The following is a 230,686-nucleotide window of genomic DNA, read 5'->3' on the forward strand; positions in this document are numbered from 1 at the left end:
ACTAAAAGAGACTATTTCTATAGAAAGGAGTCGTTTCGATGGATCCTTTACAGGAACTTTGGCAAGTGGTGAGCGAGTACTTTCGTGAGCACTTGACCAAGGGAAGTTTCGATACCTGGATCTTGGGCCTCAAGCCCCTGCGGATGGATCATGATGTCTTATACATCGAAGCTGTTTCCCAACTGCACAAAAAACACATTGAATCCAATTATATGATGCAGCTGCAACAGGTGATTTATGACTACCTAGGCCGGGAAATTCGGATCGAAATTACACTCGACAACCAACAAGCGGGGAGCAATCATTTAGACTTCGGACCAGCAGCCAATCCTGGCCAAGCCCCCGCTGACAATCGCACCGCTAACCGACATAGCGACTTAAACCCTAAGTATACCTTCGAAAACTTTGTAGTAGGCGAAGGAAATAAAATGGCCCATGCCGCTGCCTTAGCCGTGGCTGAAGGTCCAGGCCGAGACTATAATCCCCTCTTCTTCTATGGGGGCGTAGGACTAGGAAAAACCCATCTCATGCAAGCGATTGGCCACGAAGTTTTACGGACTCATCCTGATGCCATTGTCAAATATGTCACCAGTGAGACCTTTACCAATGACTTTATTGAAGCGATTCGGACCAATACCATGCCGGACTTCCATCAAGCCTACCGCCATGTTGACATGCTCTTGGTCGATGATATTCAATTTATCGGTAACAAGCAGTCGACCCAAGAAGAGTTCTTCCATACCTTTAACGCCCTCTACAATAATAATAAGCATATCGTCCTTACCAGTGACCGCGATGCCAGTCAAATTCCTGAGTTAGAAGATCGGCTGGTTTCCCGCTTTAAGCAAGGCTTATCGACGGATATTACCCCACCAGATTTAGAAACCCGGATTGCCATTTTGCGCAACAAAGCCAAGGTGAACGGCATTGATATCCCAGACGAGACCCTCTCCTATATCGCTGGTCAAATTGATACCAATATTCGCGAGCTAGAGGGAGCCCTCACCAGTGTTCAAGCCTATGCGGTCATGAACCAAGAAGAGCTCAGTCCTGATGTCGCCGCCAGGGCCTTATCCAATTATCGCGACGCCAATACCAAAAAGGTACCAAGTATTGCTGAAATTCAAGAAACCGTAGCCGATTACTTTGACCTGACTGTTGCCGATTTAAAAGGGAAGAAACGGAAACGGGACATTGTCGTTCCCCGGCAAATTGCCATGTTCCTCTCTCGGGAAATTACGGATGCCTCCCTACCTAAAATTGGCCAAGAATTCGGCGGCAAAGACCATACCACTGTCCTCCATGCCCATGAAAAAATCTCAGAAGCCATGAAATCAGCCACTGAGATTAAAGAAAATGTTGAAAGTATTCAAAATTTACTCAAACGTTAGGGTTTTAGCCGACTCTCCTAGCCTCAAGGCAGGCAAAGTGAGCTTTTTATGCTAAACTAATAGAAGAAAAAGGCCTGTGGATAACTAGCTAACTTAGCCACAAGCCTTCCCACAACTTATCCACAAGTGGAAAAGTTTTAAGGTCACTTCTTTGAGGAAGTTTTCAACAGCTTCCACATGACCTACTACTATTACTATACTATTAATATATATATAAATAAGCACGCATCCAGCAAAGGAGCTTTTTATGAAATTTACAATTAAACGTTCCATCTTTGTTGACCATTTAAACAATGTCCAACGAGCGATTTCCTCACGGACAACTATTCCTATACTCACTGGAATTAAAATCGCTGTTCTGGATTCAGGAATCATCCTTACTGGTAGTGATTCAACCATTTCGATTGAAATTTATATTTCTAAAGAAGATGAAAGCAACCAGTTATCGATTGCTGAGACAGGGTCTATTGTTCTCCCTTCCCGTTTCCTCGGTGACATTGTCAAAAAACTTCCTGAAGACCAACTGACCTTGGAAGTCCAAGATAACTTACAAACTGTTATCCGTTCGGGAGAATCCGTCTTTAACCTCAATGGGACTGCCGGCAGCGAATACCCCACTCTCCCTGAAATTGATGCCGATTCGACCTATGTCTTACCGGGTCATCTCTTTAAACGGGTGGTTAACCACACCATTATTTCGGTATCTAACCAACAAATCCGCCCACTCTTTACCGGGGTTCACTTTATCCTGGCCGATGAACAACTGAAAGCGGTATCAACCGACTCCCACCGGCTCAGTCAACGAATTGTGCCTTTGACCATGCCAGAAGAAAGCCAAGGTAAAGCTTTAGAGATCAATATTCCAGGGCAAACTCTGACCGAGCTTACCCGCTTAGTGGATGATAATGAAGATATTGAGATGATGGTCACCGATAACCAAGTCCTCTTTAAGATTGATAATGTCTACCTTTATTCCAGACTGTTAGAAGGAAATTATCCCGATACCGACCGCTTGTTGAGCTTGGATTACAACACGAAAATTAAAGTCGATGCCCAAGAACTGGTTCACGCAGTAGAACGGGCTTTAATCTTAAGCCACCAAGGCAAGAACAATGTGGTTAAGCTTTCCCTTTCCCAAGAAGAAGCCATTCTTTCCGGTCATTCTTCTGAGATTGGTTACGTTAAGGAAAAACTCAGCCTCTTAAGCTTTGAAGGCGATGACTTGGAAATTTCCTTTAACCCCGACTACTTACGGGAGGCTTTGCGGAGTTTTGGCGGCCAAGATGTGGTCATTCGTTTCGTTAACCCGACCCACTCCTTTATCTTGACCCCAAGTGAAGATGAAGATGAATTTAACATGGTTCAACTCATCACCCCAATCCGGACACCTGGTAATTAAGTGAATCATTAATAAAAAGAGCCTGGGACAAAAGTCCCAGGCTCTTTTTAAAACACGAACTTTCTATTCAAAACGTGCTCCAAAAGTCAGCCCTGACGTCCACTTCATACAGGGTGTAAGATTTGGCGTATAGGCTTGGATGGTTGGAGCAAGTCAGAATAAAAGCGAAGCATTCGCTTGTTTCTGACTTGTGAAATCACTCCAAGCCTGCCAAATTGAACCCAACTACGAACTATGTGCGATAGTTTTGCAACTATCTACCATAGTTCGCTCCAGTTGCTATAGCTGTTCGAAGCGCAAGCGAGTTACAGATATAGTATGCGTAGCTCTTCAGGGCTCTATTGGCTTTTGTCACACTCTCGTCTCCTACGATTAGTCAAGTAAAAATCAGTATAAAGTTACTAAATATATATAGTGTTATTTAGAAATTTAATCTTTTGAATATTCTACGGAAAATTTGGCATGCTAAATAAGCCTCTGTATTGAGACTTTTAAAAATTTTAGTTACTATAAAAATGAATTAGTTGCGGTGAGAGGCATTTAATTCATAATCATACTTCGTATGATGATTGAATAGCGCGTATAGGCATTTAAGCAGCTTATTCATACACGCTATAACAGCTACCTTATGGCATTTATTAAAGGGTGGCTGTTTTTTTGTATAGTAATAATCAACGATATGATTTGGCGCATGTCTCTGGGCGCGAATCATATTGGTAATAATGATATAAAGTATTTTTCTAGCTTTTTTATTTCCACGTTTGTTGATATGGTCTCGGCCTATAAATTTACCTGATTGATAGCGTCTAATATCAATTCCGACATAGGCATTTAATTGTTTGTGGTTCTCGAATCGGGATAAATCACCTAATTCTGCAATTAACTGACAAGCCGACAGTTGCCCAATCCCTGGTACACTGGCATAAATTATAAATTCAGAAAACTGACGTCCCAAAGCAATCATCTTATCTTGAATAAGTTCTTTTTGATTAATTAAATTTTTTAGATGTGCGGCATAAAAACTGAGCACCTGACAATAAAAACTGTCCTTATGGACAGAAGGATAGGAAGAAGCTGCACACTCAATGATTTGATCAGCTTTTTGAAAAGCTCTTTGCTTAGAGATATTTTTTAATGTTGACTTTTTCAATATATTTTTGATGACTGTTCGAGAGGTTTCTAGCACATAGTCGGGATGTGGGTATTTTTCAATAATAGTTAAAGCAAATTCATTTTTTAATTTAGAGAAAACTTTTTCGATACCAGGAAAGCAAAGATAGATACCTTCTAAAAACTTAACATAGAGTCTGTCGATACCTTCTTGTAGTTCTAAATAATAAGCATTCATGCGCTTCATTTCTTCATAGCGAAGCTCTTTCCTTACCGAAGGTTGAAAGTTAAAATTTGACATGATTTGTGCCAATTTATGAGCATCTGCTTGGTCTGTTTTATTTCTTCTTAATGTCAAACCATTAGTTCGATTGTACACTTCTAAAGGATTCAAACTGTGGTAAGTTAAATGATTTTTGTGACAAAATCGTTCAAGTGGCTTTGAATAGATACCTGTCGTTTCAAAAGCAAGAGTCACTTCCCCAGGGATCTGTTGGATATTCTGTAACAGTTCTTCAAATCCCTTACGAGTGAATTCCAAAAGGCTTTCCTCAATACATCTATTATTTTTATACAGAACTTGTGTCGCTTTTCCTTTGGAAACATCAAATGCATATAAATACTTAGTCATTTCTAGCTTCCTTTCGTAATGGTTTGAAAGATTTTCACTTCATTGTTCTTATCCTAATTTCCTAAACACGAGCTCACAGCTCAACATACTTAAACCAAAATTAAAAACAAGAGTGAAAGAATCCGTTTTTTAATTCGGGCTCCTAGCCCTTGAGAGTTTGTCCGGATTATCCTTTCACTTACACTATATCTGAAAATAGAAATAGCTCGAAGATAAATCCGTCGATTTACCTTCGAGCTAATCTTAGTATGTTTTTTTACTGGAATTTTTTCTCTTTCAAAAGCTTATCTTGCTCAGTTTTAGACAAGCGTTTTTATTGCATGCTGAAACCGGTTACTTTACTATAAAATTAACAAAAGGAGGCATGACAATGACAATTGAAAGACAAGTTGACGACAAATATCTCACTACCTTTATCCATGAATCAGAAGCCGGCCATGCGGAAGGGATTATCTATCCTGAAAATGAAGAAGAAATCGTTGAAGCCGTAAAGAAAGCCCAAGCTGAAGGGAAGAAACTCGTGACAATTGGTGGGCATACGGCTCTGGCTGGTGGCACTTATCCTCAAGGTGAAATCCTCTTAAACCTAGAAAAAATGAATCAAATCCTCGACCTCGATAAGGAAACCTTGACCTTGACCGTGGAAGCGGGCGTGACCCTCAACCAAGTCCGTGACTATTTAGCGGGGAGTGGGCTCTTCTATGCTCCTGACCCTGGTGAAAAACGGGCCACCGTAGCAGGGAACGCTGCGACCAATGCCGGTGGGATGCGGGCCATTAAATATGGGGTGACCCGGGACAATATCCGTTCCATGCGGGTGGTTTTAGCCAATAGTGAAGTGATTAATGTGGGCAGCTTGAATAATAAGGATTCCTCAGGCTACGACTTGAAGGACCTCTTCATCGGTTCAGAAGGGACCTTGGGCATTATCAGTCAATTACAATTGAAATTGCGGGTGGAACCCCAATATGAGAACTCCCTCTTAATCGGTTTTGACCGCTTAGAGGAATTAGGACCGGTCATTTATGAAATCTTGCATTCCTCTGTGGCGCCAACCGCCCTGGAAATGTTTGAACATGATGCCATCACCTACGCTAAGGAACTGCTCGGTAAGGAAATGCCAAGTAAAACGGGTCAAGCCTTCCTCTTAGTTACCCTCAGTGGTAACCAGGAAGCGGCCATCCAAAAAGATCTGGAAAACTTGGAAAAAATCGCTCAAAATGCGGGGGCTTTAGCGACTGAACTCTTAAGTGGACAAGTGGAAAAAGGAGTTTGGGACATCCGTGACCATATCCTCTCAGGAATTTATAAGGCAGGCCCCATGCGCTTAGATGACCCTGTCGTTCCGGTCAATAAGATCACTCAAGCCATCAATAAATCCAAAGAGATTGCCGATGACTTAGGGATTGCCTCTACTTTCTTTGGTCATGCCGGGGATGGTAATATTCATATCTGCCTCATGAAGAAGGAACTCAGTGACCAAGAATGGGAAGACCGACTCCACCAATATGACCTCCGCCTTTATGACTTCTTAGCTGAAAACGGCGGCCTCCCTTCTGGAGAACATGGAATTGGTCTCGAACGGGTGAAATTCATGCCCATCTTCTTCTCTGAAACAGAATTAAATACCATGAAAGCCATTAAAAAAGCCCTCGACCCCAATAACCTCCTCAACCCAGGCCGGGTCATTGAAGTAGACGAGTAAAAACGACAATTGAAAGCAAATGAAGCTGGGACGACATCCCAGCTTTTTTATGGCTAAGTTCACAAGTAGAGAGACTGTTCGTCCTAGTTTCAACTTAATTTTTTACTTATCCGCACTTAAAGTCCATTTCATATGCCAAACTTTCATTTTTAGGCTTTAATGGACTTCTAAAAAGCATTAGTAGGAAGTGGCTAAAAGAGGCTCTAGTGGAAAATAGGGCCTTTTTTTGCTTATATAGAGGATTTGGGGTATAATATTACTTGAATAAGGGAGACAAATCGTACTCTAAGAGACCGAATTGGAGTACGCTTTTTTAGTTTAAAGTAAAGGGAGGCGGTGTGTGATGTCAGACGTAGATATTGTCGCCATCGATACCGAGTATATTACGCTCGGGCAGTTATTGAAGGCACTGGGTTATATCCAAACTGGAGGCCAGGCGAAAATTTACCTGGCCAATTACCCAGTGATCTTAGACGGTCAGGAGGAACAAAGACGGGGCAAGAAACTTTATCCCGGCTCTGTGGTTGAATTTCCGCATGAAGGAGCCATTTACGCCATTCGAGGGGCTAGCGCAAGCGATCCACTAGCAGATCACCATGCACCTTAAGTCACTTTACTTAAAGGACTTCCGTAATTACGACCAGGTCACCATGGACTTTGATCCTGGAATCAATGTCTTTATCGGCGACAACGCCCAAGGCAAGACCAACCTGATCGAAGCCATTTATATGCTGTCTTTGGCCCGGAGTCATCGGACGGCTAAGGAGCGGGAAGTGATCCGCTTCGGAGCTGACTTTGCCCGGATTGAAGGCCGGGTTGCCAAGAAGAATGGAGAGATTCCTTTATCCCTCACCATGACCAAAAAAGGCAAGATCGCCAAGCTCAACCGCCTGCAACAAGAGCGGCTGAGTGACTATATTGGGGCCTTCAATGTGGTGCTCTTTGCCCCGGAAGACCTGGAACTTGTCAAGGGTGCTCCGCAATTGCGCCGTACCTTTATTGACCGGGAGCTGAGTCAAATGAACCCGACCTACCTCTATGACTCCAGTAATTACCAGCACCTGCTCAAGCAGCGCAATACCTATTTGAAGCAGCTGCAACGGCGGGAAGCCCATGATAAGTTGTATTTGAATGTCTTAACCGAACAGTTGGTGGACTTTGCTAGTCGGATGATGGTCCAGCGTTTCCAATTCATTCAGAAATTGGAAGCCTATGCCAAGCCTATCCATGCCCAATTATCCATGGATAAGGAGACTCTCACCCTGGCCTACCAAGCCAGCCTGACTGTTGATGAGACCTCCACGGTGGACCAATTAAAAACTGAGCTCATGGACAAATTTCAGTCCATCCAAGAACGTGAAATTGAAGTGGGCTCTACCCAAATTGGTCCCCAGCGTGATGATTTAAAATTAATGATTAATGATAAAGTCGTTCAACAATACGGGTCCCAAGGCCAACAGCGGACTACGGTTTTGAGTTTGAAGTTGGCAGAAATTGAATGCATGCACGAAACCCTGGGGGAATACCCCATACTATTATTAGATGATGTCTTAAGTGAATTGGACGACCAGCGTCAAACCCATCTGCTGAAAACGATTGAAAAGAAAGTTCAAACCTTCCTGACTACAACCAGTATGGAAGGCATCCAGGCAGATAAGATTGATGATCCTGACCTCTTTACCATTAAGGCGGGTCAGGTGGAATTGAAGGAGTGAATCAAGCAAGATGGCAGAAAATCAAGCAAATAATTCCGAACACGAACAACCTCAAAACCATAATCCCAAAGATAAAAATCAGCCCAACCAGGCCGGAGAATATAATGCCAGCCAAATCCAAGTCCTTGAGGGCTTAGAAGCGGTGCGTAAGCGGCCCGGGATGTATATCGGCTCGACCGGGGCTCCTGGTCTCCACCACTTAGTTTGGGAAATCGTCGATAATTCCATTGACGAAGCCCTGGCTGGTTATGCGGACAAGATTGATATCAAGATTGAAAGTGATGGTTCCATTACCGTGATCGATAATGGGCGGGGGATTCCGGTCGATATCCAGGAAAAAACCGGCCGCCCCGCGGTGGAAACCGTCTTTACCGTCCTCCATGCCGGGGGAAAATTCGGCGGTGGCGGTTATAAGGTCTCCGGGGGCTTACACGGTGTGGGGGCTTCCGTCGTTAACGCGCTTTCAACCAAACTCCGGGTCGAAGTCTACCGGGATGGTAAGATTTACCAGCAAGAATACAGCCGCGGACACATTGTTTCCGACTTGAAAGTGGTCGGTGAAAGCGATAAGACCGGTACCGTGGTAAATTTTGTGGCCGATCCTGAGATCTTTACCGATACCACTGACTATGACTTCCAAACCCTCAATAAACGGGTCCGGGAACTGGCCTTTTTGAATAAGGGCTTGCATATTACCCTGGAAGACCGCCGCGAGGAAGATTCACAGGAAGTCGCCTACCAATATGAAGGTGGGATTAAAGAATACGTCCAATACCTGAATGAAAATAAGGAAATCCTCTTTGAAGAACCGGTTTACTTGGAAGGACAAATGGATGATATTGAAGTGGAAGTCGCCTTCCAATATACGGCTGGCTACCATAGCAATTTCATGTCCTTTGCCAACAATATCCATACCTTTGAAGGTGGGACCCATGAGTCGGGGATTAAGACGGCCCTCACCCGGACCATCAACGACTATGCCCGCAGTCAGAACCTGCTCAAGGAAAAAGATGATAACTTGTCCGGGGAAGATGTCCGTGAAGGCTTAACCCTGATTGTTTCTATCCGCCACCCTAATCCGCAATTTGAAGGGCAAACCAAGATGAAACTGGGGAACTCAGAAGTTCGGACCATTACTGACCGTCTCTTTGGTCAACATTTGGAACAATTCCTATATGAGACCCCAAACATTGCCCGGCAAATTGTCGATAAAGGGATTCTGGCTTCTAAGGCTCGGCAAGCCGCTAAACGGGCCCGGGAAATGACCCGGAAGAAGTCGGGCTTAGAGATCTCTAACCTGCCGGGTAAATTAGCTGACTGTTCTAGCCGGGTACCTGAAGAATGCGAACTCTTCATCGTCGAAGGGAATTCTGCGGGCGGCTCAGCCAAATTAGGTCGGGACCGCCACTTCCAAGCCATCTTACCCATTCGTGGGAAGATCTTGAATGTGGAGAAGGCCTCCATGGATCGGATCCTGGCCAATGAGGAAATTCGCTCCCTCTTTACTGCCATGGGAACCGGTTGGGGCAATGATTTTGATGTGACCAAGGCCCGTTACCATAAACTGGTGATCATGACCGATGCCGACGTCGACGGGGCCCATATTCGGACCCTCTTATTAACCCTGATTTATCGCTACATGCGTCCCCTACTTGATGCGGGCTATATCTACATTGCGGTACCACCGCTTTATCAAGTCCGCCAAGGTAAGAACGTCCATTATGTCAACAGTGACCAAGAACTCAATGATTATATGAAGACCCTAGCGGAACGTCCTCGTCCGGCTGTCCAACGTTATAAGGGGCTGGGGGAAATGGACGCTGAACAATTATGGGAAACCACGATGGACCCCACCCAGCGGCAAATGCTGCAAGTGACGGTTGATGATGCTCAGGAAGCGGACCGGAATATCTCCATGCTGATGGGGGACTTAGTCGCACCACGGCGTGATTTTATCGAGAATAATGCGACCTATGCCACCATCGACTTATAGAAAGGAAGGTTGATAATCAATGGTTGAAGAACATAAACAACCCGCGCCACGTGAAATATCACATGAAATGCGTAACTCCTTCCTGGATTATGCCATGTCTGTTATCGTCGCCCGGGCCCTCCCCGATGTGCGTGACGGCCTCAAACCCGTTCATCGCCGGATTCTCTATGGGATGAATGAACTCGGTGTCACCCCGGACAAACCCTATAAGAAGTCAGCCCGGATTGTCGGGGACGTTATGGGTAAGTACCACCCCCATGGGGACTCAGCGATTTATGAATCCATGGTGCGGATGGCCCAAGACTTCTCCTACCGCTACATGTTAGTTGATGGGCACGGGAACTTTGGATCGGTCGACGGTGACCAAGCTGCTGCTATGCGTTATACCGAGGCCCGTCTCAGTAAGATCGCCCTGGAAATGGTCCGCGATATTAATAAAAATACGGTAGACTTTATCCCTAACTATGATGGCGAAGAACGGGAACCCGAAGTTCTCCCTTCCCGCTTCCCTAACCTCTTAGTTAACGGTGCGACTGGGATTGCTGTAGGGATGACCACCAATATTCCGCCCCACAATTTAAGTGAAGTTATCCAGGCTCTCCATATTTTGATGAAGAACCCTCAGGCCACTACCCAAGACCTGATGGAAGCCCTTCCTGGTCCCGACTTTCCGACCGCGGGAATCGTGATTGGTAAGGCTGGGATTAAGAAAGCTTATGAAACCGGGAAGGGCCGGATTATCGTCCGCGCCCGGGCCGAAATTGATACCATGGCCAGCGGTAAGGAACGTATTATCGTCAGCGAAATTCCTTACATGGTCAACAAGGCCAAGTTAGTGGAACGGATTGCCGACTTGGCTCGTGATAAACGGATTGACGGGATTACCGCGGTCCGTGATGAAACCGGCCGTCAAGGCATGCGGATTGTGATTGAATGCCGCAAAGACGCCAGTGCTAGCGTGATCTTGAACAACCTTTTCAAGCAAACGCAAATGCAAACCAACTTTAACTTTAATATGGTGGCCATTGACCAAGGCGTGCCCAAGACCCTTAGTCTCAAGCAAATTCTTAGACGTTACCTGGACCACCAAGAAGAAATTATTCGGCGCCGGTCCATCTTTGAAAAGGAAAAAGCGGAAGCCAGAGCCCATATCTTAGAAGGCTTACAGATCGCTTTAGACCACATAGATGAGATCGTTAACATCCTAAGGTCATCCAAGACCGGTGACCAAGCCAAGACGATCTTTATGGACCAATACGGTCTATCTGATAAGCAAGCCCAAGCCATCCTAGACATGCGCTTAGTCCGATTGACCGGTTTGGAACGGGAAAAGATCGATAATGAGCACAAGGATCTGATGGCAGAAATTGCCTACTTGAATGAAGTCTTAGCTAGCGAAGAAAAACGTTATGAAATTATCTACCAAGAACTCTTAGAAATTGAAAAACGCTTCGGTGACGAACGTCGGACCGAAATTCGTGTGGGTGAAATTACTAATTTAGAGGATGAAGACTTAATTGAAGAAAGCAATGTCCTCATTACCCTCTCACGTAAGGGTTATATCAAGCGGGTAGAAGACTCGGAATACCGGACCCAAAACCGGGGCGGACGTGGCGTGAAAGGCATGGCCTTACAGGATGGCGACCATATTGATGCCATGCTGTCGACCTCGACCCACGATGTCATCCTCTGCTTTACTGACCGCGGCCGGGTCTTCCAAATTAAGGGCTATGAAATCCCTGAATACGGCCGGGCAGCCAAGGGTCTCCCCATTGTCAATCTTCTCAATCTCCAAGAAGATGAACAAGTCCGCGGGGTCATCAATGTGACTCCAAGTGACAAGGAAACGGATAGTGAAGACTATTTCTTCTTCGTCACCAAGCAAGGAACCGTCAAACGGACTCCAGTGGAGGAATACTTCAATATTAGAAATAACGGTTTGATTGCTATTAATCTCCGTGATGATGATGAATTAGTGGCTGTCTTACAAACTAGTGGAGAGGATAATATTATTCTCGGTTCCCACCAAGGTTACGCGGTGTCCTTTGCTGAAGACGATGTCCGCTCTATGGGTCGGACGGCGACTGGTGTTCGTGGTATCCGCCTCGATCAGGACGACTATGTGGTTGGTGCCTCGATTTTAGGCCCTGACCAAGATGTCTTGATCGTTACCGAAAAAGGCTACGGCAAACGGACGCCTGCCGATGAGTACAGCATCAAACACCGCGGGGGTAAGGGCGTGAAAACCGTCAACATTACCGAAAAGAACGGTCCTTTGGTTGGTTTAGCTACCGTTGATTTGGATGAAGATATCATGCTGATGACTGATGAAGGCGTGGTGATTCGCTTCCATTCCGTTGATATCTCTCAAACCGGTCGGGCAACCCAGGGGGTTCGTCTCATGCGTTTAGATGAAGCTGCCCATGTGTCGACCATGGCTGTGGTTGATCCAGAGGAAGTAGATGAGGAAGAAGTCGTGGCCAGCGATCCGGAACAAAGAGGTCAATATGCGACTGAAACCGGCCTCAGTGACCCTGACATTGATTCTGGGGATGATAATGCCCCAGACCGACTCAGCCAAGAGCAAATTCGCGATAAAATGCAAGATTTCTCCAGCCAAGTCTTAGAAGAAGACGATAGTCAGGCTTCTGATGGAGACTAGTTGAATAAGGCTTGATATCAGTGCCTATAAAATGAGCCTGCGCCAAAAGTTGGTAAAAATGACAACTTTTGGCGCAGGCTTTTTTTTGTGGGTCCTTGCTTAAAAGCTAAAGCCTTAGCTAAAATAGATCAAAAGGACATTGTTGCTATTCACAAATAATAGCCGATTACTTTTTGACTTTATCCGACCTCTCCTTTACACTTTAATTAGTCATATATATATGATAAAATTTAACTCATAGAGTATTTAACAGGTATATTCCTTATTATTTATCAAATACTAAGCTAAAAATTGTGTTTTCTTTTATAGAATAATACAATAGTCATGGATAAGTAAGCGGTTTTATTAGGTGATTAAAGGAGGGAAACACCCCATGTTACAAGCACGTCATTTACGCAAGACTTTTGGCGATGTAGTGGCTGTTGACGATGTTTCTTTCGATCTTGAACCAGGAAAAATCTTGGGGATGATTGGTCGAAACGGGTCAGGAAAAACCACTATTTTCCGTTTGATTTTGAATTTTTTAACCCCAGAGAATGGTGGAGAGGTCTTATGGAACGATAAACCCATGAGTGACCAAGTCTATGATACGATTGGTTATCTCCCGGAAGAACGCGGGCTCTATGAAAAGATGACCATTGAGCAACAAATCCTCTATTTTGCCCAGTTACGAGGCATGGAGAAAAAAGCTGTCCTCGACCGGATTGATGAGTGGATGGAGCGTTTCGAGGTTAAGGGAAAACGGACCGATAAGATTAATAGTCTCTCTAAAGGGAACCAACAAAAGGTCCAACTGATTGCGACTCTGATCCATGAACCTGATTTTATTATCTTGGACGAGCCCTTTTCCGGCTTAGACCCAGTTAACGCGGACCTTTTGAAACAAGGTATCTTGTACCTACGTGATAAGGGCTCATCGATCATCTTCTCCAGTCATAATATGAATAATGTGGAGGCCATCTGTGATGATATGCTGATGATCCATGATGGTGAGCAAGTTCTCTACGGGAAGATTCGGGAAATCCGGGAGAGCTTTGGACGAACCCGGATTGAAGTTGAAGCGCCTGATTGGACCAAGGACCAGTTACAAGCCCTGGAAGGTGTGGACCATGTAGTAGTCAAGGAAGATAACTACTACCGGCTCTACTTGACGGATGAGTCTTACGGGCCAGTAATTTTCCAAAGCCTGACCCAAGGCAACTACATTCGCCACTTTAGCCAACAACCACCAACCCTGGAAGAAATCTTCAAAATGAAAGCAGGTGGACATAATGAATAAACTATGGGTCGTTATTCGTGAAGTTTATCGAAAAAATGTCAAATCGGGATCCTTTATCTTTATGGTCCTCTCGCCCTTAATCTTTATCGGGATTATTGCTGCGGTGGCTTACTTTGTTTCTCAAAGTGAAAGCAGTTCGCCTGATCAAATTGCCGTAGTCGATGCGGATCCGGGACTGGTAGAAGTCCTGAAAACCGTGGATAATGGTGACCTGGACTTTCATTTTGATCGTAATCAAGACCAAGCCCGCCAAGCCTTAGCTGACGGGGAAGTCGATGGCATGCTAAAAATGGACCAGGCAGATGGCCAGCTCAAAGCGACCTATTACGGTAAGAATGGCCTGGCACAAAATCCTAAACTGACCCTGCAACAGACCCTAAGTCAATATCAGATGATGGTCAATGCCCAGGCTTCTGGGATTTCTCAGGATCAATTAGGGGCAGTCATGAATGCTCAGGTGCCGATTGAAGAAGTTGCGATCAATGTCAATGATGACGGTAGCGTCACTGAAGAAAACAAGGACGCCATGAATGAGATGGGACGAACAGGAGTCGCTTCCATTGCCTCCTTTATTATCTTTTACTTCCTGATGTTCTTTATCAATATCATTATCCAAGAAGTGGCAGCTGAAAAAGGTTCACGGATTATGGAAATTATCCTCTCCAGCATTCCGGCTAAAACCCACTTCTATGGGAAACTCTTGGGCGTGGTTCTAATGATCCTGACCCAAGTCGGGATCTATGTCCTCCTCTTTATTCTTTGGCGGATTCTTTCCACTCAATTCGGCATTCTCAGCCTACCGGAGGAATTGACCCAATTGATTGATATTAAAGCCTTTATTGCTAACAACAAGACCATGTTAGGGGTCAGTGGCCTCCTAGCCCTGATGGGAATTGTGACTTATGTGGCTTTAGCCGCTTTCTTAGGCTCCTTAGTCACCAAGACCGAAGACGCTCAAAAGGTGTCTCAACCCGTGATCTGGTTAGGGTTGATCGGTTTCTATATCGGTTTCTTTGGCCAACAAGCCGGCACCGATACCGCCTTCTACCGGATCTGCTCACAGATTCCTTTCTTTACCCCCTTCATTATGCCCTTCCGTTTAGCGGATTATTCAGTGGAATGGGCTGAGGTCATTGTCGCCATTGGGATTTCTTTGGTGACTATGGTACTGATCTTTATCTTTGCCACCAGCCTCTACAAGAGCAATGTCTTGGCCTACAGTGATAAGGGGCCATGGGATACCTTCAAACAATCCATTTCGCTATGGAAGAGTGAACGCCAAGTCAAAAGTAAATAATCAAGGTCTTTAACTAATTAATATGTCAGAGCATTCATTCTGCTTTTGAAATTTCGTCGTTGAAGAGCCATGGCACCAGCTCGGGCCAAGGTCCCTCGCCTAGCGAGAGTCAAACGGCTCGTATGGCTAACGCCTACGATCCGGTAATTCTCTTCGAGTCGGGTTCGGCCTGGCAGCTTTCGTGTCACTTCACAAGTCCCCGTTGCAGTCTTATGGACTGCTCTGGTGACTTGTTCCAGTGAACGAAAGCTAGTTGCCAGTCCTCACACCCTGATGCTTGCTTGTTCATGGCTAACGACCTATTTCAAAGCGCCACTACTGCTCATAGTTAATTAATACAAGTGATATTATTTATTATTTAGGATTAAGAAAAAATACATTCTATAAAATGCACTAAGCTCTTAAAGATACAAAAGTCTAAAAATTCTCATAGTTTAAACAAAAAACCATGTAGGTAAAAAACTTACATGGTTTTTCTATTTTAGGAGGTATTTTTACTGATAAAAGGTTACACTATAGGAGATTAGAAACAAAGAGGGAGGACTATGATGCAAATCAGACCGGTGAGAAGAGAAGATAGTCAGGCACTAGCGGCTATTTACCGTTATTATGTGGAAAATACCAGCTTTACCTTTGAAGAAGTGCCGCCCACGAGTGAGGAAATGTCTGAACGGATTCATTCCATCGCCCAAGCTTTTCCCTACTATGTGGCTTGTAATGACCAAGGGCAGGTCTTGGCCTACGCCTATGCCCATGCCTTCCATGAGCGTTCTGCCTATCGTTATAGCGCTGAGATTTCTATCTACAGCCAAGTCAATAAGAGCGAGAAAGGACTGGGGACTGCCCTCTATCAGGCGGTGGAACGGGATTTAAAGGACCAAGGGATTAAAACTATCCTGGCACTGGTGACTGCCGATAACCAGGTCAGCATCAACTTCCACCAAAAAATGGTTATCAATTAGTCGGTCACTTGCACCAGGTCGGTTATAAATTCGGTCAGTGGTTAGATACGGTTTACTTTGAAAAGCATATTTAAGGTACAAAAAAGGAGACGCTTTAAAGCCTCTCCTTTTCAAGTCTATTATGAATGAAGCCTTAGATAATTTTTTAAAACGTTATATAGAGAAAATAAAAAGCACCTAGTAACTAAGGTGCTTATTTCTTTCATAAAGCTTGAGAACATATAGATGTATTTTTTAATTTGCGTGATATTTGCGTGATTTCTTAGAAATAACTAAAAGCTTCGTCTTTTTTACACTCTATTCAAACGTGTTCAAAAAGTCAGCCCTGGCGTCCACTTCAGGAACTATGTGCGATAGTTTTGCAACTATCTTCCATAGTCCGCTCCAGTTGCTATAGCTGTTCGAAGCGCAAGCGAGTTACAGATATAGTATGCGAAGCGGTCCAGAGCCTTTTTGACTTTTTTCACACTCTATCTAAACGTGCTCGGTGACAAAAGTGAACTCCACTTCAGAAATATTTGTCAATCCTTTTCAAGGATTTCCGCATATTTCTTCCAGTGTTTCACTTTTTTCTGTCACCTCGCACTCTATTATGCAGGCGATGGGATTTGAACCCACACTTCAAAGAAACTGCCGCCTGAAGACAGCGCGTCTGCCGTTCCGCCACGCCTGCGCGATGCTACTATTGTATGCCTAAACTTGGGTAAATGTAAAGGAAAAAATCAAGTGTTATTACAAAAGCTAAACTTTAACGCTAGGTTTCCTATAAAAAACCGCTTGAGAAGCTTTTTAAAGGCCTTCTCAAGCGGTTGAAGTTAATATTAGTACTTGTTCCACTTGTCAGCGATATTGTCCTTTAGAGGGCTGTTGAGCATGGCAATGAGTTTTAAGCGGGCGTGTTGGCCGTTAAGATAGCCTTGGTCTAGAATGACACCTACTTCTTCTAATTGGATAGCAGCCCCCTTGCTGGCGTAAACCTTATGGACCCCGCCGCGGTTAGCTTTAGCCACCAAAACCACTGGAATTCCTTTTTGAATCACTTGGGCGAGGATATCTTGGAGGGCTGGTGGTAAGGATCCTACTCCAAAGCCCTCTAAGACAAAGCCCTCAGCGCCAGCCTCCACTAAGGCGGTAATCATCTTGGGATTGAAATCCAGGCTGGCCTTAACCAGGTAGACGTTAGGGGTAAAGTTTTGGTCTAAGTGGACAGGGAATTTCTTGACAGGATGGTAGTCACGGAAATAATGAACTCGACCACCGTAGGTAACCCCTAAAGGGCCGGCATTGAGGGACTCAAAGGCATGGAGGCCGATACTGTTATTTTTCACTACATCATTGACAGTAAAGATACACTGGTTAAAGACTAAAAGCGTCCCCTTACCGTAGCTATCATCGCTGGCAGCGGTCAGAACAGCATCGCGGATATTGGAAAAACCGTCATATCCCAAGTCCTGGCTGGATAATTGGCTGCCGGTAAAGACGACCGGCACAGGCGTATCCAGGAGCAAGTCGACAAAGTAAGAAGTCTCTTCCATGGTATCCGTCCCATGGGTGAGGACAATACCCTGGGCGCCCTTTTCAATTTCAGCTTCAATGGCTTGGGCAATATCGGCCATATCGGCTAAGCTCATTTCATTAGAAGGGATACTTTTGACCTCTTTAATCTTTAGATCGACGGCTAAACTGCTGAGGTCCATATCTTTGAGGAGTTCGCTCCCAGTTAAGGTCCCCGACTGCAGGCCCCCGCCTTGGGTATGGACGCTAGTAATGGTTCCCCCTAAATTAATTAAAACAATCGATTTTTTGTCATTTTTGACCTCCTTTGCATGATTGATGACTACTAGAAAGGTCCATAGCCAATCATTTGGGCAATAATAATTAAAGCCATGCTGGCAAGATAGAGGATGCCTAAGAGTGGTAGGAAAAACTTGGCCCAGTCGCCCCATTCAATCTTGGCATTAGCAATAGTTGCCATAAAGTACCCTGACGTCGGATAGAAAACATTAGTTAAGCCATCTCCTAGGGTATAGGCTAAGACCGCCACTTGCTGGTTGAGCCCTACCATCCGTGCTAACGGTGAGATGATGGGCATCGCCACAATGGCCTTACCTGATCCAGAGGTAACAAAGAAGTTAAAGATAGTAATAAAGAGAAAGATGGCCAAGGCGGAGAGATAAACTGGAAGTCCTTGGAGCAGGTTACCAAATTGGTGGACCACCGTATCCAAAATTTTAGCCTCATTCATCAAGACTGAGACCCCATTGGCTACTGCAATTAAGATGGCTCCGGATAGGACACTGGAACACCCTTCCATAAAGGCTTGGATCAAGTCATTGGTAGGCATGCGGTCAATCAGGGCGGTAGCAACAGCAATCATAACAAAAAGTCCAGCCATTTCAATCATGCCCCAGCCATTAACTAAGACATTGTAAATCATATAGGCAAAGAGCAGAATTAAAACGATACCAATGATTTTTTGCCGGGCAGTCAAACGGACCGCTTGGCTAGTTTGCCCAATCTTTTGTTCTTCCGACTCGATTAAGCCCTCTTGGTAGGCTTCTTTGAGGACAAGTTCAGGATCGCGGTGGATTTTCTTGGCATATTTCATCAGATAGAGACTACAAATCAGATAGAAAACAATAAAGACTATCACCCGGTAGCCCATCCCGGAAAACATGGGGAGACCAGCAATTTGGTGGGAAATTCCGACGGTAAAAGGATTAGTAAAGCCAGCAGAAAAACCCACACAGGTGGTAGAAATAAGAACAATACCAGCCGCCGTTAATTTATCGAAGCCTAGACTTAGAATTAGAGGCATGATGATAGGTAAGTAAACCAAACTTAACTCCGCTGTTCCGATAAAGGCTGCAATTAATGCAAAGAAAAACATTAAAATGGGAATAACAAGGACCCCATTATCAGAAAATCGGGCTGAGAGATTGGTAACAATGCCATCAATAAGGCCAGTCTTCTTTAAAACTTCCACGGTCCCGGCAATGATTAGGGTAAAGGCAATGACGCTAGCACTCTTGGTAAAGCCCTTAGGAATGGCATTCCAAAAATCAGTGAAGCTAGTGGGGTTTTTAGGCACATAGTTGAACTGCTCGGGATTGGCCACTTCTTGCCCCGATGGCAAGGTCATGGAGGCAAATTCTCCGGCGGGTATAATATAGGTTAGGCCGGCAATAACGATTAATAAGATAAATAAGACCACTAAGGAATTAGGCATTCTAAAGCGGCGTAGCTTTGCTTTACTCATCGGATTCCTCCTTTTTCTTCTGTCCGTAATGCATCAATAAATGGGTAAAGGTTTCTACCATTGTCACTAAGACTGCTTCTTCAAAGTCAAATTGGGAATTATGGTGGCCATTTGCCTTGGCTAACTCGCTCCCAAAGAGCATGAAGCAGGCCCTGCCCTTGAGTTCGGCTACTCGATTCATGAAGAAGACCACATCCTCTGAGGCTCCAAAATGAAAACCGACTGAACTAGGAATGCCGGCCTGGTTGAGAAGACCATGGATTTCTTGATAGAAGGGTTGGTCTTTTTGATTTAAGGCAGGAGCTTCACCGACTTGCTGGATTTGGTACTTGCACTGGTATTGCATGGCTGCCCCGGCAACGACTTCTTTGACTCGTTTGTTTAAGTGGTCATTGATCTTTGACGATGAGCCGCGGGTTTCCATTTCTAAGCGGCAAGAATTGGCAATGATATTTCGTCCTGCCCCACCTTGGATCTTCCCAACATTCACACGGGCTGCTCCTGTGGAATATTGGGGTAAGGTTTCTAGATTTAATAAGGCTGAAGCGGCGGCCAGGATGGCATTATGGCCCTTTTCTGGACTGGCTCCAGCATGGGCGGATAAACCCGAAAATTGGATGTCCGTTTTGGTTGTGGCTAGAAAACCATCAGTAGCCAGGGTGACCTGGTTGGCTGGGGCCCCCATGCCAATATGACCGGAAAGAAAGTAGTCATAGCCATCGACCAGTCCGGTATTGACCATAGACTTGCCCCCTTTAACCCCTTCTTCAGCGGGTTGAAAGATCAGTAAGTACTTCCCTGTCAATTGGTCTTGGTGGTCCTTTAACCATTTAGCCAGGTAAAGCCCCACAGTAATATGGCCATCGTGGCCGCAAGCATGCATGTAGCCCTTGTGCTTGGAAGCAAAACCGTACAGATTAGGCAGGTGTTTTTTGCTCTTACTCTCCTTAATGGCTAAACCGTCAATATCAAAGCGCATGGCAATACTTGGTCCAGGTCGCTTTGTATCTAATTCGCAGACAGCCCCGGTATAACCGGCTAGGATCTCTTGAATGTCAAAATCAACGTCTTCCTTAATCGTGGCAGCATAGGACTGGGCAAAGTCTTTTTTGGGTAGGCCCATCATACAATCCGGATTGTGTATGGTTTTGCCGTATTTAACCTCATATCCCAGGGCTTTTAGGCGGTTGATGATACTGATAGTGGTTCGGTATTCCATCCAAGCCGGTTCAGGAAAACGGTGATAGTAGCGGCGCATGGCTGATAGCTCTTGGGCCAATGTCCGATCAGACATAGTGATTCCTCCCTCGTCTTTCTTTTTTTATCTATTTATTATAGCATAGGCTATTTGCTAATTTCCTCTAAATAGCGGTGATATTTTGACTAGTCAGACCACTATCGGCTTTGTGACTTAAGCAGAGGATCTTTTTGGAAAAAATGCTAACATAGGCCTAGGTCAGCCCGGCAGTCAATATCGCTTGCCAAGCAAAAATTTACTGATTTTCAAGATTTTATCCTTGTTATTCCGGATAATTTTTGCTATGATTACAAACTGTGAGTATGAAAATTACTCTCCTTGTTCTTAAATGAATTAAGAACCTTATAGACCAAAAGGAGGTGCGAACTGATGAGTGAAAATGTAACAAAATATGAAGTGTTATACATTATCCGTCCAAACATTGACAGTGAAGCTAAAGAGGCTTTAGTGAAACGTTTTGACGATATCCTAACTTCAAACGGCACAACAATCACTAAATCAGAAGATTGGCAAAAATTGCGTTTCGCATATGAAATCAATGATTTCCGTGAAGGTGTTTACCACTTGATCGAATGTGAAGCAGAAGACGCAGCTGGAATCGATGAATTCAACCGTCTTGCCAAGATTAATGACGACATTTTACGTCATATGATTACAAAAGTTGAAGCTTAGTGATAAGAAGTAATTCTTAAGAGAGGGGTCATTGTATGATTAATAATGTCGTCTTAGTCGGCCGATTAACTCGCGAAGTTGATCTACGTTATACCCAAAGTGGAACTGCAGTAGCCAACTTTACTGTAGCTTGTGACCGTAACTACCGCAATGCCCAAGGTGAAACCCAAACGGATTTCATTAATTGTGTAATGTGGCGTAAAGCAGCTGAAAACTTTGCTAAATTCACACGGAAAGGGTCTTTGGTAGGGATTGAAGGGAATATTCAAACCCGTAACTATGAAAACCAACAAGGCCAACGTGTCTATGTGACTGAAGTTCTAGCGAATAACTTTAGCTTATTGGAACCTAAGAGTGTCACTGAACAACGCCCACAAGGCAGTGACAATGGCAATAACTTTGGCAACTCAGGCAATAGTTTTGCTAATGACTCTTTTGGCTCAAATCAAAGTTTTGGCGGCTATAATAATCAACAAGAATCCCCTTCAATGAATGACAACAGCTTTGGTGGATCCAATGATCCATTTGTGGGAGGAAATAATAATCCTTTCCCATCAAATGATAATGACGGATCGATCAATATCGCTGATGATGATCTTCCATTCTAGTGGAATGGACAAAGGAGGATAATGAACATGGCACAAAATCGTCGTCGTGGAGGACGCAGACGTAGAAAAGTATGTTTCTTCTGCGCTAACCACATGGACTTTATTGATTATAAAGATACCGATTTGCTAAGTCGTTACGTTTCTGACAAGGGTAAAATCTTACCACGCCGCGTAACAGGTACCTGTGCTAAACACCAACGTACCCTAACTTCAGCAATCAAACGCGCACGGATTATGGCTCTCTTACCATTTACCGTTGCTGAATAATAAAAGTTATAAAGGAGGCTGTGATAACTATCGCAGTCTTTTTTATTTGGCCCTTTTCTGCTGAGCGCACGAAAGTTGCCAAGTATAACCCTAATGCAGAAATAACTTATCAACAGGTGGATAATGAAAAACTAAAGATAATTTGTCCATTATAATTGACAAAATAAAAATATTCGATTATACTGTCGTATATTGCTGACATCGCAGTGAAATGGGTGAGGTGAAGGATGAATCGCTTAAAATATTACCGCACACGGTCGGGATTATCGCAAAAAGCTCTAGCTGAAGAGATTGGCGTTGCTCGTCAAACCGTGAATATGATTGAAAATGACCGTTATAATCCAAGTCTAGAGCTCTGCATTGCCTTAGCCAAAGCCTTAGATACTGATTTAAATGCTTTATTTTGGGAGGAAGATGATGATGAGAAAGAAGAATAGTCTCTATATTCGTTTCTTAAAATTCTTTTATGGCGTTGAAGAAATGGATGAATATCGGCTTGTTCAATGTGAGCGTATGGGGAACAAGTGTTTCATTTTTATATGGCTCTGGGAAGCTATTTTATTCCTACTCGCCCTTTTTTTCCCAGCTGAAAAGTCATTAATCGCTTTTAATTTTATTCTATGGGGTTCTTTATTTGGTATTGTTATGACTATGGTCTATATCTTGATCTTTTCAATGAAATTAGGCATTATGGTTAAAGAAATTGATGCCTCTGACTACCCTGCTAATAAAAAACGAATTCGAAAGAAAGTCACCAAAAGTTCTCTCATCTATGGAATTATTCTGTTTCTCTTTCAGAGTTTAGGGCAAAAGGTTAAAGAAGGTGCTTTTCATTTCGGTACTAGGGAAGTTGTTTTTCTCTTAGTCGCAGTGATCATTTTTTATCTCTTTATGTATTATATGAATATGCGATTACTAAAGAAATACGAGGATTCTTAATTTGAAAAGGACCTGTGGATAAATAATTGAATAAGAATTAGAAGAAGTCTAGCCTGAGCGCTAGGCTTTTTTTGTGGATAAGTGTTTCACGTGAAACAAGATATCTGCTAAGATATACACCTGTGGATAAATCTGTTAATAAAACGAATGTTCTAGCTTGAAACCTTGCTACTAAGCCTTTTGTTATTGTGGATAAGTGTTCGGCTTATAAGTGTTCTCTAGGAATAAAACTCTTTTCGATGGTCTTATCCACAAGTGGATATCATTTACTCACAGTGGATAGAGTGCAGAGTATTTTAATTATTAAGCTTGTGGATAAGCTATAAGATTGACTCAAAGGAAATCCGCCTAAGTTTGAAACCTATTCTTATTCATGGTCTAGTTCTATGGCTAGGTGTGCTAGGTGTATATAATGGTTATTTCTGGATAGGGACTTCTTTATAACTTGACTATAATCTTTTTAGCTATTGTTTTGCTTATTTGTAGAGTAATTTCTTTATTACTTAGTAAATAAGAGATGATTAATTAAGTACAAGGTGTGCTGTTTGTTTTATTAATAATATTATCTGGGCTTATGGTTATTAGCTTTATATACTACTTACTCTTTTTTTCATTTAAGCTAAACCTGTAAACTACTAATTTAAATAAATATAGCTACTGCTATGGAATACCTTCTTCTTTTTTGAGTTAATGCCTTTATTATTATTTTGATTAAGCTAGTAGTACATTATAAGGAAAGCATTTAAATGGAAAATTTTTCCAGAATAAGACGTAGTTTAGTTTAATAAGGGTATCTCTGCCTAACTGTTAACTGACTTATGTTTCACGTGAAACATCTCTACTTTGAAATGTTTCTTTGTAATTTAGAATATAGTCCTTCCTTGTCTTGCTCTTTCTTGTTTAATTATATAAATTCTTTCTTATTTATGGTTATTATCATTATATTCTTAAAATTTTATTTACTTCATAAAATGATTAAACTGGATTTGACTTGTTTGTTGTTTTTTCCTTTTGGGGGTGGTTAATTTGTTTTTACTTTATTTTTGCCTTACGATTTTAACCATTTGGATGCATTTTGTAAGAACTCTTATGGCTCCCAACAACCTCTATTCTTACTAGAAAGGTATATCAGACTGCTATAAGGATTGAATAGGCCTATAAATATACTCCAATATAATTCAATATCTATTTGTTTTACAGAATTGTTCCACGTGAAACATGCAATTTCTCTGTTTAACAGTTTTATAATTTTCATATATAAATGTTTCACGTGGAACATCAGTTATTTGAGAGCTTGTTTACTTTATATAGTGACTTGATTTTAAACGAGCTAATAACTATAAAATAAGGAGGCATATTTTTAGTGTTAAGATTAAGCATTTAAGCATTTGGTGCTTTTTGCTTTATAGCTTTTGTTATACAGGCTTGTTATGTTTTAGTGTTGAGGAAATAAGCTATGGAACAGATAAAAAAGTGTGAAACAAGGCATATAAATAGATTGTAAATTAAATAAACCCTTTTAAAGTGCTATTGTTTCACGTGAAACAATGAATATATTTTCAATAAATTATAATATAAGTGAAGTTTTACAAGATTTTTTAGTAAAAGTAGTTTATAAAGCTCATATACTTATATACGTACGCTCGATCGATCCATTTGTTAGTTAAAGATAAGTAAATCGTATATTTTCAGAATGTTTCACGTGAAACATTCCATTATGTAGCAATTTTCCCCTACATGCGAATATTAATAGCTAACTAATCTAATCTATTCTAAAGGAGAGGCACTATAACTGATAAATTACTATCTACTAAGTAACCTATATAAAGAATAGAAAGAAAAAAGATTTCTGCATATTTACATTGCTCCTAGCACTAGGTTATTCGTATAATGCTTTATAAATTAATTATATGAATAGCAGCTTGGGCTTTTTTAATTTATAACTTAGTCTGTACTTCTGATAAGGATAATTGTTTAGTCTCGTTTCTTGATTAAGGTAAATAACTTATAGTATCTACTAATTTGCTTATGGATAAGATCTATGTAAGGAGATTAGATTACTGATAGGCCTTTAATACTTAAGGTTAAAGTCTTCCTAGCTTCTTTATACAACTGTGGTGATAAGTTTCAGCTATAGTCTTATATAGGAAATAAGTGTCTGAATTTCCTATTTAGATTTCGCTTTTAAATTTATTTGCAAATTCAGAAATAAGAAAGTATGTTTCACGTGAAACATTTCTGTGAAAACATCAAGACAACCCCTTTTATAGGGCAGGGCTTTCTTTTATCTCTTCTTATATAAAATAGAGGATATTTCTACCGTTCAAGATTAATAACTTGTATTGATTATAAATCAAGGCTTGCACTCTTAAAACTTACCTTATTCCGATGACAGCTTTTTAAATGAAACTAATGCTTCCTCCGCCGATTCCCTACAGGCTCATATAGGCCAAGAATAGGAAATCTTTAGAATTTATTAAAAATATGGTAAAATAGAGGATGTATGTATACCTTTATCGTTAACTACAAAGGAGAAAAATATGAAAGATAATAAACATAGTGGACGTCTGTCCAATATCTTAAATCAATCCAATATTTTTGTGCCTTTGGTTATTGCTGCCATCTTAGTTTTCCTAGCGGTAGGGATGCTAATGCATAATAATCCCTTAATTGCCCTGATTTCATTTCTTTTGGTTATTTTTGCTATTATTCTAGTCTATGTAGCCTTCAGGTTGATTGAACAGGAACTGAATAAGCAGGTTTATGATCTCACTGATGATATTCAAACCATTGAAAATGAAATTCTTTTACAGATCCCCCTAGGAATTATTTTGTTTGAAGAGGATGACACCATACGTTGGATGAATCCCTATATGCAAAATTACTTTAATAGTAGTGATACTTTAGGCAATAAGATTGATGATGTGGATAGCGTTTTATCCGATATCTACCACCAATTAAAAGAAAGGGATGAAGATGATGTCACGGGTCATCCGATTTCCTGGGACGACCACTATCTCTCGGTGGGACTTTTGGAAGACCAAAATGCCATGTATATGCTAGATATCACTGAATATGGTCGTATAGCCGATGTGGCTGACAAGAACCGTCTAGTCATTGCCAATATCTTAATTGATAACTATGACGAAACCATCGCTTCCTATTCCGACCGGCGGAAATCCACAGTGGATAACTTTATGACTAAGCAATTATTCGCTTGGGCTAAGAAGTTTGGTTCTTTTATCAAGCGTTTGGATGATGACCGTTTCCTCTTAGTCACTACTTATGGGGAATTGATGGAAATGGAAGAAGATCGCTTTTCAGTCATCGATACCATTCGCGAGACGACCTCTAAGGGCAACTTCCCCTTGACGATTTCCATGGGGATTTCTTATCAAGAGGAGGATGACGAAGCGCCAGATATTGGTAAAATTAACGAAATTGCCCAATCTAACTTGGATTTAGCCCTCAGTCGTGGGGGAGACCAGGTGGTGATTAAGATTGAAAGCGAAAAAGCTCGTTACTATGGTGGGAAAACTAACCCAATGGTGAAGAGAACACATGTTCGCTCTCGTCAAATTGCTACCACTATCGCTCAAATGATGCAACAAAACGAATCGATCTTTGTAATGGGCCACGATTATCCGGATATGGATGCCATTGGGGCCTGCATTGGGATTCGACGCATTGCCGAGATGAATGATCGCAAGTGTCATATTATTATTGATGAATCACGGATCAATTCTGATATTGAGAAGTTACTGGTGGAATTGCGTAAGGACGAGGTCATTAATGAAGCGATCATTAGTCCCCAAGAGGCAGAAGAACTGATCGAACACAATTCCTTACTCTTTATCGTCGATGTTCACCGGCCTTCGATTACTACCGCACCGAAATTGATTGATATGGTCAATGGGGTAGTGGTTATCGACCACCACCGTAAAGGGGAAGAATATCCTGAGAATGTCCTCCTAGAGTATATTGAACCCTATGCCTCATCCACCTGTGAGCTGATCACCGAGTTCTTTGAATATCAAAATGCATCCTCTAAATCCATTAACCGGATTGAAGCAACAACCATGTTAGCTGGGATTATTATTGACTCCAGAAACTTTACCCTAAGAACGGGATCACGGACCTTTGACGCCGCTTCTTACTTAAAATCCTGTGGAGCCGATTCAATCTTGATTCAAGAGTTCCTTAAGGAGGACTTATCCGAATACATTAAACGGAACCAATTGATTGAAAGTGTCGACATCATGCCGCCTTACTATGGAATCGCTGCGGGGGACGATGACACGGTCTATTCCACAGTGACTGCAGCTCAGGCAGCTGACTCCTTACTATCTATGAACGGCATTGTCGCTTCCTTCGTGGTCTTCTTAAGGGAAGACAAGCGGGTAGGAATCTCTGCTCGTAGTATGGGGAATGTCAATGTTCAAACCGTTATGGAAGAACTTGGTGGTGGTGGTCACTTGTCTAATGCCGCTACCCAAATTTCTGATGTTAGTGTCAGCCAAGCCCGTGAGCTTTTAGTTGATGTGATTAAGAAACAAAGTGAGGAAGACTAGGCAGGTAGACTGTCAAAAAAGAAGAGTTTTAACTTTTATTATATAGGAAGGAAGATAATCAACATGGGACAGTCAGGTTCTTGTTGATTATTTTCTTTATCAGGAAAGTAGGTAATTATGAAAGAGAATATTATCCAAGTTGACCATTTAAATATCGCTAGTGACCAAGGGGCTATTATCAAGGACTTATCCTTTACCATTGAAGCGGGTGAATTTGTCGGTATCAAAGGGCCTTCCGGATCAGGGAAGAGTACCTTATTGAAATACTTGGCCCAATTATATGACCCAGCTTTACAGGTTTCTGGCACCTACCAATTAAATGGTCAAGCGATCGAGGATTACCCACCAACCACTATTCGTAAGCAAGTCTCCTATTGTTTTCAATCCCCGCAATTATTTGGACATACCGTCAGGGAAAACCTGGCCTTCCCCTTTGAAATTCGTGGGGAGGATTTTGATGAAGACTTGGCTAAGCGTGGCTTAGAAGCCATGGCCTTGGATACGCAATTTATCGATAAGGAAATTGACACCTTATCTGGCGGGGAGAAGCAGCGGGTCGCTTTAATTCGGAACCTCTTTTTTGAACCCAAGGTGCTCTTATTAGATGAGATTACCAGTGCCCTGGATGCCAAGTCCCGTGATTTGGTCTGGTCTTGGTTAAAAGATTATCGAAACAAGCACCAGGTTACTTACTTGATGGTTTCACACATCGATTCAGAACATGGGATGACTGACCGAACGCTGACCTTATCAGCTACGGAAAAAGCGCCATCTGATGAAGATGAATCATCTAGCCAAGCAAAGCTAGGGGGTAAAGTGGTTGAATAGTATGCTCCAAGCCAACCCCCTTTCCCTGATTCTCAGTGCGGGCCTGGTGGTGATTAGTCTCTACATTTCCTACCGCCAACGCTTAGGTTTAGAGGGCGAATTAATCACTTCCGCTTTTCGAGTGGTCGTCCAACTCTACCTCGTGGGGCTGGTTCTTTCCTTTATTTTTGATATCAACCACCCCCTCTTGACCGCCACTTTAATTGGTCTGATTATTATTAATGCGGCCTTTCACGCGGCCAAACGGGGCCAGGGGATTGACCATGTTTTTTGGATTTCGCTCTTAGCCATTAGCTTTACGGTAGTCGGGACGCTTTCCTTACTAGTCCTAGCTGGGGCCCTGGCTTTTACCCCTTCACAGGTAATTGCCTTAGGTGGAACCATCGCCGGAAATTCCATGACGGCTCTGGGCCTAGCTTATGGGCATTTACTGACTACTTTCGACCAAGATAGGCAAAAGATCCAAGAACGCTTAGCCTTAGGAGCCAATCCCAAGCAGGCGTCCATGGGAATAATCCGCCAAGCCATGCAAAAGGGGATGCGGCCAACTTTGGACAAGGCCTATGCGGTGGGGATTGTGACCTTTCCGGGGACTATGAATGGTTTGCTCTTTGCTGGGGTAGCGCCAAAGACCGCCATTATGTATCAGATGATGATTATGTTCACCCATATCTCAACGGCAACCATCGCTTCTTTCGTGGCCACCCATTTTGCCTATCAGAGTTTCTTTGATGACCGGCAACGCTTAAAATTAAGCGCCCATAGTCGCGATTAGGAGGAGGAATAGCATGGAAAATGTAAGTATGACCCCAATAGCTCTAGCCTTTTCTTTTTCTTTAGTTTTGATTAGTTTAGCGATTTCTTATTTTAACCAATTGAAGTTAGAGAAGGCGATCTTGACGGCGGGGATCAGAATTGTTATCCAATTGTCGATTGCCGCATTGATTTTTCAATTTATTTTTACTAAGGATAATTTTTATTTATCTGCCCTCTTATTACTGGTGATGTTAGTAATCGCGGCTTGGAACGCCTCTAAGCGCGGTGGGCAGATCAAGGGGCGCTTTTGGATTGCTCTGGTGACCCTGATGGTGACAGAAGGGGTGACGCTCTTTGTCTTCGTGGGTTCAGGCGCAGTACAGTGGACCCCGTCCCAAGTGATTCCCATTTCCGGGATGATTATTGGTAACGCCATGAATGCGGTAGGCTTAGTCTTCTCGGACCTGTTGACCTATTTTAGTGACCAGTCGCAAGTCATCTTAGAACGCTTGGCATTGGGCGCAAGTCCTCGGCAAGCGTCACAGGGATTGATTCGGCAAACCATTGCTGATGGAATGATTCCGACCATTGACGGCGCTAAGACTACTGGGATTGTGACTTTGCCTGGCATGATGATGGGACTGCTCTTTGCGGGCGTTGACCCCATGACAGCGGTCCTCTATCAAAGTATTGTCATGTTCATGACCCTATCGACAGCGGCGATTACCACTTTTGTGTCTTCTCTACTCACTTATCGGAAATTCTTTACCGAGCGCGAGCTCTTGATTCGCCGGCATTCCTCCGATAAGTAAGTGGAAGACAAGGCCAAAGCTTGAGCTCTGGTTAATTCTTTATTAGAATAAGATTATGTTTATTCGTGAACAGGCCCAATACTCAAAGCCTGTTAGCTATGAGACAAAGAAAATTACACAAGGAGGCTTAACAATGAAAGTCATTTTTCTACAAGATGTGAAAGGCCAAGGTAAAAAAGGCGAGATCAAAGAGGTGAATACCGGCTATGCACAAAACTTTCTCTTCAAAAAGGGTTTAGCTAAGGAAGCGACCAAGTCAGCCGTTTCTGCCTTAGAAGGGAAGAAGAAGGCCCAAGCCAAGGAAGCTGCTGAAGAATTGGCCGAAGCCAAAGAACTGAAGAAAAAATTAGAAGATGAAGAGACTGTCGTAGAAGTCAAAGCCAAGGGTGGCGAAGACGGTCGTCTCTTCGGCTCGGTAACCTCTAAGCAAATCGCCCAAGCTTTGAAGAAACAATATGACATCAAGGTCGACAAACGTAAAATTGACCTGCCTGAACCAATCCGGGCTTTCGGTTACCGGAATGTGCCGGTTAAATTACATAGTGATGTGGAAGCGACTATCCGCGTTCATATTGTTGAAGAATAATTAGTCGCAAGCTTTGAGAGCCAGGACCGGGGGATTTCACCCACTGGCTCTTTTTCTTGTCTTTTTGACAGAGAAGGATTAGTATATGGTATTCGCAAAAGTTCATGTATAATAGTAGGGATCGGATGAGAAAGGATGGTCTGAAGCGATGGCAGATGAACATTTAATCGAGCGCATTCCGCCTCAAAGTATTGAAGCGGAACAGGCAGTCTTAGGGTCGGTGTTTTTAGATCCTGAGGTTTTTCCTGCTGTCAATGAATACGTTGAACCCCAAGACTTCTATAAACGGGCCCACCAACTCATCTTTGAAAGCATGCGGCAATTGAACGAAGACCAAGAGGGGATTGACGTGATTACCGTTCAGGACAGCCTCTTAAGTCAAGGCATGTTGGATAATGTGGGCGGGGCAGACTACCTCTTCGAACTGGCGACCAATACCCCAACAGCAGCCCACGCCGAATACTATGCCCAGATCGTGGAACAGAAATCGATCTTACGAAAATTAATCCATGCTTCCAATGAGATTTCTAGGGAGAGTTACGAAGAACAGTCCGATGTCATGGATATCTTGGACCATGCGGAACGGGCAATTCTAGATGTGTCCCAGAGCCGTAACCGGAGTGGCTTTGTCCATATTGGTAAAGTTTTGAACCATTCACTGGATACCATTGAAGAATTATCCAAGAATAAAAAATCGATTACCGGTCTAGCGACAGGCTATCCGGATTTAGACCGGATGACAGCGGGCTTACATGAAGACGAACTGATTATTATCGCCGCCCGTCCCGGGGTAGGGAAGACCGCCTTTGCCTTAAATATCGCCCAAAATGTGGCTACCAAGCAGGATGCAGTTGTGGCGCTATTCTCCCTTGAAATGGGGGCAGAATCCTTGGTTAACCGGATGCTGTGCGCTGAAGGGAGTATTGATGCTGGTCGCTTGCGGACGGGGCAACTGCTGGAACAAGAGTGGTCAGACTTAATTGTGGCTATGGGAGCCCTGGGGTCTTCGGAAATTTATATTGATGATACCCCCGGTAACCGGATGGCAGAAATCCGGGCCAAGTCCCGTCGCCTTTATCAAGATAAGGGCAGGTTGGACCTGATTGTGATTGACTACTTGCAGTTGATTGAAGGAAGCCGGCGGAGCGAGAACCGCCAACAAGAGGTTTCTGAAATTTCCCGGCAATTAAAGAAATTAGCCAAAGAACTGTCTTGTCCCGTGGTTGCCTTATCCCAATTATCGCGGTCCGTAGAACAAAGACAGGATAAACGCCCAGTCCTCAGTGATATCCGGGAATCGGGATCCATTGAACAAGACGCCGATATCGTGGCCTTCCTCTACCGCGAAGACTATTATGAACGCGAAGACGGGGAAGAGGCCGAAGACCATGAAGAGAATAATATTATTGAAGTCATCATTGAAAAGAACCGGGCCGGCGCTCGGGGAACCGTCAAGTTGATCTTTACCAAAGAGTTCAATAAATTCTCTTCCGTCAGCTTTAGGGATGAAGAAATGGTCTAATCACTGAGCTTTGATTGGAAGTAATTTTATTGAAATTCCGCTATCCTATAAGGAAATTGCGAATTATGGCTACTTTTTCCCCCTAAAATGAAAAAAAGTCTTGCATTTTAGGTCAAACAGGAGTAACATTATAAAGGTAGTCAACGGATCCTTAGCTCAGTTGGTAGAGCAACGGACTCTTAATCCGTGGGTCGAGGGTTCGAGCCCCTCAGGATCCATACTGAATAAACAGCGCAATAGCAAGTCTTTGAAAAGCTTGTCATTGCGCTGTTTTTGTATCTTGAGATAAGTATCGCTCAGCCCTTACTTGGACGCTTATGGGGCAAAATCTTTCTACCTCCATGGTTGACTTAGTCAAATATATTCCTTTAAAATTTGCCCCCAAGAGGCTTACCTAAGCGAATGAATGAAGAGTTATTAAAAGTGGTTTTATTGACTTAAGCAAAATTTTTCTTTACTTTTTCATGTGAAAGTTGTAACATATAGAGGTGACAGTTCGCTGTCACTATACCATATTCATTGTGGTCATTCGAATAAGGGTAGCTTGTGGGTATCTGATGAAAATTTTCCTTGGGTATTTCAATAGGCTACCTCTTTTCGTATTTATAGGTTTTTAGCGCGACTATTAAGTCACATACAATGGTCTTAACTCCCATAATTTGGTTCTTTAAGCCCTTTAAAACATTGCTTTACTTTTCCATGTGAAACATATAACATAATAAATGAAAGCGGATACACAAAAGAAAATTTGAAAGGAGTTTTATCATGCCTTATCGTATGATTCTTAATGAACGTTCTTACTTTGGGCCGGGAGCGATTCAACATATTCCTGAAGAGTTCCACGGCAAGAATTTGACCAAAGCTGCTATCATTACTGACCGGGGTCTGGTGGATGCTGGTGTGGTTAAGCGCGTAACCGATTTATTAGATGAAAATGATATTGCTTATGATGTTTTTGACCAAGTGGAAGCCAACCCAAGTGTCAATACGGTGAAGGCTGGCGTCGACTTTGTGAAGGAAAGCGGTGCGGACTGCATTATTGCTATTGGTGGGGGATCCTCCATGGATACTTCTAAGGCAGTCGGAATCATTATCGAAAACCCAGAATTTGCTGATGTGGTTTCTCTGGAAAGGACCGCCCCTACTAAAAATAAGGCCATGATGACCTTTGCGGTACCAACTACAGCAGGAACTGGGGCTGAAGTCACCATTAACTACGTGATTACTGACACCGATAATAAGCGTAAATTTGTCTGTGTTGACCCTAATGATATTCCTGATGTGGCTTTCGTAGATAGTGAAATGATGATGTCCATGCCTAAGAAGTTAACGGCAGCAACGGGGATGGACGCTTTGACTCATGCTATTGAGGGTTACATTACCCCAGGAGCCTGGGAAATGAGTGACATGGTCCACATCAAGGCTATTGAAATGATCGGTCGCTCGATCCGCAAGGCAGTGGACGGTGACCCTAAGGCTAAAGAAGATATGGCAAGCGCTCAATATATTGCAGCTATGGGTTATTCTAATGTCGGTTTAGGCCTGGTTCATGGGATGTCCCACCCCCTAAGTGCTTGGTATGGCATTCCTCATGGTCAAGCCAATGCGATCCTTCTGCCGGTCGTGATGCGCTATAACAAAGACTATACGGGTGAAAAATTCCGGGATATTGCCAAGGCATTAGGGGTCAAAGACACCGATAAAATGACCATTGAAGAAGCTCGTGAAGCTGCTTGTCAAGCCACCCTATCCATTGCTGAAGATATTGGTATGATTGCTAAATTAAGTGACTTAGGGATGAAGGAAGAGGATATTCCGCTAGTGGCTAAGGATGCTATGGCTGATGTCTGCACCCCAGGTAACCCACGTCCCGCCCAATTAGATGAAGTGATCGAACTCTATGAAAGCTTAATGTAAAACTTATCTTAATCTCCCTTATATTTATTGTGGTCATTCGAATACAGCTAGCCCATTAGAGTAAGGCTTGGATAGTAATTCGCTATCATTACTCTTTTTGGCTAGCTCTTTCTATCTAAAAAAGACCCTGCCTGTAGCGGGTCTAGAAAATTTGACTTGCTAATGGACCTTTTCTAATAAAAAATGTATTTTTGTCTATTTATTTACATAAACAACATCTAATATTTACTATAAATTTACAATCGAATGCTAAAGTAAGAGTGTAAGATTATTCGACCTCTATTTTCTCAAGTGTCCTTCTTTAAATGATTGGCAAATTATTTAATGTTTGAGAAAAGGTTATCTTATACCGCTTCTGTTGCAACCCTCCCCATGCGACAGGGGCTTTTTTAATGGGATTGATAATCATCGTCCTCATAGTATTCATGGTTGTAGGCGTCTCCCAAATAGTCGCCTGCTTGTTCGGGACTGGCTTGGCTATGGTGGATTTGGAAGACTTTTTCGGGGTTCATTCGCGCTTCATCACGTTGGCGTTTAACTTTATCTTGCTTATAGATATGAATATTATGGATGAGTTTAATAATCGGTCGCATGACAAAAGAGAAGCCCCCAATTAAAAAGAGGGTATTGCCATAAATAGCGGGTGCCCCAAAGAAGTTACAAATGGAACCGATAAAATAAAGGCTCCCGGTAAAAATATCATTAAAAATATCATTAATTAATGAAATAATGGTATAGACATTCTGAAAATATAAACGCAGGGGACCGAGCTTTACCACGATGTCCTCTGCTTCAGAATTGGGTTCATAGGTTTTCTTTCTAATTTCGCCATTAAAAATCCTCCTTATGCATAGTTAGAGCAGGGGCCCTTCATAAGCTCCTGCTCTTTAAGTAATTACATTTTATTTTGACTAATTATTTAGTGGGGTAGGAAAAGATGCATGATGATAGCGAGCAGGGTAAAGGCAATATTGACTAGGACAGTGTAAATAATTCCCCACTTATAAATGACACCGGCTTGGTCTTCTGCCTTGGCTGTTGACGCGCCTAAGACCACATTAGAGGGACCAATACAGTTTCCTACAGATGAGGCTGCTGATTGGTTGGCTATCATCTGATTGAGACTGAGTTGGGGCATCGATTGTACCACACTACTGTGGATAGGAACAAATAAAATATTACCTGAAGTCGTTGACGATGTCATAAAGGATGAAAAGGTTCCAATCCATGGCGACAGGCCAGCATAGATGATTGGAGAAGAGACACTGGCGATACCCATAGCAATCACGGTATTTTGCCCAGAATTGACTAGGACTTGACTTAACATGAGGAAAAGCAAGGTAGTCAAGCTTGGTGTAATGGCATCACCAACAACTCCTTGGGTGATATCTTTACCTAAGGCTTGCTTGTCCTGGTAGCTACCATGGTAACGGTACCAGAGCCAGGCAGCAATGGAACTGAGTAATAAATAAAAGCCAGGACTGGTTAAAGGGGCAATGGGTGAATAAGCTTGAGTACCTTCGGTTACAAAGTGATAGCCCGTGGAAAAACTATCATAGGATAGTAAAGAAATTTGAAATTGTTCAATGAAGTTGGCGATGCTTGGTATGCCTAACATGATTAAGGATATAGCAATTAATAAATAAAAGGGCACAAAGGCTTGGTTAATTGTCAGTTTTCCAGTATTTTCCTCTCCACCATCATCATCGTCAAAGTCATCTTGCATGATTGGAGAATTGCTGACAGTAATTTCTTCGGAAGGTTCTTGATAAAAATCAATCCGGGCGAAGAGAATCATTGCTCCCATAGCTAGAATAGCTGGTAGGACGGCAGCCATTTCGGTATTAAATTGGGCGACCAGGATCTGCCCCAGGCCATGAATGACTGAGATGGTCAGGATAATCGGTAGCCCTTCTTTAATAGCTTGCCAGCGTCCGTAAATCCAAGCGACAAAGAAACCACCGATAATATCTGAAACAAATAATAAAATCGTCGTATATAATAAGGTCAAGGGTTCATTTTCAATATTGACTAGCCCCAGAGTCGTGGACCAGGCAATGCCTAAGGACCCAAAGAGGTTGGACCAAGCGGTGGAGGTCAGGGCAATAATGACCGCAAAAGCGGGTTTGACTCCAATTCCTACTAATAATGGCGCCACTATGGCGATAGGTGCCCCAAAACCAGAAACGCCTTGTAATAGTGAGGCAAAGACCCAACCGAACATTAATATCAGGTAAAGATGATTGGTCGATTTATTCGTGATGCCTTCTTTAATAGCTTCAAAAGCGCCTGCGTGTTTACAGACTTGGTAAAATAATAGGGCGGTCCAAATGACCATAATGATTTCAATTGTATCCCAGGCCCCTTGACCGAGGGAAACCAATAAACCATATAAGGGTAACTTAAAGAAAAAATGCCGGTAATTAAACCGATAATTAAAGAAATTAATGCTGATTTGACAGCAGACCACTGCAAGACGACCAACATTAACATCATGAGTAGCATGGGAAGAATGGCAATTAGCCAGGCCCCTATCGACAGGGGTAGATCTGTTCCCATTTCATCACTTCCTTTCTTGTTATGCTTTAAAATTGTGACTATTCAGAATTCAACTTAACATAGAAATTATCAGATAAAAAATAAAACGGGCTGATTGGCTTTTTCAATGGTAATTGGTTTATCTTTGAAAATCTTTATGATAGATTGAATTTATCGTCGGTAAAAAGATTGAATAGGAGGAATTGAATGTCAATTGATAAGAAAGTGGAATTACTACAGGAAATTATCCAAACAGAAACCGTTAATGGCAAAGAAAAACCATTAGCAGAAACTTTTGCTGAAGTCTTTGACCAAGCTGGCATTGAAACGAAGTTGGTTGACCATGATGATGAAAGGGCCAGCTTAGTAGCCGAGTGGCAAGGCGGTGATGAAGGCAAGATTTTGGCTTTAACTGGACACTTTGACGTGGTTGCTGCTGATGATGCCCAAGAGTGGAGTCATGACCCTTTCAGTGGCGAAATTGTGGATGATTACATGTATGGTCGAGGAACTTCTGACATGAAGGCTGGTCTTCTTGGCTTGGCCTTAGCCCTGATTGAACTGAAAGAAGAAGGCTATGAACTCCCAGGTAGTATTCGCTTCTTAGGAACAGCTGGCGAAGAGATTGGGATGCTAGGTTCCAAGGCCCTGACGGATGCTGGGTATACTGAAGATATTGATGCTATCCTCATTGCTGAACCGGTTAATCCTGGGGAAATCAATACTTCCCATAAAGGGTCCTTGAATTATCAACTGACAGCGAGTGGTCAAGCAGCCCACTCTTCAACTCCACAAGAAGGGATTAATGCCATTGACTTGCTGCGTCAAGCCATGGACCATATCCAAGAAAAAATGAATCAAGTCACTAATGACTATGAAAGTGATGTTCTGGGACGTACCCTCCATTCCTTTACCGTGATTGAGGGCGGGAGTCAAGAGAACTCTATTCCAGAAACAGCTATTGTGAAGGCCAATGCCCGGACCATTCCTGAATACTCTAATGACAAGATTATTGACTTATTGGAAAATGTTGTTGAAGAAGTTAACGGTCAAGTCGACGGTGAACTGAGTTTGGAAGTGACCCAAGATAGTTCGCCTGTCTATACACCGGATGATAGTCAATTAGTCCAAGCCTGCCTAAAAGAATTGGGTGAAGAGACAGAAGTGACCAGCTTTAATGCTGTGACTGATGCTTCTAACTTTACTCAAGTGGATAAGGACTTTGATATGGTCATTTATGGACCTGGTGACTTGGCTTTAGCCCATAGTCAAGATGAACACATTAAAGTAGAAGACTATCTTCAATTTATTGACCACGTTAAAGCAATCATCAAAAATTATTTTGATGAATAAAAATAAAAACGAAGCCTTACTTGCCTGGCTCCCACTCTCCTATGGGGGCTAGGCATTTTCCATGGCTTCGTTTTTTAATGAGGAAGAAAATGTCTTATTGATTTAAGAATAATTAGTTATAAACTGTTTCGTCTTTTCTTGTGAGTGTCGCACTTTCTCTAAACCTGCTCCAAGCGCAGAGCAAGCGTCCTCTTCAGAAAATTCCAACGCACAGTTTCCTGTGCTTATGGTATTTTCTTCCAGAGATCTTGCTCTTTTTTTGCGCTTGTCGCACTCTGTTCAAACCTGCTCCAAGCGCAGAGCAAGCGTCCTCTTCAGAAAATTCCAACGCACAGTTTCCTGTGCTTATGGTATTTTCTTCCAGAGGTCTTGCTCTTTTTTGCGCTTGTCGCACTCTATCCAAACCTGCTCCAAGCGCAAGGCAAGCGTCCTCTTCACGAAAAGTCGACGAATTCTCTACGTGAATGCGTCGACTTTTCGCTCCAGCGATCTTGCCTTCTGACGCGCTTGTCGAACTCTCAAGTTTAGCTTTCGAGTATTCTAAGAACTTGGTCGACGTCCTTATCGCCGCGTCCAGATAGGGTGACGAGAAGGATTTGATCGGAGCTGTATTCAGGGGCTAATTTTGCAGCCAGGGCCAGGGCATGGGAGGACTCCAGGGCCGGGATGATCCCTTCTGTGCGGGAAAGCAGTTGGAAGGCAGCCAGGGCTTCATCGTCAGTGATGGCGATATATTCAGCCCGGTGACTGTCCTTGAGATAGGCGTGTTCCGGTCCTACAGCCACATAGTCGAGTCCGGCTGAGATGGAATAACTTGGCTTGGTATTGCCTTCTTCATCAACTAGGCAGTAGGTATTCATGCCGTGCTCGATCTTAATCGATCCTAGATTCAAGGTGGCTGCCGTTTGATCGCTGTCTAGGCCTTTTCCACCACCTTCAGCGCCGTAAAGCTTGACAGTCGGCTCATCGAGATAATGGGCAAAGGAACCAATAGCATTGGACCCGCCCCCGATGCAGGCGATTACTGCGTCGGGTAAGCGACCCTCACGTTCCAGGATTTGGGCCTTACTTTCCTGGCTAATCACACTTTGGAAGTGCTTGACCATGCTGGGGTAAGGGTGGGGACCAACGGCTGAGCCCACTAGGTAGTAGGTGTCTTGGTAATTGTCAATCAGGTCTTCAAAGGCAGCATCGACGGCTTCTTTAAGGGATTGGGCCCCACGTTTGACGCCAACAACCTTGGTTCCCATCAGTTCCATTCGGAAGACATTTAATTTTTGCCGCTCCACATCCTTTTGCCCCATGTAAACTGTGCAGTCTAGGCCAAATTTGGCGGCGACGGCTGCTGTTGCCACCCCGTGTTGGCCGGCTCCGGTTTCAGCGATGAGCCGTTTCTTGCCCATGCGTTTAGCGATGAGAACTTGGCCGATGGTGTTATTGACCTTGTGGGCGCCTAAGTGGTTGAGGTCTTCACGTTTGAGGTAAATTTTGGGTCCGCCTAAATGCTTACTGAAGTTCTCAGCGTAGTAGAGCGGGTTCTCCCGACCGACATAGTCGCGTAGGTAAAGGGCCAGTTCTTGTTTGAAGTCGGGATCGTCCTTGATGTCTTCATAGAAGTCGGCAATCCGGTCCAATTCTTCCTTCACCACTTCAGGGACATAGCAGCCACCAAATTCACCATAAAAACCATTATTAATTTCTGTCATCTCGATTTCCTCCAAATCTTATTTTTAAACTGTGCTTACTTGGAGTCTAAGACGCATGGAGACGACAAAAAACCGCATAGACTTTCTATGCGGTCGTGTTTTTTGGTCACACTCGGCATAGACTCCTTTTATTTCAAGGTAAATAAAGTGAGTCTAAACCGATAAAAGTTCGCTCACTTCCTATGCCATTTTTGCCAGCTTTGGAATGTGTTCTTCATGATGTGACCTCCTTGTTAAATCTTGCTAATATCATAGCCAGTTTTCCAAGTGAGGTCAAGCGTAAATTTAAAATTTATGAATTATATTTTTAATTTATTAAAGTTATTTCCCAAAACCCAGTTTTACTTCTTGACCCGGGCGCTTTGAGGCAGACCGAAGAGCTTGATAAAGCCTTCTGCGTCATTTTGGTTGTAAATGGAATCTTCATTGAAAGTGGCTAGTTCTTCCCGGTAGAGACTATCCGGACTGCTTACCCCAGCATCAATGATATTGCCCTTGTAGAGTTCCAGTTTGACTTGGCCGTTGACGTGACTTTGAGTATGGTCAACAAAGGCTTGCATGGCTTGGCGGAGTGGGGAGAACCAGAGCCCATTATAGATAAGTTCGCTGTATTTGAGGGCCAAGATTTGCTTAAAGTGTAAGGTATCTCGGTCCAGAGTCAGTTCTTCGAGCTTCTCATGGGCATGGAAGAGGATGGCGCCCCCTGGAGTTTCATAGACCCCTCTGGATTTCATGCCTACCAAACGGTTTTCCACCAAGTCGAGGATACCAATCCCATTAGCCCCGCCTAATTGGTTGAGGGTTTGGATTAAGGCAATAGGATCTAACTTCTTCCCGTTAACGGCCACTGGGTTACCCGCTTCAAAGTCGATGGTGATCGGAGTGGCTTGGTCGGGAGCTTGTTTGGGACTCACACCTAGCTCTAAAATGGCTTCATAGTCAGGTTTTTGGCTAGGGTCTTCCAAGTCCAGGCCTTCATGGGAGAGGTGCCAGAGGTTTTCATCCTTGGAATAGTTGGTTTCCCGGGTGATGGGGAGGGGAATATTGTGGGCCTCAGCGTAGTCAAAGGCTTCTTCCCGAGAAGAAATTTCCCATTCTCGCCACGGAGCGATGATTGTCATATCTGGGTCGAATTCCCGGATCCCTAGTTCAAAGCGGACCTGGTCATTTCCCTTACCGGTGCAACCGTGGGCGATAGCATCGCAACCCTCTTGGTGGGCGATTTCTACCATCCGTTTAGCAATCAATGGACGGGCTAGGGCCGTGCCTAAGAGGTATTTATTTTCATACTTGCCCCCCGCACGGACTGCCGGGTAGATGTAGTCGGTAATGAGTTCTTGGCGGAGGTCTTCAATATAAATCTTGGAAGCCCCACATTGAAGGGCCTTGTCATGGATGAAATCAAAGTCATCTTCTTGGCCGACATTGGCAGTCATGGCGATGACTTCACAGTTATCATAATTTTCTTTTAACCAAGTGATGGTGACTGAGGTATCTAAGCCTCCGGAATAGGCGAGTAACACTTTTTTACGTTTGCTTTCATGGAAAATCCTCCTTAAATTTATAAAATTTCTCTTGTTATGGAGCCCTTTAGCCGGCTAGGACCAAAACTCTCATCGAATCTTTATTGAGGGATAAAATGAAAAAAGCCCGCCTCTAATAAGAGGCGGACTTATCCACGGTACCACTCTAATATCGCAAAATACTTGCAATGCTTGACATGGTAACGCCTGGGTGGCGGACTTAGCTAAGGATTCACTAAGTCATCTCAGCAATGCGTTTCCCACTAGGTCTTTGGGAACTTTCCACTAACGTTCCTCACTTTACAAATCCTCTAGCGGTACTCTTTGCTTCATCGATTCTATGATTAATTTGAGATTATTATAGGGACAATTAAAATAATTGTCAAATATATTTATAAATTGTTTATATTCTTAATTGCCACAATCTATTTGTCAGTCTATTTAAAATAATTCGAATTGTTCGCTTTATTTACGATAGAATAGCACTATTCATTTGCTGTTTTACGAGCAAAAAATAAAAGTGAAGGAGAGATAATGATGACACAAACTGTCTATCAACATGCCAATGTTTTTAACGGGAAAGATGAAAATTTACTAGAAGATGCCTGGTTTGTCGTAGATGAGGCTAGTGGGCGGATCACGGAAATGGGGAGTGGGCAAGCGCCAGCTGCTGACCAAAGTGTCGACCTCAACGGGGCTTATGTCATGCCGGGCTTGATCAATGCCCATACTCATATGACCATGGATGCCCATGCCTTGGATTCTGGTTTAGGGGCCAATATGATTCAAACCACCGTTTTAGCCTTGGATAATCTCCAAACTTGCTTAAAATCTGGGGTAACTTATATTCGTGAATGTGGGGCTGCTTATGATATTGATATCACCATGGCACGCTTAGAACGTCAGGGAAAAATTAGTCAAGTTCCAGAAATCATGCCCTCTGGCCGGGCTTATTCCATGACGGGTGGTCATGGGGACATGCCGAATTTTTCTTGGTTAGTTGATGATCCTCATGCTATGCGCCACGCGATTCGCCAAGGAATGAAAAATGGCGCGGAAACAATCAAGTTAATGGCGACTGGTGGGGTAATGACTGAAGACGACCACATGTTCCAACCGCAACTTTCTGTAGAAGAAATGCAGGTAGCGGTTGAGGAGGCCCATCATAAAGGCCGGACTGTTTCTGCCCATGCCGAAGGGCCGCAAGGGATTAAGAACGCAATTGCTGCTGGGGTTGACGGGATCGAACACTGCTTCTACTGTGATGATGAAGATATTGAAAAGATGGTCGCTCAAGGCATCCATATTAATCCGACAATTATAGCTGACTGGATCATTGCCACCAAGGGCGGAGAAGTTCTCCCAGACTTCCAAGTGGTCAAAGCCGCTAATGCCTTAGATGACTTACTTGCAAACTTGAAGAAGGCCTGGGATGCCGGGGTGAAGATGGGTTTAGGAACCGATGCAGGTACTCCTTTCAACGGCTTTGACATGGTCCCTAAGGAATTGGAGTTAATGGTTGATTTACTCGACCGCACCCCTTACCAAGCCTTAATGACCTCCTATCACTCCGCTGAATTTATGAATATTGACCAAGACTATGGGTCACTAGAACCTGATAAGTACGCTGACTTCTTAGTCCTCAAAAACAACCCCCTAACTGACATAAAAGCAGTTCAAGAAGAAGATAAGGCCGTTTATAAAAAAGGACAACGCCAATTTTAAAGGGATTGATGATTGATTTAGGGGGAGTGATATGATGAATGCTATCTATGCCTTTACCTTGATTATGCTTGCCATCGCTATTGGTAATATTATCGCTGTGAAAACGAAGAGTATTGTGTCGATGTTGTTCTCGGTTTCAGTTATCTTCGTCCTGGCCTTTGCTTTAGGACTGCCGCGGACGATTTTTGCTGATTCTAACCTACAAGCACTGGGAACCATGTTGATTCCACCGATTTTAGTTCACTTAGGAACGTCGATGAATATTCGTCAATTGTTGGAACAGTGGCGGGTAGTTATTGTAGCGATAGCAGCAATATTAGGTATTGTAGCTTTTGTAGTTGGGATTGGCCAGTTCATGGTTGGTCGTCCGGCTGCTTTTACTGCGGCTCCGCCAATTGCCGGTGGAATTATTGCAGGGATTCAAATGGGACAAACTGCTGCAGATATCGGTTTGAGCGAATTGCAGATCTTAGCCTCACTCTTAGTGGTTGTCCAAGGTTTTGTGGGTTATCCGGTAGCTTCCTTTGTTTTAAAACGAGAAGGGCAAAGGATTTTAAGCGATTATCGCCAAGGGAAAATAACCTCCTTACAGACTGAAGCAAAGCAGGAGGCAAGCGAACATATTATTGGCGACATTCACGAGGATTTAAAATCGGATGAATGGTACTTAGCTAAATTAGCCTTAGTGGCTTCTCTGGCTGTCTTTATTTCCCAAGCCGTAAAAAGCTTAGTTGGTTATAACTTAATGGACCAAAATATTCTTGCCTTAATTTTTGGGGTGTTAGCCCATCAACTGGGCTTCTTAGAAAGCAATCCCTTAAACAAGGCAAATTCTAATGGTTTAGCCATGGCTTCTTTAACTGTGGTCGTTATTAGTGGCTTAGCGAATGCGACTGCTGATGTCTTGATCAGTTTACTGCCCGTGATCTTAATCACCCTAGGGTTAGGGACTATCGGTATTGTGATTTTTGCTAGCCTAGCAGGTAAATGGTTGAAGATGTCTACTTGGCTAGCTATGGGAATTGGGATTTCAGCCCTTTTCGGCTTTCCAGGAACTTATATCGTCCCGGTGGAAGTGGCGAATGCGCTATCCGAAAAACATGAGGAACGTCAAATCATTTTAGAGCGCATTCAACCACAAATGTTGGTTGCTGGCTTTGTGACCGTATCGATCGCTTCAGTGGTCTTGGCTGGTATACTTTCGCCAATGTTAGCTGCTATGGGATAAGTGGCTGACCAACAATTTAATACAAGCAAAAAAACTGAGCGCTTTCCTGGAAAATAAGGAAAGGAGCTCAGTTTTAATTTTCTACTAAGGCCTTTTAAACTTTTGTCGCAGGTCGATTTGGATGTCCTTTGGGTAAGGGTCTTTATCCTGAACCACAACCATGGTTTTTCAGCAGGCCTATCCCAAAAACACCAGGCAGGTTCATTCAAGGAAGCATTTAAATCACTTCAGCATTCAAGCAAGTTTTGAAATGGTTGAGGGCCCATTCATGTCCTTGAGGGTTGAAGCTGGCCACGCAGTCCTTATGGATAACGATCTTGAAGCCTAAATTATAAGCATCAATGGCGGTATGGAGGACACAGATATCGGTGCAGACTCCCACAATATGCAACTCTTCAATATGGCGTTCCCGTAATTTGATCAATAAATCGGTTCCCGCAAAGGCTGAATAGCGGGTTTTTGGCATGTAGTAAACCTGGCTATTTTCCTTGTTGTCGTCATAGACCTGAGCTAATTGCCCATAGAGGTCTTGACCGTGGCTACCCACGATATTATGGGGTGGGAAGAGCTTGGTTTCTGGATGATAGGGGTCGCCCTTATGGTGGGCATCAATGGCAAAGACGAGGAAGTCTCCGGCTTGGATAAATTCTTCACTGAGGCGACTAATGGCCCCTTCAATGGCTTGGGTAGGTTCTCCGCAAGTGAGACTACCATCACTCGCCACAAAATCATTGGTATAGTCGACGTTAATTAAGGCTCTCTTCATTGTAATCCTCCATAAAAGGTACTTTTTGTAAATGCTTTTCCTTATTATAAAGCATGCCTTTGTATTGTGAGGCTAGCAAGTCATTTTTGTAACCAGAAAGTAATAGATTGGGACAGTTTTCGCCCGAAAAGAAGAATAATTGCCTTTTAAGTAATCATCGCTTATGCTTTTTTAAGGGAGAGTGATAAGATGTCCTGGTTGCTAGCCATTATGGTGGTGGTCTTACTATTATTAACCGCCTTTGTCCTACCGAAAAACCGGTCCAAGAAAAAACGATCAAAAAAAGAACAAAAAATTATTTCTGGTCTTTTCCTTATTGCTGTAGTAGCTTTGGCCCTTTATGTGGAGCCTCAAGTCACTAATGATCCAGGAGAGGATCCCAGCCAATCCCAGTCTTCTTCAAGTCAGAAAGAAGAAAATGCGTCTCAAAAAGAGACCCCCTTTCCTAAAGAAAATCAAGCCAGTCCGCCAGTCAGACCTAGTGATGAAGAGGTCCAAAGCCTACGCAAAGAAATCCATCAAAGCATTCCCCAGGTGCCAGAGGGACAGACTTTTCTGGTGGTCAATAATAATGTCCCCCTCTTTACCAGCAGTGAATTGGAGTTGACAACTGCCTATGCTAACTACGGGGACTTAGATTTCTTGCAGCGGGTGACTGGGGCTGAAGGTCTCTTGGGGATGGAACTCATGCCCGATGATGCCCGCGAGCCCCTGACCAGTGTGACGCCTACCGGTTGGCGGCAAAAGTCCTACGTCAATGTTCCTGGTGGCTGGCTCTATAACCGCTGCCATTTGATCGGCTACCAGTTAACCGGTGAGAACGCCAATGCTAAGAATTTGATGACAGGAACGCGTTGGTTTAATACTGAAGGCATGCTACCGATTGAAAACTATGTGGCGGCCTATATTGAAGAGACCAACCACCATGTCAGATACCGGGTGACGCCAGTCTTTAACCAGTTTAACCAATTAGCTTCTGGGGTTTATATGGAAGGCTACTCCATTGAAGACCAGGGGCAAGTCCACTTCCATATCTTTGTCCCTAACCGCCAACCCGGAATTACTATTGATTACCTGACCGGTGAGAGCCAAGGCCCCGCTGGACCGCAAACAAGTGGAGACTTAAGCTACTAAGTGAATCGCTTTACTTCTATAAGCACCTAGGCCTGGCTATGGTTAGTGTAGGCTTGAAGGAAGAGGATGCCGATGCCTAGAGCTGTGAGTGTCATGGGAATGAAAATGGTCCAGATGCCTAGCCAATTTTGTCCCAGACTGATGGCTAAGACGCCAGTAAAGTAGGAGAGAATAATAGCGATAAAATAAAAAATATTATTTTTGGCGCTAGCTTTGACGGTGGCGTTGGGATAGAGAAAGTAGTCAAAGAGGTTTTCGGTGAGCCGTTTAAAGTTACCCGACATCATGGTCGGGGTGTAGTTAGTCCCTTCCAGCGAGCGGAATTCCTCAAATTGGGCTGCAGTTGAAATAGTCAAGAAAGCCGTGGCGAGCAGGTGGTGGCCAGTTTGACTAATCCAAGCCACGACAGCCATGGCTAAAAAGGAAATCATCAAGACCAGGGCATTGCGTCTGATCTCGTGAGAGGGATCATAATAATGAAAATGAAGGATGCGGGTCAGGACCGTGCCGATCATGAAGAAAATAATCGAGACGAAATAGGGCGGTAAGTCAGCAAAATGCCCCTGTCCCAAGTTGACCGCCATGCGGATGAGGTTACCGCTTTGAAAACCAGCAAAAACCCCCTTATGGTTTAGATAAGAATAAGCTGTTTGTCCCCCGCTAGACATGGTCAGTAAACAGGAAAAGAACAGCTTTTCAGCCAGTTTTTGTGTTTTTTTCATGGGATCGCATCCTTTCGTTTCGTTGTTTTCCACTTAGCATTATAAGCTTTAGGACTAAAATAATGCAATAAATGCTGAATTTTCCTTAAGATCCGCTTTGAAAATTCACTTTTAGGGGGAACTGTGCCATAATAGAAGCTAAGAATTTTGCCATAAGGAGTCTAATGTATGCAAGAATTTGCGGTGATTATTCCAGCCTATAAACCCAATCAAGACCTGGTTACTTATGTTGACCAATTGCTCCAAGCCGGGGTTCCTCAAGTGGTAGTCGTCAATGATGGGAGCCCAGAAGACTGCCAACCTGTCTTCGACCAACTTGCTGAGCGTGACCGGGTCGACCTTTTGGTCCATCTCGTTAATCGTGGCAAGGGGACTGCCTTAAAGACCGCCTTCGACTATGAATTGAAACATGGTCAAGACTACAAGGGCTTTGTTACGGCCGATGCAGACGGACAACACACTGTAAAAGATGTCTTAAATATTGGGAAAATTTTGGTCGACCATCCTGATGTCTCCTTTGTTTTAGGTAAGCGGGATTTTGACCAAGACCAGGTCCCCTTTTTGAGTCGTTTGGGCAATAAAACCACTACCCGCCTTTTCGACTGGCTCTTTGGCTATTGGATTACCGATACCCAAACCGGCTTGCGGGGGATCAATGCCAAGGAACTGCTTTGGTTGATGGACTTACCAGGGTCTAAGTTTGAATATGAAATGAATATGTTGATCGTGATGGCTAAGCGGGAACTTCCTTATTTAGAAGAGACCATTGAGACGGTTTATGAAGACGACCGGACCACCCACTACCATCCTTTTCGGGATAGCTGGCGGATTGCCAAGGTCCTGATTGATGGCAAGCGGTCGGGTGAGGATGAATTGATTTAGTTAGCTTATCCTTTTACAAATCTGGGGAGTCTGGCTATAATGAAATTACAGTAACTCTCCACAGTAGAAGCCGATGAAGAGGTGACGGTCATGGTGACTTTTAAGCATAAGACGTTCACATGTGTGCTTGGATTTCGAGGAGAGCTATTGCCTTTTTTAACACCAGTGAATAAAGAGATTTTAACGAGCTTCTTGTAATTGAGCTCGTTTTTTCTTTGTTCGAGGAAGGGAGTGAAGGATTTGGAATTAAGCCCAATCATTTCTCAACAGAAAGGTTAAGGTGATCCAAATGCCAATTAAGGCCGTATCTCGCTACTAGGCGTTACATAGTATTATGAAAATTATTAAAAATACCTTGTTACAGTTAGAAAATTCTTCCCTAAGATTAGAAAAAGTGTTTTAATAAAGAAGCTTAATATCAGTATGATTACAGGGGTTGTGGCTACGGTCATGACCTCTTTTTTCTTTTGACTTGTTTAATTTGAGGCAGATGTGCAAGGGGAGGAGATTTCGGGGGCTAATTTCTCCTATCTTTTCCTAGATATGTTACAATCGATGGGAAAAGTTAGAAAAGGGGTGCTCAATTGCAAGAAAGAACCACTAAGCAAACACCAACCATGCAAAAGAAGATTCTAGAAACTGCTCTCTTAGCCGGACAGATCATGTGCGAGAGTAATGCAGAGTCTTACCGGGTGGAGGATACCATGAACCGGATTTTGACCTATTCCAAGGCTTCCTATGCCGTTGCGGTCTCATTCTCTACCAGTATTTATGCCATTCTAGATGACCCTAATTATGCCAGCGGGGGCTTTGCTGGGATCAAGCGGATTACTTCCCGGTCCAATAATCTCAATAAGATCTCCAAGGTGAATACCGTTTCCCGGGCCTTGCTTGGTGGCAAGATCAGCATGGATGAAGCCTACCAAGAGCTCACCATCATCCGCCAAGCCTCCAATCAATATTCAACCTGGGTATCTTCCTTGGGAATTATTGGCTTAGCTTTAAGCTTTTCGATTTTATTTGAAGGTGGGCTGGTAGAATTTATTGCTTCCGGAATAAATGGATTGATCCTCTCCTTGATGACCATCCTAACTGATAAGTATTACATCAACCACGCCCTCTCCAATGTGATCCAGTCCTTGGTAGTCACTTTGGCGGCTTATTTAATGCTCTTCTATCTCTTTCCAGAAATGAATGTGGCCACCGTTATTGTGGCTACCCTTATGCCCATGGTGCCGGGGACGGCGATTACGAACTCCTTGCGGGATATTTTCCGGGAAGACTATATTGCGGGGTCGGCTCGGGCCATGGAGGCCTTCTTTGAAGCCTTGATGATTGCTATTGGCTCCGTGGTCGGCTTAGCGATTTTAGGGGGGTTATCACATGTCTAATTATCTTATCCAACTGATTGCTGCTTACTTTGTCGGTATTTCTTGCTCCATTTCTGTCGAAGAACCCCGTAAGATGATTTTAAAAACCTCAATTATTGATACCGCTGGCTGGGCCTTGTATTTATTGTGCCTGGACTTCTTCAATGTAGGAACGGTTTTAGCTACCTATATTGCCGGTCTTTTGATTGCTGGGATGTCTCACTGGTTTGCCCGGCTCTTCCATGAACCGGTGACGGTCTTCTTTATCCCGGGTTTCTTTACCTTGGTGCCTGGGGGTGGCATGTACCGGACCGCCTTCTTCCTCTTCCAAGGGGATATGTCTCGGGGGCTGTCGGAATTATCGACCACTCTCTTTATTGCCCTAGCCATTGCCTTAGCGGTTTTTACTACTGATACCTTGGTATCTATCATCTTTAACCAACACCTACCTAAATTTATTCGCCGTAACCGCCGGATGAAATTTAAGTAGCGATTCACATAAAAAAGGCCGGCTCGAGACCTCTTCAGGGTCTTGTAGTGACCCCCAAAAGTTGGACTAAGAATTCAACTTTTGGGGGTTATTTTTATGTCTAAATATTCATTAGAATTTAAACTGAATTTAGTAGGAGACTATATTGCGAAAAAAGGAAGTTATCGAACCTTAGCTAATAAAGCAGGAATAGATCCTTCTATTTTACGAAGGTGGGTTAATAACTATTATGAATTTGGTGTAGATGGTTTAAAGAAAAGGCGGACTCAACAGGTTTATACTGTTGAATTCAAATTAAATGCGATAGAATTGTATGAAAGTACGGAAATGAGTTATCGCGAATTGGCCAATTCATTAAACATGAATAATCCAAGTCTAATCGCTAATTGGCGAAGAGCTTATCATGAAAGAGGACTTGATGGCCTTTCCGCGAGGAAAGGAAGGCCACCTAAAGTGTCTAAAAAGAAATCACAAATCAATCAAATAAAGGATAGCAGCGAAACCAATCAGTTAAGTGAAGCAAAAATAAAGGAACTTGAACAACGGATTACGGATTTAGAAATTGAGAACAAATTTTTAAAAGGATTGAGGAGACGTGTGGCTCAAAGAGTCAAGCGAGAAAAGAAGAAATAGTGACCGAAATCACACGTCTCCATGATGAAAAATATGCTTTAAAAGATATTCTTAGCGTTTTAAAGTTTCCTAAATCGACCTACTTTTATTGGAAAAATAAAGATGAGGAAATTGATAAGGATGCCGATTTAAAAGAGGAAATGAAAGACATCAGAGAAACCCATAAGGATTATGGTTATCGAAGAATGCGAGCTGAACTGCTTTCCCGTGGTTATAAGGTCAGTAAAAACAAAGTTCAACGCCTAATGAAAATTATGGGGATACAGGTCACTAGCTATACTAGAAAGACAAGAAAATATAATTCCTACAAAGGAACGATTGGAGAGATAGCGCCAAATCGTATCAACCGGCGGTTTGATTCGACCATTCCTTATCAAAAAATAACAACAGACACAACAGAATTTAAATACTACTATGCCGATGATTCTGGGAATTATCAAACTGGAAAACTCTATTTAGATCCTTACATGGATCTATTTAATCGAGAAATTATTTCTTTTAAGATAACACATCAGCCTAATGGACAAAGCATGTTGGAGGGGCTACAAGCTGCCATTGAAGCAAGTAAATTATGTCCATACAGAAGAACCTTTCATTCTGATCAGGGCTGGGCCTATCAAATGAAAAGTTACACCCGGCTCTTGAAGGATCACCGAATTTTTCAAAGTATGTCTCGTAAAGGAAATTGCTTAGATAATTCGCCAATGGAGAATTTCTTTAGTCTACTAAAACAAGAAGTCTACTATGGTCGGACTTATCATTCCTTTGAAGAATTAGCACAAGCGATTGAAGATTTTATAATCTATTACAATGGTGAAAGAATCAAAGAAAAATTAGATTTTAGGAGTCCTATAGAATTTCGTCTTCATCACGCTTCTTTCGCCGCTTAATGATTACACATAAACTTTAAACTTATCAAGAGCCGCTACGCTCTTCCTCTTGACAAGTTTAAATTTCTGAGTAAATGTGTCGGCAAGAAATAAGCAAGAACTGTAAGCAACAAAAAAGAGCTGGCCAAAGGCCAACTCACTATATATAAAGTCCAACTTATTGGGGTCACCATATCTTAGCTGACCTTTTTATTATGGATTGATTTTGGTTAGGCTTTTATGCCGTCGTTTTCAATATAGCTGGAAACAATGGTGGCCATCCCTTTGGCAGCAACGATAAGCGCGCCTTCATCCATAAAGAATTTTGGATGGTGGTGAGGGTAAGCGGGGTGAGCGTCTTGGTCATCACTGGCACAGCCAACCCATAAGAAGGCACTTGGGACCTCTTTCGCATAGAAGGCAAAGTCTTCGGAAGGTGGTTGGGGTTGGGTAGCTTCCACTTTCTTGAGTTCAGGATACTTGTTATCTTCTAGCGCTTTGACAGCAAATTCAGTCACTTTTGGATCATTGTAGAGGACAGGGTAACCTTTAAGGTATTCCATTTCGACAGTGACCCCAAAGCTGGCTTCTAAGCCTTTAACCTTAGCCTTGATTTCTTTTTCAATGGTTTCGCCGACTTCCGGTGACATGGAACGGACGTCGCCAGAGATTTTGACTTGGCCGTTGATGGCATTAGCGGCACCGGCAGCGTCGAAGTTTCCGATGGTAATGGACCCCACATCGAAAGGATTGAGGCGGCGGGAGACGATGCTTTGTACTTGGGTAACGAAATAAGCACCGGCAACGATAGCATCGTTAGAAGTGTGTGGTGAGGAAGCGTGTCCACCTTCCCCTTTAATGGTAAGGAAGAAGTTATCGCGACCAGTTTGGGCATTACCTTCTTTATAGTAGATCCCACCAACAGGCATGTTACTCATCACGTGCATACCGAAGACATTATCTACCCCATCTAAACAGCCAGCTTCCACCATGGATTTCGCACCACCAGGGCCTTCTTCTTCAGCGTTTTGGTGTAGGATGACAATCTTTCCTTGCCAGAGGTCTTTTAATTCGATAAAGGTCTCAGCGAGGATCAATAAGTAAGCCGTATGACCGTCATGTCCACAGGCATGCATGGCGTCGGTTTTTGAAGCGAAGTCAAGGCCAGTATCTTCTTTAATAGGTAGGGCGTCGAAGTCGGCGCGTAGGGCTACGGTCTTGCCTTCCTTGCCTGAATCAATTGTTACCACGATTCCATAACCATTACCGACATTACGTTCAACCTGACAATCTAGATCTTTATAGAAGTCAGCAATATAATCTGAAGTCCATTCCTCTTCAAAAGATTTTTCCGCATGTTCGTGAAGTTCACGACGAATTTCAATCATACGGTCATTCTTTTCCTCTAATTTTTCATAGAGTGTATCTAACAATTGACTCATATTTTTTCCTCCTTGGTAATTTGTTATCTTATGTTAAGATAAACTTATTATAGGAGCTTTGTTAAATAAAGACAAATAAGTTTGGTTATAAGGGTCCCAGATAGCCAAGCCTCTTAGACCTTGATAAAATAATCATGTAGTAAAAAACAATCAAAAAACGGCCCGTGGCCAAGTAAAGGATGGTTATGATGAATGAGACTTGGTATCAAGACCCCTATCCAGGAAAGTCCCGTAAATGGTTGGTTATTTTTAGTATTATCGCTTATTTTGTTGGTGAAACCATCATCCAGGGCCTAACCTTATTCTTTCTAGGCTCCAAGCAAAATATTGACTCGGCTATGGATGTCCTGCTCTTGTTAAATTCCTATCCCACAATCTATATTATCTTAGATATCATCTGGATTGCTCTCTTTATATGGGGATTGAGTGCTGGTGGGCTCAAGTTCTTTAGCCGGCAGAAAGTGACCAGCAAGTTTTTCTTTGACGTCTTAATTGGAGTGGTCTTAATCTTTGCCTTTCAATGGTTGATTGGAGGCTTGACCCAATGTCTCTATCCCGAACAGGTTGATTCAGTGAACCAGACCATTTTGCTGAACTCGGCTAACCAGATGCCCAATTGGAAGATCTTCCTTTGCTTCTGTATCCTACCGGCGATTAGTGAAGAGATTCTGACCCGGGGCCTAATCATGCGCTACTTTGTTCCTAAGCACCCTTTCTTGGGGATGGTTTTAGCGGCCGCTTTCTTTGCTACCCTCCACGCGTCAAATCTTTGGATTCATTGGCTGGGTTACTATGCCATGGGGATGGCGCTGGCTTGGACTTATTACCGGACCGGGCGGATCGAAGCCGCAATGACGGTTCACTTTATCAATAACTTTATTGCGACGATCCCCATGTACCTGTCTTAGTTATTTGCGAATGAATTGAGGGAGAACCGGCTTTTGGGCCGGTTCTTACTATATAAAGGGAGACTTGGTTGCGGACTGCCTATTGACGGGCTAGGAAAAATGTTTTTTAATGGATGCAGGAATGAGCTTAGGCATAAAGAGTACAAGGAGCGAATGTGATATGAATGAATGGTTACCAGAAGGGAAGCTATCGCTGGTGTCCACCAATTTCTTTCAAAGAAAGGCCCCGCTGTTGTGGGCCTGGCGAGAAGCCCCCGCATTAACAAATGATAGCGGCTGGCGTTTTTTAAGCCAGGCAGATACCACCACTTCTCTGAAGCATTCCCAGGCCAAACTAGTTAGCTATGAACAAGTCCTAGCCCTTGAGCCTGCCATTGCTTTTATTTACCGTTATCCTCTGGGAGCCGACATGCAGTTCTCTACCAAGACCACCCCACCTCACTTTGTCTACAATGATAGCTATGAGAGGGTACGTCCTATTCCAGCTAACGCAGATTATCCGATCGAGGACCCGGTCTTCAAACGTCACTTTCCTTCCTTTGTTCAGTCCTATCAGGGAGATAAGACTGGGTTAAGCTGGTCCTATCAGTTATCTCAGGAAGAACTGGCCCAGCTCAACCACTTAAATAGCGAACTTGTTACTTTCTTTAATCTTTGTTTGGGCCAAACAGATACTTTAGATAATGACTTGGACTACTATTTACTTGTTGGCCTGTCCTTAGGTTTCCTACATATTAGTGATGAAGCGAGACCTGTTGACCATTGGCAGGATAATGTCAATAATGTGATCGCCAATGCCCTCTTTACTCGCTTTTCATATCCTTTAGAAAAGGGCAAGCAGGTCGTCTTACAATTTCTAAGCGACCGCAAAAGTTCTCCAGTTGCCCAACAAATTCACCTTTATGGGGAGCAGATGCGCCTGTGGTACCAAGCCAATCAAAAGCAGCGGATCCAAGGAGAATACCAGGGTTTGCGAAATCATTATATAAAAGATTAAAAAAGCTCTTGTCAAACCTCATAAGCTGTGATAATATTTTACTCGTGCCTTTCTTCCAGGAAATACAACTTCCAGGGCGAAGGCAAAAGATTTAAAAAACTTGTTGACATCCTGATGAAAACAAGATATACTAATTTAGTTGTTTCTTTTAAAAGACAACCAAATATAATTTGTAAGCTGAGTGCTTCAAAAAATATTTAAAAAACATGTTGACATAAACATCATCATGTGATACTATATAATAGTTGTCAAAAGGACAGCGGTTATAAATTATAGACCTTTGAAAACTGAACAAAGAAGACGAACCAAATGTGTAGGGCATCAACATTTTGTTGATGAACCAACAATTCAAACAATAAGTCTAGACGAGACTATAACTAGTCAGCAAACAAATGAGCTATTCAACGCTCATGATTCTTTCATGAGAGTTTGATCCTGGCTCAGGACGAACGCTGGCGGCGTGCCTAATACATGCAAGTCGAGCGAACCGAAGAAGTGCTTGCACTTCTGACGTTAGCGGCGGACGGGTGAGTAACACGTAAGGAACCTACCGATAAGCGGGGGACAACATCCGGAAACGGGTGCTAATACCGCATAGGAAACACCACCTCATGGTGGTGTTTGGAAAGACGGCTTTGCTGTCACTTATCGATGGCCTTGCGGTGCATTAGCTCGTTGGTGGGGTAACGGCCTACCAAGGCAATGATGCATAGCCGACCTGAGAGGGTAATCGGCCACATTGGGACTGAGACACGGCCCAAACTCCTACGGGAGGCAGCAGTAGGGAATCTTCCGCAATGGGCGCAAGCCTGACGGAGCAACGCCGCGTGAGTGAAGAAGGTTTTCGGATCGTAAAGCTCTGTTGTAAGAGAAGAACAAATTGGAGAGTAACTGCTCCAGTCTTGACGGTATCTTACCAGAAAGCCACGGCTAACTACGTGCCAGCAGCCGCGGTAATACGTAGGTGGCAAGCGTTGTCCGGATTTATTGGGCGTAAAGGGGGCGCAGGCGGTTTCTTAAGTCTGATGTGAAAGCCCACGGCTTAACCGTGGAAGTGCATTGGAAACTGGGGAACTTGAGTACAGAAGAGGAAAGTGGAACTCCATGTGTAGCGGTGGAATGCGTAGATATATGGAAGAACACCAGTGGCGAAGGCGACTTTCTGGTCTGTCACTGACGCTGAGGCCCGAAAGCGTGGGTAGCAAACAGGATTAGATACCCTGGTAGTCCACGCCGTAAACGATGAGTGCTAGGTGTTGGAGGGTTTCCACCCTTCAGTGCCGGAGTTAACGCATTAAGCACTCCGCCTGGGGAGTACGGCCGCAAGGCTGAAACTCAAAGGAATTGACGGGGACCCGCACAAGCGGTGGAGCATGTGGTTTAATTCGAAGCAACGCGAAGAACCTTACCAAGTCTTGACATCCTTTGACCACTCTAGAGATAGAGCTTTCCCTTCGGGGACAAAGTGACAGGTGGTGCATGGTTGTCGTCAGCTCGTGTCGTGAGATGTTGGGTTAAGTCCCGCAACGAGCGCAACCCTTATTGTTAGTTGCCAGCATTGAGTTGGGCACTCTAGCGAGACTGCCGGTGACAAACCGGAGGAAGGCGGGGATGACGTCAAATCATCATGCCCCTTATGACTTGGGCTACACACGTGCTACAATGGATGGTACAACGAGCAGCGACCTTGTGAAAGCAAGCGAATCTCTTAAAGCCATTCTCAGTTCGGATTGTAGTCTGCAACTCGACTACATGAAGCCGGAATCGCTAGTAATCGCGGATCAGCACGCCGCGGTGAATACGTTCCCGGGTCTTGTACACACCGCCCGTCACACCACGAGAGTTTGTAACACCTGAAGTCGGTGAGGTAACCTTTGGAGCCAGCCGCCGAAGGTGGGACAGATGATTGGGGTGAAGTCGTAACAAGGTAGCCGTAGGTGAACCTGCGGCTGGATCACCTCCTTTCTAAGGATATATTCGGAATACATATTTGAGTCTTCTTTGTTTAGTTTTGAGAGGTCTATCCACATGGTTGATGGATTTAACCGGGCCTGTAGCTCAGCTGGTTAGAGCGCACCCCTGATAAGGGTGAGGTCGATGGTTCGAGTCCATTCAGGCCCATTACATGTTTATTATAGGACCATAACTCATACCCGGGGGATTAGCTCAGCTGGGAGAGCGCCTGCTTTGCAAGCAGGAGGTCAGCGGTTCGATCCCGCTATCCTCCATTGCAACGGAAACGTTGCAGATTGTTCTTTGAAAACTGAATACTATCATAACATTCCGCATTTCTATTTTTTGCGAGATAGAAATGTCAATAAACCAATTTTACCAAGCGTAAAAACCGAAAAAGAAAGAGTTTTAAAACTTTTCGCATCATACAACTTAACCGGTGGTTAAGTGAATAAGGGCGTACGGTGAATGCCTTGGCACTAGGAGCCGATGAAGGACGGGACGAACACCGATATGCTTCGGGGAGCTGTAAGTAAGCTTTGATCCGGAGATTTCCGAATGGGGAAACCTCATTGTTTTTATCGACAATGGTCCACGCAGTGAACACATAGCTGAGTGGAAGGTAGACGTGGTGAACTGAAACATCTCAGTAGCCACAGGAAGAGAAAGAAAAATCGATTTCCCGAGTAGCGGCGAGCGAAACGGAAAGAGGCCAAACCAGCGTGCTTGCATGCTGGGGTTGTAGGACTGATGGACGGGAGTGAATGAGCTAGTCGAACGCCATGGAAAGGGCGATCAGAGAGGGTGACAATCCCGTAGGCGAAAGCTCAGCCACCTCATTCAGTATCCTGAGTACGGCGGTACACGTGAAATTCCGTCGGAATCCGCCAGGACCATCTGGCAAGCCTAAATACTCCCTAGTGACCGATAGTGAACCAGTACCGTGAGGGAAAGGTGAAAAGCACCCCGGAAGGGGAGTGAAAGAGTACCTGAAACCGTATGCCTACAAGCAGTCAGAGCCCGTTAAGGGGTGATGGCGTACTTTTTGTAGAACGGACCGGCGAGTGACGATAGCAAGCAAGGTTAAGCTGAAGAAGCGGAGCCACAGCGAAAGCGAGTCTGAAGAGGGCGTTGAGTTTGTTGTCGTCGACCCGAAACCAAGTGATCTACTCATGTCCAGGCTGAAGGTGTGGTAAAACACACTGGAGGGCCGAACCCACGTCTGTTGAAAAAGGCGGGGATGAGGTGTGGGTAGCGGTGAAATTCCAATCGAACTTGGAGATAGCTGGTTCTCTCCGAAATAGCTTTAGGGCTAGCCTCGGATGATGACTATTGGAGGTAGAGCACTGTTTGATCGAGGGGTCCATCCTGGATTACCGACATCTGATAAACTCCGAATGCCAAATAGTTTAGTCCGGGAGTCAGACTGCGAGTGATAAGATCCGTAGTCGAAAGGGAAAGAGCCCAGACCACCAGCTAAGGTCCCAAAGTTTCAGTTAAGTGGAAAAGGATGTGGGGTTGCTTAGACAACTAGGATGTTGGCTTAGAAGCAGCCATCATTGAAAGAGTGCGTAATAGCTCACTAGTCGAGTGACCCTGCGCCGAAAATGTACCGGGGCTAAACTGAACACCGAAGCTGTGGATCCGTAGGATGGTAGGAGAGCGTTCTATAGGCAGAGAAGCATGATCGTGAGGACATGTGGAGCGTATAGAAGTGAGAATGCCGGTATGAGTAGCGAAAGACGGGTGAGAATCCCGTCCACCGAATGACTAAGGTTTCCTGGGGAAGGCTCGTCCTCCCAGGGTTAGTCGGGACCTAAGCCGAGACCGAAAGGGATAGGCGATGGACAACAGGTTGAGATTCCTGTACTTGTTTGATTTGTTTGAGCGATGGAAGGACACAGAAGGCTAAGCGGAGCGCGGAGATGGAAAAACGCGTCCAAGCAATGAGTGAGAAGGTGAGTGAAAGGCTTGCCTCAGATTTCATGAGTTGTGACGGGGAGGGAAGTTTAGTACCGAAGCCGCCGACGTCACGCTGTCAAGAAAAGTTTCTAGTGAGAATCAAACAACCCGTACCGCAAACCGACACAGGTAGTCGAGTGGAGAACACTAAGGTGAGCGAGCGAACTCTCGTTAAGGAACTCGGCAAAATGACCCCGTAACTTCGGGAGAAGGGGTGCTGACCGCAAGGTCAGCCGCAGTGAATAGGCCCAAGCGACTGTTTATCAAAAACATAGGTCTCTGCCAAATCGAAAGATGATGTATAGAGGCTGACGCCTGCCCGGTGCTGGAAGGTTAAGAGGAAGGGTTAGCCCTCGGGCGAAGCTCTGAATTGAAGCCCCAGTAAACGGCGGCCGTAACTATAACGGTCCTAAGGTAGCGAAATTCCTTGTCAGGTAAGTTCTGACCCGCACGAAAGGCGTAACGATTTGGGCACTGTCTCAACGAGAGGCTCGGTGAAATTGTAGTACCAGTGAAGATGCTGGTTACCCGCGACAGGACGGAAAGACCCCATGGAGCTTTACTGTAGGTTGATATTGAATGTTTGTGCCACATGTACAGGATAGGTAGGAGCCATCGAAGTCGGGACGCTAGTCTCGATGGAGGCACTGGTGGGATACTACCCTTGTGGGATGACCATTCTAACCCGCGACCATTAGCTGGTCGGGAGACAGTGTCAGTCAGGCAGTTTGACTGGGGCGGTCGCCTCCTAAAGTGTAACGGAGGCGCCCAAAGGTTCCCTCAGAATGGTTGGAAATCATTCGCAGAGTGTAAAGGCAGAAGGGAGCTTGACTGCGAGACCTACAAGTCGAGCAGGGACGAAAGTCGGGCTTAGTGATCCGGTGGTTCCGCATGGAAGGGCCATCGCTCAACGGATAAAAGCTACCCTGGGGATAACAGGCTTATCTCCCCCAAGAGTTCACATCGACGGGGAGGTTTGGCACCTCGATGTCGGCTCATCGCATCCTGGGGCTGAAGTCGGTCCCAAGGGTTGGGCTGTTCGCCCATTAAAGCGGTACGCGAGCTGGGTTCAGAACGTCGTGAGACAGTTCGGTCCCTATCCGTCGCGGGCGTTGGAAATTTGAGAGGAGCTGTCCTTAGTACGAGAGGACCGGGATGGACACACCGCTGGTGTACCAGTTGTTCCACCAGGAGCATGGCTGGGTAGCTATGTGTGGACGGGATAAGCGCTGAAAGCATCTAAGCGTGAAGCCCCCCTCAAGATGAGATTTCCCATACTTTTAAAGTAGTAAGACCCCTGAAAGACGATCAGGTTGATAGGTTTGGAGTGGAAGCTTAGCAATAAGTGGAGCGGACAAATACTAATCGGTCGAGGACTTATCCAAAGGATAAGGTTGTATGAGGTTTAAGGAAGGCATGATAGATTCAGTTTTGAGCGAACAAGCTCAAAAAAATAAATTGTACGGTGACGATGGCAAGAAGGACCCACCTGTATCCATCCCGAACACAGCAGTTAAGCTTCTTAGCGCCGAATGTAGTTGGGGGTTGCCCCCTGTGAGACTAGGACGTTGCCGTGCAATCTTATTTTATTCCGCAATAGCTCAGTTGGTAGTAGCGCTTGACTGTTAATCAAGATGTCGTAGGTTCGAGTCCTACTTGCGGAGTTATTTTTTAGGAATATTTTTGCTGCTGTAGCTCAGTTGGTAGAGCGTCGCCTTGGTAAGGCGGAGGTCACGGGTTCGAATCCCGTCAGTAGCTTTTTTTATTGCTTATATAATCGTTTTAAATGACTTAGTAAGGGAGAATGTTTTCGTTGACATTCTCTTTTTTTATTGATTAAAAAGGAAATGATCGCTTATGGCGAACAGCTGTGTTCTGTTATTCTTAGGCAAAAACCGTCTCTAGCATGGTATGATGATAGGAAAGATGTGAAGGAGTCTGTATATATGGAACATATTGAAACCTACCTTGCTCAGCTTGGTAACCGCAGCGATCAACGCACTGGAGCCGTTAATACACCAATTTATTTAAGTACTGCCTACGCTCACCCGGGTTTGGGTGAGTCAACCGGATTCGATTATTCACGGACAGCCAATCCCACTCGAAATATCCTACAAGAGGGGATTAAAAATTTAGAAGCGGGCGACTATGGTTTTGCCACGAGTTCAGGGATGGCAGCCATCCAACTCGTCATTGAAGGACTTTTAGAAGCGGGCGACCATGTTGTCACCTTGCAAGACTTATATGGAGGCACCTACCGCTACTTCCATGCCTTAGAAGAACGGGGCCAATATCGCTTTACTTACTGTTTAAGCGCAGAAGAAATTGACCAGGCCTTAAATGATGATATTAAATTAGTCTTCATTGAAACGCCAACCAATCCAATGATGACGGAATTCGATATCCAAGCCATCGCTGATAAGGCGCATGCTGTGGGGGCCTTGGTTGTTGTTGATAATACCTTCTATACCCCTGTCTTACAGCAACCTCTCCGCCAAGGGGCAGATATTGTAGTTCATTCTGCCACCAAGTATCTTGCTGGACATAATGATGTTTTAGCTGGCTTGGTAGCCTGTAGGGGCGAAGCCATTGGTGAAGCTCTAGCCTTCCAGTTAAATACCACAGGGGCAACTTTAGGTCCAATCGATTGTTGGTTAACCATTCGTGGGCTCAAAACTTTAGCCTTACGGATGAACCAACACCAGTCTAATGCCCAAGCCATTGTTGACTACTTAAAAACCGAGTCCTTAGTTTCCCAAGTCTTCTATACCGGTAAAGGCGGCATGGTAACCTTTGAAATGGCCGACCAAAGTAAAATCAATGACTGGTTACATGCCGTAAAAATATTTACCTTTGCAGAAAGTTTGGGTGGGGTAGAGAGTTTAGTCACTTATCCAAAGACCCAGACCCATGCCGATATCCCAGAAGAATTACGGCTTAAATATGGCCTCAATGATGGGATTGTCCGCTTGTCAGTGGGCATTGAAAATGGCCAAGACTTAGTCAAGGACCTAAGGAATGCATTTGATCAGATACGTTAGTTAATTATTGATAAAAGAGGAATCCATATGAATTTTCAAAAATTAAAATATGCCGTGGTAGTTGCCAACAGTGGTTCCTTTCGTGAAGCTAGCCGTCGCTTGTATATGGCACAATCTAGTTTGTCTACCGCGATTAAGGAATTAGAGGAAGAGTACCAAATTCAAATTTTTGAGCGTACTAAGCGGGGAGTATTCATTACCAATGAGGGCAGCGAGTTCCTCTCTTACGCCGAGGATATTCTCTCACAGGTTGAAACTTTAGAGAACCGCTATTTGGAAGATAATGAGCGGCGCTTGTTTTCTGTCTCAGGTCAGCATTATGACTTTGCTTGTGAGGCATTTAGCCAATTAATTGCTGAAGAGAGCGGGAATGGTTGGGATTTTCGTTTTTTGGAAACGTCAACCAGTCAAGTCTTAGAAGATGTCAAACGGTCTTATTCTGAGCTAGGGCTCTTATACATGAATGATAAAAACCAGCGGGTCATCGAACAATACCTCAACCGCTATGAGTTGGTCTTTCATCAATTGGGGAACTTCTACCCCCATGCCTTTGTAGGGACTAAGCACCCTTTGGCTGACCGTGACCAGGTGTCTTTAGAAGAATTGAGCCAGTACCCCGTGATTAAATTTGAACAAAGCCGGGGCTCTTCCATGCAATTTACCGAAGAATCTTTGGAGCCTGATTTTGAAGGACAAGAGGTTGTTTATGCTTCTGACCGGGCTACTGTTATTAATGTTTTAGCCAATACTCAGGCTTATTTGATTGGGTCCGGCCTAGTGACTTCCCCCTTTGCTGATTTAGAACGCATCATTCCTATCGAGGGGCAGGATAATAAGCCCAATAAAATTGGTTACATCGAAGCCCGCTATCGGAAAACTTCCCCCTTTGCTAAGCGTTACATCACCTTATTAGAAAATATGGTGAATTCATGATATTCTGATCTTAGTGAGTGACAGTGTAAGCATTATAAAGAGAGTGGGGCTTTGTCTCAGTCTCTAAGTAAACCACTAGGAAATGAGGAATGATTATGTCTTACGAAATTAAACAAGACGGTAATGCTTTTGTTATTGAAGGTGAAGATGGCCAAAGAATTGGCGAAATTACGTGGAGTCCGGCAGACCAATTTGTGATTGCTGACCACACTTGGACCCATCCTTCTCTTAGAGGAAAGGGAGTGGCTGGTCAGTTACTCGATCACTTAGTGGACTACATGAAGCAGGAAGATAAATACATCTTAGCCAGCTGCCCTTATGTGGTAGAAAAATTTAAACGCCAACCCCAAAAATACGACTTTATTAACTACCATAAACAAGTTCAAGATAAAGACTAATTCAGTTAGGATTAATCACTACTTTCTTTACACTTTATGAGAATGAGCCTACAATAGGGATAGTAACCTTTGACAAACCAACAAATGGAGGGGTATAGCGGATGAAAGCAATGATCTTATTAAGTAAGAATTATGAAGAAACCGAAGCAGTCGCAGTGATTGACATTTTACGTCGGGCTGAAATCGACATTGACGTGGTGGCTACTGAAGGTGACCTTGATACGGTGGGAGATCACAATATCACTATCCGAGCGGACTATCTCTTAGAAGATATTAAGGGAGCGGACTATGATATCTTGATCACCCCTGGTGGAGTTGGAGGGACCAATGCCCTTAGAGAAAACGATAAAGTTATCGACCTCCTCAAGGAACAATACCAATCAGATTCTAGTTATATTGCCAGCATCTGTGCGTCACCAAGAGTCTTAGATAAGGCTGGCATTTCCCAAGAAATTCGTGGGACTATTTTCCCAGCCCTTAGTGACCAAGTGACCTTTAAGGAATATGTGGCTGACGAGATTGTCGTTAATGACCAAGACCACCAAGTGATTACCTCACAAGGCCCAGCGACGGCTTATTACTTTGCCCTAGAAATTGTCCGGCAATTGAAGGGCCAAGAAGTCCATGACCAAGTGGCTAAGGCGCTCTTAATTCCTAATGTTGAAGCTGCGGTTAAGGCTTAATGTTTATTTATTTACTAAAAGCGCTGGTAAGATTTTACCAGCGTTTTATTTCGCCTGCCTTACCGCCGTCTTGCCGTTACTATCCCACTTGCTCGACTTATATGCTTAGAGCTCTAGAAAAGCATGGCTTTTTCAAGGGGACGCTGATGGGGCTGGCCCGAATTCTACGCTGTCAGCCCTATGCCCGCGGTGGCGTCGACCCAGTTCCTGATCATTTCAGCCTCAAACGCAATGACCAAGAAGTCAGCCCTAAAGAACGCCAAGCCTTAGCCAGATTAAGTAAGAAATGATAAAAAAGCTATTTAACAAATAGAATCTAAGAGCATTCGTTCCGCTTTTGAATTAGCTCGTTGAAGAGCCATGGCATCGGCTCGGGCCGAGGTCCCTCACCTAGCGAGCTTCAAACGGATCGTACGGCTGGAACCTACGATCCGTAATTCACATCGCTTGCTTTTTCATGGCTAACGACTAAATTCAAAGCTCCCCTACTGCTCAGATTGGTTTAATAGCTAGCTGTCAGAGATAAATAAGTTAGTAAACAAATTTCAAATTTTAACTTATACTTGTACTAATTTAACGAATTTATATTTAATTACTTGTGAAAGGTTAAAGACCCTAAAAAAGGAGTCCCCTCATTGAGGACTCCTTTTATGATGAAATCTATTATTCTTCTACCCCGTAAATGTCGGCGACTTTGTCAGCGATGCGTTGGGCATAGGTCAAGGCTAGGTCATCACTTTGGGCTTCGACCATGACCCGAAGTAAGTTTTCGGTACCGCTAGGACGGACTAAGACCCGACCTTCTTCCCCTAATTCACTTTCAACTGCATCAATTTCTGCTTTGACGTCCGCATTGTTCATGGCTTCTTCCTTGCCGGCGCGGGTCACTTTGACATTGATGAGCTCTTGAGGATAGGTAGGCATTTCATCAGCTAATTCGCTGAGTTTCTTCCCGGATTGTTTGAGGACGAAGAGCAACTGAATGGCGGTTAAGAGGCCGTCACCGGTCGTGTTGTGGTTCATAAAGATAACGTGTCCGGATTGTTCGCCACCTAGGGTATAATCGCCCTTACGCATTTCTTCAACTACATAACGGTCACCTACCTTGGTGACCTTATCATTCATCCCTGCAGCTTCAACGGCCTTATGGAAGCCTAAATTGGACATGACGGTAGCGACAATGGTGTCGTCTTTTAATTTACCATGGTCTTTTAGGTATTTCCCACAGATGTACATGATGTGGTCGCCGTCCACTAAACGGCCCTTGTCATCAACAGCAATGCAGCGGTCAGCGTCCCCATCAAAGGCAACCCCAGCGTCAGCCCCTTGTTCGAGAACCAGTTTTTGGAGTTCACCAGGATGGGTAGACCCGCAGTCATCGTTAATGTTTAGGCCATCAGGACGGGTAGCTCGTGCATAGAAGTCTGCATTTAAATCAGCAAAGAGACGGTTGACTAAAGGTGCAGCGGAACCATTAGCGGCGTCAATACATAGTTTTAAGCCGGATAAATCATTGCTAATGGTGGTTTGGAGAAATTCGAGGTACTTGGCTACCCCTTCTGGATACTCACTGACCGTACCTAAGCCTTGGGCGCTAGGACGAGGTAAGCTGTCCTCTTCTTGGTCTAAGTAGTATTCAATTTCAGCTTCTTGGTCATCCGATAATTTAAAGCCGTCACTACCAAAGAATTTGATGCCGTTATCCTTGGCCGGATTGTGGCTGGCTGAGATCATTACCCCAGCAGTTACCCCAGTAGTCCGGGTGAGATAAGCGACAGCTGGTGTGGTGATGACGCCTAGTTGTAACACTTCAATGCCGACAGATAACAGCCCTGAAATTAAGGCGTGTTCTAATAACTGACCAGAAATCCGTGTATCGCGTGCAACGAGGACACGGGGATGTTCTTGTTCTTCCTTGGCGTGTTGGAGCAAGACATAGCCACCAAAGCGACCTAATTTAAAGGCCAGTTCAGGGGTAAGTTCCTTATTGGCTTCTCCGCGAACACCGTCAGTTCCAAAATATTTTAACATGATATACTCCTTTGATTTACCAATCTTATTAACAATTCAATATACTACCACGATTTCAAGTCTTTGCCAAATTAGGGTGAACTAGATTTAGCCTCTGCTTGACTGCTAGATTCCCTTTGCCGGTTAGTGGCTGGTTGGCTTTCATCCTTGCTGGTCTCCTGCCTTGCTTGGCTAGAAGAATCACTAGAGGCTTCACTTCTTTGGCCGCTGTTTTTGGGCCGGGCGGTAACGGTTAGGGTAATGGATTCAGGCTCCATAGCTTCAACATTATCGGGGCGTTCTAGAGCCACTTGGACCCGTTGACTCTGGGTGATTCCGCTAACGTCAATATGACCGACTACCGCTTGGATAGCGGCAAGGGCTTTCTCATCGCCAAAGAGGGTTACTTGCCGGGTGGACCAGTTACTTAAGTCATAAGTGTAGTCATCATTGGGATTATCGAGGTCGATTTGGATAGGTACTGAGCTCCCCTGCTTACCGATGGCAATATCGACGCCAACTTGACTTGGGTTGGCGGTAATGTTTAAGATATTACCTTCGCGATCCTTAACAATGACCCGTCCACTGCCGTGGTAGTCGGAATTGGTATTGTTAGGGAGGCTGACGTCGACACTCACTGAGGAAATCTTGCTGAGGCTTTCAGCTGAACCTGTCAAGGTGACTTCTGCCGGAGTGGCCTTGGTTGCATGAATTTCATAACCCGGGGCCAAGTTGGTCGGATTAACATGGATTTCTACCGGGTATTTTTGACTTTGCAGTTGAGCAATATTGATTTCCACACTGGAAGGTGAGATTCGATAATTGAGGTCTTTAGAAATATTAGTCATGGTGAGTTGCACATAGTGTGACCCTTCGCCGAGTTCTTCCAGGTTTTCAGTCACGACCTTAAATTCTCGGGCTTGAAGGGTTTGGTCGATGATATTACTTGGACCTGAAATTTCCACAGAGACGGTTTCAGGGAGGCCAGTAATATAGTAGTCATCCACGTCGCCACTCACATAAACGGGGACGTCGGAGATGGTTTCTGACTTGGTTTCACTGATATTAGTGAAGAAACTGACCGGGTTATTATTATAGCGTTCCGCTTTGACAAAGATAAAGAGGAAAAGCGCTAATAAGAGTGAGAAAAAAATCATAGCGGCTTTATTTTCATAGAGCTTATTCATCTTTGTCACCTCCATTTTTCTTTTGGAAGATATTCTTCAAGAAGTGGTTGCCTTCGATGATGGAATCGCCGTCTTCACTCTCAGCAAAATGTTGGCGGAGTGTTTCGCGGATTTCTTCTTCAGAAAGGTCGCGCATAATTTTTCCTTTATAGGTGAGGGAAATGTCACCGGTCTCTTCAGAAACCACCACCACTACCGCATCGGTGACTTCACTGAGGCCAACCGCAGCCCGGTGGCGGGTGCCTAGTTCCTTAGGAATTTCGGGGTTTTCCGATAGGGGGAGGAAGCTGGCTGCTGAGCTAATCTTCATATCTTGGATCACCACTGACCCGTCATGGAGCGGTGTATTGGGAATGAAGATATTAATGAGGAGTTGTTCAGTAATATCCGCATCCAATTTGATTCCCGTGTTGGCATATTCGGTAAGCGATTGGGTATCTTCAATGGAAATTAAAGCGCCGATTCGTCGCTTAGCCATGTACTGGCAAGCCCGGATAATTTCTTCAATCATTTGCTCAACGGGGTCATTTTGGGTATTTCGTAAGTTTCTCATTCGTAAGCTTTGGCCGAGGTGGTCGAGGCCGTTTCTAATTTCCGGTTGGAAAATAATAATAATCCCGATGACTGACCACTGGATAATACTATTCATGATCCAGTCGATGGTTTCTAATTGAAAAACGGTCGAAACCATTTTAAAAAGTAAAAAGATAATGATGCCATTAAAGATATTGACTGCCCGCGTGCCCCGGATTAACTTGAGCAACTGATAGATGATGAGCCAAACAATCAAGATATCGATCAGGTCAAAGGCATGTGACCAGCTGAAAATTGAATCCCAATCCATCGTTTTCCCTCCTATTAGTGATGTTTTAAATTCATTAATAAGTATACCATAGACACTGTCTGACCAGGCTTTAGGTCTTTCTTAAATTATGGATAGTGGTGAGAGAATAGATGGAGGGGTGCTGGCTTAAAAATAGCCGAAAAACGAAAATTTTATGATAAATGAAAAAAATCGCCAATAACCCTTGCATTTTATAGGGAAATGGTGGTATATTAATTGAGTACTGATTTGGAGGGATAGCGAAGCGGCCAAACGCAGCGGACTGTAAATCCGTTCCTTCGGGTTCAGAGGTTCGAATCCTCTTCCCTCCATTTCTAATCATATTGGGGTATCGCCAAGCGGTAAGGCAACAGACTTTGACTCTGTCATGCGTTGGTTCGAATCCAGCTACCCCAGTTAAGTGAGACTGTACGAGTACGTGCAGTCTCTTTTTTTTGACTTTCAGTTGACGGAGAGAAGGCATGCTCAGCGATAGTAATTCCTGAATAAGCACAAAAAACTCCCTTAGTCCTTTCCAAATAGAGAAAGAACTGAGGGAGTTTTTGTGTTATTTGATTGGAAAACGGGGGAATTTATAAGGTAGGTGCTTGTTGAGGTACTTGAGGAAGAGGTAACCCAATTCAAAGTCCATCATCCCATGGAAGAGTGACGATACACCGAAGAGAATGAAGAGGGAGGCCCAGTAACCGTATTGGCCATCCAAACTGGTTAAGCCGGCGGTTACAAAGCAATGGATAACGATCATTTCCCCCAGACCGTGTAAGCTATTAATTCCGGCGTTAAAGAGGGTTCTCTTCCAAGGGTTCAAGACAAATTGGTTGGACCGTTGCAGAGTATAGGCACCCACTAGGGTAAATAAGAGGTGGGAAACTGCCCGGAAGACCACTGGTAAGGGAAAACCTGCCATCAAGAAACCAAATGAGGTTGCTAGGGCCACAAATGCGGCTGAGGCTGGTGAAATAAAGAGTGCCATATCAATGGCGATATGAGAGCCCAGGGTCCAGGAAAAGGGACCAAAAGCGATTTTAATGGGACTAATCATAGGGATAATGATACCGATGGCTGTTAGTAAGGCTACGGTAGTCATTTTGCCCGTATTTTTTTTGCTAACTGAAATACTTTCTTTCATTGTAATCCTCCTTGAACAATGAGTCCTAATATAATCGATATAAAAGCAAATAATGGTAAAAATTAAAAATTATCATAAGCTTAGCCCTTATTTTTGTCAAGTCTGTCTAAATTGATCACTTTTCGCATAAGGCTAGGGGTTTTGCTGCCTTGGCTTATGGTATGATAGTAAAAACAGTATCAGCTTTCTTGAGATTTTTAAGATCAGGAAAGTCAGTCCCTTTGGCTGGCTGAAAGTGGCTAGTCAGACTGAGTAAGGCGAGAAAGAAATAGGAGGCGGTTTAGTGATGGCTAATCCAAAACAAGTGTCTAATTTTATAAATCTGAACCAAGATATTATTGATGAATTAATTACCCTGGCTTTTAAGGAAGATATTCCTTATGAAGACCTGTCGACCAATGCGATTTACCAGGGGCAAGCAGCCCAGGTCGAGCTCTTAGCTAAGCAAGCGGGAGTGGTTTGTGGTTTGGATCTCTTCAAGCAGGTTTTCTTACATTTAGACCCTGAGGTTCAATTCGAGAGCTTGGTCCGAGATGGAGACCGGGTGGCTAAGCAAGAGACCTTAATGGTGGTCAAGGCGTCGGTCAATACCCTCTTAAGTGGGGAACGGATTGCCCTTAACTTCCTTCAAAGAATGAGTGGGATTGCTACGGCTACCCGTCGTTTTGTAGACGCCTTAGAAGGTAGTGGAATAAAGTTACTGGATACCCGTAAAACTACTCCGGCCTACCGTCCCTTAGAAAAATATGCAGTCCGGGTAGGGGGCGGCTATAACCACCGTTACTCACTCTCTGACCAAATTATGCTCAAGGATAACCATGTTGCTGCTGCCGGTGGGGTCAAAGAAGCCATCCAAGCGGCTAAGGCCTATGCCCCTTTTGTGAAGAAGATTGAAATTGAAGTCGAGGACTTGGACATGGTCAGAGCGGTAGTGGAGGCTGGAGCTGATGTTATTATGCTCGACAATATGGACCATGACACCATGGAGGAAGCCATTGCAATCATTAACGGTCAAGCGATTATAGAAGCTTCAGGAAACTTTACCTGGGACAATGTCGCGGATTATAAGGACCTAGCCATTGACTATATTTCTAGTGGGGCTATTACCCATTCGGCCGGAATCTTAGATTTGTCCCTCAAACATTTGAAAGTGAGGAAGTAGGTCTGTACCTCTTGAGGCAGAAATCCTTGATTTCTAATACCCATAGCTCAAGTTTTGCCCTGACTTTTGTTACAGCAAGGTTACAAGGCGACAGAAATGTTTCAGAAAATCCTTTTAAAATGTCAAAGTAATTAAAGGGCCTTAACAAGTCAGAAATCCCTTTTCTTCGTCTGGAAGCCATGATAGTATATTTCATGTCGACGAGGGAAAGACCTCGTTGAGAGATAAAAATGAATCTGAATGATTAAGAGGCTTAATCATATTAAATAGAAAAAAGAATGAACTTTGCACAGAAGAAAGGATTTTTATTACACATGAATATGAAGAAAGTTTTAGTAGGTACCTCAATCGCTTTATCAGCCTTAGTAAGTTTTGCTGCTGGGGAAACGACTGAAGCACACGCAGCTGAATGGCAAGCACGTTCAGTTGAAGAAATCAAAGCTGACTTCCAAAAATTAGATGACAACGAAAAAGTTTATGTCATTAAATCTGGTGACACCTTAAACGCTATTGCTCAAGCAGCAGACGTGAACACCAAAGAATTAGCTGAAATCAACAACATCGAAAATGCTAACTTAATCTTCCCAGGAACTAAATTAACCTTCAAATCTGACCAATCAGGTAAGGTTAATGAAGTTGAAGTAGAAAAACAAGGTCAAGCAGCTCAAGTTTACACCGTTGATGAAACTGCTGGTCAAACTTATCAAGCACCTGCAACTGTTCAAGCTGCACCAGCTGCTGCACCAGCACCTGCACCAGCTCCAGCTCCAGCACAAAGCGCTTACACTGGTTCTTCTTCATCCGCTAAAGAAATCATTGCTCAACGTGAATCTGGTGGTTCATACTCAGCAACTAACGGCCAATACATCGGACGTTACCAATTAAGCGCTTCTTACTTAAATGGTGACTACTCCCCAGCTAACCAAGAACGTGTGGCTGACCAATACGTAGCAAGTCGTTACGGTTCATGGGACAACGCTTTAGCATTCTGGAACGCTAACGGTTGGTACTAAGATAAAAAATAAAGTGCGACCCAAGTCGTATTAACTGAAAACTCCGGCTCCTTTGTAGTGACCCCCAAAAGTTGGACTAAGAATTCAACTTTTGGGGGTTATTTTTATGTCTAAATATTCATTAGAATTTAAACTGAATTTAGTAGGAGACTATATTGCGAAAAAAGGAAGTTATCGAACCTTAGCTAATAAAGCAGGAATAGATCCTTCTATTTTACGAAGGTGGGTTAATAACTATTATGAATTTGGTGTAGATGGTTTAAAGAAAAGGCGGACTCAACAGGTTTATACTGTTGAATTCAAATTAAATGCGATAGAATTGTATGAAAGTACGGAAATGAGTTATCGCGAATTGGCCAATTCATTAAACATGAATAATCCAAGTCTAATCGCTAATTGGCGAAGAGCTTATCATGAAAGAGGACTTGATGGCCTTTCCGCGAGGAAAGGAAGGCCACCTAAAGTGTCTAAAAAGAAATCACAAATCAATCAAATAAAGGATAGCAGCGAAACCAATCAGTTAAGTGAAGCAAAAAATAAAGGAACTTGAACAACGGATTACGGATTTAGAAATTGAGAACAAATTTTTAAAAGGATTGAGGAGACGTGTGGCTCAAAGAGTCAAGCGAGAAAAGAAGAAATAGTGACCGAAATCACACGTCTCCATGATGAAAAATATGCTTTAAAAGATATTCTTAGCGTTTTAAAGTTTCCTAAATCGACCTACTTTTATTGGAAAAATAAAGATGAGGAAATTGATAAGGATGCCGATTTAAAAGAGGAAATGAAAGACATCAGAGAAACCCATAAGGATTATGGTTATCGAAGAATGCGAGCTGAACTGCTTTCCCGTGGTTATAAGGTCAGTAAAAACAAAGTTCAACGCCTAATGAAAATTATGGGGATACAGGTCACTAGCTATACTAGAAAGACAAGAAAATATAATTCCTACAAAGGAACGATTGGAGAGATAGCGCCAAATCGTATCAACCGGCGGTTTGATTCGACCATTCCTTATCAAAAAATAACAACAGACACAACAGAATTTAAATACTACTATGCCGATGATTCTGGGAATTATCAAACTGGAAAACTCTATTTAGATCCTTACATGGATCTATTTAATCGAGAAATTATTTCTTTTAAGATAACACATCAGCCTAATGGACAAAGCATGTTGGAGGGGCTACAAGCTGCCATTGAAGCAAGTAAATTATGTCCATACAGAAGAACCTTTCATTCTGATCAGGGCTGGGCCTATCAAATGAAAAGTTACACCCGGCTCTTGAAGGATCACCGAATTTTTCAAAGTATGTCTCGTAAAGGAAATTGCTTAGATAATTCGCCAATGGAGAATTTCTTTAGTCTACTAAAACAAGAAGTCTACTATGGTCGGACTTATCATTCCTTTGAAGAATTAGCACAAGCGATTGAAGATTTTATAATCTATTACAATGGTGAAAGAATCAAAGAAAAATTAGATTTTAGGAGTCCTATAGAATTTCGTCTTCATCACGCTTCTTTCGCCGCTTAATGATTACACATAAACTTTAAACTTATCAAGAGCCGCTACGCTCTTCCTCTTGACAAGTTTAAATTTCTGAGTAAATGTGTCGGCAAGAAATAAGCAAGAACTGTAAGCAACAAAAAAGAGCTGGCCAAAGGCCAACTCACTATATATAAAGTCCAACTTATTGGGGTCACCATACTTAGGCTGGAGTTTTTTTATTTAAGCGGTTTTCGGGACCCAGCCGTAACTCTGCCTTGAATAAGTAAGCGGTTTCTGCTATAGTTAGAAAGTACTCACAAGAGGTGCTTTTGCTGAGATAGGTGGAAACCTGGACTCTTTGAACCTGAGAAAGTTAAGACTTGCGTAGGGATGTGAGAATTCAAGTATCGTAATATAGTCTAACCAGGATCTTTGGTTAAGATGAAACGATAAGAAGTCCTGCAAAGTACACTTAGTGGAGTATACTTTGCAGGGCTTTTTCTGTTTATGAACGAGATTCCTGCAAGTGATCTTTTAGCGATTAAGAAGAATAAGAGAGATGAGAATATGTCTAAAAAAACAGCCATTCCCTTTGCTAAATATTGTCAGCAGGTCAAAGAGAAGTCTCCGCTGATCCAAGTTTTAAATAATTATGTCACTATTCATGATGTGGCCAATGTGATTTTGGCCAGTGGCGGGCGTCCTGTGATGACCGATAACTTACCTAATAGTAAGGATGTGGTCAAGACGGCTGACCTTTTGCTATTGAATGCCGCTAGTCCCAGACCTAATCAGGAATTGTTGGACCTTGCCGCCATAGCGAAAAATGACCACCATCCCGTGGTCTTAGACCCAGTGGGGGTTTCAGCTATGCCGTTTAAATTAAAGCTCTGTCAAGAGCTGATTGACCGGGGTCTAGTAAGGGCGGTAAAGGGGAATGCTTCGGAAATTCGAAGCCTCCTCTTTGAAAAAAGCCAAGGATCTGGGGTCGACCTGGGTCCTGGAGACGAGGTAAGCTTAGCCAACCTGGCTGATTTTGCTCCGGACTTTAAAGCTTACGCCCAAGAAAAGGAATTATCCTAGCCATGTCAGGCCCGATTGACTTAGTGACTGACGGCGAGCGGCTGGCAGTCATTGAAAATGGCCACTCTTGGATGGCTTCCTATACGGGGTCAGGTTGCCAGTTAAGCGGCGTCCTAGCTAGCTTTTTAGCCGGTAATCCGGATGAAGATCCTTTTTACCTAGCTACAGCTGCCATGATTAGCTATGGGGTGGCGGGAGAAATTGCTGCTCAAGTGCTCCAGCCTTATGAGGGCAATGCCACTTATTCCAACCGAGTGATTGACCAGGTCTTCTTATTAGAGGCCAAAGAATTAGAAAGGAGAGCCAAGTATGACATTCAATAAAAATGATTTATTGGTCTATGCCATTACGCCCGACCGCTTTGACCATGACGAATTAATCCAGCAAGTCAAAGAGGTCTTAGCAGGAGGGGCGACGATTTTACAGTTACGTTTAAAGGACCATCCTTTTAAAGACCAAGAGGATAAGCTGGCTCTAACTAAAAAAATCAAAGCCCTCTGCCAAGAAGCAGGTGTCCCCTTTATTATCGATGATGACTATGAACTGGCCCTGGCGGTAGATGCTGACGGCCTCCATGTTGGAGAAGATGACCTGCCAGTTGACCAGGCTAGACAACTACTCGGCCCGGAAAAAATTATCGGGGCTTCGGCTAAGACTTTGGATACCGCTCTAAAAGCCCAAGCGGCTGGTGCAGACTATTTGGGAGTTGGCGCCCTCTATCCGACCCAGTCTAAGGCCAATGCCCAAGGAACTAGTCTGACTACCCTGAGAACGATTGCCCAAGGGGTCAATATTCCCATTGTAGGCATTGGTGGGATTAGCTTAGATAATATGGCCAATTTACGGGACCAGGGTTTGGCTGGGGTGGCACTAATTTCCGCCCTATTTAAAGCGGAGGACCCCTACCGAACCACGCAAGCCGTTCGCCAAGCTGCTGAAAGGCTTTTTAAACTCCAAGCCGTCCTTACCATCGCCGGCTCAGACTCAAGCGGTGGAGCCGGAATTCAAGCAGACCTCAAGACCATGCAAGCTAATGGAGTCTTTGGTATGAGTGCCATTACTTCAGTGACCGCCCAAAATACTAGGGGTGTGACCGGGGTCTATGATCTCAGTCCAGAGGCCTTGGCTAGCCAACTCCAAGCGGTCTTCGAGGATATTCCTCCGGCTAGTGTCAAGATTGGTATGGTTTCCCAAGTGGAATTAGTAGAGGAAATCGCCAAAGCCCTTAAAACCTACCAGGCTAAAAATGTCGTAGTGGACCCGGTCATGGTCGCAACGAGCGGGTCCAACTTGATCCAGGACCAAGCGGTGCAGGTCTTAGCTGACCAGGTCTTCCCGCTCGCTTGCTTAATTACTCCCAATATTCCTGAAAGCCAGGTCTTAGCGGGACAAGACATCCATTCGGCAGCCGATATGGAAGCCGTCGCTAAGACGATTAGTCAGACCTACCAAGTCGCTGTCCTCTGTAAGGGTGGCCATCGGGTCAATGACGCTAACGATGTCCTGGTTACCCCTGAGGGCGAGGTCCACTGGTTTAGGGGTGAGCGGGTTGATAATCCCAATACCCATGGGACTGGCTGTACGCTATCCAGTGCCATTGCCAGCAACCTAGCCAAGGGTGATGACTTAGTCACTGCCATTGCTCGGGCTAAGACCTATCTCAGCCTGACCCTTAAAGATCAATTAGATCTTGGCCAGGGGAGTGGCCCCTTGAACCATGGCTTTGGCCTCTTGACTTATTACCCCACTGACCATTAATTTGCTTTAGCTTCCCTTAGCCAATAGTTTTTAGTCTTTCAACCCTTCTACGAGGCTAGACCTGCTAGGGGAAGCGTATCTGTACACCGATAAGGGTCATGATAGCTTGTCATGGCCTTTTTTCTATATTTTGGAAAAGTGTGGGGACTGTTTTTAGCATAGAGCATATTTCTTCTTATATTGTGAAAACAAACACATATTTTCTCTTTTTAATTAAAATATAAAAATATTCTTTTAAAAGTTGTAAGCGATTACAAGGTTAAATTACTAATATTTAAGTAATTGTAAGCGGTTATAGATAAAAAGAAAACAAAAATAACTTGCTTTTTATTTGTGAATAATTTAACATAATAGCCATAAAGATGAAAGTCATTAAAAATCAAAGAAAGGTTAGGAATAACAATGGCTAAAGGAAAAGAACAAAAAGTAGATATTCCACAATTTATCGATGAGACAGTGGCTAAGGCTAAACAGGCCTTAGAAGATTTTATGGCCTTAGACCAAGAGCAAATCGACCATATTGTTACTAAGGCGTCGATTGCTGCCTTAGACCAACATGGGGTCTTAGCTAAACATGCCGTTGAAGATACTGGACGGGGTGTCTTTGAAGATAAGGCCACCAAGAACTTATTTGCCTGTGAACATGTGACCAACCACATGCGCCACTTGAAAACAGTAGGTATTATTGATCGTGATGAGGCCAAGGGATTGACCTATATTGCTGAACCGGTCGGGGTAATTTGTGGGATTGTTCCTACTACCAACCCAACATCGACAGCAATCTTTAAGTCCTTGATTTCTTTGAAGACCCGTAATCCCATTGTCTTCTCCTTCCACCCTCAAGCGCTGGAATCTTCCATCCATGCGGCCAAAGTGGTGCGGGACGCAGCGATTGCGGCAGGGGCACCTGAAAACTGTATCCAATGGATCGATCCAAAACATGCCTCGATGGAAGCCACCAATTTACTGATGAACCATCCTGATGTGGCTACTATCCTTGCAACCGGTGGATCGGCCATGGTTAAGGCCGCCTATTCTTGTGGCAAACCTGCCTTAGGTGTGGGACCTGGGAATGTACCTGCCTATGTTGAAAAAACGGCTAACCTCAAGCAAGCCGTGAATGATATTGTCATGAGTAAGGCCTTCGATAATGGGATGGTTTGTGCTTCAGAACAAGCTGCCATTGTTGACAAAGAAATCTACCCTGCCTTCATTAAAGAAATGAAGTCCTACCATGTTTACTTTGTCAACCAAAAGGAAAAAGCTCTCTTAGAAGAATTCTGCTTTGGAGCTAAAGCCAATAGTGAGGCGGTTGACCAAGCCAAACTCAATGCCGATATTGTTGGAAAATCAGCGGTTTGGATTGCTAAAGAAGCTGGCTTTGAAGTCCCTGAGGAAACCGTGATCCTAGCAGCGGAAGTTCCTGAAGTGGGCCCAGCCCAACCCCTTACCCGAGAAAAATTATCTCCAGTGCTTGCCATCTTAAAGGCTGAGACGACCGAAGATGGGATGGCCAAAGCTGAAGCCATGGTCGAGTTTAATGGTCTAGGTCACTCCGCCGCCATCCATACCAATAACCACGACTTAGAAATCGAATACGCCAAACGGGTAAAAGTGGCCCGGGTCATTGTCAATGCACCGTCAACCTTTGGGGGGATTGGGGATGTATATAACTACTTTATTCCCTCCTTAACCCTAGGCTGTGGGTCTTATGGACATAACTCTGTAGCTGGTAACGTGGGACCTTTAGATTTGATTAATATTAAACGAGTAGGGGAGCGGCAAAATAACATGCAATGGTTTAAAGTCCCTCGGGTTTACTTTGAAAAGAATTCCATTAAATACTTACAAGAATTAGACCATGTGGAAAGGGTATCGATTATTTCAGATAAAGGCATCGCCAAACTCGGCTTTGTCCAAAAAGTCATTGACCAACTCCAACAACGGCAAAATAAGGTGGTCTATGATGTCTTTGATAACATTGAACCGGATCCAGATATTTCCACGGTTCAAGCGGGTGCTGACGCCATTCGTGCCTTCCAACCGGATACCATTATTGCTATTGGTGGGGGATCGGTTATGGACTCCGCTAAGATCATGTGGCTCTTCTATGAACGTCCTGACGTTGACTTCCGCGACCTGGTTCAAAAATTCATGGATATTAGAAAACGGGCCTTCCGTTTCCCAGCCCTCGGTGACAAAGCCCAATTAGTGGCTATCCCAACCACCTCAGGGACAGGTTCCGAAGTAACGCCTTTTGCGGTCATTTCCGATAAGAAGAACAATAAGAAGTACCCGCTTGCTGACTACGCCCTCTTACCTAAGGTAGCTATCGTGGATTCCAGCTTTGTTGAAAAGGTACCAAGTCGGGTAACTGCCGCTACCGGGATGGACGTCTTAACCCACGCTATTGAGGCTTATGTATCTATCTTTGCCTCAGACTATACCGATGGACTCTCTCTTCAAGTTATTAAGCTTGTCTTTGACTACTTGGAAAAATCGGTCAAAGACTTTGACCCGCTAGCTAGAGAGAAGATGCATAATGCGGCAACCATGGCGGGGATGGCCTTCGGTAACGCCTTCCTGGGAATTGTTCACTCCATGTCCCATAAGATCGGTGGGGTCTTCCATACCGTTCACGGGGAAAACAATGCCATCCTTCTGCCTTATGTGATCCGCTACAACGGCGAAAAACCAGGTAAACTTTCTACCTGGCCAAAATACAACTACTACAAGGCTGGTGAACGTTACCAAAACATTGCCCGTATGCTAGGATTAAAGGCCAATACTGTCGATGAAGCCGTTGCTTCCTTGGCCCAAGCCTGCTATGAACTCGGTGAAAAAGTTGGTCTCCCAATGAGCTACCAAGCCCAAGGTCTTGACAAGAAAGAATGGGAAAAGGCCTTAGAACAACTGGCTTATGATGCTTATGAAGACCAATGTACCCCATTAAACCCTCGTCTGCCATTAGTTCCTGATATGATGGCCATGATGCGGGCGGCTTACCAAGGTTATGGTAAGGCACCAGAGCCAATTAAGAATAAGTAAGAAATTCCTCTTATTTACATAGAAAAAGTGAGCCCCAAGCAGCTCACTTTTTTCTTTTATTATCAGATTTTTATTAATTCAAACGATCCTTTTGCCAGATGAAGCCCATGTGGCGGCCCTTAGTTTGGTTTTGGCGGTAGGAGAAGCCTTGGGGGCTGGCATAGGTATCCATAGGGTCCACTTGGATGTTTTCGGGACGGATACCTAAATGGAGGCATTGATTTCTGACCACGGCTTGGTTATCAATGTGCCACTTACCGCTGTCTGCTTGGTAGGAGATATTTCCCTCTGAACCCTCCAAGTCCTTGAATTGAAGATAAACATCCTCATCGACTTCAAAGTGTTTTTGGGATAAGGCTGGACCAATTTGAACGTGGATATTTTCTGCTTTGACCTCAGGATGATCGGCAAAGATTTGCTCAAAGGTTACTTGGGTAATGTTTTGGACCGTACCCCGCCAGCCGGAATGAATGACACCAATCAGGGGAGTCTTTTGGTCGTAGAAGAGAATAGGAACGCAGTCAGCAGTGAAAATCCCTAACATGAGCTCCTCATCAAAGCTGTAGAGGGCATCGGTTTGGGGAATAGCCGTGTCATTGGATAAGGCACCCTTGCCGCCGTCAGCCAAACTAACTTCTACTGCTCGTTTGGAATGACTTTGATGGGCTTGGACAAAGTGGTCGGGACTGATATGGGTCGCTTGGAAAAAAGCCCGGCGGTTAGCTAAGACCGCATCTAAGTCCTGATAGGAGTGGATTCCCATATTGCCGGCTTCGGGCAGGTCTGGATCTCTTAGGGTGATCCCCATTTGTAAGTGGGGGTTATTGTAATAGTAGTGAATAGACATCAGGAACACTTCCTTCTATAAAATAATGGCAAAGTATCTTGCTTATTATAAGCGGATTTTTTCCCACCCGCAATCCTTAGGCCTTGTTCATCCCACAATTGATCTGATTTTCTGGATAGTGACCCTAGAGAAAATTTGTTATACTAGGGAAAGATTCTTTAAGAGGAGTGCTTGTTGTGAATAAGGAAAAACATGGTTTTGTTGAAAGTGAAAAAATCGTTTCAAAAGAGCAAGGAGCGGTCATCCACCAATTTCGCCATCCGGCTTCAGGAGGCCAGGTGATTTGGATTGCAAATGATGACCCCCACCGAGCCTTTGGGATCGGTTTTTTAACCCCAGCTAAGGATTCTACCGGAGTAGCGCACATTGTTGAACATACGGTCCTATCTGGCTCGCGGAAGTATCCCGTCAAAGACCCCTTCATGTATATGCTCAAAAGCTCCATGAATACTTTTTTAAATGCCATGACTTATAAGGACATGACCCTCTTTCCGATTTCGTCCATGAATGAGACCGACTTTGAAAACTTAATGTCGATTTATTTGGATGCGGTCTTTTTCCCGCGGATGTATGAAGAAGAAAATATCTTCCGCCAAGAAGGCTACCATAAGGAGCTCCATCATCTGGAAGATCCCATCACCATTACCGGGGTGGTCTACAATGAAATGCGGGGTGTTTATTCCGATTCGGATGCGGAGGTCTGCCAGCAAATTGATGCCAACTTCCATCCTAAGACGAGTGTGGCTTATGAATCGGGCGGTTATCCCTATGATATTCCTAAGCTCTCCTACCAAGATTTCCTTGCCTTCCATAAGAAACATTACCGGCCTGATAATGCTTTAGTTGTCCTCTATGGCGATATCCAGATTGACCGGGTCTTAGGCCAGCTAGACCAGGAGTATTTCTCCCATTTCCAAGCCGGCGATGATCCGATCCAATTAGACTTAGCTGACCTTCCCGAAGGCGACCAGCGGATGACCCTTTATTTTGATGCTGATGAGAAGCAGGAGGAAGAAGGGCTGGCTTACCTGTCCTATAATATTCCTTTTTCAAAAAATCAGACGGTTGAAGATGGCTTTTTATATGGGATTATCATGAACGCCCTAGCCAACGGCGAGTCCAGCCCCCTTCATAAGGCCCTAGTTGAGGGCGGCTACTGCCAAGATGTATCGGTCTATAGTTCAGGGACCTATTACAATGACTTTTCCCTAGTTTTAGAAAAGGTTGACCCTAACCAGGTTGACACCATTATTGAAGTGATTGAAAGAACCTTAAAGAAAATTGCCGACCAGGGTCTAGACCGCGATTTGGTCAAGGCCTGCCTCAACCAAACCGAGCTTCAACTCCGGGAAAAGGGCGGATCTTCACGGGGAGTCAAGACCTTTATCCAATTAATGTCGGCTTGGCGCTATCTAGACCGCCCGCTTGAAGTCTTGTCCTATGAAAAGATCCTCAGTCACTTGGACCAAGTTCTCTCATCCACTCAGTTGGAAGACTTAATCCGAGACCGTCTCGTTGACTTCAACTCGCGCTTGGTCATTGTCCACCTGCCTAAGCAGGGTTACCACCAGGCCAAAGACCAAGACTTGGCCCAAAGTCTGGCCCAAGAAAAGGCCCAGGCTAGTGATAATGAGCTTGAGGCTTTGATTCAAGAAAATGCTGATTTGAAGGCTTACCAAGAAGCTCCCGATAGTCCAGCAGCCCAAGCTAGTCTACCAAAACTGACCTTAGCTGATATTGAAGCGGAAATTACCGATGCCAGTGAAGAAGAGATCAATCACCCGACCTTAGGCAAGATCCTCTACCATCCCCAAGCCGCTAGCCAAGGGATTGTCTACTTTAATTTTTCTTTTTCAGCCAATCATTTAACCAGTGGCCAGCTCTTTTTATTAAAGACCTGGACCATTCTCCTAGGGGCCTTGGGAACGGCTTCCTATACTTATGAAGAGATCGAAGTCCAATTAATCCAGTTAACGGCTGGCTTAACCACTCGACCAAAAATTTATCTGGATAGCCAAGAGCCGGGCCACTTTAACTTGCAGGTCCAAACCAGCTTTGCGGCCATGGCGGATAAGAGTCAAGCTGCCCTGGACTTAGTCAAAGAGATCTTAACCAGCACCCGCTTTGATGACCACAAGCGGATTAAGAATATCCTTGACCGGGTCAAATACCAAATGGAGCAACAATTTGACCAAGCCGGCCATCAATTAGCTATGGGACTGCTCAAAGCCCAATATTCACCGGCCCAAGCCACTAGTCAAGCCCTGGGGGGCCTAGATTACTATGACCAATTAGCTGATTTCTTGGCTGACTTTGACCAGGCTCTCCCTGGTCTCCTTGAAGACTTAGCCCACTTCCATGAGCAAGTGCTCTGCTCCAATACGGCAACCGTCGCGGTGACAGCAGGGCCAAATGACAAAGATCGCTTGATCGACCAAGTTCACGACTTTTTAGCTGACTTGCCGCAAAGCGACCAAGCCGGATTAGACCATATGAAAAATCCCGCTCCCTTACATGAAGCAGGTAATATTGGCTTGATGTCCAATAGTAATGTTCAATATGTGGTCCAAGGCGGTCCCCTAAAAGACTTAAAGGCAAATCAAAGAGGTCAACTCCCAGTCTTTACTAATATAATGAGTAATGAAATCCTCCATGAAAAAATCCGCGCCCATGTAGTGACCCCCAAAAGTTGGACTAAGAATTCAACTTTTGGGGGTTATTTTTATGTCTAAATATTCATTAGAATTTAAACTGAATTTAGTAGGAGACTATATTGCGAAAAAGGAAGTTATCGAACCTTAGCTAATAAAGCAGGAATAGATCCTTCTATTTTACGAAGGTGGGTTAATAACTATTATGAATTTGGTGTAGATGGTTTAAAGAAAAGGCGGACTCAACAGGTTTATACTGTTGAATTCAAATTAAATGCGATAGAATTGTATGAAAGTACGGAAATGAGTTATCGCGAATTGGCCAATTCATTAAACATGAATAATCCAAGTCTAATCGCTAATTGGCGAAGAGCTTATCATGAAAGAGGACTTGATGGCCTTTCCGCGAGGAAAGGAAGGCCACCTAAAGTGTCTAAAAAGAAATCACAAATCAATCAAATAAAGGATAGCAGCGAAACCAATCAGTTAAGTGAAGCAAAAATAAAGGAACTTGAACAACGGATTACGGATTTAGAAATTGAGAACAAATTTTTAAAAGGATTGAGGAGACGTGTGGCTCAAAGAGTCAAGCGAGAAAAGAAGAAATAGTGACCGAAATCACACGTCTCCATGATGAAAAATATGCTTTAAAAGATATTCTTAGCGTTTTAAAGTTTCCTAAATCGACCTACTTTTATTGGAAAAATAAAGATGAGGAAATTGATAAGGATGCCGATTTAAAAGAGGAAATGAAAGACATCAGAGAAACCCATAAGGATTATGGTTATCGAAGAATGCGAGCTGAACTGCTTTCCCGTGGTTATAAGGTCAGTAAAAACAAAGTTCAACGCCTAATGAAAATTATGGGGATACAGGTCACTAGCTATACTAGAAAGACAAGAAAATATAATTCCTACAAAGGAACGATTGGAGAGATAGCGCCAAATCGTATCAACCGGCGGTTTGATTCGACCATTCCTTATCAAAAAATAACAACAGACACAACAGAATTTAAATACTACTATGCCGATGATTCTGGGAATTATCAAACTGGAAAACTCTATTTAGATCCTTACATGGATCTATTTAATCGAGAAATTATTTCTTTTAAGATAACACATCAGCCTAATGGACAAAGCATGTTGGAGGGGCTACAAGCTGCCATTGAAGCAAGTAAATTATGTCCATACAGAAGAACCTTTCATTCTGATCAGGGCTGGGCCTATCAAATGAAAAGTTACACCCGGCTCTTGAAGGATCACCGAATTTTTCAAAGTATGTCTCGTAAAGGAAATTGCTTAGATAATTCGCCAATGGAGAATTTCTTTAGTCTACTAAAACAAGAAGTCTACTATGGTCGGACTTATCATTCCTTTGAAGAATTAGCACAAGCGATTGAAGATTTTATAATCTATTACAATGGTGAAAGAATCAAAGAAAAATTAGATTTTAGGAGTCCTATAGAATTTCGTCTTCATCACGCTTCTTTCGCCGCTTAATGATTACACATAAACTTTAAACTTATCAAGAGCCGCTACGCTCTTCCTCTTGACAAGTTTAAATTTCTGAGTAAATGTGTCGGCAAGAAATAAGCAAGAACTGTAAGCAACAAAAAAGAGCTGGCCAAAGGCCAACTCACTATATATAAAGTCCAACTTATTGGGGTCACCATATACTTGAGGGCTTTTACTATGGATAAAATAAATTTTAAGACTTATTCATCGCCTCCCTTGTTACGGAAGCCTTTCATGAAGTGGCGGACTCTCGGGATGGCATAGGTCATCATTTGGTAGAGGCCAGGGATGAGGACATAGTCAAATTCACCGATTTTATCGGAAACCTTGGTCCCCCACATGCGCTTGAAGACCCAAAGTCCCCGGTAAGGCGAGTCTTCATCCGGATCCACGCTGACCCCACCAAAGTCATAGGTAGTGGCGCCTTTATCACGAGCAAAACGCATGAGGTCGTATTGGAGTTGGTAGTTGGGGCTGAGCTTGCGGTAGTGGTTGGAAGAGGCCGCATAGAGATAGTAGGCCTTCTTACCGCAGAAGCAGAGAATGGCTGCTGATAGGGGTAGACCGTTGGGGTGGTCTTTGCGCAAGTCGTCCGCGTCCGCAATTAATTTTTCTTGCTTGGCTTGCCGGGTGGCTAGTTCCTTTAATTGGTTGTCTTTCTTCTTACTATCACGGCGGGCTTCCACCTTTTCCCGGTCTTTTGCGATTAGGGCCAGTTCCTGGCGGGCTTCTGCTTCCATCTTGTCAGGCATTAACTTAATCATAAAGTAATATAAATGGCCTTGGGGATGGAGGTTGTCGTAGAGGGCTTCAAAGTAGGAAATATCCCGGGTAGCAAAACCGTCCCGTTCCCCGGTTTCCTCCATCAAACGGTGGAAGACATCCAATTCTTCCCGGCTACCTTCAAAGACTTCTAGCCCCGACTTCATGGCCTTACGAACCAGGTTTCTGGTCTTGGCTTCGTAGGAATTCAAGAGGTCCTCGTCCGATTGGTCGATGGGCGTGTACATGGTTTGGCGGGGTTGGATATACTGTTCGCTCATCCCATCTTTAAATCCGGTATGGCGAAAGCCCAGGGTTTCTAAGAGTTTTAAGGTCTCTTCATTGCCTTGGCGTTCTAAGTCTGGGTCGATCTTAAGGTAGACGGCGTGTTCTTCTTTAGCGGCCTTGACTGCGGCTTGGGTGATGGCTGCTACGGCATCGTGGTTGTCATAGTCGACCACAAAGCCCCGGGAGGCATAGGCAAAGGTCAGGGGCGTGCCTTTAATTTTCTTAAATTGAATGTTAGCGACAGCTTGGACTTGGCCGGCTTCATCCGCCACGGCAACATTTTTGGAGTACCAACCGGTAAATTCCTTGGCCTTGGCCCAGTCGGTCAGCTGCAATAAGTCCCCATTTTGATTGTTTTCAACGAAGTGGTTGTGGTCCGCATCACTTAATTGGACGCTATGGTATTGAGTCATTTATTTTCAAATCCTCTCGCAAGTTTTACTACTCCCTTAATCTTACCACGGCTTTGATTTTTTTGAAAAGTTGACCCCGATTTTAAGGAAAGTTTTAGGCCAAATCGTCTTATTTTCCCTGCTGGGCTAAATGATGGCTGTTGTTCGCCTGACTTTTAGCCAGGTCGCGGTAGAAGTTGAGCCAGATTTGCGCCACCCGGTCCTCACTGTAGTAGTGGGAGGCCGCTTGAGCCTTGTCCTGGTAGGTTTTGAGACTTTGGGGGTCTTGAGCCAGTTGAACAATCTTTTCGCCCATGGCGGCTCGGTCAGCACAAGGAATATAGTAGCCCCCTAAAATATCCTGGTAGAGGTCCAAGTCGCGCAGCATAACCGGAGTTTGGCAGGCAAAGGCCTCGAGAATACTCATGGGAAAGAGCTCGCTGTAACTGGGCAGGAGGAAGAGGTCGGCCAGGTTATAATACTTGACCATGTCAGATCGGTCCACCACCCCAGTAAAGTGGACATTGGCTGGCAGGTGTTTGAGGGCTTCCTGGTAGCGATCATGGTCATCACTCAACTTCCCAAAAGTAAAACCACCCACCCAGTAAAAGCAAATCTCTGGATGGTCGACGCCTAACTGGATAAAGTCATCGATCCCCTTACGACCCTGGATTTGTCCCACGCCTAAAACGACAAAGTCATTGGGACTGAGACCTAGTCCTTGGCGGAAACTAGCTTTTTCTTTCTTACTTTGTGGGTAGAAAGTATCGGTTGAGACAAAGTTGGGGATATAGGAGAGTTTCTTGGGGTCAAAGTGGTAGTCTTGGACCAACTTATCAATAAAAACGGGGTTTACCACCACCAAATGGTCCATTCGCCGGTAAAAAGTGATCAGATAATGGTCGAAGAGGATCTGGATAGGGCCGGGTAAGTGGATAGACCCCTGTAAGGTCTCAGGGAGAAAATGGACATAGCCCAAGCGGACCCCGCGGCGCCTTTTAAAGAAGGTGGACAAAAAGAAAGGAAAGTTAACCGTGTGGTAGTGGGAGATGTCAGTGACTTTGAGGCTATTATAAGTCAGTTTCAAGTCTTTAGGATAGTGTTTGACTAGGGTATTGACCAGCTCCCGGTAGGCCGACCCTACCCCTTGACCGGCTTTACTTTCGGCTTTTGAGAACATATTAATAGTTAAAGGCTGCATAGAAAATCCTTTCTAAGGCTGGTGGGGCTAGGGACTTAGAGACCCAATAGCTGGCCGATCCAGCTGGACAAGTAGAGGAGGCCGTAAGTATAGATAAATAAGGTAAAGGGTTTTCCTAGAGATAAGAAGAGGAAGAACCGTTTAAAGGACATGTTGGAGAGGCCGGCTAAGAGGCAGAGGGCATCGGCCGGGGAGACCGGAAAGAACATGCCAAAGATAAAGACCCGGTCAAAGGCCTTGGTGTTGAGATAGTGGATATACTTATTGTAGGACTTGGGGCCAATGAGGGCCATGACTAGGTGGCGGCCGTAACGCCGGGCCAGCCAGAAATCAATTACACTGCCGATCATAATCCCGATAAAGTTTAAAAGAAAGCCGTACCAGACCCCAAAAATGGCGGCCCCAGCCGGACAGGTCAAGCCTCCGGGAATAACGGGGATAACAGTTTGGATAATCTGAATCAGGATAAAGAGCCAGGGGGCCCAGCCTCCAAAGCCACGCAAAAAGGCCTCCAGATTTTCCTGGGAAGAGAAGAGTCCCCTTTGATAAGCGGCGTAAATCAGCCAGATAGTTAGGATAACCCCTAAGATCCCAACCAGGTTAAAGACCTGGTTAGCCAGCCGGGCCCTTTGGATGGATTGGTTTTCCCGGGCTAGGTCCTGGTGCTGACCTAGCTTTGGACTAGTAGTCGCCTGGTCTGCCTCTTGATGACTTTCCTGTTTGTCAGCTTTTCTTTCCTGGAAGTGGGCTTTTTTAGGACAAGTCGCTTGGGGTGAAACCGAATTCGGGTGAAAATCCTTGGAAGTGGACATGGCGATGACCTCGCTTTCAGAGTGTCTAGAGGAAAATTCAGGTCGTGAAGGCTGTTTTAACAGCCCCATTAAATCCATTATACGGTAAGGAGAATTGAATTAATATATAAAAAACTAAGGATTTATTAAAGAAATAAGGGCAAAAGTGTCCAAATTGCTTTGAATTTAAGCTTTTCTTAAGCAGATTTTAAGACGAATGAGATTATTGCTGGGCGGATCTTTGGTAGAATAGGTACAAAACCAGAAAACTTTCACCGAGCAGGTTTAGAAGCGTGTAAGTGGACCAGCTCTGATTAAGAAAGTTTGTATGTATAAAGAGAGGCTAGGATGTTTGTCTCAGTCTCACAAAAAAACAGAGGAGGGATCCTTGTGAAATTATTGATCGTTGATGACGACAAGGAAATTGTTGAATTATTAACTATTTATTCCAGCAATGAAGGCTATGATGTGATCCAAGCCTATGATGGGGATGAAGCCCTAAAACGGATCAGTGAAAACCCGGATATTGCCTTAATTATCTTAGATATTATGATGCCCGGTAAGGACGGCTTGACCGTGGTTAAAGAATTACGGAGCCGGGAAGTGGACGTGCCCATTCTCCTATTGAGTGCTAAATCAGCCGACATGGATAAGATTTCTGGCTTAACTACTGGGGCGGATGACTATGTGACCAAGCCCTTCAACCCTTTAGAAGTGATGGCCCGGGTCAAATCACTCTTACGCCGGTCAGGAGCCAGTGACCAAGGCAGCGGGGACACCATTGAGATTGGACCTTTGATCATCCATAAGAACTCCCATGAAGTCAAAACCATTGACGGGGAAGATATTCAGTTGACCGCCCTAGAATTTGGCATCTTATACCTCCTGGCTTCCCATCCCAATGAGGTTTTCTCAGCTGACGAGATTTTCGAACGGGTCTGGCAACAAGAATCGGTCGTTTCCGCTAAGACGGTTATGGTCCACGTTAGCCACCTCCGCGACAAAATCGAAACCGCAACCGGCGGCGACAAAGTCATCTCCACAGTCTGGGGCGTCGGCTACAAAATCAGTGAGTGACAAAGAGTGCGACAAGCACTACAAGGAGTAAGACCATTGGAAGAAGTACGCAGAAAATCCTCAAAGAGGATTTGCAAGGACTTCTGAAATGGACGCTTGCTCCGTGCTTGGAGCAGGTTTGAAAAGGATGAGAGGAAGGAACAGTGAGGGAGATTCCTTGGAAGAAAAGCTGATAAGACCAGCAGACTGGTCGTTCAACTTTTCTGAAAGGACATCCCCTCACCCTTCCGAACTCAACTAAAGTGCGACAGTCACACAAAAACATTAATACGAGTTTAGAGTAGCGTCCTTACGCTACTTTTTGCCCTGCCTATTCACCGAGGAAAGAAGGAAAAAGAGCCCATGCCCGCTAAAAGACGCTTACGTATTTTTACGGAATTACTGTTTGAAACCATCGCCGTGACAGCCCTACTGGTGATCGGTTATTTTGGGATGGTCTTTGTTTTTATTACCCTGACCGACTACTTTATGCCGCTTGTTGCTCAGGAAAATCCCTATTGGTTACTCTTCTTTCCCCGCTTTCAACGCTATTTTGTCCTTGGTTTTACCGCCTTTTACTTGATGGCAGGCTTGATGATTTTGATTTGGCGGGTCTACCGGCGTAACCGGACCATTCAATTGGGGTTTATCTTAGATGAGCTCCACTATATCTCCAAGGGAAATTACAACCATAAAATCTCCACTAAGCATATGAACAGTATGGAACCCGTAGTTTCTTCCATTAACCGCCTGGTCGATTCAACGGTTAAGGCCATGGAGGAAGAGCGGCGGATTGAAGAATCAAAAGACGAACTGATCGCCAATATGAGCCACGACATCCGCACCCCCCTGACCTCGGTGATTGGTTACTTGGGATTGATTGAAAACAAGCAAATTGATGACCCCGACAAGATCCAAGAATATGTCCACATCGCCTATGACAAGGCTCTGCAGATGCAAAAGATGGTGGAGGACCTCTTCGAGTACACCAAGATTCAAAATATCAATACTAAGATCAATACCCAAAAGACCAATGTGGTCCGCCTCTTAGAACAATTAAGTGCCGAGTTTGAGCTCCAAGCCGATGAAGTGGGCCGGCGGATTGAAGTGGATAGCTCGGGTCAAGAGGATATTTGGGTAGAAATTGACCCCGAAACCATTGTCCGCCTCTTCTCCAACTTGATCACTAACGCCATTAAATACGGAGGCGAAGGGGACTATATTCTCCTCAGAGTCATTCCACAAAAAGACACTACCCGCTTTGAAGTGATTGATGATGGCAATGAAATCTCTAAGGCCGCTTTGGAGAATTTATTCCAACGCTTTTACCGGGTTGACCCTTCGCGGACGACTAAGGGTAGCGGGTTAGGCCTTGCCATTGCTCAAACCATTGTCAACTTGCACCACGGCAAGATTTGGGCCGAATCTGACCATGGGCAAACCCGCTTTATTTTCGTCCTACCCAACCAACAACCCCTTGATCAAAAGAAGGAGGCTGATAAGCATGAAGTCAGTGACTAAGAAGCTAGCCAGCAGTGTGGCTGGGGCAATCCTGGCTTTGGTCTTTTTCGCCAGTCCAGTCCTGGCTAGTGGCGAGACGGTGACTGATTTTTCCCAACAATTAAGCCAAAGCCAGCAATATGGCTTCAAGCATGCGATCGCGATTGACCAAGAATCAGGGCAAATTCTTTACCAGAAGGACGCCGATGACCTGCATGGGATTGCTTCCTTGACCAAATTACTGAGTCTCTATGTGATCTATGACCAGCTGGCCCAGGGCAAACTTAGTCTAGACGAAGCCGTCCCGGTCTCACCAGCCTTGGCCCAGCAGTCCCAAGTAGAGGGCCTATCCAATGTGCCGCTAGTAGCGGGTCCGGCGAATTATAGCGTGGACCAGTTGATTGATGCTGTCATCATTGCTTCGGCGAACTCAGCCACTGTGGCCCTAGCGGAAAAGGTGGCTGGCAGTGAAGATCACTTTATCGATCTCATGGCCCAAAAGTTAGACCAACTGGGCGTTGATGATTATAACTTGGTCTCCGCTTCCGGTTTACGTGGGGAATTGCGGGCGGATGCTAGACCAGGCCAATTCGCTGAAAGTGAGGAAAACCGAGTCTCAGCTAAAAGTCTGGCCCTAGTCGTCCAAAGATTGCTCAAAGACTATCCCGATATTCAAAGTCGGGCCCAAGTGAAAGAAAAAGTCTTCCAAGTGGCCCCTGACTGGCAGGTGACTATGACCAATAGTAACCAACTCCTGCCGGGAATGACCTATGGACGGCAGGATATTACTGGATTAAAGACCGGGACCGAACTGGGCGCGGGCTATTGTTTGGTAGCTACTAGTTTTATTAATCAACGACCAGTTATCCTAGTGACATTGGGAGCGGAAAGTAATGAAGACCGCTTTCTGGAAACTTCTCGTTTGTTGTCCGATCTCCAAAACAATTTGGATTGGGTAGTCTTGATTCCCCAAGGCGCCCTCTATAATAATGGTGAAGAAGTGGAGATTTACGGCGGTAATAAGGCAACAACGCAATTGCAATACGGCAATACCGTGGCTTGCTTTGTCCCCCATAATTACACCATTAGTGACAGCCCTGAAGCCGACTTTACCGAACCGGCTTCCTATTCTATGAATGGGAACTTGGAAGTCAATGCCCCTCTGGAGGAAGGGGAGGCAGTCAATACGGAAATCCTCCATATCCCCTTTGTGGACAGCGTGGACGGCCAATTAGCCTTGGCTACGGATTTGATGCCAACGGAAAATGTTAAGCGGGTCAGTCCTTTCGTTCAAATTACCCGCAAGGTCCATGAAAGCATGCAGTTCATCAGCGACTGGTTGAATGCCAAGATTGCGGAATATAGTTATTAAAAATAAATGATATGAAGAAAGCCCCTCAGGTGGAACTTATTTATGTAGTGACCCCCAAAAGTTGAATTATTAGTCCAACTTTTGGGAGTCACTACATCCACTGAGGGGCTTTTTGACTTGGTGACCCTAGTCCTTTTTCTTTTTCAGTTGTTGGTTAATTTGATTGATTTTATGACGGTTATAGAAGTAGTAGCAGACCCAAATAGCAAAGAAGATCAGGGCAAATTGAAGAATTGCTCCTACTAGAATAGGTACTTCTAAGGGCATCCAGTGGTTGATGATATTCATCAGGAGAAAGGCTAAGAGAGAAACGGTGAAATGTATGGAGACCTTGGCTAAGAGGGGCCAAGAGCTGTATTCATAGATGGCTGAGCTGCCCCCGATCACTGCGCCGAAGAACATAACTGAGGCCAGCATGGCGGTATAGGTCCAATCTTGGGTGTAAATAGCGCCCATAATGGCCCAGATAATGATAGCTAGGGAGACACTTTGGGAGATCGCGTTGACAATGTTTTTCATGGTGAATACTCCTTTCAAATACCTAAGCGGTTCTTGAGCTGACTGACGAAACGGCGGGAGACATTGACCTGTTGACCGGTAGAGAGGTAGGCATACATATTCCCAGAAAAGGCCAGCTCCAAGCGCTCGATGGCTTGGATACGGACCAAGGCGTACTTAGAAATACGAATGAAGTCCTGGCTGTTTAACTTGTCAGCTAAAGATGAGAGACTTTGCCGGGTCTGATAGTTGCCCTTACTAGTAGTGATGGTCACAACTCCCTGGTTAACTTCCAGGTAAATAATTTCCTTGGTGCGGACGATAAAATACTGGTCGTCGACTTTAAGGGCGATATCTTCCTGACTCTGGTTCAAGCAGGGACTAATTTGCTGGGCGAGGATTTGAGCTTGGGGCTCGCTTTGGGCGTGGATAGCGATATAGTTTTCTTTCAGTTGGGGATCAATGACTTCTTGAATTTTGATCTTACTGTCATCCATAAACTCACTACCTTTCTAGGAATAATGAAGGGCTTAGCCGGCCTTTTCTTCACTGTTAGTATAGCAAATTGCTGAAATAACAGGGAGTTTTCTCGCTAAGCGGTGGGAAAATAGGTCTATGCGGTAAGGAGTGTGGATTTAAATAAAAAACGACTGTGATTTGGGGTCACAGTCGTAAAATTGATTATTTGGCTAATTCTTCATAGCTCTTTTTATTGTCTTCAAGTAAGTCCTCAGATAGGCTCATGATCTCGTCATCGCTAGGGGTGGAGGTATCAGAATGCTTAGGAAAGTTTGAATGGATATTTATCATACTACCTCCCTTTAAAGATTATAAAATACAAAGAATCTGAATTTTTATTCATCTAAGTCTATTAAGAAAAATTCGTTATACCAAATCTTATCTTTAGCGACATGACTATTTTTATTGGATAGTTGTGTGGATTGGTTATTAGAATGGTGAGTCCAATAGCTTATTAAAGCAATAAATCTTCCTGCTTTCAAGGGAAGGACACAAAGTATGTATAAGAAAAAATAAAAGTAAAAGTCTTGAGCAACAGGGTTGTTATTTTCAAGAATAAAGCTTCCCTTCTCTAAGGAGGCAAGCAAATAAGGAATCACTAATAATGAAAATAGGCTTAATTCTAACTTACTAAATTTATAAGAAGCATGGTCGATTATTTTAATCGAGGTAGAGTCTTTGAAAAATATTTCTTTAATAATAAAAATTAAACAAATAGAGATAAGACATGTTAAAGTGAAACCTAATAGAATAATTATATCTTTCGGAAAAGAAGAGGTAAGTACGTATAAAAGAGAGGCAAGTAATGAAAATAATATTACAGCCTTATATAAAAATGATCTATTGCAGATTACTTTAAAGTTTATATTATGAGGTATAAAGCGATCACTCTGTAATCTAATTAGATAAAAATAAATGGTATAAGTCATTGAAATAGAGAAAAATGTAAAAAGCACAGTAGTAGAAAAATTAATATCTGTTTCATATTTGCTGGCAATAATCGCATACGGTAAAAGTATAAACATTAAGGCAGTACTTTCTATAATAGTTATTATTAATCGAACAGTAACTCCAAATTCTTTTCTATCTTTGTCGTTCATTAGGAAGTACACTCCTTTAAATATATTTTGTTTTAGCTAAATGCTAATAATTATAGCTAAAAGTTTACCAATTTAAAGATAAGAATTGAAGGACTATAAAAAAAGGCTCCGCTTAGATACGGAACCTTTTTCATATTCTAATAGTCAAATAGTTAAGATTAGATGGGGATAATTTTGACTATTTACTAAATCGTTACCTTATCCACCACTAAGGCGCCTTGGACCCAGACCTTACGGATGTTTTCTGGGGTGACTAGGTAAATGATGCGCTCAAAGATTTCCCGAGGGTCATTGAAGACGCCAAAGTCAGGGAGAATGTTATTGGCGACTTTAGTGTCGATTAGTTGCAGGTCACAGGCTTGGCCACTTTCGATACTGCCTAGTGGGAGGTCGAGCGACTCGCCGCCACCCTTGGTAGCCAGATAGAAGGCTTCCACTAAGGAGATCCGGCTGTCCTTGACCCCACGTGCTTCAGGGCCAACTTGGGTATCGACGCCGTCTTCTAGGATTCGTGAAGAGACCACGGCTTGGCGGATATTTTCATAGAGGCTAGACGAGAAGCCGCCGGAAATGTCTGTCCCTAAGCCGATGTTGACGCCTTGAGCTTTCAAGCGTTTAACCGGGAGGACTGCATTAGCGAAATAGGCATTGGAATAAGGACAGTGGCCGATCCCCGTCCCAGTTTCTTGGAAGATCTTCCCATCAGCTTCATTAAGGAAGTTGCAGTGAGCCATCACTGACTTAGGACCTAAGAGACCGAAGTCGCGTAAGACCTCAGTGTCGCGTTTGCCATGGAAGCGTTCCATAACAAAGTCGTGCTCCCATTGGCCTTCCGAGCAGTGGGATTGGACATGAGCATTGTATTTTTGAGCTAAGGCGCCTAGACCGGCTAGAGCCTCATCGGTACAGCTCGGGACAAAGCGCGGGGTAACCACCGGATAGACCCCTTGCTTATAGTCTTTTCCTAAGTCGCGAACTTTTTGGATAAAGGTCTCGGTGTCTTTGAGAGCTTGGTCAGTGGAAGCGTCCCGGTAGAAGTCCGGGTTGGCTTCGGGATCATCCATAACCACCTTACCCACTAAACCGCGTTGGCCGGCTTGGGCACAGATTTTGGCCAATTCATAGGAGGATTCTAGGTGAGCGGAGGCAAAATAGAGCCCAGTTGTGGTACCGCGAGCCAGTAACTGTTGGACCAGGTCAGTATAGACCGAACGGGCGAAATCCAGATCGGCGTACTTGGCCTCTAAGGGGAAGGTGCACTCATCCAACCAGACATTGAGGGGTTCATCTAAGGCAATCCCGGCTTGAGGCCATTGGGGTGCGTGAATATGTAGGTCCACCAGGCCAGGCAGGAAGTATTGGCCGGCTTCTAAGCGGACAAAGTCAGTAGACTCTTGGGCTTGCTTGACGGCTTCAACGTAGCTAGGGTCCTCTTGGCGGTAAACTTGGTCGATCTTACCGTTATCATCCACCGCGATCAGGGCTTGGGGGACATAGTCTAATTGGCCGTAAACAGGGGTGTGGAAGAGGTCACCTTGGAAATACTGGGTCATCGATTGAATATCCTTTCTATTCTGCCACTTATCACTTGAGGCAATAAGCGAATATTGATAGTGTTCAGAGTGATGATTATTCATAAAATTAATGATTTTTAGTGGTTAAATTGTCAACCAACAGTTTCATTCTAACAAAAAGCGAATATAAATCAAGCTAAATTTAAAATCGTCCGGAAAATACCAGCGTTAGGGACTTTTCCTAAGACACCTGTAAAAAATCACCCAATTTTAGCCTCCAGCCAGGTTTGGACTTTTATGGGTTGTTTTTTATCGAATCGTGCTATTCAGTTGATTTTACAAAGTGATCACTTTTTGCTAATATTATTAGAATGCCATGATAAGAAAATGAAATGGAGGTGGGAAAAGATGGCAAGAGTACTTGAAAAAAGGAAAATTGGCCTCGTTCCCCGAATATTATTAGCAATTATTTTAGGAATTATTGTTGGACAGTTAAGTTTGGCACCGGAGTGGTTCTTTAGGCTCTGTGTCACCTTTACCGGTATTTTTTCTAGCTTCTTAAGCTTTGTGATTCCCTTTATGATTATTGGTTTCGTGGTCCAAGGGATTGCTGACCTGGGGCAAGGAGCGGGTAAGTTACTCGGGATTACGGTCTTGACCTCGTATTTATCGACTATCGTCGGCGGCTTTTTGGCCTATTTGATAGCTAGTCAGCTCTTTCCCTTTTTTATCAGTGAAAGCCTGGTCGAGCGCTTAACCCAAACGGCACCTAGTCTGGAACCGCTTTTTGTTATTCCTATTGAACCTTTCTTTGATGTGACGGGGGCGATTATATTTGCCTTTATGATGGGACTGGGAATCTACTGGCTCCGCCAACACGGTCGTGGCCAAGTGCTTTATGAAGGTTTTAGCGACTTTGGTGGGATTATCAGCCAGGTCCTGGCAAAAATTGTGGTGCCTCTCTTACCCATCCATATCTTCTGTAATATCAGTAACCTCTCCTATAGTGGCTCGGTCTTTGCCATTATTTCAGTCTTTTGGAAGGTCTTTATCTGTGTCATTCTCTTACAGCTTCTCTATGTGGGCTTCCTATTTATTCTTTTTGGGACCTACGCGGGCAAGAATCCCTGGCAGCTGATGAAGAACCAAATCCCGGCTTATATGACCGCTATTGGGACCCAATCCTCCGCCGCAACTATTCCTGTCAACTTGAAGTCAGCGGCTAAAAATGAAGTTTCCCAAGACATTGCGAACTTTGTCGTGCCTCTCTGTGCCACCATTCATTTGACTGGGTCTATGATTACCATTACGGCCAATGCCACGGCCCTCCTATTAATTTACGGTATGCCCCACAATCTTACTACTATTTTAGCCTTTATCTTGACGCTGGGGGTCTGCATGGTGGCTGCACCTGGGACTCCGGGAGGGGCCATAATGTCAGCCCTACCTTTCTTACCGATGATAGGGATAATTGACCCAGGCATGCAACAAATCATGATCTCCCTCCACTTGACCCAGGATTCCTTTGGGACGGCCGCCAATATTTCGGGAGACAACGCCATTGCTGTCTTTATTGACAAGATTTACCATAATTACATTAATAAAAGCGAGAAGGAAAGCTCAGACTTGGCTTAGGCAAAAGCCATTTGACAAGGCGGGCTTTTCTTCTTAAAATAGACTTAGCTTTGGAGTTTTACTCCAGTAAAGTCTTGGATGACTTTATATATAGAACAAGTGATGCTTGTGACTAGTAGCTTAGGAAACTTTTTAGCGAGTCCATGGTGGGTGAGAATGGATAGGGGGACCTGGGTGAATCCACACAAGGACTGCCTACGACTTAGTATTAAGGAAGTAGGGCCGGCACAAACCGTTATTTGTAAGTGTAAGGCAAGACTTGCCTTGAAGCAGGGTGGTACCGCGCAGAGTGATGACCGTTTCGTCCCTTTGATTGAGAGGGCGGAATGGTTTTTCTTTTGCCCTAATAGTGTTGAAGAGCATTCGCCAATATTAATAAAGTAATAATGAAAAAGTTTAAAAGAAATGAGGATTTGTAATGATTGATGTACGTTTATTACGGGATAATTTTGATCAAGTGGCTGAGGCTTTGAAGGGCCGGGGGGTTGAGAAAGAAACCCTAGAACACTTACGCGACCTGGACCAAAAACGCCGCCAAGTGATTGTCGAAGCGGAAAACTTGAAAAAGGAACGGAATATCGCTTCTGACGCTATTGGTCAACTCAAGCGCAATAAGGAAAATGCCGACGACAAGATCCAAGAAATGAAGGCCTTAGGGACCAAGATCAAGGCCTTGGACAGCGACTTAGACCAACTTGACCAAGAAGAGCATGATATCCTGGCGCGGATTCCTAACCTACCAGCTGAAGGCGTACCGGTCGGTGCAGATGAAGATGAAAATGTGGAAATCCACCGTCACGGGGAAACCCCTGAATTCAACTTTGAACTCAAAGCCCACTGGGACTTAGCCGAAGATTTAGATATCCTTGATTGGGATGCAGGGGCTAAGGTGTCAGGTTCTCGTTTTGTCTACTATAAGGGTCTGGGGGCACGTTTGGAACGGGCTTTGTATAACTTCATGTTGGACCAACACCAAAAAGAAGGCTACATGGAAATGATTACGCCTTTCTTAGTCAACGACCAAGCCATGTATGGGACTGGACAATTCCCTAAATTCACCGAAGACGTTTACCAAATCACCAATGAAGGGCAAGACCTGACCTTGATTCCTACTGCAGAAGTGCCGTTAACGAACTACTTTGCTAAGGAAATCTTGAAGGAAGAAGACCTGCCTATCCGGGTAACGGCTCTCTCACCTTGTTTCCGTTCTGAAGCCGGTTCAGCGGGACGGGACACCCGGGGTTTGATCCGGATGCACCAATTCCAAAAGGTAGAAATGGTTAAAGTAGCGACTCCAGACCAATCCTTCGATGAACTGGAAGCCATGACTAAAAACGCAGAAAATATTCTCGACTTACTCGGTTTACCTTACCGTCGCATTATCCTCTGTACCGGGGATATGGGCTTCTCAGCAGCCAAGACCTATGATATCGAAGTTTGGATGCCCGCCCAAAATACCTACCGGGAAATTTCTTCCTGCTCTAACTGTGTGGACTTCCAAGCACGCCGGGCCCAAGTCCGCTACCGGGACATTGATGGCAAGACCCAACTGGCCCATACTTTAAACGGGTCTGGTTTAGCAGTGGGTCGGACAGTCGCTGCCGTCTTAGAAAACGGACAAAACGCGGACGGTTCCATTACCATCCCTGAAGTGCTGGTGCCTTACATGGGTGGGGTAGATAAAATTACCAAGGAAAACGCCCGGGGCTTAAATTAAGAAGTTTAGAATGATGGAAAAGTATTTTTGTTAATTTAGCTGATGAGCAGTAGTGGCGCTTTGAATTTGGGCCTTAGCCATGAACAAGCAAGCGATCTGAATTAGGGGGCGTAGGCTTAAGCCGTACGAACCCTTTGAAGCTCGCTAGGTGAGAGACCTAGCGCTCGAACCGGTGCCATGGCTCTTTAACGCCCAGAATTCAAAAGCAGAACGAATGCTCATCAGCTGGTTACATTAACTTAGCTAAATACTAAACAGCTCTCTCAAGCTTAATGGCTGAAAGAGCTGTTTTTTAGTCAAGTCAGGCGTCCTGCCAAGCAAAAGTCTTGTTTTTGCCTGGGCCAGTCTTTACAATGAATCATAATCGAAAGACTACCGTATAGAAAGAAGGATTAAGGATGAGTCAAGCATTAGCAACTTTTGCCGGGGGCTGTTTTTGGTGTATGGTGCAACCCTTTGAGACCATGCCCGGGATTTTAAAGGTCGTGTCCGGATACACAGGTGGGTACACCGAAAACCCCACTTATCGCGAAGTTTGCCTGGGGGGAACGGGCCACACGGAAGCGGTGCAAATCACCTATAATCCCGAATTAATTTCCTACCAAGACTTAGTGGAAATCTATTGGCAACAAACCGACCCGACTGACGCTATGGGCCAATTTGCGGACCGGGGGGGCTCTTACCGGCCCGTGATTTTCTACCATAATGACCAACAAAAAGCCATCGCCGAAAAATCCAAGCGCGACTTGGAAGCCAGCAGTCGTTTTGACAAACCCATCGTGACCCAAATTGAACCGGCCCAAAGCTTCTACCCTGCCGAAGAATACCACCAAGACTTTCATGCCAAGAACCCTGACCACTACCAGGCCTACCGCCAAGGCTCAGGTCGGCAAGCCTTCATTGATAAATATTGGCAAAATTAGGTGGAGAGTGCGACAAACGCCTCAAAAGGCAAGACCTTAACTTCTTTTTTGAAGGAATTCGGCTTACTCATGGATGACAAGTAAATATTGAAAAGTAAGCTGGGCTTAAGTCCCGGCTTATTTTTATGGCTTCTTTATTAAGTGAACTTCAAAGTGGAAAGCATGTGCCTGACTTCCTTTGTCAAAATATTTTATAGGTTAAATTTTTCCTTGCCTAGCTACGGAAAAGATCTTAAAATATGCTAAATAAAAATTGTCTTTTATTTAAATTGTCGAGCAATTCAAACAAATTATCCCTAAAGTATTTACAAATGTTTTCGAAAAAGGTATTATAAGTCTACTTAACTAATGGGCGCCGCTCTTAGAACACAGTTCGGGCGAGTGCCTAAAATTGTAATTTTGAAAGGGGAATGACAATGTCTGTAAATATCGATTGGAATAATTTAGGTTTTGCTTATATGGACCTTCCTTATCGTTGGCGTGCTTATTGGAAAGATGGCGAATGGTATAAAGAAGGCTTAGAAGAGGGAAAGACTTTTCCAATTGCTGAAGGTGCTCCAGCCTTACACTATGGCCAAGAAGCATTTGAAGGCTTAAAAGCTTACCGTCGTAAAGATGGTCAGATCCAACTCTTCCGTCCAGACCAAAACGCTAAACGGATGGCTAACTCCGCCGAACGAATGTTGATGCCAGCTTATCCTGAAGAAAAATTTGTTGAAGCGGTTGTCAAAACAGTTCAAGCGAACGCTGACTACGTCCCACCTTATGGGTCAGGCGCTTCCATGTATATCCGTCCATTATTAATTGGGGTAGGCGACAACATTGGTGTTTCCCCTGCTAAGGAATATATCTTTACTATCTTCACCATGCCAGTAGGACCTTACTACCGTGATGGTTTAGCACCAATGCCATTTGTCACCAGCAAGTACGACCGTGCCGCTCCTTACGGGACTGGTGCTTCTAAAGTTGGTGGGAACTACGGTGGTTCGCTCTTACCAGGTGAAAAAGCGAAGAAAGCCGGCTATGGTGACGTGGTTTACCTAGACCCAGCTACCCACACCAAGATTGAAGAAGTTGGTTCCGCAAACTTCTACGGGATCGAAAAAGATACCAACAAATTTGTGACACCAAAATCACCTTCAATCCTCCCATCCATCACCAAATACTCGATCATTCACTTAGCTAAAGAACGTTTAGGCTTAGAGGTTGAAGAAGGCGACGTTTACGTGGATGAATTAGACCGCTTCGCTGAAGCAGGTGCTATGGGTACCGCTGCCGTTATTTCTCCAGTTTCACGGATTGACCACGGCGACCGTTCCTTCAAATTCTACTCCGACACAGAAGTTGGGCCAATCACCCAAAAACTTTATGACGAGTTAGTGGGTATCCAATACGGAGACATTGAAGCACCAGAAGGCTGGATCGTCGAAGTCCCTGAAAAATAACAGAGTGCAACAGTCACAAAAAACTTTTGATTTCTTATAGAAAAACTAAGTCCATTTTTTCAAATCATCCTTTTAAAACCTGTCAATCAATTGTCACCCAATAAACAATTGATGATAATAAAAAGAACCGTCTACTGAAAAAGTAGACGGTTTTTTGTCGTCTGCTTTCAAGAAGAAAGACTTGCAATTTTAAGCAGGGGCTTTTATACTAGCAATGTAAGTTGATTACAAATGTAGTCAGATAATTAATTAAGTATAAAATGATTGAATCAACCAATAAAGAAAGGATGAATGAAATGGCAACAGCTTGTTTAAATGCTTGTCCGCATGCTTGCCGGCAAGGGGGCGCTTGCACCTGTCAACAAGCCTCCTGTGGTAGCCATGAAAAAGTAGCGGCTAGTCAAAGTCAAGAGGTTGGCTGCCATAGTCAAAGGGCTGATCATGAAAGCCATGAGACTAGTCACGCAGACCACCACGACCATAGTGACCACGCAGGCCATGGCGGCCACCACATGGGCATGATGGACGATATGAAGCAACGGTTCTGGGTGGTCCTGGTACTCACTATCCCCATTGCGGTCTTATCGCCTATGTTGATGATGATCTTTAACTATTCCATTACTTTTCCCGGCCAAGGCTGGATTGAATTTATCTTAGGGACCATCGTCTTCTTCTATGGGGGGAAACCTTTCCTAGAGCACGGCTGGATGGAAATCCAAAATAGACAGCCGGGCATGATGCTCTTAATTACCTTAGGGATTGTGTCTTCCTATTTATACAGTGTGATGACCACCTTTTTCCTTGATGCCAGCATGAATTATTACTTTGAACTGGCGACCCTGATTCTCATCATGCTCTTAGGCCATGTGATTGAAATGAAGTCACAAATGCGGGCCAATGATGACTTGGAATCCCTAGCCAACCTCCTCCCTAATGAAGCCAGTCGGATTACGGCGGATGGGGACATTGAAGTGGTTCCAATCGACCAATTACAAGTCGATGACTTAGTCCTAGTCCGTCCGGGAGAAAAGGTTGCCGTTGATGGGATCATTACAAGTGGTCGGTCTAGTTTAGATGAAGCGGTCATTACCGGGGAATCCGTTCCCGTAGCTAAGTCAGATGGGGATGAAGTGATTGCCGGAACCATTAATGGCGATGGGGCTCTTCAAGTCCGGGTAGCAAAAGCCGGTGAGAATTCCTATGTCCAACAAGTCCTTGACCTGGTTAAAGGGGCCCAAGCCCAAAAATCCAAGGCCCAAAGCTTGGCCGACCGGGTAGCGGCCTGGCTCTTCTACATTGCCTTTGGGGTCGGGATCTTAGCCTTAATCATTTGGTGGAATATCACCACGGCAGCAACCGCTATTCAATTTATGGTTTCCACCTTCGTGATTGCCTGTCCCCATGCCCTGGGACTAGCTATTCCCTTGGTGAATGCCAAGTCCACCTCCCTAGCTGCTCGTTCAGGCCTCCTGGTCCAAAATCGGATTCCCTTTGAACAGGCCTACCAAGTGGATACGGTGGTTTTCGATAAGACCGGGACCTTGACCAAGGGGGAATTTGCTGTCGACGGGGTTTACCCAATCGCCGATGCTAGTGAAGACCAAATCCTCGCCCTGGCGGCTAGTCTGGAACAACAATCTGAACACCCCATTGCCAAGGGAATTGTCAAAGCCGCCCAAGAAAAATCACTAGCCCTAGAAGAAGTGACCGACTACCAAAACCACAGTGGCGCCGGTCTAGAAGGTAAAATTGACGGTAACTTAGTTCAAATCTTAAGTCCTAAAGCCACCCGTGAAGCGGGTTATGACTATGACCAAAGTCAATTGGAAACCATTACCAGTCAAGCCAAGACGGTGGTCTTTGTCATCCAGACTGACCAAGTCATTGGTGCCATCGCTGTCTCTGACCAAGTTCGTCCGGAAGCCAAGCAAGTGATCCAAGTCCTCCATGACCAAGGCATTGAAGCCGTGATGTTGACCGGGGACAACGACCAAGTGGCCCAAGCGGTAGCTAAGGAAATCGGCTTAGACCAAGTCTTTAGCCAAGTCCTCCCCGATCAAAAATCAGCCGCTATCCAAAGCCTGCAAAATCAAGGCAAAGCGGTCATGATGGTAGGAGACGGGGTCAATGATGCCCCTGCCTTAGCCCAAGCCCAAGTCGGCGTTGCTATCGGTGCCGGAACCGATGTGGCCATGGACTCGGCTGATATTATCCTGGTGGAAAGTCAGTTGAAGGATGTCTTGAACAGTTTAAGTCTGTCTCAAGCTACCAATTCTAAGATCAAGCAAAACCTGGCCTGGGGAGCGGGTTACAATATCTTCGCTATCCCCCTAGCTGCTGGGTTACTGGCACCAATTGGTATTACCTTAGGGCCTGCCCTATCAGGAATCCTCATGTCACTTTCGACAGTGATCTGTGCCGTCAACGCCCAAAGCTTGAACTTTGAAAAATACGAATAAGTTAGCCAAGCCAGGTGTCTCTTCTTAGAGAGCTTGGCTTTTTTCTTAGTCTTATAATTAAGAAAAAGGGGGTTAGTTTATGGATAGGCTGGTAAAGGAAACTAAAACTTTTGAAGGGTGTGCCGATAAGGAGAGAGGCTTTTCGAAACGACTTGTGGGCTGAAATTAGTCAGAGCTTTGCTGATTTAGACAGCGGACGGACCTATAGTATGAGTGCAGTAAAAAATTATTTCCTTTCTCACAGTAATTGGCTATAATGGCTTATCTAAATAATTGACGAGTAGGTGATGAGATGTTTAAGCAGTTACTTGATAAGGGTCATAAGTATTGTTTTTGGTTGGGCATTATCGTTTTGGGACTTTCTATCTTACTGCCCGACTTATTCGGACCCACTATGCGCCCCTTGGCCTATGCCACCATTTTTGTCTGCCCCGCCCTGGGCCTAGTTGGCGGCCTCCTTGCCCTCTACCGTAAACGCTTTTGGTACTTTCTCGGCAATCTTAGCCTAATCTTTTCCTTTCCCATTATCTGGTTTGTTGGGGCTTTGATTTTTGGCCCTTAGACAATCATCATCAGCTAAGACAAAAGGCTTCCACGTTTTTATAGTGGAAGCTTTTTTGGAAGAAGATTGATGAGGACTAAATTTCAAAAGTAGAAGGAATGGTCATCATGTTGATTGATAAAATATTCCCATCAGTTATCGCTTTTAGGGATAGCTGGTGATCTGCTTTTGGTATAGGGGGCGAGGGGTCTCGGGACAGTTAAGGCGCGAATCTATGCTACACTTATAGAAAAGACTGGGAAAGGGAGGAATTTGATGAATAAAGCAGATTTAATTGTAGATAGAAGAGGGACTCAAACCACCAAGTGGGGTCAGTTAGAGAACGCCTTTGGAGATAGCGACCTGATTCCTTTGTGGATTGCCGACATGGACTTTGCGACCGCACCAGAAATTAAGCAAGTCCTCCACGACTATGTCGAACAAAACCAATACGGCTATGCCCCTGTGCGGCCGGAATACTACCAAGCCATTATTGACTGGACTAAGAAGCACTTCGACTATGACACCGAAAAAGACTGGTATTTCTATACTCCTGGGGTCTGTACCGGGATTGCCTATGTCTTAGTGGCCCTCTTAGATGAAGGCGACAAGGTCCTAATTCAAAATCCGGTCTATAATCCCTTCCGTACCGTGGTTGAAGAAGCCAACCGCAAACTGGTCATGCAAGACCTCCTCGGTGACGACGACAGTGGCTATCGGATTGATTTTGAAGCCCTGGAAAAAGCCTTCAAGGAAGACGATATCAAGGCCCTACTCTTCTGTTCCCCGCAAAATCCAACTGGCCGGGTCTGGACGGAGGAAGAACTCAAGCAAGTGGTCGCCCTCTGTAAGCAATATGATGTCTTATTGATTTCTGATGAAATCCACCGCGACTTTGTCTGGCAAGGTCACCATCACATCGCCATTGATAAATTAGCCCAAGACCAAGACTTTGACCGAGTGATTACCTTGACGGCGGGTTCTAAGACCTTTAACTTGGCTCAATTCAGCCATTCCTTAATGATTGTCCGGGACCCTGACTTACGGGCACAAATCCAAGCCTTCTACGATAAGTTACACTTAAACAATCCAGGGTCACCTGCCGGCTATCTGGCACTAGAAGCAGCCTACCGTCACGGAGAAGACTGGCTTAAAGCCATCAAGGAGATCATTTACCAAAACTACCAAAACCTGCGTAACACCCTGACTGAGGCCCTGCCTGAGATCAAGGTGGCAGACTTAGAAGCCACTTACCTGATGTGGATTGACCTGGGGGCCTATGTGCCAAGTCAAGACTTACACCATGTGGTTCAAGATAAGGCCAAACTAGCAGTTAACTATGGGCAAACTTATTGGCCCACCAAAGCTGATGATACTCACATCCGGATTAATCTGGGGACCGATCCGGCCCTCATTGAAGCAGCTGGCAAGAACTTAGTTCAAGCCATTAAAGACTATCAAAAGGAAAATTAAGCAGCAGCTTGATGAACAAGTGAATCAAAGATAAAAGGGCAAGGCACTTGCCTTTTTATGTGAGATAAAGTAACATATTCATGACAGAAACTACTAAGAGGTAAAAAAAGAAAGTGGGGTTTTAGACATGGCAGAGAAACAATTACGGCGGTCACGGGCGGTCTTTCCGATCGGGACAGTGATGAAGTTAACCGATCTCACCGCGCGTCAAATTCGTTATTATGAGGAGCAAAAATTAATTGCCCCCCACCGCACCGACACCAATCGGCGGATGTATTCCTTGAATGATGTGGACCGTTTACTGGATATTAAGGATTATCTCGATGATGGTTATAGTATCCAGATGATTTATAAAATTTATAATGAACCTAAGGACGTGACCCATGAAAGTAAGCAATTAACTGAGGACGATGTCCGTCGTATTCTTTATAATGAGTTTCTCGCCGCCGGGGGCTTTGATAACGCCCCAGGAGAGAAACCCCGTTTTTAAGAGGAAGTTAAGGGAGGAGAGCAGCCTGTCCATTTGGGCGGGTTGTTTTTTGTTTTTGGAAATTAAGAGATCCTAAGCCAGCTTTACCAACAGATGAAAGGACAAGACGAATGGTAGATATAAAAGATGCATACGATGTGATTATTATCGGTTCCGGGGGCGCAGGGATGACCGCTGCTATTACCGCCCATGACCTGGGACTAGAGACCGTCATTTTTGAAAAAACGGAAAAAATTGGTGGTAATACCAACAAGGCCTCCAGTGGCATGAATGCTAGTGAAAGCAGTTATCAGGAGGAGGCTGGTATTGAAGATAAGCGGGAAGATTTCTTTGAGGAAACCCTTAAAGGGGGACACGGGACCAATCAGCAAGACCTGCTTCATTATTTTGTCGATCATTCGGCCCAAGCCATTGATTGGTTGGCTGATTTAGGGATTGTGTTGGATAATTTAACCATTACTGGCGGCATGTCCAAGCCTCGGACCCACCGCCCCCACGATGGGTCGGCTGTGGGTGGCTACCTGGTTAAAGGTTTGAAAGCCAATGTGGACAAGCGGCAAATTCCTGTCATTACCCAGGCTGACGTCCAAGAGATTTTAGTCGATCAAGGCCAAGTGAAAGGGGTTAAGGTTGAAATCGACGATCAAGTCCGTGAGATCAAGAGTCAGGCGGTCATTATTGCTTCCGGCGGTTTTGGCGCTAATGCCAAATTAGTGGAGGAGGCCCGTCCGGAACTCGCCGGTTATGTGACCACTTCTGGACCAGGAATTACGGGCGACGGTATTCTGATGGCCCAAGCTGCTGGTGCGGGGACCGTCGACATGGACCAAATCCAAGTCCACCCTACTGTCCACCAAGATCAAGGGATTCTGATCGGAGAAGCGGTCCGCGGCGAAGGGGCCATTCTGGTTGACAGTCAAGGTCAACGTTTTACCAATGAATTGGGGACTCGAGATGTGGTTTCCCAGGCTATTACCGATCTCCCTGACCACAAGGCCCGCTTGATCTTTGACCAAGGGGTGCGTGACCGGGCCAAGGCCATTGAATTCTACGCTGCCAAGGGTTATGTAACTGATGGAGACGGTTTAACTGAATTAGCTGAAAAGATCGGCTTGCCAGCAGACAAACTCGTTCAAACTGTGGCAGACTATAACCAAGGTATCGCTGAAGAAAAAGACGAGTTCGGACGCACAACCGGTTTACATGCCCTTGACCAAGCCCCTTACTACGCCATTGAAATTGCCCCTGGCGTTCACTATACCATGGGTGGTTTAAGCATTGACCAAGAGGGCCACGTTCTCAAAGCAGATGGCAGTGGGTCGATTCCTGGGCTCTATGCCTGCGGTGAAGTCGTGGGTGGCTTGCACGGTTCTAACCGGATCGGCGGTAACTCTATCGGTGAAATTATTGTCTTTGGTCGCTTAGCTGGACAGAAGGCGGCTGAAGCGGTTAAAAATTAATTATTTTTGAAAGCAAGCGCCTGGTAATCAGCCTAGGAGCTTGCTTTTCTTATTGAAAACCAATGAAAACGCTACATTAAAGGATTTCATCTGGTACTTTATCGACTTTATGTTAAAATCGTTTTTAGGAAGAAAACAAGCTAAGATGGAGTGGTGGGAGCAAGGAGTCGCCCGAGAGGCGGCTTTTCTTTTGAAGATTAACGGGATCTCCATTCCGCTTCACTTGCTAACTATAAAAGGGAAGGATGAGTTCCTTGATTCAAGCAGTTGGCTGGGATTTGGATGATACTTTATATGACCGTAATTTACCCTATTTAGCCGTTTACCAGTATATGGAAGAAAACGTGGTGGAGACTGGGATTGATTTTGACACCTTTAACTATTTCTATCAAATGAATAGTGACATTGAATTTCGTCGTTATACGGACGGCCGGGCTTCGGTGGACCAATATCGTAATAACCGGGTCTTGATGACTTATGCTCAGTTTGGTTACACCATTAAGAAGAAGGATGCCATCCTCTTTAATCAAAAATACGAAGAAGCCAAGGAAGGTATCGTCTTACGTCCAGGGGCCAAAGCGTGCTTAGACCTTTTACGAGACGCGGGCGTGCAAAAGTTTCTTTTGACCAACGGACCGGCCCAACAAGCCCATAAGATTGACTTATTAGGTCTAGAAGACTATTTTGGTGAGGAGAATACCTTCATCTCCAGTCAGTTAGGAACCGCTAAACCGGCATTGGAAATTTTCCAAAAGGTAGAAGAGCGTTTAGATTTAAATCCAGCCACTAGCCTTTATATTGGCGATAATTATGAAGCCGATATGTTAGGGGCTTCCAATGCCGGCTGGCAGGGACTGTTTTTAAATGTTCACCACAAGGAAGCAGCCGATATTGATGAGCAGTTTGTGACTTGTCAGGACATGGAAGAGGTCTATGACTTTTTCAGTCAAGCAGAATTCAATTAAGAATAAATACAAATTAGGGAAATATTGTTAGGGTATTTCCCTTTTTGTCTGTGACAAAGCTTGCACGAGACCTATAGCAAATTCCGGCATAGAAATTTGGGCGAAATCGTTGTCATTCTTATACATTCAAGGAAAAATAGGTATAATGGAAGCAAAAAGGAGGACATAGAAAAATGGATAATAAAGAATTAGTTGGTCGTCAAGCCGCTTACTTAGTGGAAGATCATACCGTTGTGGGACTTGGTACCGGGTCAACGGCCTGGTACTTTATCGATGAATTAGGTAAACGGGTTCAAGAGGAAGGCCTAAGCTTGAAGGCGGTCTCTTCTTCCATCAAATCGATCGACCAAGCCAAGGCCTTGGGGATTGAGGTCTTGCCGATTGACCAGGTCCAAGCGGTCGACTTAACCATTGATGGGGTGGATGAATTTACCGATGATTTTGATGGCATTAAAGGTGGCGGCGGCGCCCTCTTAGAAGAAAAGATCGTGGCTACTTACAGTAAACGGATTATCTGGGTGGCAGAAGAACGCAAACATGTCAAAAAATTAGGCGCCTTTCCCCTAGCGGTCGAAGTGATTAAAAACGGTCACCAACACCTCTTCAAGCACTTTGAAGACAAGGGTTACCAACCTACTATGCGGAAAACGGAAAATGGTGACCTCTTCCATACCGATAATGATAACTATATTATTGACCTCCATCTAGAAGTGATCGAGGATCCTAAAGCCCTAGCAGATGAATTGATTCATTTAGTCGGTGTGGTGGAACACGGGCTCTTCTTAGGCATGACGGAAGATGTTTTACTGGCCCAAGACGGTGAAGTTTACTTTGCATCGGGACGCGACTTCCCCAAACAACACTAGTGAGGTGACTTATGCAGGCAGTACTATTTGATATGGATGGGGTCCTGGTTGACTCCGAATATACCTACCTAGAAACCAAGACGCAAATGCTCCGCGACAGGGGGATTGATAAAGATGAAAGTTACCAATATCAATTTATGGGAACCACTCATGAACACATGTGGCAAGTGATGAAAGACGAATGCCAATTACCCGAGAGTGTGACTTTTTACATCCAAGAAATGAATCAAAGACGTCATGAAATGATTGCTCGTGATGGGGTCAAAGCGATAAAGGGTGTAGTCGACTTTGTCAAAGCCTTGCATGGAGCGGGTATTCCCCTAGCTGTGGCCTCTTCTTCGCCGCGGGCCGAAATCGAACAATTTATGGAAGAATTGGGCCTGGATGGTTGTTTTCAGGTCTATGTGAGCGGGGAAGAAGTCGACCATTCTAAGCCGGCTCCCGATATTTTTATCGAAGCAGCTCGCCAACTTGGGGTTTCACCCAAAGCCTGCATCGTTTTTGAAGATACTAAAAATGGTAGCCTGTCCGCCCACCGTGCCGGCGCCTATACCATTGGCTTTGAAAATCCTGACTATCCTAGCCAAGATTTATCCGCTGCAGACGAAATTATTTCTGATTTTTCTAAAATAAATTTAGCTGACTTTCTCAAAGACTTTGAACAAAAGTAAGTATTAAAGTCGGGGGAAAAGTCTTTTGAAGAATGGCCTCGACCAAAGCGACTGAAAAAATGACGAATTCTCTGTACAAATGTACAAGAAATGACCGCTGTAAGGGCCATAACCTCGCTGATTATCCGCTTGAAATCGATTCCAAAGTCCGATATAGTTGTTTTTAGAAGATGCATAAATCAATAGCAGTAAAGGAGAAAATGATGTTTAATCAAACAGATGAACTCGCTGTGAATGCAGTGCGTATGTTAAGTATTGATATGATTAACAAGGCTAATTCCGGTCACCCAGGCCTACCTATGGGTGTAGCACCTATGGCCTATGCATTATGGGCAGAACACATGGTGCAAAACCCAAGTGATCCCCACTGGACCAACCGGGACCGCTTTGTCTTATCAGCGGGGCATGGGTCTGCCTTACTCTATAGCTTATTACACCTATCTGGTTACCAAGTGACCATGGATGATATTAAACAATTCCGTCAATTAAATTCCAAGACTCCTGGTCACCCCGAAGTCCACTTTACCGAAGGGGTCGAAGCGACCACTGGTCCATTAGGCCAAGGTTTTGCTAATGCAGTAGGGATGGCTATGGCAGAAGCCCATGACGCTGCTATCTATAACCAAGGTGACTATAAGATCGTTGACCATTACACCTATGCCCTCTGTGGGGACGGGGACTTGATGGAAGGTATTTCCCATGAAGCGGCTTCCCTAGCTGGCCACCTCCAATTAGGCAAATTGATTGTCTTCTATGACTCCAACGACATTTCTCTAGACGGCCCAACTGACAAGGCCTTCACCGAAGACAATAAGGGCCGGTTCGAAGCTTACGGCTGGCAACATATTCTAGTGGAAGATGGCCGTGACTTAGAAGCCATTTCCAAAGCCGTGGAAGCAGCCAAAGCTGAAACCAATAAACCAACCCTCATCCAAGTCAAAACCGTGATCGGTTACGGTTCTGAAAATGAAGGCACTTCCGCAACACACGGGAACCCAATTGGTGAAGAAGACCGGGCTCACGCTGCCCAAGTTTACGGTTGGAACCATGAAGCCTTTGATATTCCTCAAGAAGTTTACAATCGCTTCCAAGAACGGGTCGCTGACCGTGGAGCTCAGGCGCAAGCAGACTGGCAAGAAGAATTCAAGGCCTATGAAGCCGACTATGCGGACTTAGCTGCCCAATATCAACGCGCCTATGCCGGTGAATTACCCGCTGACTGGGCGGACTGCCTGCCTAGCTATGACGTTAACGATGAGGCTATGGCTTCGCGGAAAACCAGCCAAAAAGCCATCCAAGCCATTGCTCAAACTCTCCCTGAATTCTGGGGCGGGTCTGCGGACTTGAAGTCCTCCAACAATACTTACATTGACGCCGATAGTGACTTTGAAGCTGGAAATTATGCGGGTCGTAACATTTGGTATGGTGTCCGTGAGTTTGGCATGGGTGCTGCCATGAACGGGATTCGTTTACACGGCGGGTCGATTCCTTATGCCGGAACCTTCTTTGTCTTCTCGGACTATCTCCGGGCAGCTATGCGGGTAGCGGCATTATCCCACTTACCTTCAACCTTTGTCTTTACCCATGACTCCATTGCCGTTGGAGAAGATGGACCAACCCATGAACCGATTGAACAGTTAGCGGCTTTCAGAGCCATGCCAAATATCAACACCATCCGCCCAGCTGACGGTAACGAAGTCTCTGCGGCTTGGAAGCTCGCTATCGAGGCTAAAGATACGCCAACAGTTCTGGCCCTGTCCCGGCAAAACCTCCCTGTGCTCAAAGGCACCGCTGATAAAGCTATGGAAGGGGTCGCTCGAGGCGCCTATGTCTTATCCGATGCCCAAGGGGATACCCCAGACGGTATCTTGATTGCCACCGGTTCAGAAGTGAACTTAGCCCTGGAAGCTCAGGCCGAACTGGCTAAGGACGGTATCGACGTCCGTGTGGTTTCCATGCCTTGTCAAGAGCTCTTCGACCAAGAAGACCAAGCTTATAAGGAAAGTGTTCTCCCAAGTGAAGTCAAAAACCGGATGGCCATCGAAATGGCTGCTACATTTGGTTGGGAACGCTATGTCGGCGACCAAGGCGTCGTGCTTGGCTTAGACCGCTATGGCCAATCAGGTAAGGGCGGCCAAGTCATGGAAGCTTTAGGCTTTAACCTGGACAATGTCGTAAAAACCTACAAAAACGCCTTTTAATCATTAGTCAATATTGGAAAAGAAGAAAATGAATGGATTAGCGTTGTTACTTAGGATTTAAATAGATAAAATCACTGCGATTAGTTTTCAAGGAGGCTATCATGAAATTTTTCTTAGACACTGCAAATATTGATGAAATTAAGCGTATTAATGACCTCGGTTTATGTGACGGGGTAACCACTAACCCTTCCTTAATTAATAAAGAAGGCCGTGACTTTGAAGAAGTGATTAAAGATATCGCTTCAACCGTCGACGGACCAGTTTCAGCGGAAGTGACCAGCTATGACTACGAAGGCATGGTCAAAGAAGCCCGCGAATTAGCTGCATGGGCAGACAATGTCGTCGTTAAAATTCCAATGACTGAAGAGGGCTTAAAAGCAACTCATACCCTGTCTCAAGAAGGCATTAAGACTAACGTGACCCTCATCTTCTCGGTTTCTCAAGGTCTCTTAGCTGCCAAAGCCGGAGCCACCTACATTTCTCCATTCATTGGCCGGATCGATGACATGGGCGAAGACGGCCTCCGCTTAATCGCTGAATTACGTGAAGTCTTAGACATCTATGGCCTAGACTCACAAATCATCGCTGCATCCATCCGCCACATCGGCCACTTCGAAGGCGCAGCCCTAGCCGGCGCCCACGTAGCCACCATCCCAGGCACCATCTTCCCTAAACTCTGGAGCCACCCACTCACCGATAAGGGAATCGAAGGCTTTAAAAAAGACTGGGACGCCTTCACGAAAAGATAAGGATGTGAGGGCGCCAATAGAGGCTTGAATCGGTGGAGGAAAATACCGTAAGCACAGGAAACTGTGCGTTGGGATTTTCTGAAGCGACCTCAAGACTGGCGGCCGAACTCGACAATAGATGTGAGCTGACGACCAAAAAGTGAAACGCTACGCATACTATATCTGTAACTTGCTGACGCTTCGAACAGCTATAGCAACTGGAGTTAAAGGACGAAAGAATTCTCAAAGAGAATTCGTCGACCTTTAGCGAACTCGACTATAGAGTGCGTCAAGCGCATCAAGATACCATAACATGAAAACACCTTTGTCGACTAATAGAAAGTGAGTCGCAAAGGTGTTTTTTGTTGTCTAGATTAATAGATCCTTTGGCGCCAAAGATTTGGCTTTAAAAATAATATTGGCCACTTCTTCAGGACTCTCCTGGCCGCCGCGTTGGATCCAGAGGTTGATGACGCTGGTAACGGAGGAAATAAGAACTTCTATGGCGTATTCCATAGGCAGGTCTTGGGTAGATAGGTGGAAGTCGTTTTCTTTTTGTATACGACTGGTGATCAGTTCTTTAATAATGGACTTAACGTCCACCATAAAGTTGGGATCACCATTGGAACTGGCCAAGGTAGCAATTAAGAGGAAATTTTCCTGGAGGTAAGTAATGGCCTTCAGAATGGTTTGATAGGGGATTAAATCTGCATGTGCTTCTTCCTGATACATGTCGTTAAGGAAGATTTTCTGGAGTTCTTTATAAATATCCGCCTTCAGTTGTTCTAGTAAATCATATTTATCCACATAGTGACGATAAAAAGTTCCCCGGTTAATGCAGGCTTGGCGGGCTATGTCGGTAACGGTTAAACTGTCAAAGCCCTTTTCCCGAGTCAGCTGGATAAAAGCGGCTTTAATTTTCTTTTGGGAATTAGTTTGTCTCTCCATGGCGATATTCTCCTTAATTGAACAGAGTGTTGCATATTGTTTATTGTCACTGGCTTGCTTTCATTTTATACTCCCTTTATAAATAGATCAACATGTTGTTCAAATAAGAAAAAGGAGTTAAAGCATGTCATACATTGAAGTTAATAACAATACAAAAGTCTATTCCTCTGGCCAAAACCAAATTTACGCCAACAAGGATGTTTCATTTGAAGTGAAAAAGGGAGACTTAGTCATTATTGTTGGTGCCTCAGGGGCAGGAAAATCGACCCTATTAAATATTTTGGGCGGGATGGACCATAATGATTCTGGTCAAGTTATTATTGATGGTAAGGATATCAGTCAGTTTTCTCGGCAAGAACTCGCTACTTACCGACGAGAAGATGTGGGTTTTGTGTTTCAATTCTATAACCTAGTCCCTAACTTAACCGCCAAGGAAAATGTCGAATTGGCGGCAGAAATTACCACCAACCCTTTAAGTGCCGAATCCCTGCTTAAGGATGTCGGTTTAGCTGATCGGATGGGTAACTTCCCCTCTCAATTATCGGGTGGGGAACAGCAAAGGGTATCCATTGCCCGGGCCCTAGCCACTAATCCTAAGCTCTTACTTTGTGACGAACCTACAGGAGCCTTGGACTATAAGACTGGTAAGCAAGTCTTAAAGATCCTCCAGGACATGTCACGAGACAAGGGTGTGACTATTATTATTGTTACCCATAATGGTGCCCTAGCGCCAATTGCCGACTGCGTGATTTATATGCGGGATGCGACTATCGCTAATATTGAGCGTCATGACCAGCCTGAAGATATTGAAAATATTGAATGGTAGGTGAAGGAAGATGAAAAAAACACTAGGAAAGGATATTTGGCGGTCGATTCGTCACTCCAAAGGACGATTTGTTTCCATTGTCTTATTGATGCTACTTGGATCCTTAGCCTTGGTCGGGTTGAAAGTCACCGGACCCAATATGCGAGCGACGGGGATCGATTATTTTGACGACCTAAACTTAGCTGACCTATCCGTCATCGGTACTTATGGCTTGGACCAAGGCGACCAAGAGCTTATTAATGAAATACCAGGCTTAGACCAGGTAGAATATGGTTATTTTAAAGATGTCGTGCCCCAAGAAAGTCAAGCTAGCCTTCGTCTCTTTTCAAAGACAGAAACGATTTCTACTTATCAATTAAAGGAAGGCCGCTTGCCAGATGCGATAGATGAGATCGCCTTGGATTATTCCTACCAGGGAGACTATCACCTAGGGGATACCATCAAGTTTGAAGAAAAAGCAGATGCCTCAGGAGATAAAATGTTGGCCCAGGACACTTTCACTATTACCGGATTTCTCTATACCGGAGAAATTCTCTCGGACATCAATCTGGGCCCTTCGACCGCGGGAACTAGTGAGTTGAAGGGCTACGGCGTAGTCATTCCCCAAGTTTTTCAGACCGATAATTACATGGTCGCGCGCTTGACCTTTGCGGATTTAGATGGGGTTGATCCCTACAGTCAAAGCTATCAAGATCGTCTTAAAGACCACCAAGCAGACTTAGAAGCAGCCTTTGACGAGGGAAAAAGCCAGCGTTTAGACCGCTTAAAGAGCGAAAAGCAGAATGAAATTGACCAAGCACAAGAGGACTTAAAGGCCGGACAAAAGGCCATATACAAGAAAAAGCAGGCAGTTAGTGATAAAGAAGCCCAACTTGCTCAGCTTATCCCCTATCAAGCCACCTTGCCTAAAGACCAGCAAGATAAAGTCAAGCAAGCTCAAAGAGAAATTGACCAGGCAAAGGAAGAGCTACAAGCAGCGGATACTGATATCACAGATAAAGAGGAAAAAATCCAAGCAGCGCAAAATCAAGTGGACCACTTAGAAGCACCCACTTTCCTGGTCTATACTCGCCGTGAAGCTCCAGGGGGAGAAGGCTATAAGATTTATTCTTCTATTAACCGTATCATTGATGCCTTGGCCAATGTATTTCCAGTCTTCATGTATTTTGTAGCGGCCTTGGTGGCTTTGACGACTATGACCCGCTTTGTGGAAGAAGAGCGGACCAAGTCAGGCACTCTAATGGCCTTAGGTTACACAGACCGCGACATTATCACAAAATTTATCCTATACGGTTTCCTTTCCAGTAGTCTGGGAGCGGTTTTGGGGATCATACTTGGTCACACTTTTATTCCCCTAACCGTCTACCATGCCTATAGCGGTGGCTTCACTGTTCCTGAAATTCAGCTCCACTTCTATGGGAAAATTTCTCTGATTGCCTTTACCGTGGCCGTCTTGTGCGGGACCGTGCCCGCTTATCTGATAGCTAAGAAAGGACTCCAAGCCTATCCGGCCCAGCTCTTACGTCCCAAGGCTCCGGCCGCTGGGGCTAATGTTTTCTTAGAGAATTTACCGGGCCTGTGGAAGCGACTGAGCTTTATGCAAAAAATTACCGCTCGTAATTTGATTCGCTATAAGAGTCGGTCCTGGATGACCATCTTTGGAGTTGCCGGTGCTGTTTCCTTGCTTTTTGCCGGCTTTTCGGTACAAGATTCCATCCGCACAGTGAATAACCAGCAATTCGGAGACTTGATCCATTATGAAATGATTGTGGCCCAAAAACCGGGAATTGATGAAGAGCAAAGCCAGGATCTTCAAGAAGCCTTGGATAGTAATCAAGTAGACCAATACTTAAATATCCATTATGAAAACTTGTCTAAAGTTGCAGGCAAGAAGCTAGATAAGCAGGACATCAAACTCATTGTTCCCCAGAATGAAGCCAAGTTTCACGAATACCTCAGCTTACAAAACCGTTCCAGTGGCCAAGTCTTGTCCTTAGCCGATGACGGGATCATTATTTCCGAACGCTTGGCCCGCCTCTTGAATGTCCAAGTCGGTGATGGGGTCACTTTTGAAGATCGAGATGGCAGGGACTATGACATGAAGGTTAGTGGTATTACTGAAATGTATATGGGACACTTTGCCTTCACCACGTCCCGTGGTTATGAAAATATTTTTGGAAAAGACTATAGCACGAATGCAAGCATGGTCCAGCTAAAGGACCAGTCGACCAGCAATGTGGAAGCCCAATCGGCTGAATTTATGAACTTAGACGGAGTCATGACTGTGGTACAAAATACCACTCTGACTAACCAAGTCAATACGATCGTGAATTCCCTGGATAAAATTATGAAAGTCTTGATTCTGGTTGCTGTCCTCCTAGGCGTGGTCATTCTTTATAACCTGACTACCATCAATGTCTCGGAAAGAATGCGGGAACTATCAACCATTAAAGTTCTCGGCTTCTACGATAAGGAAGTCACCATGTACATTTACCGGGAGACCATTATTCTTACGATGCTTGGTCTCCTGGCTGGTTACGTGATTGGGGAAGGTCTGCACCAATATATTCTGTGGATCGTTTCACCTGATAATATCATGTTCAACCCCGCCCTCACTCCTAGAAGTTTCGCACTACCAGCTATCATCATCGCCATCATTACTATTATCCTTGGACTCCTCATCAATCACCGCCTCAAGGAAGTAGACATGCTCGAGGCTCTATCGGGAGTAGAGTAGTAAGGATGAGATAAGCACTGATCCTCCTACCCCATCAGCTTTAATCGCTTTCGGATCGGTATTTGTCGCTACTATTTTGTCAATTTTCTTGCTTAAAAAAATAATTGTGTTAAAATTGTAGCAGTTCTACTCCTTACGGGAGAACTTTATCAGTGCATGGTAAAGAAGAGAGGTTGTGACTTCGGTTGCAGCCTCTTTTTTGATCCAGTTTTGATCGAAATTGCCTGGCATTACCAGGATAATGATCGTTTATTTCTCTTTGACAAGAAGACCATGAGGGAGTATTCTTTATGTGAAAATAATTACATGACTAAATTTTTATGAAAGGGAAAGCTGGTTTAACAATGACTGGAATAAAAATAATGATTTTTCTGATGTGGTCTTTAAGCGGCGGTCCGTCCGTCACTTCGATCCAAACGTCAAGATTAGCCGGGACGAATTAAAGCAAATCGTGAAAGAAACCGTGACGGCGCCTTCCGCATGTAACCTACAATCTTGGCATTTTGAGATTGTTGACAATGAAGCGGGCAAGGAAAAATTAAAATCATACTTTATTCCTTTCAACACCCCACAAATTGATTCATGTTCTGCCATGGTCCTCGTTTTTGGCGATACCCAATCGCATAAGAATTACCGCAAGGCCTGGGAAGACGACTACCATGCTGGGAAGATCACTAAGGAAGAAATGGAAGATAACTTTTCTCGAATTCTCTACCGTTATGAAGACGGCCCTCGTGATTTCCTTGTTAATGATGCTACGGTGGATGCAGCTATGGCGGCCATGCAACTGCTCTTAGTGGCCCGGGCCCATGGTTATGAAGGTAATGCGATCGCCGGTTACGATACCACAAAGGCCGCGGAAACTTTTGGCCTCGATCCTTACCGCTACATCCCTGTCATGGCCGTTGCCCTTGGCATTCCAGCTAAAAACGGCCCAGCCGAAGAAGATCATTCTGACCGTTATGGCTTAGATACAATTCTTCACTTCGTGGATGAATAAAAGATTCTCGGCAACTAAAAATTTATTATTAAGCATACTTGTTTATTTAAAAATCCTAATAATCACTCCTTCTAAAGCCCGGTCTTCTTAGATTGAAGAGCGGGCTTTTTATTAGGGAAATATTTATTTTTTCAACCGGATCTCTTTTTCCCTTTTTCAATTAAAAGTGTTGGCGCGACAACAGGACTAGTCTTTTGCTTCTGCTATAATATTGGTGTAGCAATAAAGCGCTCTCATGTGATAATTTTAGCAAATACATTATTTAAGCTGATTGGCTAACAGTCAGTTTACCGATTAATAAATAATACGAGGAGGAAAGACGATGTCACAATATGATTTAGTGATTGTGGGTGCCGGCCCAGCTGGGATGACGGCTGCGATTTATGGGGTACGGGCTGATTTGAAGGTATTAATGCTAGATAAATTAGCTCCCGGTGGACAAGTCATTAATACTAATGAAGTTGATAACTACCCTGGTAAACCCAAGATTAATGGTGCTGAATTATGTATGGACATGTTCCAACATACCCAATCTTTAGGGGCTGACTTCGACTACAAGACCGTTACCCGGGTTCAAGTCGCTGATGACGGTGTCATGAAGACCATTTACTTTGCGGAAGATGAGGAAACCGTCCAAGCCCCAACCGTGATTGTAGCTACCGGAACGCGGTCACGGACCTTAAACATTCCCGGTGAAGAACAATTCAAGGGCTCAGCTATCTCCTGGTGTGCTATCTGTGACGGGGCCAAATACCGCGACAAGGATGTTGTGATCATCGGTGGTGGGAACTCGGCTGTGGATGAGGGGACTTACCTGGCTGGCATTGTTAACCACCTCACCATCGTTACTGACTTTGACCTGACTGCTGATCCTGCTTCCTGTGACTACCTGCGTTCCCTAGACAATGTGACCGTTTACCCTTACAAGGCGGTACAAAGCTTCGAAGCCAATGAAGACGGCAGCCTCAAAGGGGTTAAATTCGCTGATAAGGAAACTGGCGAAAACGAACAAGTTGTTGAATGTGACGGGGTTTTTGAATACATCGGTGCAGTCCCAAGTACGGAATTCATCCAAGACCTAGGCATTACCGAATCACACGGTTATGTGGAAACCGATGCCCATATGGCGACCGCTGTACCTGGTATCTATGGGGCCGGTGACTCTAACAGTAAATTCTTACGTCAAATCGTGACTGCTACTTCAGACGGTGCGACCGCAGCCCAAGAAGCCAGTGGCTATATCAAGAAATTACGGGCAGAAGGCAAGTACGAATAAGAAGTCGCTGCTTTTATGATAAAGTATAATTATGAATAAATAAGGAGTGACTCTGAGTGATCAAAGAATTAGAAAAAGACACCTTCAAAGAAGATTTACAAAATGGAACCGTTTTGGTGGACTTCTATTCCAAAACCTGTGGCCCCTGCAAGATGCTATCCTTTATCCTAGATGACGTGGATAAAACCAAAGGCGATGACCTCTCCATCATCAAAATTCCCTTTGAAGAAAACCCTGACTTAGTCGAAGAATATGGCGTTGAAGGCTACCCAACCTTAATCGCCTTTAAAGATGGAGAAGAAGTTACCCGTAAAGCCGGCCTCCAACAAAAACCAGTCATCCTAAAAATGATCGAAGAAGCAGAATAAAAGGTAGAGTGCGACAAGTGCAATAAGAGGGGAGAGCGTTGGAAGGAGTACGCAGAAAATCTTCAAAGAGGATTTTCAAGGACTTCTGAAACGCAGCTCCCCTCGCACTTGGAGCAGGTTTGAAAAGGATGAGAGGAAGGATCAGGGAGGGCGATTCCTTGGAAGAAAAGGGGATAAGATCAGCCTGCTGATCGTTCAACTTTTCTGAAAGAACATCCCCTCACCTTTTCGAACTCAACTGTAGAGTGCGACAAGCGCAAGAAGAGAGAGCTGGGGTTTCCCTCAGCTCCTTTTTTAATAGAAAAGAGTGAGTTGATGAATAATCAAGCCATTGGTGATTTAATGCTCAACTGGGCTGAAGTGGCTAAAGGACAAGTGACAGCTGGCTTAGACCAGGACTTAGGCGTCAAGGAAAAGTCCAGTGCCCGGGACCTGGTAACCGTATTAGACGGTCAGCTGGAGCGTTTTTATCGTAGTCAAATACGAAAATACTTTCCCCATGACCGTATCCTAGGAGAAGAGGGTCAGGGCGACCAGGCCAAGTCCTTAGACGGGGCGGTCTGGATCATTGATCCCATCGACGGCACCCTGAATTTTGTTAAGCAGCGGGCCCATTATGTGACCATGCTGGCCCGCTATGTTGATGGGGTCGGACAAGTGGGTGTGATCTATGCTTTAGACACGGGCCAGTCACTCTTAGCCTTGGCTGGCCAAGGCGCTTATTTAAACGGCCAAGCCCTGGACCTGACAGGACCAAGTGACCTAGCCGAAGCTAGTTTAGACCAGGTCCTGATGTCAACGGAAGCCTTGCCTTTAGATGGGGACTTAGCCCTCTATCAGCTGTCTAAACAGAGCCTGGGTTTAAGAATTTTTGGTTGTGCTGGCTTGGATGCGGTTCATTTGGCACTAGGTCGGACCGGTTTGTACCTCAACCATCTCTACCCTTGGGATAATGCTGTTGCTCTCATCTTGGCTGAAGTCTGTGGCTTTAAGGTGACCGATTTTCAGGGTCAGCCACTTAACTTGTTGGACCGCCAATATGTCCTCATGGCCTATCCTAAGATTCATGACCAAGTACTCAACTATCTAAAAGACCGCCAATAACAACAAGTCGCGCTGAGTCAGGAATTTTCCTGTCGCTCAGCGCTTTTTTAATGGGTAATGGGTTCAAAGAAGGAACCTTGTCTCTGGCTGAAGAGTTGGATGAAGTCCTTAGCGGCAGAAGAGAGTTGGGCCTTGGCCTTGTAGATCAGGTAGGTTTCCCGGTAGAGTTCCATGTCACGAACCTCTAGATATTTAACCTGGGGGTAGGTCCGGCTAGCGGATTTGGTAGTTAAACTAATGCCGAAGCCGGACTGGACTAAGGAGATGATAGAGGCGTCGTTCATGACCTTGTGGCGGATAGAGATATCCGTGTAATGGATGTCTCCCGTTGAGCGACCGTATTTTTCCATGGCCAGTTTGCGCAGGTGTTCCGAATCATAAGTGCGAAAGAAGGTTTCTCCCTGGATTTGCTGGAAAGTGATGGCGTCAAAGTGGGCCAAAGGATGATCTATAGGCACCAAGATCCCTAGTCGTTCTTTGAGCAGGCGGAAAGTCTTTAGACCGGGAGTAGCCAGGTCAAATTCTTCGCCTGTCAAGCAGGCCAAGTCGTAACTCCCGTCCATTATCCCCATGACCACTTCTTGGCTGAGGACCTCGGTGTAGTTAATGGCAGTGTTAGGGTATTGGTCCTTAGAGACCTTGAGTAATTCCGGGATAACAAAGTAAGTGGTGGAAAATAAATTCGATGAACACAGTGACAGACTATCGGTGCTTTGGGCCAGTTCTTCCTGGACTTCACGAATACTATCATTAATATAGGTCATCCCTTGACTCAGGCGCTGGGCTAACTTGCGACCAGCATAGGTGATTTGAATCTCGCGTCCGGCTTTAACAATCAGGGGAATGCGGAGATTTCTTTCCAGTTTGGCGATGGCCTTAGACAGGGTCGAAGGGGACAGGTAGAGTTGGGCGGCAGCCTTAGTCAGACTTTCACATTCTACCACCTTGATAAAGTAAGCCAAGTGCTGCCAGTTAAGTTCTTTCATGATTTTATCCTTTCTATTGTTGAAAAATATTCACTGATAAGAGAATTTATTTCATTTTATCTTTTGCCTGGAATAATGTATGATTAATCACAAGAGGGTCGGTAACCGCTTCCATAATGGCACGGCTTTTACTTTAAGTCAAGGGCGGACTTTTCTCTCTAGCAAGCAACTTGTGACTTAATTATGAATATTTTTCACTTAAAAGGGATGACGAACGAGAAAGGAGCTGGAGAATGTTTGACAATTTACTTTATGAAATAAATCACCAGGTGGCGACCATCACTATGAATCGCCCGGATTCTGCCAATGGCATGGACCAAGGGATGATTAAGGACCTTGTAGCCGCCTTTCGCCAGGTAGAGACGGAGCCTGACGTCCGGGTAGTGGTGCTTAGGGCCAAGGGTAAGCTCTTCTCCGGTGGGGGCGACATGAGCTGGATGAATGAGATGATCGACCAGGGGCAGACCTTTGACTCCAGTGACATCTACCGGGCCAATCAAATCGCCCAAGCCATCCGCAATGTCTCTAAACCCGTTGTGGCTGCTGTTCACGGTACCGTGGCAGGTGGAGCAGCAGGAATTATCATGGCCTGTGACTTCCGCATTATGAGTGACAAGGCCAAGATCGTGCCAGCCTTCTCCAATATCGGTTTGAGTGGCGACACCGGTTTGATTTATTCCTTGATGTTGTCTTTAGGCTTTAGCCGGACCTATGAAATCATGGCCCTAGGACAAATCATTTCGGCCCAAGAAGCCAATGATTGGGGCCTAGTCACCCGCTTAGCCAGTCCGGAAGACTTTGAAAACACGGTGGCTGATTTTATCGAGCTCTTAAAGAACCGCCCTACCCTGGCCTTGGCGAGACAGAAACAAGCCATGAATGCATTCTTCTACCAAGACCTGGCCAAATTCGGTCTCAGCGAAGCCGTAAACATTCCTTACCTTTCTGGTACAGAGGACTTCAAGCAAGCCATTAAAGGCTTTGTCAATAAGGAAGAGGTTCACTTTCAAGGCAAGTAGCTTAAAAAAGTTGTGAATTAAAAAATGATAAAAACTAAGGAGGATCTATCAATGACAGATGTATGTGAAATGTTAGGCATTAAATACCCAATCTTTTGTGGCGCTATGGGGGGGATTTCCCGTCCAGAATTAGTGGCTGCCGTATCCAATGCTGGCGGCATGGGGATCTTGATGACTGCTGGGATGAAGGATGAAGAAAAAATTCGCCAAGCGGTCCAAAAAACCCGGGAATTAACCGACAAACCCTTCGGCGCTAACGTGGCCATTATTTCTGGTAACGCTAAAGAAGTGCTGGAAGTCCTCATTGACGAAGGCGTGAAATTCTTTACCACTGGCGCTGGAGACCCGATTCCTTATATTGACATGATCCACCAAGCCGGCGGAAAGATCTTCCCAGTGGTACCAAGTGCCCGGGTAGTCCGTAAGGTGGAAGACGCTGGTGCAGACGGTGTGGTTGTTGAAGGGATGGAAGCCGGTGGCCACGTCGGTCAAGCGACAACCATGACCCTGACCCGCCAAGCCGTTGAAGCGGTTGACCATGTCCCTGTTATTGCAGCGGGTGGGATTGCGGACGGCCACGGTTTAGCGGCTGCTTATGCCCTCGGTGCTGACGGCGTCCAAGTCGGAACCGTCCTCGTTGCTTCTACCGAAGCGCCGATCCATGATAACTACAAACAAGCCATCGTGGATGCTAACGATACCGCCACCTTTGTGTCAGGTTCCATGACCGGCGCACCGATCCGGATTGAAAAGAATGCTGCCGCTCAAAAACACCACGACATGGATATGGACCCAGAAGTGGACGTCAAAGCCATCGAAGCTTACACCATTCCTTCCCTAACCAAGGCGGCGGCTGAAGGGGACGTGAAGGAAGAAATCGTGACATACGGGCAAATCGCTGGTTTAGTCCATGAAGTCCGCCCGGTGAAAGAAATCATCGATTCCATCTTCCAAGAAGCTAATGAAGTCATTGACGCCTTAGCTGCTAAGAAGATTTAAAGAAGAGAGTGTGACAGTCACAAAATAGGACGAGAGCGCTGGAGCTAAAGGGCGAAAGAATTCTCAAAAAGGATGGGAGGGCGCCGTCAAAGATTTGAATCACTGGAGGAAAATACCATAAGCACAGGACACTGTGCGTTGGCATTTTCTGAAGTGACTTCAAAGCTGGCGCCCGAGTTCAACTAGAGAATTTGTTGACCTTTAGTAAAGCGGACGTTCGTCCTGTGACTGGAACAGGTTTTGAAAAGAGACTAGGACTTTTGACCTAGCCTTATCACTTAAAAAAGTAAAAATATTTCAAGGAGGAAAATGAAAGCATGAGTGAAACACGTAAAGACTTAATTCCCGAATACGGCCCCTTACATGGGGTAAGAATCCTGGGTTTAGGGTCCATTGTGGCCATGCCACATGCCGGTAACCTCTTAGCCGACTTAGGGGCAGAATTTATCCAAATTGAACGCCCCGGCATGGGAGATTCATTACGGATGTTGGCACCTTTTTCCAAGAAAACCAAGGTATCCAACGGCTGGATGCAAGATGCCCGAAACCGTCTAAGCATTACCTTAGAATCCAACCTCAACAATGAAGAGGCCAAGGCAGTTTTCTTAGACCTGATCAAAGAAGTCGACATCTTCATGGACAACATGGTTTGGTTGAAGAAATTAGGGATTGATGATGAAGAAATGTTGGCAGCCAATCCCAAATTAGTTATCTGCCACGTGTCTGGTTTCGGGCAAGAAGCCTTTGGTGGGGCAGAAGGCGTTTCTGGCCGGGCATCCTTTGACATGATCGGTCAAGCTTACGGTGGTTTCTTGAACTTGAATGGGGAACCTGACCAAGCACCAATGATTGTGAAACCTTACTTAAACGACTATGTGTCTGCCTTAAACGCTACCTATGGGGTATTAGCAGCTTATATTCACGCCCAAAAGACCGGCAAAGGCCAAGTGGTGGATGTGGCCCAATATGAAGCCATGGCCCGGATTTTGTCCGATACCTTCGTCACCTATACCGAAAACGGGGAAGACAAAGAACGGACCGGCAACAAGACCACTGCCTTCCAACCATACGGCCTCTTCTTTGACAAGAATGGAGAATACGTCGTTGTTGGTGCCTTTGGGCGGAACGTCTACAACCGTTTCTTGGAAGCAGTTGGCTTCGATAAAGAATACTTCGCCTATGAAGTGGCCGGTAACGGGGTAGAAGCCGTGATGTCTGAACGTGGCCAAGAGCTCGACCAAAAGATTAAGGAATGGTGTAGCCAACGGACCGCTAAGGAAATCGAAGAAACCCTCAACGCTCACCGGGTACCAGCTTCCAAGGTTAACAAGGCCTCAGACGCGCTCAATTCCGAACACTTCAAGGCCCGTAACAACTTCGTCACCTATACCGACCAAACCAGTGGTGAAGAAGTCACTGCCTTTGGTGTCGTGCCTCACATGAGCGAAACCCCAGGGAAAGTATGGCGGGGCGCTCCAGCCATGGGTCAAGACAACGAACTCGTTTATGGCGAGCTCTTAGGTTACTCTGAAGACAAGATCGCCGAATTAAAAGAAAAAGGGCTTATCTAGAAATAAGGATGTGAGGGCGCCACAAGAAACTTGAATCAATGGAGGAAAATACTATAAGCACAGGAAGCTGTGCGTTGGAATTTTCTGAAGCAACTTCAAGGCTGGCGTACGAACTCAACTATTAGAGTGTGACAAGCGCACCAGTTTATAAAAACAGCTCCCTCTTAAGTGATAGTACTTAGGGGGAGCTGTTTTTGTATGGTTAATGGAGATTAGCGAGGACTTTGATGAATTTAGCCACCTGGTCATTGGGCTCCTTGGAATAGATAATACCGTAGGGAACCCCAGGGCCAGACCAAGCCAGGGGGATAGTGATGAGGGAAGGGTGGATGTCTTCCCAAACATCTAAGGACAAGAGAATGGCTCCTGTCTGCTCACAACGGTTAAAGGTCGAAAGATCATAATAGTAAGCCGCATCGATAATATGGATACTGCGGTAGTGAGACTTGAGATAGCTTCTTAGGGCGTCATTACTTTGACTATGGCCCTCCTTTACCATAATTAAATCCTGATCGTTGAGGTCTTCAAGTTGGATACAGGCCTTGCCTTTGAGGGGATGGTTTTTAGCCATAGCACAGGTCAGCTTAGCTTCTTTCAAGGGCAAGAGCTGGACGTATTCTAGCCATTTCAAGGAATCGCAAGCCCCCACCATGAGGTCAAAGCCTTGGCCTAGGTGTTTAATGGTCTCGAGAATGCTTTGCTGGTTATCTTCAAAGGGCACGACTTCCAGTTTAAATTGGGGGTAGTGTTGGTTGAAACGATGCCACAAAGGAAAAAAGTCCTGGGCAGGATTTAAAAAGGACCGCCCCAAACGAATCAGGTAAGGCGATTTTTGGGCGATTTGCTTGGCTCGGTGTATGGCTTTTTGACTTTGGTCAATAAGAGCGAGACTATCCTGGTAGAAACTGTGACCCGCTTCGGTGAGCTTAACCCCGCGACTGGAGCGTTGGAAAAGATCGAGACCCAGGAGATCTTCTAAGCGGTCGATTTGTTTCTTAACAGCAGTCGGACTGATATACAAACGTTGAGCTGCCTGGCTGAAGGACCCTTCTTGGGCCACGGCAATGAATATTTCTAACTTGCGACTATACATCCTTAACCTCCTGTCTACTCGCTTTAACTTCTGGTTAATACTATTATAACCTTTTTGAACTGTTAAGGCAGCGCTTTTTAGGGGATAATACTAGTGAAACAGAGTGATTTGCTTAGGATTTGTGAAAAAAGAAAGGAAAGGAAAGGAAAAAATGAACAAGATTACTTTAAGTAATGGTGTCCAAATGCCGCAACTGGGTTTTGGTGTCTATCAGATTGAGGATTTGGACCTCTGCCAAGCAGCGGTAGAACATGCCTTAAAAACCGGCTACCGTCTGATCGATACCGCTGCCGCTTACTTTAACGAAGAAGCCGTGGGCAAGGCGATTCAAGCCTCTGATGTGCCACGCCAAGACATCTTCCTAGTCAGCAAGGTCTGGATCCAAGATTATGGCTATGAAGCGACCAAGGCAGCTTTTAATCGGTCCTTAGAGAAACTCCAAACCGATTATTTGGACTTATACCTGATCCACCAGGCCTATAATGACTATTACGGCGCTTGGCGGGCCATGGAAGAACTCTATGAATCCGGCAAGGTCAAGGCCATCGGGGTATGTAACTTCAATAGTCGCCAATTGGTTGACTTAATTAGCTATAACCAGATCAAGCCCCATGTGGTCCAAGTCGAATTTAACCCACTCTTCCAACAAGAGGGCTTTAGACAAGTCCTAAATGACTACGACATTCAATTGATGGCTTGGGGACCCTTTGCGGAAGGACAGGGCAATCTATTTAATCACGAGGTCTTAAAAGCTATTGGCGACCAATACGATAAGACCCCGGCTCAAGTGATGTTACGCTGGAATTTGGACCAAGGCTCAGTCACGATCCCTAAGTCTGTACATAAGGAGCGAATCGAAGAGAACTTTGCGATTGGGGACTTTACTTTGAGCGCAGAGGACCAAGACAAGATCAAAGCCTTAGACCAAGGGAAGAGCATCGTTATTGATTTTGATGACCCTGAAACTGTGAAAGCCTTAAGCCAGTTTAAGATCCACGATTAAGAGTTCACTAGTCTAGCTGAGAAGAAGGCTAGCCGTGACTTGTGGGTCCAGGGGAGAAATAGAGGAGTACAAGCATGAAAAAAATTATTCAAACAGCCGGTCGGGACGCTTTAGGCGACTTTGCGCCAGAATTTGCCCATTTTAATGATGATATTCTCTTTGGTGAGAATTGGAATAATGAATCGATCTCTATCAAAACCCGGTGCATCATTACCTTAGTCGCCTTGATGAGCATGGGAATCACGGACTCTTCTTTAGTTTACCATCTCGAAAATGCTAAAAAGCATGGTGTCAGCCAAAGAGAAATTGCTGGCATCATCACCCACCTAGGCTTCTATGTGGGTTGGCCCAAAGCCTGGGCCGTCTTTAACCTGGCCAAAGATATCTGGGCCATCCATGAGGGCGACTCGACCTACTCAAACCCGGCCATGGCTGCCCATGCTAAACGGATGCCCTTCCCAATTGGAGAAGAGAATACCGCCTTTGCTCAGTATTTTATTGGCAAGAGTTACCTGGCTCCTTTATCAAGTCAACAAGTGGATATCCATAATGTGACTTTCGAACCGGGATGTCGCAATCACTGGCATATTCACCATGCTAGTCAGGGTGGGGGACAGATACTGATTGCGGTTGCTGGGACCGGTTACTACCAAGAGTGGGGACAAGACCCAATTAAACTAGAACCTGGTCATGTCATTAATGTGGGCGCCGGCGTCAAGCATTGGCATGGGGCCAGCAAAGAGGACTGGTTTTCCCATATCGCCATCGCCGTCCCTGGCCAAGATACCAGCAATGAATGGTGTGAACCCGTGGATGACGACTATTACCAACAATTAAAGTAAAAGCGGACAATTTTAAAATAAAACCAGGTCCCCAATAAGTCTCAATACTTAGAGGGAGCTGGTTTTCTGATGGAGAGAAAGTTAAGGGATAAAGGGAAATCAAATGCAATGTACTAGTCTTCACTCACCAAGGCATAGACTCTGGCCGGGAAACTCGGGGCGCCTTTGACCTTTAGCGGGGCAACGACAATGACTGCGCCTTGGGTCGGTAGGGCGGAGAGGTTATTTAAGACTTCGACCTGATAGCGGTCTTGGTCCAGCCAGTAAAATTCACCCGGTAAGGCTTCTTGGTCGTGGTAGACGTGGCCGGGATCGGTATCCAGGTTTTCATGGCCAATGGCTTTGACGTCGCGTTCGTGGGCTAAGAATTCCAAAGCCTCAACGGTCCAACCGGGGGTGTGGGCAATACCGTTTTCGTCTTCATTATAGAAGGCTTTTGGGTCATCCCAGCGCTTGGACCAGTCGCTAGCAAAGGCTACAAAGGTCCCGGCTGGAATCTTACCGTGGTCGGCTTCGTAGTCAAGGATAACGTCTTTAGTCACTGAAAAGTCGGGATCGGCAGCGACTTCTTTTTCCAGGTGGAGGACATAGAGCGGCAAGATCAATTCATCCAGGCCCACCCCATCTAGGAGCCGCTTCCCGGCGGCAAAGTGGCCGGGCGAATCGATATGGGTCCCGTAGGAAGTGGCCAGGGTGTATTCCTTAGCATAGAAACCATCTTCTTCGATGGTATTTAGGGTTTTCTCTTGTATGGGAGAGAAGGCATTGAAGAGAGGAATATTTTCGTGTAATTCATGGGACAGGTCGATGCGTTTAGCATTTAATAATTGAGAAAGATCTTGTGACATAGGGCATAGCTCCTTTTTATTCCTTAGTGACTAGTGACTTACTTTAGTTCTTTTGATGTGTTTTTATCTTAGAAAAGAGCAGGGAGAAATGCAAGGGTTTAGTCGCTAAGACTCGCCACTTAGGGGGTAGGCTTGCTGTGATGACGGGCTTTTAGGAGGTGTACAGAATAGTGATCACTAGTGATTTGAAGCCTGAGGAGACTCTTCTCTTATGCGGCGATGCTTCCTTTCATATCAGCACTTATCGCTTGAAGCGATTAAAAATCGGGGAGAGGCTGCCTTGACTGGGGTTCGCTTGTAACAATCAATTGTTAAGTAAAAAGCCCATCAAAGCAGGGATTGACAGGCTTAGATAAAGGGACTATGATGGACCCACAATAACTTATAACTAATGAAAGTGCGGGAGCAGAGCTTGACTAGGCATTTAGTCCCATCTGACTGAAAGACCGTAGTCAATCCTCCCGCGACCTTCAAGCATTGTTAAACGTCGACTGTCGCAACGCATCCGAGCAAACCTCCATTTAGGTTGCTGAATGGCTTGTGGCGGGACCGTGAAAGAGGTGGTTAAGCGAAAAATGATCAGTCGAATGTTACCCAATAGAAAAAGGGACTTGATAAAGAAAGCCTTGAATCAGTGACTTCTCTGGAAAAGAAGAACTGGATCAAGGCTTTTTTATTGGCTGTTAAAAGGCGGTGAAAATCTTTAGCGTTTCAATTTTTGAATGGTTTCAATGACTTGGTCCGGCTGATTGGGCTCTACAGCAATTCGCTGGGTCGCTTGGGCCATTTTATAGGTTTCATGGATGTAAGTTGACTCTGGAATGGCGGAAAAGTCAGGGAGATCGAAACGCAAGGGGATATTATAAAGGTTAATGGTCCCATCATGATTGCTGGAATAGGTTACCACCCCATCGATGAGCCGATTGCCAGTCAATTGGGTCACGGTTTCTGGGTATCTTGCCCCATTGGCTAGGTAGGGGTTAATGAGCGTGCCCTGAGGGATAATATGGACATTGATGGTGTCCGCGTCTTGGTTAGGGCCTAGTTGGAGCCAGATGCGGGCGTATTCAATGGCTAAGGGGTCATAAGCTGCTAGGGGATCAGTGTTAGAGGCGGAGGCATGGCCTTCATCGCTCTTTTCTTCACTGCTAGCGGTCGCACTGTCCACTTGCTTTGGACTAGGGGCAAGTGCTTGCTCAGAATTATCCTGGGAAGTGTCTGCAGACTCCTTAGCTGGACTTTGAGAGTGGCTCATGGATTGACTAGAATCTTGTTCAGGCGCTGAGGAAGTCTCCTTGGATTCTTTGGATGGCGAACAGGAACAGCCAAGTAGAGTGGCAGCTATTAGTGCCAATGACAGATAGTTTTTCCATTTCATGACGTTTCACCTCTTTAGTTAATTATATCATATAATGAATACAATTAAGCGCTTTCTAGTGAATGAGAGGAGTAGTCACGGTCCAGGACGACATGAATCCAGAGAAAAAAGTGAGCCTATGCTATACTAAGTCAAACCCAAATGAAAAAGAGATGATAAAATGACCACCATCAGACCGATCCAAGCTAAAGATGATAGGCAACTGGCTAAAATTATTAGACATTCATTAGAATCGGTAGGCTTAGACCAACCAGGAACGGCCTACTATGACCCAGAACTAGATCATTTAAGCCAGTTTTACCAAGCCAAGCCTGAAAGTCGCGGCTATTTTGTCGCTGTAGATGACAATGACCAGGTTCTTGGTGGGGTAGGCTTTTCGGCATGTGAGCTTTTCGACCAATCCGCTGAGCTACAAAAGATTTACCTAGCCCCAGGAGTCCGAGGTCTGGGCTTAGGCCAGGCTTTGATGGAAGAATTGATCCGGCAAGTCAAGTCAGCCGGCTACCGCCAATTGTATTTAGAGACCCATTTCTCCTTAAAAGCAGCCATTGGTCTCTATCAAAAATACGGCTTTAAGGAAATTCCTCAACCGGAAAATTTGATTCATACGACTATGGATCGTTTTTTCTTGAAAGATTTAGAGGATTAGCCCCTGGGAGAAATCCTGATAACAAGGAAAAGACACAGAGAGCTGTTAAACAAAGAACAGTTTTCTGTGTCTTTTTTTAGTTTTTATTGGAAGAGGTAGACTTTAATCGACCCGGTAATAAAATCTTTCGGGGGATTCAATATAACCCATATCCTGTGTCACGATGAGACGGTCACGGCTTTGATCCGAGGCATCAGTATATTGATGGAAGACAATCTGACTGCCTGCAGGAGCAACGATTAAGCCAGACCCAAATGAACCAGCGAGCAGGTTGGCCCATAAAATTTGCCCTTCAATTCTTGCAGTCGTCGTCTGTACGATTTCTCCAGTACTTACTTGGCCGTTTTGGCCAATAGTCATCTCCTCACCCAGACCATTACGCCAAGTTCCTGCTAGTGTAGACAGATCTCCTGCTTGGATTTGCTTGATGTCTACGCCCTGATGGCTAGCAGAGGGCGCCGGCTCACTGGCGGCTGTTGAGCTAGGTTGGCTGGCTTTTGGTGCTAATTTTTGCCAAGGCAAAGAGTCGATATCCAGTTTTTTGTCATTTTCTAGGCCCAGTAAGGGGGCAGGGTCCTTGGTCTCTTGTAAGTCGTAGGCCACTTTCTTAACTTCTTCGACTTGCCCATCCTTAGTGATGCGATAATTGGTCGCCTGGGCATCGGGACTTGGGGAGTGGAAAGTGTTGAAGACAAAGCTACCGTTGTCATAGAGAGTAAGGAGCCGACGTTCGCCACCAGAACCCGCAACGCCACCCTCCTTGGCCAGTATGGGTTTATCGCCTTGCAGGGTATAGATGGCAATAATGGTATACTGGTCTCGTAAGATTAATTCATCTTGGCCATCCTTATTGATGTCATAAAAAGCATATTGGATGTTTTCCCCATTGGAATCATTAATAATAAAAGCCACGTAAGAAGTTTCAGGGTCTTCGATAGTCGCTTTTTGGATGTCATGGTTCTTGGCCAGGTTAACGATTTCTTGATACCAATCGAGAGTGGCTTGGTAGAGTTGATGGACTTGCTCTGGTGTTTTACTTTCGGGCTTTTCAGCCTTATCGTCTTGATGCCCTTCTTTTTCTTTACTGTCCGCTTTTTCTGAGCTAGCTTCAGAAGTCACTGCCTCTTGGCTTTGGGAAGTGGCTGTTGACTGGTTACTGTCTTTTTGGCAGCCGACTACAAATAGGCTGACTAAGACGGATAAAGCGAGGAGAGATCGCTTTTGTTGGTGGATTCGTGCTAGCATGGTGGTTTTTGGTAAATTGATTTTCTTCATATGTCCTCCCTAAGGTTAAAATTTGACAAGTATTAGGATGGTTAATCCTATCATCTTATGCATTGAAAACCCTTTCCTTAATTAAAGACCTTGGGGATGCCTTTGTCAAGGGGATTTGGGGGAGTTTAGAGAGGATGTTTTGCTATGATTATTGCAAAGATCTGGATTATAAAATCAGGCGATTAATCAAAATATTTTCCACTACTGATATAAGTGAGTAATAAAAGACATTATATTTTATTTCCATACTATCTAAGACCAGCCAGCTTATATTTACGAGCTGGCTATTTTTTTCGACTAAGCCATTTATCCATAACAAGAAGTAAATGATTACTATTGATCGTTTACGGGAAAGCTTTTTCTGATTGAAGCTGTCGATCAAACACCACCTTAAGTTGAAAAAGCTGAATTGACGCCTTTTTTAGCAATAAAGCCAATAGGGCAAATGCATTTTTAACTCCTTAATAGCAAAAGACCTAAAGCGCCGATTATAACTGATAGTGAATGGGTATCTTGGTCGTATTGCTAGACCAAGAAAGATTATGCTAAACTTCCAAACTAATAACTGCCTAGTTATTAAATAAATCCTTGAAGAGAAACTGACGAGCCCAGTGCCCGTATTTTTCTTGGATAGAGATAAAACGAATGACCTTTGGAGGTAAATCTATGAAAAAATTGTTTTGTCACTTGTTGCTATCGCCCTAGTTGCTGCGGGTTTTCTATATTTTTCTCACCAACAAGAAGAGAAGAAGGTAGTTCTCGGTGTTAGCGGACAGAGTGCAGGAATGGTTAAATACGTTGAACAAGCCTTGAATGAAAAAGGCTACAAGCTGGAACTGTCTGTTGCAGAGAGTACTATTGCAAGTAATGAAGGCCTGATGGATGGGTCAGTCGATGTCAATATCATGCAACATGAAGCTTATATGAATCAATTTAATAAAGACCGTGGTGCGAGCTTAGTCAAAGCCGGAAAGCCTCTCTTTGAACAATTTATTGGTGTTTACAGTAGAAAGTATAAATCCCTGGATGAGCTTCCTGATGGGGCCAAAGTAGCTATTCAAAATGATGCCTCAAATATTCAACGAGCCCTCCGTGTCTTAGAGCAGGCCAAATTAATTGAAGTCAAACAAGATATTCCTAAAGGGGAAACACTAACGCCGCTCGATGTGACCTCTAATCCGAAAAATCTGGAATTTGTGGAATTAGGTGGCGGGACCTTGATCGAGTCCCTGGATGAAGTGGATATTGCGGTTTTCTGTGGTCTAGCAGCAAATAAGGCCGGCTTTAAGACCGAAGATGCCCTGTATAAATTTGAACCCAAAGATTTAAAGGCCAATGCCCTTATCCTAGCCACCAAGGATGGTAACCAAGATAAAGAGGCGGTCAAGATTATCCATGACGCCTTTGAATCCAAGGAATCCGTCGAACTGGTCAAAGAGGTCAGCGGCGGGACCTGGTTCCCTTATACAGGTGATTAAGATGACTGAGCCTTTAGTAGAAATCAAACATTTGCGCAAGTTCTATGGAAATTTTGAAGTCTTATCGGATATTAACCTGACTATCAATGAAGGGGATATCTATGGCCTAGTTGGCAAGAGTGGGGCCGGCAAGTCGACCTTGCTGCGCTGCATCAACGGTTTGGAAAGTTTTGATGCGGGATCTATTCAAGTCCTCGGTGAGGATATTCAAAGCTTATCAGGCAATTCTCTTAGATACCTGCAAAAAGAAATTGGCATGATTTTCCAGCAATTTGAGTTAATTAATCGCAAAACGGTCCGTGACAATGTCGCCCTGCCCTTAAAATTATGGAATATTGAAGAGAATGACCAGCGGATCCAGAGTTTATTAGACTTAGTGGATATGTCGGCCAAGGCAGACGCCTATCCCAGCAAGCTATCCGGTGGCCAAAAACAGCGGGTAGGTATTGCTAGAGCTTTGTCCTTGAACCCTAAGCTTCTCCTCTCTGACGAAGCCACTTCCGCTCTGGACCCCTCAATTACCCGGTCAATCATTGACCTCTTACAGAAGATCAACCAAAAATTGAAGCTAACCATTATCGTGGTCACCCATGAAATTGAAGTGGTGAAAAAGATCTGCAATAAAGTCGCCATTCTAGAAAATGGCAAGATTGTTGCCGCAGGGAATACGGTGGATCTATTCCTTGACCAACCACCCGCTTTAAGGCGCTTAATGGGACTTGAAGCCGAGACCGAACCCCAAGTGGAAGCTGGGCACTTTGCCTTTAAGTTGGTTCTCCCTGATGTTGACCAGCAAAAGGACCTCTTATCGCGAATTTTTTCCGACTTACAAATTCCTTACACGATTGAGGACGCCCATTATGAGGAAATTAATGACCGAACTACCGCTTATTTTAAAATTCAGGTCGCTGCCCAGCACCGACCACTTGTGGAAGCCTATTTGAAAGACCATCAGATTGAATGGAGGGAATAAGATGGAAGCGAGCTTAATAAAATTATCAGCAATTTTAGGGCCATCGGTTTTTGACACGGCTTATATGGTGTTTTTTACCATGATTTTATCGACCGCCTTAGGTTTTATCATCGCGGTGGCCTTGTATTATACCGATAAGGAAGGGCTGCGACCCAATGCTCTTATTTATGGCATTTTGGATGCCTTCATTAATATTGTCCGGTCCTTTCCCTTCATTATCCTGGTCGTGGCTGTCATCCCCTTAACCCGAAGCATTGTTGGCGGGGTTATCGGGCGCACAGCAGCCTTGGTGCCCTTAACCATCAGTGGAACCGCAACCGTGGCACGCCTATTAGAGAATTCCTTCCGTGAGGTCGGGCGATCCTTAATTGAGGCCATCCGCTCATTTGGCGCCAGTGACTACCAAATCATGAAGGAAGTCGTCTTAGTGGAAGCGGCGCCCCTGGTGATTGTGAACTTAACCGTGGCCATTATTGGAATTATCGGGACGACTTCAGCTGCCGGAACGGTTGGCGCTGGAGGACTGGGGTCAGTGGCCATTAACTATGGCTACAATAGCTTTGACTCAGTCATTATGTACGGGACCATCCTCGTAATTATCCTCCTGGTTCACTGTGCCCAATTTGTTGGCAACTACCTCTATAAACAGTCTCTAAGATAGCCCCCTGTAAAATGAATATAATGGAGAAAACAAAGATGAGTAAAATTGAATTAATCAGAAAAGTTATTAATAAAGAAGTCACTGACTATGTTCCCTTTTCCTTTAAGTCACACCTGCCTCAAGTCGACCATGATCCGGTAAAATATGCTCAAGCGCTGGCAGAAAAAGTTAAGCAATATGACCTGGATTATGCTGGTCACAGCAGTAACGGGCTGTTTACGGTGGAGGACTATGTGGATGAGGTGGACCATTCGCCGGTTTATAAAGGAGGCGTATCCAGAGTGGTTAAGACCCCTTATAACCAGCCAGGAGATTTAAAAAAGCTACCCCATAACCTCGATATTAGTACAGCCAGCTACCAGCGCGAGTTAAAATCGCTGACTTACCTATTAGATCTTCTTGGTGACCAGGTGCCGGTTACGGTGATTTCCTTCAGTCCGCTGACGATTCTGGATAAGTTGACCCAGGGTCGGGCGGTCGAATTTATCCGGAGTGAAGAAAAGGAGCTCATTCATCAAACGCTGGAAAACTTGACCAATGTCCAAGTCCAATATGTTCAGGCAGCCTTGGACTTGGGAGCCGCTGGCGTCTACCTGGCTTCTCAGTTTATTCGCTATGACCGGGTAACGGAGGAAGAATACTTAGAATTTGGTAAACCCTATGACTTAAAGATATTAGAAGCTTCCAAGGCGGGTTGGTTTAACAGCTTCCATGCCCATGGGACTAATATTATGTTTGACCTGATCAAGGATTATCCCATCCAAGTCTTTAACTGGCATGCCTTTGAGTCCTTACCCAGCGTAGAGGAAGTCTTCCGGTATAGCGATTTCGTCCTGAATTGTGGGGTTGACCGCTTTAGCTTCAACGACTTCAACCGGAACCTCATCCGTGATCAAATCTACCAAATCTACAAAGCCACCCAGGGGCAACGCTTATTACTTAGCCCCTCTTGTGGGACCAATAGCTTCTTTGACCCTGAGCTGATTTACTATATCAAGAAAGTCAAGGCGGAAACTGACCGCGTTTTTAATTTAAGGACTGAGGCTTAGTGGTTTGTTGGTGTTTATAGATAAAAATGATGTAGAATTTAAAAGGCACAGCAGTCCGCTAGTCATTGAAGGGATTGCTGTGCCTTTTTGTGAGTTGAAATTTTAGGTTTAGTCTACACGATAAAAGAATTCATTTGGGTATTCGATCATGTCATAAGTGTGTCCTCCAAGCAAGCGGTCACGGCTTTTATCTGAGGCATCAACTAGGTGATCCATAGAGTTATAAACTTCTACTCCTGCCGGAATAATGTAAAAGGCTGCTCCACCAATATAACCATCTGTGGCTCTAAGATCTGCCACTAAAAATTGACCTTCCCTTTTGCTACCATCCAAATTGATGAAGCTGTGGGGCTCGACATAGCCGTCTTCATGAATGACAAATTCCTGTCCGCGACCATTACGCCAAGTTCCTACCAGAGTGGAAAAATCCCCTGCTTGGATTTGATCGATATCAATACCTTGCTGGTCAGAATCAGTCGTCTGATCCTCAAGACTTGTGGCGGTGGACTCATTGGCTGAGCTTTCAGATTCAGTCTCTTCCGCTTGGCTTTCACTTTCAGCCTTTTCTTCCTTGGCAGCTTTTTCTGCTTTTTCCTCCTCTTGTTTGCTCTCAGACTCTTCTTTGTTGGATTCTTTTTCCTTGGCTTCTTCTTTTTCTGAACTGGATTCAGAACTTACCGATTCCTGGCTTTCGCTGGTGTCAGTGGCTTGGTCAGGATTGTTTTGGCAGCCGACAAGGAATAAGGCAAGTAGGGCGGTTAGATATAGGAATCCTTGTGGTCGTTTCTTCATATTATTTCCTCCATTAAGATATTGTTTGATAGTTGATTGTCTCGTTATAAAATACAATGAAAACACTTTCTTTAATTAAATCCGGTTAGAATGGATTTGTCAAGGGGATTGGGGTGAATTTGTCTTTAATAGAATGATAAACATAGGATAATTGATAAATTATTAAAAATAGAAAGCATTGAGCGATTTAATATTTTTTAAAGTAAAAAATAAAACAACACTACCGCAATCACTAAATTAGCCTTATTCTTTGTTATACTTAAAAGAGTTAAAGTTTTTAAAGGAATTAGGTGTATTTATGGACGGTAGTATTCAAAATTTAGCTAACTTTCTGAAACGGTCTTCAAAGATCATTATCCCTGTTTACCAACGTAACTATGATTGGAAGTTAGATAACTGTAAACGTTTATTTTCCGATTTGATGAGTATTCATGAGGAAGGACGCCGGACCCATTTCTTCGGGTCCATTGTTGTAAAACCAGGCACCCTGATAGATGAAACCATTGTTATTGACGGTCAACAGCGGATTACTACGGTTTCTTTACTATTTCTAGCTTTGTGTAATTGGATGGACGATAACAATGTCAGTGAGGGGTCCTTCACGAGTGAGAATATCCGTGATGAATACTTGGTGAACCGCTTGTCTAATGAAGCTGATAAATATAAATTACGGCTGAATATTGAAGACGATAAAATTTATAAATTATTACTGACAGATCCCAAACATGCAGAGCGGGCAGTTGATGTTGGTAATACCAATGTGCTGGACAATTATAATTATTTTTACCAACAAGTAGAGCAAACGTCGCTGTCTATTGTTGATCTGATACAAGTGATTTCCAGGCTTGAAGTGATGGGGGTTAATTTGAGTTCGCCGGATGATGATGCTCAATTAATTTTCGAAAGCCTTAACTCAACTGGAGTGGATCTTACTGAAGCGGATAAGATACGGAATTTCCTCTTAATGAATGAAAACCAGGAAGACCAAAATCGTTATTTTATCACTTACTGGCATCCAATAGAAAAACGGACCCAATATGATTTAAGCTTATTTTTCTGGTATTACATGGCCATTAAGCAAGGCAAGTATCCAGTTAAATCGCGCTTATATGAAGATTTCAAAAGGTTTTATGAGAATAATTTCACGGACAAGGAAAGATTTTTTAAAGAAATTAATGATTATTCCTATGCCTTTCAGGAAGTGGTATCAGCCAATACAGGACACCATGCCATTGATGATATTCTATTCCGCCTTAGTCAAATCGATCTAACAGTAATGCGGCCTTTCTTGATGTCATTGATCCTGGCCTATAATAAGGGAGAACTATTGGAGGATGAGGCGGTTGCTATGTTAGAACTGATCGAATCCTTTACTGCTCGTCACATTATCATTAAATCCTCAACAAACCTATTTAATAAATTCTATTCTTCCTTATACCGTGATTTTCAACGGATCTATAAGCAGGCTAAAGAAGAAGGCCAATCCGTAGAAAAAGTCGAAGTTCTAGGCGCTTTACTGGTTAATAAGTCGAAAAATATAGCCTTCCCTAAAGATGAAGAAGTCTTACCTGACTTACGGATGAGGGATTTCTATAATATTCGCCCTAATTATCGGACTTATCTCTTTGAGCGATTAGAAAATTATAATCATCATGAGATTTTGAATATTTATCAAGGGATAGAGGAAGGAAATTATTCGATTGAGCATATCATGCCACAAAAGTTAAGTAAAACTTGGATAAATGAACTAGGTCCTAACTATGAGGCGATTCATGAAAGTTACCTAAATCGTTTAGGCAATTTAACTATCACTGGTTATAATTCCAAATATAGTAACAAGTCCTTTCAAACCAAGAAGACCATGGACAAAGGCTTTAATGAGAGCCATTTCGTATACCTTAATGCCTTGCCTAGGGAAGTGGACCATTGGAATGAAGAAACCATTAAGGAAAGAACACGTCTCTTAGCGGATAAAGCCTTGGAAGTATGGCCCTATCCGGACGTTGATTTTGAAATTAAAACGGAGAGCCAAGATGGATTAGAAACTTATGACGGGGAAAAAGATTTTAATAGCTATCAGATTAAAGGCTATATCTTTCGGGACCAGGAATATCGGCCGGTCAAAAATTGGAAAACCTTGTTGATTGAAGTTTTACAAGAACTTGCTTATCTGGACTATCAAACCCTTTATCAAATAGCAGAGGAACAAAAATCACGGGGCTGGCAAACGCGTTTGTCAACGAGTGAAGGTGAATGGCGTAATCAGGTCACTAAAGATATCTATATTGATACGGGCATTAATAATTGGAATAAGATGAACATTATTCGCCATCTTTTCGATATTTATGACATTGAATACAGTGAATTGCAGGTAGACGTACGTCCGCCTAAAAATAAGCGATAAAATTGAAAATAAAGGCTGAGACGATGGTCAAAGCCTTTTTTGATTTAGTGAAAGCTTAAAGCTAGTCAAGGATCTTTTGGGTTTTTTACTGGTTTACAGTATAATTAGAATTAAAAACTTTTTTATTATTTGAAGGTGGAGTGACTATTAATGTCTGAACAAGTAACGACCATTCAACAGGCTCTATGGAATTCGGCGAATGTGCTGCGTTCAAAGATGGATGCCAACGAATATAAGAACTATACCTTAGGAATTATTTTCTATAAGTTTCTATCCGACCAACTATTAGAAAAGACCTGTGATTTGATGGGGGAAGACTTTGTCGACCTTAACCAAGCGCAAGCCCTATACGAGGAAACTTATTATGATGAAGAGGACGGTGAAGATCTCCTTAATGAATTAAGATACACCTATTCTTACACCATTCATCCTGACTTTACCTTTACCAAGTTTATGGAAAAGATTAATGATAATAACTTTATGCTGGAAGAGTTAGCTCAGGGTTTCCGTGATATTGAACGGTCCCATCCTGATTTCGAGAACTTATTTGAAGACGTGGACCTCATGTCGCGCCGCTTGGGCCCAACACCTCAGAAACGTAACCAAACCATTACAGCGGTGATGAAGGAATTAGCGGGACTGAACTTTGCTAAAAATGCGGACCTCTTAGGGGATGCCTATGAATTCTTACTGGGTCAGTTTGCCTCTGAATCCGGGAAGAAAGCGGGAGAATTCTATACGCCCCAACCCGTCTCAGAATTAATGACCCGGATTGCTATCCAAGGAAAAGAAGACAAGCTAGGATTGACGGCTTATGACCCAACCATGGGGTTTCGTGTCATAATAGTGATAGAGGCAAATAGTTATGTAAATATAAGGAGTTCAAGACTTCTACCAAAGTTTAAAACTCAAAAAATAAATAGTTGGTGTGCTGCTTAGAGTATCCATTTTAACAATGGGTATTGTAAATAGCATACCAATAAAACTAAGGATTCTTTAAAGAGTCTTATTTTGTTATGAAAATTTAATATGCAAATCTCAGACGATAGAAAGTAATAATTCTGTCGTCTTTTTTATTTCAAAGAAAGGAGGTAAGGATGAATTTTGATTATTTTTATAATAGGCAATCTGAAATGTATAACTTCATTAGGTTACCTATGGTATTAATGGAAGATGAGATTTTTGAGAGCATTTCTATTGAAGCTAAAGTTTTGTATTCATATATGCTTAATCGAATGGGTATTTCTTATAAAAATGGCTGAATAGATGAAGATGGAAAAGTCTTTATTTACTACACAATTGAAAGTATAAAAGATCAATTTAATTGTGCGAGTGAAAAAGCAAATAAATTAATAGCTGAACTTGATATTAAATCAGGAATAGGACTTATTGAAAAGAAAAGACAAGGACTTGGAAAGCCTAACAGAATTTATGTTAAAGATTTTATGAGCATATTTAATAATATGGAATTAAAAAATCAAGAAGTTCGAAAAACAAAATTCCAGAAGTTCGATAATCGAAATTCAAGAGATTCGAATATCGAAAGTCAAGATTTTCGAAAATCGGAAGGTAACTATAACAATATTAGTAATAATGAGTTAAGAAATAATGATTTTAGTAAAGGGCAAAAACCTTATGGAATATATAAAAATATATTTTTGACTGATGAAGAATACAAGGACTTAACAAATGAGTTAGGAAGTAGAATTAATGAATACATTGATAGGTTGTCATCATATATGAAAGCAAATAACAGAGAGTATCAAGACCACAAGGCAACGATAATCAATTGGTATCTTAATGATCAGGCGAAAAACATTAATGATAATACAACAAGGAAAATGAATTACGATATAGGAGAGAGTTTATGACAAGTTTAAAAGATTTTGTATTAAGAGAAAATGATATTGAAAGAAATGGGCATATCTATTGCAAGGTATGCGGTAAAAGAGTCGATGGAGAATTACTTGACCTTGGATTTACAAAGTTTATTCCAAGAATTAAATGCGAATGTGAAATAAAAAGAGATAAGGAAAATGAAGAAAGAGAAAGACTGATGAAAATATCATCATTGAAAAGAGATTGCTTCTCATCGCCGCTCCAACACCAATATATTTTTGAGAAATACTTAAATGAAAAAGGTCAAGCTTACAAGGTTGCTTACAATTATGCTAAAAGTTTTGAACAAATGAAAAAAGACAATGTTGGACTTTTATTTTATGGAGATGTTGGTAGTGGAAAAACTTATCTCGCTTGTTCTATTGCAAATGAATTAATCGAAAGAAAACAAATTAAAGTTAAGATTATGAATTTATCTCAGGTTATAAACCAAATACAAAAATCAGCATTTAAGCTAGATTCAAATGAAATTATCAATAACCTCTCTAATATTCCTTTGTTAATCTTAGATGACCTTGGAATTGAAAGAGATACATCTTATGCAAGAGAGCAAGTATATAACATTATAAACTCAAGATACTTAAAGGGTAGGCCGACAATTTTTACTACAAACTTATCATTGGAAATTATTCAAAATCCTAATATTGACCTTGAGTATCAGAGGATATATTCAAGAATACTTGAAATGACAATACCAGTTAAAGTTACGGGAGAAGATTTTAGAAGAAAAATCCATCAAGAGAAGTTAAGAAAATACAAAGAATTACTTTTATATGGAGGTGGAATAGATGATTAATGAAGAAGTATCTAGGTCGAGTCTTAATCTTGAAGTAAGGCTTGCAAAAGCAACAAGTAAAGCAATTCTTGATGCCTTAAAGAAAGTACACAAGCAAATAGAGGAACAAGGAGGCTTGAAAAATGTAATAAAAAATAACGGAGAAGAAGTAAAGCTAAAAGATATGGTTAAAAAGGGACAGTTAGAAGAAATTAATCTAAAAGATCCTGAGTTAAAAGAATTAAAGAAAATTTTAAATAAACACGGAGTGAAGTTTTCTGTTATGAAAGATAAGGAAACTGGAAACCACTCTGTGTTTTTTCAATCTAAGGATATAAAGGTAATGGAACATGCCTTTAAAAAAGCAGTTAAGGCTTCTGAAAGAAAGGCCGATAGAAAAGATTCAATAACGAAGACAATAAATAAGTTTAAAGATATGGCTAAGGATACCACTAGCAAAGATAAAGTTAAAAATAAACATAAGGAGCAAAGCTTATGATAAGTAATTTAAAAACATTTGAAAATAAGAATTTTGGGAAACTCACTGTTATAGAAAAAGACGGTGAGTTTTTCTTTATAGCTAATGAAGTAGCAACTATGTTAGGATATGTTAATCCAAGAAAAGCTGTTTATGACCATGTAGATGAAGAAGATAAGGGTGTAACGAAATGGAACACCCCTGGAGGAATACAGAATATTTCAATAATTAATGAGTCAGGATTGTATTCACTTATCCTCTCATCAAAACTACCACAAGCAAAAATATTCAAAGCTTGGGTAACTAGAGAAGTCTTACCAAGTATTAGAAAAAATGGAGGATATATAGTAGGGCAAGAAAAGAAAACTAACGAAGAGCTACTTGCAGATGCAATTCTTGTAGCCAATAGAATTATTGCCGAAAGAGAAGAAGAAATTGAAGAATTAAGACCAAAGGCAGATTATTATGACAAATTAGTAGATTATAACCTACTTACAAACTTTAGAAATACTGCCAAAGAGTTAGGAATACCACAAAATCAATTTATAAGTTTTTTAATGGATAAGGGGTTAATTTACAGAGATAAGAAAAAGAAGCTATTACCTTATGCAGATAGGAATAAGGGATATTTTGAAGTAAAAGAATGGGTTGATCCACTAGGTACACTTGTAGGCATACAAACATTTATAACACCAAAGGGCAGACACTACCTACTAATTTTATTAGATAGTGAAGGTTTCTACGATGAATAAGATATTAGAAGCCATTCTTTCTGATATTAAAAATTTAATTAAAATAGACAACCCAAAGAAATTTATATTAGTAAACATTCCTTATCTATCATTCTTCTACATTGGAAATATCTTTTCTAAGCACATTAATTCTTATGTAGGAGGAGATATTATTGATAGAATAATGGTGGGAATTTCTGATATAAGAACTTTATCTTATATACCAAGCCTTAATCCAAGGGACTTGTTAGTAGGTATTTCAGTTGCTGGTCTTGTTAAGCTAATTGTTTATAGCAAAGGTAAAAACAAAAAGAAATATAGGCAAGGTAAAGAGTATGGATCTGCAAGATGGGGAGAAAGTAAGGATATTGCTCCATACATTGACCCTAAGTTTGAAAACAATGTTCTTATAACTAATACTGAAAGACTTACAATGAACTCAAGACCTAAAAACCCTAAATACGCTAGAAATAAAAATGTATTAGTAATAGGTGGTTCTGGATCAGGTAAAACAAGATTTTATGTAAAGCCAAATCTAATGCAAATGCACTCTTCCTATGTAGTAACAGACCCTAAAGGCACGCTTGTGTTAGAGTGTGGGAAAATGCTTTATGAAAATGGATACGACATAAAGATTTTAAACACAATAAACTTTAAAAAATCTATGAAATACAATCCATTTGCCTATTTGAGAAGTGAAAAAGATATTTTAAAGCTTGTTCAAACAATTATTGCCAACACCAAGGGAGATGGAGAAAAGGCAGGAGAAGATTTCTGGGTAAAGGCTGAGAAGTTATATTACACTGCCCTTATCGGTTATATATATTATGAAGCACCTGAAGAAGAAAAGAACTTTAAGACACTTTTGGATATGATTGATGCAAGTGAAGTTAGAGAAGATGACGAAACTTATATGAATCCAATTGATAGGCTCTTTGAGGCACTTGAAAAGAAAGATCCAAGTCATTTTGCAGTTAAGCAATATAAGAAATATAAGCTGGCAGCAGGAAAAACTGCCAAGTCAATTCTAATATCTTGTGGAGCAAGACTTGCACCTTTTGATATAAGAGAGCTTAGAGAGCTAATGAGTGAAGATGAATTAGAACTCGATAAAATTGGAGATAGAAAAACTGCTTTATTCGTAATAATATCAGATACTGATGATACTTTTAACTTTGTAGTCTCAATAATGTATTCTCAATTATTTAACCTACTATGTGATAAGGCAGATGATGTGTATGGTGGAAGACTTCCAGTTCATGTAAGATGTCTACTTGATGAGTTTGCAAATATTGGTTTGATTCCTAAATTTGAAAAACTGATTGCGACAATTCGTTCAAGAGAAATATCAGCAAGCATAATATTACAAGCACAATCTCAATTAAAAGCAATTTACAAAGACCATGCAGATACAATAGTTGGTAACTGTGACTCTACACTCTTTTTGGGAGGAAAAGAAAAAACAACAGTAAAAGAATTATCAGAAACCTTAGGAAAAGAAACCATAGACTTATATAACACATCAGAAACAAGATCCAACCAAAAATCTTTTGGACTAAATTATCAAAAGACTGGCAAGGAACTTATGAGCCAAGATGAAATAACTGTAATGGATGGCGGTAAGTGTATATACCAACTAAGAGGAGTAAGACCTTTCTTGTCAGATAAATTCGATATTACAAAGCATAAGAATTACAAGTTATTGGAAGATTATGATAAGAAGAATTTATTTGATGTGGAAGAGTATTTAACAAATAGAGATAAGGTAAAGTTAAAATCAAGTTATAAAATAAATAGGTTAAATATTTGAGTTTATGGAGAAAGCAAAATGTGTGAAAATAGAAAATCATCTTTAATTATATTAAATATAAATGGTGAGCAATTTATTATGGAAAGTGATACAGAACTCACAAGGGATAAGAAAAATTATATTGAAGCAATATGTGAGACAATGTACGATGAAAGCAATGAATGGTATGAAAATATATATGATATGTCCCCATATGATATAGCTGAGCTATTTGAAAAAACAGTAGAGGGCGAAGTAGGAATAAATGTTACATTTAAAGCGATAGACCTTGAAGTATCCATTTTAGAAGACTAGAAATAAAGTGTTGATAGGCGATAGAAATTAAAAACTCTATCGTCTATTTTTATACTCAAAATTAGGAGGTTAAGATGGTAAGGATAAGAAGTCCCACTTAAAACAATTTAATATATAAGGCATTTAGCGATTGAATTATAAGTTCAGTCGCTTTTTTAATTGAAATTTTTAGATTAAGGAGAAGAAATTAATGGATAGAGAAATGATAAATATTAATGCAAATTTAGTTAAAGAAGCTGAATTTTCAGAATTTGAAAAAGATGGAGAAAGTGTTCAAGTAGCAAATTTTGCTCTTGTAAAAAATTATGGAAAGGGCAAAGAATATACAAATTGCTCAGTATATGGAGAAAAGGTAGAAATTGTAAAAGAATTTGAAAAAGGAGATCTAATCCATGTCTTTGGATATTTCAAAGAAAACAAAAAAGGAGATAAGATCTACAAGAACTTTATAGTTAAATCACTAAACAAAATAGAAAAAAGACAAGAAAACGAGGAGGAATAATATGGAATTTTTTACAGCTGGAGTTGGAGTTTTAAAGACACTTGTAACTGCAATTGGTGCAGGTTTAGGAGCATGGGGAGTTATTAACTTAATGGAAGGTTATGGTAATGATAACCCTGGTGCTAAATCTCAAGGTATTAAGCAGCTTATGGCTGGTGGAGGAATTGTACTAATCGGTATTAAATTAATTCCACTACTTGCAAATGTTTTAAATTAGGAGAAAGTCTATGTTTGGTATCTTTGACAAGCTAACTGAATTTTTTAAGGATATGCTACTCGGAGGTATCAAAGCAAATCTTGAGTCCATGGTCTTAGATATAAATGACAAGGTAGGAGTTATTGCAACTGATGTTGGGAAAACACCAATGGGTTGGAATGGAGAAGTATATAACTTCATAAAAAACATTAATGATAATGTGATTGTTCCAATAGCAGGTCTTATCATAACAGCAGTTTTATGTATTGAACTCATAAATATGGTTATGCAGAAGAATAATATGCACGATACAGATACTTTTGAGTTTTTCAAATACATTATAAAGATGTTTATAGCAGTCTACCTTGCAAGCCATGCCTTTGAATTTTCAATGGCAGTCTTTGATGTGGCACAAAATCTTGTAAACAAAGCGGCAGGGGTAATTACTACTTCTGCCACTGTTTCAGGAGATCAGATAGTTGCAATGGTTGATGCATTAAAAGAAAAAGAAATAGGTGAGCTTTTAATGATACTAGTTGAAACAAGCCTAGTGAGGATTGCAATTCAATGTATATCTTTAACTATTACCTTAATAGTATATGGGCGTATGTTTGAAATATATGTCTACTCATCAGTATCATCCATACCATTTGCGACTATGGGAAATAAAGAATGGGGTCAGATTGGAACAAATTATATCAAGGGACTTTTTGCCTTGGGACTACAAGGTTTGTTTTTGATGATATGTTTAGGTATCTACACCGTTTTAATTAGAACGGTACAGATTACAGATATTCACGCAAGCTTGTTTAGTATATTAGGATATGCTCTACTACTTGGACTTATGATGTTTAAGAGTGGAACAGTTGCAAAAAGTATTATGAATACGCACTAGGAGGAATAAATGTTAAAAAGAAAATTGTGCTTTATTGGGACTTGGAATTTTATTGGGAGGAACTTATGAAATCTTAAAAGAGAAGAAAAGAAATGAAGAAATTAGAAACTTAAAGAGGAGAATAAATAGACTCGGAAGATGTCACAATGAATTTGTTATGTATCAAGGAGAATACAATGATAGAAATGAAGAAAAACAAGAAGAATTAGAAGAAAGAATTAGCTACCTAGAAGAAGAAACAATATCTAATTATGACCATATACTTGAACTTTCCAAAGAAGAAGTAGAGGGAGATTAAAATGGCATATGTACCAATACCAAAAGATTTGGACAAGATTAAAACAAAGGTTGCCTTTAACTTAACTAAAAGACAACTTATAGGTTTTTCTGTGGCAGGACTAATTGGCATACCAATCTATTTATTTATGAAGAAATATCTACCTAATGATGTTTCAATCATTGTAATGCTAATAGTAACCCTGCCAATCTTTTTTATAACCTTATATGAAAAAGACACTTTAACTTTTGAAAAGTATTTTAGATTTTTCTATCTTCATAAGTTTTATCAACCAACTAAGAGAATAAGAAAGGAGGCATACCTTGAAGCAAAGAAAAAAGCAAATCAGCGACTTAAATCTAAGGGAAAAACAATTAAAAAAAGACCGAAAGGAAGTAAGAAGGCTAAAAACAAAGAAAGATCCAACAAATAGTCTTCTAAGTGTACTTTTAAAGAAAGAGAAAAAGAGATTTACTGTTGAGGATACAATTCCATATATTAGAATGTTACCAGAGGGCATTTGCCAGTTAGATGAAAAAATTATTCAAAGACAATTTCATTTCAAGATATAAATTACCAGTTGGCATTGGAGGAAGATAGAGATTTAATCTTTAACCAATTTGCCAACTTTTTAAATTCTTTTGATCCAAGTGTCCACATTGAACTTTCGTATGTAAATCAATTAGGAAGAAATAAGGACCTACAAGACGCAATTAAAATTGCTGATAAGGGAGACTTCTATGACGATGTAAGAAAAGAGTTTAGGGAGATGTTAAAGCTTCAACTTGCAAAGGGCAATAACGGACTTAAAAAGATGAAGTATATAACCTTTACAACAGAAGCCGATAACCTAGAGCAAGCACGAGCAAAGTTAAATAGACTTGAAGTAGATATTTTATCTAACTTTAAATCTATGGGAGTAAGAGCAGAAAGTCTTGATGGCGAAGAAAGGTTAAGACTTGTTCACGATATGTTAAATCCAGACAAAAACTTTAATTTTTCATATAAAGATTTGAAGAAGAAAGAGTCTACAAAATCACATATAACTCCCAATATCTTTAATTTTGCACCAGCAAATAATTTTAAATTTGGGAAATTCATTGGAGCAGTAAGTCATTTTCAAATACTAGCAAGCGAGTTATCAGACAGAATGTTATCTGAGTTTTTAGATATTGATGACAATATTTATGTAGTATTTCATATAGATGTAGTTGAACAAGCAGAAGCTATTAAACTAATTAAAAGAAAAACACAGACCTGGACAGAATGAAAATCGAAGAACAAAAGAAAGCAGTTCGTGCTGGATATGATATGGATATTATCCCTTCAGATATAAATACTTTTGGAGCTGATGTTAAGTCCATGTTATCTGACTTACAGAATAGAGATGAAAGGCTCTTTGTAGTAACCATAGTAATGATGAATTTTGCTAGGACTAATCAAAAGTTAGAAAACACTATTGCTCAAATCTCATCAATTGCTAACAGACATAATTGTCAGGTAAAAAGATTGTCTCATCAACAAGAGCAAGGACTTGTTTCTGTCTTACCTTTAGGAGTTAATCAAGTCGAAATAAAAAGATTTTTAACTTCATCATCAACGGCAGTATTTATGCCTTTTACAACAGAAGAGCTATTTATCGATTCAGCAAATTCTTTGTACTATGGATTAAATGCCCTTAGCCAAAACTTGATTATGGCAGATAGGAAGAAACTTAAGAACCCTAACGGATTAATATTAGGTACACCAGGTTCTGGTAAATCTTTCTCGGCAAAGAGAGAGATGGCAAATGCAATTCTTGTCACAGATGATGATGTAATTATTTGTGATCCTGAGGGCGAGTATTCAAACCTTGTAAAACAATTTAATGGAGAAGTTATTAAAGTTTCAGCAAAGTCAAAGGACTACCTTAATCCATTAGATATTAATATGAACTATGGAGATGGAGACGCACCTTTAAAGGATAAGGCAAACTTCATAATGTCTATGCTTGAACTTGTAGTAGGAGGATCTGGTCTTACTGCTGCAGAAAAATCTGTTATAGATAGGTGCTTACCAAAGATATACCAAAAATATTTTGAAGACCCAAAACCGGAAAATATGCCAATATTAGGAGATTTATACGATATGCTCCTATCTCAAGAAGAGGGAGTTGGTAGAAAGCTCGCAACAGAAATGGAAATTTATGTTAAGGGAAGCCTTAATGTCTTTAATAATAGGTCAAATGTTGACCTAAATAGGCAACTGCTTTGTTTTGATATAAAAGAGCTAGGAACACAACTTAAAAAATAGGTATGCTTGTAATTCAAGACCAAGTTTGGAACAAGGTTTCCCTAAATAGAGGAAGCAAATCTACAAGATACTATATAGATGAGTTCCACCTTTTATTAAAAGACCCACAAACTGCTTCATATTCAGTAGAAATCTGGAAAAGATTTAGAAAATGGGGAGGTATTCCAACAGGTATAACTCAAAACGTAAAAGACCTTTTAACAAGTCAAGAAATTGAAAATATCTTTGACAACACAGATTTTGTTCTAATGTTAAACCAAGCATCTGGAGATAGAGATATTCTTGCTAAGAAATTAAAAATATCGCCTTATCAGTTAAACTATATTACTAATTCAAACGCAGGTGAGGGACTATTATTCTTTGGAAATACTATTGTTCCATTTATAGATAAATTCCCTAAAGACACCATGCTATATAAGCTAATGACAACAAAACCAGAAGAAGCTAAGTAGGTGTGATATGGATAAAAACTAAAAAAGATTTTCAAAAGAAAATTATACGAAATAGGGACGCTCCTGAAAAGAATGTAGATAGTAAACTTGTTCATTCAGATGATTATACCAATAAGATTATTAAGACTAAGGATAGGTTCGGAGATAAAATATCAGAAAAAGAATCTAAACTTATTCATGAGAATGTATTATCTAAAGATCAAAAACAAGATAAATTAAAAGATTTTCAGAAGTCTAAAAACAAGGAAAGAATTAGAAAAGAAGTTTTAGATAATAAGAATAAGGCTGAAGAAACAAAACAAACTAATCTTGAAATAAGGACAGATGAAAGCTTTAAACTTGATGAAGATTTAGATGTAGACTTCAAAAAGGTAAATTTTGATAGTGAAAACAGTAGAAATATTAATTCTAATAAATTAACAACAGATGATATTTCAGCTAAGGCTCAACCAATAAACAATAAGAAGGCATCAAGTAGAAGACAAGTTCTTAAAAATTACGAGGATAAACTTATCCATAGTAAGGATAAATTCCAAGACAAAATAAACGAGAAAGAGTCTAAGCGAATCCACACAAGTGAAGATAAACCTATTGAAGCAAAGAAAAGCAAGAGAATATATAGAAGAGATAAGTTTGTTAAAGATGAAGTAAGCAAGAACGAGAGTAATGCTAATATCGATAAAAAGCAAAAGCAAAAGCTTTATCAAGAAAAGAAGTTTAGAGATAAGGAAAAATTTTCTAAAGAGATAGATAAAGAGAGTAAGCTAAGCGAAGTTGATACAGAAAAAACTTTTGATAATCCTGATCTTAAAGACAATAATCTTGAATTTATAAAAGATGAAAAGGAAACAAGCCTTAAACTTTCAGAACAAAAGAAAGTTAATAAAAAGAAGACTTACTACAAGAGAAAAAATTATGAAAGTGATAAATTCACTCGAAAGAAAATCGATGACTTAAAAAAAGAAGCTAAGAAAGTTACACCGAAAGATTCTAAGAAAGCAAAAGATGTTAAAGATTTTATCTCAGATAAAAAGATTGGAGAGCTTGAAAAGTCTAAAAGCAAGCTAAAGGATAATATTTTAAAAAATAAAACTAAAGGAAGTCTATCTTCTGGTGTTTTATTATCTGGAGCTAAGTCTTCAGAATTAGTGAGAGATTATTTAAGTTCAGGCTCTGACAATACTGGTGTAGAATCTGGAGAAAAGGCCGCTAATGTAAGCTCTAAACTCCAGCATGGAATAAGGAAGTATAAGCTAGATAAAAAGAAAAAGTCCTTAAAAAAGCTATCTAAACTTGATAAGAAAATAAAAAAGAGAAAAAGCAAGTTGGAGTTTAAAAGTGGCTTGGAAGATTTAAAAAAGTCAGATGCCTATATAAAGAAAAATAGATTTAAGAAGTTTTACCAGAGAAAACAAATGAAAAGCATGATAGCTAAAAAGCACGAAACAAGACTTGTAGATAGGGTTAAAAAAGCTGTTTTAAGTTTAGGTAAGGCTTCTAAAGAGCTGATTGTTAGAAAAAGTAAGATGGTTTTATTTGTAGTAATAGGACTAGGTCTTATGCTATCAATTATGATTGGTGGCGGAAGTGTTGGTATGAGTGGATTAAGTAACTCTGTAAACTCAGTAATGACAACAACATACCTATCACAAGATACAGTTCTAAGTGAAGTAAATCAAGAATTTTCATCAATGGAGTATGACATACAATCACAAATCGAAAGTGTAAAAACAAGTCATCCTGGATATGACGAATATATCATAAACAAAGAAGGAGAAATTGGTCATAATACCCATGAACTTCTATCCTATATAACTTCAAGATGTGGAGAAGTAAAATCAGCATCTGAAGTAAAAGGAATTTTAAAAGAGCTTTTCGATAAGATGTATAAACTTGATTTTAAGGAAGAAATTGAAATTAGAACAAGAACAGTAGCAAGAACTAGATATGATAGTCGTGGCAATCCTTATACTAGCTATGAAAAAGAAGAGTACGAATATAAAAAGTTAATTGTAACTTTAAAGAAAAAGAAATGGATGAAGTTGTTAGGGAAATATTTAAAGATTATCCAGACAATGTAGTTCATTATGAAGCTCTTCTTGAAGCTAAGGGAAATATGGGAGATGTCTTTGGATCAGGTAATGGGGACTTAGGAGAAATACTAGACAATCCAAACTTTGGAAATCCTGGTCTTGCTTTTGATTCAGCTACTGCAAAAGCCTTATTTAATGAAGCAGAAAAACATATAGGAAAAAGATATGTGTTTGGAGCAAGTGGACCATCTAACTTTGACTGCTCAGGATTTGTATGTTGGTCATTTACAAAGTCTGGTGTAAAGAGTATGCCAAGAACAACTGCATGGAGAATATACAAAGACTATTGTAATCCAGTAAGTCCAAGTGAAGCTCAACCTGGAGATATTATATTTTTCCACTCAACATATAACAGTGGAACTCCAATATCTCATGTAGGAATATACGCAGGTAACGGAATGATGATTCACGCAGGAGATCCAATTCAATACACATCAATAAATTCAAAATATTGGAAATCACACTTTTATGGTTTTGGAAGACCAAGATAGAAGGGAGATATTATGTGAACAGAAAACTTATAAGTATTAGAAACAAAAAGAAAAAATAGAAGAGAAATTGAAAGATTTAAATGCAAAATACAAGGAAATTTGCGATGAAGAAATACAAGTTGAAAATGAAGAAATAATTGTAACTCTTAGGAGGAACAATATTAGCTTGGAAGAATTAATGGAGAAAATTAATGATAGAAAAAGAGAAGAAAAATTAGAAGAAAAGGAGAACATTCATAATGAAGAAATTTAATACGAACAGACTAAGAGCCTTTTTTATGGCTCTTTTATTAGTTTTAACATCAACCTCAACTACTAATGTACTAGCTAAAGCTGATGATACAGATGGTAGTAAAAAAGTTATAGAAAGTTCAATAAGTAAAATTAGTGATTTAGAAAATCAGATCAAAGACTTAAATGATAAGAAACAAGAAGACCAATCAAAGATAGATGAATTAAAAGAAAAGTTAGAAACTTGCAAAGATAATGGAGAAAAACTAAAACAAGAAAAGTCTAAGTTAGAAGAAGAGATTAGAGATAAAGACAATAAGATTGCTCAATTGAATAAAGAAATTGAGGATATTAAAAACTCCAATAATGATGAACTAATAGCAGAAATTACTCAGCTTAAAGATGAATTAAAAAGATTACAAGATGAAAATGCAAAACTAAAAGAAGATTATTCATCTACAAAATGGGAGTTAGAGGCTGAGAAAGAAAAGACCGATAAAAACGAAAATAAAATCAAAGAAATACAAGAAAAGCTTGAGTCTTTAGAAGGAGAACTTGCAAAGAAGACTAAAGAAATTGAGGATAAAGATAATAAAATTAAGGACTTAGAAAAAGTTCTTGATGAAAAAGATAATAAGATAAAAGACCTAGAGTCTAAAAAGAAAGAAACAGAAAATTCTAAGTCAGAATGCTTTAAGAAGATTGAAGAGCTTCAAAAGGCTATTGATAGTTTAAAAGAATCTTCTGAAAATACGAAAAAAGAATTAGAAGATAAGATTAAAGGACTAGAAGAAAAACAAAAAACTTCTGAAGAAGAAATTAAAAAGCTAAAAGAAGAATTAGATAAGAAAATCGAAGAAGCAAAGAAGTTAATCGAGGAAGCAAATAAAAAAGCGAAAGAAGAACTTGAAAAACAAGGTAAAGATGAAAAAGAGAAAAATCTAAACCAAGACTTATCTAAAAAATTAGATGAGCTTCTAAAACTTCAAAAAGAAAACAAAGAGAAGAAAGAAGATAAGAAATCTCAAGATAAGAAGTGGGACGAACTTTTGAAAGCTGATGACAAGAATATCCTAAATCAATTTGATCTTAACAAGATGAAAAAGCAAGAGGAACAACAAGGTAAAAAACAAGTTAAAGATGAAAAAGAATTTGCAGTTTTCCAAGTAGACAAAAACTTTTATAACATTATTAACAAAGATGGTAAGACAACAGTCTATATGGATGTAAAAACTTATGTAGACCAAGGAAGAACTATGATTCCAGTAAGATATATTGCTTATACTCTAGGTTTTAATGTTGAGTATGACAATTCTACTCGTGAAGCTATTTTCTCAAATAAAGAGAATAATATCCTAGCTAAAAAGACATTAAGACTAAATATTGATACTGGTGTTATGAAAGATTCAGATGGAAAGGTCTACAATTCAGATGTTAAGCCAGTGATTATAAGTGGAAGAATTCGTGCTTCAATTTCAAATATTGCTAAAGCTTTTGGAGCAAGTCATGGGGATATTAAAGATGGTAAAAACCAAACAATAGAATGGGACAATGCTAGAAAAGCAGTCTATGTATTTAAAAATGTAAAATAAGAAAGGATAAAAAAATGAATAAGAGCATTAAACGAGGAGTAGCCATAGCGTTACTCCTTTTTACATTTACAGTACCAGCAACTACATTTGCAATGACAAATGAAGGGCAAATAGAAAGTCAAAGTGAATCAATCTATGAACCGCAAAAAGAAGAATTTGAAAAAATGTTGAAAGATGATGTTTTTACACCATCAAAAGAAGAAATTCCTTATCAAGATGTTCCAAGAATACCAGGAAATACAAATGAAGCAAATAAGCCTTCAAATAATCCTCCAAAGAAAACCCCACTTGTAAAAGGTGGTAATACAAAGGCAGTAAATAGTCTAGCAACACAGGAAAATAAGGCAAGAGGTTCAGTAATTGAAAATGTAGATAGGAATGGAAAAGATATTACACCAAGTGGAGATACAGAAAAAGATAAAGAAAATCCAGTAGATGTAAGACAATTTTTAACATTTCAAACTAAAAGTGGAAAAACTATGCACCTAATAGTGGATCACTCATCAAACCAAGATAATGTAAGGCTATTGACAGAGGTAGGAGAGCAAGACCTACTAAATATGATTGAATCAGAAGATAAAAAGAATATAAAGGTTGAAGAACCTAAGAAAGAGGAAGTGAAAAAGAAGAGCCTAAGGTTGTTCCAGTAAAAGAAGAAAAGAAAAGTGGAATAGGTTCATTTCTAATTGTTGCACTTGTAATTGGAGGGGTAGTAGGAGCAGGATACTATTTTAAGGTAGTTAAAGCAAAAGAAGATAGAATGTTGGAAGACTTTGAAGAAGATGATGAGGATTATATTAGTGAGTCAGAAGATGATGACGATGATGAAACTCACGAAGAATCACTAGATGAAGATGATGAACTATTATAAGGATATTAAATTTAAGTACAATTGAACTTTTGTCCCAGATATGATATGATATTTGGGACAAAGGAGGATTGTAATGAGTTCATATACAAAAAAATATCAGATAAAATAAAAGATTTTGACTCACATAAAGTATTTTTTGCTAATGACTTTTTAGATATTGCTTCTTATGAAACTGCTAGAAAGACATTGAATAGAATGGTTAATGAAAGAAAATTAAGCGTGTCGTTGATGGCTTTTATTACAATCCAAGATACAGTGAATTAATTGGAGAGTACGAAGCAGTATCAATTCACGAATTAGCACTTGCCATAGCAAGAAAATACAATTGGAATATTGCACCATATAGTAGCACAGCCTTAAACCTATTAGGACTTTCAACACAAGTGCCAACACATTATAAATATATATCTAGTGGAAGGTATAAAGAATATAAAATTGGGGATACGGTTTTAGAATTTAAAAAGTAAATCCAGGAGAAATTGCCAATATGTCCCTAAAGACCGCAACAGTTATTCAAGCAATTAAGTCTTTAGGCAAAGAAAATATAACCAGCGAAGTTATACAAAAGATAAGAGAAAACTTAAGTGAAGAAGAAAGAACAGACTTAATGAACGAGTCAAAATCAGTGCCAGCATGGATATATGAAGTAATAAGAGAAATTTCTGAGGGTGAAAATGAATAAGTTTTATATAGGTAACAAGGACGATTTAAGAGTTTTAATAGTAAATACAGCCAGAAAGAAAAATATATCTGAAGCAGTAATTGAAAAAGACTATTGGGTTACTTTTATCTTAGACTATCTATTTAATGAAAATAAATGGAAAGAATATTTTACTTTTAAAGGTGGAACATCACTTTCAAAATGCTTTGGGCTTATAGAAAGATTTTCTGAAGATATAGATCTAATCTTAGATTGGCGAGTATTAGGTTATGAAGAAAAAGAACCTTGGTTAGAAAGATCAAATACTAAACAGGATAAATTCAACAAAGAAGTCAATGAAAATACTGAAATCTTTTTAAGAGATGAATTATTAAAAGTATTAGAACAAGATTTCAAGGACATGGACTTTGAATTTATGATTGATACTCTTGATCCACAAACAATTCTATGTAAATATCCTAAAATCTTTGAATCTAATTATTTGACACAAAATATAAGACTTGAAATAGGAAGTCTTGCGGCATGGACACCTGCAATTGAAGTGGAAATCTTGCCAATAATTGGAGAAGCCTATCCAAATGTATTTAAAGAAAAACTAGTATAAGAACAGTATCAGTAGAGAGAACATTTTGGGAAAAGGCAACTATTTTACACCACGAAGCAAATAGACCAGAATCTTCTCCTATGCCACATAGGTATGCAAGACACTTTTATGACTTATATAAAATAGCAAATTCGGATTTCAAAGACAGAGCCTTAGAGGATAAGGAGTTATTAAAGAAAGTAACTGAATTCAAAATGAAGTTTTATACTAGGAAGTGGGCAAGGTATGAAGATGCATTAAATGGTAGATTAAAATTAGTCCCAAGAAAATACCGATTTTCTGAAATAGAAAAAGATTATAAGGCTATGTCAGAAATGATATATGGAGAATATCCAAACTTTGAAGAGATTATAAAAGTTCTTCAAGAATTAGAAAAAGAAATTAATAAGTAAATCGAATTCTCCCAAAAATAATATAATATTCGGGAGAAATACTTTGAGCGAGAGAGAAATCTTTCGCTCTTTTTTTTATTTATGGAGGTATTAATGAAATTAGTAATAGCAGAAAAGCCAAGTGTAGCAGTTACAATTGCAAAAGTAATTGGAGCAAGAACAAGAAAAACGGATATTATGAGGGGAATGGATACATTGTTTCATGGTGTGTAGGTCATTTAATTCAAATGGCAAGTCCAGAAAGACACGACGAAAAATGGAAAAAATGGTCAATAGACACTCTTCCTATAATCCCAGAAGAATATATTTATGAAGTATCTAAAAGCACTAAGAAACAATATGGAGTTTTGAAAAAACTTTTAAACGATAAGAACATCGACACAGTTATAAATGCTTGTGATGCTGGAAGAGAGGGAGAACTTATTTTTAGGCTTGTATATAATCAAGCTAAATGTAAGAAGAAAATTCAAAGACTATGGATATCTTCAATGGAAAACAAGGCTATTGAAGATGGCTTTAGAAATCTTAAAGACGGAGAAAACTTTGAAAACTTATATAGATCAGCAAGTGCAAGAGCCACCTCCGATTGGCTGGTAGGAATGAATTTAAGTAGGCTTTATTCCTGCATTTACAAGGAAACATATTCTGTTGGTAGAGTACAAACACCAACCCTATATTTAATAGCTAAAAGGGATAGTGAAATAAACCTATTTAAGAAGCAAAAATATTATACGGTTGACCTATCTTATGGAGAATTGAAACTTGTATCAGATAGGATTGATAGAATTGAAGTTGCAGAGCAACTATTAAATCTACTAGAAGATGAAATAGTTATTACAGAGGTAGAAGATAAAGAAATAAGCACAAAACCAGATAAGCCATATGATCTCACTACCTTACAAAGAGAAGCAAATAAATATTTTGGATATTCAGCGAACGATACTTTAAACCTGGCACAAGCTTTGTATGAAAAAAAGCTAATCACATACCCAAGAACAGATAGTAGATATTTAACCGATGATATGGTTAATACTATGAAAGAATTATTAGAAGGACTTGAAGAAGATTTTAAAATTAATGAATCAAACTTTAAGTCTATTTTTAATTCTTCTAAAGTTACAGACCACTATGCGATTATTCCTACTATATCAGGTATTGAAAAAGCTAAAGACTTATCTGATAAAGAAGGCAAAATATATAATTTAATTAGGAATAAATTACTTGCTTCATGTTCGGATAACTTAAAGGAATCTAGTAGAAAAATCAGATATGAATATGACAAGTTTAACTTTAATGCAAGTGGCAAGACTGTAATAGATGAAGGTTATACAAAATATCTAAAGACATATGGAAAGGAAAGACAAGAAAATGAATTACCAGATGTAAAGACAGGAGATAAAATTAAGCTAACTTCTAAAAATATATCGGAGAAATTTACCAAAGCTCCAGGTCATTATAATGAAGATACACTTTTAAAGGCTATGGAAAATGCAGGAGTAGAATCATTGGATAAAGATATAGAAGTGGAGAGAAAAGGCTTGGGAACACCAGCCACAAGAGCAGGAATTATTGAAAATCTTATCCACAAGGATCTCATAAGAAGAGATAAGAAAAATTTACTTGTAACAGAAAAAGGCAATAGACTTGTATCAATTGTAGAGGATAAGTTTAAGTCGGCTGAAACAACATCTGAATGGGAAATGAAACTTGCAAAGATCAGCTCTGGCGAGGTAGATAAAGAAGACTTTTTAAGAGAAATAGAAGATAGTATAAGGGAGCTTGTAGATAGGTACAAGAATAATCTAAATGAATAAGGTAAAAATATTAGAGCTTTTCGGTGGCATAGGTGCTATTAGAAAGGCTTTTATTAATTTAAAGATACCTTATGAAGTAGTTGATTATGTAGAAATAGATAAGGCTTGTGTTAAATCATATAACGCACTTTATGGAGAAAGTTATAAAGCAAAATCAGTTATAGGATATAAAGCACCTAATGATAAGATAGACTTAGTTATGCATGGAAGTCCTTGCCAAGACTTTTCAAGAATAGGAAAAAAGCAAGGAGGAGTAAAGAATTCAGGAACTAGATCAAGCTTACTATTTGAAACAATTAGAATAATTAAAGAAATGAAAGATAAACCTAAATGGATAATTTGGGAAAATGTAAAGGGAGTCCTTGATAGAAATATGAGGGACTCCTTTTTTATTTATCTAAAAGAGTTAGAGAGCCTAGGATATGAAAGCAAGTATGAAATCTTAAATGCAATGGACTTTGGGATACCTCAAAAAAGAGAAAGGATATTTGTTGTTTCATGTCTTGGAGCAAATAGCTTTTCTTTTGATAAATTGGAGAGGAAAGAAACAAGACCACTAAGTGAATTTTTAGAAAAGGATGTAAGTGGGCTTTACACAATGACCCAACCTTATATGCTGAAATTTTTAAATAAAGGCATAGATAATAGTTTTAAAGGGCGACTAAAAGTGATTAAAGATTTTTCTTATACTATTTCTACAAAACAGATGAGAGTCCCTAATTCTGGAATAATAGATATTGGAAATGGTCAGTATAGATATTTAACAGAAAGAGAATGTTTAAGACTTATGGGTTTTGATGATAGTGATATAGACAAATTAGAGGGAGTACATCCAAGAAGAAAAAATTGCACATCAAGTAAATTATATAAGCAGTCCGGTAATTCTATTGTGGTTGATGTTTTAATGGCTATTATAAAAGAAATTCATAGAACGGAGGTAGGAAATGCAAGTAAATGATTTTAAGAATATACAAGAAACAATAAAGTATGAAGTGTTACAAGATGAAAAAGAATATTTAAAACTCTTAAAAGTTATAGGTAACAATCAAAAATATGATTTTTCAAGCCAATTAAGTATATATAACAAAGAACCTGAAGCTAGAGCTTGTGCGACCTTTGATATGTGGAAGAAATATTTTGGTCGAGTTGTTATGAGAGGTCAAAAGGGTATTCCAATTTTAGTTAGAAGTGATATAAACAAAAAAGTTTCATATATTTTCGATATTAGTCAGACCACATCAATGGATAGGAATATTAATGAGGTTAGCTTATGGCAGTTTGATCACGAAAACCATAAGGAGACTTTAAAACAAATAATAAGAGATTCTTCATTTGAAGCTAGTGATTCACTTAATGAAAATATATTTTCTCTTAGTCGAATTTATGGAGATGAATATATTAACTTGGCTCTTGCTGACTTGAGAATAGATATAGAGGATAGACTGAGTTTTGAAAAGTTTATGAGAGACTCTATATCCTATGCGGTAGCTAATAGGTTTAATACAGTCTATCCTATGGATATGGAAAATTTAAAAATAATTTTTCTAGGATTAATACAATTTCTTTAGAACAGATAGGTCTTGTAATATCAAGGGTTAGTGAAGATATTATAGATAAAACAATAGAAAAATCTAAGGAAATGGATCGTGCTAGGCTGCTGACAGAAAGGGCCGGTGGCGACTATAATAGAGATATAGAAAATATAAATGAAGATAGAGGAGGTCAAAATGATTTATATAGACGAGATGATAGGTCAAGAAGTAGAGATGGACGAGTTTTCACAGATGGAAGCGACAGAGGAAATAGCGATGAAGATCGAAGAGAAAACCTTGGACATGATGGAGAAGGATCTGGAATTTATGAAGAGATATCCGAATCCGACATACGCAGTTCTAAGACTGTCTTACCTAGTAGGGAGCGAGGACATGGAGAACTGGAAGAAACTTCAGGAAATGTACGAGGAGAAAACACTTTTGAACCATCTGAAAGAAATTCAGAATCAGGCAGTGGACTTTATCAAGAGAGAGAAAGTCAAGATGATGAAAGCACAAGGATTGACAGAGAAGATGATGAGGGAGAATCCAGAAGAATACCAAGGACAGATGAACAACTTGATAACAACAGTGAAGAGAATAGCAATCAAGGAATACGTGGAAGTGTAGAAAAGGAAATAAGCCAAGAAAAGGAAGCTGATGAAGCTTCTTTTTTTGATGGCAAAAATACTGAAAAAAGAAAAGATTACTGGATTGTAGAATTTAATGAAAACCACGAATTAGTTCCCGATTTTAGTGGGCAGATAGTAACTAAAGATTTAATTAATGTCCTAAGACAAAAGGATATTGATGTTAAAGACCATAATCAAACTCTTGGAGAAAATGAATTTGGAGAAATGACTGATGATTATATCGGATATTTCAAATTCTATTTTGACCACTATGTAGATGGCGAAGTTGTCGAACACTATAGGATTGACCTTGGTGATGGTGAAGAAGTAAATGAGCGTGAATTTTCATATTTAGAAGAGCAAGTTGAACTAAGCGAGGAAAAATCTTTACAAGAAGAAGTTAAGGAAAATATAGAGCCTAAATTTAAGATAGGTGATCAGGTTAGATATAAAGATAAGGACTTTACCATTACAGACTTTGATGAACTAAGTGGAGGACTTAAAACTGTCACTATCAGAGACAATATGGAGTATATGGGAGGTATGATTAGGGGTTCGGAAGTAATTCCATATAGAAGCGATTCATACCTTGAAGAAATCTTTGAAAATCTAAGTCAAACATCAGAAAAACTAGCAGTAAAAGTTGGGAAAGAATTTATTTTAGAAGATGAGAATACTTTTGATGGAATTAACTTAATTGAAGCTGGAACTAAAGTAGAAGTTAATGGGGAAGAATTTACTTTATTTAAGGGCGAAACATTTGAAGAAAGTAGAAAGATTGATGACCTTTTAGATAGTGGAAATTATGAGATATACAAATTATCTGAGCATGAAAAACAAATTGAAAGACAAGTAGAGCAAGAAAGCTTTATTGATAACTACAATCCAGAAATTGACCAAATGATGGATAGGTATAAAGTCCCAAGAGAAGCAGCTGAAAACTTATTGAGGGGGAAAGAAGATTTAAAGAATCTAGATTATGAACCTAATAAGGAAAGACTAAGTTTTGCTAGAAATTATGACTTGAAAAAACATATCTACTCAGAATACCTAACACCATCAGAAAAGCTAGATAAAAATATCAAAGCTATTAAAATGCTAAAAAGACTTGAAAATGAAAACAGGAGTCCAAGAGAGTATGAACAAGCATATCTAGCTGACTATTTAGGTTGGGGTGGTCTTGCCGATGTCTTTGATGAAGAAAAAGGAGGACAATGGCTTGAAGCAAGAAATATTCTGAAAGAAAATCTAACAAATGAGGAGTATTTGAATGCTAAAGAGTCTACCTTAACATCGTTTTACACACCTAGAGAGGTAATGGATGGAATATATAAGACTCTAACAGATATGGGATTTAAGACCGGAAATATCCTTGAACCGTCTGCAGGAGTCGGTAATTTCATTGGTAATATGCCAAGTGAAATACAAGGCTCTAAAGTTTATGGAGTAGAAAAAGATAGCCTTAGTGGAAGAATAGCAAGAGAGCTTTATCCTGAAGCTAATATTCAAATTAAAGGCTTTGAAGAAACAAACTTCTCAAATAATTTCTTTGACTTGGTAATAGGAAATGTTCCCTTTGGCGATTTTAAAGTTAACGATCGTGAATATAACAGAAATAACTTTCTGATTCACGATTATTTTTTTGCGAAATCAATAGATAAGGTTAGGAATGGAGGAATCATTGCCTTTATAACCTCATCTGGAACTATGGATAAAAAAGATGAATCTGTTAGAAAATATATTAATGCAAGATGTGAGTTTTTAGGAGCTATGAGGCTTCCTAATACAATATTTAAAGGACTTGCTGGTACAGAAGTTACTTCAGATATTATTTTCTTAAAGAAGAGAGATTCAGTTATAGAAAGAGATGATGATTGGATACACCTATCAACTGATAAAAAGGGTTTGACCTATAATAAATATTTTGTAGATAATCCTCAGATGGTATTAGGGGATATGAAAGAAGTATCTGGAAGATTTGGCAATACAATTACTTGTGATGAAAAAGAAGATGAAAAGTTAAAAGATTTAATGGATCTTGCAAGTAAGGAAATATCTTCAAATTCAAAATATGAAGAGGTTGAACTATTGGAAGATGAAGAATTAAGTCTTCCAGCAACAGATGATGTTAAAAACTTTTCTTACACTATTATTGATGAAGAGGTCTACCTAAGAGAAAACTCAGTCTTAATTAAGCAGAATATGTCAGATAAAAACAAAGAAAAGATAAAAGATTATCTTGATGTAATGAATGCTTTGAAAGATGTAATAGAAAAACAAAAGGACGATTATTCAGACGCGGAAATAAAAGAATCACAAGCAAAGTTAAATGAAGTCTATGATAACTTTTCAAAGAAACATGGCTTTATTAACTCCTTATCAAACACTAGAGCCTTAAAGGAAGACTCAAACTTTCCTTTGGTTTCATCAATAGAAATACTTGATGATGAGGATAATTTCAAAGCAAAGAGCGATATATTTTCAAAAAGAACAATAACAAAGGCAAAGGTAGTAGATCATGTAGATACTTCCCTTGAAGCCTTAGTCTTATCAGTTTCACAAAAGGGATATGTAGATTTTGAATATATGGAATCTATCACAAGTAAAGATAGGGACACCTTAATTGGTGAACTTGAGGGCGAGATATTTTTAGATATTAAGGATACAGATCTAATAAATAACAGAATGCCCTTTGAAAACTTTGACAATGACGATCCATTTCATTTTTCATATGTATCGGCTGACGAGTATTTAAGTGGCAATATTAGAGAAAAGATTGGTTATCTCAATTCATATATCGGAGAAATTGAAAATGTAATAGATTTAGCACCTTCTGAAAAGAAAGACACATTATTAAACGAGTTAGGCAAACTCAAATATCAAAGAGAGAAATTACAAGAGGTTATGCCTGAAGAACTCACTGCTTCTGATATAAATGTAAGGTTAGGAGCAACATGGATACCTCAAAAAGATATAGAAGACTTTACTTTTAACCTTTTAAAAACACCAGGTTATGATAGGTGGAATATAAATGTTAGGTTCTCACCACATACGAGTGAATGGAATATTGAAGGTAAAAGTGTTGACTCAGCTAATGACCTTGCTAACATGACTTATGGTACAAGTAGAGTTAATGCCTATAAGCTAATTGAAAATGCTCTTAATCTAAAAGATACGAAGGTATTTGACCAAGTAATAAATGATGATGGTTCTAAGACTTCTGTTTTAAACAAAAAAGAAACTATGCTTGCAAGTCAAAAGCAAGAACTGATTAAAGAAGAATTTAAGAATTGGATATTTGAAGATCCTGATAGAAGATATAGGTTAGAAAAGATTTATAATGAAAAATTCAATTCAATTAGAAATAGAGAATTTGATGGATCTAACTTAACTTTTGATGGAATGAATACTGAAATCAGACTACGAGAACATCAAAAAAATGCCATAGCAAGGACTCTTTATGGTGGAAATACACTACTTGCCCATGTAGTAGGAGCAGGAAAAACTTTTGAAATGGTAGCTTCTGCTATGGAATCTAAAAAGTTGGGACTTGCAAGTAAATCATTATTTGTAGTTCCTAACCACCTAACCACTCAAATTGGTAGAGAGTTTATGCAGTTATATCCGTCAGCAAATATTATGGTGGCCGATAAAAAAGACTTTCAACCAAAAAATAGGAAAAGATTTATTGGTAGGATTGCAACGGGAGAATATGATGCAGTCATCATAGGGCACTCTCAATTTGAAAAAATACCAATGTCTAAGGAATATCAGGTAAGGCATATACAAGACCAAATAGATGATATAGTTTCCTTTATTGATGAGAACAAAAGAAATAGAGGAGAAAATTTCACAGTAAAACAACTAGAAAAGACAAAGAAGAAACTCTTGGTAAGACTTGAAAAGCTAAATGATGACTTTAAAAAAGATGATGTAATAACCTTTGAAGAGCTAGGAGTAGATAAGTTATTTATAGATGAAGCTCATAATTACAAAAACTTATTCTTGCATACCAAGATGAGAAATGTTGCGGGTATTGGTCAGAGTGAAGCCTTTAAGTCTTCGGATATGTATATGAAATGTAGGTATATGGACGAAATGACAGATGGAAAGGGAGTTGTTTTTGCTACTGGTACACCAATATCAAATTCAATGACAGAGCTTTATACCATGCAAAGATACCTTCAGTATGATGATTTAAAGGCAAGAGGATTAGAACATTTTGACGCTTGGGCTTCTACTTTTGGAGAAACAGAAAACACTTTTGAATTATCTCCAGAAGGCACTGGATATAGGCAAAAGACAAGATTTTCAAAGTTCTATAACTTGCCAGAGTTGATGAGCATGTTTAAAGAAGTAGCAGATATAAAGACCTCAGATATGTTAAATTTGCCAGTGCCAGAAGCAAATTTTGAAGTTATTAAAACAAAACCTACTGAGGAACAAAAAGAAATATTAGAAGCTATTTCAGAAAGAGCAGATGCAGTTAGAAATAATCAAGTCGAGCCAACAGAAGATAATATGCTAAAGATTACAAATGATGGTAAAAAACTTGCCCTTGACCAAAGATTAATAAATCCACTACTTCCAGATGATCCTAATTCAAAGGTTAATGTATGTGTTAAAAATATCTTTTCGATCTGGGATAAGACAAAAGAAAATTCATCGACCCAATTAGTGTTTTCGGATATGTCCACACCAAAAGGAGATGGAGAATTTAATATCTATGATGATATTAGAAATAAGCTAGTGAATATGGGAATACCTAAAGAAGAAATAGCCTTTATCCACGAAGCAGATACAGACAAACAAAAAGATGAATTATTCTCTAAGGTACGAAGAGGAGAAGTAAGAGTATTATTAGGATCTACTCAAAAAATGGGAGCAGGTACAAATGTACAGAACAAATTAATAGCCTTACACGATTTAGACGTCCCATGGAGACCGTCTGACCTAGAGCAAAGAAGTGGTAGAATTGTTCGTCAGGGTAATGAAAATGATAAAGTTAATATCTTTAGATATGTAACAGAAAATACCTTTGATGCCTATTTGTGGGTGCGACATGAAGTCGCTTAATTTAACTGTTTGGCATAATGACCAAACCAACTATTCCGTTAGTTGAGCCAAGTATCGACTGCACTTAGGTGTGGTAAGCCGATATTAAAGTAGCCCTACTTGAGGTTGAACCGTGAGGGAATACCGAAACTGCCAGCAACAAGGCGGTTAGGGAGCGAGGCTTGATAATATGGCTAACATATGTGAACTACTGATAAATGTCGTTAAGGTGAACAGGCTAAAGTTGCTGATAAGCCTGAACCAAAATGGTGTGTAGTCGGATAATCCTTTCCATAGTGGGATTACACGGACAAGAAGACTACCGGCAGAGAGGTAGAGCCTAAGTTATCAATGTTAATTAAGTGGAACATGGTAAGCCTGTACCGTTGCCAAAAGGCAAGGCAAATCGTAAGAAATGCTGATAATGGTGCAGGTAAAGGATAATGGAAAAAGCGAATGCCATCTTGTAATGAGATGGATAGGGGTTCAAAATTTGCCCTAACTCGAAAGAGTGCAGACTTCCATTTGGTTTTTAATCACAAGAGAACTTGTAGAATTTTTGAAAGGAGAAAGCAAATGAACAGTAAAATGTGTGCTACTACTAACAGAGCTAAAGACTGGGAAAGTATAGATTTTTCAGTAGCAGAAAGCTATGTTAAAAAACTACAAATGCGTATTGTGAAAGCGTGGAAAATGAGTAAATATGGAAAGGTAAAATCTTTACAGCATTTACTAACAACTTCATTTTATGCAAAAGCCTTGGCTATTAAGAGGGTAACTGAAAACCAAGGCAAGAAAACAAGTGGTGTTGACGGCGTACTATGGCTAACACCACAGGCAAAGTATAATGCAATAGGAAAGTTAAACTTAAGAGGATATAAACCTAAACCTCTTAAAAGAGTGTATATACCAAAGAAAAATGGTAAGAAAAGACCTCTTAGCATTCCTACAATGACAGACAGAGCAATGCAAACACTATATAAATTTGCACTTGAACCCATAGCAGAAACTACTGCTGACCCTAATTCTTATGGATTTAGGGCAAAAAGATGTACACAAGATGCTATCGAGCAGTGTTTTACATCACTTAATAAAAAGAAATCTGCAAAATGGGTACTTGAGGGAGATATAAAAGGTTGTTTTGATAATATAAGTCATGAATGGATATTAAATAATATCCCAATGAACAAGAAATTATTAAAACTCTGGCTTGAGTGTGGATATATAGAAAAACAAAAACTATTTACAACAGAAACAGGAAGTCCCCAAGGCTCGCCAATATCACCTATTATTTCCAATATGGTATTAGATGGTTTAGAAAAAGCAATCAAAGAGAAATACCATAGAAGAACAGTAAATAAGAAAACATATTTCCCAAAGGTTAACTTTGTTAGATATGCAGATGATTTCATCGTTACAGGGGAAAGTGCAGAATTGCTTGAAAATGGTGTAAAGCCAATCATTGTAAAATTCTTGGCTGAAAGAGGTTTAGAATTATCAGAGGAAAAGACACTCATAACACACATAAATGACGGTTTTGATTTTCTTGGAGTTAATATTAGGATGTATAAAGATAAGTTGCTTACAAAACCATCTGATAAGAACTTCAAGGCTATTGTCGATAAAATCAGACGAATCATAAAAGATAATCCGTCAATGAAACAAGAAATTTTGATCAGAAAATTAAATCCAATCATTATAGGTTGGGTAAACTATCAGAAATATAATGTTTCATCTAAAGCCTTTGAAAAACTTGATTATGAAATATATAAAAGCTTGTGGACCTGGTGCGTTCGTAGACACCCAAAGAAAGGTAGAAAATGGATAGCTAAGAAATACTTCCATACCATTGGAAATAGAACCTGGACTTTCAGTGTAGCAACTGGTGATAGAATGGAAAATGGCGAGAAATACTATCTTCGTCTTAAATATGCTACAGACACTGATATTAAAAGATTTACCAAGATACAAGCTGAAGCAAATCCATTTGATGAAAATTGGCAAATATACTTTGAAGAAAGAGAAGAGTTAAAAATACGAAACGAACTTAAAGGACGTACAGTTATAAATAGATTGTATAAAACGCAAAATGGAATATGCCCTGTTTGTGGAGAGAAAATAACTATAGATACAGACTTTAGAGTACATCAAACAATTAAAAATAACATTACCCTTAAAACTTTAGTACACCCTTGGTGTCATAGAAAATTGCATATAAATGATTAAGAAAACACGCTGGCTCTTTAATTAGGGCTTATAAAAACTTGAGCCGTGTGAGGGGAAACTCTCATGCACGGTTCTTAGAGGGGAAAGGGATAGTAATATCCTCGACCTACTCGACCAGACAATAGAGAATAAGCAAAAATTCATATCTCAAATTATGACAAGCAAGACGCCTGTGCGTGTTGCTGAAGATGTTGATGAAGCAAGTCTATCTTATTCAGAAATTAAGGCTTTAGCTACTGGTAATCCTCTAATTAAAGAAAAGATGGATTTAGATAACGAAGTTACAAAGCTAAAAATGCTGGAAGCAAACTACAAGTATAATAAATATAAGCTCGAAGATAAGGTAAATAAAATTTATCCTCAAAGTATTTTAAAAACTGAAATGGAAATAGAAGAAGTTAAAGAAGATATTGCAAATGTTGAGAAATTAGGAGAAGGAGATAGCAAATTTACTTCAATAAGTCTTGGTGCAAATAAAATTTTAGATAAGAAAGAAGCTGGAGATAAGCTATTAGAAGAAATAAAAAAGTAAAGATAAATGATAGCAAGGTTATTGGAAATTATAGGAATTTAGACTTACAAGTTTCATATAACTTTATGACTAATACTCACACCTTTAAACTTCTAGGAAAAGCAGAATACTTCGGAGAGTTTTCAAACTCTACTGATGGTAATATAACAAGGCTTGATAATGCCATTGAAAAAATGCCTTCAAGGCTTGAAAGATTAAATCAAAACCTCGAAAACTATAAAGAATCTTTAGAAAATGCCAAAGTAGAATTGACAAAACCATTTGAAAAAGCAGATGAGTTAAGGGATAAGACGCTAAGATTAGCTGAGATTAATAAACTTTTAGATATGGGAGAAGTAGAAGAGTTAGAAAACCAATCACCACTATTAGAAGATTTAAAGAGGGCGATAGTTGATTATTCTAACTATGAGTTTTCAGAATCTAATAGCTATGAAGACTTTGACAAACTATATCCCGATTTAAGCCATATAGGACTTGCCTATACAGAGACACCAGATGGTAAGCACTCTATTCAATATGAGGTAAATTTGGAAGAAAAAACATGGACTCAGTATGTAGATGATGTAGCTATTAGAACAGAATCTTTTGTAGATGAAGATATATCTAATTCACAAGCTCTTAAAGATATGACTGAAGCCATAAAGATGTCAAGTTTTGATGATCTGGTATCAGTAGATGAAGAAGATTTGAAACAAGCTTTAGGCTTAGAAATAGATGATGATGGAAACTTCTATGATCCACTTGCAAAAGATCTTGATAATGACGGGATACCAGATAGGTATGACAATGATTTTAAAGATAGTGATTACTTTGAATCAACTTATGATGTAGAAGATAATCTTAACGCAAGGGAAGAGAAGCCATCAATATTAGGACAAATATCAAAATTCAAATCAGAAGAAGAAAAAGATAAAAACCAAGAAAAAAGTGAAAAAGGACAAGAACGATAGAGGAGAGCGAAAGGCTCTCCTTATTCATTACAAGGAGGAAAATATGGAATACAAAGATATTAGAGAAAACTTAGAAGAAATGATTAATGATAATTACAAAGATTTTATAAAAGCACTTGTGAGTATAGAAAAGGGTGTTAATGATGAAAAGGCACTTGAAGAAGTCTATGTTTTATATATGAACAATGATACAACAGGTCTACTAAGCGATGACTTTGATTATATGATTGATGATATGAAAGAACAAGGTAAGATTGTTGAAAATACCAATGAACTTGAAGAAAAAGATAATCTTATAAATCTCGTGGGTAATATATCAGGTCAAGTAGAAAATCTTGAAAGAGAAAACGCTAATGGAGAAAAGTTCAAAGTAAGTAATTTTTCAATTGTTTCAAAAGATGACAATGGAAATAAAGTTTATACCAATTGTTCAGCCTATGGAGATAAGACAAAAGATTTAGAGAACCTTAAACAAGGCGATTTTGTTAAAATCTTCGGACAAGTAAAAACAAGCATTGATAACAACGGAAAGGAACATAAAAATGTTCGTATTTTGTCTTCTAAGCTCTTAAAAGCAAAAGAACAAGTAAAGAGTCAAGACAAGGATAAAAAGTCCATATTAGGGCAAATAAAAAGCTTTAAGATAGATGACAAAACTAAGTCAACTAAGAAAGACCATAGCAAAGGTGCAGAAAGATAAATATCGGCAGTCTTCGGACTGCCTTTATTTTTTGGTTTTTATTACAATGAAGCGAGGCATTGAAAATGAACAATAATTCATGATACAATAAAGTATATATTAAATTCGAGAAAGTGTAAAAATAATATAGGTGAATTAAATGAATAGATTAAATGAAATAGAAAAGAAATATATAATAAACCTTATAGAAAATGGAGAGCAAATACCAGAAGATTATAAATATATGCTATTTCCAAATCTTCAAGAAGAATATGAATTAACATATGCAGGGAAAATGAGAAAAGAAGATATCCTTGCTGGTGAAGATGGAACATTCCCTGTACCACTACAAATAGATCGCATATTTAATGGTGATGAACATCCAGCTTTTGAAGATGGATGGAGGAATATGATAGTATTTGGAGATAATCTTCAGTTTTTAAAAACAATAAACGAAAATAAAGATCCGTTAATAAAAGACAAAGTTAAAGGAAAAGTAAAACTTATTTATATAGATCCACCTTTTGCTACACAAGATGAATTTGAAAATAAAGAAGGAGCAAAAGCTTATAGTGATAAGAAAAAAGGGTCTGAGTTTCTTGAATTTATAAGAAGGAGACTTATTTTAGCCAAGGAAATACTATCTGATGATGGTTCAATATATGTTCATTTGGATGAAAAGATGGTTGATTATATAAAAACTATTATGGATGAAATTTTCGGCAAAAATAATTATAAAAGACAAATAATATGGTTTACAAAAACATCTTCAGGATATAAAACAAAAGCAGAAAACTGGATTAGAGGTCATGACGTAATTTTATACTATTCAAAATCAGACAATCCCATATTCAATAAACAATATATTTTAGATTATAAAAAAGAGTATTTGGCACGATTTAAAAAAATAGATGATAATGGGAGAAAGTATAGAGATGATAGAAGTAACGGTGAGAGACAATATTTAGATGAATTGAAAGGTATTGCTATAAATGATGTTTGGGATGATATAATGTCTTTTCAACAAGCTGCAACATCAAAAGAGATAACAGGATATCCAACTCAAAAGCCAGAAGAATTATTATCACGAATAATAAAAGCTTCCACCAACGAAGGAGATCTTATTATGGATTTTTTCGGAGGATCAGGAACAAGTATGGCTGTGGCAGAGAAACTTGGAAGACGTTGGATAACATGCGATTTAGGGAAACTAGCTTTTCTTACCATGCAAAAGAGAATTCTACAGATTCAAGACACGTTGAAGCAGCAATTCTGATGACGTATTGTGGTTTGGACAAGGAATAATAGGAGTCAACCACAACATGTAGTGGTTTGAGTACGAAAATTGGGTCAAAAACAGGCTAAAAAATACCGTTTTTTGACCCTTTTAAATAGGGCATTTGACAGATGACATTTGATGTTTCGGGATTAAAAATCCATAGGGTGAGGTAGATTAGCACAGAACTTTATTGAATAGAGAAATTAAAAGTTATATAATCAGTTGCATAAGGAGGAGTTAAATATGTGTACATGTATTGCAGTAGTAGATATTACTTTATCTCATTTATAATGAAAAAATTAAAGGAGGTAAAGGTATGGGTATGTTTTCTATATTTGTTATTGAGAGATTTCATTATCAACCAAACCAAAAATAATTGGTTATAATGAGCTCTTAAGATTAGTTCATTATAACCGGCAAGGAGAAGGTTATAATGAAACAGAAAAACCCGAAAAATACGCAAAATTTCATTACATCTAAAAAGCATGTAAAGGAAATATTAAAATATACGAATATCAATAAACAAGATAAAATAATAGAAATTGGGTCAGGAAAAGGACATTTTACCAAGGAACTTGTGGAAATGAGTCAACGGGTGAATGCTATAGAGATTGATGAAGGTTTATGTCATGCCACGAAAAAAGCAGTTGAACCTTTTCAGAATATAAAAGTTATTCATGAGGATATTTTGAAGTTTAGCTTTCCTAAAAATACAGACTATAAAATATTTGGTAATATTCCCTACAATATTAGTACTGATATTGTAAAAAAGATTGCTTTTGATAGTCAAGCGAAATATAGCTACCTTATTGTAGAGAGGGGATTTGCTAAAAGGTTGCAAAATACCCAACGAGCTTTAGGTTTGCTGTTAATGGTGGAAATGGATATAAAAATTCTTAAAAAAGTGCCACGAGCATATTTTCACCCTAAGCCTAATGTAGATTCTGTATTGATTGTACTTGAAAGGCATAAACCATTTATTTTAAAGAAGGACTACAAAAAGTATAGATTTTTCGTTTATAAATGGGTAAACAGGGAATATCATGTTCTTTTTACTAAAAATCAATTAAGACAGGTGCTGAAGCATGCGAATGTTACTGATCTTGATAAATTATCCAATGAACAATTTTTGTCTGTTTTCAATAGTTACAAATTATTTCAATAAATTAAAAATAATTAAGCGTTCTCTAACTTTAAGAGAACGCTTAATCTTATTACATTGAAAAATGCATTCTATTATTTTCAATTATTATGATATAACATAACTATCATTTTACTTATTTGCATATTTGCACGAAAATATAGTTATCGACGACTATTCTGATAATAGCAACTAATATAGTCAATGATAACTCAAAATTTATTGATATAGTAGGTATATGTGCAACTAATTAGGGAAGATTTTAGCTTGCCATTTCTGAAACAGCTAAAACAAGTATTGCGTAAAGAATGCGCCAGTCTTCCCATGGACTTAAAATGCTTGCTTGGGGCACACATAAAACCCCTTGAACAATCGATTGACAGAGTTGAAGGACTGTCGGAGATTCTAAGACGAAGTAATCCTAAAATGGCCCTATGCCATACAGATATTCATAATTGGAACTTGATGCAACGGGATGAGCAGTTAGTTCTAATTGACTGGGAAGGCTTGAAATTGGCTCCAGTAAAAGCTGATCTCATGTTTTTTGTTGATAAGCCATATTATGATGTATTTATGAACATATACCTGAAATTACACAAAGATTTTTTAATCAATACGGATGCTTTGTTATTCTATCATATTAGACGTAAACTAGAAGATATATGGGAGTTTATTGAACAACTTTTATATGACAATCAAGAGGATAAGGAAAGAAATGAAACTATAAAAGTTCTTGATGGTGAACTGAATAACTTAGTGTTTTGAAAAAAGAATAACGTATTATTAAGCTAAATAATATTGGAGAAGAAAATGAATAAACAAGAATTATATCAAATTGCTTTCAGTATAATTAATCATAAAAAGTTACGGAACTTTGGAACTTCAGGGCATGTGGAGAGCGTGGTATTGATGTCAAGAAAATAGTGTGAATTAGGAGGAAATATTATGGCGATTGCAAACATTAAAGTCACGTTATTGTGTCCCATTGAAGAAGTATGGAATAAGATAACCAATCTTCATGATTTTTCATGGAGAAGTGATTTGCAGAATGTTAAAATTATAGACGAAAATAATTTTGTAGAGATTAGTAAAAATGGAATTGAAACACATTTTAAAGTTACAGATTTTTTGAAATACAAGTGCTGGGCTTTCAAAATAGAAAATGAAAATATTGTTGGAAGCTGGGTTGGAAAATTTTATTCCCATGGAAATAAAACAACTTTGGATTTTACCGAAGATATAGTTTCTAAAAATTTCATTTTTAAACCATTTATAGGCTCTTATATTCGTAAGCAGCAGAGACGTTACTTTAAAGATTTAAAGAAAGAACTTAATTGCGAGGAAGCTAGTTTTATTCAAAAATTATAAATATATATTAGTAAAAAATAGTACCCGACACGCCTCTTAGTATAATGCGGACCAAGTCGGGTCTTTTGATTGCATAAAATTAGCCCCACCACTATGGTAAGGTCTTGTGCATTAAGTATTATATCGTAAAGATAAAAATATATAACAATAAATGACCAAATACTTGAATAGGAATAGGACAAGTACTTGAATGAATTACGGTCAAACACACGAACACAAAATGGACAAATGCTTGAATAAATGATAAAATTTACTTAAGTAATGAGTATGGAGGTAATCATGAAAGAATATTTACCCAGAATTGCAGATATATTGTTAAAGGAACGATTAGACGCAAAGGGAGCGGTTTTAATTGAAGGTCCTAAATGGTGTGGAAAGACTACAACAGCTAAACAAAAGGCTAAAAGTTTAATATCTATGGACCAACCTGATATGACTAGACAGTATCAGCAAATGGCAGAGATTTCTCCTAATACTTTGCTAGAAGGAGAAACGCCAAGACTAATTGATGAGTGGCAAATTGCACCTAATTTATGGAATGCTGTGCGCTATGAGGTTGATAATAGGGATGAATTTGGTCAATTTATTTTGACAGGTTCAGCAGTACCCAATGAATTTGATGATTCTATGCATACAGGTACAGGAAGAATTTCTAGGCTTTTAATGAGACCTATGAGTTTATATGAATCAAAAGATTCCAGCGGTGAAATATCTCTAAAAGATTTATTTGAAGGTAAAAATATCTCAGCCATTGATGAAACGGGTCTTGAAGAAGTTGCTTTTCTAATTTGTAGAGGTGGATGGCCAAAAGCAATTGGATTAGATGAGAAACCAGCATTATTCCAAGCTATAGATTATTTTGATGCAATTGTATCTACTGATATTAGTAGAGTGGATTCAGTAAAGAGAGACAAAGAAAAGGCTAAAAGATTACTTAAATCCTATGCAAGACATGTAGGTACGCAAAGTTCGTTAGAAGCGATTAGGCAAGATATGTTAGTAAATCAGTCAGATACATTTGATCAGGTAACACTTTATTCTTACCTGGATGCTTTAAGAAAATATTTGTTATAGAGGATTCTCCAGCATGGAATCCAAACTTAAGGTCAAAAACATCAATACGAACAACGGATACCAGATACTTTTCAGATCCATCTATTGCAACGGCATCATTGGGTGTAGGCCCTAAGGATTTATTAGATGATTTAAATACAATGGGGTTTTTATTTGAAAACTTGTGCATTCGTGACTTAAGAATTTATACAGATTACTTAAATGGAACGGTTTACCATTATAGAGATAAGCATGGATTAGAATGTGATGCAGTGATTCATTTAAGAAATGGTGCTTATGGACTTATTGAAATTAAACTTGGTGGAGATAAGTTAATTGAGGAAGGTGCTGAAACTTTAAAAGATTTAGCATCTAAAATAGATACAAAAAACATGTCCAAACCCTCATTTATGGTGGTATTATGTGCCAAAGCACCTTTTGCTTATAAAAGAGATGATGATGTTTACGTAATACCTATTACGGCTTTAAGACCTTAATAGTATTAGCATTTATTAACATATTTACCCATACGAGGCTTTTGAAAAATATTAGATTTTGTACATACTGACCACTCAAGCCAGCAAGAGCTTAGAAGATAAATCAAAAATATATAGTAAACCAGCAAAGTCTTTCATAACTTGTAAACTTGGAATGTATGATTTAGGAACTACATTAAATCTTGAATGGGATAAATATAAAGATTTTGTATCTCAACTTTTTGAATATGATACTAAAGAAATAAAATCTTCAGGAGTAAAATTTGACGGAGAAAAAAGAGGATTTCCAGTAAAAGTTTTTAATTATATTGAACATAAAGAGTCGGCTGTAGACTATAATTATATAAATGAACTTCACAAGAATATAAAATCTAAGAGATATAGTAGAGTATATATTGTTGCTCCTGCAACAAGAGTGGATTTTATTGCAGACTATGAAGAACTAGATGATACAAGATATTACTTTCTAAAAGTTCCGTATGAAATGATAGAAGAACTTCATAAAACACCATTCACAAAGTCTAGACAGCCAAGAAGTAAAGATGATGTAAATGATATAGAAGAAATGAAGGGATTTCAATTTATATATACACCAGACAGGGTATAGGTAATTTACTATTGAATGCTATGATTCAAGAATTACAATGTAAAGGAATCAAAGAGTTTTGTATGGATAGTGGATATTCCAATGCACAGAAAATATGGAGAAAAAGGTTTGGTGAACCTGAATATTTCCTAGAGAATTATTGGGCAGAGGGTCAACATCATCTAATCTGGAAAATTAAGATTTGAATATATCATGTAAAGATGAATTCCTATAAAAATCTCTACGAGTTATTAGTAATATGACAAGTTAAATGCGTTAAGGGATCAAATCTTCCTTGACAAATATAATAAAAACAAATATTATAATATGTAGTATTAATTAAAGGAGTTTTATCATATGAGGCATAGTATTTTTAAATAACTATTAATAAAATAGAACAAGTACATTTTCCATACTAGTTAATATTTGTATGGCTTGTTAATTGTACTTTTATTTAAAAATATTCTCATAATAATAAATTTATATTTTTATGTATTATAAGGCATTGACCAGATTAAAGATATAGCACGATTATGCTATATCGAATTGTATATGTCATATTTACTTTAAGCAGTTATATAAAAAATAAGTTCCCCTGTGAAGAGAGTATTTTATCACAGGGGATTTTTTATATAATTATGGAGGTATAAAATGAAAATTATTAATATAGGAATATTAGCACATGTTGATGCAGGTAAAACAACTGTTACAGAAGGTTTATTATATAAAAGTGGGGCGATTAATAAAATTGGAAGAGTTGATAATGCTACAACGACAACGGATTCGATGGAACTTGAAAGAGATAGGGGAATAACTATACGGGCGTCTACAGTTTCATTTAATTACAATGATACAAAGGTAAATATCATAGATACACCTGGGCACATGGATTTCATAGCCGAAGTTGAGCGAACTCTGAAAGTGTTAGATGGAGCTATTTTAGTAATTTCAGCAAAAGAAGGAATTCAAGTCCAAACTAAAGTGATTTTTAATACTTTAGTGAAATTAAATATACCAACACTTATATTTGTGAATAAAATAGATCGAAAGGGAGTATGTTTGGATGAGATATACACTCAAATACAGGAGAAATTAACTTCTAATCTTGCAATAATGCAATCAGTTAAAATAAAAGATAAAGGTGATTTTGAATTGACAAATGTAAGGGATGATAAAGTAATTCAAAGTCAAATAATAGAGAAGTTACTGGATATAAATGATTATCTAGCAGAAAAATATATAAATGGCGATGTCATTGCAGAAAAAGAATATAATGATGTATTTTTGGATGAGATTAATAACTGCAATCTTTATCCTGTATTTCATGGTTCGGCTTTAAAAAATATTGGAATTGACGAGCTATTATTTGCCATTACTAAATATCTTCCTACCAAGAGCTATAATACTGAAGACCTTTTATCAGCGTATGTTTATAAGATTGATAGGGATGAAAAATCTAGAAAGATGACTTTCTTAAGAGTATTCAGTGGGAATATAAGGACACGTCAAGATGTTTATATAAATGGCACAGAAGAAACTTTCAAGATAAAAAGTCTGGAATCAATTATGAATGGTGAAATTGTGAAGGTAGATCAGGTTAATAGTGGGGATATTGCTATTATTTCTAATGCTAATTCTCTGAAGATAGGTGATTATATTGGTAAGAAATATGACGGGATTTTAGATATAAAGATAGCCCAACCGGCATTGAGAGCATCAATTAAACCTTGTGATTTAAGCAAAAGAAGCAAACTGATAGAAGCACTATTTGAATTAACTGAAGAAGACCCATTTCTCGATTGTGAAATTAACGGAGATACTGGAGAAATCATATTGAAGCTATTTGGAAATATTCAAATGGAAGTAATAGAATCACTACTTAAAAGCCGATACAAAATAGATGCTAGATTTGGTGAATTGAAAACAATATATAAAGAACGACCTAAGAGAAACTCTAAAGCAGTAATCCATATAGAGGTTCCACCAAATCCTTATTGGGCATCTATTGGACTGTCAATAGAACCACTACCAATAGGGTCAGGATTATTATATAAGACAGAGGTGTCCTATGGATATTTAAATAATTCATTTCAAAATGCAGTAAAAGATGCTGTAGAGAAGGCTTGTAAAGAAGGGCTTTATGGATGGGAAGTTACAGACTTAAAGGTAACTTTTGACTACGGATTATACTATAGCCCGGTAAGTACCCCCTCTGACTTTAGGAATTTAACACCATATGTATTTTGGGAAGCTCTTCGAAAAGCAGGAACTGAAATATTAGAACCTTATTTAAAATATACAGTTCAAGTTCCAAATGATTTCTGCGGAAGGGTTATGAGTGATCTTAGAAAGATGAGGGCTTCTATTGAAGATATAATAGCCAAGGGAGAGGAGACAACTTTAAGTGGAAAGATACCTGTTGATACATCGAAGTCCTATCAGTCAGAATTACTTTCTTATTCAAATGGAAAGGGTATATTTATTACTGAGCCTTATGGGTATGATATATATAATGATAAGCCTATAATTAATGATATTGGGAACGACAATAATGATAGCAACAAGGAAGGGTTAAGATATTTATTTCAAAAACAGGATGAAAATTGAGGCCTAAATATAAAATTTAAAATAGAATCGAGAAATCATAGTTTTAAAATAGTTGATGAGGGAGCATACCTGTATCAATTAGAAAACTTGAATGGTAGTACATTACTAAAAAAATGAAATTGGTGTTTTTTTACTTCTGAATGATAGGAAAAATATAATTTAGATGACAGATTTAAAACGAGTATTTGGATCAAATTGAATTTTATGAAGTAAAAGACATATATTCAAAGTGGAAATATTCTATTCAAATCAAATGAAGTGGGGGAATCCCTACGTAATAAAATTGAACATAAGATCAAGGCAGTTTTCGGGACTTTCATAAAGATTATTTTGAGGATTTCTATAGTGTTAGAACAGATTATTTTGGATTGCCCATTCTCTAAGGATGAAGTAACATAAGCAGAGACATTATCAGAAGTAGTAAGTCTATATGCTGTATTATTGACACATAATCTTGTAAAAGATAAGATTGAATACATAGATATTTATCGAAGTGAAAGTGATAAATATCATATTGTAGAGAGGGATGTATATCTTTTATTCTATATTAAACTAATATTGGCTTGAAAACTTATTTATAATAAAATAATAAATTTCAAAGGGGCAGATCAAATAATCTGGACATTTTTTTCTTGCCACCGAGGAACGTGTCATAATAGTGACAGGGTGCATAAATGTTTTAACATAAGGGTTTCAGGGATTTTTATTGAAAGCATTCATGCATTGGTTAGAGCAATTGGGTATAATTGTTGTAAGTAGTGCATGAGAAGTTATGAATTGGAATATTTAATATAACATATTCAGGAGGAGTGTTTAAATGATTGCTAATAAATTAAAAATTGGAGATGAGATAAGGGTTATAGCTCCTTCTCGAAGTTTGAGTGTAGTAAGGCAAGATACTTTTGATAAGGCTTTAACATTGTTAACGGAAAAAGGTTTTAAAATAACTTTTTCACGAAACAGTCGTGAAATTGATGAAGTGAACTCTTCAAGTATCGAGTCTCGTGTTGAAGATTTACACGAAGCCTTTTTAGATAAAAATGTTAAGGCTATACTTACCTGCATAGGCGGATTTAATGTTAATCAAATATTGGAGTATATAGATTATTCTTTAATAGAGGCTAATCCCAAAATTATATGTGGATTTTCTGATATTACTGCTTTGCTTAATGCCATTTATTCTAAGACAGGTTTAGTTACTTATCATGGACCCCATTTCTCAAGTTTTGGCTTTGAAAAAGAAACTGACTATACATATTCATATTTTGAAAGATGTCTTATGAATTCTGATAAGTATAATATAAGACCATCTAAAGATGCAAAAGAATACTATCTTATACAGGAAGGAAGTTGTGAGGGAGAACTTATAGGAGGAAACCTTTGCACACTGAATCTTTTGCAAGGAACAAAATTTATGCCTAACTTAAAGAACAAGATATTATTTTTGGAAGATGATAATATTATGGGGAATTATTTCGCTGCCGAGTTCGAAAGAAATTTGCAATCTTTAATTCAAATCTTAAAATTTAATGGAGTAAAAGGAATATTATTTGGGCGATTTGATGATAGTTGTAAAATAGATATAAATGTAATTCAAAGAATAGTATCAACTAAAAAACAACTTAAAAATATACCTATTGTATTTAATGTTGATTTTGGACACGTATTCCCCTTTGCAACATTTCCAATAGGTGGACTAGTAAGGGTGAATGCAACAGAAACTTCCATTTTATTGGAGGTAGTGAAGCATTAGTTAATAATCTCTAAAGGCATATAGAACACTTCTATCAACCATTAAAAGAGAAAAGTTAACCAAAGAGGGAGATGTTATAAATGAAAATGGAAGTTAGAAGGGTTTTAACAAAAGATGCTGATGATATAGATGGTATTATGTAAATGATGGAGAAAAACTTCCTTAGATTCCTACAAAAACTTAAAAAATTACAACATAAAGTCTAGATTTATTGGTGAAAAAATAGAAGAAATTCTTAATAGCGATAAAATTATACATATTATCAATGCAGAGAATGTATTTTGAATAGAGGATGATGTTAATAATTTAATAAAGTAATCAAATATTAGTCTTCCAGATATAATTGTTTGATTTTCTATCCACAGGTACAGGTAAGTCATATGTTATATATGGAATAGCTCAGATTTTATTATCGGAAAAACTAGTAAAAAGGGTATTAGTTTTATGTCCTTCATTAACAATTGAAAAAGGGTTGACAGAAAAATTTGAAGATTTAGTTTCAAATCCAGAATTAAGGAATGCAATACCTGAAGAATCCAAAAATATACTACCTAGGATAATAAATGCAAATTCAACAATAATAGAAGGAGATATATGTATAGAAAATATACATGCAGTATATGAATCTACTGGATCTTCTATAAAAGATAGTTTTAAAAATGGAGGTGAAGATACACTTGTTTTAAACGATGAATCTCACCATATTTTTAATAAAACAAACGAAAAAGATATAAAAAAATGGAAAGCATTTCTTTTAAATGAAACTTATAATTTTAGATATATACTTGGATTTACAGGCACTGCATATATAGATGACGAATATTTTAATGATGTTATATACAGGTATTCGCTAAGAAGTGCTATAGATGATAAAGTTGTAAAATCTATAGATTATGTTCAGAAAGATGATGTTTCTAGAGATAGAGAATACAAATTTCAAAAAATTCATAAAAATCATGAAAATAATAAGATAAAATACAGTAAAATTAAGCCCATTTCAATTTTAATTACAAAGGATATTAGAAGTGCAAAGAATCTATATGAAGATTTTATTGATTTTTTATGTGATTTTGAACAAATAAACAGAGAAAAAGCTGAAAGAAAAGTTCTTATAGTAACATCTGATAAAAAGCATAAGGCAAATCTAAAAATGTTAGATTTTGTAGATGAGAAAGAAAATTCTTTTGAATGGATAATTTCGGTTAGTATGCTTACAGAAGGATGGGATGTTAAAAATGTATTTCAAATTGTGCCATGGGAAGATAGAGCCTTTAATTCTAAGCTATTAATTGCTCAAGTGTTAGGAAGAGGTCTTAGAATCCCACCTGAATATTCTACTCCTCAACCTTCAGTTATAGTATTTAATCACGATAGTTGGAGTAAAAATATAAAATCTTTAGTTAATGAAGTTCTTGAAATAGAAACGAAAATAATAAGTACTGTAAAATTTGAGGGAGATAGGAATAAATATAATTTTTCAGTTAAAAATTTGCTGTACGATAAAGAGGAAAAAGAAGTTAATACGGAATCTAAGCAATTAAATTATAAAAAATCTTGGAATCAAGGTATAAAACTTAAAAGTCAAATTTTATCCTCAAAAAAAGAAACAGAATATGAAAATTTATTAACGGGTAAAAATACCAATATTAAATATGACATAAAGTTGAGAACTAAAACTGTAGATGAAGTTTTAGATAAGATATACCATGAATTTAGGTTAAGAGACTGGGAAACGGAAATACTAGGTCTTGGAGATGAAGTTTATTCAAAAGATAATTTACCCCCTAGAGAAAAGTTGAAAGAAATTATTAAAAATTCTATGCAAAATGCAGGTATAGAAGGAGATATCTTAATAGAAGAAAATGCGAATAAAATATTTACTGCATTTTCAACATTATTTAGATCAAGAAGTAAAACTGTAATAAATTCTATCAAATCAACTGATTTTATTGAGGTTAACACAAATGATATAAGAGATGAAACAAGAGGAATATTATCATTTAGAACGGATTCAATGCTTTTTTATTCAGATAGATATAAAGACGAAATCTCAAATGAAGAACAGAGGGAAATAATAGAAAAATTTTTAGAAGATGATAACTTGCCAAGAAAGGCTTGCAATGAAATAAATTTTTTTGATTTTAAAACACCCCTAAATCTAGTAATATCAACAAGAGATCCAGAATATAAATTTATAAAAAAATATCTTACAGATAATAAAAATGCTCAGAAAATAGATGCTTGGATTAAATCAAGAGATATGGGATTTTATAGTATAGAGTACTCATATAAAATGAATTCTCATACAAAAATTGCAAATTTTAATCCTGATTTTATACTAAAATTAAAAAGTGATGAAGATATTTACGTTGTTATTGAAATTAAAGATAATAAAGATGATTCTGCTGAAAATAAAGGTAAAAATAGAGCGGCAAGAGAACATTTTAAGTTGTTAAATGAAAAGTTAGAAGCGTCTGGAATCAAAGAAAAGTATCTTTTTCATTTTCTAAGTCCAAATGATTATGAAATATTTTTTGAATATTTAAGAAATGACAAACTAGATACTTTTGTAAGTGAATTGGATAATTTGCTTGATGAGATATAGAAGTAGAGAAGGTTTACCTCTCTACTTCCTTTCCATAATAATTTTCATAGTTTTTCCTATATTGAACAAGGTCAGAAAATTGTTCTTTATTTAAAGAATACTCTTGCATAAGGGTGTTCTTTTTTTCTTGCAATTTATCGAGATTTGATAGTATTTCTTTTGTTTTTGGAAGCTTTTTATAGTTTTCTAAAATTTCTTTAGCAGCTATTTTGTAGACGGAAAGTTCACTATAATACTCATCTACAAATTGCTTGTCTTCAGGATTTTTCTTATGGTATTTATAGATTTCACGATACTTATTTATAGTATTTATATTTTCCATATCTTGAGATAAACTCTTCATTTCAGTTTCAATCTTCTTTATTTTATCCAACAAGTCTTGTCTATCATCAGCAGATTTTTTGATTAGATCATCTAGTTGAGTGATTGAATTAATTCCTTGTTCTCTAAGTTTAATTATTGAATCAGCCATTGTTTTGATATTGTGTTTTCTTGCCCAAACTTCGTAACCTTTAGAGGATTGTGCTTTTTCATTAGTAGATATATCAATAACATTTCCTACTCGTTTTTTAATAGGATTAGCTTTATTTTTGATAGCTAAATCTATTCTTTCTTTGATTTTTTCTTCAGTATAATCTTCTCCGATAGTCTTCGATCTTGTAAATCTTTGCTTATCTTTATGACGAAAAGCAATGTGTTTACAAAACTTAATTTCATAATCAAGAGACTTCATATTTTCTAAAAACTCTTCCCACGTTTTAGACTTATTAATCATTCTATCTATATCAAATTGCAGTTTAGACTTCCAAGAATTTCCTTTCTTATTTTGGTCATATTCGTACCAAGACTTACCAGCAGTTTTATATTTTCTTTTGTAAGCTTCATAGTATTCATCAATGACTGTAAGCTTATTTTCTTTACATAATTCGTCACTTTGATACCTAATTTTATGGTAAGTTTTTTTGTTAGATTGGTAGCATTTACCAGTCTTGTAATTAACATTATTAAAAATAATATGGTTATGGATATGCCCTCTATCTACATGAGTTGCAAGAACAAATTCATAATCTTCTTTTAAAATTTTCTTACATAATTCCATTCCAATTTCGTGAGCTTTTACAGGATCAACCTCTCCTGGTAGAAAAGATTGGATTAAATGTCTAGCCAAAACTGTACCTTTAGTATCATTGTCTTCTCGTGTTTTTATAAACTGAATATGGGCAGTAGATGGATGACATTTGAATGAAGATACTAAGATTTTTTCATCAGTTTTTTCGCTCTTAGTAATGTAATCTATTGCCAAATTTAGAGTTGATTTTATAGGATGTATTTTTGTAATTGCCATACTAATCACCAGAATTTTCTTTTGATTTATTTAAAAGTAGGGAATGGATCTGCCATATTTCTCTTGATAAATTTTCTATATGTTTGTTCATTGATTCAATTTCATTCTTGTAAATAACACCAGTTGTATTAGTAGCTTTTGCAATCTGGTTTATGTTATTTGTTGCATTTGAAAGTAGCCATTGTAGGTTTCTAAATGGTTCTAAATCTACAACATAAATCTCTTTTTCTAATACACACTTTCTAAGAAAGTGGGACATAGTTTTACAATTAGCAAGTTTCATTTTCTTTTCAAAAACTTCCTTTTCTTCTTTAGTTAGTTTTATTTCTATTCTTTCATTTCTAAATCTATTTGCCATTTTATTCTCCTTTATAAAATATATTTCGGGGTCTTAGGGTTCTCCCTAACAAGGTAAAAATTAAAAAATGGAGCATTCCGTAAAGGTCTGCTCCATTAATTTTTTCGTAAGTGTCCGTACACTTACTGTGCTTGCTATTAAAGTTATAAGCATTAAGCGTATATTAAGTTATTCTTCTAATTTTTTAGTATCATTTTCTAGTTCTAAGAACTTATCAAAATCACTTTTGTAAAGTCTATCTTGTATAATTCTATATTTTTCAAACTCACTCTCTGCGTGCTTTTTAGCAAGAGCTGCAGACACTTTTCCTGCATCGTTTAAGATTTCTTTATCCCATAATTGTAAAAATCCATTTAATCTTTTTTCCCAATCTTCCATAGTCATAGGGATATGCCTTTCTGCTTGTAGTTCTGCCATGTCCAAATATGATGAAACAATTCTTTGCATTTGATTTAATTCTTCTTCATTTAGATAATTTTTTGCAACAACTACATCATATTTATGAATTTTTGAATCTGGAGATCCTTCCCAAGTAGTAAGTCCCATATTTTTAGTTTTGTGGTTGGCTCTATCTACAATTAATTCAGCTGCAGTTTTTCCATGAATTGCATAGTGCAATTTGTTTTGAATAGCTGCAAAAAATCTTTTTGTTGCTTTTGCAGATGGATCATAGTCTAAAGAAGTGGCATAAATATCTGTGATTTTTTGATAGAATCTTCTTTCAGATAATCGAATCTCACGAATTTTTACAAGTAATTTTTCGAAATAATCCTTGGTAAGTTTTGTGCCAGAATTCTTGAGTCTTTCATCATCCATTGCCCAACCTTTAATTGTAAAATCTTTTACAATTTGGTTTGCCCACTTTCTAAATTGGACAGCACGTTCGTTATTTACTTTAAACCCTACTGCAATAATTGCTTGTAGGTTATAGTGTTTTGTATTATATGATTTTCCGTCGTTTGCAGTTATTAAGTATTTCTTAATAACTGAATTTTCGTCTAGTTCGTTATCGTCAAATATTTTTTTTAGATGCTGATTTATTGCCGATACACTTACATCATAAAGAGCTGCCATCATTTTTTGAGTTAGCCAAATATTCTCATCTTCATATCTAATTTCGATAGCTTCTTGATCATCACCATTTGCTGCAACAAAAGTCAAGTATTCAGCAGCAGAGGACCTAATTTGAAGTTCTTTTTTTTCTGATTTTCGTCTTTATTTTTATCCATTTCTCTACTCATAATTTCCTCCAAGTATAAATTTCATTCTACCTTTAAACACTGGAATACTAATCAAGAATACAATTACATAATGTATAAAGGAATTTATCATCATACTTTTTGTTATTGGTAATTGATGATAAGTTTGACCTATTATTTTAAAAGCGGCTAGAGTGTTTGTTATAAAATCAAGTGCCAACCATAGGGCGACTGATGAGCCTATAAAAGCAATTATATAGTTTAAAAATCTGCTAACCTTTGGTAGCTTTCGATTTATTAAAACTAGCAATATTCCATAAATTATTACTACTGTAATTGAAAGGGGAATAGCTAATTTGCTATCTAGTTTATCTTTTATGGATATATAAAATCCTAAACCTACAACTATAAAATCAATCAAAAATGCTGAGATTTTTACAGAGTAGGTAGAGATGAGATAGTAGAAAACTATTCCAGAAAGGATTAATAAAAAATATCCTGCAATAAATATTCCCATAGAGTCTCCTAATAATAATCATCATGTTCAGGGCGATAGTTTTTAAGAAAATCTCCCTGAGGTATATTAACATTAACTGGTTTATTAAACTTTCCCATTTTTGCTAACTCAGAAATTTTTAGATTTAGTAAATTTATATCTACACCTAATTGTCCAGCGATTTCATAATCACAAACTTGATCATTGATATTATCTAGGACATCTTCATCACTAATTAATAAATGAGCTGCAAAAATATTAGCTTCAGTTTCAAATTTATTTGTAGGGTTTAATACTGTTTGGTCGTGAAAAGCTCCACCACTCATACAATAATCTCTGTGAAGTTGATCGTGACCTAATTCATGTGCTAATATAGTTTTTCTATTAAAATTTGTGTTGCTACTGATAAAAATAAATCTGTTCCTTTGAATATAATGGTACATTCCTAAAAGTATTTCTGTTTTAGGTAGATATACCAGGTTAATATTCAAAGCTTCTATTAATTCTATAGGATCTCGTGTCTTATATTTTTTTATAAGTCGATTAACCTTATCATATATATAGCGATTCATGCTCATAAAATCACCTAATCTTTTTTCTTACGACCGTATTTCTTGTTTTCTCTTTTAGCCTCCCAATAAGCACGAGTAATAGCTTCAAAAGCAGCATCTTTATCTTCGTCAGAAATTTCTCCACCAGCAAATAAAGAGCTTAGACCTTCTGTTAATGCTCTAGCTTTTTCTAATTCTCTTTTGCCACCCATGTTATAAACTCGATTTAAAAACTCGTCACTTTCTTCTAAAAGATAATTATAATCGCAGTTCATAACCTCAGCTATTTTTTGTAAACCTCGACATCTCTTGGGTATCTTTCTCCGTCTTCATAATGTACAAGAGTTCTTGTACTGATTCCTATCATCTTTGCAAAATCTGCTTGACTTAACTTTTCTTTTTCACGAAATTCCTTTAATCTATCCGCAAAAGCCATAACTTTAACCTCCTGTACTAATGTGCATTTATAACTTTTAATACGAACAATAGTGCTTGAATTATTTTTCGGTTTGAGATATAATACAAACTGAACTTATATTCATATTATAGCACAAACATTCAAGTTTGTAAATAAGTTGTATCGGGGTGATTAGATTGAGAATAAGTAAAACTTTAAAGAATATAATGAACATGTATGCAGATAGCAACTTGAAATTCGAAGAAATCAGTTCAGCTGCAAAACTTATTTTAAGTTTATATAGACAAGTTACCTGGGCAGTAGATAGCAGGGCAAATTTTATGATGTTTGAGAGTAAAGAAAACTATGGTTCAACTTCAGAATCTGCTTACTTGTATCTTTCTACATTTGCTCCAGAAAAAGTTGAAGAAAAGTTTAATAATAGAGTTTCCAATGTAATGGATAGTAAGCTTATGCTTTTAATAATTTATGATGCTTGTGTTAGGCTAAAAGTTTATCCAGAGTATGGAGAAATTTATCATAAGATTATTTATAACTACTATATTTCTGAAAAAAAGATTACTGATGAAGCTTGTATGAGAAGTGTATCTTTAGAGAGAACTGTTTATTATCAAAGAAAAAAGGAAGCAATTGCATTGGTTGGTGTAATAATTTGGGGATATACTTTACCAACTGCTATTAGCCAACTTGAAGACGGTCGTAGCATTGAAGAAATAATGAACATCTAAGAAATTAATTTATGACGAACTTATTGCGTACTATTTCCGAATGAAAAAAGTACCATATACGAATTTTATGTGTACTTAAGTGCATATATAATATCCATGATGGGTGATTTGCACCTAAATTTAATATTGGCATTTATTGACTGAAAGAATTTATTTTCTTTCGGTCTTTTTTTATGCCCAGGAGAGTATATGCATAGAATTAGAAGCCCTCCTTGTGTGAATTTCATTTTCAAACAAAAGAAATTCATGTCAACAAGGAGGAAAAATTAATGGACAAAGAATATTATTTATTTGTAGAAGGAAAGAAAGTATTTGTTAGCAAGGAAGTATATCTTGCTTATCATAGTGAATTGAATAAAGAGAAATATCAAACGAGAAGAGACAGGTTAAATAACTGTTTCTTTTTTGTTCCTATGATCATGATGGTAATTTTGAAGAAAATTTAGAAGATCTGGAATTTGATGTTGAAAAAATTATCGAAACAAAGGAAATGATTGAAGAAGTAAGAAGAGCTATTTCTAAACTCAACCCTGTTGAAAGGGATTTGATAGAAAGTCTTTTTTATAAAGAAGAAACAATTAGAGAAGTAGCCGCTAAACTGAATATTTCTAATCCAGCCGTTATTAAAAGGCGTAATAAAGTCTTAGAAAAACTAAAGGAAATGTTAGAAGACTTTTAGATGACAGTTACCAAGAGGTCTAATTTTCACTGTTACTTATACAGTGGGAATTGGGCCTTTTTATTTAACCAAATTTATTTTTGAAAATTGGTTAGCAAGAAAGGCTTCTTTTCACTGTTAAGTATAAGAGGGTAATTTTAAACAATTTTGTTTCATCAAGATAAGTATTTTCTGATGGTCAAATTTTAAAAAGATTAATAACTCTCGATAAATTTTGAACCTTAACAATTGAATAGACCAAGACAAGACATTAATCATTTTTGGAGCGTGATAACCTATCCGCCAAGATCTTTCTGCTGAATAATTCGGCAAAACAAGTACTGCTAAGCTAAAAGCAAGGGAAGAAGAAAGGGAGCGATAAGTAAGAGTTTGAATATAGGGAGGGATACCCTATTCGCTATGAAGAAAATGAGGATAATGATACTTCTAAGGTTGAAGCCGGCTCATCCTGAATAGAGGCGGAGGTGAGATTCCTATGTTGCTAATCCAAGGCACTTGTCAATGTCAAAAAACTTTAATTTTATATTGTGAGGTAAAACCTATGAATACAAAAGAAAAGAAGAAATATAAACCTAAAGAGCAAATATCAAAAGAAGATTATTCTAAAAAAATTACTTACACTCAAAGTGATAAAGAGTCCCTCGACTTACTAGATATTGTTGAGCTTTATTTATGTAGAGCTTGTATAAGACTATAAGCTGGGGTGCTGACTTAAAAACTTGGGTGCGGTAAAATATAAGTGGTAGAAGAACTCCTTAATGACTATTTGCCCAAATACAAATTAAGGAGGTTTTGTGATGGAAAAATTTGCTTGTATATATCTTCGTTTATCGCGAGAGGATGGAGATAGCACAGAAAGTAATTCTATTTCAAATCAAAGACAGATTATCAAATCATATGCAAGGGACAATGATTTTAAAATTGTTGCTGAATATGTAGATGATGGTTTTTCAGGATCTAATTTTGACAGACCAAAATTTAAGAAGATGATTCAAGATCTTGAAGATAAGAAGTTCAAAACAATTATTGTGAAGGACTTATCCCGTTTTGGGAGAGATTATATCGAATCAGGTAAATATCTACAAAAGATATTTCCAGAAAAAGGTATAAGATTTATATCCGTAAACGATAACTATGACAGTGAAAATGCAGATGTAAGCGATACACACTTAATTCTTCCAATAAGAAACTTTATTAATGATTCTTATTGTAGAGATATTTCTATGAAAGTTAAATCTTCAAAAGAGATCAAAAGAAAAAATGGTGAATTTATTGGTGCATTTGCTCCTTTTGGTTATAAGAAGGATAGCAAAAACAAACATAAGTTAGTCGTCGATACAGAAGTTTCACACATAATTGAAAGAATCTTCAATATGAAGATAGACGGTTATTCGTCTAAGGCTATTGCAGATTTTTTAAATAGCATAGGTTGTGTAACACCATCTAAGCATAAAGAAAATTCTGGTGATAATCATACTACTGGTTTTATTGTTAAAGACTCTAAATGGGACGCAAAAATGGTCAATAGGATTATTACAAACAAGGTCTATATAGGAGTGCTTGAACAAGGGAAAACTAGAAAATTAAATTACAAGTCCAAGAGAGAAGTAGAAGTAAATGAAGAAGATTGGATTGTAATAAACGACTCTCATAAGCCTATTATTTCAAAAAGCATTTATGCTTTGGCTAATAAGATGATGCTTCGAGATGTAAAGCAATCGGCAGATATACCACATATTTTATCAGGAATGCTTTATTGCAAAGACTGTGGATCTTCAATGGTTAGAAGAAAGGTTAAGTCCAAGAATGGATATAATATTTTTTATATTTGTTCTCACTATAATAACAAAGGAGATTGCACAAGACATAGTATAAAAGAAGATTATCTACTGGATATGACACTTTTTGCACTTAAAGATTATTTAAAAAAATATAATGAACTACTAAGTCAAGTTAATAAGTTAGATGTATCAAAAGTTACATTTAATATTGACTTTGAAAGCTTAAACTCAGAAAAAAGAAAGTACGAAAGACTTAGACAATCTTTATATATGGACTTAGAAGACGAACTTATAACTTCTGAAGAGTTTGAAAGGTTCAGAAAAAATTATCTTATTAAAATCAGGGAAATAGAGAAACAAATTGATACAAAGAAAAATATACTTGCCAACTTGCAAGAAAAGATGAAAAATAAGGACAGTTTGGTTTCCGAAATTGTTCCCACTGATTTAAGCAGTCTAAATAGACTAACAATTGTATCTTTTATAGATAGAATTGAAATCGGAGAAAATAATGAGATTAATTTTGTCTTTAATAATTTGGAAACAGTTAACTTACTGAAGACCCTTATAAAAGAAGAAAGTGAAAGCAAGTCCGAAGTAAATAAGAATTTGATTTCAATAAATAAGATCTTTGGAAATGCTCTTGAAAATAAGACTCCAATGCAATTAGCTGGAGGTGTTTTATAATGGCAAGAACTTCCAAAAGATATATTGAAAAGAAAAGTGAAAAGACAGAAAGAAAAGTCTTTAAGGCCGGAATTTATACAAGACTATCTAACGAAAGAACAGAAGAGTGGAGAGAAAAATCATACTCAATTGAAACTCAAATACTATCTTGTAAAGAATATGCATTAAAAGAAAATATAGATGTTTTAGAAGTTTACACTGACTATGAATATAGTGGTACAAACTTTGAAAGACCATCATTTCAGAATATGATGCAAGATATTAGAGATAGAAGAATCAACTGTATTATTATCAGAGATTTATCAAGACTTGGAAGAGAATATCTCGAAATGGGAAGATTGATTGATAAAGTTTTTCCATTTTTAGGTGTTAGATTTATTTCTGTTAATGATAAATTAGACACAGTCAAAGAAACAGATTCAAAGAAATCTTTTGAGGTTACTCTTAAAAATATTATCAACGATATGTATGCTAAGGATATTTCAGTTAAGATAAAAACCTCTAAACACAATAGGGCAAGAAACGGATACTTTATTGGATCTGTTCCACCTTATGGTTACAAGATTAAAAAATCTAAAGAAGGTCAAAAACTTGTAATTGATGAAAATGTTAGATTTATAGTGGAAGAGATGTTTGAATTAACTCTCCAAGGCAAAAGCCAATATGAAGTAGCAAAGCATTTTAATGAAAAAGGCTATGCTCCTGGAATGATTTACTATAAAACTGGGCGAGTCTACAGAGAAGATGATGATCCTGAATGGAATAAAGGGACAATTTCAAAAATGCTTACAAACCCAGCTTATACGGGGACTTTAGTACAAGGAGTTAAGCAACAAAATCTTGCAAAAGGAATTAAGCAACATTTTGTAGATGAAAGTCAGTATATAATTTGTGAGAATGCACATGAAGCAATCATTTCTAAGGAAGTTCACGAAAGAATCTTACGAGAAAGACGAGAGAGAAAGAAAAATCATGTTTTCAGTTCGCCAATGCACAATTTTGAAAATAGGGACTATGAGAACAGATTTAAAGGTCTTGTAATCAATAATAATACTGGCAAAGAACTTAATAGAAGAACTCGTATCTATGGTAAAAATAAAGATAGACTTTATTATTCATTTCAGAATGAGAGATTTAGTGGAAGTATAAAACCCGAAAATCAGTATTCATTATGGAAAGGGATTTGGATCAGGCTATTAGTGATAAGATTTCTGAGTTTATTATGAAGACAACTAGCAAGACAAAATTTGTAATTCGAATTAAAGCTAGATTTAATAAAGCGATAGATACTTTTAAGAAAGACATTGAAAATCTTAAAAGAAAAAATCTAAATGAAGAAAATATCATTCAAAAAGCCTATGAAGAATATAGTCTAGGCAAGATTGATAGAGATGAGTATCTATTAAAAAGAGAGATTGCTCAAAGTCATATGTCTACATTTGATAACGAGATTTCAGCAATTGAAGTTAATATAACAAAACTTAAAAAGAAAGATTAAAATCAACAAAATGGATAAATGATTTATATGCTTCAAAGAATTTGGAAAAGCTACCTGGTGATTTAATCCATAGCTTAATTGAAAAAATAATAGTTTATGATAAACACGAATTTGAAATAGTCTTTAAATTTAATATAGATAATTTGGTAGGAGGAACAGACGATGAGTAAGATTGCTCTTTATATTAGATTATCCGTTGAAGATATGATAAAGACTGATGAGAGTGAAAGTATCATAAACCAAAGAGCATATCTAAACGATTATCTCGACAAGAATGAAGAATTTAAGAACTTCACAAGAGAAGAATATGTCGATGACGGATATTCTGGAACAAATGAAAATAGACCAGCATTTCAAAGAATGCTCGAAGATGTAAAGAAAAATAACATCCAGACGATAATTGTAAAAGACTTATCCAGATTTATGAGAGATTATATAACACTTGGAGATTATCTTGAAAATATATTTCCATTTCTAGGAGTTAGATTTATCGCCATAAATGATGGCTATGATAGTGACAAAGAAAAAGGAAATGGAACAGATTTAGATATTCAATTCAAGGGACTATTATATGATTTCTACACAAAAGATATTTCTGAAAAGGTAAAATCATCTATGACTACACTTAAAAAACAAGGAAAATTTTTAGCTTGGAGTCCACCTTTAGGATACATGAAAGATCCTAATGATAGACACAAAATCATAGTTGATGAAGAAACAGCTTGGATAGTAAAGAAGATTTTCAAACTTGCACTTGATGGTATATCTTCAAGAAATATAGCTAAGATATTAAATGAAGAAAAAATTCCAACACCATCAAAAAGAAAGAGCGAATTAACAAATCTTGATTTTGAATATTCAATAATTAGAACTGCGAAAAAGCCTAGACCAACTTGGACTAATGGTAATGTAATAGATGTATTAGCAAATGAAAATTATACTGGAACTTACACTTTCAATATGCAAGATAAGTCAGTATTAAATTCATCTTCTTTTAAATTCAAACCAAAAGAGGAATGGGGAAGAGTTGAGAATAATCATGAAGCTATTATATCTAGAGAAGACTTTGAAAAAGTTCAGAAGATTAAAGAGAAGAATCTATTTATGAAAGGTAAAAATACCGATTATGAATGGAGGAAAAAATCTCCACTACAAGGTTTTGCAAAATGTCCAACTTGCAACCACATTTTAGGATGTACTCAATCTAAAAGAAAACGACAAGATGGAACTATAAGAGTCCACACATATTTTACTTGTAGGATATGTAAGTGTAATAATGTAAAACATAAGAACTCAAGAGCAGGAAGCCTTGAAGAGCAAGTATTTGAAGCAATAAAAGAAAAATATGGTCTAGAAGATCCAATCAAGGATGAAAAAGTAAAAGTTAAACCAATGGAAAAATCTATCGAAGATCTTGAAGCTAAGAAAATGCAGAATTTTGAGAAGTATAAATTAGGTAAGATGAATAGACAAAAATTCATTGACTCTAAAAATTTGATAGATGAAGAGATACAAGCAATAAAAGAAAAAATACTAAAAGCAAAAGAAGAAAAAGAAGTAATAGACAACACTAAACTTACCAGAGAATTGATGGAAAAATATATAGACTCAGTATTCTGTGAAGGAAACGAAGTGTTGAACATAATATGGAAGTAGCAAAGGGAGTGAGCAATCACTCTCTTTTAAATTACATAACTATAACCCCTTTTTGTCATAAGCTTGACATGAGAGGGGTCAGGATCTCTGCTCTTAAACACCAAGAAGTACGCTGATGAGAACGTGGAGAATTCCATTCGTTACTTTGGTCAAGAAATCAATACCTCAACCTACAACTTGGCCAAGATGAATATGATGCTCCACGGAGTGCCAACTGACCATCAGAAGTTACGCAATGGGGATACCTTGGACGCTGACTGGCCCACAGATGAACCAACTAACTTTGATATTGTCTTAATGAATCCACCATACTCCCAGAAGTGGTCGGCAGATAAGGGCTTTTTAGACGATCCGCGTTTTGCTGCCTATGGGGTCTTACCGCCTAAGTCACGGGCTGATTTCGCCTTCTTACTCCATGGTTTCTACCACTTGCGTACTGATGGAACCATGTGTATCGTCCTGCCGCACGGCGTCCTCTTCCGGGGTGCCTCTGAAGGTAAGTTGCGTCAGGCCATGCTTGAGAATGGGTATATTGATACGGTGATTGGGCTCCCTGAAAATCTCTTCTATAACACCAGCATTCCAACCACGATTATTGTTTTGAAGAAGAATCGGACCAGCCGTGATGTCTTCTTTATCGATGCGTCCAAAGAGTTTGAAAAAGTAAAAACACAAAATATCTTAACGAAAGAACATATTGATAAAATTATTGATACCTATAATAAGCGGGAAGACGTTGACAAATATGCCCATAAAGCAAGCTATGAAGAGATTCAAGAGAATGATTACAACCTCAATATTCCGCGCTATGTGGATACCTTCGAAGAACCTGAACCTATCGATATCGTCCAAGTCAGCAAGGACATGCAAGAAATTAACCAAGAACTTGAGCAAACCACAGCCGAATTCTTAGAAATGGTGGATGACTTGCAGGTGACAGATGAAACTGCGGAACTCATTCAAGCGATAAAGGATGTGTTTAAATAATGGCAGAAGAAAGAAAACAACCCGAGCTTAGGTTCAAGGGATTCACGGATGATTGGATTCAGGATAAGTTGGGGAACATCAGCAGCTTTAATCCAAATGCTGAATTGCCTTCGCAATTTTTCTATGTGGATTTAGAGTCTGTTTGTGGTACTCAATTAGTCGATTATAAATTCATGAGTAAGGAAGAGGCACCTTCACGAGCTAAAAGATTAGCTAAGAAAGGTGATATTTTTTATCAAACAGTTCGACCATATCAAAGAAATAATTTACTTTTTAATGAAGATGATAATGAGTTTGTTTTTTCAACTGGCTATGCACAGATTAGGACAAATATAATAAATAATAAGTTTCTTTTTTACTTATTGCAAACAGATAAATTCGTATTAAAGGTCCTAAGTATGTGCACAGGGACCAGCTACCCAGCAATAACTTCAGCTGAAATGTCTAAGGTAATAATTCATTATCCTAAAAAACAATTAGAGCAAATAAAGATAGGTGAATTGTTGAATCGATTAGACTTTATTATTACTCTTGAGCAACAAAAAATCGAAAAGTTAGAGCTCCTGAAACAGTATTTGTTGCAGAATATGTTTGCCGATGAGAGTGGATATCCTAACTTAAGGTTTAGAGGTTATACCGGTCCTTGGTTCAAAAATAAAGGGAAAAATATATTTAAAAAGATTACAGAAAAAAAACAAGCCCATCTTCCTGTCTTATCGGCAACACAAGATAAAGGCATGGTGCTAAGAGATGAATTCAATGAAAGGCTACAGTACGATAGAAAAAACCTCTCTAATTACAAAGTTGTAAGACCTGGTCAATTTGTTGTTCATTTACGTTCATTTCAGGGAGGGTTTGCACACTCCAATTATTTAGGTATAACTTCTCCAGCTTATACTATATTCGATTTTATAAATACTAACGAACATAATGATATCTATTGGAAGTTTTACTTTGCAAATGATCACTTTATTTTACTATTAGAGAAAGTAACTTATGGTATTAGAGATGGAAGAACTATAAATTTTTCTGATTTTTGCACTTTGAATATTAATTTTCCATCATTAAGTGAACAGAATAAAATCGCCAAATTATTATTTTCATTAGATTCTCTTATTAATCTCAGAACAACTAAATTAGAAAACTTAACCTCTCTAAAACAAAAACTCCTGTCTTCCCTGTTTATCTAAAATCAATAAAATCGCCTCTGCTAGCTGATTGAGCAGGGGCGATTTACTTTAGTAATGGTATTTACACGATAGGACTTCAATCGCGTCATCTGTGACACGGTAAACTAAACGATCTTGTCTAGTCAGTCGCCTTGACCAATAACCCGATAGATCATATTTTAAAGGTTCCGGCTTACCTAGTCCTTGGTAGGGGGCTTCTTTGATGGCTCGTAATAAGCGATAGATCTTATCATAGACTTTTCGGTCATTTTCTTTCCAAACGTCACGTTCGATAACAGACCCCCGACTCCAATGAACTTTCATTAGATTTCCTCAACTTCATAATCGCCACGATCGAGCTCATCCATGGCTTGGTAGAGGTTTTCACGGTTGGCGCGGCTCGATAAGAGATGGTAAGTCTCCATCAGACTGTCAAAATCTGATTTGGCCATAACAACCACATCATTCCCATTCTGAGAGGTTACAGTATATTCAATAGCATCTTCATTAATCTGGTCCATGTATTTCTTCATATTCTGTCTGAAATCACTATAATTGGTTACTTCCATCGTGCTCACCTCACCACTATTGCACAATAATTTGTACAACCTTTCAATTCAAAGCTATAACTGACATAGAATCTCCATCATCTTGTTATTATCCTTATCCTCTAACTCTTGAATAATATGGAGATAGGTTTTTTGAGTCGTCGCCATGTTGGCATGGCCCAAGCGTTTAGCCACACTTGCAATTGACACACCACCATAAAGCAGCATAGAAGCGTGCGTATGGCGGAGGGCATGAATAGTGATCTCTGGAATTCCAGTCTGTTGGCAGAGTTTAGCCAAGCGTTGATTGACTGTTGAATTATGGATCCGTCCCTGAACGAAGATCGGCTTTTGTTGAGGATAATTTTGAATGAGTTGTTGGAATTGTAGAGTCAACTGCCAATCTAGACGTAGCTTGCGCACCGAAGAAGCATTCTTAGTCGGCACAAAGCCGCCTTCATCCTTCTTGTAGTCCCAGGTCTTATTAATCGAGAGCATGTGCTGGCTGAAATTGAAATCTGAAGGTGTAACACCCAAGGCCTCACTGAAACGTAAGCCTGTTTTGGCAACTAAGAGGATGAGCCAATCATAAGAAATCTCTGTCTGCAAGTGTAGTTGATTTAATAACTTATGCAAATCTTCCTGGTTTAGATACTTGGCCTTTTTAATCTTCCCTTTGACGCCTTTAATCACAACTTTTCGCGTCGGATCGCGATCAATTAATCCCTCGTCATAAGCCTCCAGAATCGCTCCTTTCACTAAATGATGAAAGTCTAAAGTCGTTTGTTTCTCATGACTTTGGGCAAATTGATTAAGTAAAGCTTGATAGTTCTTCTTAGTCAACTGGTCTAAAGTTAAGTTTGGCGCTAAGTGTTTCAAATGCCGCCAGGTTAGGTCGTATTTCCTCAGAGTCACATCACGCACCGCCCCTAACTTATATAGCTCAAACCACTCCTTAAAATATTCATGAAAAACAATCTTTCGTTTTCTTGCCATAATAAAACCTCCTGATAATATTTGTTCTAGCGAACCTTCTTATTATCAGGAAGTTTATGGAGATGTTAAATAAATAATGATTGGAGGAGCTTGGATTTTATCAGCTTAAATTCTTTTAATTTGTTTTCTTCCAAATCAATTAAATCAGTTGTTGATTTTAATAATCTACCAATACGTACTCCTTCTTCATAAGAAGGAACAGAAATTTTCAATTCACAAAATTTGTTTTTAGAAATATTATAACGTGAGATCCCTTGAGCTAATTTCATAACTCTTGAACGAAATTCTGGAGATCTAAAATAGTAAGCTAAATAATAAGAATCTATCTTTTCTTTTATCCGAACTCCAAAACAGAAACTATTTAAATATATATTATTAAGATCGTAATCCCATAACGATGACATTCCTACTTCCTCAGGGGTTTCAGAAGAAGTTGTGAAAAGAAAGTCACCTTTCTTAACTTCGTTTTGCTTATAGTCGATATCAATTGCGTCAGTTCCATCAAGTTTTGCTACAGGGTTATCAAAAACATTTTTATATTCTATGTATCTAGCTTCACCCTTTCCAAAATCTTCTTTTGTCTTACCGGATAGTCCTGAATAACTATCGCTAATTGTATTTAATTTACTTCTTTCCCATTTGTTATTATAACCTTTAAATCTAACTCTAGGATATCCGCTCTCATCAGCAAACATATTCTGCAACAAATACTGTTTCAGGAGTTCTAACTTCTCGATTTTTTGTTGCTCAAGAGTAATAATTCTATCTAAAGAATAGAAAAGTTTAGAGATTTTAGATTGTTCAAATGTATTTGGGACTTTTACAGAAATTGAATATATTGTTTGCTTTGATAAACTGGGAACACCCGAGGCTTCATTATACTTTTTCCAATTAATGGTCTTAAATAGATAGTAAAAAAACATTATATTATTTTGTTGCTGTGTTGTTATATAGAATAAAGTATCTACTGTCCAAAATGGAGCTTTTAAATAAATTGGATTATCTATAGTTCCTTTTCTGCCCAAACCTACAGCATCTATATCGGATAAACTCTTATTTACCGATAACATGTAACCACCTGTACCATATACTGGAATGTGTCCTTCAGAAAGATTTTTATAATCTTTTCCAGAATTAATTACTGTTAGTTCATGTAACTTATCCTGAATCCAAAAATCTCTATTTTCAAAATTCCATTTTGCTTACTTAGCAATATTTCTATCCCCAGCCCCATCTTTTATACACACACACCGTTCTCTTGTAAAAAAATTCACTGAAAGCCTTTATTTTCTTTGCTATACTGGAAGTATTATAAAATGATAAAGACAATTAAAAGCTATGTTTTAGGTGAAGAAAAGCAATAGGATAAGTGATCATATGCCAAAAATTTTTACTCAAGAGCAGCAAATGGAAGAACGCTTAATAGAACTGTTAACGAAAAGGGAATCGCAGTGGACTTATCGTTCTGACTTGAAAACAGCGGACGATTTATGGGAGAACTTCTTCCAACAGCTAGAGGCTAATAATACGGCCAAATTAGATGGCGTTCCCCTAACTAGTCAGGAGAAGCTTTCGATTAAATCGCAATTGGACTTTCCGTCATTCTATGTCGCGGGAGAATGGTTAAGCGGTGAGAATGGGGTGGCCCAAGTAGAGCTTCATCGCGAGGATGCCTCGCTTGGCGCTTGCCAGTTAATGGTGATTAACGGAAATGAAATTGCAGGAGGCAGCTCTCATTATGAAGTGATTAATCAATTTCGCAGTGAAAAACGTGATTTTCTTGACCAAGACGGACGTTTTGATGTGACTTTGATGATTAATGGTATCCCTCTGATTCAAATTGAATTGAAGAATCGTTCGGAAGGCTATAAGAAAGCCTTTAACCAAATTGACCGCTATATCAAAACTGGAAAATACCATGGGATTTTCTCCATGCTACAAATGTTTGTGGTCTCGAATGGTGTTGATACCAAATACATTGCCGCTAATAGTAGGTTGAATGCTAAATTCTTAACGGGCTGGGTGGACCAAGAGAACCAACCCGTAACTAACTTAGAAGATTTTACGACTTCTGCGCTCTCAATTCCAGAAGCCCATGAAATGATTGCTAATTACTCAGTCTTGGATAAGTCCAGTAAGTCGGTAATCCTTTTACGCCCTTATCAAATTCATGCCATTAAGGCGATTCGCCAAGCGAGTTACCAACAAAAGGGAGGCTATGTTTGGCATACGACAGGGTCAGGGAAGACGTTAACCTCCTATAAGGTTGCGCGTAACCTTCTTAAAATTGCTTCCATTGATAAGACCATCTTTATTGTTGACCGCAGAGACCTTGACCAACAAACCACCAATGCTTTCACTTCATATGCTGAGGCGGATTTTGTCGCTGTGGATGAAACCGCTAATGTCAATGACTTGATCAAACGGTTAACGTCTAAGGATCGGTCCTTAGTGATTACCACAATCCAGAAATTAAACCATGTCATGAAACGTTACCAGCAAAATCCTGATAATAAACGTTTAAATAAACTCAGAGATTTAAGACTTGCCGTCGTTGTTGATGAATGTCATCGCGCGGTGACACCGCAGAAGCAATTTGAACTCGAAAAGTTTTTCAAATATTCGCTTTGGTATGGTTTTACGGGAACACCTCTCTTTGCTGAAAATGCTCGGGATGCCTTTGGTGACTTAGCTCGGACGACGGAAGAACAGTATGGGGAATGTCTACATAAGTATACCGTTCAAGAGGCCATGCATGATCAGGCGGTCTTAGGCTTTCAAATTGAATACAAGCAAACTTTTAGTGATTTTCAACTCGATCAACTGGTAGCTGATCAGTTTCCTAAGACGAACCTTTCAGCGATTGATAAGAAGGAAAAGGAAGTCCAACTAGATTCAGCCATCTTTGACCATCCTGATCATATGGAAGAGGTCGTTGATTCCATTATTAATAAGTCACAAAATAAATTTGGCTTCAATAATGGAGTAGGGAAGACCTATGATGCCATTTTAACGACCACATCAATTGATAAAGCCATTGCCTACTACAAACTCTTTAAAGAAGTTAAAACAGGTCAGCATCCGCGCGTATCCATTAGTGAGACGACTAAACGCGCTGTCTTGGATTTTCCTAAGGTCGCGATTACCTTCTCGATTTCTGACAATGAACACGATTCTCAAGACCGTAAAGAAGCGATGAAAGAGATTTTAGCAGATTATAACCAAGAATTTGGTATGAACTTTTCGCTTGAAACTTTGAATGCTTATAACCAGAACTTAAACCAGCGTTTGGCGCGTAAGTCAGATACTTATAAGGTGCGTTCCGAACAAGTCGACTTGGTGATTGTTGTCGATCGCTTACTCACAGGCTTTGATGCTCCTTGTCTATCGACCTTATTTATGGATCGACCACCCATGAAACCTCACCACTTGATCCAAGCTTTCTCGCGGACTAATCGTCTCTTCGATGACCATAAGAAATATGGGCAAATTGTTACCTTTCAAACCCCAGCGATCTTTGAAGAAGCCGTTAAGGAGGCTCTCTTACTCTATTCCAATGGTGGAGAAGATCAGATTCAAGCGCCAAGCTATGAAGAATCTAAGCAAGAGCTGGATGAAGCGGTTAAAGAATTAAGAACTCTGGTGCCAAGTGTGGAGAGTTTCAACAATTACACGGACTTAGCTGAAATGAAGCGGGTAGCCAAGGCCTTTCAACGTTTTGATAGTATTTACCGGACCATTGAGGTCTATAGTGATTTTAGTGAAGCGGAATTTGTGGCTCAATACGGTTTTGATCGTAAAGAATTTGAAGACTATACCGGTGCTTATAAGAATCTCATCGAACGGATTAAGGAAGAAATGAATGATGAGGATGAGCTTGAGGAAGATTATCCAATTGATATCGAATATGAGATTGAATCGGTTCGGACAGAGCAGATTGATTATGATTACCTCGTCCTTCTGATTGACCGTTACCGTGAATCAACGGAAGAACAAGACAAAGAGAAATTCAAACAGGAAGCTGAAAAGACCATTGATGAATTTGGCCGCCGTAAACCTGAATTGAGTGAAAAAATTCGTGATATTTTCCAAGCCATTATCTCAAGTCCGGAAAAATATAAAAATCAGTCCACGGATGAAATATTAGCCAATGAGATTAATGGTTACAAGGAACGCGTATTAGAAGACTATGCCAAGGCAGAATTTCTAAATGAAGAGTTATTGAAATACGTCGCCGCTAACTATGATGAAGACCGTGAAGGCCCACAAATTGGCGAAAGTGAAATGATTAATACAGCTGATTTTGAAGCTTATAAGGAAAACACTCAGAATCCTAAGTCCAAATTACAGTATCGTAAAAAAATACGTCATGGCTATAAAGACCTGATTAAAGAGAAAATTATGCCTTATGATGTGTAGCGACTTTTGGGGGGTTAGAACGTAGAGTTTAGATGGAAAGGAAGACTATAATGAGCGATAAGAATAAAAATTTGAAAAAGAACCAGTTTATTGGTGAAGATGGAAAATTATATGAAAGTGTGCAGGTGAAACCTTGGTATAAGAAGTGGTATGTATGGACTATAATCGTATTAGCTGGTCTATTATTACTTGCAATTGTACCTGTAGATCATTCCAATAATCATCCGGCAGAGAGTTCTTCTCAGGCTGCGTCACAAGACTCACAAGGGGAACATCCTACAGATTCCGAAGCAAATAAGAAACCGATTAGTAAGGCTAATGAAGAAGTTATTTTAGAAACTGCTGATGGAAATAAGGCATCATTAACGATAAAGTCCGCTAGTGCTAATCCTGATAGTTTGCCTAATTATATGCATAATAGTGATTATTTCGATTCGAGTAGAATTGTTGTGATTAATTTTAGTTATAAAAATTATGATTTACCGAAGAATTTTGTAGTAAATACCCATGATCTCCAAGTTTATGATGAAGAAGGGCATGCCTTGGAGCGCATTAGTAAACAAACAGGTTATGACGAAATAGCTCCTGGCAGATCAGCAGATTCACAAGTCTATTTTATGTATGCAGATCAAGAACATAAACCACAAAAAATTCAAATTGATTATGTTCCGATGAATTCAACAAATCCTTCTCCAGTCGCAACCATCGAAGTGGACGTTGAACAATAAGGGATTACTATTACCTATTGCGGGAAGATAGATATGCAGTCTTAAATAAATTAAAAAATATAAAAAGTAATTCAAGAAGGGCAGGCCATTTATAGTAAAGTGGCTTGCCCTTTTATTATAGAACCTTTCTTTACAGGTGATAATCAAGCTGTCGCTTGCTGTAGAGCATGCGACGGATTTTTATCACGGAGTCAATCACAACATAGAAGATAGAATAGTTAGAGACTAGTAAGGACATTCTCGTTTGAGCGTTTTCAATTGCTGCAAGTGTTTTCTACAAGATTCATAGCTGCAGCTGACTTGGATAATGTTAAAACAATTTAAGCGACAATTGATTTAAACCTTCTTCAAAGCTTGGAAGAATACGAATGTGATACTTAGGCATGCTGGTTAATACCTTCCTTGATGCGTTCAACCACTTCATCGAGACTATATCTTGTATCTGTGGACGCTGTCAGATGATCCGCTTCATCGAGCCTGATTTCAATATCTTGAGTCATGAATTCGTGTTGGTCATTACTCATCAGTACCATGGTGCTATAGCCATTTTTAGTTAAAAAGACAGGGCGGCCAGATTTAGGACTTCCTCTTCAACTTCAGGAAATTGGTTTATCAAATCTGAAACAGAATGAATATTCATAAGAAAACCTCCTATTCTTTTTATTGTAATTTTATCGTTAGCCTATCAATGAGACAACCTTCTATAATAAATGCCCCACCTCGTAAGACTAAGGCTTGGTCTAGCGGAAGCCATGATGAGAGCTTGCGTTACATAAGAATAATAAATCCTATTTCCCTCTTTCCTTCTATGAGAGAAAACTATAAACTATATGTAAGAGCTTACAAATATAATTCATAGGAGGTATGAGGGAGATGTCGAGAAATTGGAAGTCTTTTATAGCGGTTGTTCTAGTTTTTGTGGCCTTGTTATCGGGGTGTACGTCAAAAGAAGAAAGGGCAGCAATTGATAGTTTCAAAGAGGTGTCGGGTAAAGTAGAAAAAATGAATACGGACCTCGATAAACAAATCGCTGATGCGGAAGATTTAGTGAAAAAGAATGAGAAAGCACTCGATGAACAGGCGATTGGCAAGCTTGAAACAGCGGTATCTCAGGCAAAATCAGCTAAAGTAGAGGTTCCTGAACAGCCCAAGAAACTAGAAGAACTAAAAAGTGAAACAGAAAAACTCAACAAGGCAGACTACACAAGTGTCACTCAAGAAATCGCAGACACCAAGAAAGCTTATGAGGATAGCGTGAAGCAACTCAAACAAGTAACCGCTCCAGAAGAAAAATTTGTGATCGAACGGATACAGTCTGTTGAAGGCGTGACAGGTATTTCTGCCGTTACGGAAGATAATGATCCTAATAAACAGCTTGGAAAGCAAGGCGGTTATACCGCACAAGTCTATTTCTCCTACAATTTGGTCAATCAAGAGGAAGTCTTCGGAAATAGTTTGATTGACAAGGGAACAGAGGCTGGTGGCAGTATAGAAGTGTATCAAACTGCAGAAGACGCAGAAAAGCGAAACACTTATCTGGGTGCCTTTGACGGCAGTCCTATTTCACCTGGATCTCATCGTGTGGTGGGGACCGTAATTGTCAGAGTTTCCAACCAACTGACCGCTTCTCAACAAAAAGAATTAGAGGAGAAACTCATTGCGAGTTTGACGGAAATAAAATAGCGGCAAATGACATAAGCGACGCACGGAAAGGAGCCCTGTATGTTAAAAGGCGCTGATAACTTTAGAAAGCTAGAAGATCAATTGGAAGAAAATGGTATCATCGAGAATTTTGAAAAAGAAAATGGTCCGATTCTTGGACGTGTCATGATTGATTTGGGTGAAATACCTAACAATTTAAGATCCGAAGTGCTAAAGAATCATACGGAAGAAGAGATCTATGTCTTTGATTGTAGCTTTGATTTTTACGATATTCTGATAGGGATGGCGATTGATAAAGACACCTTTGAACCTGTTTCAAAAATTTGGTTTACTGAGCAAGCTGAAAATGCAGAGCATCCTGATGAAGTGTGGATTAAGTTCTTTGTCGAGATGCTCGCTGAAAATATTCTTTCTGTCATTAAAGCTGGAGAAGGGTTTGGTATTCCAGTTTGTATCTTGGTGAATGATGATTCTGAATTAGTGGCTGTTCCAAGTGCATAGCGACCTTTAAGCATCTACATCTTGTAGGTGCTTTTCTTATGCACATTTTTAGGGGACGATCTTATCGGATTATTTAATTGTTTATTCAAATCACGAGATCAGCAAAAAGATGAAAAGCAGATGGCGACTTCAGTCTTTCTTCTTTGGTCGAAATAAATTTTGATAAATAACACTTATTAACTTATAGTCGAAATAGATTTTGAAGGATTGCGTATTTCGTGTATAATTGAAGTAAATTTAATTTTTTACTTTTATCGATTATAATCGAAAGGAGAGGGTTCCATGAATTATGTCAAGCGTGATAAATATCTTGGTAAAATAGCCCCCTTCGTTGATCAGCCTGTTGTTAAGGTATTGACAGGAATGAGACGAGTGGGAAAGTCCACCTTATTGCAGATGATCCAAGAAGAATTATTGCCCCAAGTGAATCCTCAAAATATGATTTCTATTAACCTAGAATCTGGTCAATACCTACAAATTAAAGACGGGGTTGATTTCTATAGCTATATTCAAAAGCAGGTCAAGGATTTAACAGGTAAGCTTTATTTCTTTATTGATGAAGTTCAGTTGGTTGATAGTTGGGAGCGAGTAATCAATGCTTTACGTGTTGATTATGAGTGTGATATTTACCTTACAGGTTCTAATTCAAGTTTGCTCTCTAGTGACTTATCGACTCTTCTGGCGGGGCGCTATGTCAGTTTTGAAATTCAACCCTTTACTTTTTCTGAATTTATCCATTTATACCGAGATCTTAATCTCGATAAGGAAGAATTATTTCAACAATTTATTTCTCTAGGAGGAATGCCTTCCCTACGTTACTTCCAAGGTGAAAAAGAAGCCAGCTACAAATATCTGAACGATATCTATAATACCGTGGTCGTTAAAGATATTCTTGAATACCAGGCGATCCGTGACGTTGATTTATTCAATCGCATTTTACGCTTTTGTTTAGAAAATATCGGGCAGACCTTTTCGGCCAATAGCCTCAGAAAATACTTCGCTAGTCAAGGCCGTAAAGTATCGGTGGATACGGTTTTGAATTACCTAACCTTCTGTCAGCGAGCCTATCTCCTCAAAAAAGTCGAGCGATATGATACCATTGGCAAGAAAATTTTAACAGTAGATGAAAAATATTATCTGACCGACCATGGTTTTAGACAAGCTGTGGGATTCTCTAATGAAAAAGCCATCGAACGTGTCTTGGAAAATATCGTTTATATTGAACTCCTGTCACGTGGATATCAGGTTCAGATTGGGCGGGTTCGTGATAAGGAAATTGACTTCATTGCAAGTAAGCAGGGACAAATCAGCTATTACCAAGTTTCCTACTTAATGGAAAGTAAAGAAACGCGAGATCGCGAATTTTCTGTCTATAGCCAGATAAAGGATAACTTCCCTAAGTACGTCTTATCTCTTGATTCCTTCGATTTTTCCCAGGATGGCGTTATCCATAAAAATCTTATCGATTTTTTATTGGGGGAGTAAGATGGTTCAACAATCATTAGTATAAGTAAAATATAGTATTAAATCTTTCAAGTACAGTGATCAATTAATAAAGTCCTTCCTAGTCCCATTCCTTAGCTAAAACTTTTCTAATAGGTAAACAAAGAAAAGGCGAATAAAGCCAAAATCGGTTATAATAAAACAAAAAGCACTAGGCGAGGACAGAAAAATAGAAGATGAGAAGAAAAATTCTAAACGAAGGGGTTGCTCGGGGAATATTTCCCTTTTGGTTGTTTTGCTTGCGCTTACCGCCATGTACTATTTCCTATATCGGACCTATCAACAACCGGATTATCCAGCCGCCAGCCAAGAATATTACGTGTCGGACTACAGTCAGCGCTTGAATGACTTCACCACCCAGCACATTATGACCGAGGGCTACAAGTTGGACCAATTCACCCAGGCCAAGCTAGCGGTGGCCGTTCTCCCAACGACTGAAAAACTCAATCGGTCAAAGTATAGCCAAACACTGGCCAGTCAGTGGGGGATGACGGATGAGCCTCAAAATGAATGGGCCCTTCTCCTCTTTAGAACGGACGCCTCTTATCCAAGAGAAACGAGCGTGGACAATCCTTACATGCATTTAGAAATTGGCGGGGGCTTAAAGGACGAGCTGACTAAGCAAGAGATTGAGGAAGTGGTCGAGCACTATGATAATGATATTTACCATAATCAAAATAACTATGACCAGGCGGCCTTTGATACTTTTAATGCTCTAGCTCGTCAAATCTACCAGGCCCACCAGTTAGAAGTTCCCGAATCTCTGACTCAGACTTATGAGGAAGCGGCCCAGGATCCGGCCAACCAAAGTAAGATCAATAGTCAGCTCATGCAGGCGGACCTCAAACAAGCCGAGTCCCAAACCCTAAGGAATCCCCGACCCCTTTATCGTCAGTTAGCGAATGCTTTCTTTGCGACGGTTGGCACCTTACTGGCTCTAGTGGTCGTTTCTGTCGTCTGTTTCTTTTTTGCAGCTGGATTTCTGGCTCTTGCTAAATTCATCTCAAGAATATTTCATTGGGATAAGAAATAGGCGGATTTTCCCAAAAACCTTAGCTTATAGGGTATTAAATGAGAACTGTATGATACAGATATCATAATCAGCCGCCCACACACTTAGAAACCACACAAAAACACCGTTCCACCGGCTTTTATTCCAGCTGGAACGGTGTTTTTCTTATACTCTCCCCAAATGCGCAAAGACTCTTCCTAAGACTTCAAAGTCGTCACTGTCTCTGACTTCAGTTTTATCCCCCAGGGGCAGATAGAGTGGCAGGTCCTGGTAAACTTGGTATTTGGCTAATTTCAAGTGTCCGGAGTCCTTATCGGCCAGGCACAAGATATCGCCTGCCTTGACTTCAGCTAGGGGGTCGACTAGGGCATAGTCCTTTTTACTGAGCAGGGATTGGATGGATGGGTCATTAATTCTGACCGCAAAGATTTCCTCATTAGGGAGGCCCATGGAGGCAAGTTCGAAGAAGTGCTTTTTCTTAGCGGCTTTGAGCTTGCCTTTTTTGTATTTCTTATAGACTGGTACTTCAATAACATCGGCGCTCTTCATATCGGAAAAGCCGCGTAAGTAGAGCTCGGACACCCCATAAAGTTCGGCTAACTTGGTCAAGCTTTCCTGGTTGACTTCGGATTTTCCTTGTTCGTAGCGCCAGACGGTTGATACGGATTTACCGATTTTTTCACTGACTGCCTCAATGGTCAGTCCGGCCGCTTCACGGGCTGATTTGAGCCGGTTGGCAAGTGTAGGCATGGTCTTTCCTCCTTTGGCCATGAGATAATGGCAATTTTCTCATTTTTTATGAAATCCATCGATAGCTTTTCCACCATCATGGAAATGTTGCTTTTTGGGAACGTTTTTTTAACTTTCATATATTATACCGAAAAACGAGAGTAAATGCCCACAATTGTAATAGAAAAAGGGTAGAAATCTTAACAAACGTAGATAAGTCATTCACAAATGTGAACCGTTTATTTACATTTGTTATATTAAATTCTAAAATCTCAACCATCACAGATTGCTCTTATATTACATTTTGTATACTACTTTAAGTAGAAAACTTAGAAAAAAGTCTACTCAGAGTAGAATCTGAAAATAATATCGAAATATGAATATATCATAGGAATAGAATTTATGCAAAATATTATAAAAAGCCTTGCTTTTTTACATTGTATATAATATCTTTAAAAATGGAAAGGGGCAGACAGCTTCTTTCAATGCCGCAATGCTGGGATTTATAGGGAGGAAGGAGGGCCTTTTATCGAGATTTTTTTATGGTGACACAAGCCGACAGAAAGTGTCATTTCTTGCATAGTGAGGGGCCGACTTTTAAAGTCGCCTAGAAAATAAGTCAGTATTTTGGTCTGGTGAGATTGATTGAAGATTTTTAAGAGTTTTTTCAAACACTATAAGCAAAAATAACAACCAAGGAGGTCATAATGACAGTAAGACGTGTGGTTCCAACCAGCTTTTGGCGGTCGCTGGAAGCTTTGGACCATTATAGCCAGGAAGACCGTTATTTTGCCTTGTATTTGATGACCAATCCCAAGTGTAGCCAGGTGGGGATCTATAGTTTGCCCAAGCGGCTGATTGCCTTTGAGACGGGCTTTTCCATGGACCAGGTGGAGCTTTTATTAGAGCGTTTTAGCCGAGATTTTAAGAAGATTATCTATTCTAACCGCCACCAGGAAGTGACTCTCTTACACTCCCTGTCTTATTCCATCTTTGTGGGTGGGGGCCGGTGATGGATTTACTGGAGAAGGAGTTGTCCCTGGTCCAAGATAGCCAGCTTATTGAGGCCACCTTTGAAGCTATGCGCGACTTTTGGTTGAAGTCCAGTCGTCGGGTTGACCAGGCCATCATGCAACTTTTCGTCAAGGAGATCAAAAAACGCCGCTATGTGACCCAAGGCGATGAGAATGACAAAGCGACCGAGAGTGATAAAGAGAGTGGGGATGAAATCCACAATGAAAAGTCGGCCACCGAGTCGTCATTGCCGGAAAAACTCCAAACCCCAGCCTACCAAGACGACTATGAAGGTCAGGTGCTGGAGCGGATCACCAATCGCTATCAGATCCTCTTCAATGAAGCCATGCCTGAAGACGACCAGGACAAGTTAAAGGCTTATTGTCTGCTCTTTGAAGGCAAGCTCTTAGAAGAAGCCCTCTACCGGGCCAAGGACGCCAAGCACCCCTTGTCTTATTACTTCAAGATTTTAGAGCGCTGGGACAAGGACCATATTTACCGGCTGAGTGACCTAGCGGCGAATGGTGAGGAGGAGAAAAAGTTCAAAGCTAAATCTTTCAAAAAGAGCGGCTACCAGGAGCTAGAGCCCGCTTGGTTTAAGAGCCAGGCCAAATAAAGGGGAGAAGACCAGGCTTGTCAGAATTTTGGACTGGCAGAGGGATGTAAGTGGCTAGTTGAAGTCAGCCTGGATTACACATTCCTATAAATAAGTCGGCTGTTGAAAAGGATTAAAAGAAAAGGAGCAAAAATGAAGTTAACAAACACCCTGCATTTAGTTGAACATTACAACCGCCTCTATGGCTTTGATTTGTTGGATGCTTATGACCATTGTGTCTTGGTTTTGACCAAGTTTGCGCTTTTAAACCGGGTCCAAAACCAAGAGCCTTGTCAAGTCAAGTTGGCTTTAGCGGATGCCTATATGGCTTGTGTCATGATGGCAGATTCCTATGCCCGCTGTGCCAATTTGCGGCCGGATTCTTGGGATCAGCTGCCTTCGCTAGCCCAAGCCTTTACCAGTTTGGCGCTGGATGTTAGTGTTGACCGCGACTTGGGGCCGGCTATTTCTGACTTGGTGGCCCACTTGTGGGGAATTGGAGAAGACTTGGGTTATGACCTGGGCCAATGTTTGATTGAACGAGTAGCAGGACTATTAGACCAGGAGGAGATGGATTATGCGTCAATGGCTTAAGGATTTTATTGTGGCAATTTTAGCGATTGTAGTGACCCCCAAAAGTTGGACTAAGAATTCAACTTTTGGGGGTTATTTTTATGTCTAAATATTCATTAGAATTTAAACTGAATTTAGTAGGAGACTATATTGCGAAAAAAGGAAGTTATCGAACCTTAGCTAATAAAGCAGGAATAGATCCTTCTATTTTACGAAGGTGGGTTAATAACTATTATGAATTTGGTGTAGATGGTTTAAAGAAAAGGCGGACTCAACAGGTTTATACTGTTGAATTCAAATTAAATGCGATAGAATTGTATGAAAGTACGGAAATGAGTTATCGCGAATTGGCCAATTCATTAAACATGAATAATCCAAGTCTAATCGCTAATTGGCGAAGAGCTTATCATGAAAGAGGACTTGATGGCCTTTCCGCGAGGAAAGGAAGGCCACCTAAAGTGTCTAAAAAGAAATCACAAATCAATCAAATAAAGGATAGCAGCGAAACCAATCAGTTAAGTGAAGCAAAAATAAAGGAACTTGAACAACGGATTACGGATTTAGAAATTGAGAACAAATTTTTAAAAGGATTGAGGAGACGTGTGGCTCAAAGAGTCAAGCGAGAAAAGAAGAAATAGTGACCGAAATCACACGTCTCCATGATGAAAAATATGCTTTAAAAGATATTCTTAGCGTTTTAAAGTTTCCTAAATCGACCTACTTTTATTGGAAAAATAAAGATGAGGAAATTGATAAGGATGCCGATTTAAAAGAGGAAATGAAAGACATCAGAGAAACCCATAAGGATTATGGTTATCGAAGAATGCGAGCTGAACTGCTTTCCCGTGGTTATAAGGTCAGTAAAAACAAAGTTCAACGCCTAATGAAAATTATGGGGATACAGGTCACTAGCTATACTAGAAAGACAAGAAAATATAATTCCTACAAAGGAACGATTGGAGAGATAGCGCCAAATCGTATCAACCGGCGGTTTGATTCGACCATTCCTTATCAAAAAATAACAACAGACACAACAGAATTTAAATACTACTATGCCGATGATTCTGGGAATTATCAAACTGGAAAACTCTATTTAGATCCTTACATGGATCTATTTAATCGAGAAATTATTTCTTTTAAGATAACACATCAGCCTAATGGACAAAGCATGTTGGAGGGGCTACAAGCTGCCATTGAAGCAAGTAAATTATGTCCATACAGAAGAACCTTTCATTCTGATCAGGGCTGGGCCTATCAAATGAAAAGTTACACCCGGCTCTTGAAGGATCACCGAATTTTTCAAAGTATGTCTCGTAAAGGAAATTGCTTAGATAATTCGCCAATGGAGAATTTCTTTAGTCTACTAAAACAAGAAGTCTACTATGGTCGGACTTATCATTCCTTTGAAGAATTAGCACAAGCGATTGAAGATTTTATAATCTATTACAATGGTGAAAGAATCAAAGAAAAATTAGATTTTAGGAGTCCTATAGAATTTCGTCTTCATCACGCTTCTTTCGCCGCTTAATGATTACACATAAACTTTAAACTTATCAAGAGCCGCTACGCTCTTCCTCTTGACAAGTTTAAATTTCTGAGTAAATGTGTCGGCAAGAAATAAGCAAGAACTGTAAGCAACAAAAAAGAGCTGGCCAAAGGCCAACTCACTATATATAAAGTCCAACTTATTGGGGTCACCATAGATTTTACTTTTTCAATTACGGGGCTTTTTAGTGTCCTTTGGTATGGTTATTCCCTTACTCCTCTGCGCCACTTTGGCCGTCCTTGTCATGGCCCTCTATGAAAGTGTCAAAGACTAGGGGATTGGCTTGAGTCATGGTTGATTTTGCCCCAGGACTTGTTTCAATTAAGGAAGAAAGGAAGACAGCATGAGACTTGATAAATTATACGCCGACCGCTTATTACGTGAATTTGAAGCCCTGATCCACCGAACTTTGGCCGACCTAAATATTAGAAAGTGTCATGGCGACTACCAGGACTACGCCCAGGAATTGCGGCTTAAGCTCCTGGATGTGGTGGACCGCTTTGAGGGCGATCCCTTGGCTGAGGACCGCTACCGTTTTGTCGCCTATGCGGGTCGTTACTTGCGCTGGTCTTTACTGGACCTCTTGCGACAGACTAGCCGCTTGCCCCAGCTGACCCTGTCCGACCACCAGGACTGGTTGACGGAGTCTGAGAGTGCCGAGGATTTTGAGGCGGGAGCGGCCGACTTCCTCCAGGCGGCCCAAGATACTTTGTCAGAGCGTGACTACCAGTTGACCTTAGCCTTGGCGGAAGGGGACTTTTCCATTGCTGATATTGCCCGGACCTTTGGTGTGGCTAGAAAAACCATCTACCAATGGAAAGACCGCCTGGCCCAACGCCTGCTTCCCTTTAAGGATTTACTGGAAGACTAGTTCTTGACTAATATGAATTTTTTCACTGGCTCACCTTTGCGTGGGCTTTTTTGTGTCGGGGTAAAAAAATTTTGCTTTTCAGGTAACACTTGGCTGCCTTCAATCCGTATATAGGGTGTAGCTAGCTACTAAAGCAAAAAAAGGAGTGATTGAGATGCAAGAATTTATCGACAACAAGTTAGTGGTTAAGGTGACCAACTTTGAAACGGACACAGAAATCAAGACTACCTTCAAAGACCTGGTGGAAGAACCTGCCTTAGAAGCTGTCTTTGCGGTCCGGGATGCGGTGGCGAGTCTGGCTAAGGACCCCGTAACCGAAGTGGAAAGCATCTGCCGCCACATCTATGTCTAAGGCCTTGTGGATTAGTTAGGAGGAAGAACCATGCAAGAAACTTTAAACTTAGAACTCTTATTCAAGACTGAAGAGGGAAAAACTAAGAAAGTAACCATTAAAGAACCCAAAGAAGATGTTTCTAGCGAAGTGGCCCAAGCGGCCTTAGCGGCTATTGTAGGTGCCGACATTTTCTTCAATGAAGATGGCCTGGACCCTTATGCCCAAGCGACCGGCGCTCGTTATGTCCGCCGCGCGGTCCAAGACATCTACCAAGTCCAAGCCTAAGTTAGGGATTGACCTCCCAAGCCCTGCCTAGCGGGGCTTTTTTTATGAGAAAGTGCTAAGGAAAAGATGAAGAAAAGGAAATAAACAAGGGAAGGAGTGAAGGGGATGACCCTGATTGAAATGGGAGGACTGGCCTCCGCCTTTGTGGCCATTATCACCCTGGTCAGTAAAATCATCCAGTTGATTACGGCTATCCAGCGCTTGATCACTCGTTTGGACGTGATGGCTGAGGAATTGAACCAACAAAAAGACCGGCAAGAGGCTCTCCATGAGCGGATCCAAGTGGTGGAGAAGACCTTAATGGAGACCGCCTTTCGCTTCCAGGCAGTGGATAAGCAGTTGACAACTTTAGTTGAAAGGGTAAAGGAGATGATGGCAGAATGCTTTTGAGTAATCAGACCTATGACCGCTTAAAGTGGGTCGCCTTGGTCTTGATGCCGGCCTTGGCGGTTTTAGTCAAGGGACTGGGCCAGGCCTATGGTTTTGTGGGAACGGATACAGTAGTCGTGACCTTGAATTTACTGGCGATCTTCTTGGGATCGCTCTTGCAATTGTCTAGTGAGGACTACCATAAGGGAGGTGGGGGCTATGGTTACCGCCCAGCAAGTGCTTAAAACGGCGCAAAAGTACCTGGGCATGACCATGGGGTCGACGTCCCATCGTGCTATGGTGGACCGCTATAACCGGGTCCTGCCCCGGCCGGTAGGGTATGTGGCCAAGTATAGTGACGACTGGTGTGATATTTTTGTAACGGCAGTCGGGGATGAAGCGGGAGCGACAGATTTGATTGGACGGGAATGCGGGGTTCAGCGCCATATTCATGTCTTTGCCGGCCTTGGCATCTGGCTGGGCCAGGTTTATCCCCAAGCCGGAGACATTGTTTGCTTTGACTGGGATGGAGGTGGATTTGCTGATCATATTGGTTTTGTCGAGGCCGTGACCGGGTCGACCATTACCACCATTGAGGGTAATGCCAGTCGCCGGGTGGCCAGGAACCGCTTTGCCTGGAATGATTGGCAGATCAAGGGCTATGCCCGGCCTAAGTATGGAAGGGTCAGGAAGGGGGCCGATAAAACCGTCGACCAGTTGGCTCAAGAAGTCCTGGACCGCCAGTGGGGTAACGGGGCTGACCGGAAACAGCGCTTAGAGTCCGCAGGTTATGATTACCAGCTGGTCCAAGACCGGGTCAACCAGCTCGTGGCTCAGCGTAACCTTGGTGAAGGCAAGACTGAGTCGGTGGAGGTTGGGGCTTCCGTTCGAGTCGCTGATTGGGCGACCCACTGGCAAACCGGGCAAAAAATCGCTGACTGGGTCAAGGGCCAGGTCTTTGCCGTGATGGCGCGTAAGCCGATCGACCACCCGCAGAGTGACTGGGCTTACTTGTTAAGTAACCGGGGAGTTGCCATTGGCTGGCTCTTAAGTCAGGATGTCGCGGCGTAGAAGATCGGTAGAGGAGGAAAGCAGCCTGTAGGGGCTGCTTTTTTTGAGTTAATCAATATTTAAAAAATCGGGTTTTACTATATCTAATTTAGTGTTTAAATCATCTAATTGATAATCTAAGTTATCCAATAGAATTTCTAAAATAATATAAGCGGCACCTTTTACATAAATTTTAAGAGCAAATAACTGTGTTTCACTTAACTTTTCATGATGATGATTATAATAGTACTTCTCACTAAAAGAGAAGAAATTATCAGATACATATCTAATAAAGTCATTGGGGTTGTGCTTGTAATAATTTAAGATCATAGCACGATACTTATCCTTTAATAATAATTCACCATGTAAATACATGATTTCATAATATGTCATCTCTTTTGAATTAAGGAAAATAATATCTGCCTGATATTGATAAAAAGAAATAACCAAATCATCAATATTTTGAAAAAAGCGATAGAATGTTGTTCTTGATATGTTTGAGAATTCACAAAAAGACTTTACAGTAGCATCCTGGTAAGTATCGTCTAAATAATCTTCAAAACGACTAAATAGATATAGGCGCGTGTTCATTGTGATCAACCTCATTTAATTTATTTGTGATTGAACATTTAAGCAGAAATGTTCATATTTGTAACATTTGAAATCATGTGAAGCTTTACACTTATTTTGCTTATATTATCATTATATCTGTAAAGATAGCTGATATAAAGACTTTAGAAACTGGAAATGGTGATGAAGTAAAATTAGTAACTCATTGAAAGGCATCCTGCTCAAAACGCCTATGAAGAAAAGAATGGTAAATAATTATTTTTAGGAGGTATACACATGGAGACGAAAGTGGTAAGTGACCAAGGAGAAGCGATCAATGAAACCTATGATACCGATATCTTGGTGGTCGGCGGAGGAATTTCTGGTTTAGCTGCTGCAGTAGAGGCAGGGCATCAAGAGGGCGTTTAAGTCCTTTTAGTTGAATCTAACGCTTATTGCGGTGGGAATGGAATGGGCGTTGAAGGGATGCTCGGTGTGGACTCAGTTATGCAAAAAGAAGCTGATATCCATTTGGATCCAGTTGAATTGATCGGCTATGAACATCAACAAGCCCAATATACCCCAAACGGGTCTTTATGGTTGGATTTAATATATAACTCAGCAGAAAATGTGCAGTGGTGTCTTGATCAAGGAGTGGAATATGATAAGGTAGATGACTATCATGGTACCTGTGTAGCGCCAACTTTCCACTGGTTTAAGGGTGGCGTTGCTTCCAAGGGCTATGTTCCGCAAATGAAGAAAAGAGCTGAGGAATTAGGTGTGAAATTCTTATTAGAAACTCCAGTTACTGGTCTAATCGAGGAAGATGGAAAAGTAGTAGGTGCCTATTCAAAAACTAAAAATAAAAATATTAAAATTAATGCAAAGGCTGTCATACTGGCAACTGGTGGTATCGGCGGTGATAAGGACTTAGTTCATCGTGCTGGTTGGAAGTTAGAAAATACGGTATTGACAGGTATGCCTAGCGTTAAAGGTGATGGTTATAAATTAGCTATGAGCGCAGGCGCTATGGATACCATTACCAACTCGTGTCAGTTGATTGTGAATTATATTCAAGCTTTGCCTTATGAAGGGGTTTACCCACACTATGATCTATTGAATGGAATGATGGGTCTACCTGCCGGAGGGCCGTTCTTATGGGTAAATCAAGATGGCGATCGCTTTGTTAATGAAAATATTCGTCAAACCAATATTATGTTACAGTCATTAGCCATTAACAGTAATAAAGTGGCATATATGATTTTTGATCAAGAAATCTATGACAATTTTACGAAAGATATCGAAAATGCTAAAGAAGTTTTAGAAAAAGCTGTTGAAGAAAATAAGGGGAATTCTTTATATAAAGCAGATACCTTTGAAGAATTAGCAGAAAAGGTTGGCTTACCTAAGGAAGAATTCTTAAGAACTGTTGATCATTACAATGAAATGGCTGCAGAAGGAAGAGATATTGATTTTGGTAAAGAAACAGATAAGTTAATACCAATAAATAAGGCGCCATATTATATTGCTCGGTTAGACTTTAACTATATCGTTGGTATTGGTGGGATCGGTAGCAATAAGTGGTTTGAGGTAATTGATGATCAATTTGATCCAATTCCTGGCCTATACGTAGCAGGAATGGATACAGCAATGCAATATCATGACGTCTATACCATTAATGTCGGTGGATCAGCTTGTGCCCATAATGTTAACTCAGGCCGTACCGCTGTTAAGAGTGCTAAACAATATATTGATTCTTTATAAGAGGTGTGAGTATGCTAAAAGATGGAGTTTATACTGAAACCGAGAAAGGTCAAATGAGTGATGTTACTGTAGAGGTGACCTTAGGCAATAATACAATTGAAACAGTTAAAATTCTAGAAGAAAATGAAACGCCGGGAATTGGAGATATTGCTTTAGAAAGAATTCCTCAAGCTATTATCGAAAAACAGTCCGTTGAAATCGATACTGTCTCGGGAGCAACAGTAACTTCTCAGGCCATTCTTTCTGCTGTAAAAAAAGTGTTAGAAAAAGCAAATGAATAGCGATATTAGGAAAATGATTTAATACTGTATCATGTTTGGCGCCAAAACCTAGTAAATGATGTTTTGGCGCCATTTTATTTTAAGGACCACTATCCTTTAAAATAACTGAAATGATTTTAGGTAAATTTTGTTGAAAGAAATGCTAAGGTCCCGTAATCGCTTTCTTTGTTAATTTTCCTTATAATGAAAGTATTACTAATGTTTTGAATGGAGGAATGTATATGTTTGATTTATCCAATCGTGTGGCCGTGGTGACTGGAGGTGGAACTGGAATTGGCAAGCAATTTGCGACCGCCTTGGCTAGTCAAGGGGCCAAAGTGGCTATCTTATCTAGACGTCAAGAAGTGCTCGACGAAGCCGCTAAAGAAATTGCAGAAAAGACCGGTTCTGAAATCTTCCCGATTTCAACCGATGTGACCGATCCTGAATCGATCAAGGAAACCCACCAAGCTATCTTAGATAAGTTTGGCAAGGTAGATATCTTAGTCAACAATGCGGGTGGCGGGAATAACGCGCCCCTGGCTGAAATTACCGATGAGGCTTGGCACAAGACCTTCAATTTGGATGTGGACGGGATGATGTACATGACCCGCGAATTTGGAGCCAAGATGGTGGAAAATGGCTACGGCCGTGTGATCAACATTGCCTCCATTCTCGGCTTTGGTGGCTTACCCGAGCTTCCGATTATTGACTATGCGGCGGCTAAGGGTGCGGTGGTTAACTTCACTCGGGCAGCGGCAACGGAATGGGCCACTACTGGTGTGACGGTTAACGCCATCGCCCCTGGTTTCTTCGCTTCTGAAGCCAACAATCCTGAGGCCATGGAGGCCATGAGTGACTTTATTGAAGTCAGAACCCCAATGAAGCGTCCAGGTAAACCTGGGGAATTAGCTAGTGCGGTGGTCTTCTTAGCAGCCGACGAATCCACTTATGTCACTGGTCAAATTGTTGGTGTTGATGGGGGCTGGACAGCGATTTAATTAGAGGTTTTGGTCCTATCTATTCTTTGTAGGAGATCTTGAAAAAAGCATTCGTTTGAAAACATGAAGAAGCCTTACTTGAAAATGATTACAAGTAAGGCTTTTTGTGACTGTTAAATATTCTCCGTCAGAAAACGCGGCGTATAGATATCTATGATCAATTCGCCTGTACACTGACTATTAATAGCGGAGAGAATGCTGATGCGTTTCTTCCGACTACCGGTGATACACATCTTGCGTTCAATTTGGGCAAAGTCTTTTTGTGCAACACTGATGCGGCGTTCTTCTAGTGTCCCTCAATTAGGGGAGTGAAGAGGGTCCTCTTATTAAGATTACTCTAGCAATGCTTGGTCAATTCTTGTAGGGCCTTTCCTCAGCCCACAGTGATCGTGTCACCTTCTTCAAGAATAGTATTTAATCAATAGAATCCTCCCTCTCCATTCATAATAAATATCAATGGATAAAAGCGCATTCATTCTTATTTTTAATCAATTCTCCATGTATAATAGAATTGATAATGTGAAATATATAATTTGTGAGAGGAGTCGACAGACAATGGGAGAAAATATTCAATTTACCCCAGGGAAATACAAAACAAAGGCGAAAGGACATAATAGCGTCTTAGATATGCTGGTGACTTTTTCAGATTCAGCGATCCAAACTATAGATATCGATCAGTCATCCGAGTCGGAAGGACTCTCAGATAAGGTCTTTGAAATCATCCCCCAACAAATTGTTGATTACCAAACTTTAAATGTTGATACTGTGTCAGGAGCGACAATTTCTAGTTTGGGAATAATTGAAGGGGTTTCAGAAGCGGTCAAAGAAGCAGCTGGAGACCAGGCTGTGGAAGTCTTAAAAAATCGTCCTAAACCAGTCATTGAAAAATCTGATGAAAGTATCGAAAAAAATACCGACCTGGTCGTTGTTGGTGGGGGAGCAGCCGGTATCAGTGCTGCGCTTAGGGCCTCACAGCTGGGACTTAAAGTTATCCTTGTTGAGAAACAAAGTTTCATCGGTGGAGCCATCTCGATTAGTGGGGGGAATCAAGTCGTTTATGGCTCACATCTACAGAAAGACTTAGGCGTTACTGAAGATAGTGCAGAAGCCATGGTTGAAGATTTTAAAGCCAACGGTAACTATGAAAATATCGACGAATTGATTGAACTTTTGGCCAACAATGTTGGTGAAACCACCGACTGGCTCAATCAAGATATCGGCGTTCAATACGATACCGAAGAAGGACTGCATAACCTACCTGAGTATGCCTATGACCGTGAGCTTGCCTATGAAGACGGTGGTCACGGTTTTGCAACCACTGCCCGTCAAGCCTTAGAAGCTAGTGATGTTTTTGTGCTCAAAGAGACTCGAATGAAAGAACTCTTACTGGATCAAGCCGATGCTGTTTCCTCTGCTTCCGTAAGTGGGGACTCTGACTCTGCCATTCCGCAAGTTGTTGGTGTTAAAGCCCTTGCTGAAGACGGAACTACTTATATTCTTCATGCTAAGAATGTCATTTTAGCTAGCGGAGGCTACGGAAATAACAAAGAGCTTCTCTCTGAAGAATTAAAAGAAGTCCTTTATTATGGCCCCGCATCTTCAACTGGAGATGCGATTAAAGTCACCGAAGCTGTGGATGCTGGGACTAGAATGATGAATTACGGGAAAATTTATCCGAATGGGATCGAAGTTTCTCCGGGACGTGCTAAATCTACTATTGGAGGAAATATTCCGGTCTTAAAAATGAACGGTATCTTAGTTAATGACCAGGGGCAACGGGTGATTAACGAGAGAGCCACTAACCATGACGTTTTAAATGCTTTAATGGCAGAAGACCATAAGATTCTTTATCTCTTACTGGATGCCGAGCGTTTTGCTATTTTCCAAGAGGGAGTGGCTGAAGGTGGGATATCTAAGGCAGATATCGACAATTGGCTGGCCCAAGATGGTGAATCGACTCCCTTCTTCATTAAAAGGGACTCTTTACAGGAGCTTGAAGACAAGCTAGATTTTCCAGAAAATAATTTAGTTGAAACGGTTAAGGCCTTTAACCAAGCTGTCGAAACGAAAGAGGACCCTCTAGGCCGAGAAGAGATATTCTTAGAAGAAAAGATCTCCAATGAAGGCCCTTACTACCTTATTGAACAAAAACCGCGCTTTGCGACCACCATGGGTGGGCTAGTCGTCAACAGTCGACTACAAGTTGAAAATAAGGATGGTAAGGTAATCCCAGGACTTTACGCAGCTGGTGAAGTGGTTGGTGGAGTAATGGGTACCGACTCGCCTTCAGGAGCCAATAATGCCTGGGCCTTAACTTCAGGGAAATTAGCTGCAGAAGCGGTTGCTGAATAATTTAAAAGGACTAGCAATTAGACAGTTCTCCTTACGATTAGGGGGAACTGTTTTTTTAATAGTTCTTTTTGGATATTTTATAGTGAGACTTCCTTTATATATGTAATAAAATCTTCGACGACAGGGGCATGATAAATATCATTGCGGTAGACCATATAGTAGGAACGTTTATAGTCGAAATTCTTAATTGGGAGTATGGCTAAAGGATAGTTATTCAATACCTTATTATTAGCGATATAAGCAATGCCAAATCCTTCTGCGACCAGTCCGGCGACAGTTTCATCCTCATCGACTTCCAAAGAAATACCAATACTATCCCGGATGTTTAAATCGTTGGTAATTTTATCAATAATTGTTCGCATCCCTGCTTTTTTAGAGAACCATATCTGAGGATAGGCTAGAGTTTCAAAGATATTGACCGCTTTTTTTGCGGCTAAGGGATGGTCTTTAGATGTGATGAGAACAATATTTTCTTCAGCAATTTTGACAAAGGAGAGGCTGGGATCATTAACATTAATCTTTGTACAAAAGGCCAAATCGGTCTTTTTATTTTGGACATTTTTTATCATTTCACCGCTTAGTCCGTGAGCATTACTAAATTCAAAGCTGATATTTTTTTCGGGATTTTGATCAATGAATTGTCTTGCTAAATGAGGAACTAAGTTACTTAGAACTCTTAGTAAATTTAGACGCACTAATCCCTCACCATGGCCCTCCTTTTCTGCCTTGGTGATAGCTAAGTCAAGAATAGCTAATAATTCAGTCACATGTCTAAGAAAGTTATTACCTACTCGTGTGATTTTGACATTACGACCGTCTTTTTCAAATAGTTGAATACCTAACTCTGTTTCTAAGGACTTAATAGCATTACTGAGTGTGGGCTGAGTGATACGTAATTCCTTAGCAGCTAAGGTGTAGTGTTCATATTTAGCGAGGGTAACGAAATATTTTAGATGGTAAAGATTCATAACTAATCACTTTCTATTGTACTTTTATTCACTAACTTTTTAAAAGAAATTAAATTTATTAGATGATATAAAACCGACTCAGCTTAAGCGGTTACAATATTAAAAATAAAGAACATAGCATGTTATAACTTCTTTCTATAATTTAGCATGATTCATTCAATAAATCTATAGATTAAAGGGTTATTATCAATTTGTTATTTGTGAATGTGAAAACTATAATTTGAATAGAAAGTAAATTATGAAAAAAGAGAAAGAGGTTATACGAATGACAGAACGTTTAGACGGACATACCTTATTAATTTCCTTATTAGCAACACCTATTAGACATAGTAAATCACCAACGATGCATAACGAAGCCTTTGCCAAGCTAAAACTTCCTTATGCCTATCTTGCTTTTGAAGTAGGAAATGACGAATTAGCCGATGCGATTCAAGGTATCCGGGCTTTAGGGATTCGCGGTTCAAATATTTCTATGCCTAATAAGCAAAAAGTTATTCCTCTCTTAGATGAACTTGATGAAAGTGCTGAATTGATTGGTGCTGTTAATACAGTAACCAATAAAGATGGGAAAGGGCACCTCGTTGGCTATAACACAGATGGTGTTGGAGCGATGAAGGCTTTAGCTGAAGAAGGCGTTGAAGTCAAAGATGCTACAGTAACCTTAGTTGGATGTGGTGGTGCAGGGACAGCTATTGCGGTACAAGGCGCTCTAGATGGAATTAAAGAATTACATATCTTCAACCAAGATGATGAATTCTACCCTAACGCAGTGAGTGTGGCTGAACGAATTAATCAAAAAACGAACTGTAAAGCGACTGTTGAATACTTAGAAAATCGTGAAGCGCTGAAAGAAGCCATGGATAAGAGCAGTATCTATATTGATGCCAGTGGAGTAGGGATGCATCCGCTTGAAAATGAGTCCGTGATTACTGATCCAAGCTTCTTACGTGAAGACTTAGTGGTCTTTGATACTGTTTATTCACCTGCAGAAACAGAATTATTAAAATTTGCCAAGGAACATGGCGTTAAAAAAGCAATCAATGGTTTAGGCATGATGCTTTATCAAGGAGCAGTAGCTTTCAAACACTTCTGTGGTGAAGACATGCCAGTTGAATATATCCACGAATTACTCTTTAAGGATAATTAAATGCTACTTTAATGAAGAAAGTGAGGAAGTAAAATGAGAAATAATCGTTACTTGCCCACAGCCTTAGGATTATATATTAACTATATTATCCATGGTATGGGGGTAATCATCATTTCCCAGAACCAGAACATGCTCATGGAGCAATGGGGTACTGATTTAGCGGGTATCGGTTCAGTGATTGGTTGGTTAGGTATTGGTCGTTTGATAGCTATTGTTATTTCTGGACCACTCTCAGATAGATTTGGGCGGAAACCTTTTGTTTATTTGGGAATGGCAACCTACATGGCTTATTTCTTAGGACTTATTTATAGCCATAGCGTAGCCATGGCCTCTGTTTTTGCCTTAATTGCTGGTTTATCTAACTCATTCCTAGATTCAGGAACATATCCAGCTTTAATGGAATCCTTCCCTGAAAATGCTGGGACAGCAAACGTTTTGATTAAAGCTTTTGTACAAATTGGTCAATTCCTCTTGCCATTGATCATTGGTTTCTTAACCAATAACTCCCTATGGTTCGGTTGGTCATTTATTATTGCCGTAGCTGTTTTAGGAATTAATATGTTAACCATGTGGAGAATGCCTTTCCCGGATGAGGATGCTAAAGAACAAGCGGAAGAAACCGGTGGCGATGACTTTGTTTCTGCAGTTAAATTTAAATCAAAACCTAAATGGTATATAGAAGGAATCGCCTTTGTAATCTATGGCTTTATTTCCCAAGCTACCTTTTACTTAATTTCGCAATCATTAAATACTTATGGACAAATGGCAGCGGGTTTATCAATGAATGAAGCCAATGCTTTGATGTCTTATTACTCAGTAGGATCCTTACTCTGTGTCTTCGTGACAGCTGTTGTCGCGACAAAAGTACGTTCAGTAAAACTTGTTGCAGGCTATACTTTCATGTCTTTAGTTGCTGCCGTTTTGATGTGGCTATACCCAACGCCATTGATGCTTAAAGTTGGTGCCGCAATGATTGGATTCTTTGCTGCTGGTGGTGTTATGCAGTTAGGCTTAACGGTTATGGGAGAAATGTTCCCTCAAGGAAAAGGTACCGTCACCAGTATCTTCTATACCTTTGGGAGTGTCGCTTCATGGCTCATCCCTAATATCAGTCCTTGGTTAATTGAAAATTATGATATAAGCGCTGTGATGTTATTTGAAGTCATTATCGCTGCGATCGGATTTATCATCGGTGTGATTATCTTTATCCGTTACTATCAAGTCGTTGATACTAGCGAAATGCCAGAATAAAAGAAGGAGCAATTATGAAAGAAGTAGTCGTTAAAGACGTTACTATCGGAAAGGGTCGGCCTAAGGTCATTATTCCAGTAGTAGCTAATAGCGAGAAAGCAATTATCGATACTTTCTCAAAGATCAACCAAGAACCCTGCGATTTAATTGAATGGCGAATTGACCATTTCGATGACGTCTTAGAAGAAGGCGCTGTGGCTGCTCTAAGTCACAAATTGAAAGGAGCTTGTCCCAAGCCATTGTTAATTACTTTCCGTACGCAACATGAAGGCGGCGCATGCCAATTGGATGATGAGGGCTATCAAAAACTCTATCAGACCATTATTGCAGAAGCAGATTTTGAATTATTGGATATCGAAATGATGATGCCTGAAGACATGGTAACTACACTTATTGATCGGGCTCATCAAAAAGGGATTAAAGTGATTCTAAGTAATCATGATTTTGACAAAACACCGAAAAAGGAAACCATTATCGATCGCCTATCAAGGATGGAAGAAAAAGGTGCTGATATCGCAAAAATTGCGGTTATGCCTAATGAAAATGCAGATGTCGTGACTCTGCTTAATGCCACCTTTGAGCGTTATCAAGTTGCTGAAACACCTTTAATCACCATGTCTATGGGGCAACTAGGGATGGTCAGTCGTTTAGCTGGCGAACTCTTTGGGTCTCAAGCAAGTTTTGGTGCCCTAGGCCAGGTTTCCGCGCCGGGCCAAGCACCCGTAGAAGATTTGCATAATGTTCTTAATTTATTGACATTAAATGCGGAATAATCCATGCAAGTAAAAGCCGCTTTCTTATGGAGAGCGGCTTTTTGGGGAAGGAGGAAGAATTGTGTTAGCCATTATTGCCTTATTGATGATTTGTACCTTTGTTTATTTCCTATTAAGTCAAAAATTAACAGTTGTTGGGTCCTTACTCATTATTCCTTTGGTGTTTGGACTTGGAATCGTTTTATTTACTGATAGTGGATTAGAAGCAGTCTTTAAGTGGATCTATGAAGGGGTATTCTATAGTATCGATGATGTGACTGGTGAAATTGTTTCCGGGGTTGCACCAGCGGTCTTCTTGATATTATTTGCTATTTTCTATTTTAATATGATGCTAGACGTAGGTCTCTTCGATCCTATTATTGAATTTTTTATTAAAGAAATGCGTGGGGACCCTTTACGAGTAACTATACTGACCGTTTGTTCATCGATTGCTGTTTCATCGACAGGGGACACCACTACGGCAGTTATCATTTTACTGGCTGCTTTTGTGGACTTGTATAAACAAATGGAGATGCGTTTACCTATACTGGCTTTATTAATAATTGGGCCTAATACTATTCTCAATATGCTTCCTTGGGGCGGACCGGCTGCGGTCATTTCCTCAGCTTTAAATATTGAATTAATGGATCTTTCTTTTGCTCTGTTTCCAGGGATGACTGGGGGTATCTTGTATACCATTTGTCTGGCCTTCTATTTCGGTTGTAAGGAACGTCAACGCCTCAATTTTGATAAGGAGGACAAGCTAGATGAAGGCCAAAAAGAAAAAATGCTGGCTTCTATTCGTAATCGTCGAGTAGAGTACAAACGCCCTCACTTGTATTGGGTGAATTTATTATTAACTTTAACTATTATTGGACTACTCATGCTAGGCTATGGGCATGGTTCAGTTCTCTTTCTTTTAGGAAGTATCATTGGAGCAACAATCAACTTTGGAGATTCTAAAATTGTTATGGATCGGATTCGTGAATATGTAGCTGGTGCCATTGCTCCACCAATGGCGACATTAGGTGCAGGTGCCTTTAGTGGGATTCTCTATGGTTCTGGAATGTCTCAGGCCTTAGCTTTCGGAGTAATTAAGGCGATTCCAAGGTTCTTAGGCCAGCATATGGCCTTAGTATATACTTTAATTACCATTCCAGGTTTAGTCTTCCTACCGCAAGAAGCTTATTATTTTGGAATTTCGAGTGTGATGGTAAATGTTATGGAACAATTCGGCGTTACACCTTTACAAACGGGAGTAGCTTCTATGATTCCTCAAGCTTTTGGGATGATATCTCCAATTATTCCTGCCCTGTATATTTTAACCGCACAAACCCAACAAACTTTCTTTGAATACCAAAAACGCTACATTAAATATCTCTGGCCTATTTTCGCTATCTTCTGCATCATCTATATATTAACTGGTAGTTTACCGGTATAAAGAATAACCGATAAGTACTGAGCGAAGCGGTACTTATCGGTTTTTTAGTTTTGATAACTTAAAATATATTTTAATTATATGTAAAATTTTTCCTGTAATATGTTAAGTTTATTGAAATACTTTTCCGCTAACGTATCATTATAAATGTAAGCGTTTTAAAAGATAGAGGAAAAGATGTTTGGGTTTTCTGTTTATTTAAATAGTAATTTAAGTCATGAAGATAGAGCATATATTGGAAGCATGAAACAGGGAGGTTTTCAAGGAGTTTTACTTCGATACAGATTCCAGAGGGAAATCAAGAAAAGTATTTCAAACGGCTGCAAGATTTAGCTAGCCTTTGTAAAACGCTACAGCTTAGTTTAATGGTAGATATGTCATTAGCTTCATTAGAGAAGATTGGCATCAGTTTGGACAAGGTTGAAGTTTTAACTCAATGGGGAATTACTGGAATACGATTAGATGATAGATTTTCTAACGAAGTCATTGCAAAATTGACTCACAAAATTCATTTAGGGATAAATGCTTCAACTATTGAAGAAAATGATATCAAGGAAATTATTGCCAACGGAGCAGATAAAGAGTATATCGCTGCTTGGCAAAATTACTATCCTCGTCCTTATACCGGACTCGGAGAGGATTACTTTATGCAAAAAAACTAGCTGTTTCATCAGTATGGTTTAACGGTGCAAGCCTTCGTTCCTGGAAATCAACCTTATCATGGACCGGTATACCAGGGTTTACCTACCCTTGAGAGGTTAAGAGGGAAGAAACCTTTTGTGGTTAGTTTAACTATGCTTAAACAATATAATGTTGACCAGGTTTATCTAAGCGATCCTTATTTATCAAAGCAAAATTTAGAACAATTTTCCTATTATATAAAAGATGGAATTATTCTCTTACAAGGCTCTTATGATGATAATTATAAAAGCGCTAAGGACCCCTACTTTCAAGAGGTTTAGATGTGTCGTCCAGATGTTAGTGAATACGTAGTCAGGAGTCAATGTGCTAGAGGAAAAATTACAGATTCTATTGAACCTTCCAATCAAACCTTTCGAAACAAGGGGAGCATCACGGTCGATAACAACTTAGCTGGTAGGTATGAAGGGGAATTTGAAATTATCAAGAAAGATCTACCTAGTACCCCTTCGTGCCCCTTCAGTCAATGTGATCGGATTGATTACTTCGGAAGATACTCCCCTAATCCAATTTATCGGCAGTAAGCAAAAGTATTTAATCCAATGGAGATGATTTCATGTCTAAGGAAGATTTAGCAAAATTAACTACAGAAACAAGAATAAGTCTACTTTTAGTCTTGATAAGTTATCTGTGTTAGAAGTATTAAAAACTATGAACACGAAAAATGATAATGTTCAGAGCGCCATAAGCAGGGTCTTGCCCAAGATTGAAGCAGCTATTCAAATGATTGTTGATTCCTTTAATCATGATGGACGCTTAATCTATATGGGCGCTGGGACGAGTGAACGGCTTGGGGTTTTAGATGCGGCAGAATGTGTCCCTACCTTTGGAACCTCTCCTGATATGGTGGCTGGTCTCATTGCTGGGGGCGAACGAGTAATGACAAAAGGCGTTGAAGGAGCCGAAGATGATGAAAAGTTAGGAAAAAATGATTTAAAAGATATTAAGCTAAGTCCGCTAGACACTGTAGTAGGGATCAGTGCCAGTGGAAGAACGCCCTATGTTATGGGCGGTTTAAAATATGCCAATCAGCTTGGCGCTAAGACGATTGCGCTCTCTTGCAATGATGAATCAGTAATTTCTGCACTAGCTAAAATAAGTATTGAAGTAATCGTTGGACCAGAAATATTAACTGGATCTACTCGACTCAAAGCAGGAACAGCACAGAAATTGGTTTTGAATATGTTATCAACGGTTTCAATGATCCAAATTGGTAAGGTTTACCAGAATTTAATGATCGATATTAATGTCACCAATGAAAAATTAGAAGATCGGGCGACAAGAATTATCAGTAATATTACTGAAGCTTCTTATGAGCAAGCACATGAGGCATTAGTAGCTAGTCATTTTAATGTGAAGAATGCGGTCGTGATGTTAGCTGAAAAAGTTTCTTTTGAAGAATCTCAAAATTTACTCCAAAAAGCAGATGGTTTTATATACAAAATTATTGAAGGCGAGGCTAGGGAAAAATGAGTAAAGAAGAACGCTTAGCAAAGAATATTTTTGAATATATTGGTGGAAAGCAAAATACAAATAAAATCTATAATTGCATGACACGGATTCGGATTGATATTAAGGATTTTCAAGCAGTGAACCTATCAGCCCTAGAAGAAGAGGAGGGCATCTTAGGAATAGTTAAGGACGACAATACGCTTCAAATTGTTGTTGGCCCCGGTATCTCACAAAAAGTAGCTGATGAAATGAACGAATTAAGTGGAATTTCACATACGGAAAGGATTGATGAAAATTTAGATCCTCATTTGACTAGTAATCGCTCTCATTCAGAAGAAATTGCTAATCAAAATAAGAAAAAAATAAACCTTCGTATTTTAAATCTTTTACTAGTACCATAGCGAGTGTCTTTGTTCCGCTAATTCCTGCTTTTGTAGGTGCCGGTATTATTGGGGGGATTGCCTCGGTATTTCAAAATCTCATAACTGCCGGTAATTTAGATGCGGCGACTTGGGGTAGTGCTGTAACCATACTAAATATTATTAAAAATGGCCTCTTTGCCTATCTCAATATTTATGTGGGGATTAATGCAGCCAAAGTATTTGGGGCTACTGAAGGTTTAGGGGGAATTGTTGCTGGAATCATTTATCTAACAGGAATGACGCCAGAAAATCCCTTAAAGAATATATTTACCGGTCAAACCCTAGCTCCAGGACAAGGGGGGATTATTGGGGTACTTTTAGCTGTATTCCTACTATCAATCGTTGAAAAGCAATTGCGGAAGTTTGTTCCAGATTCCCTAGATATTATTGTTACGCCAACGCTTTCCCTATTAACAGTAGGCTTAATGACGATCTTTTTAATTATGCCAATCGCTGGTTGGGTTTCAGCTGGCTTAGTGGGTGTGGTGAATTGGGTACTCAATGTTGGAGGAGCCTTTAGTGGCTTTATTCTCGGGGCCATCTTCTTACCTTTAGTGATGTTTGGACTACACCAAATACTCACACCAATCCATATTGAAATGATCAATGCACCTGGATCCACACAGCTCTTGCCAGTATTAGCGATGGCAGGTGCAGGTCAAGTTGGAGCTGCTTTAGCGCTATGGCTTAAATGTCGTCGTAATGGTCGATTAGTCAATATTATTAAAGGGAGCCTACCTGTCGGGATTTTAGGTATTGGTGAACCCTTGATTTATGCCGTCACCTTACCGTTAGGTCGTCCTTTTATCACTGCATGTATTGGTGATGGTATCGGAGGTGCTGTTGTTGGAAGAATAGGCAGTGTTGGTGCGACAGCAATTGGTCCTAGTGGTGTCGCATTGATCCCATTAATTGCTGATGGAAAATGGATGGCTTATGCTTTAGGCTTGCTCGCTGCTTATGCTGGAGGCTTCGTGGCGACTTACTTTTTTGGTGTGCCGAAAGAGGCACAGAATGCTGATTCATTTAGTAAAAACGCTAAGATAACGGGTAGATAGTCATGTCCAATTATTTTTATTAGGTATTGAAGAAAAATTGACTAAGCTGTCGGGGTCTGAAGCTCAGGTTGGGAGATATATTATTGAACATGCTGATGACGTCATTCAAATGAATGTCAAAGAACTCGCCAGAGAGTCTGGTCCCAGTATCTCTACTGTGGTACGCTTTTGTCAGTCTATTGGGACTGAAGGGCTATTCGCAGTTAAAAATAAAACTGTCTTCAGAGAGTCAATTAGTTGTTGAAGAGGGACTAACGGATATTAAACCTGGGGAAAATTTAGAAAATATCATGACAATGTTATTGAAAGAGTCTTATTATAATTTTAGAGAAACCAGTCAATTAATTAATGAAGATGCTTTAGATCAAATTATTCATCTGATGATTAATGCACCGATTATTTATTGCTATGGTTTGGGTGCTTCACATCTTGTCGGTGAAGATTTAGTGCAGAAATTTGCTCGAG

183 protein-coding genes, 8 tRNA genes, 3 rRNA genes, 20 pseudogenes, 1 riboswitch and 2 other annotated features (1 of these 217 cut by a window edge) are annotated in these 230,686 nt (G+C 40.5%); of the genes and pseudogenes, 169 read left to right on the forward strand and 45 right to left on the reverse strand.

Annotated features, from left to right (window positions below):
• Window positions 1–38: 38 nt before the first annotated feature.
• Both dnaA and dnaN read left to right on the forward strand, forming a co-directional pair.
• Window positions 39–1,391 (forward strand): chromosomal replication initiator protein DnaA, encoded by a 1,353-nt coding sequence (dnaA, locus tag HMPREF9243_RS00020; RefSeq protein WP_013669115.1) that lies wholly within the window; start codon window positions 39–41, stop codon window positions 1,389–1,391.
• Window positions 1,392–1,638: 247 nt separating this feature from the next.
• Window positions 1,639–2,790, forward strand: a complete 1,152-nt coding sequence (gene dnaN / locus HMPREF9243_RS00025; protein WP_013669885.1) for a DNA polymerase III subunit beta — start codon at window positions 1,639–1,641, stop codon at window positions 2,788–2,790.
• A 520-nt stretch (window positions 2,791–3,310) separates the two neighbouring features.
• Here the strand turns inward: dnaN and HMPREF9243_RS00030 are convergent.
• Window positions 3,311–4,531, reverse strand: a complete 1,221-nt coding sequence (locus HMPREF9243_RS00030; RefSeq protein WP_013668936.1) for an IS110 family transposase — start codon at window positions 4,529–4,531, stop codon at window positions 3,311–3,313.
• Between the two features lie 370 nt (window positions 4,532–4,901).
• On the opposite strand from HMPREF9243_RS00030, the gene HMPREF9243_RS00035 reads away from it, so the two are divergent.
• From HMPREF9243_RS00035 to HMPREF9243_RS00070, 8 genes are all read left to right on the forward strand, one after another.
• Window positions 4,902–6,236 (forward strand): FAD-binding oxidoreductase, encoded by a 1,335-nt coding sequence (locus HMPREF9243_RS00035; protein ID WP_013669365.1) that lies wholly within the window; start codon window positions 4,902–4,904, stop codon window positions 6,234–6,236.
• Window positions 6,237–6,579: 343 nt separating this feature from the next.
• A complete protein-coding gene (gene yaaA / locus HMPREF9243_RS00040; protein ID WP_013668823.1) occupies window positions 6,580–6,843 on the forward strand; it encodes a S4 domain-containing protein YaaA in 264 nt (87 codons plus the stop codon).
• Window positions 6,833–7,951 (forward strand): DNA replication/repair protein RecF, encoded by a 1,119-nt coding sequence (gene recF / locus HMPREF9243_RS00045; RefSeq protein ID WP_013669202.1) that lies wholly within the window; start codon window positions 6,833–6,835, stop codon window positions 7,949–7,951. The genes yaaA and recF overlap by 11 nt, the downstream gene beginning before the upstream one ends.
• A 10-nt stretch (window positions 7,952–7,961) precedes the next feature.
• Complete coding sequence (gene gyrB / locus HMPREF9243_RS00050) at window positions 7,962–9,944, forward strand: DNA topoisomerase (ATP-hydrolyzing) subunit B (RefSeq protein WP_013668651.1); 1,983 nt, start codon at window positions 7,962–7,964, stop codon at window positions 9,942–9,944.
• Between the two features lie 19 nt (window positions 9,945–9,963).
• Window positions 9,964–12,606 carry a DNA gyrase subunit A gene (gene gyrA, locus HMPREF9243_RS00055; protein WP_013669047.1) on the forward strand — a complete coding sequence of 881 codons (2,643 nt, stop codon included), beginning with the start codon at window positions 9,964–9,966 and terminating at the stop codon, window positions 12,604–12,606.
• Window positions 12,607–12,979: 373 nt separating this feature from the next.
• Window positions 12,980–13,885: an ABC transporter ATP-binding protein gene (locus HMPREF9243_RS00060; RefSeq protein ID WP_013669797.1), complete on the forward strand. Its 906-nt coding sequence runs from the start codon at window positions 12,980–12,982 to the stop codon at window positions 13,883–13,885.
• On the forward strand, window positions 13,878–15,182 hold the full coding sequence (locus HMPREF9243_RS00065; RefSeq protein WP_013669024.1) for an ABC transporter permease: 1,305 nt from the start codon (window positions 13,878–13,880) through the stop codon (window positions 15,180–15,182). Before HMPREF9243_RS00060 ends, HMPREF9243_RS00065 begins: the two co-directional genes overlap by 8 nt.
• Before the next feature lie 545 nt (window positions 15,183–15,727).
• Window positions 15,728–16,144, forward strand: coding sequence for a GNAT family N-acetyltransferase (locus HMPREF9243_RS00070; protein ID WP_081456571.1), 417 nt, complete (start codon window positions 15,728–15,730; stop codon window positions 16,142–16,144).
• A 593-nt stretch (window positions 16,145–16,737) separates the two neighbouring features.
• On the opposite strand, the gene HMPREF9243_RS00075 is transcribed toward HMPREF9243_RS00070, so the two are convergent.
• The 4 genes from HMPREF9243_RS00075 to HMPREF9243_RS00090 all read right to left on the reverse strand — a co-directional run bounded on the left by HMPREF9243_RS00075 (window position 16,738) and on the right by HMPREF9243_RS00090 (window position 20,697).
• A tRNA-Leu gene (locus HMPREF9243_RS00075) sits at window positions 16,738–16,817 on the reverse strand.
• Window positions 16,818–16,965: 148 nt separating this feature from the next.
• Entirely contained in the window at window positions 16,966–18,090 is a 1,125-nt protein-coding gene (locus HMPREF9243_RS00080) for an asparaginase (protein WP_081456572.1), read from the reverse strand.
• Entirely contained in the window at window positions 17,985–19,403 is a 1,419-nt protein-coding gene (locus tag HMPREF9243_RS00085; RefSeq protein WP_013668695.1) for a YfcC family protein, read from the reverse strand. The genes HMPREF9243_RS00080 and HMPREF9243_RS00085 overlap by 106 nt, the downstream gene beginning before the upstream one ends.
• A complete protein-coding gene (locus tag HMPREF9243_RS00090; protein WP_013668482.1) occupies window positions 19,396–20,697 on the reverse strand; it encodes an amidohydrolase in 1,302 nt (433 codons plus the stop codon). Before HMPREF9243_RS00090 ends, HMPREF9243_RS00085 begins: the two co-directional genes overlap by 8 nt.
• Window positions 20,698–21,030: 333 nt before the next feature.
• On the opposite strand from HMPREF9243_RS00090, the gene rpsF reads away from it, so the two are divergent.
• The 13 genes from rpsF to fucO all read left to right on the forward strand — a co-directional run bounded on the left by rpsF (window position 21,031) and on the right by fucO (window position 34,139).
• The gene (gene rpsF, locus HMPREF9243_RS00095) at window positions 21,031–21,333 is read left to right on the forward strand and encodes a 30S ribosomal protein S6 (protein WP_013669618.1); all 303 of its coding nucleotides are present in this window, start codon (window positions 21,031–21,033) and stop codon (window positions 21,331–21,333) included.
• A 35-nt stretch (window positions 21,334–21,368) separates the two neighbouring features.
• Complete coding sequence (gene ssb / locus HMPREF9243_RS00100) at window positions 21,369–21,941, forward strand: single-stranded DNA-binding protein (RefSeq protein ID WP_013669178.1); 573 nt, start codon at window positions 21,369–21,371, stop codon at window positions 21,939–21,941.
• A gap of 27 nt (window positions 21,942–21,968) precedes the next feature.
• The gene (gene rpsR / locus HMPREF9243_RS00105) at window positions 21,969–22,208 is read left to right on the forward strand and encodes a 30S ribosomal protein S18 (protein WP_013669454.1); all 240 of its coding nucleotides are present in this window, start codon (window positions 21,969–21,971) and stop codon (window positions 22,206–22,208) included.
• A gap of 227 nt (window positions 22,209–22,435) precedes the next feature.
• Complete coding sequence (locus HMPREF9243_RS00110; protein ID WP_013669762.1) at window positions 22,436–22,645, forward strand: helix-turn-helix transcriptional regulator; 210 nt, start codon at window positions 22,436–22,438, stop codon at window positions 22,643–22,645.
• Between the two features lie 43 nt (window positions 22,646–22,688).
• Window positions 22,689–23,147, forward strand: coding sequence for a DUF3278 domain-containing protein (locus HMPREF9243_RS00115; RefSeq protein ID WP_231286953.1), 459 nt, complete (start codon window positions 22,689–22,691; stop codon window positions 23,145–23,147).
• A 2,540-nt stretch (window positions 23,148–25,687) separates the two neighbouring features.
• Window positions 25,688–27,718 carry a DHH family phosphoesterase gene (locus HMPREF9243_RS00120; RefSeq protein ID WP_013668864.1) on the forward strand — a complete coding sequence of 677 codons (2,031 nt, stop codon included), beginning with the start codon at window positions 25,688–25,690 and terminating at the stop codon, window positions 27,716–27,718.
• A gap of 117 nt (window positions 27,719–27,835) precedes the next feature.
• The gene (locus tag HMPREF9243_RS00125) at window positions 27,836–28,546 is read left to right on the forward strand and encodes an ATP-binding cassette domain-containing protein (RefSeq protein WP_013669608.1); all 711 of its coding nucleotides are present in this window, start codon (window positions 27,836–27,838) and stop codon (window positions 28,544–28,546) included.
• Window position 28,547: 1 nt separating this feature from the next.
• A complete protein-coding gene (locus HMPREF9243_RS00130) occupies window positions 28,548–29,321 on the forward strand; it encodes an ABC transporter permease (protein WP_013669007.1) in 774 nt (257 codons plus the stop codon).
• Between the two features lie 13 nt (window positions 29,322–29,334).
• A complete protein-coding gene (locus HMPREF9243_RS00135) occupies window positions 29,335–30,114 on the forward strand; it encodes an ABC transporter permease (protein ID WP_013669816.1) in 780 nt (259 codons plus the stop codon).
• A gap of 133 nt (window positions 30,115–30,247) precedes the next feature.
• Complete coding sequence (gene rplI / locus HMPREF9243_RS00140) at window positions 30,248–30,700, forward strand: 50S ribosomal protein L9 (RefSeq protein ID WP_013669284.1); 453 nt, start codon at window positions 30,248–30,250, stop codon at window positions 30,698–30,700.
• A 148-nt stretch (window positions 30,701–30,848) separates the two neighbouring features.
• The gene (gene dnaB / locus HMPREF9243_RS00145; protein WP_013668584.1) at window positions 30,849–32,222 is read left to right on the forward strand and encodes a replicative DNA helicase; all 1,374 of its coding nucleotides are present in this window, start codon (window positions 30,849–30,851) and stop codon (window positions 32,220–32,222) included.
• Between the two features lie 145 nt (window positions 32,223–32,367).
• A tRNA-Lys gene (locus HMPREF9243_RS00150) sits at window positions 32,368–32,440 on the forward strand.
• A 547-nt stretch (window positions 32,441–32,987) separates the two neighbouring features.
• Window positions 32,988–34,139 carry a lactaldehyde reductase gene (gene fucO / locus HMPREF9243_RS00155; RefSeq protein ID WP_013669327.1) on the forward strand — a complete coding sequence of 384 codons (1,152 nt, stop codon included), beginning with the start codon at window positions 32,988–32,990 and terminating at the stop codon, window positions 34,137–34,139.
• Window positions 34,140–34,528: 389 nt separating this feature from the next.
• Here the strand turns inward: fucO and HMPREF9243_RS00160 are convergent, their stop codons facing one another.
• Window positions 34,529–34,918, reverse strand: coding sequence for a YrhK family protein (locus HMPREF9243_RS00160; protein WP_013668880.1), 390 nt, complete (start codon window positions 34,916–34,918; stop codon window positions 34,529–34,531).
• Between the two features lie 140 nt (window positions 34,919–35,058).
• Complete coding sequence (locus HMPREF9243_RS00165; RefSeq protein ID WP_041705717.1) at window positions 35,059–36,609, reverse strand: L-lactate permease; 1,551 nt, start codon at window positions 36,607–36,609, stop codon at window positions 35,059–35,061.
• A gap of 275 nt (window positions 36,610–36,884) precedes the next feature.
• Between HMPREF9243_RS00165 and HMPREF9243_RS00170 the strand changes: the two genes are divergently transcribed.
• Complete coding sequence (locus HMPREF9243_RS00170; RefSeq protein ID WP_013669053.1) at window positions 36,885–38,030, forward strand: ArgE/DapE family deacylase; 1,146 nt, start codon at window positions 36,885–36,887, stop codon at window positions 38,028–38,030.
• A 524-nt stretch (window positions 38,031–38,554) separates the two neighbouring features.
• Here the strand turns inward: HMPREF9243_RS00170 and trpB are convergent.
• Both trpB and HMPREF9243_RS00180 read right to left on the reverse strand, forming a co-directional pair.
• Window positions 38,555–39,736 (reverse strand): tryptophan synthase subunit beta, encoded by a 1,182-nt coding sequence (gene trpB / locus HMPREF9243_RS00175; protein ID WP_013669775.1) that lies wholly within the window; start codon window positions 39,734–39,736, stop codon window positions 38,555–38,557.
• A 341-nt stretch (window positions 39,737–40,077) separates the two neighbouring features.
• Complete coding sequence (locus HMPREF9243_RS00180) at window positions 40,078–41,259, reverse strand: argininosuccinate synthase (protein ID WP_013669945.1); 1,182 nt, start codon at window positions 41,257–41,259, stop codon at window positions 40,078–40,080.
• 136 nt (window positions 41,260–41,395) lie between these two features.
• Window positions 41,396–41,601: a binding site (T-box leader), on the reverse strand.
• Window positions 41,602–41,793: 192 nt separating this feature from the next.
• On the opposite strand from HMPREF9243_RS00180, the gene HMPREF9243_RS00185 reads away from it, so the two are divergent.
• Both HMPREF9243_RS00185 and HMPREF9243_RS00190 read left to right on the forward strand, forming a co-directional pair.
• Window positions 41,794–42,984, forward strand: coding sequence for an amidohydrolase family protein (locus HMPREF9243_RS00185; RefSeq protein WP_013669636.1), 1,191 nt, complete (start codon window positions 41,794–41,796; stop codon window positions 42,982–42,984).
• Window positions 42,985–43,015: 31 nt separating this feature from the next.
• Window positions 43,016–44,212: a hypothetical protein gene (locus HMPREF9243_RS00190; RefSeq protein ID WP_013668465.1), complete on the forward strand. Its 1,197-nt coding sequence runs from the start codon at window positions 43,016–43,018 to the stop codon at window positions 44,210–44,212.
• A gap of 217 nt (window positions 44,213–44,429) precedes the next feature.
• Here HMPREF9243_RS00190 and HMPREF9243_RS00195 read toward each other — a convergent pair whose 3' ends face one another.
• Window positions 44,430–44,978, reverse strand: coding sequence for a cysteine hydrolase family protein (locus HMPREF9243_RS00195; RefSeq protein ID WP_013669493.1), 549 nt, complete (start codon window positions 44,976–44,978; stop codon window positions 44,430–44,432).
• A gap of 189 nt (window positions 44,979–45,167) precedes the next feature.
• On the opposite strand from HMPREF9243_RS00195, the gene HMPREF9243_RS00200 reads away from it, so the two are divergent.
• Window positions 45,168–46,112: a DNA/RNA non-specific endonuclease gene (locus tag HMPREF9243_RS00200; protein WP_013669193.1), complete on the forward strand. Its 945-nt coding sequence runs from the start codon at window positions 45,168–45,170 to the stop codon at window positions 46,110–46,112.
• A gap of 26 nt (window positions 46,113–46,138) precedes the next feature.
• On the opposite strand, the gene HMPREF9243_RS00205 is transcribed toward HMPREF9243_RS00200, so the two are convergent.
• On the reverse strand, window positions 46,139–46,834 hold the full coding sequence (locus HMPREF9243_RS00205) for a YoaK family protein (protein ID WP_013670112.1): 696 nt from the start codon (window positions 46,832–46,834) through the stop codon (window positions 46,139–46,141).
• Between the two features lie 168 nt (window positions 46,835–47,002).
• Between HMPREF9243_RS00205 and HMPREF9243_RS00210 the strand changes: the two genes are divergently transcribed.
• The 4 genes from HMPREF9243_RS00210 (at window position 47,003) to HMPREF9243_RS10105 (ending at window position 51,099) form a co-directional block, all read left to right on the forward strand.
• Entirely contained in the window at window positions 47,003–47,716 is a 714-nt protein-coding gene (locus HMPREF9243_RS00210) for a glycosyltransferase family 2 protein (protein WP_013668995.1), read from the forward strand.
• Between the two features lie 584 nt (window positions 47,717–48,300).
• Entirely contained in the window at window positions 48,301–49,107 is an 807-nt protein-coding gene (locus HMPREF9243_RS00215; RefSeq protein WP_013668714.1) for a threonine/serine exporter ThrE family protein, read from the forward strand.
• Window positions 49,100–49,576 carry a threonine/serine exporter family protein gene (locus tag HMPREF9243_RS00220; protein ID WP_013669129.1) on the forward strand — a complete coding sequence of 159 codons (477 nt, stop codon included), beginning with the start codon at window positions 49,100–49,102 and terminating at the stop codon, window positions 49,574–49,576. The genes HMPREF9243_RS00215 and HMPREF9243_RS00220 overlap by 8 nt, the downstream gene beginning before the upstream one ends.
• A gap of 96 nt (window positions 49,577–49,672) precedes the next feature.
• Window positions 49,673–51,099, forward strand: a protein-coding gene (locus tag HMPREF9243_RS10105) for an IS3 family transposase (protein WP_101560582.1) whose coding sequence is annotated in 2 segments (ribosomal slippage) — window positions 49,673–50,183 and window positions 50,183–51,099 — 1,428 coding nt in all. Because the reading frame shifts where the segments join, the coding sequence is not laid out codon by codon here.
• A 209-nt stretch (window positions 51,100–51,308) separates the two neighbouring features.
• On the opposite strand, the gene HMPREF9243_RS00235 is transcribed toward HMPREF9243_RS10105, so the two are convergent.
• Window positions 51,309–52,520, reverse strand: coding sequence for an amidohydrolase (locus tag HMPREF9243_RS00235; RefSeq protein WP_013669517.1), 1,212 nt, complete (start codon window positions 52,518–52,520; stop codon window positions 51,309–51,311).
• Window positions 52,521–52,708: 188 nt separating this feature from the next.
• Here HMPREF9243_RS00235 and HMPREF9243_RS09665 point away from each other — a divergent pair, with 188 nt between their 5' ends.
• From HMPREF9243_RS09665 to yidD, 14 genes are all read left to right on the forward strand, one after another.
• Entirely contained in the window at window positions 52,709–53,428 is a 720-nt protein-coding gene (locus HMPREF9243_RS09665; protein WP_013669852.1) for a CPBP family intramembrane glutamic endopeptidase, read from the forward strand.
• A 160-nt stretch (window positions 53,429–53,588) separates the two neighbouring features.
• On the forward strand, window positions 53,589–54,425 hold the full coding sequence (locus HMPREF9243_RS09670; protein ID WP_013669510.1) for a DUF2185 domain-containing protein: 837 nt from the start codon (window positions 53,589–53,591) through the stop codon (window positions 54,423–54,425).
• Between the two features lie 417 nt (window positions 54,426–54,842).
• A 16S ribosomal RNA gene (locus HMPREF9243_RS00250) occupies window positions 54,843–56,390 on the forward strand.
• 82 nt (window positions 56,391–56,472) lie between these two features.
• Window positions 56,473–56,546: transfer RNA gene (locus HMPREF9243_RS00255), tRNA-Ile, on the forward strand.
• 34 nt (window positions 56,547–56,580) lie between these two features.
• Window positions 56,581–56,653, forward strand: a tRNA-Ala gene (locus HMPREF9243_RS00260).
• 166 nt (window positions 56,654–56,819) lie between these two features.
• A 23S ribosomal RNA gene (locus HMPREF9243_RS00265) occupies window positions 56,820–59,725 on the forward strand.
• A gap of 76 nt (window positions 59,726–59,801) precedes the next feature.
• A 5S ribosomal RNA gene (gene rrf, locus HMPREF9243_RS00270) occupies window positions 59,802–59,917 on the forward strand.
• Together the 16S, 23S and 5S rRNA genes with 4 tRNA genes alongside form the textbook arrangement of a ribosomal RNA operon.
• 13 nt (window positions 59,918–59,930) lie before the next feature.
• Window positions 59,931–60,004, forward strand: a tRNA-Asn gene (locus tag HMPREF9243_RS00275).
• Between the two features lie 21 nt (window positions 60,005–60,025).
• Window positions 60,026–60,098, forward strand: a tRNA-Thr gene (locus HMPREF9243_RS00280).
• A 188-nt stretch (window positions 60,099–60,286) separates the two neighbouring features.
• A complete protein-coding gene (locus HMPREF9243_RS00285; protein WP_013668798.1) occupies window positions 60,287–61,381 on the forward strand; it encodes an aminotransferase class V-fold PLP-dependent enzyme in 1,095 nt (364 codons plus the stop codon).
• 27 nt (window positions 61,382–61,408) lie between these two features.
• Window positions 61,409–62,314 (forward strand): LysR family transcriptional regulator, encoded by a 906-nt coding sequence (locus tag HMPREF9243_RS00290; RefSeq protein ID WP_013669238.1) that lies wholly within the window; start codon window positions 61,409–61,411, stop codon window positions 62,312–62,314.
• Window positions 62,315–62,409: 95 nt separating this feature from the next.
• The gene (locus HMPREF9243_RS00295) at window positions 62,410–62,712 is read left to right on the forward strand and encodes a GNAT family N-acetyltransferase (protein WP_041706343.1); all 303 of its coding nucleotides are present in this window, start codon (window positions 62,410–62,412) and stop codon (window positions 62,710–62,712) included.
• Between the two features lie 101 nt (window positions 62,713–62,813).
• Entirely contained in the window at window positions 62,814–63,395 is a 582-nt protein-coding gene (locus HMPREF9243_RS00300; RefSeq protein WP_013669017.1) for a DJ-1 family glyoxalase III, read from the forward strand.
• Complete coding sequence (gene yidD, locus HMPREF9243_RS00305; RefSeq protein WP_041705726.1) at window positions 63,395–63,685, forward strand: membrane protein insertion efficiency factor YidD; 291 nt, start codon at window positions 63,395–63,397, stop codon at window positions 63,683–63,685. Before HMPREF9243_RS00300 ends, yidD begins: the two co-directional genes overlap by 1 nt.
• 373 nt (window positions 63,686–64,058) lie before the next feature.
• Here yidD and glmM read toward each other — a convergent pair whose 3' ends face one another.
• The 3 genes from glmM to cdaA all read right to left on the reverse strand — a co-directional run bounded on the left by glmM (window position 64,059) and on the right by cdaA (window position 67,436).
• Window positions 64,059–65,426 carry a phosphoglucosamine mutase gene (glmM, locus tag HMPREF9243_RS00310; RefSeq protein ID WP_013668890.1) on the reverse strand — a complete coding sequence of 456 codons (1,368 nt, stop codon included), beginning with the start codon at window positions 65,424–65,426 and terminating at the stop codon, window positions 64,059–64,061.
• Between the two features lie 71 nt (window positions 65,427–65,497).
• Window positions 65,498–66,592: a YbbR-like domain-containing protein gene (locus tag HMPREF9243_RS00315; protein ID WP_013669842.1), complete on the reverse strand. Its 1,095-nt coding sequence runs from the start codon at window positions 66,590–66,592 to the stop codon at window positions 65,498–65,500.
• Window positions 66,585–67,436, reverse strand: a complete 852-nt coding sequence (gene cdaA, locus HMPREF9243_RS00320; protein ID WP_013669123.1) for a diadenylate cyclase CdaA — start codon at window positions 67,434–67,436, stop codon at window positions 66,585–66,587. Before cdaA ends, HMPREF9243_RS00315 begins: the two co-directional genes overlap by 8 nt.
• Window positions 67,437–67,666: 230 nt before the next feature.
• Between cdaA and HMPREF9243_RS00325 the strand changes: the two genes are divergently transcribed.
• Together HMPREF9243_RS00325 and HMPREF9243_RS00330 are read left to right on the forward strand one after the other, a co-directional pair.
• Window positions 67,667–67,747: transfer RNA gene (locus HMPREF9243_RS00325), tRNA-Tyr, on the forward strand.
• Between the two features lie 13 nt (window positions 67,748–67,760).
• Window positions 67,761–67,832, forward strand: a tRNA-Gln gene (locus HMPREF9243_RS00330).
• Window positions 67,833–67,983: 151 nt separating this feature from the next.
• Here HMPREF9243_RS00330 and HMPREF9243_RS00335 read toward each other — a convergent pair.
• A complete protein-coding gene (locus tag HMPREF9243_RS00335; protein WP_013668868.1) occupies window positions 67,984–68,565 on the reverse strand; it encodes a hypothetical protein in 582 nt (193 codons plus the stop codon).
• A gap of 286 nt (window positions 68,566–68,851) precedes the next feature.
• On the opposite strand from HMPREF9243_RS00335, the gene nadC reads away from it, so the two are divergent.
• From nadC to adhE, 7 genes and pseudogenes are all read left to right on the forward strand, one after another.
• Window positions 68,852–69,727, forward strand: a complete 876-nt coding sequence (gene nadC, locus HMPREF9243_RS00340; RefSeq protein WP_013669413.1) for a carboxylating nicotinate-nucleotide diphosphorylase — start codon at window positions 68,852–68,854, stop codon at window positions 69,725–69,727.
• Between the two features lie 314 nt (window positions 69,728–70,041).
• The gene (locus HMPREF9243_RS00345) at window positions 70,042–70,740 is read left to right on the forward strand and encodes a LysM domain-containing protein (RefSeq protein WP_013669896.1); all 699 of its coding nucleotides are present in this window, start codon (window positions 70,042–70,044) and stop codon (window positions 70,738–70,740) included.
• A gap of 106 nt (window positions 70,741–70,846) precedes the next feature.
• Window positions 70,847–72,274, forward strand: a pseudogene (locus tag HMPREF9243_RS10110) (IS3 family transposase).
• Between the two features lie 264 nt (window positions 72,275–72,538).
• Window positions 72,539–72,637: riboswitch (TPP riboswitch) on the forward strand.
• 159 nt (window positions 72,638–72,796) lie between these two features.
• Complete coding sequence (locus tag HMPREF9243_RS10800; protein ID WP_196793334.1) at window positions 72,797–73,312, forward strand: hydroxyethylthiazole kinase; 516 nt, start codon at window positions 72,797–72,799, stop codon at window positions 73,310–73,312.
• Between the two features lie 2 nt (window positions 73,313–73,314).
• Complete coding sequence (locus HMPREF9243_RS10805) at window positions 73,315–73,635, forward strand: hydroxyethylthiazole kinase (RefSeq protein ID WP_049776699.1); 321 nt, start codon at window positions 73,315–73,317, stop codon at window positions 73,633–73,635.
• On the forward strand, window positions 73,622–75,070 hold the full coding sequence (gene thiD / locus HMPREF9243_RS10930) for a bifunctional hydroxymethylpyrimidine kinase/phosphomethylpyrimidine kinase (RefSeq protein ID WP_013668710.1): 1,449 nt from the start codon (window positions 73,622–73,624) through the stop codon (window positions 75,068–75,070). Before HMPREF9243_RS10805 ends, thiD begins: the two co-directional genes overlap by 14 nt.
• Before the next feature lie 402 nt (window positions 75,071–75,472).
• Window positions 75,473–78,118: a bifunctional acetaldehyde-CoA/alcohol dehydrogenase gene (gene adhE / locus HMPREF9243_RS00370; RefSeq protein WP_013668626.1), complete on the forward strand. Its 2,646-nt coding sequence runs from the start codon at window positions 75,473–75,475 to the stop codon at window positions 78,116–78,118.
• A gap of 73 nt (window positions 78,119–78,191) precedes the next feature.
• Here the strand turns inward: adhE and pgeF are convergent, their stop codons facing one another.
• Window positions 78,192–78,965: a peptidoglycan editing factor PgeF gene (pgeF, locus tag HMPREF9243_RS00375; protein WP_013670097.1), complete on the reverse strand. Its 774-nt coding sequence runs from the start codon at window positions 78,963–78,965 to the stop codon at window positions 78,192–78,194.
• A 176-nt stretch (window positions 78,966–79,141) separates the two neighbouring features.
• Between pgeF and HMPREF9243_RS00380 the strand changes: the two genes are divergently transcribed.
• Together HMPREF9243_RS00380 and HMPREF9243_RS10120 are read left to right on the forward strand one after the other, a co-directional pair.
• Window positions 79,142–81,697 carry an insulinase family protein gene (locus tag HMPREF9243_RS00380; protein WP_013670046.1) on the forward strand — a complete coding sequence of 852 codons (2,556 nt, stop codon included), beginning with the start codon at window positions 79,142–79,144 and terminating at the stop codon, window positions 81,695–81,697.
• A pseudogene (locus tag HMPREF9243_RS10120) lies at window positions 81,690–83,115 on the forward strand (IS3 family transposase). The gene HMPREF9243_RS00380 and the pseudogene HMPREF9243_RS10120 overlap by 8 nt, the downstream one beginning before the upstream one ends.
• Window positions 83,116–83,330: 215 nt before the next feature.
• Here the strand turns inward: HMPREF9243_RS10120 and HMPREF9243_RS00395 are convergent.
• The 3 genes from HMPREF9243_RS00395 to HMPREF9243_RS00405 all read right to left on the reverse strand — a co-directional run bounded on the left by HMPREF9243_RS00395 (window position 83,331) and on the right by HMPREF9243_RS00405 (window position 86,585).
• Window positions 83,331–84,593, reverse strand: coding sequence for a lipid II:glycine glycyltransferase FemX (locus HMPREF9243_RS00395; RefSeq protein ID WP_013669557.1), 1,263 nt, complete (start codon window positions 84,591–84,593; stop codon window positions 83,331–83,333).
• Between the two features lie 109 nt (window positions 84,594–84,702).
• The gene (locus HMPREF9243_RS00400) at window positions 84,703–85,773 is read right to left on the reverse strand and encodes a glycosyltransferase family 4 protein (RefSeq protein WP_013669288.1); all 1,071 of its coding nucleotides are present in this window, start codon (window positions 85,771–85,773) and stop codon (window positions 84,703–84,705) included.
• A gap of 35 nt (window positions 85,774–85,808) precedes the next feature.
• Window positions 85,809–86,585, reverse strand: a complete 777-nt coding sequence (locus tag HMPREF9243_RS00405; RefSeq protein ID WP_081456582.1) for a TVP38/TMEM64 family protein — start codon at window positions 86,583–86,585, stop codon at window positions 85,809–85,811.
• Between the two features lie 369 nt (window positions 86,586–86,954).
• On the opposite strand from HMPREF9243_RS00405, the gene HMPREF9243_RS00410 reads away from it, so the two are divergent.
• The 3 genes from HMPREF9243_RS00410 to HMPREF9243_RS00420 all read left to right on the forward strand — a co-directional run bounded on the left by HMPREF9243_RS00410 (window position 86,955) and on the right by HMPREF9243_RS00420 (window position 90,492).
• Window positions 86,955–87,641 carry a response regulator transcription factor gene (locus HMPREF9243_RS00410; RefSeq protein ID WP_013668933.1) on the forward strand — a complete coding sequence of 229 codons (687 nt, stop codon included), beginning with the start codon at window positions 86,955–86,957 and terminating at the stop codon, window positions 87,639–87,641.
• 342 nt (window positions 87,642–87,983) lie between these two features.
• Complete coding sequence (locus HMPREF9243_RS00415) at window positions 87,984–89,141, forward strand: cell wall metabolism sensor histidine kinase WalK (protein ID WP_013670072.1); 1,158 nt, start codon at window positions 87,984–87,986, stop codon at window positions 89,139–89,141.
• Entirely contained in the window at window positions 89,125–90,492 is a 1,368-nt protein-coding gene (locus HMPREF9243_RS00420) for a serine hydrolase (RefSeq protein WP_013669154.1), read from the forward strand. The genes HMPREF9243_RS00415 and HMPREF9243_RS00420 overlap by 17 nt, the downstream gene beginning before the upstream one ends.
• A 126-nt stretch (window positions 90,493–90,618) precedes the next feature.
• On the opposite strand, the gene HMPREF9243_RS00425 is transcribed toward HMPREF9243_RS00420, so the two are convergent.
• The 5 genes from HMPREF9243_RS00425 to guaD all read right to left on the reverse strand — a co-directional run bounded on the left by HMPREF9243_RS00425 (window position 90,619) and on the right by guaD (window position 94,162).
• A complete protein-coding gene (locus tag HMPREF9243_RS00425) occupies window positions 90,619–91,011 on the reverse strand; it encodes a DUF3021 domain-containing protein (RefSeq protein WP_013668566.1) in 393 nt (130 codons plus the stop codon).
• A 14-nt stretch (window positions 91,012–91,025) separates the two neighbouring features.
• Window positions 91,026–91,487, reverse strand: coding sequence for a LytTR family DNA-binding domain-containing protein (locus HMPREF9243_RS00430; protein ID WP_013669690.1), 462 nt, complete (start codon window positions 91,485–91,487; stop codon window positions 91,026–91,028).
• Between the two features lie 184 nt (window positions 91,488–91,671).
• A complete protein-coding gene (locus tag HMPREF9243_RS10810) occupies window positions 91,672–91,800 on the reverse strand; it encodes a hypothetical protein (protein WP_013668550.1) in 129 nt (42 codons plus the stop codon).
• A gap of 44 nt (window positions 91,801–91,844) precedes the next feature.
• Window positions 91,845–92,609 carry a hypothetical protein gene (locus HMPREF9243_RS00435; protein ID WP_013669574.1) on the reverse strand — a complete coding sequence of 255 codons (765 nt, stop codon included), beginning with the start codon at window positions 92,607–92,609 and terminating at the stop codon, window positions 91,845–91,847.
• 185 nt (window positions 92,610–92,794) lie between these two features.
• Window positions 92,795–94,162, reverse strand: coding sequence for a guanine deaminase (guaD, locus tag HMPREF9243_RS00440; RefSeq protein WP_013668840.1), 1,368 nt, complete (start codon window positions 94,160–94,162; stop codon window positions 92,795–92,797).
• 369 nt (window positions 94,163–94,531) lie between these two features.
• Between guaD and HMPREF9243_RS00445 the strand changes: the two genes are divergently transcribed.
• The 15 genes from HMPREF9243_RS00445 (at window position 94,532) to fsa (ending at window position 111,718) form a co-directional block, all read left to right on the forward strand.
• On the forward strand, window positions 94,532–95,758 hold the full coding sequence (locus tag HMPREF9243_RS00445; protein WP_013669390.1) for a dicarboxylate/amino acid:cation symporter: 1,227 nt from the start codon (window positions 94,532–94,534) through the stop codon (window positions 95,756–95,758).
• Between the two features lie 93 nt (window positions 95,759–95,851).
• Window positions 95,852–96,070 (forward strand) — a binding site (T-box leader).
• 106 nt (window positions 96,071–96,176) lie between these two features.
• Window positions 96,177–97,475 carry a serine--tRNA ligase gene (serS, locus tag HMPREF9243_RS00455; protein ID WP_013669486.1) on the forward strand — a complete coding sequence of 433 codons (1,299 nt, stop codon included), beginning with the start codon at window positions 96,177–96,179 and terminating at the stop codon, window positions 97,473–97,475.
• 398 nt (window positions 97,476–97,873) lie between these two features.
• On the forward strand, window positions 97,874–98,398 hold the full coding sequence (msrA, locus tag HMPREF9243_RS00460) for a peptide-methionine (S)-S-oxide reductase MsrA (protein WP_013669472.1): 525 nt from the start codon (window positions 97,874–97,876) through the stop codon (window positions 98,396–98,398).
• A 416-nt stretch (window positions 98,399–98,814) separates the two neighbouring features.
• A complete protein-coding gene (locus tag HMPREF9243_RS00465) occupies window positions 98,815–99,843 on the forward strand; it encodes a branched-chain amino acid aminotransferase (protein ID WP_013668548.1) in 1,029 nt (342 codons plus the stop codon).
• Between the two features lie 296 nt (window positions 99,844–100,139).
• Complete coding sequence (locus tag HMPREF9243_RS00470) at window positions 100,140–102,302, forward strand: copper-translocating P-type ATPase (RefSeq protein WP_101560544.1); 2,163 nt, start codon at window positions 100,140–100,142, stop codon at window positions 102,300–102,302.
• A 292-nt stretch (window positions 102,303–102,594) separates the two neighbouring features.
• A complete protein-coding gene (locus tag HMPREF9243_RS00475) occupies window positions 102,595–102,864 on the forward strand; it encodes a hypothetical protein (protein ID WP_013670060.1) in 270 nt (89 codons plus the stop codon).
• 255 nt (window positions 102,865–103,119) lie between these two features.
• Window positions 103,120–104,316 (forward strand): MalY/PatB family protein, encoded by a 1,197-nt coding sequence (locus HMPREF9243_RS00480; protein WP_013669192.1) that lies wholly within the window; start codon window positions 103,120–103,122, stop codon window positions 104,314–104,316.
• A gap of 127 nt (window positions 104,317–104,443) precedes the next feature.
• Window positions 104,444–104,806, forward strand: coding sequence for a MerR family transcriptional regulator (locus HMPREF9243_RS00485; RefSeq protein ID WP_013669829.1), 363 nt, complete (start codon window positions 104,444–104,446; stop codon window positions 104,804–104,806).
• A gap of 110 nt (window positions 104,807–104,916) precedes the next feature.
• The gene (locus HMPREF9243_RS00490; RefSeq protein WP_013668676.1) at window positions 104,917–106,266 is read left to right on the forward strand and encodes a flavocytochrome c; all 1,350 of its coding nucleotides are present in this window, start codon (window positions 104,917–104,919) and stop codon (window positions 106,264–106,266) included.
• 52 nt (window positions 106,267–106,318) lie between these two features.
• Window positions 106,319–106,552 carry a hypothetical protein gene (locus HMPREF9243_RS00495; RefSeq protein ID WP_013669387.1) on the forward strand — a complete coding sequence of 78 codons (234 nt, stop codon included), beginning with the start codon at window positions 106,319–106,321 and terminating at the stop codon, window positions 106,550–106,552.
• On the forward strand, window positions 106,521–107,231 hold the full coding sequence (locus HMPREF9243_RS00500) for an HAD family hydrolase (protein WP_013668819.1): 711 nt from the start codon (window positions 106,521–106,523) through the stop codon (window positions 107,229–107,231). Before HMPREF9243_RS00495 ends, HMPREF9243_RS00500 begins: the two co-directional genes overlap by 32 nt.
• A 173-nt stretch (window positions 107,232–107,404) precedes the next feature.
• The gene (gene rpiA / locus HMPREF9243_RS00505) at window positions 107,405–108,097 is read left to right on the forward strand and encodes a ribose-5-phosphate isomerase RpiA (protein WP_013668666.1); all 693 of its coding nucleotides are present in this window, start codon (window positions 107,405–107,407) and stop codon (window positions 108,095–108,097) included.
• 11 nt (window positions 108,098–108,108) lie between these two features.
• Window positions 108,109–108,768 carry an HAD family phosphatase gene (locus HMPREF9243_RS00510; RefSeq protein ID WP_013669664.1) on the forward strand — a complete coding sequence of 220 codons (660 nt, stop codon included), beginning with the start codon at window positions 108,109–108,111 and terminating at the stop codon, window positions 108,766–108,768.
• Window positions 108,769–108,971: 203 nt separating this feature from the next.
• On the forward strand, window positions 108,972–110,969 hold the full coding sequence (tkt, locus tag HMPREF9243_RS00515) for a transketolase (protein ID WP_013670121.1): 1,998 nt from the start codon (window positions 108,972–108,974) through the stop codon (window positions 110,967–110,969).
• Between the two features lie 101 nt (window positions 110,970–111,070).
• Complete coding sequence (gene fsa / locus HMPREF9243_RS00520; RefSeq protein ID WP_013669223.1) at window positions 111,071–111,718, forward strand: fructose-6-phosphate aldolase; 648 nt, start codon at window positions 111,071–111,073, stop codon at window positions 111,716–111,718.
• A 348-nt stretch (window positions 111,719–112,066) separates the two neighbouring features.
• On the opposite strand, the gene HMPREF9243_RS00525 is transcribed toward fsa, so the two are convergent.
• Window positions 112,067–112,645 carry a TetR/AcrR family transcriptional regulator gene (locus HMPREF9243_RS00525; RefSeq protein ID WP_013668882.1) on the reverse strand — a complete coding sequence of 193 codons (579 nt, stop codon included), beginning with the start codon at window positions 112,643–112,645 and terminating at the stop codon, window positions 112,067–112,069.
• Between the two features lie 124 nt (window positions 112,646–112,769).
• On the opposite strand from HMPREF9243_RS00525, the gene HMPREF9243_RS00530 reads away from it, so the two are divergent.
• From HMPREF9243_RS00530 to HMPREF9243_RS00555, 7 genes are all read left to right on the forward strand, one after another.
• Window positions 112,770–113,471, forward strand: a complete 702-nt coding sequence (locus HMPREF9243_RS00530; RefSeq protein ID WP_013669526.1) for an ABC transporter ATP-binding protein — start codon at window positions 112,770–112,772, stop codon at window positions 113,469–113,471.
• A gap of 10 nt (window positions 113,472–113,481) precedes the next feature.
• Window positions 113,482–116,208, forward strand: coding sequence for an ABC transporter permease (locus HMPREF9243_RS00535; RefSeq protein ID WP_013669179.1), 2,727 nt, complete (start codon window positions 113,482–113,484; stop codon window positions 116,206–116,208).
• A 156-nt stretch (window positions 116,209–116,364) separates the two neighbouring features.
• Entirely contained in the window at window positions 116,365–116,532 is a 168-nt protein-coding gene (locus HMPREF9243_RS10435) for a hypothetical protein (protein ID WP_155811963.1), read from the forward strand.
• Window positions 116,533–116,584: 52 nt separating this feature from the next.
• A complete protein-coding gene (locus HMPREF9243_RS00540; protein WP_013668935.1) occupies window positions 116,585–117,208 on the forward strand; it encodes a nitroreductase family protein in 624 nt (207 codons plus the stop codon).
• A 322-nt stretch (window positions 117,209–117,530) separates the two neighbouring features.
• Window positions 117,531–118,484: an NAD(P)/FAD-dependent oxidoreductase gene (locus tag HMPREF9243_RS00545; protein WP_013670102.1), complete on the forward strand. Its 954-nt coding sequence runs from the start codon at window positions 117,531–117,533 to the stop codon at window positions 118,482–118,484.
• A 56-nt stretch (window positions 118,485–118,540) separates the two neighbouring features.
• A complete protein-coding gene (locus tag HMPREF9243_RS00550; RefSeq protein ID WP_013669397.1) occupies window positions 118,541–118,852 on the forward strand; it encodes a co-chaperone YbbN in 312 nt (103 codons plus the stop codon).
• A gap of 315 nt (window positions 118,853–119,167) precedes the next feature.
• On the forward strand, window positions 119,168–119,956 hold the full coding sequence (locus tag HMPREF9243_RS00555; protein ID WP_013669928.1) for an inositol monophosphatase family protein: 789 nt from the start codon (window positions 119,168–119,170) through the stop codon (window positions 119,954–119,956).
• A gap of 47 nt (window positions 119,957–120,003) precedes the next feature.
• On the opposite strand, the gene HMPREF9243_RS00560 is transcribed toward HMPREF9243_RS00555, so the two are convergent.
• The gene (locus HMPREF9243_RS00560; RefSeq protein WP_013669227.1) at window positions 120,004–120,942 is read right to left on the reverse strand and encodes a LysR family transcriptional regulator; all 939 of its coding nucleotides are present in this window, start codon (window positions 120,940–120,942) and stop codon (window positions 120,004–120,006) included.
• 233 nt (window positions 120,943–121,175) lie between these two features.
• Between HMPREF9243_RS00560 and HMPREF9243_RS00565 the strand changes: the two genes are divergently transcribed.
• The 3 genes from HMPREF9243_RS00565 (at window position 121,176) to HMPREF9243_RS00575 (ending at window position 124,531) form a co-directional block, all read left to right on the forward strand.
• The gene (locus HMPREF9243_RS00565) at window positions 121,176–121,961 is read left to right on the forward strand and encodes an enoyl-CoA hydratase/isomerase family protein (RefSeq protein WP_013668768.1); all 786 of its coding nucleotides are present in this window, start codon (window positions 121,176–121,178) and stop codon (window positions 121,959–121,961) included.
• 51 nt (window positions 121,962–122,012) lie between these two features.
• On the forward strand, window positions 122,013–122,960 hold the full coding sequence (locus tag HMPREF9243_RS00570) for a nitronate monooxygenase family protein (RefSeq protein WP_013669897.1): 948 nt from the start codon (window positions 122,013–122,015) through the stop codon (window positions 122,958–122,960).
• 317 nt (window positions 122,961–123,277) lie between these two features.
• Window positions 123,278–124,531, forward strand: a complete 1,254-nt coding sequence (locus HMPREF9243_RS00575; protein WP_013668464.1) for a CaiB/BaiF CoA-transferase family protein — start codon at window positions 123,278–123,280, stop codon at window positions 124,529–124,531.
• Window positions 124,532–124,733: 202 nt separating this feature from the next.
• On the opposite strand, the gene HMPREF9243_RS00580 is transcribed toward HMPREF9243_RS00575, so the two are convergent.
• Window positions 124,734–125,624 carry a LysR family transcriptional regulator gene (locus HMPREF9243_RS00580; protein ID WP_013669927.1) on the reverse strand — a complete coding sequence of 297 codons (891 nt, stop codon included), beginning with the start codon at window positions 125,622–125,624 and terminating at the stop codon, window positions 124,734–124,736.
• 151 nt (window positions 125,625–125,775) lie between these two features.
• On the opposite strand from HMPREF9243_RS00580, the gene HMPREF9243_RS00585 reads away from it, so the two are divergent.
• Window positions 125,776–126,627, forward strand: coding sequence for an aldo/keto reductase (locus HMPREF9243_RS00585; RefSeq protein ID WP_041705737.1), 852 nt, complete (start codon window positions 125,776–125,778; stop codon window positions 126,625–126,627).
• 74 nt (window positions 126,628–126,701) lie between these two features.
• Window positions 126,702–127,469, forward strand: coding sequence for a carboxymuconolactone decarboxylase family protein (locus tag HMPREF9243_RS00590; RefSeq protein WP_013669361.1), 768 nt, complete (start codon window positions 126,702–126,704; stop codon window positions 127,467–127,469).
• Between the two features lie 113 nt (window positions 127,470–127,582).
• Here the strand turns inward: HMPREF9243_RS00590 and HMPREF9243_RS00595 are convergent, their stop codons facing one another.
• Together HMPREF9243_RS00595 and HMPREF9243_RS00600 are read right to left on the reverse strand one after the other, a co-directional pair.
• Window positions 127,583–128,317 carry a cyclase family protein gene (locus HMPREF9243_RS00595; protein WP_013669522.1) on the reverse strand — a complete coding sequence of 245 codons (735 nt, stop codon included), beginning with the start codon at window positions 128,315–128,317 and terminating at the stop codon, window positions 127,583–127,585.
• A 703-nt stretch (window positions 128,318–129,020) separates the two neighbouring features.
• A complete protein-coding gene (locus HMPREF9243_RS00600; RefSeq protein WP_013668974.1) occupies window positions 129,021–129,695 on the reverse strand; it encodes a hypothetical protein in 675 nt (224 codons plus the stop codon).
• 160 nt (window positions 129,696–129,855) lie between these two features.
• Here HMPREF9243_RS00600 and HMPREF9243_RS00605 point away from each other — a divergent pair, with 160 nt between their 5' ends.
• The gene (locus tag HMPREF9243_RS00605; protein WP_013669347.1) at window positions 129,856–130,344 is read left to right on the forward strand and encodes a GNAT family N-acetyltransferase; all 489 of its coding nucleotides are present in this window, start codon (window positions 129,856–129,858) and stop codon (window positions 130,342–130,344) included.
• A gap of 102 nt (window positions 130,345–130,446) precedes the next feature.
• Here HMPREF9243_RS00605 and HMPREF9243_RS00610 read toward each other — a convergent pair whose 3' ends face one another.
• Entirely contained in the window at window positions 130,447–131,619 is a 1,173-nt protein-coding gene (locus HMPREF9243_RS00610) for a DUF6287 domain-containing protein (RefSeq protein WP_013668815.1), read from the reverse strand.
• Between the two features lie 680 nt (window positions 131,620–132,299).
• Here HMPREF9243_RS00610 and HMPREF9243_RS00615 point away from each other — a divergent pair.
• From HMPREF9243_RS00615 to HMPREF9243_RS00630, 4 genes are read left to right on the forward strand one after another with little or no spacing between them, the layout of a single operon-like run.
• Complete coding sequence (locus tag HMPREF9243_RS00615; RefSeq protein ID WP_013668601.1) at window positions 132,300–133,097, forward strand: MetQ/NlpA family ABC transporter substrate-binding protein; 798 nt, start codon at window positions 132,300–132,302, stop codon at window positions 133,095–133,097.
• Between the two features lies 1 nt (window position 133,098).
• Window positions 133,099–134,070: a methionine ABC transporter ATP-binding protein gene (locus HMPREF9243_RS00620; protein WP_013668981.1), complete on the forward strand. Its 972-nt coding sequence runs from the start codon at window positions 133,099–133,101 to the stop codon at window positions 134,068–134,070.
• A gap of 1 nt (window position 134,071) precedes the next feature.
• Window positions 134,072–134,731 (forward strand): methionine ABC transporter permease, encoded by a 660-nt coding sequence (locus HMPREF9243_RS00625; RefSeq protein ID WP_013669554.1) that lies wholly within the window; start codon window positions 134,072–134,074, stop codon window positions 134,729–134,731.
• A 35-nt stretch (window positions 134,732–134,766) separates the two neighbouring features.
• Window positions 134,767–135,780, forward strand: a complete 1,014-nt coding sequence (locus HMPREF9243_RS00630) for a uroporphyrinogen decarboxylase family protein (RefSeq protein WP_013668572.1) — start codon at window positions 134,767–134,769, stop codon at window positions 135,778–135,780.
• 108 nt (window positions 135,781–135,888) lie between these two features.
• On the opposite strand, the gene HMPREF9243_RS00635 is transcribed toward HMPREF9243_RS00630, so the two are convergent.
• Window positions 135,889–136,572: a DUF6287 domain-containing protein gene (locus tag HMPREF9243_RS00635; protein ID WP_013669219.1), complete on the reverse strand. Its 684-nt coding sequence runs from the start codon at window positions 136,570–136,572 to the stop codon at window positions 135,889–135,891.
• Window positions 136,573–136,870: 298 nt separating this feature from the next.
• On the opposite strand from HMPREF9243_RS00635, the gene HMPREF9243_RS00640 reads away from it, so the two are divergent.
• The 39 genes and pseudogenes from HMPREF9243_RS00640 to HMPREF9243_RS00810 all read left to right on the forward strand — a co-directional run bounded on the left by HMPREF9243_RS00640 (window position 136,871) and on the right by HMPREF9243_RS00810 (window position 182,821).
• Window positions 136,871–138,976, forward strand: a complete 2,106-nt coding sequence (locus tag HMPREF9243_RS00640; protein WP_013669213.1) for a DUF262 domain-containing protein — start codon at window positions 136,871–136,873, stop codon at window positions 138,974–138,976.
• A 150-nt stretch (window positions 138,977–139,126) separates the two neighbouring features.
• Window positions 139,127–139,915, forward strand: a complete 789-nt coding sequence (locus HMPREF9243_RS00645; RefSeq protein ID WP_013669921.1) for a type I restriction-modification system subunit M N-terminal domain-containing protein — start codon at window positions 139,127–139,129, stop codon at window positions 139,913–139,915.
• A gap of 158 nt (window positions 139,916–140,073) precedes the next feature.
• Window positions 140,074–140,847: pseudogene (locus tag HMPREF9243_RS00650) on the forward strand (replication initiator protein A).
• Window positions 140,844–141,671 carry an ATP-binding protein gene (locus tag HMPREF9243_RS00655; RefSeq protein WP_013669455.1) on the forward strand — a complete coding sequence of 276 codons (828 nt, stop codon included), beginning with the start codon at window positions 140,844–140,846 and terminating at the stop codon, window positions 141,669–141,671. The pseudogene HMPREF9243_RS00650 and the gene HMPREF9243_RS00655 overlap by 4 nt, the downstream one beginning before the upstream one ends.
• Window positions 141,664–142,149 (forward strand): PcfB family protein, encoded by a 486-nt coding sequence (locus HMPREF9243_RS00660; RefSeq protein WP_013668461.1) that lies wholly within the window; start codon window positions 141,664–141,666, stop codon window positions 142,147–142,149. The genes HMPREF9243_RS00655 and HMPREF9243_RS00660 overlap by 8 nt, the downstream gene beginning before the upstream one ends.
• Window positions 142,146–142,880, forward strand: a complete 735-nt coding sequence (locus tag HMPREF9243_RS00665) for a phage antirepressor KilAC domain-containing protein (protein ID WP_013669210.1) — start codon at window positions 142,146–142,148, stop codon at window positions 142,878–142,880. Before HMPREF9243_RS00660 ends, HMPREF9243_RS00665 begins: the two co-directional genes overlap by 4 nt.
• On the forward strand, window positions 142,873–144,669 hold the full coding sequence (locus HMPREF9243_RS00670) for a VirD4-like conjugal transfer protein, CD1115 family (protein ID WP_013668677.1): 1,797 nt from the start codon (window positions 142,873–142,875) through the stop codon (window positions 144,667–144,669). The genes HMPREF9243_RS00665 and HMPREF9243_RS00670 overlap by 8 nt, the downstream gene beginning before the upstream one ends.
• 18 nt (window positions 144,670–144,687) lie before the next feature.
• Window positions 144,688–144,963 (forward strand): hypothetical protein, encoded by a 276-nt coding sequence (locus tag HMPREF9243_RS00675; RefSeq protein ID WP_013669586.1) that lies wholly within the window; start codon window positions 144,688–144,690, stop codon window positions 144,961–144,963.
• Window positions 144,964–145,153: 190 nt separating this feature from the next.
• Window positions 145,154–145,465 (forward strand): single-stranded DNA-binding protein, encoded by a 312-nt coding sequence (locus HMPREF9243_RS00680; RefSeq protein ID WP_013669752.1) that lies wholly within the window; start codon window positions 145,154–145,156, stop codon window positions 145,463–145,465.
• Between the two features lies 1 nt (window position 145,466).
• A complete protein-coding gene (locus HMPREF9243_RS00685; RefSeq protein ID WP_012797151.1) occupies window positions 145,467–145,682 on the forward strand; it encodes a Maff2 family mobile element protein in 216 nt (71 codons plus the stop codon).
• 10 nt (window positions 145,683–145,692) lie between these two features.
• On the forward strand, window positions 145,693–146,556 hold the full coding sequence (locus tag HMPREF9243_RS00690) for a VirB6/TrbL-like conjugal transfer protein, CD1112 family (protein WP_013669225.1): 864 nt from the start codon (window positions 145,693–145,695) through the stop codon (window positions 146,554–146,556).
• Between the two features lie 34 nt (window positions 146,557–146,590).
• Window positions 146,591–146,854: a hypothetical protein gene (locus tag HMPREF9243_RS00695; RefSeq protein WP_041705744.1), complete on the forward strand. Its 264-nt coding sequence runs from the start codon at window positions 146,591–146,593 to the stop codon at window positions 146,852–146,854.
• Between the two features lies 1 nt (window position 146,855).
• Entirely contained in the window at window positions 146,856–147,266 is a 411-nt protein-coding gene (locus tag HMPREF9243_RS00700) for a PrgI family protein (RefSeq protein ID WP_004812226.1), read from the forward strand.
• A pseudogene (locus HMPREF9243_RS00705) lies at window positions 147,157–149,577 on the forward strand (VirB4-like conjugal transfer ATPase, CD1110 family). The gene HMPREF9243_RS00700 and the pseudogene HMPREF9243_RS00705 overlap by 110 nt, the downstream one beginning before the upstream one ends.
• Window positions 149,578–149,582: 5 nt before the next feature.
• Window positions 149,583–152,161, forward strand: a pseudogene (locus tag HMPREF9243_RS00710) (CD1108 family mobile element protein).
• A 14-nt stretch (window positions 152,162–152,175) separates the two neighbouring features.
• Window positions 152,176–152,414 (forward strand): annotated as a pseudogene (locus tag HMPREF9243_RS00715) (hypothetical protein).
• Window positions 152,401–153,984, forward strand: coding sequence for a stalk domain-containing protein (locus HMPREF9243_RS00720; RefSeq protein ID WP_041705750.1), 1,584 nt, complete (start codon window positions 152,401–152,403; stop codon window positions 153,982–153,984). Before HMPREF9243_RS00715 ends, HMPREF9243_RS00720 begins: the two are co-directional and overlap by 14 nt.
• Before the next feature lie 14 nt (window positions 153,985–153,998).
• Window positions 153,999–154,855: pseudogene (locus HMPREF9243_RS00725) on the forward strand (CD1107 family mobile element protein).
• Between the two features lie 73 nt (window positions 154,856–154,928).
• Window positions 154,929–155,537: pseudogene (locus HMPREF9243_RS00730) on the forward strand (DUF6088 family protein).
• Window positions 155,530–156,512 (forward strand): annotated as a pseudogene (locus tag HMPREF9243_RS00735) (nucleotidyl transferase AbiEii/AbiGii toxin family protein). Before HMPREF9243_RS00730 ends, HMPREF9243_RS00735 begins: the two co-directional pseudogenes overlap by 8 nt.
• A 93-nt stretch (window positions 156,513–156,605) precedes the next feature.
• Window positions 156,606–158,326: pseudogene (locus HMPREF9243_RS00740) on the forward strand (DNA topoisomerase 3).
• Window positions 158,319–159,284, forward strand: a complete 966-nt coding sequence (locus tag HMPREF9243_RS00745; protein WP_013669998.1) for a DNA cytosine methyltransferase — start codon at window positions 158,319–158,321, stop codon at window positions 159,282–159,284. The pseudogene HMPREF9243_RS00740 and the gene HMPREF9243_RS00745 overlap by 8 nt, the downstream one beginning before the upstream one ends.
• Window positions 159,271–159,894 carry a hypothetical protein gene (locus HMPREF9243_RS10975; RefSeq protein WP_395994317.1) on the forward strand — a complete coding sequence of 208 codons (624 nt, stop codon included), beginning with the start codon at window positions 159,271–159,273 and terminating at the stop codon, window positions 159,892–159,894. Before HMPREF9243_RS00745 ends, HMPREF9243_RS10975 begins: the two co-directional genes overlap by 14 nt.
• A 1,646-nt stretch (window positions 159,895–161,540) precedes the next feature.
• Window positions 161,541–165,566, forward strand: a pseudogene (locus HMPREF9243_RS10980) (helicase-related protein); the annotation flags it as partial.
• Between the two features lie 555 nt (window positions 165,567–166,121).
• Window positions 166,122–167,771 carry a group II intron reverse transcriptase/maturase gene (gene ltrA, locus HMPREF9243_RS00755; RefSeq protein ID WP_013669457.1) on the forward strand — a complete coding sequence of 550 codons (1,650 nt, stop codon included), beginning with the start codon at window positions 166,122–166,124 and terminating at the stop codon, window positions 167,769–167,771.
• Window positions 167,772–167,886: 115 nt separating this feature from the next.
• Window positions 167,887–169,253 (forward strand): annotated as a pseudogene (locus HMPREF9243_RS00760) (helicase); the annotation flags it as partial.
• Between the two features lie 43 nt (window positions 169,254–169,296).
• The gene (locus tag HMPREF9243_RS00765; RefSeq protein WP_013670042.1) at window positions 169,297–169,953 is read left to right on the forward strand and encodes a hypothetical protein; all 657 of its coding nucleotides are present in this window, start codon (window positions 169,297–169,299) and stop codon (window positions 169,951–169,953) included.
• A 139-nt stretch (window positions 169,954–170,092) separates the two neighbouring features.
• The gene (locus HMPREF9243_RS00770; protein WP_013669693.1) at window positions 170,093–171,208 is read left to right on the forward strand and encodes a site-specific DNA-methyltransferase; all 1,116 of its coding nucleotides are present in this window, start codon (window positions 170,093–170,095) and stop codon (window positions 171,206–171,208) included.
• Between the two features lie 325 nt (window positions 171,209–171,533).
• Window positions 171,534–171,587, forward strand: a complete 54-nt coding sequence (locus HMPREF9243_RS10985; protein WP_201275882.1) for an erythromycin resistance leader peptide — start codon at window positions 171,534–171,536, stop codon at window positions 171,585–171,587.
• A 57-nt stretch (window positions 171,588–171,644) separates the two neighbouring features.
• Window positions 171,645–172,376 carry a 23S rRNA (adenine(2058)-N(6))-methyltransferase Erm(A) gene (gene erm(A) / locus HMPREF9243_RS00775; RefSeq protein WP_000810833.1) on the forward strand — a complete coding sequence of 244 codons (732 nt, stop codon included), beginning with the start codon at window positions 171,645–171,647 and terminating at the stop codon, window positions 172,374–172,376.
• Window positions 172,377–172,592: 216 nt separating this feature from the next.
• The gene (locus tag HMPREF9243_RS00780) at window positions 172,593–173,117 is read left to right on the forward strand and encodes a phosphotransferase (protein ID WP_001176020.1); all 525 of its coding nucleotides are present in this window, start codon (window positions 172,593–172,595) and stop codon (window positions 173,115–173,117) included.
• A 180-nt stretch (window positions 173,118–173,297) separates the two neighbouring features.
• Window positions 173,298–173,720: a polyketide cyclase gene (locus tag HMPREF9243_RS00785; protein ID WP_013669301.1), complete on the forward strand. Its 423-nt coding sequence runs from the start codon at window positions 173,298–173,300 to the stop codon at window positions 173,718–173,720.
• 279 nt (window positions 173,721–173,999) lie between these two features.
• On the forward strand, window positions 174,000–174,794 hold the full coding sequence (locus HMPREF9243_RS10650) for an ATP-binding protein (protein WP_231286954.1): 795 nt from the start codon (window positions 174,000–174,002) through the stop codon (window positions 174,792–174,794).
• Window positions 174,791–175,270, forward strand: coding sequence for a DUF4143 domain-containing protein (locus HMPREF9243_RS10655; RefSeq protein ID WP_395994321.1), 480 nt, complete (start codon window positions 174,791–174,793; stop codon window positions 175,268–175,270). The genes HMPREF9243_RS10650 and HMPREF9243_RS10655 overlap by 4 nt, the downstream gene beginning before the upstream one ends.
• A gap of 58 nt (window positions 175,271–175,328) precedes the next feature.
• On the forward strand, window positions 175,329–175,877 hold the full coding sequence (locus tag HMPREF9243_RS09685) for a hypothetical protein (protein ID WP_049776702.1): 549 nt from the start codon (window positions 175,329–175,331) through the stop codon (window positions 175,875–175,877).
• Window positions 175,878–176,507: 630 nt separating this feature from the next.
• The gene (gene tet(T) / locus HMPREF9243_RS00800; protein WP_013668947.1) at window positions 176,508–178,463 is read left to right on the forward strand and encodes a tetracycline resistance ribosomal protection protein Tet(T); all 1,956 of its coding nucleotides are present in this window, start codon (window positions 176,508–176,510) and stop codon (window positions 178,461–178,463) included.
• A gap of 222 nt (window positions 178,464–178,685) precedes the next feature.
• Complete coding sequence (locus tag HMPREF9243_RS10990) at window positions 178,686–178,862, forward strand: DUF1697 domain-containing protein (protein WP_196793341.1); 177 nt, start codon at window positions 178,686–178,688, stop codon at window positions 178,860–178,862.
• Window positions 178,863–179,280: 418 nt separating this feature from the next.
• A complete protein-coding gene (locus tag HMPREF9243_RS00805; protein ID WP_013669676.1) occupies window positions 179,281–180,216 on the forward strand; it encodes an LD-carboxypeptidase in 936 nt (311 codons plus the stop codon).
• Between the two features lie 343 nt (window positions 180,217–180,559).
• On the forward strand, window positions 180,560–182,821 hold the full coding sequence (locus HMPREF9243_RS00810) for a DEAD/DEAH box helicase (RefSeq protein ID WP_013668689.1): 2,262 nt from the start codon (window positions 180,560–180,562) through the stop codon (window positions 182,819–182,821).
• 13 nt (window positions 182,822–182,834) lie between these two features.
• Here the strand turns inward: HMPREF9243_RS00810 and HMPREF9243_RS00815 are convergent, their stop codons facing one another.
• From HMPREF9243_RS00815 to HMPREF9243_RS00840, 6 genes and pseudogenes are all read right to left on the reverse strand, one after another.
• Entirely contained in the window at window positions 182,835–184,166 is a 1,332-nt protein-coding gene (locus tag HMPREF9243_RS00815; RefSeq protein WP_013669415.1) for a relaxase/mobilization nuclease domain-containing protein, read from the reverse strand.
• 1 nt (window position 184,167) lies between these two features.
• Window positions 184,168–184,524 (reverse strand): plasmid mobilization protein, encoded by a 357-nt coding sequence (locus HMPREF9243_RS00820; protein WP_041705759.1) that lies wholly within the window; start codon window positions 184,522–184,524, stop codon window positions 184,168–184,170.
• Window positions 184,525–184,692: 168 nt separating this feature from the next.
• A pseudogene (locus HMPREF9243_RS00825) lies at window positions 184,693–185,765 on the reverse strand (virulence RhuM family protein).
• Window positions 185,758–186,240 carry a hypothetical protein gene (locus tag HMPREF9243_RS00830; protein ID WP_041705762.1) on the reverse strand — a complete coding sequence of 161 codons (483 nt, stop codon included), beginning with the start codon at window positions 186,238–186,240 and terminating at the stop codon, window positions 185,758–185,760. The pseudogene HMPREF9243_RS00825 and the gene HMPREF9243_RS00830 overlap by 8 nt, the downstream one beginning before the upstream one ends.
• A gap of 8 nt (window positions 186,241–186,248) precedes the next feature.
• Complete coding sequence (locus HMPREF9243_RS00835; RefSeq protein ID WP_041705765.1) at window positions 186,249–186,797, reverse strand: ImmA/IrrE family metallo-endopeptidase; 549 nt, start codon at window positions 186,795–186,797, stop codon at window positions 186,249–186,251.
• Window positions 186,798–186,805: 8 nt separating this feature from the next.
• Window positions 186,806–187,206 (reverse strand): annotated as a pseudogene (locus tag HMPREF9243_RS00840) (helix-turn-helix domain-containing protein).
• A gap of 194 nt (window positions 187,207–187,400) precedes the next feature.
• On the opposite strand from HMPREF9243_RS00840, the gene HMPREF9243_RS00845 reads away from it, so the two are divergent.
• The 8 genes and pseudogenes from HMPREF9243_RS00845 (at window position 187,401) to HMPREF9243_RS00880 (ending at window position 196,394) form a co-directional block, all read left to right on the forward strand.
• Window positions 187,401–187,916, forward strand: coding sequence for a hypothetical protein (locus HMPREF9243_RS00845; protein WP_025195021.1), 516 nt, complete (start codon window positions 187,401–187,403; stop codon window positions 187,914–187,916).
• A 269-nt stretch (window positions 187,917–188,185) separates the two neighbouring features.
• Window positions 188,186–188,595, forward strand: a pseudogene (locus tag HMPREF9243_RS00850) (RNA polymerase sigma factor).
• Between the two features lie 541 nt (window positions 188,596–189,136).
• Window positions 189,137–189,292 carry a hypothetical protein gene (locus tag HMPREF9243_RS10545; RefSeq protein ID WP_002837550.1) on the forward strand — a complete coding sequence of 52 codons (156 nt, stop codon included), beginning with the start codon at window positions 189,137–189,139 and terminating at the stop codon, window positions 189,290–189,292.
• Window positions 189,293–189,392: 100 nt separating this feature from the next.
• Window positions 189,393–191,063, forward strand: a complete 1,671-nt coding sequence (locus HMPREF9243_RS00860) for a recombinase family protein (protein WP_013669862.1) — start codon at window positions 189,393–189,395, stop codon at window positions 191,061–191,063.
• A pseudogene (locus HMPREF9243_RS00865) lies at window positions 191,063–192,731 on the forward strand (recombinase family protein). Before HMPREF9243_RS00860 ends, HMPREF9243_RS00865 begins: the two are co-directional and overlap by 1 nt.
• The gene (locus tag HMPREF9243_RS00870) at window positions 192,724–194,217 is read left to right on the forward strand and encodes a recombinase family protein (RefSeq protein ID WP_013669445.1); all 1,494 of its coding nucleotides are present in this window, start codon (window positions 192,724–192,726) and stop codon (window positions 194,215–194,217) included. The pseudogene HMPREF9243_RS00865 and the gene HMPREF9243_RS00870 overlap by 8 nt, the downstream one beginning before the upstream one ends.
• A 75-nt stretch (window positions 194,218–194,292) precedes the next feature.
• A pseudogene (locus HMPREF9243_RS00875) lies at window positions 194,293–195,204 on the forward strand (type I restriction-modification system subunit M); the annotation flags it as partial.
• On the forward strand, window positions 195,204–196,394 hold the full coding sequence (locus HMPREF9243_RS00880; RefSeq protein WP_013669385.1) for a restriction endonuclease subunit S: 1,191 nt from the start codon (window positions 195,204–195,206) through the stop codon (window positions 196,392–196,394). The pseudogene HMPREF9243_RS00875 and the gene HMPREF9243_RS00880, both read left to right, overlap by 1 nt.
• A gap of 48 nt (window positions 196,395–196,442) precedes the next feature.
• Here the strand turns inward: HMPREF9243_RS00880 and HMPREF9243_RS00885 are convergent, their stop codons facing one another.
• The 4 genes from HMPREF9243_RS00885 to HMPREF9243_RS10660 form a co-directional block, all read right to left on the reverse strand.
• The gene (locus HMPREF9243_RS00885) at window positions 196,443–196,697 is read right to left on the reverse strand and encodes a Txe/YoeB family addiction module toxin (RefSeq protein WP_013668905.1); all 255 of its coding nucleotides are present in this window, start codon (window positions 196,695–196,697) and stop codon (window positions 196,443–196,445) included.
• Window positions 196,697–196,942, reverse strand: coding sequence for a type II toxin-antitoxin system Phd/YefM family antitoxin (locus HMPREF9243_RS00890; protein WP_013669662.1), 246 nt, complete (start codon window positions 196,940–196,942; stop codon window positions 196,697–196,699). The genes HMPREF9243_RS00885 and HMPREF9243_RS00890 overlap by 1 nt, the downstream gene beginning before the upstream one ends.
• Before the next feature lie 54 nt (window positions 196,943–196,996).
• Window positions 196,997–197,917 carry a site-specific integrase gene (locus HMPREF9243_RS00895; RefSeq protein ID WP_013669497.1) on the reverse strand — a complete coding sequence of 307 codons (921 nt, stop codon included), beginning with the start codon at window positions 197,915–197,917 and terminating at the stop codon, window positions 196,997–196,999.
• Between the two features lie 65 nt (window positions 197,918–197,982).
• On the reverse strand, window positions 197,983–199,086 hold the full coding sequence (locus HMPREF9243_RS10660) for a restriction endonuclease subunit S (protein ID WP_308216813.1): 1,104 nt from the start codon (window positions 199,084–199,086) through the stop codon (window positions 197,983–197,985).
• 208 nt (window positions 199,087–199,294) lie between these two features.
• On the opposite strand from HMPREF9243_RS10660, the gene HMPREF9243_RS00905 reads away from it, so the two are divergent.
• The 6 genes from HMPREF9243_RS00905 (at window position 199,295) to HMPREF9243_RS00935 (ending at window position 207,763) form a co-directional block, all read left to right on the forward strand.
• Window positions 199,295–202,336, forward strand: a complete 3,042-nt coding sequence (locus HMPREF9243_RS00905) for a type I restriction endonuclease subunit R (protein ID WP_013669659.1) — start codon at window positions 199,295–199,297, stop codon at window positions 202,334–202,336.
• 50 nt (window positions 202,337–202,386) lie between these two features.
• A complete protein-coding gene (locus HMPREF9243_RS00910; RefSeq protein WP_013668700.1) occupies window positions 202,387–203,064 on the forward strand; it encodes a hypothetical protein in 678 nt (225 codons plus the stop codon).
• An 873-nt stretch (window positions 203,065–203,937) separates the two neighbouring features.
• The gene (locus HMPREF9243_RS00920) at window positions 203,938–204,747 is read left to right on the forward strand and encodes a hypothetical protein (protein ID WP_013668943.1); all 810 of its coding nucleotides are present in this window, start codon (window positions 203,938–203,940) and stop codon (window positions 204,745–204,747) included.
• 39 nt (window positions 204,748–204,786) lie between these two features.
• The gene (locus HMPREF9243_RS00925; RefSeq protein ID WP_013670138.1) at window positions 204,787–205,227 is read left to right on the forward strand and encodes a hypothetical protein; all 441 of its coding nucleotides are present in this window, start codon (window positions 204,787–204,789) and stop codon (window positions 205,225–205,227) included.
• Window positions 205,228–205,509: 282 nt separating this feature from the next.
• Window positions 205,510–206,712 (forward strand): ATP-binding protein, encoded by a 1,203-nt coding sequence (locus HMPREF9243_RS00930; RefSeq protein ID WP_013669456.1) that lies wholly within the window; start codon window positions 205,510–205,512, stop codon window positions 206,710–206,712.
• Window positions 206,713–206,956: 244 nt separating this feature from the next.
• On the forward strand, window positions 206,957–207,763 hold the full coding sequence (locus tag HMPREF9243_RS00935) for a YgcG family protein (RefSeq protein ID WP_041705779.1): 807 nt from the start codon (window positions 206,957–206,959) through the stop codon (window positions 207,761–207,763).
• A gap of 144 nt (window positions 207,764–207,907) precedes the next feature.
• On the opposite strand, the gene HMPREF9243_RS00940 is transcribed toward HMPREF9243_RS00935, so the two are convergent.
• Window positions 207,908–208,492 (reverse strand): helix-turn-helix domain-containing protein, encoded by a 585-nt coding sequence (locus HMPREF9243_RS00940; RefSeq protein ID WP_013669643.1) that lies wholly within the window; start codon window positions 208,490–208,492, stop codon window positions 207,908–207,910.
• 686 nt (window positions 208,493–209,178) lie between these two features.
• On the opposite strand from HMPREF9243_RS00940, the gene HMPREF9243_RS00945 reads away from it, so the two are divergent.
• The 10 genes from HMPREF9243_RS00945 to HMPREF9243_RS00995 all read left to right on the forward strand — a co-directional run bounded on the left by HMPREF9243_RS00945 (window position 209,179) and on the right by HMPREF9243_RS00995 (window position 215,129).
• On the forward strand, window positions 209,179–209,484 hold the full coding sequence (locus tag HMPREF9243_RS00945; protein WP_041705781.1) for a hypothetical protein: 306 nt from the start codon (window positions 209,179–209,181) through the stop codon (window positions 209,482–209,484).
• The gene (locus tag HMPREF9243_RS00950; protein WP_013668504.1) at window positions 209,484–210,101 is read left to right on the forward strand and encodes a hypothetical protein; all 618 of its coding nucleotides are present in this window, start codon (window positions 209,484–209,486) and stop codon (window positions 210,099–210,101) included. Before HMPREF9243_RS00945 ends, HMPREF9243_RS00950 begins: the two co-directional genes overlap by 1 nt.
• A 132-nt stretch (window positions 210,102–210,233) precedes the next feature.
• Complete coding sequence (locus HMPREF9243_RS00955) at window positions 210,234–210,674, forward strand: hypothetical protein (RefSeq protein ID WP_013668914.1); 441 nt, start codon at window positions 210,234–210,236, stop codon at window positions 210,672–210,674.
• A gap of 80 nt (window positions 210,675–210,754) precedes the next feature.
• Window positions 210,755–212,181, forward strand: a protein-coding gene (locus HMPREF9243_RS10140; protein ID WP_101560582.1) for an IS3 family transposase whose coding sequence is annotated in 2 segments (ribosomal slippage) — window positions 210,755–211,265 and window positions 211,265–212,181 — 1,428 coding nt in all. Because the reading frame shifts where the segments join, the coding sequence is not laid out codon by codon here.
• A 361-nt stretch (window positions 212,182–212,542) separates the two neighbouring features.
• Entirely contained in the window at window positions 212,543–213,070 is a 528-nt protein-coding gene (locus HMPREF9243_RS09690) for a sigma-70 family RNA polymerase sigma factor (RefSeq protein ID WP_013670116.1), read from the forward strand.
• 154 nt (window positions 213,071–213,224) lie between these two features.
• A complete protein-coding gene (locus HMPREF9243_RS00975) occupies window positions 213,225–213,422 on the forward strand; it encodes a hypothetical protein (protein ID WP_013668536.1) in 198 nt (65 codons plus the stop codon).
• A 30-nt stretch (window positions 213,423–213,452) separates the two neighbouring features.
• On the forward strand, window positions 213,453–213,689 hold the full coding sequence (locus HMPREF9243_RS00980; protein ID WP_013668734.1) for a DUF2922 domain-containing protein: 237 nt from the start codon (window positions 213,453–213,455) through the stop codon (window positions 213,687–213,689).
• A 105-nt stretch (window positions 213,690–213,794) separates the two neighbouring features.
• Entirely contained in the window at window positions 213,795–214,079 is a 285-nt protein-coding gene (locus HMPREF9243_RS00985) for a hypothetical protein (RefSeq protein ID WP_013669886.1), read from the forward strand.
• Window positions 214,070–214,303, forward strand: coding sequence for a phage holin (locus HMPREF9243_RS00990; RefSeq protein ID WP_013668939.1), 234 nt, complete (start codon window positions 214,070–214,072; stop codon window positions 214,301–214,303). Before HMPREF9243_RS00985 ends, HMPREF9243_RS00990 begins: the two co-directional genes overlap by 10 nt.
• Window positions 214,278–215,129, forward strand: coding sequence for a CHAP domain-containing protein (locus HMPREF9243_RS00995; RefSeq protein ID WP_013669968.1), 852 nt, complete (start codon window positions 214,278–214,280; stop codon window positions 215,127–215,129). Before HMPREF9243_RS00990 ends, HMPREF9243_RS00995 begins: the two co-directional genes overlap by 26 nt.
• 48 nt (window positions 215,130–215,177) lie before the next feature.
• On the opposite strand, the gene HMPREF9243_RS01000 is transcribed toward HMPREF9243_RS00995, so the two are convergent.
• A complete protein-coding gene (locus HMPREF9243_RS01000) occupies window positions 215,178–215,699 on the reverse strand; it encodes a TetR/AcrR family transcriptional regulator (protein WP_013669113.1) in 522 nt (173 codons plus the stop codon).
• A 255-nt stretch (window positions 215,700–215,954) separates the two neighbouring features.
• Between HMPREF9243_RS01000 and HMPREF9243_RS10815 the strand changes: the two genes are divergently transcribed.
• The 5 genes from HMPREF9243_RS10815 (at window position 215,955) to HMPREF9243_RS01020 (ending at window position 221,034) form a co-directional block, all read left to right on the forward strand.
• The gene (locus HMPREF9243_RS10815; protein WP_269208277.1) at window positions 215,955–216,086 is read left to right on the forward strand and encodes a hypothetical protein; all 132 of its coding nucleotides are present in this window, start codon (window positions 215,955–215,957) and stop codon (window positions 216,084–216,086) included.
• Window positions 216,087–216,128: 42 nt separating this feature from the next.
• A complete protein-coding gene (locus tag HMPREF9243_RS01005) occupies window positions 216,129–217,421 on the forward strand; it encodes an FAD-dependent oxidoreductase (protein ID WP_049776703.1) in 1,293 nt (430 codons plus the stop codon).
• Between the two features lie 11 nt (window positions 217,422–217,432).
• On the forward strand, window positions 217,433–217,702 hold the full coding sequence (locus tag HMPREF9243_RS01010) for an FMN-binding protein (RefSeq protein WP_013668802.1): 270 nt from the start codon (window positions 217,433–217,435) through the stop codon (window positions 217,700–217,702).
• A 221-nt stretch (window positions 217,703–217,923) separates the two neighbouring features.
• The gene (locus tag HMPREF9243_RS01015) at window positions 217,924–218,682 is read left to right on the forward strand and encodes an SDR family NAD(P)-dependent oxidoreductase (RefSeq protein WP_013669887.1); all 759 of its coding nucleotides are present in this window, start codon (window positions 217,924–217,926) and stop codon (window positions 218,680–218,682) included.
• A gap of 555 nt (window positions 218,683–219,237) precedes the next feature.
• Window positions 219,238–221,034 carry an FAD-dependent oxidoreductase gene (locus HMPREF9243_RS01020; protein ID WP_013668955.1) on the forward strand — a complete coding sequence of 599 codons (1,797 nt, stop codon included), beginning with the start codon at window positions 219,238–219,240 and terminating at the stop codon, window positions 221,032–221,034.
• A gap of 77 nt (window positions 221,035–221,111) precedes the next feature.
• Here HMPREF9243_RS01020 and HMPREF9243_RS01025 read toward each other — a convergent pair whose 3' ends face one another.
• The gene (locus HMPREF9243_RS01025) at window positions 221,112–222,002 is read right to left on the reverse strand and encodes a LysR family transcriptional regulator (RefSeq protein WP_013668611.1); all 891 of its coding nucleotides are present in this window, start codon (window positions 222,000–222,002) and stop codon (window positions 221,112–221,114) included.
• A 265-nt stretch (window positions 222,003–222,267) separates the two neighbouring features.
• Between HMPREF9243_RS01025 and aroE the strand changes: the two genes are divergently transcribed.
• The 10 genes and pseudogenes from aroE to HMPREF9243_RS11005 form a co-directional block, all read left to right on the forward strand.
• Window positions 222,268–223,149, forward strand: coding sequence for a shikimate dehydrogenase (gene aroE / locus HMPREF9243_RS01030; RefSeq protein ID WP_013669708.1), 882 nt, complete (start codon window positions 222,268–222,270; stop codon window positions 223,147–223,149).
• A 33-nt stretch (window positions 223,150–223,182) separates the two neighbouring features.
• Window positions 223,183–224,400 carry an MFS transporter gene (locus tag HMPREF9243_RS01035; RefSeq protein ID WP_013668521.1) on the forward strand — a complete coding sequence of 406 codons (1,218 nt, stop codon included), beginning with the start codon at window positions 223,183–223,185 and terminating at the stop codon, window positions 224,398–224,400.
• Window positions 224,401–224,414: 14 nt separating this feature from the next.
• Window positions 224,415–225,173 carry a type I 3-dehydroquinate dehydratase gene (gene aroD / locus HMPREF9243_RS01040; RefSeq protein ID WP_013669859.1) on the forward strand — a complete coding sequence of 253 codons (759 nt, stop codon included), beginning with the start codon at window positions 224,415–224,417 and terminating at the stop codon, window positions 225,171–225,173.
• A gap of 61 nt (window positions 225,174–225,234) precedes the next feature.
• Window positions 225,235–226,593: a CitMHS family transporter gene (locus HMPREF9243_RS01045; RefSeq protein ID WP_013668960.1), complete on the forward strand. Its 1,359-nt coding sequence runs from the start codon at window positions 225,235–225,237 to the stop codon at window positions 226,591–226,593.
• A gap of 227 nt (window positions 226,594–226,820) precedes the next feature.
• Window positions 226,821–227,552, forward strand: a pseudogene (locus HMPREF9243_RS10665) (MupG family TIM beta-alpha barrel fold protein).
• Window positions 227,553–227,813: a phospho-sugar glycosidase domain-containing protein gene (locus tag HMPREF9243_RS10995; protein ID WP_081456591.1), complete on the forward strand. Its 261-nt coding sequence runs from the start codon at window positions 227,553–227,555 to the stop codon at window positions 227,811–227,813.
• Window positions 227,814–227,845: 32 nt separating this feature from the next.
• Window positions 227,846–228,762 (forward strand): annotated as a pseudogene (gene murQ, locus HMPREF9243_RS01055) (N-acetylmuramic acid 6-phosphate etherase).
• Window positions 228,759–230,221, forward strand: a pseudogene (locus tag HMPREF9243_RS09705) (PTS transporter subunit EIIC). The pseudogenes murQ and HMPREF9243_RS09705 overlap by 4 nt, the downstream one beginning before the upstream one ends.
• Window positions 230,222–230,258: 37 nt before the next feature.
• On the forward strand, window positions 230,259–230,465 hold the full coding sequence (locus HMPREF9243_RS11000) for a MurR/RpiR family transcriptional regulator (protein WP_196793335.1): 207 nt from the start codon (window positions 230,259–230,261) through the stop codon (window positions 230,463–230,465).
• A gap of 136 nt (window positions 230,466–230,601) precedes the next feature.
• On the forward strand, window positions 230,602–230,686 hold the 5' portion of the coding sequence (locus HMPREF9243_RS11005) for an SIS domain-containing protein (protein ID WP_224786531.1). 347 nt of this gene lie beyond the right edge of the window; only the first 85 of its 432 coding nucleotides appear in the window; the start codon lies at window positions 230,602–230,604; its stop codon lies beyond the right edge, outside the window.

Origin of the sequence: Aerococcus sp. Group 1 (genome assembly GCF_000193205.1) — a bacterium.
Lineage (GTDB): Bacteria > Bacillota > Bacilli > Lactobacillales > Aerococcaceae > Aerococcus > Aerococcus urinae_A.

What these genes read in the sequence shown, in the direction of transcription:
- HMPREF9243_RS00395 (WP_013669557.1), bottom strand. Translation starts at nt 84,593, where the DNA reads ATGACTCAATACCATAGCGTCCAATTAAGTGATGCGGACCACAACCAC.
- HMPREF9243_RS00430 (WP_013669690.1), bottom strand. Translation starts at nt 91,487, where the DNA reads ATGGATGACAGTAAGATCAAAATTCAAGAAGTCATTGATCCCCAACTG.
- HMPREF9243_RS00585 (WP_041705737.1), top strand. Translation starts at nt 125,776, where the DNA reads ATGAACAAGATTACTTTAAGTAATGGTGTCCAAATGCCGCAACTGGGT.
- HMPREF9243_RS00135 (WP_013669816.1), top strand. Translation starts at nt 29,335, where the DNA reads ATGGAAAATGTAAGTATGACCCCAATAGCTCTAGCCTTTTCTTTTTCT.
- HMPREF9243_RS00035 (WP_013669365.1), top strand. Translation starts at nt 4,902, where the DNA reads ATGACAATTGAAAGACAAGTTGACGACAAATATCTCACTACCTTTATC.
- HMPREF9243_RS00465 (WP_013668548.1), top strand. Translation starts at nt 98,815, where the DNA reads ATGTCTGTAAATATCGATTGGAATAATTTAGGTTTTGCTTATATGGAC.
- nadC (WP_013669413.1), top strand. Translation starts at nt 68,852, where the DNA reads ATGGCTAATCCAAAACAAGTGTCTAATTTTATAAATCTGAACCAAGAT.
- HMPREF9243_RS00110 (WP_013669762.1), top strand. Translation starts at nt 22,436, where the DNA reads ATGAATCGCTTAAAATATTACCGCACACGGTCGGGATTATCGCAAAAA.
- HMPREF9243_RS00680 (WP_013669752.1), top strand. Translation starts at nt 145,154, where the DNA reads ATGGATAGAGAAATGATAAATATTAATGCAAATTTAGTTAAAGAAGCT.
- HMPREF9243_RS00595 (WP_013669522.1), bottom strand. Translation starts at nt 128,317, where the DNA reads ATGTCACAAGATCTTTCTCAATTATTAAATGCTAAACGCATCGACCTG.
- HMPREF9243_RS00560 (WP_013669227.1), bottom strand. Translation starts at nt 120,942, where the DNA reads ATGAAAGAACTTAACTGGCAGCACTTGGCTTACTTTATCAAGGTGGTA.
- HMPREF9243_RS00805 (WP_013669676.1), top strand. Translation starts at nt 179,281, where the DNA reads ATGATTGCTAATAAATTAAAAATTGGAGATGAGATAAGGGTTATAGCT.
- HMPREF9243_RS10650 (WP_231286954.1), top strand. Translation starts at nt 174,000, where the DNA reads ATGAAAGAATATTTACCCAGAATTGCAGATATATTGTTAAAGGAACGA.
- HMPREF9243_RS00475 (WP_013670060.1), top strand. Translation starts at nt 102,595, where the DNA reads ATGTTTAAGCAGTTACTTGATAAGGGTCATAAGTATTGTTTTTGGTTG.
- HMPREF9243_RS01000 (WP_013669113.1), bottom strand. Translation starts at nt 215,699, where the DNA reads ATGAACACGCGCCTATATCTATTTAGTCGTTTTGAAGATTATTTAGAC.
- HMPREF9243_RS00445 (WP_013669390.1), top strand. Translation starts at nt 94,532, where the DNA reads ATGGCAAGAGTACTTGAAAAAAGGAAAATTGGCCTCGTTCCCCGAATA.
- HMPREF9243_RS00570 (WP_013669897.1), top strand. Translation starts at nt 122,013, where the DNA reads ATGACAGATGTATGTGAAATGTTAGGCATTAAATACCCAATCTTTTGT.
- fucO (WP_013669327.1), top strand. Translation starts at nt 32,988, where the DNA reads ATGCCTTATCGTATGATTCTTAATGAACGTTCTTACTTTGGGCCGGGA.
- HMPREF9243_RS00190 (WP_013668465.1), top strand. Translation starts at nt 43,016, where the DNA reads ATGATGAATGCTATCTATGCCTTTACCTTGATTATGCTTGCCATCGCT.
- HMPREF9243_RS00080 (WP_081456572.1), bottom strand. Translation starts at nt 18,090, where the DNA reads ATGGGGCGACTGGGCCAAGTTTTTCCTACCACTCTTAGGCATCCTCTA.
- HMPREF9243_RS00405 (WP_081456582.1), bottom strand. Translation starts at nt 86,585, where the DNA reads ATGTCCACTTCCAAGGATTTTCACCCGAATTCGGTTTCACCCCAAGCG.
- HMPREF9243_RS01025 (WP_013668611.1), bottom strand. Translation starts at nt 222,002, where the DNA reads ATGAATCTTTACCATCTAAAATATTTCGTTACCCTCGCTAAATATGAA.
- HMPREF9243_RS10975 (WP_395994317.1), top strand. Translation starts at nt 159,271, where the DNA reads ATGCAAGTAAATGATTTTAAGAATATACAAGAAACAATAAAGTATGAA.
- glmM (WP_013668890.1), bottom strand. Translation starts at nt 65,426, where the DNA reads ATGTTAAAATATTTTGGAACTGACGGTGTTCGCGGAGAAGCCAATAAG.
- HMPREF9243_RS00335 (WP_013668868.1), bottom strand. Translation starts at nt 68,565, where the DNA reads ATGAAAGAAAGTATTTCAGTTAGCAAAAAAAATACGGGCAAAATGACT.
- HMPREF9243_RS00535 (WP_013669179.1), top strand. Translation starts at nt 113,482, where the DNA reads ATGAAAAAAACACTAGGAAAGGATATTTGGCGGTCGATTCGTCACTCC.
- HMPREF9243_RS00640 (WP_013669213.1), top strand. Translation starts at nt 136,871, where the DNA reads ATGGACGGTAGTATTCAAAATTTAGCTAACTTTCTGAAACGGTCTTCA.
- HMPREF9243_RS00235 (WP_013669517.1), bottom strand. Translation starts at nt 52,520, where the DNA reads ATGAGTCAATTGTTAGATACACTCTATGAAAAATTAGAGGAAAAGAAT.
- recF (WP_013669202.1), top strand. Translation starts at nt 6,833, where the DNA reads ATGCACCTTAAGTCACTTTACTTAAAGGACTTCCGTAATTACGACCAG.
- HMPREF9243_RS00675 (WP_013669586.1), top strand. Translation starts at nt 144,688, where the DNA reads ATGTGTGAAAATAGAAAATCATCTTTAATTATATTAAATATAAATGGT.
- rplI (WP_013669284.1), top strand. Translation starts at nt 30,248, where the DNA reads ATGAAAGTCATTTTTCTACAAGATGTGAAAGGCCAAGGTAAAAAAGGC.
- yidD (WP_041705726.1), top strand. Translation starts at nt 63,395, where the DNA reads ATGTTTATTTATTTACTAAAAGCGCTGGTAAGATTTTACCAGCGTTTT.
- HMPREF9243_RS00845 (WP_025195021.1), top strand. Translation starts at nt 187,401, where the DNA reads ATGTATGCAGATAGCAACTTGAAATTCGAAGAAATCAGTTCAGCTGCA.
- gyrA (WP_013669047.1), top strand. Translation starts at nt 9,964, where the DNA reads ATGGTTGAAGAACATAAACAACCCGCGCCACGTGAAATATCACATGAA.
- HMPREF9243_RS00930 (WP_013669456.1), top strand. Translation starts at nt 205,510, where the DNA reads ATGAATTATGTCAAGCGTGATAAATATCTTGGTAAAATAGCCCCCTTC.
- HMPREF9243_RS00300 (WP_013669017.1), top strand. Translation starts at nt 62,814, where the DNA reads ATGAAAGCAATGATCTTATTAAGTAAGAATTATGAAGAAACCGAAGCA.
- tkt (WP_013670121.1), top strand. Translation starts at nt 108,972, where the DNA reads ATGTTTAATCAAACAGATGAACTCGCTGTGAATGCAGTGCGTATGTTA.
- HMPREF9243_RS00220 (WP_013669129.1), top strand. Translation starts at nt 49,100, where the DNA reads ATGTCTAATTATCTTATCCAACTGATTGCTGCTTACTTTGTCGGTATT.
- HMPREF9243_RS00420 (WP_013669154.1), top strand. Translation starts at nt 89,125, where the DNA reads ATGAAGTCAGTGACTAAGAAGCTAGCCAGCAGTGTGGCTGGGGCAATC.
- HMPREF9243_RS00400 (WP_013669288.1), bottom strand. Translation starts at nt 85,773, where the DNA reads ATGCAGCCTTTAACTATTAATATGTTCTCAAAAGCCGAAAGTAAAGCC.
- HMPREF9243_RS00885 (WP_013668905.1), bottom strand. Translation starts at nt 196,697, where the DNA reads ATGAAAGTTCATTGGAGTCGGGGGTCTGTTATCGAACGTGACGTTTGG.
- aroE (WP_013669708.1), top strand. Translation starts at nt 222,268, where the DNA reads ATGACAGAACGTTTAGACGGACATACCTTATTAATTTCCTTATTAGCA.
- HMPREF9243_RS00315 (WP_013669842.1), bottom strand. Translation starts at nt 66,592, where the DNA reads ATGAATAAGCTCTATGAAAATAAAGCCGCTATGATTTTTTTCTCACTC.
- HMPREF9243_RS00955 (WP_013668914.1), top strand. Translation starts at nt 210,234, where the DNA reads ATGAAGTTAACAAACACCCTGCATTTAGTTGAACATTACAACCGCCTC.
- HMPREF9243_RS10545 (WP_002837550.1), top strand. Translation starts at nt 189,137, where the DNA reads ATGAATACAAAAGAAAAGAAGAAATATAAACCTAAAGAGCAAATATCA.
- HMPREF9243_RS00120 (WP_013668864.1), top strand. Translation starts at nt 25,688, where the DNA reads ATGAAAGATAATAAACATAGTGGACGTCTGTCCAATATCTTAAATCAA.
- HMPREF9243_RS00435 (WP_013669574.1), bottom strand. Translation starts at nt 92,609, where the DNA reads ATGAACGACAAAGATAGAAAAGAATTTGGAGTTACTGTTCGATTAATA.
- HMPREF9243_RS00285 (WP_013668798.1), top strand. Translation starts at nt 60,287, where the DNA reads ATGGAACATATTGAAACCTACCTTGCTCAGCTTGGTAACCGCAGCGAT.
- HMPREF9243_RS10810 (WP_013668550.1), bottom strand. Translation starts at nt 91,800, where the DNA reads ATGATAAATATCCATTCAAACTTTCCTAAGCATTCTGATACCTCCACC.
- HMPREF9243_RS00980 (WP_013668734.1), top strand. Translation starts at nt 213,453, where the DNA reads ATGCAAGAAACTTTAAACTTAGAACTCTTATTCAAGACTGAAGAGGGA.
- HMPREF9243_RS00580 (WP_013669927.1), bottom strand. Translation starts at nt 125,624, where the DNA reads ATGTATAGTCGCAAGTTAGAAATATTCATTGCCGTGGCCCAAGAAGGG.
- HMPREF9243_RS00630 (WP_013668572.1), top strand. Translation starts at nt 134,767, where the DNA reads ATGAGTAAAATTGAATTAATCAGAAAAGTTATTAATAAAGAAGTCACT.
- HMPREF9243_RS00770 (WP_013669693.1), top strand. Translation starts at nt 170,093, where the DNA reads ATGAATAGATTAAATGAAATAGAAAAGAAATATATAATAAACCTTATA.
- HMPREF9243_RS00820 (WP_041705759.1), bottom strand. Translation starts at nt 184,524, where the DNA reads ATGGCAAATAGATTTAGAAATGAAAGAATAGAAATAAAACTAACTAAA.
- HMPREF9243_RS00670 (WP_013668677.1), top strand. Translation starts at nt 142,873, where the DNA reads ATGAATAAGATATTAGAAGCCATTCTTTCTGATATTAAAAATTTAATT.
- guaD (WP_013668840.1), bottom strand. Translation starts at nt 94,162, where the DNA reads ATGACCCAGTATTTCCAAGGTGACCTCTTCCACACCCCTGTTTACGGC.
- HMPREF9243_RS00870 (WP_013669445.1), top strand. Translation starts at nt 192,724, where the DNA reads ATGAGTAAGATTGCTCTTTATATTAGATTATCCGTTGAAGATATGATA.
- HMPREF9243_RS00620 (WP_013668981.1), top strand. Translation starts at nt 133,099, where the DNA reads ATGACTGAGCCTTTAGTAGAAATCAAACATTTGCGCAAGTTCTATGGA.
- HMPREF9243_RS00645 (WP_013669921.1), top strand. Translation starts at nt 139,127, where the DNA reads ATGTCTGAACAAGTAACGACCATTCAACAGGCTCTATGGAATTCGGCG.
- HMPREF9243_RS00545 (WP_013670102.1), top strand. Translation starts at nt 117,531, where the DNA reads ATGTCACAATATGATTTAGTGATTGTGGGTGCCGGCCCAGCTGGGATG.
- HMPREF9243_RS00205 (WP_013670112.1), bottom strand. Translation starts at nt 46,834, where the DNA reads ATGAAAAAAACACAAAAACTGGCTGAAAAGCTGTTCTTTTCCTGTTTA.
- gyrB (WP_013668651.1), top strand. Translation starts at nt 7,962, where the DNA reads ATGGCAGAAAATCAAGCAAATAATTCCGAACACGAACAACCTCAAAAC.
- HMPREF9243_RS00920 (WP_013668943.1), top strand. Translation starts at nt 203,938, where the DNA reads ATGTCGAGAAATTGGAAGTCTTTTATAGCGGTTGTTCTAGTTTTTGTG.
- HMPREF9243_RS00210 (WP_013668995.1), top strand. Translation starts at nt 47,003, where the DNA reads ATGCAAGAATTTGCGGTGATTATTCCAGCCTATAAACCCAATCAAGAC.
- dnaN (WP_013669885.1), top strand. Translation starts at nt 1,639, where the DNA reads ATGAAATTTACAATTAAACGTTCCATCTTTGTTGACCATTTAAACAAT.
- HMPREF9243_RS00485 (WP_013669829.1), top strand. Translation starts at nt 104,444, where the DNA reads ATGGCAGAGAAACAATTACGGCGGTCACGGGCGGTCTTTCCGATCGGG.
- pgeF (WP_013670097.1), bottom strand. Translation starts at nt 78,965, where the DNA reads ATGTCTATTCACTACTATTACAATAACCCCCACTTACAAATGGGGATC.
- rpsF (WP_013669618.1), top strand. Translation starts at nt 21,031, where the DNA reads ATGAGTGAAAATGTAACAAAATATGAAGTGTTATACATTATCCGTCCA.
- HMPREF9243_RS00895 (WP_013669497.1), bottom strand. Translation starts at nt 197,917, where the DNA reads ATGGCAAGAAAACGAAAGATTGTTTTTCATGAATATTTTAAGGAGTGG.
- HMPREF9243_RS00815 (WP_013669415.1), bottom strand. Translation starts at nt 184,166, where the DNA reads ATGGCAATTACAAAAATACATCCTATAAAATCAACTCTAAATTTGGCA.
- rpsR (WP_013669454.1), top strand. Translation starts at nt 21,969, where the DNA reads ATGGCACAAAATCGTCGTCGTGGAGGACGCAGACGTAGAAAAGTATGT.
- HMPREF9243_RS10815 (WP_269208277.1), top strand. Translation starts at nt 215,955, where the DNA reads ATGGAGACGAAAGTGGTAAGTGACCAAGGAGAAGCGATCAATGAAACC.
- HMPREF9243_RS10995 (WP_081456591.1), top strand. Translation starts at nt 227,553, where the DNA reads ATGTGTCGTCCAGATGTTAGTGAATACGTAGTCAGGAGTCAATGTGCT.
- HMPREF9243_RS00610 (WP_013668815.1), bottom strand. Translation starts at nt 131,619, where the DNA reads ATGAAGAAAATCAATTTACCAAAAACCACCATGCTAGCACGAATCCAC.
- HMPREF9243_RS00195 (WP_013669493.1), bottom strand. Translation starts at nt 44,978, where the DNA reads ATGAAGAGAGCCTTAATTAACGTCGACTATACCAATGATTTTGTGGCG.
- serS (WP_013669486.1), top strand. Translation starts at nt 96,177, where the DNA reads ATGATTGATGTACGTTTATTACGGGATAATTTTGATCAAGTGGCTGAG.
- yaaA (WP_013668823.1), top strand. Translation starts at nt 6,580, where the DNA reads ATGTCAGACGTAGATATTGTCGCCATCGATACCGAGTATATTACGCTC.
- HMPREF9243_RS00590 (WP_013669361.1), top strand. Translation starts at nt 126,702, where the DNA reads ATGAAAAAAATTATTCAAACAGCCGGTCGGGACGCTTTAGGCGACTTT.
- HMPREF9243_RS09665 (WP_013669852.1), top strand. Translation starts at nt 52,709, where the DNA reads ATGAATGAGACTTGGTATCAAGACCCCTATCCAGGAAAGTCCCGTAAA.
- HMPREF9243_RS00525 (WP_013668882.1), bottom strand. Translation starts at nt 112,645, where the DNA reads ATGGAGAGACAAACTAATTCCCAAAAGAAAATTAAAGCCGCTTTTATC.
- HMPREF9243_RS00990 (WP_013668939.1), top strand. Translation starts at nt 214,070, where the DNA reads ATGCTTTTGAGTAATCAGACCTATGACCGCTTAAAGTGGGTCGCCTTG.
- HMPREF9243_RS00625 (WP_013669554.1), top strand. Translation starts at nt 134,072, where the DNA reads ATGGAAGCGAGCTTAATAAAATTATCAGCAATTTTAGGGCCATCGGTT.
- HMPREF9243_RS00470 (WP_101560544.1), top strand. Translation starts at nt 100,140, where the DNA reads ATGGCAACAGCTTGTTTAAATGCTTGTCCGCATGCTTGCCGGCAAGGG.
- HMPREF9243_RS00910 (WP_013668700.1), top strand. Translation starts at nt 202,387, where the DNA reads ATGAGCGATAAGAATAAAAATTTGAAAAAGAACCAGTTTATTGGTGAA.
- HMPREF9243_RS00765 (WP_013670042.1), top strand. Translation starts at nt 169,297, where the DNA reads ATGGAATACAAAGATATTAGAGAAAACTTAGAAGAAATGATTAATGAT.
- dnaB (WP_013668584.1), top strand. Translation starts at nt 30,849, where the DNA reads ATGGCAGATGAACATTTAATCGAGCGCATTCCGCCTCAAAGTATTGAA.
- HMPREF9243_RS00925 (WP_013670138.1), top strand. Translation starts at nt 204,787, where the DNA reads ATGTTAAAAGGCGCTGATAACTTTAGAAAGCTAGAAGATCAATTGGAA.
- HMPREF9243_RS00600 (WP_013668974.1), bottom strand. Translation starts at nt 129,695, where the DNA reads ATGAAATGGAAAAACTATCTGTCATTGGCACTAATAGCTGCCACTCTA.
- trpB (WP_013669775.1), bottom strand. Translation starts at nt 39,736, where the DNA reads ATGACAGAAATTAATAATGGTTTTTATGGTGAATTTGGTGGCTGCTAT.
- HMPREF9243_RS01010 (WP_013668802.1), top strand. Translation starts at nt 217,433, where the DNA reads ATGCTAAAAGATGGAGTTTATACTGAAACCGAGAAAGGTCAAATGAGT.
- aroD (WP_013669859.1), top strand. Translation starts at nt 224,415, where the DNA reads ATGAAAGAAGTAGTCGTTAAAGACGTTACTATCGGAAAGGGTCGGCCT.
- HMPREF9243_RS00655 (WP_013669455.1), top strand. Translation starts at nt 140,844, where the DNA reads ATGACAAGTTTAAAAGATTTTGTATTAAGAGAAAATGATATTGAAAGA.
- HMPREF9243_RS01015 (WP_013669887.1), top strand. Translation starts at nt 217,924, where the DNA reads ATGTTTGATTTATCCAATCGTGTGGCCGTGGTGACTGGAGGTGGAACT.
- HMPREF9243_RS00995 (WP_013669968.1), top strand. Translation starts at nt 214,278, where the DNA reads ATGGTTACCGCCCAGCAAGTGCTTAAAACGGCGCAAAAGTACCTGGGC.
- HMPREF9243_RS00170 (WP_013669053.1), top strand. Translation starts at nt 36,885, where the DNA reads ATGTCAATTGATAAGAAAGTGGAATTACTACAGGAAATTATCCAAACA.
- HMPREF9243_RS00090 (WP_013668482.1), bottom strand. Translation starts at nt 20,697, where the DNA reads ATGTCTGATCGGACATTGGCCCAAGAGCTATCAGCCATGCGCCGCTAC.
- HMPREF9243_RS00345 (WP_013669896.1), top strand. Translation starts at nt 70,042, where the DNA reads ATGAATATGAAGAAAGTTTTAGTAGGTACCTCAATCGCTTTATCAGCC.
- thiD (WP_013668710.1), top strand. Translation starts at nt 73,622, where the DNA reads ATGACATTCAATAAAAATGATTTATTGGTCTATGCCATTACGCCCGAC.
- dnaA (WP_013669115.1), top strand. Translation starts at nt 39, where the DNA reads ATGGATCCTTTACAGGAACTTTGGCAAGTGGTGAGCGAGTACTTTCGT.
- HMPREF9243_RS00130 (WP_013669007.1), top strand. Translation starts at nt 28,548, where the DNA reads ATGCTCCAAGCCAACCCCCTTTCCCTGATTCTCAGTGCGGGCCTGGTG.
- HMPREF9243_RS00950 (WP_013668504.1), top strand. Translation starts at nt 209,484, where the DNA reads ATGGATTTACTGGAGAAGGAGTTGTCCCTGGTCCAAGATAGCCAGCTT.
- HMPREF9243_RS10800 (WP_196793334.1), top strand. Translation starts at nt 72,797, where the DNA reads ATGTCTAAAAAAACAGCCATTCCCTTTGCTAAATATTGTCAGCAGGTC.
- HMPREF9243_RS00565 (WP_013668768.1), top strand. Translation starts at nt 121,176, where the DNA reads ATGTTTGACAATTTACTTTATGAAATAAATCACCAGGTGGCGACCATC.
- HMPREF9243_RS00700 (WP_004812226.1), top strand. Translation starts at nt 146,856, where the DNA reads ATGGCATATGTACCAATACCAAAAGATTTGGACAAGATTAAAACAAAG.
- HMPREF9243_RS00295 (WP_041706343.1), top strand. Translation starts at nt 62,410, where the DNA reads ATGTCTTACGAAATTAAACAAGACGGTAATGCTTTTGTTATTGAAGGT.
- HMPREF9243_RS00880 (WP_013669385.1), top strand. Translation starts at nt 195,204, where the DNA reads ATGGCAGAAGAAAGAAAACAACCCGAGCTTAGGTTCAAGGGATTCACG.
- HMPREF9243_RS00660 (WP_013668461.1), top strand. Translation starts at nt 141,664, where the DNA reads ATGATTAATGAAGAAGTATCTAGGTCGAGTCTTAATCTTGAAGTAAGG.
- HMPREF9243_RS00945 (WP_041705781.1), top strand. Translation starts at nt 209,179, where the DNA reads ATGACAGTAAGACGTGTGGTTCCAACCAGCTTTTGGCGGTCGCTGGAA.
- HMPREF9243_RS00070 (WP_081456571.1), top strand. Translation starts at nt 15,728, where the DNA reads ATGATGCAAATCAGACCGGTGAGAAGAGAAGATAGTCAGGCACTAGCG.
- HMPREF9243_RS10435 (WP_155811963.1), top strand. Translation starts at nt 116,365, where the DNA reads ATGGTAAAGAAGAGAGGTTGTGACTTCGGTTGCAGCCTCTTTTTTGAT.
- HMPREF9243_RS00985 (WP_013669886.1), top strand. Translation starts at nt 213,795, where the DNA reads ATGACCCTGATTGAAATGGGAGGACTGGCCTCCGCCTTTGTGGCCATT.
- HMPREF9243_RS00490 (WP_013668676.1), top strand. Translation starts at nt 104,917, where the DNA reads ATGGTAGATATAAAAGATGCATACGATGTGATTATTATCGGTTCCGGG.
- HMPREF9243_RS00530 (WP_013669526.1), top strand. Translation starts at nt 112,770, where the DNA reads ATGTCATACATTGAAGTTAATAACAATACAAAAGTCTATTCCTCTGGC.
- HMPREF9243_RS00605 (WP_013669347.1), top strand. Translation starts at nt 129,856, where the DNA reads ATGACCACCATCAGACCGATCCAAGCTAAAGATGATAGGCAACTGGCT.
- HMPREF9243_RS00290 (WP_013669238.1), top strand. Translation starts at nt 61,409, where the DNA reads ATGAATTTTCAAAAATTAAAATATGCCGTGGTAGTTGCCAACAGTGGT.
- HMPREF9243_RS00835 (WP_041705765.1), bottom strand. Translation starts at nt 186,797, where the DNA reads ATGAGCATGAATCGCTATATATATGATAAGGTTAATCGACTTATAAAA.
- rpiA (WP_013668666.1), top strand. Translation starts at nt 107,405, where the DNA reads ATGGATAATAAAGAATTAGTTGGTCGTCAAGCCGCTTACTTAGTGGAA.
- HMPREF9243_RS00575 (WP_013668464.1), top strand. Translation starts at nt 123,278, where the DNA reads ATGAGTGAAACACGTAAAGACTTAATTCCCGAATACGGCCCCTTACAT.
- HMPREF9243_RS00125 (WP_013669608.1), top strand. Translation starts at nt 27,836, where the DNA reads ATGAAAGAGAATATTATCCAAGTTGACCATTTAAATATCGCTAGTGAC.
- HMPREF9243_RS09670 (WP_013669510.1), top strand. Translation starts at nt 53,589, where the DNA reads ATGAATGAATGGTTACCAGAAGGGAAGCTATCGCTGGTGTCCACCAAT.
- HMPREF9243_RS00185 (WP_013669636.1), top strand. Translation starts at nt 41,794, where the DNA reads ATGATGACACAAACTGTCTATCAACATGCCAATGTTTTTAACGGGAAA.
- HMPREF9243_RS00745 (WP_013669998.1), top strand. Translation starts at nt 158,319, where the DNA reads ATGAATAAGGTAAAAATATTAGAGCTTTTCGGTGGCATAGGTGCTATT.
- HMPREF9243_RS00785 (WP_013669301.1), top strand. Translation starts at nt 173,298, where the DNA reads ATGGCGATTGCAAACATTAAAGTCACGTTATTGTGTCCCATTGAAGAA.
- HMPREF9243_RS00030 (WP_013668936.1), bottom strand. Translation starts at nt 4,531, where the DNA reads ATGACTAAGTATTTATATGCATTTGATGTTTCCAAAGGAAAAGCGACA.
- HMPREF9243_RS00060 (WP_013669797.1), top strand. Translation starts at nt 12,980, where the DNA reads ATGTTACAAGCACGTCATTTACGCAAGACTTTTGGCGATGTAGTGGCT.
- HMPREF9243_RS01035 (WP_013668521.1), top strand. Translation starts at nt 223,183, where the DNA reads ATGAGAAATAATCGTTACTTGCCCACAGCCTTAGGATTATATATTAAC.
- HMPREF9243_RS10805 (WP_049776699.1), top strand. Translation starts at nt 73,315, where the DNA reads ATGTCAGGCCCGATTGACTTAGTGACTGACGGCGAGCGGCTGGCAGTC.
- HMPREF9243_RS00665 (WP_013669210.1), top strand. Translation starts at nt 142,146, where the DNA reads ATGATAAGTAATTTAAAAACATTTGAAAATAAGAATTTTGGGAAACTC.
- HMPREF9243_RS00690 (WP_013669225.1), top strand. Translation starts at nt 145,693, where the DNA reads ATGTTTGGTATCTTTGACAAGCTAACTGAATTTTTTAAGGATATGCTA.
- HMPREF9243_RS00065 (WP_013669024.1), top strand. Translation starts at nt 13,878, where the DNA reads ATGAATAAACTATGGGTCGTTATTCGTGAAGTTTATCGAAAAAATGTC.
- HMPREF9243_RS00975 (WP_013668536.1), top strand. Translation starts at nt 213,225, where the DNA reads ATGCAAGAATTTATCGACAACAAGTTAGTGGTTAAGGTGACCAACTTT.
- HMPREF9243_RS00200 (WP_013669193.1), top strand. Translation starts at nt 45,168, where the DNA reads ATGTCCTGGTTGCTAGCCATTATGGTGGTGGTCTTACTATTATTAACC.
- HMPREF9243_RS00940 (WP_013669643.1), bottom strand. Translation starts at nt 208,492, where the DNA reads ATGCCTACACTTGCCAACCGGCTCAAATCAGCCCGTGAAGCGGCCGGA.
- HMPREF9243_RS09690 (WP_013670116.1), top strand. Translation starts at nt 212,543, where the DNA reads ATGAGACTTGATAAATTATACGCCGACCGCTTATTACGTGAATTTGAA.
- ssb (WP_013669178.1), top strand. Translation starts at nt 21,369, where the DNA reads ATGATTAATAATGTCGTCTTAGTCGGCCGATTAACTCGCGAAGTTGAT.
- HMPREF9243_RS00425 (WP_013668566.1), bottom strand. Translation starts at nt 91,011, where the DNA reads ATGAAAAACATTGTCAACGCGATCTCCCAAAGTGTCTCCCTAGCTATC.
- HMPREF9243_RS00860 (WP_013669862.1), top strand. Translation starts at nt 189,393, where the DNA reads ATGGAAAAATTTGCTTGTATATATCTTCGTTTATCGCGAGAGGATGGA.
- HMPREF9243_RS00555 (WP_013669928.1), top strand. Translation starts at nt 119,168, where the DNA reads ATGAATAATCAAGCCATTGGTGATTTAATGCTCAACTGGGCTGAAGTG.
- HMPREF9243_RS01005 (WP_049776703.1), top strand. Translation starts at nt 216,129, where the DNA reads ATGGGCGTTGAAGGGATGCTCGGTGTGGACTCAGTTATGCAAAAAGAA.
- HMPREF9243_RS00115 (WP_231286953.1), top strand. Translation starts at nt 22,689, where the DNA reads ATGGATGAATATCGGCTTGTTCAATGTGAGCGTATGGGGAACAAGTGT.
- HMPREF9243_RS00510 (WP_013669664.1), top strand. Translation starts at nt 108,109, where the DNA reads ATGCAGGCAGTACTATTTGATATGGATGGGGTCCTGGTTGACTCCGAA.
- HMPREF9243_RS00830 (WP_041705762.1), bottom strand. Translation starts at nt 186,240, where the DNA reads ATGGGAATATTTATTGCAGGATATTTTTTATTAATCCTTTCTGGAATA.
- HMPREF9243_RS00720 (WP_041705750.1), top strand. Translation starts at nt 152,401, where the DNA reads ATGAAGAAATTTAATACGAACAGACTAAGAGCCTTTTTTATGGCTCTT.
- HMPREF9243_RS00685 (WP_012797151.1), top strand. Translation starts at nt 145,467, where the DNA reads ATGGAATTTTTTACAGCTGGAGTTGGAGTTTTAAAGACACTTGTAACT.
- msrA (WP_013669472.1), top strand. Translation starts at nt 97,874, where the DNA reads ATGAGTCAAGCATTAGCAACTTTTGCCGGGGGCTGTTTTTGGTGTATG.
- cdaA (WP_013669123.1), bottom strand. Translation starts at nt 67,436, where the DNA reads ATGGATTGGGATTCAATTTTCAGCTGGTCACATGCCTTTGACCTGATC.
- HMPREF9243_RS00635 (WP_013669219.1), bottom strand. Translation starts at nt 136,572, where the DNA reads ATGAAGAAACGACCACAAGGATTCCTATATCTAACCGCCCTACTTGCC.
- HMPREF9243_RS01020 (WP_013668955.1), top strand. Translation starts at nt 219,238, where the DNA reads ATGGGAGAAAATATTCAATTTACCCCAGGGAAATACAAAACAAAGGCG.
- fsa (WP_013669223.1), top strand. Translation starts at nt 111,071, where the DNA reads ATGAAATTTTTCTTAGACACTGCAAATATTGATGAAATTAAGCGTATT.
- HMPREF9243_RS00085 (WP_013668695.1), bottom strand. Translation starts at nt 19,403, where the DNA reads ATGAGTAAAGCAAAGCTACGCCGCTTTAGAATGCCTAATTCCTTAGTG.
- HMPREF9243_RS00415 (WP_013670072.1), top strand. Translation starts at nt 87,984, where the DNA reads ATGCCCGCTAAAAGACGCTTACGTATTTTTACGGAATTACTGTTTGAA.
- adhE (WP_013668626.1), top strand. Translation starts at nt 75,473, where the DNA reads ATGGCTAAAGGAAAAGAACAAAAAGTAGATATTCCACAATTTATCGAT.
- HMPREF9243_RS00905 (WP_013669659.1), top strand. Translation starts at nt 199,295, where the DNA reads ATGCCAAAAATTTTTACTCAAGAGCAGCAAATGGAAGAACGCTTAATA.
- HMPREF9243_RS00480 (WP_013669192.1), top strand. Translation starts at nt 103,120, where the DNA reads ATGAATAAAGCAGATTTAATTGTAGATAGAAGAGGGACTCAAACCACC.
- ltrA (WP_013669457.1), top strand. Translation starts at nt 166,122, where the DNA reads ATGAACAGTAAAATGTGTGCTACTACTAACAGAGCTAAAGACTGGGAA.
- HMPREF9243_RS00890 (WP_013669662.1), bottom strand. Translation starts at nt 196,942, where the DNA reads ATGGAAGTAACCAATTATAGTGATTTCAGACAGAATATGAAGAAATAC.